Genomic DNA, 228594 nt, shown 5'->3' with positions numbered 1-228594 from the left:
GACGCATCACCGGAACGGAACACGAAAGCAACCTCATCGCGGGGCAGCTCCGCGTCCGTAGTCGAATACGCCGTCACCGCCAACGTCGCATTCTCACCCAAATTCAACTCCGGCACGGCCGCAACATCAATGTTCCGCAAAACCCCTGGCGGCACGGCCGGCACCTCACGCGTGATGTCGTAGTTGTAAAACTCGACATCCCGGATCGACGTCGTCGGATCTCCCAAATCCCCATGACCGACAACCCGCACATATTTCCCCGACGGCGCCGCGGCCAACACCACCGTCTGCCACCCCGAATCCCCCGCGAACGCGCCGTCATACTGCGTCGCCCACGACACCCCATCAACGGAGGTCTGCACCTCGAACTTCGTGTTCTTCCGACTGTTGGCCACCCAATCGATCCGCACAGACTTCACCGGCTTCGCCGCCGACAACGTCCACGTGATCGACTGATCCCCCGAAGTGGCCCACACCGTATCCGGATTCCCATCGAACGTCGCTGCCGGAGACCCCGACGTCGTCCGCGTCGCCACCGCACTCGACACTCCCAACGCCGGCGGTTTCAGAATGAGGTCTATATACGGACGGTTGCCTGACTCTCTCGACTGGATGTTCGTCACCAGCTGAGGCGCACTGTCCTGCGTCACCCCCAACGACAGAGAACGCTGACCCGAATCGACCTGCGAACGCACATGCTGCGTCAAATCCGCCGCCCGATACCCCGCCGTCCGATCCACATTCATCGACGCCACCGTCGACCCGAACCCCGGCTTGTTATTGAACGTCACCGAGTTCTCCGCCCACGAACCCGCCACAGACTTCACATCCAACCGCACCACCGAATCCGACGACTCCGTCACCGACGCACTCATCGACAACACCGCCGACTCAACCTGACCCTTCACCCCCGACAGATCAAACGAGAAATACCCCAACCGCGCATACGCCGGATCCGCAGACCCCTTCACCAACACATTCGTCAACGACCCAAAATTCGACCCCGCAGACCCACCACCCTGCACATACGAATCCCCCGACGCGAACACCCGCAACCGCGTCGGATCCGACACCGACACCGTTCGAGCACGGGCGAAGGTCGACACACGATTGACCGTGACCACGGCACCGACAACCGCCTCTCCGGCGCTCACCGCCGTAAGACCGCCGGTGGCATCGACCGACAGAACTGTTGGGTCACTCGTGACAACGCGCAAACTGTAGCCACTGGCGGGCAGGACGCTTCCGTCATTCCGACGAGCCACCACGGAGGCCTTTGCCGTTTCATCACGCGTCATCGACGCGGGAACGCCTCCGATAGCGGCCGTGTTTGGCGTGCTTCCCGGCGTCGTTGCGTTCGAACCGCTGTTGAAGGCGAGGATGCGGACTTCGTTGATCGCGGTCCACGGATCCGAATCACCCGCGCCCCGCCCCGTTACCCGGACGAACCGCGCTGGCGATCCGGTGCCGAGATCCACCAGTTGGGGCCCGGACGGCCCTCGATAAGCACCCTCGTACCGCGTGGTCCAGGTCACAGCGTCAGTGGAAGTCTGAACCCTAAAGTGCGTAACCAGGCGGGAATTCGCTCTCCAATCCAACTCCAGCCCTCTCACATCACGGTTACCGACCAGCTGCCACGTGATGGAGTTCTCCATCCAGGTCGACCAGTACGTGCTCCGGTCCTCATCGACCGTGCTCATCGGCGTCCCCGCTGTCGTTCGAGACGCCCACGCCCCGACAACGGCAACTGGCCCCGGATCAAACATGATCGAATAGCGCTGAATGGTGCCGTCGCTCCCGGTAGCTGTGACACGGGCACGCCCGGGGATGGACCCGCTCTGATCCACGCTGACAGACACTCCCGAGGCGGCCGTCGCTGCCACCACCGGAATGTCCGCCCCCGGGTCCGCCTGCGTCCGGTACTCCGTCACATCCGCACGAAAATCGGGAAGAGCCGCACCGTCGACGGAGAGACCCGACAAGACGGGCGCTTCCGAGGGCACCTCCCATTGATGCAGCGGAACGGTCGCGGGCGACTCTGTCTCCGCATCCGAGGGAGATTCGAGCGGTGTGAACTGCACCGCAATCGTCGCGTCGGCCCTTGGCCCGAGCGAAATACTGAGAGTTCGCACGTCGCTATTCGCACCCTGACTAGGAGCCGGAGAAGTCGGCAGCGGTTCGGCGGGCAGGTCGCCGAAGGTCGCGTCCGATGGTGCGAGGATGCGTGCGCGAATTCGCTTTCCGTCCTGTGCCAGCACCGCCGATCGCCCGTCGGCTGCGATCCCCACACTGGCATGCGTGTGCATCGACCAGAGCATCTCGCGCGCCGTAGGACTGGAGAGCTCATCTTGGACGAGCACTTGACGGCGACTGTCGAATAGCTGGACACCACGCTTCCAGGTCGTTACTCGATCGGGGTACACCGACGAGAGATCCGCCACAGCGAAGGCGCGATCTGGTGAGGACATCACGATTGGAGCTGACGCTGCGGCGCGTGTGTCTGCAGCGAACGGGCTAAACGGATCGACGACAAGCGTGTTCTGGCCCTCGGCCCGAGTTCGGTAATACGACCATCGACCCGTTTCTGACTGATCGAAGTATCCCGGAAGGGTGTAATCGTCCCGCCCGAGCTGCGCCCCCCAGGTCTGCCCGAGCATGTCCAACATGAATGATCCGGCGTCGGTGCTGTGGTGTCCTGTCGCCACATTGCCCGTCTTGAAAGCCACGTACGTTGCTTCCGGATCGCTCCAGGACGAACGGAACGTCGCAACCGCCGCCGTCTCGAACGTGCCGTCCAACTTTGTCCCGCCAGCGGTTGGCGTCGATCGAGCGGAAGAGGAATCCAGCCAGAGCAGTCGCATGGCCAGTGGGCCGGTCATTGGCGATGACACGCCAGCCTGACGAACGACGGCGTCGTTCGTCAGGTCAGCGAGTGCGAGATAGTTCGAACCAGCGGCGGGAGCCTGGTCTGAATCGCCGAAGTTGAACACGTTGCCGCTGGGCGCAGTCAAGTGCAACGGGAAGAACCCCGACGCTCGCAGACCATCGGTGACGACGCCCTGATCGGAGCCCGTGGCGATCTGGAGACTCTTAACCGCGGGGATGAGATTCTGCGTTGCGTATCCCCAGTAGAGGAGCCCTTCGGGGTAGCCACCGGACTCCCCGAAGCCCGATACGCCTACCTTCAAGCTCTGTACGGCTTTCGACAACACGTCATTCGTGACCGTGGGGTTGGCGCTTGCGGCGGCCAGGGCTCCGAGGATCATTCCGGAGTTGCTCACGATGTTCCAGTTGTTGGTGTCGACCGACCAGTTCCCTCCGTAGCGATAGGGTCCGGAGGAGTCAGCGGGGGCGGCATACACCGGCAACGCTGGCTTCAGGCCCTTGTCGACGATCGCTCGCTCGATGGTGGAACGGCGCGCCGACGTCCAGTACGAATAGCCCCAGTCCAACGCAATGGCGCTACCGTGGGCAATTTCGGCGGTGTCGAGGAAATGATCAGGGTTCCAGTCAGGGAAGGCTGCGACGTCACTCACATCGGTCCAGAGCCGTTCGATATAGCGGGGATCGTCGGTCAGCCGCCACGTCAACGCCAGCGTGTAGCTGCGCTCGACGAGCGCCTGCGGCACCTCGGTCAACCGGACGCCGTCGTCTTTCTTGTACGTCAGACGACTGCTGCCGAGGAGTTCATCCGCTCGGCGCTTTAGAGCCGCGAAAACTGAAGCCGCCTCACCCGACTTGATCTCTTGCCGAAGAGACTGGAACTTCGCCTCCGTCTCGACAAGTCGCGGGTGTGGAGCCGTGACGGCGCCCGCCGCCGATGCTGCGGGCGAACTCACAACGGAAACCGCTGCAGCGATACACATCGCTACCGCAAAGGAAAGAACGCGGACGACAACCCGCCGAACTCTGTCCGGAAAGTCGGCGGAATTGGTACGTGCAACAGCGCTCAACGGTCACCCTCCTCCGTGGGGAAGAAATACGATCGCGCAGCGGCAGATTTCCGGGGTAGAGGAAGTATCCAAGCGAGCATTCATCTCCGGGGGGCGTAGATGGGCACACGGCTGGTCGTACTCATCCCAAGGACGTCGTTCCAGGCTGCACCTAGATTCTTGGCTATATACCCTCGCAGCGCCACCCTCAGTTCCTCTCGGCAGCGTCAGCGCGGGCGGACCGCAGGTGTGGTAATCGGGACGCGCGGTTGGCAGTCCGGACATACCGGGGCTCGCTCAGCACTGGCCCGCTAGTGCCCGATGCCAGGGAAGGCTGTGACGTGCTCCGATGGTCGGGTTTCCTGATTGTGTCGCGTCAGCCACGCGCCGCACCCCGCCCCGGGCGTCTGCAGTCAGGCCCAGTTCCCGGCAATTTGCGAGCGGGCGAGCCTGGTGCGTCAAGTCGATTGGACGACCTGCTTCACGACCAGGTCGCGTCTTGGAGGGCAGAGGCCGCCGCCAGCCCCAGCATCTTGTGCTGTTGTCATCAGGTGGACCCTGCCGCGCGGCAACGCTGAATGCACATTGTCGGGCCGCGACGACCGGAACCATCAGAGACAGCCAACACCGTCAAGGGATACGTGTCATCCTGCCTCCACGTCGCCCGGGCTGATCCCTACGTCACCCGGGCTGGAGCTCGACGGAGAGGGCTCAGGCTGCGGGGCAGGCTCGGCGGAGGGTGATGTCGCCTCCGGCGTCGCGGCCTGTGATGGGCCGACCGATCCCGAGCCGTCGGGCAGGCTGTATCGGGGAACGGCGGGAACTGGAGTCGGTCGCTCGGTGACCTCGCGCTGTTCGGCAAGCGCACGCTCGTTTTCCTCTGCAAGGGCATCGAGAGCGGAAACGAGGTCGCCTATCTCCACTAGCCCGTCGCCGCCCGCACCCCGTACGTCTCGCAAACGGCTCATCGATGTGGAAACGGCGTCACGCAAGGCAACGTCAGCGGCGGTTTCGGCGGCCAGTTGGGCCAGCGCGACCGCACCGAGCGCCGCCTCGACATCGCCCAGCGACTTATCGAATGCAGCGCGTGCAGCGATCACAACCGACCGAGCATCCCGTACGTCGGCAACCCGCTCGCCGAGCGAGTCCCGGAATCGACGCACCGCATCGATCGCGTGGGCGACCTGCTCGAGAGACTCCTCGTCGATCGCAGCGCGGGTGTATGCAGGCACGGACACATCCACCGGCTGGGAGGCCGCTTGTTCAAGGGCTGTATGCGCTGCGCGTGCTGCATTCAGCGGGGCGGCCTCGATCCTCCCGTCGAGACGCGCGAGCACGTCCGCCGCAGCTATTGCAGACGCTGCGGCTTCTTCCCGCGATGCGACGTAAAGTTCAGAAGCGATCTGCGCCTGCTTCGTCTCGTTCGCCAGCTCCGCCTCGCGCTCCCCGAGGCTGACCATCGCTTCATCGGCTGGATTTGCGAACGAGCGCTGAATGAACGCAAATGCTCCCGCGCCCACCAGCATCAAAATGGCGAGAACCGCGACGGCGACACTCAGGTGGTTGACCGCATCGAGCTTCTGGCGGGGGGATGAAGGGCGCTGCCCCGCTCTCGCCAACTCGGGCGTTCCCCAACCGGAATAGTCAGATCGCCCGCCCGCGGACCCGACGAGAGCCAAGAGATCAACCGAAGGCTCGGACACTCCCGCCGAAAGCTCCCCGCTGTCCGAGGTCCGCAAGCCCACACCCGTTGAAGTGGAGGCTGGGACGTCGGGCGCACTGTGGGGTAGGCGAGCATTGTGCATCTGGTCGGGATCCGCCCCATCGGCGCCGACTCGCTCACGTAACGAGCGAGCCGCCCCTGAGCCCGGATCATTCAACTTCGGAGTCTTCCAAGCATCTTCAGAGGGTTCGAAGAGCCGCTCGAGCTCGGACATGGAGTCTCCTCTGCGCCGCTTCCGGAACAGTTCCGCGAATGTCGTAGGCTGATGAAAGGGCGCCATGCGAGGCGCGGATGCATGAGCAGGTGGGTCCTTCGATGTTCATCGCAATCCGCCGGGTGACCGGTTCCTTCGATTGGCGAATGGATGAGGCGTGGAACTGAGCACCTATCTCCGGATCCTGCACCGTAACTGGATCCTCATCGTAGCCCTCTCGATCCTCGGCGGAGCGGGAGCTTACGGGTACTCTCTTCTGCAGACGCCCACCTACCAGGCCAACACCCAACTTTACGTGTCCGTCCGCTCTGACAGCTCCGTCGTGAGCGATTTGGCACAGGGCACCACATTTGCCCGCCAGGCCGTCGTCAGCTTCGTTGACGTCGTGGACAGCGCCATCGTTCTCGATCGAGTGATCGACGATCTGAATCTTGATACGACGCCGCAACAGCTCGCGCGATGGGTGGAAGCGTCATCTCCGACGAACTCCGTCATCATCTCGATAAGCGTGTCGAACACGAATCCGGAGACCGCCGCTTCCATCGCCAACTCGGTGGGGACAAATTTCGCCGATGTGGTAACGAATAGCCTGGAGAAACCGGAGGGTGACGCAGCGAGCCTGGTCCGGATTGAAACAATCGAACCAGCACTTGTCCCCGCTTCGCCGGCGTCCCCACACACCACGCTGAACACCGTTCTGGGATTTCTCATCGGTCTGGGCGTCGGTGTCACCTTCGCTGTCCTGCGATCAGTCTTGGACACCCGCATTCATTCGCTCCACGACATCGAACATGCCACCCAGGCGCCGGTGCTTGGTGGTATCACGCTCGACCCAGATGCGAAGAAGCGCCCACTGATCGTCCATGCGGATCCACGCAGTCCCCGTGCGGAGTCGTTCCGGAGTCTGCGCACAAACCTGCAATTCATCGATGTCGATGGCACCTCTCGTTCCTTCGTCGTTACGAGCGCGGGACCAGGCGAAGGCAAGTCAACGACCACCGCGAATCTCGCTATCACTCTGGCCGAGACGGGTGCACGCGTCGCTCTCGTCGATGGAGACCTCCGATTGCCGCGCGTTGCCGACTACATGGGACTCGAGGGTGGCGTGGGGCTCACGGACGTGCTGATTGGGCGTGCGGAACTCGCCGACGTTCTGCAGCAGTGGGGCACGGGGAAGTTGTTCGTACTCACCTCCGGCAAGACGCCGCCCAACCCATCAGAGCTCCTGGGCAGCCAGGCGATGCAACGCACGTTGGAGGCTCTGGCCGGCGCGTTTGACTATGTCCTCGTTGACACCCCGCCGCTGCTTCTGGTGACGGACGCGGCCGTCGTGTCGAGATTCACCAGCGGCGTACTGATCGTGGCGGCGTCGGGGAGCACGAAGAGGCCCCAGTTGGCGGCCGCCTTGGAGAAGCTCAACGCGATCGGGAGCCGCATATTTGGCGTTATCGTGACGATGTTGCCCACCAAGGGTCCGGACAGCTACAGCTACGGGGCATATTCCTACACTTCGGCGTTGGATGAACCGGCTCAGACGCCGGAGACCGAATCGCGTTCACGCAGACCGAGGAAAGCTGAATGACCTTCACCGTTCTTTCAGTTTGCACCGGCAACATCTGCCGCTCCCCCATCGCAGAGCTGGTTATTTCGCGGGCCTTCTCGCGAGAGGTTGGCATCGTCGTGGAGAGCGCTGGGCTCGGTGCTCTTGTCGGAAGTGGGGCACCCGACCCGACGCAGATGCTCGCCCGGGAGCACGGTCTCGATGTTTCACACCATGTCGCGCGGCAAATCGACATCGAGATGATTCGCCAAGCCGATCTCATCATCGGAATGACCCGCGATCATCGCCGTCGCCTCGTTGAGATGCTGCCCTCGGCGATGAGGAGGGTGTTCACCCTGAGAGAGTTTGCGCGTGTCGCAGACGCCGCAGAACCGGGTCTGTCGAACGCGCTCGCATCTGAAGGCGCGGGGACGCCCGCGGAGAGGATGCGTATCGCCGTCGCCTTGGCCGCATCCCTGCGGGGCACGGTCCCTCCCCCCGAGAATGCGTCGGAGTTCGATGTGATCGATCCGTATCGACAGTCCGACGAGACCTACCGTCGATCTTTCGACGAGCTGGTTCCTGCAGCTGTTCGAGCGTCGGAGTATCTCCTGGCGTCGACCCGCGTCGCACAGAATTAGACGCGACAGCTGCCAAGACTCCCCTAGGAGGGCTCCCGGGCCCGGGGCGCTGTCAAAAGAACCCTGAGCCGCGCTTGCTCCGGCGCAGACCTCGGCAAGAAGAACCGAACATCGCACCGGGACGAACCTGCCTATACCACCGCCTTCAGCAATCACGGGGACACCACCGCCCGGCCGCTGTCGAGCAGGCCCGCGACACGTCCCGCGCAGGGAAGCCTGATCATGGCGGCATGACTACCCCCGACACGGCCCCGCGTTCGTCCCTCTGGCAGCGTGTGCGCCGGTCCCCCTTCACGCACCTCGTGATGGCGGTGCTCGTGCTTGCGCTCACTCAGGCCTTCGTCATCAAGGCGTTCCAGGTCCCGTCGGCATCGATGTCGACGACGCTCGAGGCCGGTGACAGGATCGCCGCGAGCCGCATCGCGTACACCGTCTCCGCGCCCGGCGCGGGCGACATCGCGGTGTTCTCGCGGCCACAGAGCTGGGGGCCAGCGCCCGAGCGCAGTCCTCTTCGCACCGCCGTGGGGTGGGTGGGCGACCTGGTCGGGTTCGGCCCCAGCAACCACGACGCCCTCGTCAAGCGCATCATCGGCGAACCAGGATCGACGGTCCGATGCTGTTCCGACCGGGGCCAGGTCGAAGTCGACGGAACCGCCCTGGTCGAGGATTACGTCGTCACCGACGCGCCCTTCACCCCTGGGGTGATCGACTGCGCCACGGTCCCGGCATCCCTGCGCTGTTTCGGACCGATCCTCGTGCCCGACGACCAGTACCTGGTGATGGGAGACAACCGGGCGAATTCCGCCGACTCGGTGATCGCGTGCCGTGGGGCGGTCCCTGCGCCTGCCGGGTGTGCACGATTCGTTCCCCGCGCCGACATGCGGGGAAAGGTCGTGGCGATCGTGTGGCCGATCGACCGGGCCCGGCTATTCACCGGCGGTGACTGAGACCGTGGTGCCGTCCCGCGGTCAGCCTGCCGGCGCGAACAGCGCGTCGCACGACGGGTCGATCGTCACCGGCGTCTGGGACGCCGTGGGCGTGTGACGGAGTTGCAGCGGACCGAGCGGCCCCTCCGGAATCTGAACGGTCGATGACACGGTGCGCGACTCGCCCTGCGGCACGACCACCAGACGGCTGAGCGCACTGTTGCCGTTCTGCGCTCCCGACCGGTCGAAGCCCGATTCGTCGCTGCGCGCCGGGTCGGTCGCGATGACCTGGCCGCCCGGCGGGGCGAAGAACAGCACGTCGAGCATCATCGAGGTCCGCGGCAGCCCGTACGTCCCGTTGCGGTACCCCAGCGTGTACTTGCTCTGGATGCTGTCGGGGATCGAGTTCGTCAGCGTCGTTGTCGTGGTGATCGTCCGCGCGGAGGCGTCGCACGTCGCCGCGACCGCCTGCGTGAGGTGATACTCGAGCTTTCCCACGGAGTAGTCGTTGAGGTAGGTCCCCACCTGCGTCGCCACGGTGTTGTCGGAGAGGAGAGCTCCGTCGAGCCCGAGTTCCGTCGAGAGTCGCTGCGCCTCCTCATCGGTGAACGCCAGCATCAGGCGCTGTTCCTGCGCCGACAGGGTGAGCGCGTCGAGCATCGAGGCGGGGTCCCACTTCCCGGCGGTCAGGTGCGAGAAGACCGCGCGCGAGACCTCGGAGAAGAAGACATCCGAGTCCCGGCCCGAGGGGAACCGCTCGTACGCGTCGCTGAGGAGCACCCTCACGGCGTTGTCACTGGTGATCTGCTCGCCGGCGACCTCGACCGGCCCCGCCACGCGGAGCATGTGCGACAGAACCACCGGATCGATCGAGATGACCCCGTCGAACCTCTCGCCGTTGGTGCGGGTCCACAGGTCTTGGAACAGCTGTACCGTCGTCGGATAGTTCGGCGTCATCGTGTAATCCTGCGAGTACCGCGCGAAGGTCGGAGGGTAGAGCGCGAGCGTTTCGCCGGGCAGATCGGTGACCTGTTCGCCGGCCGTGCCCGCCTCGTAGAACGTCGCAGAACTCGCCTGGTCGAGCAGCTCGAACTTGCCCTGGTCGACCTTCATGATGATGCTCGCCGCCGGGTTGCCCCCGGTCGCGCGGATCTCGGCGTTGTTCTGGAAGACGATCAGGTAGGTCTTGCTGCCCTCGCCGCCGGCCATGCGGAGGAGAGTCGGAAGGTACCGGTTCACGACGTCGAGCGTCGGTGCGGTGCGGTCGATGACGTCGCGGATCTCGCCCACCGGTCCCGCAACGGCATCCAGCAAATGATCCGACTGGATGCCATCGGTCTCTGCCTTCGCGGCGATGAATGCCTGGGACACGACAGGGATGGACGCCTGCGCCTGCTGGAACGGCTGCAGATTGAAACCGCCCCCCTCGAGGGCGAGCTTCGTGATGTCGAGGTCGGTGATCATCTGGATGCCCGGCGGCAGCGCATCGCGCACGAGAATATTCACCGCCCGGGTCACCCGCGAGACCGCGTCGATGTTCGCCCCGACGATCGGAACATCGGATGCCATCTGCCAGAGCGGCCCTTGCACGGTCTCGGCGGAACGGGCCGTACGCATGCTGACGTCGGCGGCGGCCGCCTGGAGTCCGGCCTCGTCTTTGGCCTCGACGAGCGATGTGAACTCGCCGATCGTCGACCTCGCCACCAGCAGGTCGTCGCGCACCTCGACGGCCTGAGCGGTCAACGTGGCACCGAGAACACCCACAACGGCGGCAGCCCCGCCGAGAAGGCCGAGGACACCACCGACGACCCACGGCCACACACGACGCCGGGCAGTCGTCTCCTGCCCCCCGGTGGGCTCCGTGTCAGCATCTGCGCGCAGGTCGAGGGCGTCGTCCTCTTTCTGTAACGCCCTGTTCCTGGCATCCCGCCGGAGGTTCTCAGCCATGGGGGAATCTTAGGTCAGCGCGCCTGGGCGAGTTCTGTCTGGGCGGACACCCCGCGAGGAACGCGGCGGGAATTTACGCGAAGAGCGGCGCCACAGCGAAGCCGATGGCGACCATGAGCGAACTGAGTCCGCCAATGATCGGCAGGGCGGTGGTTCGGCCACGGCGACCCACGAGATAGCCGACCACGCCGAGCACGATCCCCGCGCCGGCGACGGCGAGTCCGACCAGCGGGGCCCGGGAGATGAGCGTGGCCGAATCGGTCTGCAGGAGAAGCACCGCCCCCAGCGCCGGAACGCCGACCGCCGCGATGGCGAGCACGAGAGAGAGGACGCCGAGGATGCGAGAGAGCGGCTTCACGCGAGCGACTCTACCCGCGGCCCGGCGCGTCGCCGAGACGGCCATCCCGGGCACGACGAAGGGCCGGGCCCGAAGGCCCGGCCCTTGCCGGTCAGTCCGAAAAGGACTTACTTGAGGATCTTGGTGACGGTACCGGCACCAACGGTGCGGCCACCCTCACGGATCGCGTAGCCGAGGCCCTCTTCCATGGCGATCGGCTGGATGAGCTCGACCGACATTTCGGTGGTGTCACCGGGCATGACCATCTCGGTGCCCTCGGGCAGCGTGATGACGCCGGTCACGTCGGTGGTACGGAAGTAGAACTGCGGACGGTAGTTCGTGAAGAACGGGTTGTGACGGCCGCCCTCTTCCTTGGACAGGATGTACGCCGTGCCCTCGAAGTTGGTGTGGGGGGTGACCGAACCGGGCTTCACGACGACCTGGCCGCGCTCGACGTCGTCACGCTTGGTGCCGCGAAGGAGCAGACCACAGTTCTCGCCGGCCCAGGCCTCGTCGAGCTGCTTGTGGAACATCTCGATACCCGTGACCGTGGTCTTCTGCGTCGGGCGGATGCCGACGATCTCGACCTCGGAGTTGATCGCGAGGGTACCGCGCTCGGCGCGACCCGTGACGACCGTTCCACGACCGGTGATGGTGAAGACGTCCTCGATGGGCATGAGGAACGGCTTGTCCTTGTCACGCACCGGGTCGGGGATGGACTCGTCGACGGCCTCCATGAGCTCGACGATCGAGTTGACCCACTGCTCGTCGCCCTCGAGAGCCTTCAGGCCCGAGACGCGCACGACGGGGGCGTTGTCGCCATCGAAGTCCTGCGAGGAGAGGAGCTCGCGAACCTCGAGCTCGACGAGCTCCAGGATCTCCTCGTCGTCGACCATGTCGGCCTTGTTCAGCGCGACGAGCAGGTAGGGGACGCCGACCTGCTTGGCGAGCAGAACGTGCTCACGCGTCTGAGCCATCGGGCCGTCGGTGGCGGCGACCACGAGGATCGCGCCGTCCATCTGAGCGGCACCGGTGATCATGTTCTTGATGTAGTCGGCGTGACCCGGGGCGTCGACGTGAGCGTAGTGACGCTTGGGGGTCTCGTACTCGACGTGCGAGATGTTGATGGTGATACCGCGCTGGCGCTCTTCCGGCGCCGAGTCGATCGACGCGAAGTCACGCTGGACGTTGGTGGCCGACGGGAACTTGTCGGCGAGCACCTTCGAGATGGCAGCGGTGAGCGTGGTCTTGCCGTGGTCGACGTGACCGATCGTTCCGATGTTCACGTGCGGCTTGGTCCGCTCGAACTTGGCCTTAGCCACTGGGTCCTCCTCAGGACGGTAGATGCGAAGTCGCGGGCGCTGGATTGCGACCGGTTCTCCGCGGGGATGGTTCTCAGGTTACTAGAGAGTCGATATTGAGTTTGAGCGGATGCCGGGAACCCGGCCGGGGCGCGGGCCCCCGGCATCCAAGAGAGCGGTGTTACTCGCCCTTGTTCTTCTGGACGATCTCGTCGGCCACGGCCTTCGGGACGTCGGCGTAGCTGTCGAACTCCATCGAGTAGACGGCGCGGCCGGAGGTCTTCGAGCGCAGGTCACCGATGTAGCCGAACATCTCGGACAGCGGCACGTTGGCCCGGACGACCTTGACGCCGGCGGCGTCTTCCATCGACTGGATCTGACCACGACGCGAGTTCAGGTCACCGATGACGTCACCCATGTACTCCTCGGGAGTACGCACCTCGACGGCCATGATCGGCTCGAGGATGGTGGGGTTCGCCTTGCGGACGGCCTCCTTGAAGCCCATCGAACCGGCGATCTTGAACGCCATTTCCGACGAGTCGACATCGTGCGAGGCACCGTCGAGCAGGATCGCCTTGACGCCCACCATGGGGTAGCCGGCGAGCACGCCGACGTTCATGGCGTCCTGGAAGCCCTGGTCGGTCGGCGAGATGTACTCGCGCGGGATACGACCACCGGTGACCTTGTTCTCGAACTCGTAGGTCTTGTCGGCCGTGACCTCGAGGGGCTCGAGCGCGAACTGGATCTTCGCGAACTGACCCGAACCACCGGTCTGCTTCTTGTGCGTGTAGTCGTGGCGGTCGACCGACTTGCGGATCGTCTCGCGGTAGGCCACCTGGGGCTTTCCGACGTTGGCCTCGACCTTGAATTCGCGCTTCATGCGGTCGACGAGGATGTCGAGGTGAAGCTCGCCCATGCCCTTGATGACCGTCTGACCGGTCTCGGAGTTCTGCTCCACGCGGAACGTGGGGTCTTCTTCCGCGAGCTTCTGGATGGCGACACCCAGCTTCTCCTGGTCGGCCTTGGTCTTGGGCTCGATGGCGACCTCGATGACCGGCTCGGGGAACGTCATCGACTCGAGGACGACCTGGTTGGCCGGGTCACACAGGGTGTCACCGGTGGTGGTGTCCTTGAGGCCGATGACGGCGTAGATGTGACCGGCGGTAACCGAGTCGACCGGCATCTCTTTGTTGGCGTGCATCTGGAAGATCTTCCCGATGCGCTCCTTCTTGCCCTTGGTCGCGTTGACGACCTGGGCACCGGAGTCGAGGTGACCCGAGTAGACGCGGATGTAGGTGAGGCGACCGAAGAACGGGTGCGTCACGATCTTGAACGCGAGCGCCGCGAAGGGCTCTTCGCGGTCGGCGTGACGCTCGATGACGATCTCTTCATCCTTGGGGTCGTGCGCCTCGATGGCGGGCACGTCCAGGGGCGAGGGAAGGTAGTCGACGACCGCGTCGAGCATGGGCTGCACGCCGCGGTTCTTGAACGCCGAGCCACACAGAACCGGGTACAGCTCCGAGTTGATCGTCATCTTGCGGATGGCGCCCTTGATCTCGGCGACCGTGAGCTCCTCACCACCGAAGAACTTCTCGAGGAGCGCGTCGTCGGACTCGGCGACGGTCTCGAGCAGCTGCTGGCGGTACTCGGCGGCCTTGTCGGCGAGGTCGGCCGGGATCTCCTGGATCTCGTACTTCGCACCCATGGTCACGTCACCCTTGGCGTCACCGGGCCACACCAGGGCGCGCATCTCGACGAGGTCGATGACGCCGACGAAGTCGTTCTCGGCACCGATGGGGAGCTGGATGACGAGGGGCTTGGCCTTCAGGCGGTTCACGATCGTGTCGACCGTGAAGTAGAAGTCGGCGCCCAGCTTGTCCATCTTGTTGACGAAGCAGATACGCGGGACGTCGTACTTGTCAGCCTGGCGCCACACCGTCTCGGACTGGGGCTCGACGCCCTCCTTGCCGTCGAAGACGGCAACGGCACCGTCGAGCACGCGCAGCGAACGCTCGACCTCGACCGTGAAGTCGACGTGTCCGGGGGTGTCGATGATGTTGATCTGGTTCTTGTCCCAGAAGCAGGTGACGGCGGCGGAGGTGATCGTGATGCCACGCTCCTGCTCCTGCTCCATCCAGTCGGTGGTCGCGGCACCGTCGTGCGTTTCACCGATCTTGTGGTTGACGCCCGTGTAGAACAGGATGCGCTCGGTCGTCGTCGTCTTGCCGGCATCGATGTGCGCCATGATGCCGATGTTGCGGACCTTGTGAAGGTCGGTGAGCACGTCTTGTGCCACGGGTGTCTTCCTTACCTGTTGGGAGGTTGATGCCGGGCCCTCAGCGGGTCCGTGACCGGGGTGCGGTCACGGACCCGCCGCGGGTTTTACCAGCGGTAGTGCGCGAAGGCGCGGTTCGACTCGGCCATCTTGTGGGTGTCTTCGCGGCGCTTGACCGCGGCACCGAGGCCGTTCGAGGCGTCGAGGATCTCGTTCTGCAGACGCTCGGTCATCGTCTTCTCACGACGACCCTTGGCGTAGCTCACGAGCCAGCGCAGCGCGAGGGTGTTCGCGCGGTGCGGCTTGACCTCGACCGGAACCTGGTAGGTCGAGCCACCGACACGGCGGCTCTTGACCTCGAGGGTGGGGCGCACGTTGTCGAGCGCCTTCTTGAGGGTGGCGACAGCGTCCTGGCTGTTCTTCGCCTCGACACCGCGGAGGGCGTCGTAGACGATCGACTCGGCGAGGGACTTCTTGCCGTCGACCAGGATCTTGTTGACCAGCTGGGTGACGACGGGAGCGCCGTACACCGGGTCGTTGACGACGGGACGCTTCGGGGCGGGACCCTTACGAGGCATGGTTCTCAGCCCTTCTTCGCGCCGTAGCGGCTGCGAGCCTGCTTACGGTTCTTGACAGCCTGGGTGTCGAGCGCACCGCGGACGATCTTGTAACGGACACCGGGGAGGTCCTTCACACGACCACCGCGGACGAGCACGAGCGAGTGCTCCTGCAGGTTGTGGCCCTCACCGGGGATGTACGCGGTGACCTCGGTGCCGTTGCGCAGCTTCACGCGGGCGACCTTGCGCATGGCCGAGTTCGGCTTCTTGGGGGTCGTCGTGTACACGCGGGTGCACACGCCGGCCTGCTGGGGGTTCGACTTCAGCGCGGGAGCCTTGGTCTTCGAGACCTTCGGCGAGCGGCCCTTGCGAACCAACTGCTGAATGGTTGGCACGTTCTCTCCTTGTTTGTGCTGCACGGTGACAGCGTCGTGTCTCCCCCGAGACTTCGCGCATCTTGCGATTCGTGACGTGTCGGGCTCACGTGTGATCCGCCGCGCGTCAGAATGATCGGACGCGGTAGTGGTGGATATGCCGTGGGGGTGACCTGTTCGCAGGTCATTCCCTGAGATGGTGCGAGCGTTGTTCCGCTATCTTGCCCGGAGGCACGACACACGGCGCGCGTGAACGCACACCCGCTCAATGATACGCGCCTGCGAGGGTGCGGGCAAACGTACCCGGGTGAACACTTACCCCATCAACAGCACGAGCGCGACCGCGGCACCAGCCACGAGCAGAGCGACGGCGGCGAGCACGAGGAACACGGGTGTCCGGCGGCCGCGGGACGCGCGGGGGCGCGCCTCCGCGGCATCCGGTGCGACGCTCGGCCGGGCCGTCGGCACGCTGCGGGGGACGCGGATCGCGGTGTCGGGGCGCGGACGATAGATTTCGCGATCCGCGATGGAGGGTACGCGCGCCTCGCGGACGGCGCCCTCGGGCTCCTCGGCCGCGGCGGCAGCGCTCGGACGCGCACGCGGACGCCGGCTTCCGGCGGCCGTGTCAGCGGCGAGAGGCTCCGGGTCGTTCCCCCGCGCTTCGCGCACGACCGTGTGCTCGGTGTGGTCGTCGAGTTCGGGGTCCGGGGAGGAAGGGCTGCGTCGGCGGGTGGGAACCGTCTCGTCGGCCGGCTCTTCGACTGGAGCCGTCGCGGACAGCAGGGACGCGCGACGTGCCTCGTCTGCACTCCCCCCGCGCGGCGACACCGCGGTGTCGTCGTCGACGTCGGCGCCGGCATCCGGTTGAGTGTCCTCGGGCGTGCGCGCCGGCCAGGGACGCAGCCGGCCGGCCCACAGGGTGACGTCGTCCGGGTCGTCAGGAACGTCGTCGGGACCGCTCACGGCTGCCTCCGCGCGAGGCGCACCTCCGCGTCACCGAGGAAGAAGCGCTCCCCCGCCTCGATCTCCTCGCCGGGAGGTGCTTCGACCTCGGTGCCCATGAGCGTGGCGAACAGCACACCGTTGGTCGATTCGAGATCGGTGACGAACCAGGTCTCTCCGCGCAGCTGCAGCCGCGCGTGGGTCTTGGACACGGTCCGCGTATCGTCGGCGATCGCCACGAGCTGGGCCTCGGGGTGATCCCCGTCCGGGGCCGGCCGTCGGCCGAGGATCACGACATCGGAGGTGAGGTCGACGGGGGTGCCGTTCGGCGCGATGAGGACCCACGGGATGCGGCGACGGCGCGTGACGACGGTCCGGTCGAGAGCGTCGAGGTCATCGTCGTCGGAGTCGGAGGCGAACTCCGGCTGGCTGTACAGCGCGGAGACGGAGGTGCGGGCCGAGCGCGGCGCGCCGGCCTGCGGCGCCTCGGGAACGGCGGACACGGCTTCGGACAGCTCGGGGAACTCCTCCCCCGGCCCGTGGTCGTTTCGGCTCGGCACCGGGGCCGCGACCGGCGCGGGCGGCGCGGGCCGCGTCAGCGGCACGTCGGCGATGGGCACGGTGGAATTCGCCTCGTCCGATTCGCGGCCGCGCCGCGCGGGTCCGCGCCAGGCGACGGGTGCTTCCTCGTCGCCGTCGGATTCGCTGTCGCGTGCGCCGTCGTCGGTCTCCTGTTCGCGCGCGTCGGGGGCGCGCAACGCGGCGAGCGCCTCGGACACCGACTCCCACGCACCCGGCACCGCGGCGCTGTCATCGCGCCCGGCGGGAACGACCGCGCTCTCGCGGGCCTCGGCGGGGGCCTGCGTGCCCCGGTCAGGCGCGGTGGCGGGGGTGAGTGGCATCCACTCGGCCGGGGACGGCTCGGCGTCGGCACGTGACGACGACGGAGCCGCGAAGAGCAGGTCGATCGGCTCCGGCGCCGCTCCGGAGCTCTCGCGCGGCTCGGCATCCGCGTCGGAGGACGAGCGCTCGGGCTCGGGGATCCAGCCCCCGACGAGCGGGACGTACGGACCGTCGAAATCCTGTCTGCGGCGCACGGGCGCCGACTCCTCGTCGACACCGCCGGAGCGGCGAACGGGGCCGCCCTCCCAGCGCGCATCGCCGAATCCCAGAATGCTGGCCCACACGACCGGAATGAGCGCACCCAGAGCCGTCATGCCGGCTCCGCGGCCGAAGGCGACGGTGACCCGATACACGGCGATCACCCACACGACGACGAAGGCGATCGACCCGAACAGGGGGATGACGTTGAGCAGGACCAACCAGGGCGAGAAACCGCCGAGTGCGAGGACCGTCGCGGCGTTGACCACGGGGATCCACGCCTTCCAGGTCGCCTCGCCCGCCTTGGCGAACACCGCGGCCAGGGCCAGGGCGCACCAGACGTAGAGGACGGCGAAAAGGACGAGGGTCGCCGCCCCCAGAAGGACAGCAGTGGAGTCGTTCATGTCGTGTTGCGTCACCGTCCACGGGACGGACGCGTCCCCCTCTCGTCGCGGTGCGGCGGCCGTCGGCGCGTGGGGCGCGGGGCGAAGAACCGCAGGAACGATCTCAACGATACGGCCGCGCGCACGCGCCGCCACCAGCCGCGCTGGCGACGGAGTTCGCGGCGTTCGCCCTCGACGATGAGCCAGAAGGCGGATGCCTCGTCGGCGGTGACCGTCCGGGAGGAGAACACGGCCCGGTCGGCGTCGTCGGCGAGCCGCCGTCCCGCAGGGGTGTCCAGCGCCTCCGCGAGCTCGCGACGCGTCGAGGAGGGCGGCAGCGAGCGGCCGCCATCGACCCCGGCATCGACGTACTCGTCCCAGCCGCCGGCGATCGCGGCGCGGGGGTCGGGGTCGCGTCGGCGCCCGCGTCGGCGGACGGCCTTGGCCACGATGATCGCGAGGAAGGGACCGAACAGCACGAGAACCACCAGGAGCGAAATCCCCGCGACACGCAGGATCGGCCACAGCCACGAGAGGTCGAGCCCGTCATCGGGCTTCTCTTCGTCGCTGAGCGCGTTGTCTTCCTGCACCGGATCGGGCGGAACGACCTCGTCGACGGTGTCGGGGCGCACTTCGGTGACGTTCTCCGGATCGCGCTGCTGGGTGACCTCGAGACTCGGCGACTGCTCCCACTGGGGGGTGACGTCCAACGCGACCCATCGACCGTCGCTGCCCTGCACCTCGACCCACGCGCTCAGATCCCGTGCCCGGCACTCGCCGTTCTCGCAGGTGGGCAGCGCCGGATCGGAAGAGGTCAGACGCGCTCCCACCACCACCCGCGCCGGGAAACCGAGTTCTCGAGCCACGAGGGCCGCGGCCACCGCGAACTGCTCGTCGTCACCCACGGCCGCGACGAAGTTGTCGGTGGCCTGGGCGCGGGGGTCGCTCTCGCGGTCGAGGAGACGCGCGAACATCGTCTCGATGCGCGCGAGCGAGTGTCCGGAGGCACTGGGCTGCAGCTGGTATCCCGGAAGATCGGTGGTCCAGGCCGGGGTCGGGGCCCCCGCCGCGGGCGCGAGTCCGTGGCTGAGGTAGCCGCGCTCGCGCAGAAGCTGCACGAGCGCCACGAGATCGGCGCCGGAGTCGCCCGTGGCGTGCTCCTCGACCCACCGGCGCAGATTCTCTCCGCCCGCGACTCCCCCGGGAGAACCCGGGGCGGCGAGCGTCGCCGGGTCGTCGCCCGTCTGCTCCACGCCCGAGACCCGGTAGCGATCGCCCGCGGTCAGCCCGCCGTCGGCGATCTGCACCCCGGCCTCCGCGTCCTCGCTGTAGTAGAAGCGATCGGCGAGCACGTTCTGCCGCTCCCCGCCGAACGTCGCCGACTCCAACCGGCCGGCCGTCGGCATCCAGATGCCGTCGAAATCCACGATCTCGATGTCGGCCTCCACCGTGCGCCCCTCGCCCGCGTTGAGCCGGGAGGGAACGCGGACGAAGGTTCCGGGCGTCGAACCCGACGAGCGGAAGATCTCGCCGTCGTAGACGTCGAGCGTCGCCACGCGGATGCGCTCGGGCTCCGTGCCCGCCGCGGCCACGCGGAACAGCACGTCGTCGGAACGGTCGTCGGAGAACATCGCCCGGTACCCCGACAGGGGGCTCGCCGCCTCGGCGATCTGCCGCTCGGGCCCCGCCGCCGAGCGCAGCACCCGGCGATCGGCATCCCGGGCGGCCCAGGGGACGACGGCGACGGCGACCACCACCGCGACGACGAGCATGCCCGCGCCCAGGGCGGCCCGCCGGCGATCCGTGCGAGACGGGCGCCGCGGGGCCACCACGGCACCCCTCTCGCTCGCCCGCCGCAGCGCTCGCGTCCGCTCGTCGCGCGAGCGCCACGCGAGCCACAGCACCGCCGACAGGATCGCCGCGACCCCCACCGCGGTCTCGACGGGGGCGTTCAGCGTCACGGGACCGACGGCCACCGGTGCGCTGGTCGAGGTGCGTCCGAAGAACAGACCGAATCCGCTCATCGCCACACCGCTCACGACGGCCGCGACCGCGCGTCGGTCGGCGCGCCACGAGAGCGCGAGAGTCACCGCCGTCCCGACCAGGAACACCACCAGAGCCGGGACGAGCAGGTTGCGGTAGGCCCCCACCGGCAGATCGACGGTGACGAGGTCCTTCCACGCCACGACCACACCCGCGAGGGCCTCGCCGAGACCGCGGAGGATCTCGAGCGGTCCTCCCAGCCGCGTCGGAACAGCGAGCGGCACGGCGAGGACGACGAAGGCACCGGCGATCAGGGCGGCCGACACCCCCGGCCCCCAGCGGCGCCACGCGCACAGGGCGACGATGCCCGCGGCGACCGGTGCGGCAACCGCGACGAGCACGAGGAACGACGTCGAGGCGTACACCGGCCAGGCCGCGACCGCGGCGAGCGCCACCGACACGAGCGTGTAGAGACCGCCGGCGATCCCGCGGGGGACGCGGGCGGGGTCGCGCTCGCGGGACGCCGCGCTCACGAGGTCGCTCCGCGCACGAGCAGGCCGGCGAGGTCGTCGAGCGTCCCGATCGTCAGGACAGTCAGCCCCGCGATGCTCTGCATCCGCGGGTGCGCGCGCTCGTCGCACACGACCGCGGCGACGGCCGTGTCGCTGGGAAACGCGAGCGCTGCCTGACGGAGACGCGTCAGCGGCACGAGCGACCCAACGACCACGAAGGCGATCGACAGGCGTTCGTTCGCCTCGGATGCCAGGCGGCAGACGTCTTCGACCGGCATGGTGTTCTCGTGCCGCTCGAGACCGCTGAACCCGTCGAGCAGGGCGCGCGGTGTCACCGATGGCACGTGGCGGATCGCCCGCAGCCGTCCCCTGACCACCCGGGGGATCTCGGAGCCGGTGACCACGTCGATGTCGCGCGCATCGCGCACGGCGCGCACGCCGAGGGAGGCCGCCGCCGAAACGGCGAGCTCGTACTCGTCGCCATCGGTGTATTCCTGCGTCGCGGCCGCGAGCACGACGGCCATGCGCGAGCGGCGCGACTCCTCGTACTGGCGGACCATGAGCCGCCCGGTCTTGGCCGTCGACTTCCAGTGCACCTGCCGTCGGGAATCGCCGGGGACGTACTCGCGAATGGCGTGGAACGACATATCGGCGTCGACGAGCCGTCGGGTCGCGTTGCCCTCCAGATCGCGGACGAGACCCGCGCTGGTGGAGGGCAGCGCCACCGTCCGCGGGTGGACGAAGAGATCGTGCACGTCGTCGAAGGCGTGCTCGCGCCGCAGCAGACCCACCGGGTCGCTCCGGACGGTGGTCACCGGTCCGATACGCACGACCCCGCGCGGCAACGGGGGAATCTCCAGGGGCTCCGTCACGTCATGGCCGGGGCGGAGCAGGGGCACCCCGAACTCGACCAGCCCGCGCCCGACCGGGATGTCGAGCCGGCCCGGCAGGGCGGGGCGCGTGCTGTCGTTGCGCACGACGATCTGGCCCGTCACGCCGTGGCCGGCGACGACCCGCTCGTGGGTGAGCGTGAGATCCACGTCGTAGGCGCGCGCGCCGAAGAGGAACGGCACGCTCATCGCCAGCAGCAGCAGGGCCACCGCGCCGGCGACCATCCACTCGACCCACCCGAACGTCAGGCCGAGCACGAGCCCGACCGTGGCCGCGACCGCGACGACCGCCCCCGCGGGGCGCACCGTTCGGCCCGCCCATCGCGCGGCGGTCTCCAGCGCCTCGACGATGACCCGCCACACCTCCGCGGCACGCACCGCCGCCCGCACGAGGCGCCGCGTGCGCCGGGTGGAGGTGGAGGTGATCGAGGTGCGCGACCCGGTGCCGATGGTCGCGGCCGAGGTGCGCGTCAGGCGCGACTCGGTGCGACTCACATCGGGCATGGGGCCGTCCGTTGGGCGGGGAGCATTCGGGGGGACGGCATGCTCAGGCGCTCTCGCGCTGGGTGGGCGGGACGGTGTCCAGCAGCACCTGTCCGACGACGGCTTCCTGCGTCACCCCGTCGAACTCGGCTTCGGGATGCAGGATCAGGCGGTGCGACAGCACGGCGACGGCGAGCGCCTTGACGTCGTCGGGAGTGGCGTAGGTGCGCCCGTGCGCGGCGGCCCGGGCGCGGGTCGCCCGGGTGAGGGCGAGTGCGCCACGGATGCTGACCCCCAGCCGCACCTCGTCGGCCGAGCGGGTGGCATCCACGATGCGGGCGATGTAGTCGAGCACGAGCGCGTCGACGTAGACGCTCGCGGCGAGGTCGGCCATGCCGACGAGGGCCTGCGGGGTGATGATCGGGCGCAGATCGGCCGTGGCCACGGCGGCGCCGTCGAGGATGCGAACGGTGGCGGCATGGTCGGGGTAGCCGAGCGAGGTGCGCAGGAGGAAGCGGTCGAGCTGGGCTTCGGGGAGCCGGTAAGTGCCCGCCTGCTCCACCGGGTTCTGCGTGGCGAGCACGAGGAAGGGCACGCCCACCTCGCGCGAGACACCGTCGATGGTGACGCGGCCTTCTTCCATGACCTCCAGCAGCGCCGACTGGGTCTTCGGGCTCGCGCGGTTGATCTCGTCGGCGAGAACGATGTTGGCGAAGATCGGGCCCGCGTGGAATTCGAACGCGCCGCTCTTCTGGTCGTAGACCGTGATGCCCGTGATGTCGCCCGGCAGCAGATCGGGGGTGAACTGGATGCGGGTATTCGTGCCCTGCACCGATTGCGCGACCGCGCGGGCCAGGGACGTCTTCCCCGTGCCGGGGACGTCTTCGAGAAGCACATGACCGTCGCTGAGCATCGCGGTGAGCACCAGCTCGACGACGTGGCGTTTGCCGAGCACGGCGCGCTCGACGTTGTCGGCGATCTGCGAGAAGGTTTGGGCGAACCAGGTGGCCTGCTCCTGGGTGATCGTCATGTCGGTGAATCTCTCTCGGTGGGGGGATCAGGGTTCGGTGGGCGGGGTGCCGGGCGTGCAGCGGGACTGCGTTTCGAGGACCGCGGAGTCCAGGCCCCAGCCCCGCGCCGACCAGTCGGCGGTGACGCGCACGTTCTCCACGCGCACGGCCCCGATCGGGACGACGGTGGAGCCCTCGGCGGGAGTCAGCACCTCGCCGTCTTCGTCTATGTAGCGCAGCGCCGACGGGTCGAGCGTGAGCTCGGCCTGGTCGTTGCTCGAGCTGAGCGCCATCTGGAGACGCTCCCCGCCCACGCAGGAGGCGACGCGGGCACTCGCCTGCACCTGGTACGGCGCGCTGCCCGCGGCGGGGGCGACGCGTCCCACCTCGGAGGTGGTCTGCCAGACCCCGTGCTGGAAATACACGCCGATGCCGGGGTCGGAGCCGAAGACGCTCGAGCGTTGGCCGTCGAAGTTGGTGTATCGGACCTCGTTGAAGCGCGGGGGGTCGTTCCCCTCCTCGATGCCCGAGATGCGCCAGCGGGCGACCGGACGCCCGTCCTCGTCGCGCACCTCGGCATCCGCCCCGACGCGGAACGTGTAACCGCGGGGGGCGGCGGTGTCCTGCGCGACGCGGATCTGCTCGGTCACGGACGTCGACCCGAACGAGCGCCCGTCGTAGCTCGACTCCACGCACAGGGTGAAGGAGTACTCCTGGCCGTCCTCGAGGCCCGGGAACTCTCGGCGTGGTCCGCCGTCGCCGACGCGGCAGGCGGTTCCCTCGACGATGCCGTAGCGCAGCTGCGAGTCGGTGCCGTTGGGGCGCGCCGTGCCCTCGGCCGTGACCGTGGAGACCCCGTCGCCGGTGGACCGGGAGGTGAGCGTCAGCTGCGCGTCGGTCGGCGCCCCCACACCGTGGGCCGAGAACACCAGGGCCGCCCCCTGCGCCGAACCGCCGAGCCCGGAGGGGATCTCGAAGCGCGAGGTCGGGGTGACCGTCACCTCGGTGCGGGCGTTGCTGCCGATGCGGAACCCGTCGACGCGGACGTCGTCTTGATTGCGCCCCACGCTGACGGTCTGGGTCTCGCCGGTGGCAGCGCGGATCTCGAGCTGCCCCGTTTCGGAGGACTCCACGCCGCGGATGACGAGATCGGCGACGTTGCCCGCACCATCGGCGGTGACGACGGGCGTGAACTCCGCCGACCGGGGTCGCGCGGGCGGGTCGTAGGCCCAGGCGGTCGTGCGGACCGCGCCGCGGGACTCTCCGACCGCATTGACCGCGGTGACCACGTACTCGCGCTGCTCACCGTTGGGCGCCTCGATGGCGGGGCACGATCCGTCGGGCCCGCACTGGGCGACGACCTGGCCGCGCGCACGCACGGTGAACCCCGTGATCGCCGGGTAGGCGCGGCGTGCCTCGCCCGGGTCGACGCGCAGCGTGAGCGACCCGTCGGCGTAGGCCGTCTGCCGCACGCTCGCGGGGGCGCGGGGGAATCCCTGCAGGTCGAGCACGACACGGGCGTCACGGGAGGCGGCGGTCGCGCGCCCTTGCGCATCGCGCAGCGTGACGCTGGCCGCGCAGGTGGCCCCGGGCGCATCGGCGGTCCACGACGCCACGACGCTCGACGCCGAGCCGACGTCGAAGCTCACCCCCGCGCAGGTACTCGTCGGTCGCACGCCCACGACCTCGAGCGGCGTGCGGGGCAGCGGGTTGACCTCACCCGGGATGCCGATGGCCTCGATCGTGCAACTCGACCCCGAGGCCTGCGAGCACTGCAGCGTGGTGGTGCCGCCCTGCGGGAGTGTGGAGGGAGCGGATCCCACGCGCAGCAGCAGACGGGCCGGGGCCACCGCCGCGTGGCTCGTCACCGAGATCACCGCGGCGTTCTCGCCGCCGGGGATCGCGCGGTCGGCACCCGTCACGGTGACGGTCGAGCCGTCGAGGGTCACCGACGAGAACGCCGAGCCGGCGTAGTCGAGCGCGTAGCGGATGCCGGCCCAGTCCTCACGACCCAGCTGCCACGAAGTCATCTTGCGCAGGTCGAAGGTGGCGGTCTCCCCGGGGCCGACGGTGAGCGAAGCGGGCCGCAGCTCGGGCTGGGGTTCGCGGGCGACCACCCCGATGGGGACCGACACCAGCGTCCAGTCCTCGGTGCCCGCGATCCGAACCGACACCTGGCAGGCATCGGTCCACGGCGACCCCGCTCCGGCGTCGTAGCGAACGACGGTGCCGGTCACACTGCAGCGCCCGTCGGCGCGGACGCCGGTCGTGGTCACCTCGGGGCCGACCTCGAGCATGGTTCGGCGGGGGATGGCGACCAGCGCGGTCATGTCGAATTCGACCGAAGCGAGCTCGTCGACGCGCTGGGCGGACCCGGGGCGAAGCGCCAGAGTCAGGTCGTCGTCGCCGGGCACGCGGACGAACGCGTACGTCGTGACCTCGTCGTCTCCGACAGTACCCGTGACGGCGAACGGGATGACCCGTCGGGTGGCGGGAAGCTCACCGGAGATGCGGCGCCCCTCGGCGCGCACTCCCGTGGGCTCGCCCCATAGCGACACGCGGAGGTCGGCCACTTCTCCGCCCGACCAGGTCGCGTGTCCCTCGAGCACGTCGACACCGGAGACGAACTGCTCGCGATCCTCGACCGTGAGGACGGTGTCGGAGACGATCGGAAAATCAGGCACGCGTTCGCGCACGACCTTCACGACGATCAGACCGCGACCGGTGTTGCCGGAGTCGGACTCCACGTCGTAGAGGAACGACATGGTCGCCGGTACCTCGCCCGCGCGGATGACCACGCTGGTTCCGGTCACGCCCTCGATCAGGGAGTCCAAGCGCGCGTACTCGGGGTTGTCGCTGCCGTCCACGAGCGTCCGAGGAAGATCGGGGCGTACCGCCGTCAGAGCCAGCCGGCCCTGCGTCGGGTCGATGTCGTTGGCGAGCGGACTCACGCGGATGCGGCCGTCGGCGCCGGCCTGCACTTGCACGTAGTCGGTGAACGTGATGGGGCTCGGGTTGGCCTCGGCATCCAGGACTCCGATGCGCACGGTGCTCTCACCCGTGGCGCCGGAGGAGTCGGCGACGCGGTAGCGGAACGACACCTGCCCCCGGTCGCCGGGCACCGACGAGTACACGATCGCCGCGCCGTCGGCCGAGATCGAGGCGGTCCCCCGGTCGGGCTGACTGACGATGCGATCGAGCACCACCGCGTCGCCATCGGGGTCGGCGCCGAAGCCGCGGAAGGGGATCGTCGTCGTCCCGCCGCTGAGCACGCGGCCGCGCAGCGTATCGGGCAGGGGCGCGCGGTTCGCCTCCGGCCCGAGCACCGTGATGCGGACCGTGGCTTCGTCCCACAGCGACGGGGTGCCGGTCGTCGAGACGCGGTAGGTCACTTCGTACGTGCCGGGCGCGGTCGGGGCGAGGTAGCGCAGGACACCGCCGGAGGCGAAGGCGAGGGCGTCGCTCTCGGGCCGGGCCTGCACCGACGAGGGGTCGAGCGTCGGGCGTCCGCCCGCCGGGGACACATCGTTGTCGAGCACGGGGATGTCGATCTGGGCGCCGGCGCGGACGGTCACGGTGTCGTCGACGGCGATCGGGGCGATCTCGGGGGCCGGCGGCAGGAGGTAGACCGTCGCCTCTCCCCCGACGCTCGACCCCTCATCGTCGGTGCCGTCGCTGACCGTGTACGCCACGGTGCCGAGGAGGCCGGGGCCGCCCTCGGCGGTGTTCCCCGACACCCGCAGATCGTTCTGGCCGACCGTGTCGACGCTGAGCGAAGCGCCCTCTTCGGCCGAGGCAGCAACGTCGCTGAGGAGCAGCACGCGCCCCGTGGGGTTGGAGACCGCGGCGAAGACGTCGAGGGTGGCGTCTTCCTGCGGGCGCACGAAGGCGACGACCGGCGCGGTGGACAGGTCGGCCGGCGCATCGGCGGGGAGCAGAGTGATGCGCGCCGTGCCGGTCGCGTCGCGGCCGCCGCCGGTCACGGTGAAATCCACCCGATAGACCCCCGGCTCCGCGGCCGTGAAGTCGAACGTGGTGGTCCCGCCGACCACCGTCGCGGTCGCGGCAGCGTCGTCGAGAACGCGGACCGACCCGACGGTGATGTCGCCGGCGGTTCCGGTGACGTGCGGCCCCACGTCGATCGTCAGGGCGGACCCCGCCGTGTCGACGACGGCGAAGGACTGGACCGCCAGAGCCGGGTCGGGGGCGACACGGATGAGCAACGGCTTGGTGGTCGTCGCGCCCGTGGTGTCGGCCACCGTGACATCGAGCTGGATCGTCTGCTCTCCCCCCGATCCGTCGTCGGCGTGCTGGTACACGACCTCACCCGCGGGGGTGGACGCCACGCTGCCGACGCCGCTGGCGTTCTCGACCGCGAGGAGCAGGAGGGGGTCGCCGTCGGGGTCGACCCAGCCGGGGAGGACGGGCACGGTGAGGGTGCCGCCGCGCGCGACCTCGGGGGTGGGCCAGGGCTGCAGGCATTTGTCGACCCCGCACCAGACCGGCGCGGCAGTGGCATCCTCGGGCGAGACCGACAGCGTCACGGTCGTCGGTGCGGAGGTCAGGCCATCGACCGCGGTGCCATCGGTGACGGCATACGAGAAAGTGGCGGTTCCCGCCGCGCCCGGCGCGACGCGCACCGCGAGACGCTGCCCGTCGTCGGTCACCGAGAGACTTCCGAATCCCGGGTCGAGTCCCGTGACGCTCTCGGCCACGATGCTCAGCACGTCTTCGTTGGGATCGTGATCGTTCAACAGCACCGGCAGCGTCACCAGACGACCGGCCCGAACGCCGAACGCGTCGGGTTCGGCGAGGGGCGGCTTCGGATCGAGCACGACGCTCAGCTGCTCGTCGCTCTGCACCGCCGCCTCCTGGGTGCGATCGTCGAGCGTCCAGCTCTGGCTGGATGCCACGAGTGCCCCGTCGGGCACGGTCCACACCCACCCCGTCCGGGTCTCGTTCAGGATCACGGCGTGCTCCGTCGCGACGAAGACGGGTCGACGCTGGTCGGGCAACGACGCACCGGCGTAATCGAGGTCGGTCTCACCGGCATCCGACCGCCAGAGCGTGCCGCGCGCCTCACCCGGAAGGAGCCACGCCGCGTACGCGACGCCGTCACGCGACAGCGGCTTCGCCGGCTGTCCGAGCACGTTCCCCCCGGCCCCGACCTCGCGGCGCGGCTCGGAGCCGTCGACGGGGACGGTCCACAGCGACTGCTCGTCGGCGAGAAAGACCGTGCGCCCGCGCGCGTCGGGCTCGGCGACGACGAGCTGCTCGGCGGTGTCGAGCTGAATCGCGTCGCGGCCGCGCACCCACACCCGTCCGTCGTCGGCGTCGACGAGCACCCAGTCATCGCCCGCGGCCGACACCACGGGAGACGCCGCGTCGACGTCGAGCGCGTCGCGCCCCTTCAGCTCGTCGGCCTCGATGTCGTAGCGGATGACGGAGGCGTCGGCCGACGAGTAGGCGAAGAGGATGCCACGGTCGTCGAGGGCGATGGCATCCGCGGTGTAGGCCGGGGCCTCGTCGTCGCGGGCGGTGCCGAACGGGTCGAGCTCGGTGGCCGTCTGGTCCGCGCGGCTGAGCCTGCTGGCGAAGAGCGTGCCGGTGTCGGTGCGGGAGACGACGTAGTCGCCCGCCGTGACCACCGAGGTCGTGCCCGGGGGCGTTTCGGGGGCGGACTCGAGCTGCTCTTCCTGCAGGTCGACCGGCTGCGCCTCGTCGATCCGCGCGATCTTGCTGTAACTGTCGGTGAAGAGGTACGCGCCGTCGGGGCCCTGCACGACCTGGCTGGGATTTCCCGCCGTCCGGACGGTGTCGAGCTCGCCGACGGCGGTATTCACGCGGGCGTATCGCTGACCCTCGGCCGTCTGCAGCGCCCAGACCGAGGTGTCGACCGCCGGGGTCTCCTGGGCATCGAGCCCCGGCCAGACGATGCTCGCCGTCACCACGACGGCGACGGCGGCGAGACTCGCCGTGAGTCCAGCGAGGGTGCGGCGTCTCACCGCAGCACCCCGGTGGCCAGCAGTGCCGCGACGACGACCGCGGCCGCGGCGACGAGTGTCGCCGAGGCGAGCGCCCACGGCAGCACGCGGCGCCCCCGCGCCGACGGGGCCGAGATGTCGGTGTCTTCGTCGCGGGCGAGGCCGGCGACCCCGGAGGGACCGCGGAGCTTCCGCCCACCCTCGCGCTCGACGCGGGAGCGCGCGGGACCCCGCAACGCGCCGTCGGCGAAGTCGACCGCGCGGGCCGCCGGCGCCCACTCCGCCGCGGGCACCTCCAGCGGCGTGGCGGGCACCCCCAGCTCGGCCTGCACCGTCTGCAGCGCCTCACCGAACTCTCGCGCGCTGACGAACCGGTCGGCGGGGTTACGCGACATCGCTCGCGCCAGGGTCTGCTGCAGCGACGGCGGTACGTCCGCACGGGAGATCTCGGTGTACGACGCGCGCGCGATGCGTCGTCGCAGCTGCTCGCGCGAATTCTGGCCGCGCTCGCGCCGCTCGAACGGGCTCTGCCCGGCCAGGAGCGAATACACCGTCGCCCCCAGGCTCCACACCTCGCTCGAGACGGTGCCGGCGGTCTGCTCGGCGATCACCTCGGGCGCACTCCACGGCACCGACATGGCGAGCATCTCATCGGCGCCCTGCTGCACCAGCGACGACGAGATGCCGAAGTCGGCGAGCACGGGCGCCCCGAAGGTGGTGACGAGGATGTTGCTCGGCTTGACGTCGCGGTGCACGAGACCGGCGTGGTGCGCCGACTCCAGCGCCCCCGCCATGCGCACGCCGATCGAGAGCACTTCGGCGACGGGGATCCGTTCCACACGGTACCGCTGGGAGAGCGAGCCGGGGCAGTACTCCATCACGATGTACGGGCGCCCGTCGGCCGAGATCCCGGCCTGATACACGGTGACGATCGAGGGGTGGGCCGAGAGGTGTGCCAGCACGTCGGCCTCGGCGTTGAACATGCGCAGCAGATCGGGGTCGCGCACGTCGCTGGGAAGGACCTTCACGGCCACGTCTCGCCGCGGCATGTCTTGCCCGTAGAGGAAGACGTCGGCGAACCCGCCCGACCCCAGGGGACGAATGTAGGCGAGTCCCGGAAGGATCGGGGGCGAGGAAGGCAGGCGCTGCGGCATCTCGCCCCTCCCCGGAACCCGTGCCCGCGAGCGAGCGGGCGAACAACCCGGCAACTCTAACAAAGCCCGCGAATGCTCGGCCGGGCCCCGTGGACAGGCTCAGGATGCCAGGGGCCCCGGGTCGCGCGGATCGAACGGGGCGTCGAGCGAGCGGGCGAGATCGTCGAGCATCGCCGCGATCTGCGGCTCGACGTACTCGGCCACGGCGGCTTGGACCCGCAGCCGATGGTGCAGCAGCACGGCGCACACCTCACGCCCGATCATGTTGGCGTAGTCATCGGCGAGACCGACCTCCTGGCGGAGCGCCGCCTTCGCGGCATCCGACAGCGGGGGGAGAGCCGGGATCGCGGCGTCTTCTTCGGCGGCCAGGCCCGAGAGCGTGAACAGGAACGGCGCTCCCGGCTCGGGCTCCGGGTCCAGCGGCATCCCCTCGAACTCGGGTTCGAGGCCTTCGGCCGGGCGGTAGGACCGGCGGCGATTGCGAGCGGCCTGCTGGTCGAGCTCCGACTGAAGCATCGGCAGGTTACGGAAGGTGTACTCGGCGACGGCGTGGTCGATGATGGTCTTCACGCGCGTGGACAGGCCGTGCTGCACCCCGTGGGGAACGTCGGCGCCGAGACCGGCGGCCGAGAGCACGGGCGAACCGAAGCAGCGGCGGCACGGTGCCACCCGGCCACGATGATTCGCCGGCTCCCACCGGGGCAGCCAGGCGAGCCAGGCGTCTACCGCCTGGCCGACCTGCGTCTCGAGCGAACGCTCCACACTCCCACGCTAGTCCGACACGCCCGGGGAGAGGGGATGCCACGGCGCGGCGATCAGCGATCCTCGTCGTCGTCGCGCTCCCAGCGCCAACGGGGAGCACCCCCGCGACTGCGCACGAGAAGGACGCCGAAACCTCCCGCGAGCAGCCCCGACACCGCGATGACCGCACCCGGCCAGCCCAGCGCGACCGTCCCCGCCGCGGCGAGACCCCCCGCGGAGTCGCCGCCGGTGATCGCGGCGCCCACGGCGATGCCCACGACCTCGCCCACGTAGGCCGCGATGGCGCACGGCACGGCGGAGAGATACGCCGGCGGTGCGGCTCGCAGCCCCCACCACAGCACACCGGCGAACATCGCGAGGGCGAGCAGGAATCCGCCCACGCCGGGGAGAGGGCCCAGCCCGCGAACGGGGATGACGTCGTCGTCGAGCGCGAGGCTCACGACGCCCAGGCCGGCGATGGCCAGGGCGGCGAACGTCACCGCCGCGAAAACGACGGCGACCGGCGGGGTCGCCCCCGCCGGTCGCGGCGTATCGGTCATGGCATCCGGTCTCAGCGCTGCGAGAGCTGAGGCCCGGCCTCCAGCGTGCGCTCGTACTCGCGCTGCGCCTCGTCGTTGATCTCGGTCACGCGGCGGCCGCGCTTGGCCACCCACGCGCCGAACCAGATCGTGAGCTCGCGACCCAGCACGAAGGCGACGATCGCGAGCGGGGCGAGCACGCTCTGCTCCACCACGTCGATTCCCTGACGCGCGGTGAGCATCCAGAACGGAGCGGCGAACAGCGCGGCCAGCACGTAGCCGCCCCACGAGATGACGCCGACGAGCAGACCCCACACGACCCAGTGCCCCCACCGGCCGCGATTGATGATCGCGCCGAGGAACCAGAAGCCGAGGAAGAAGGCCACCGTGGGCACCCACAGGCCCCACGTGGTCAGGGCCGCGAGGGCGGCGTCGGCGAGACCCGAGATCTCGATGTCGCCGGTGAGGAGGCCGAGGCCGAGGATGGCGCCGAGGTACAGCACGGCGAAGGCGAGAGCGGCCAGCAGCCCGATCGCTCCCGCGGCGCCGCGGTTGCCGCGGGGACGCGGAGCCTCGGGGGCCTGCACGAAGATCGGCTGCGCACCGACCGGGCGGGTGGCGTCGGCGTCGGCGTCGTAGCCCGCGGCGACGGGGGCGGCAGCGACCGCGGGGGCGGCGACGGCGGGTGTCTCGGCACGGTCCTCGCTCGCGGCCGGAGTTGCGGTGGTCGCCGATTCGGGCTCGGCCGAGGCGGCGTAGGCGGCCCACCGGGAGTCTTCGTCGTCGAGATCGACCGACGACGCGGGCGCCGCGGGAGAGACCGGAGTCTCGCTTCGGGGCGCGACGGGCGATGCATCGTGCACGGTGGTCGCCGGCGGAGCATCGGCGGACGCGGCCTCGCGCTCCTCCCACGCCGCGGTGGCGGCCTCGGGGTCGACCGCGTCGCGGCGGGCGGCCTCGGCGTCGGCGAGCCCCTCGTGGGCACGTCCGACGACGTCGTGCGCCTCGTCCTTGGGATCGTCGACGGGGTCACCGTACGACTTGGGGTCGCTCATCGGGGTCTCCTCACGCGCGCAGATATGGTGCAAGGTCACGCTATCCCGCCGGACACGACCTGCCGCGGAGGCGTGCCGTCGTGTGTCGATCTCGACCGTGTCGGTGGCGCGCTCTAGGGTGGCTGCATGTCCGGTCGTTCGTGGTCCGCGGCCGTCGCCGCCCTCGTCGTGGTGACGGCGGCGCTGGCCCTGACCGCCTGCGCCCCCGATCAGGGCGGCGACCCGGCCCCCACGGGCCCGTCGCCGATCGAGTCGCGCACTCCCGTGGGCACCCCGATCCCCACGATCACGCCCACCGCGGCCGCAGCCCGCATCCCCACCGACTGCCGCGAGATGCTCTCGGCCGATGTGCAAGCCCAACTGGCATCCATTCCGCTCAACGACCCGTCTCTGGGCCCGTCCGGACCCCAGGCCGACGGAACGCTCCTGTGCCTCTGGCGCGACCCCGCCGCCGACACCACGGGACTGAGCACGAGCATCACCCGCATGGACCGCGGCCCCGCCCTCGACATGCTCAACGACCTCGTCGCCACACAGGGCTTCAGTTGCTACACGCCCGACGAGGGCACCCGGTGCGAGAAGACCTGGATCAACGACACCTACCCGGTCAATGACGGTCGCACGCTCTTCTGGCGCGCCGGTGTGCTCATCGACACGCAGTACTCCAACCTGGCCCCCACCGGCTACACGGCCAGCATCATCGCCTCGATCTTCGGCTGAGGCGCCGCGCTCACTCGCCGAAGGCCCGGGATGCCACGATCCCGGCGTACCCGTCCGGCATCCAGCCCGAGAACGTCGACGACACCCACCGGTCGCCGCGCAGGTCGTGCACCTCGCTCACCCCGCCGCTCGCGCGTTCGCAGTGCACCGCGCCCTCGGCGGCCGCGCACGAGAAGCCCTGGCCGCCGAGCGTCGCCTCGACCGCCGCTGCCCCCTCGGGCGACACCGTCGAGACCGTCGTCTCGAGCCAGCGTCCGGCCTCGCCCCGCCAGTGGCACGTGATCACCGGGGTCGGCGCCGCCGCCGCCACCGCCTCGGGCGTCGACAGCGCTCCCGAGCGGCGCTGGCTCAGGAGGGCCTCCGGCGACCACACCAACGACGACCACAGGGGCTGGGTGTAGAGGTCGCGGCACGTCTCAGCCGGCCCCGGAACGCGCGGGGCGTCGGTGTAGGGCGGGGTCGTCGAACCCGCCCGGAGCGTGTCGCCGACGAACGTCACCGCCCCCGGCACACCCGGGGCGGCCAGCGCGAATAGCGCCGCGACGATCCCGGCGCACAGCAACCCTGCGGGCCATGCGATCCAGGTGCTGCGCCCACCGACTCGAGCCATCGGTTCCTCCCCGACCACGGTAGGCGACCGACCCCGCACTCCCCCGTGCTCGACACGCCGCACACACGACGAAGGCCCCCGGCGTGAGCCGAGGGCCTTCGGGATCAGGATGCCGTGCCGGGGCGTGGCATCCCTCACTCAGTTGTACGTACCGGGCGTGAAGTCGTCCGTCGAGAAGCTGTCGAAGTCGACGTAGCTCAGGTCGGCGTCGCTGTACGCGCCGTCCGAGGCGAAGATGCGGTTGGGGTACCGCTCGCTCTTGGCCTCCTCCGTCGCCTCGACCGTGACGTTGCGGTACTTCGCAAGTCCGGTTCCGGCGGGGATGAGCTTTCCGATGATGACGTTCTCCTTGAGGCCGACGAGCGGGTCGCTCTTGCCCTCCATGGCCGCCTGCGTCAGGACGCGGGTGGTCTCCTGGAACGACGCGGCCGACAGCCACGACTCCGTCGCGAGCGACGCCTTCGTGATACCCATCAGCTCGGGACGACCCGACGCGGGACGCTTGCCCTCGCCGACCGTCTCGCGGTTGATGTTCTGGTAGCGCTTGAAGTCCACCAGCTCACCCGGCAGCAGGTCGGTGTCGCCGTGGTCGACGACGGTGACCTTGCGCAGCATCTGGCGCACGATGACCTCGATGTGCTTGTCGTGAATCGGCACACCCTGCGAGCGGTACACGCCCTGGACGCCGTTGACGAGGTACTTCTGCACCTCGCGGGCACCCTGCACGCGCATGACCTCCTTGGGGTCGAGCGTTCCGACCTGGAGGGGCTCACCGACCTTGACGTGCTGGCCGTCCTCGACGAGGAGAGTCGCACGCTTCAGGACCGGGTACACGACCGGCTCGTCGCCGTTGTCGGGCGTGAGGATGACCTTCTTGGCCTTCTCGGTCTCGTCGATCGTGATGCGGCCATCGGCCTCGGCGATCGGCGAGGCACCCTTCGGGGTGCGCGCCTCGAACAGCTCCTGCACACGGGGCAGACCCTGCGTGATGTCGTCAGCCGAAGCCGAACCACCGGTGTGGAAGGTACGCATCGTCAGCTGGGTACCGGGCTCACCGATCGACTGGGCCGCGATGATACCGACGGCCTCGCCGATGTCGACGATCTTTCCGGTCGCGAGCGAACGGCCGTAGCACTTCGCGCACACACCGACGGCCGAGTCACAGGTCAGCACGGAGCGGACCTTGATCGACTCGACGCCACCGTCGACCAGCTTGTTGATGAGCACATCGCCCACGTCGTCGCCGGCCTCGGCCAGAACCGTGCCCTGCGCGTCGACGACCGCCGTGGCGAGGGTACGCGCGAACACCGAGTTCTCGACGTTGGCGTCCTTGACCAGGGCGCCGGACGAGTCGGCCGCGGCGATCGGGAGCTCGAGGCCCTTCGACGTGCCGCAGTCCTCCTCGCGGATGATGACGTCCTGCGAGACGTCGACCAGACGACGCGTGAGGTATCCCGAGTCGGCCGTACGGAGGGCCGTGTCGGCCAGACCCTTACGGGCACCGTGCGTCGCGATGAAGTACTCGGCGACCGACAGACCCTCGCGGTACGAGGAGATGATCGGGCGCGGGATGATCTCACCCTTGGGGTTGTTCACGAGCCCGCGCATACCCGCGATGTTGCGGATCTGCAGCCAGTTACCACGAGCACCCGACGAGACCATGCGGTTGATGGTGTTGTCGGCGGGGAAGTTGTCGCGCATCGCCTTCTGGACGGCATCCGTGGCCTCGGTCCAGATCTTGATGAGCTCCTGGCGACGCTCGGCGTCGGTGGTCAGACCCTTCTCGTACTGCGCCTGGACCTTCGCGGCCTGCTTCTCGTAGCCCGCGACGATCTCGCCCTTGTTCGGAGGCGTGAGGATGTCGCTCAGCGCAACCGTCACACCCGAACGCGTGGCCCAGTAGAAACCGGCGTCCTTGATGCGGTCGAGCGAGGCGGCGACCTCGACCTTCGGGTACTCCTCAGCCAGCTTGTTCACGATCTGCGACAGCTTGCCCTTGTCGGCCTGCTCGCGAACGAACGGGTAGCCCTTGGGGAGCGTGTCGTTGAAGATCGCCTGACCGAGCGAGGCATCCACGAGACCGTGGCGCTCGTAGCCCTCGGGGGCCTGGCCCTCGAGGAACGACAGACCGGGGATGCGAATACGCGCCTTGGCCTGCAGGTCGAGGGTGCCCTCGTCCTTGGCCAGGATCGCCTCGCCGACCGAACCGAACGCGCGACCCTCGCCCACAGCACCCTCCTTGAGGGTGGTCAGGTGGTGGAGGCCGATGATCATGTCCTGCGAGGGCAGGGTCACCGGGCGACCGTCCGACGGCTTCAGGATGTTGTTCGACGCGAGCATGAGCACGCGGGCCTCGGCCTGAGCCTCAACCGACAGCGGCAGGTGGACGGCCATCTGGTCACCGTCGAAGTCGGCGTTGAACGCCGCGCAGACGAGCGGGTGCAGCTGGATCGCCTTGCCCTCGACGAGCTGGGGCTCGAACGCCTGGATGCCGAGACGGTGCAGGGTGGGTGCACGGTTCAGCAGCACGGGGCGCTCGCGGATGATCTCTTCGAGCACGTCCCAGACCTCGGGACGGTAGCGCTCGACGGCGCGCTTGGCGGCCTTGATGTTCTGCGAGTGACCGAGGTCGATCAGGCGCTTGATCACGAACGGCTTGAAGAGCTCGAGCGCCATCTGCTTGGGCAGACCGCACTGGTGCAGCTTCAGCTGGGGTCCGACGATGATGACCGAACGACCCGAGTAGTCCACGCGCTTGCCGAGCAGGTTCTGGCGGAAGCGACCCTGCTTTCCCTTGAGCATGTCGCTCAGGGACTTCAGGGCACGGTTGCCGGTACCGGTGACGGGGCGACCGCGGCGACCGTTGTCGAACAGCGCGTCGACGGCCTCCTGCAGCATGCGCTTCTCGTTGTTGACGATGATCTCGGGGGCACCGAGGTCGATCAGGCGACGGAGGCGGTTGTTGCGGTTGATCACGCGACGGTAGAGGTCGTTGAGGTCGGAGGTCGCGAAGCGGCCACCGTCGAGCTGAACCATCGGGCGAAGCTCCGGCGGGATCACCGGAACGACGTCGAGCACCATCGAGGCCGGCGACATGCCGGTCTGCAGGAACGAGTTGACGACCTTGAGGCGCTTGATCGCACGGATCTTGCGCTGGCCCTTGCCCTCCGAGATCTGCAGGTGGAGGCTGTCGGCCTCGGCCTGCAGGTCGAAGATCTCGAGACGACGCTTGATCGACTCGGCGCCCATGTGGGCCTCGAAGTACTGACCGAAGCGGTCCTGGAGCTCGTGGAAGACATCGTCTTCGGGCTTGAGGGCGCCCACCTCGAGGGTGCGGAAGTCTTCCCACACGCGCTCGAGCTTGGCGATCTGCTCGTCCGCGTTCTTGCGGACGGACGTCATGTCCTTCTCGGCGGCGTCCTTGACCTTCTTCTTCTGGTCGGCCTTGGCACCCTCCGCCTCCAGGGCGGCGAGCTCCTCCTCCAGCTTGGCCAGGCGCGCGGCGATCCGCGAGTCGCGGCGGTCGCCGAGCGTCTTCAGCTCGAGACGGATGTTGTTCTCCTGCGTGGCGAGGTCGCGGTGACGAGCATCTTCGTCGACCGAGATCACCATGTAGGCGGCGAAGTAGATGACCTTCTCGAGGTCCTTCGGCGCCATGTCGAGCAGGTAGCCCAGACGCGAGGGCACGCCCTTGAAGTACCAGATGTGGGTCACGGGAGCGGCGAGCTCGATGTGGCCCATGCGCTCGCGACGCACCGAGGACTTGGTGACCTCGACGCCGCAGCGCTCGCAGACGATGCCCTTGAAGCGCACGCGCTTGTACTTGCCGCACGCGCACTCCCAGTCGCGGGAGGGCCCGAAGATCTGCTCGCCGAACAGACCGTCCTTCTCGGGCTTCAGGGTGCGGTAGTTGATGGTTTCGGGCTTCTTGACCTCACCGAAAGACCAACGACGGATGTCGTCGGCGGTGGCCAGGCCGATACGAAGCTGATCGAAAGTGGTTGATTCGAGCACTGGTTCTCCTGTGTCGGAATTCTGTTCGTTGCCTGGCCGGGTCAGATCTCGTCGATGGACGAGGACTCGAAGCGGCTGGAGATGTTGATACCGAGCTCTTCTGCGGCGCGGAAGGCGTCATCGTCGGTGTCACGGAGGTTGACCGCCGTGCCGTCGGCCGAGAGGACCTCGACGTTCAGGCAGAGCGACTGCATCTCCTTCATGAGCACCTTGAACGACTCGGGGATGCCGGGCTCCTGGATGTTCTCGCCCTTGACGATCGCCTCGTAGACCTTGACGCGGCCGAGGATGTCGTCGGACTTGATCGTGAGGAGCTCCTGGAGCGCGTACGCGGCGCCGTAGGCCTCGAGGGCCCACACCTCCATCTCACCGAAGCGCTGTCCACCGAACTGCGCCTTACCACCCAGCGGCTGCTGGGTGATCATCGAGTACGGACCCGTCGAGCGCGCGTGGATCTTGTCGTCGACGAGGTGGTGCAGCTTCAGGATGTACATGTAGCCGACCGAGATGGGCGCCGGGAACGGCTCGCCGTGACGACCGTCGAACAGCACGGTCTTTCCGGTGGAGTCGATCAGGCGGTTGCCGTCGCGGTTGGGGATCGTCGAGTCGAGCAGACCCGCGATCTCATCCTCGAAGGCGCCGTCGAACACGGGAGTGGCGACCTTGGTGCCGGGAGCGGCCTCGCGAGCCATCTCGGGCAGCTTCGCGGCCCACTCGGGCGTCCCCTCGACCTTCCACCCCTGCTGAGCGATCCAGCCGAGGTGCAGCTCGAGGACCTGGCCGAAGTTCATTCGACCCGGGATACCGAGCGGGTTGAGCACGACGTCGACGGGCGTGCCGTCGGCGAGGAAGGGCATGTCCTCGATCGGGAGGATCTTGGCGATGACACCCTTGTTGCCGTGGCGGCCGGCGAGCTTGTCACCCTCGGTGATCTTGCGCTTCTGGGCGATGTAGACCACGACGCGGCGGTTGACGCCCGAGCCGAGCTCGTCGTCGCCGTCCTCGGCGTTGAACTCCTTGACCGCGATGATCGTGCCCTGCTCACCGTGGGGCACCTTCAGCGAGGTGTCACGGACTTCGCGGCTCTTCTCGTTGAAGATCGCGCGGAGCAGACGCTCCTCGGCCGAGAGCTCGGTCTCACCCTTGGGCGTGACCTTGCCGACGAGGATGTCACCGGGACGCACCTCGGCACCGATACGGACGATGCCGCGCTCGTCGAGGTCCTTCAGCAGGTCGGGGCTGACGTTGGGGAGGTCACGGGTGATCTCCTCCTTGCCGAGCTTGGTGTCGCGCGCGTCGACCTCGTACTCCTCGATGTGGATCGACGAGAGAGTGTCGTCCTTCACGAGGTCCTGGCTGAGGATGATCGCGTCTTCGAAGTTGTGACCCTCCCACGTCATGAACGCCACGAGGAGATTCTTTCCAAGGGCGAGTTCACCGTTCTCGGTCGCGGGACCGTCGGCGATGACCTCGCCGGCCTCGATGCGCTCACCGGCGGAGACGACCACACGCTGGTTGTACGACGTGCCCTGGTTGGAGCGGTCGAACTTGCGGAGGAAGTAGTCCTGCGTGCCGCCCTCGTCGAGCTGGACGGTCACGACATCGGCCGAGACCTCGAGCACGACACCCGACTTCTCGGCGGTGACGACGTCACCGGCGTCGATCGCGGCGAAGCCCTCCATACCGGTACCCACGACGGGCGACTCGCTGCGCACGAGCGGCACGGCCTGGCGCTGCATGTTCGCACCCATGAGGGCGCGGTTGGCGTCGTCGTGCTCGAGGAACGGGATGAGCGAGGTCGCCACCGACACCATCTGGCGGGGCGAAACGTCCATGTAGCCGATCTCGTCGACCGGGAACAGGTCGACCTCGCCACCCTGACCGCGGCGGGCCAGAATGCGGTCCTCGACGAAGTGGCCGTCGGCCTTGAGCGCGACACCGGCCTGGGCGACGATGTGGTCGCTCTCTTCGCTCGCGGTGAGGTAGTCGATCTGGTCGGTGACCCGGCCGTCGACGACGCGGCGGTACGGCGTTTCGATGAAGCCGAACGCGTTGATGCGGGCGAACGACGCGAGCGAACCGATCAGACCGATGTTCGGGCCTTCCGGCGTCTCGATCGGGCACATGCGGCCGTAGTGCGAGGGGTGGACGTCACGAACCTCGACGCCGGCACGCTCACGCGACAGACCACCGGGGCCCAGAGCCGACAGGCGACGCTTGTGGGTCAGACCCGCGAGCGGGTTGTTCTGGTCCATGAACTGCGACAGCTGCGAGGTGCCGAAGAACTCCTTGATCGCGGCCACGACGGGGCGCACGTTGATCAGGGTCTGCGGGGTGATCGCCTCGATGTCCTGCGTGGTCATGCGCTCGCGAACGACGCGCTCCATGCGCGACAGACCCGTGCGGACCTGGTTCTGGATGAGCTCACCCACGGCGCGGATACGACGGTTGCCGAAGTTGTCGATGTCATCGACGTCGAGACGGATCTCGGCGGCCTGGCCGTGACGCACACCATCGAACGTGGTGTCGCCGCGGTGCAGACGCACGAGGTACTTGATCGTCGCGACGATGTCGTCGACGGTGAGGACCGAGTCCGACAGCGGCTTGTCGAGACCGAGCTTCTGGTTGATCTTGTAGCGACCGACCTTCGCCAGGTCGTAGCGCTTGGAGTTGAAGTAGAAGTTGTCCAGCAGCGCGCGGGCGGCCTCGGCGGCGACCTGCTCGCCCGGACGGAGCTTGCGGTAGATGTCGCGGAGCGCGTCTTCCTTCGTGAGGATCGTGTCCTTGGACAGCGTCTCTTCGATGGAGTCGAAGCCGGCGAACTCGGTGAGGATGTCCTCGCTGGTCAGGCCGAGGGCCTTGAGGAAGACGGTGACCGACTGCTTGCGCTTGCGGTCGATGCGCACGCCGACCTGGTCGCGCTTGTCGATCTCGAACTCGAGCCAGGCACCACGCGAGGGGATGACGCGGGCCGACACGATGTCTTTGTCGGAGGTCTTGTCGGGCGTCTTGTCGAAGTAGACACCGGGCGAACGCACGAGCTGCGAGACCACGACACGCTCGGTGCCGTTGATGATGAAGGTGCCCTTGTCGGTCTGGAGCGGGAAGTCGCCCATGAAGACCGTCTGGGTCTTGATCTCACCGGTCTGGTGGTTCATGAACTCGGCCTCGACGTACAGCGGGGCGGCGTAGGTCTTGCCGCGCTCCTTGCACTCTTCGATCGAGTACTTCTCGGGCTCGAGGTAGGGGTTCGTGAACGAGAGCTGCATCGTCTCGCTCAGGTCTTCGATCGGAGAGATCTCCTCGAAGATCTCCTCCAGTCCGCTGATCTCGGGCACATCGGTGCGACCGACGGCCTGAGCCTCGGCGACCCGGGCCTTCCAGGCTTCGTTACCGACGAGCCAGTCGAACGACTCGGTCTGCAGGGCGAGCAGATCGGGAACGGTCAGCTTGTCGGAGATCTTCGCGAACGAGAGGCGGGATGCGCCGCGTCCGCTCTTCGGGGTGGTGGTGGATGCGTTGCTCGCAGCAGCCAAGGGAATAACCTCCAGAAGCCCGGGCGAGGGGCTCGTGATTCCTTGTCGTCAGGTGGAGTGCGTTCCTGCCCCGATAACCTGGTCGTCGCACGCCGCAGTGAAGCGGGGACGGACAGGCTCAGCCGACCACCATATGAGGGCAGGGGGAATCGAGGAGCGCAAAGTCCAAGCATACGCGGGAGGACGCGCCGTGTCCAGTCGGATTCTTGACGACTTTCCGGACCTGCGGTATAACCGCGCACGCCCGTCCAGGATTCCGCACCGAGCCCTCGTCAGACGCGCCGGAATCGCACGCGATCACCCGGTCGCACCTGCGCCAGCGCGTCGAGCGAGGCATCCGTCACCACCGCGACGACCGGATATCCGCCGGTCACAGGGCCGTCGGCCAGCAGCGCGACGGGCCGCCCGTGCGGCGGCACCTGCAATGCGCCGGGACGCATGCCCTCGCTCGGCAGCTCCTCGCGACGCGCGCGTTCGAGCGCCGGCCCGTCGAAACGGATGCCGACGCGGTCGGCGTCGCCGGAGACCGTCCAGGTCGCCTCGCCCAGCGTCCGCAGCGCGGGGGCGCCGAACCAGTCGGCACGCGGTCCCGGCGCGATCGCGATGTCGATGAGCGCCCCGGGAACCGTCCACGGGAACACGTCGACCACCGGCACCGGGTTCGCCGCCGTGCCCGTCCAGAGGAGATCACCGGCGCGCAGCGCGGGCGGACCGAGGCCCGCGAGAACGTCGGTCGCGCGCGAGCCGAGCGCCATCGGCATCCGGATGCCGCCGCGCACCGCGACCACGAGCCGGAGCCCCGCCTGTGCGACGCCGATCGACAACTCGGCGCCGGCGGGGACGTGCACCGGCGCGTACAGATCGCGCGCGCGGCCGTCGACCCGCACCTCGGCGAGGGCCCCGGTGACCGCGACCCACGTGTCGTGCTCCGCTCGGGCGCGGAAGCCCCCGACCGTGATCTCGATGCCGGCCGCGGCCTCGGGGTTTCCGACCAGACGGTTGGCGATACGGAGGGCGGCGCGGTCGAGGACGCCGGAGCGGGCGCCCCCCAGCGCCGCCCGGCCGGGGCGACCGAGGTCTTGCACCGTCGCGAGCGGCCCCGGGGCGAGGATCCGGAGGGTCGCGGGAGGCGCGGAGGCGACGTGCGGAGGGGAGGACACCGGACGAGCGGAGGATGCCGCCGCGGCATCCGGTCCTCCCGCGGCCCCCTGTCCTCCCCCGGTCACCGCCGCCGCGACGCCCCGGGCCGGAACGAACCGCACGCGGGCGCGCGGGGGCAGCAGCACCGGGGCGGCGGCATCCGGATCGAACAGCACGGCGTCGGTCGTGCCGATGAGGCGCCAGCCGCCGGGGGTCTCGCGCGGATACGCACCGGTGAACTCCCCCGCGAGACCCACGGCCCCGGCGGGCACGCGCGTGCGCGGACGAGCGAGGCGCGGGACGTCCCACGGCCACTGCTCACTCACGAGATAGGCGAATCCGGGGGCGAAGCCGGTGAAGGCCGCGGTCCACTCCGCCGCGGAATGGCGCGCGACGAGCTCGGTCGACGGGATGCCGAGCAGCTCCGCGGTTTCGTCGAGGTCGGCGCCGTCGTACCGGACGGGGACCTCGACGAGGGGCCCGGGCGGCGTGGCATCCGGGGTCTCTTTCTCGGCCGCGCACACCCAGCCCCGGACCGCGGCCACAGAGATGCGGGCCGGATCGAAGGCCACGAGCACGGTGCGCGCGGCCGGCACGAGATCCTCGATCCCCGCGGGCGGGTCGGCGGCCAGCGCCGCGTGCAGCGCGACCACGGCGGCGAGGTCGGCGACCTCGGCGAGCAGGGCCCGCTCCCCCATCGGACGGAGGGTCACCACGGCGCGCGCACCTCGATGCCGGCGGAGTCGAGCGCGGCGCGCACGGCCCGGGCCATCGCGACCGCCGCGGGCGTGTCACCGTGCAGGCAGAGCGAGGCGGCGTCGACGGCGATCCGCGTCCGGTCGACGGCTTCGACCTCGCCGTCGCGCACGAACCGCAGCGCCCGGTCGGCGACGAGGCCCGGGTCGTCCATCACCGCGCCGGGCTCGCCCCGGGGCACCAGACCGCCGCGCGGGGTGTAGCCCCGGTCGAGAAACGCCTCGTGCACGAAAGGAAGGCCCGCGGATGCCGCCGCCTCGGCGATCGCGCCCGGGAGCCCGAGCACGGGCAGGGGCCGGCCGAGCCTCTCCGAGTGGTCGGCGATCGCCGCCACCACGGCCTCGGCCTGCACCGCGTCGTCGATGACCGCGTGGTAGAGCGCGCCGTGGGGTTTGACGTAGCGCAGGTCGGCGCCGGCGGCGGCGAGCGCGTCCAGCTGCGCGGCGACGCTCGCGCGCAGGTCGGGCGGCGACGGGTCGCGCCGGACGCGGCCGAAGTTCGCCCGGTCGTCGTAGGAGGGGTGCGCCCCGACGGCGACGCCGAAGCGGGCCGCCCGGTCGACGGAGACCCGCATCGAGGCGGCATCCCCCGCGTGCCCTCCGCACGCGACATTGGCGCTGGAGACGACCGCGAACATCGCCTCGTCGTCGGCGGTCGGGACCCCGTCGACGGTCTCGCCGAGGTCGGCGTTGAGGTCCACGCGCATGCCGCCACGCTACCCTCCCCTCTCCCTCGCGTGAGGGTCAGCGGGAGTCGGAGATCGTGCGCCAGACGGGGAACGCGGGGTCGTGGGCGGGCCAGACCTCGGTGCGGGGCGTGCGGTGCAGGGCGGCGAGGCGCGCGACGGCGCGATCGGCCCGCTCGGGGCCGTCGTCCCCCACCGTCGAGCCGCACCGCACCCCGTGCTCGACGTTGCCGAGGAGGTCGGCGGCATCCCCCGCGAGCACGATCGTGCGCTCCGGCAGCTCCACGACGGTCGACTGGTGCCCCGGGGTGTGCCCCGAGGTGTCGATGACGCGCAGGCCTTCGGCGAGCTCGGTGTCGCCGTCGACCAGCGCCAGGGCCAGGCCGTCGCGATCGAGGTCGTCGCGGAACAGGAACGCCATGCGCGGATCGTCGACGGCCCGCACGTGCTCCCACTCCCGCCGCTGCAGGACGAGCGGCTGGTGCGGCGCGAGGAGCCGAGCCGCCCCGGTGTGGTCGAAGTGCGCGTGGGACACCACCGCCGCCGCGAGGTCGTCGAGGGCGAGGCCGGCCTCGGCGAGCTGGTCGACGAGCGGATCGCCGGGAGGCACGAGGGGCGCGTAGTTCTCGTAATCGAAGGATGCCGTGCGCACGGCGCGATCGCGGATACGCGCCGGATCGAATCCGCCGTCGACGAGCACCCACCCCTCGTCGAACACGATCGCCACGGCCGTCACCGGCTCCATCAGGAACCGGAAGGTGCTGCCGCCGTGCAGGGACACCGCCTCGGGGATCGGCTCATACGCGACGACCATGGGGACGAGTCGGCGCGGGCGCCCACTCAGCCGCAGCGGCTCGAGCGAAGCGAAGTCGACGACCGTCGAGCTCACGCCGTCGCCGCCCGGTAGGCCCGCCAGCCGCCGTGCGCGGTGATGTCGACGGCACCCTCCAGCGCCACCGACTCGCACAGGAACCCCGCGACCGTCGCGCCGTCGGCGAGCACCGCCGAACCGATGCCCATGGGCGCGGGGAGGTCGGCGACGAACCGGCCGAAGCCGGCGGCGGGCAGGCGCCAGACCTCACCCTCGATCTCGGCACCACCCTCGGCGGTACGCGCGAGACCCGGCTTGGGGGGCACGGTGTCGAGGGCGAAGAGCCGGTACTGCGCGGCGGTGCGGACCTCGGCGACGAACGTCCCTCCCGCGGCGATCAGCTGATGGTGCAGGGGCTCGCCGCGCAGATGCGCCCCCACCACCAGGAGGTCGACGGCGGGCGCCTGAATGCGCGCGGCCAGCTGCGCGAGCGTGCGGTCGGCGAAGGGCGCTCCGGTGAGCATGACGCCGAACGCCCGCCCGCCCACGACCCCGGCGGGGACGGCGAGAGCGCTGCGGTCGAGCAGGTTCGCGAAGTTCGTGTACCGGCCCATGCGACTGTTGGCCCCGACCGGGTCGGCCGCGACCTCGTCGAGAGTCGGATGCCACGTCGTGGTGGGCGTGAGGAGGGCCACCGTTCCCTCCAGTCGACGGAGGCCCTCGGCTCCGAGCCGATCCAGGCGCTCGCGGTCGCGGAAGTAGTCCGCGGCTCGAGCCTCGGCCCCGGCGAGCACGATCGCCGAGACGGTGGGATCGAGGTCGTCGCCGATGAGGTCGCGGTGCGCGGCGATGAAGTCGCCGACGGCCGCGGTGCGCTCGGCGACGAAGGCCCCGCCATACAGCAGGGATGCCGCCTCGAGCAGCGGGGCGATGTCGACCTCGACGATCTCGACGCCCGACGCGGCGAGCTCGGCGACGACCGAGGCGAACGCCTCGGCCCACCCGTCGGCGAGCCCCTCGAGGTGCTCGGCGGTGGGGACGGCGACGCGCGGCCGGGCGTCCAACGGCGGGGCCGGGGCATCGGTGCGCGCGAGCGGGTCGACCCCGTCGGGGCCGGCCATGAGCTCCGCCGCTGCGCGGGCCGTGGTCAGATCGCGGGCGAACACCGTGACGCAGTCGAGGGTGCGGCAGGCGGGCACGACGCCGGTGGCCGGGATCAGGCCGACGGTGGGCTTGACGCCGACGATGCCGTTGAGCGCGGCGGGCACCCGGCCCGAACCGGCGGTGTCGGTGCCCAGCGCGAGATCGACGATCCCGAGCGCCACGGCCACCGCCGAGCCCGAACTGGAGCCGCCCGAGATGCGGGTCGGGTCCCACGCGTTGCGTACGGCGCCGAAGGGGCTGCGGGTGCCCACGAGTCCGGTGGCGAACTGATCGAGGTTCGTCTTGCCGATCACCACGGCCCCCGCGGCCCGCAACCGGGCGACCGAGGTCGCGTCGCGCTCGGGCCGGTAGGCGTAGGCGCGGCTGCCGGCCGTGGTGGGCAGCCCCGCGACGTCGATGTTGTCCTTCACGGCGACGACCGCGCCCGCCAGCGGCAGGTGCTTGCCCGCGGCGACGCCCAGGTCGACCTCGGCGGCCTCGGCGAGGGCCTCGTCCTCATCGCGCAGGGTGATCCACACCTCGGGACGATCGACGTCGCGCAGCCGCGCGTAGGCCGCGCGGACCCGGTCCACCGCGGTCACGACGCCACCTCGACCGCCGCGAGCAGCTGGCCGGCGGCCACCGTCTCGCCCGGCCGGACGAACAGCTCGGCCACGGTCCCCGTCTCGGGCGCTCCGATTGCGGTCTCCATCTTCATCGCCTCCAGCACGATCATGCTCTGTCCCTTCTCGAAACGCTGCCCCTGTGCGGCATCCACTCTCCAGACCGAGGCCGCGAAGGGCGCCGTCACCCCGACCGTGCCCGGGGGGAGCTCGCGACCGGCGACGGGCGCCGCCGCGGGCGCCTCGTCTCGGCGGTCGAACTCGCCGCTGGCCTGCCAGCGCTCGCGCTCCTCGGCGAACGCCCGTCGCTGGCGCTCGCGGAAGGCGCCGATTCCCTCGGCCTCGTCGGCGAGGAATCTCTCGTACTCCGCGAGGGCGAACTCGCCCTCGACGGTCTCGAAGCGTCCGCGCCCGGCATCCACGTCTGCGCGCAGGTCGAGCAGTTCCTCGGGCGAGACGGGGTACCAGCGGATGCGGTCGAAGAATCGGAGCGCCCACGGGTTCTCGGCGAAGAGGCCCCCGCGGCGGAAGCGGTTCCAGATCTGCACGGTGCGGCCGACGAACTGGTAGCCGCCCGGTCCCTCCATGCCGTAGATGCACAGGTAGGCGCCGCCGATACCGACGGAGTTCTCGGCCGTCCACGTGCGGGCGGGGTTGTACTTCGTGGTGACGAGCCGGTGCCGCGGGTCGAGCGGTGTCGCCACCGGTGCCCCGAGGTAGACGTCACCGAGACCCATGACGAGGTACTGCGCGTCGAACACCGTGCGGTAGACGTCGTCGACGCTGTCGAGCCCGTTGATGCGGCGGATGAACTCGATGTTCCACGGCGTCCAGGGGGCGTCGTCGCGGACGCCGGCCATGTACCGCTCGATCGCCAGCCGTGTGGCCGGGTCGTCCCACGACAGCGGCAGGCGCACCTCGCGCGACGGCACGACGAGCTCGGAGGTCGGCGGCAGGTCGTCGTCGAGCTCGCGCAGCAGGCCGACGAGTTGCGAGGCCCGCAGCACCGAGGCGTCGGTGTGCACCTGAAGCGACCGGATGCCGGGGGTCACGTCGAGAATCCCGCGCGGCGCCTCTTCGGCGAGGCGCTCCTGCAGCGCGTGCACGCGCATGCGCAGCCCGAGGTCGAGCACCTGGTCGCCGAACTCGACGAGCACGTTGTCGTCGCCGTCGCGCCGGTACGTGGTGCGCGGGCGGAGGACCCGCTCCCCCTCGACCTCGGCGTCGCGGACCGCGATCACGCCGTCGTCGCCGTCGCCCCGGCCGACGAGCGCCGGAACGGCGACCGCCGGGTCCAGGCCTGCCGCGTCGGCCTCGCGGACCGGCGCGAACCGCACGATGTCGTCGGGGCGCAGCTGACCGAGCTTCCACAGATCCCCGGATGCCACGACCACCGGGCACACGAATCCGCCGAGGCTCGGCCCGTCGGGGCCGAGGAGCACGGGGGTGTCGCCGGTGAAGTCGAGCGCGCCGACCGCGTACGGGGTGTCGTGGATGTTCGACGGGTGCAGGCCCGCCTCGCCGCCGTCCGTGCGCGCCCACGTCGGCTTCGGGCCGGTGAGCCGCACACCCGTGCGGGCCGAGTTCACCTGCACGCGGTACTCGGCGGCGTAGAGCTCGTCGATGTCGTCGCGGGTGAAGAACTCGGGGGCACCGTGCGGACCCTCCGTGACGGCGATCACCCACGACGACGTGAGGTGCGGGCGCCGCTCCCGCGGCGTCGGGGCGGGGTCGGTCGCCGCCGCGGCGCCGGGACGCAGCACGTCGCCGGTCACGAGCGCCCGGCCGCCGTGCCCGCCGAACCCGCCGAGCGTGAAGGTCGAGGCACTCCCGAGGTACGCGGGCACGTCGAGGCCGCCGCGGACGGCGAGGAACACCCGCATACCCGGGCCCTCGGCGGCGCCCACGCGCAGCACACCGCCCGCGGGAACGGCGATCGGCTCCCACATCGGCGCCGGGACGCCGTCGAGTTCGACCGGGGCAGCCGCCCCCGTGACGGCCACGACGGAGGGCGCGCTGAAGCGCAGCGTCGGTCCGGTGAGGGTGATCTCCAGGCCCGGCGCACCCTCGGGATTGCCGACGGCGAGGTTCGCCTCGCGGAAGGACACGGCATCCATCGGTCCGGAAGGCGGAACGCCGACCTTCCAATACCCGATCCGCCCCGGGAAGTCCTGCACGGTCGTGAGCATCCCCGCGTCGACGACGTCGATGCGCGGGTCGGGATCGCGCGCGCCGTCGACGGTCCCGGTGTCGTGCCGGACGGCTCGGACGCGCGCGTCGTTCACGATCTCGCGGATCATGCCGGCGCCGGTGACGATGCCGTCAACCCGCGTGTCGGCGAGAGCGGCGGAGAGCCGGTCGAGGGCGGCGTCACGGTCGGCACCGTGAGCGATGACCTTCCCCAGCAGCGGGTCGTAGAACGGCGACACCTCGCTGCCCGCCTCCACCCACGAGTCGACCCGGATGCCATCGCCCTCGGGCCACCGCACGGCGGTGACGAGTCCGGTCGACGGCGTGTTGCCGCGGTCGGGGTCCTCCGCGTAGATGCGGGCCTCCACGGCGTGTCCGCGGGGGTCGCGGGCCGTGGCGAACAGCTCGTCCGGGATGGCGGCCGAGCCGCCCGCGGCGAGGTCGAGCATGAGGGCGACGAGGTCGACCCCGAACACCGCCTCGGTGACCGGGTGCTCCACCTGGAGCCGCGCGTTGACCTCGAGGAAGTAGGCGCGCTCGCCCACCGGGTCATAGACGAACTCGGCGGTGCCGGCCGAGCGATACGACACCCCGGCGGCGAGCGCCGCGGCGGTGCGGTGCAGCTCCGCGCGCACCTCGGGCGGCAACCCCGGGGCGGGGGCCTCTTCGACGACCTTCTGGTTGCGGCGCTGCAGGGAGCAGTCGCGGTCACCGAGCACCGCGACGCGCCCGGCGCCGTCGCCGAAGAGCTGGACCTCGACGTGGCGGGCGGGCCGGACGAACTTCTCCAGGAACACCCCGGGCGTGCCGAAGCTCGCCTCGGCCTGACGCACCACCGCGTCGTACGCGGCGCAGAGCTCGGCGGCATCCGCGCACACACGCATGCCGATGCCCCCACCGCCACCGGTCGCCTTGAGCATCACGGGATACCCGATCTCGGATGCCGCAGCCTCGGCCTCGTCGAGGGAGGCGAGCACCCCGGTGCCCGGGAGGAGCGGGACGCCCGCCGCCTCGGCGAGCGCGCGGGCGCGGTGCTTGAGCCCGAAGGCCTCGAGTTGTTCGGGCGTCGGACCGACCCACACCAGCCCCGCCGCCTCGACGGCGCGCGCGGCGTCGGCGTTCTCGGCGAGGAAGCCGTATCCGGGGTGGATCGCCCCGGCGCCCGTGGCGCGGGCCGCGGCCAGGATGGCATCCACCCGCAGGTAGGACTCCGCGGCGGGCGCGGGGCCCAGGCGCACGGCCTCGTCGGCTTCGCGGACGTGGGGGGCAGCGCGGTCGGCGTCGGAGAAGACCGCGACGGTGCGCAGGCCTCGCTCGCGGGCGGACCGGATGATCCGGCGCGCGATCTCGCCCCGGTTGGCGACGAGGAGGGTGTCGAACGAGGTCACGGGCGGGTCACCACCATGCGCAGCGGCGTGCAGCTGAAGTCGTTGCACGGGTTGTTCATCTGCGGGCAGTTCGACACGATCACGAGCACGTCGCGCTCGGCGCGCAGCGCCACGCGCTTGCCGGGGGCCGACATCCCGTCGACGATGCCGAGCGAGCCGTCCTCCTCGACGGGCACGTTCATGAACCAGTTGAGGTTGGAGACGAGGTCACGGGCGCCGAGACCGTACCGCGCCGCCTCCGCGAGGAAGTTCTCGCGGCATCCGTGCTGGTAGAGGGTGTGGTGCCCGTACCGCAGGGTGTTCGACTCCTTGCCGCACGCGCCACCGATGGTGTCCTGGCGGTCGACCTCGTTGCCGACCACGGTCATGAGCGGGCGGCCGAGGTTGCTCCGCAGCACCGTGCCGGTGCGGACGTAGACGTTGCGCTGCCACGCGATCGTGTCGGCGGCGCTGTAGCGCTCGTCGGTGTCGGCAGCGTCGTAGACGAGGAAGTCGGCGGACTGGTTGCCGCCCACGTCGACGATCGTCAGGACGTCGCCGGCGCGGACGATGCCCGACCAGGGGGCACGGGGCGCGACGCGCTCGTCGAGCACGACCTCGCCGGCGACGAGCGGCTCCGACCAGTCGAGGGGAACGCCGTCGGCGTGCACGGGGCGGTCCGGAACGGTGGTGATCATGGCTCTGCTCCTCACAGTCCGGCCAGGGCGGCGTAGGCGATGGTGTTGCGGTAGGCGCGTTCGCGCTCGGGGGTGCGCGAGAAGACGGCATCGTCCTCCCGGGTGGGGCGCGCGGCCCACGCCGTGACCTGCAGCGGACCCACCACGTAGTCGTCGCGCGGGTCGAGCGGATGCGGGACGTTAGCGATCAGAACGATGAGAGGGAGTTCCGCAACCAGGTCGACCGACGCGCCCGGCCCGGCGGAGCCGATCCAGTCGAGGTCGCCGTCGGCGTTCGCGCGCACGCCCTGGAAGAACGACACCGACGGCGGCAGGTCGCGCGTGGTCAGCCCGTGCTTGCTCGCGGCCAGCCGGAGCAGGCCGTGACCCGACGGCGACGGACCCTCCGGCGCGGCGTCGCCGTAGCGCTCGATCGCCGCGGCGTCGCTCGTCGTGCCGCAGAAGGCGTCGTGGTGGCCGGAGGTGTCGGCGGCGACGGTGGCGAGCACGCGACCGTCGCCGGAGAGCAGCGGGTGGCCCTCGCCGAGGTAGGCCTGCCACGGGATCTTCTGGGTATCGGCCACGTTGAGCCGCTCCCCCGGGTTCGCGGCGTTGAACAGAACCACCGTGGCGCACGCGTCACCCGTGGGATCGGCGAGCCGGATCCGGGTGCCGCGGGCCACCCGGAGGTGCGTGTACCCGCCGGGGGCGACGGTCTCGGCCCAGCGCAGGTCGCCGTCGGCAACCTCTTCGGGCCGGAAGGGTGCACTCTCGGGCGGCAGGAATGGCATCCACTCGGAACGCGCATCTCGCGCGCGAGCATCCTGACGCGCTCGTCCGACGTCACCGAGTGCGTTCACGCGACCATCCATGGCGGTGCCTTTCTGTCGATTGACAGGTATTAGAGCACCCGTGCGTTTCGGCGGCGTTACGAAGGCCCCGGGTACGGTGGGGGCATGGCGCCGACGAGAACCGGACGACCCCGGGCGTCCGGCTCCTCCCCCACCGGGCTCGGCACGCGCGCCGACGTCCTCGCCGCCGCCGCGGCCCTGTTCGGTACGCGCGGGTACGGCTCGGCCAGCACGCACGCGATCGCCGAGGCCGCCGGCATCCGTCAAGCGACGCTCTACCACCACTTCGCGCGCAAGCAGGACATCCTGCTCGCCCTGCTGTTAGACACCGTGCAGCCCTCGCTCGACGTCGCCGCCGAGCTGCTCGCCCGCGACGAGGAGCCCGCCGCGCGCCTGTGGGCGCTGTGCGTGTCCGATGCCACGCTCCTGGCCGAGGCCCCGCACAACACCGGGGCGCTGTACCTGCTGCCCGAGGTCTCCGATGCGGCGTTCCAGCCCTTCCGCGAGCGCCGCAGCGAGCTCGAGACGACCTACCGCACGTTCGTCGCCGCGTGCGGCGTCGATCCCGACGGCGCGGCAGCGGGGGCGGCGCTCGTACTCGCGCTGGTGGAGAGCGTGATCCTGCAGCGCAAGGCCGGCGCGCAGACAACACCCCTGGATGCCACGACGATCGCGGCCGCGGCGCTGCGGGTGCTCGACCTGGATGCCGCCACCCGCGAGCGCGCGGCGCACCTCGGGCCGGCCGTGCTCGACGCGCTGGCCTGACCGGTCCCGCCCGCACTCATAAACGCGATACGCGCGCGGAAACGCGCTGCCAACGCGTTTGCGTGCGCGGATCGCGTTTATGGGGGGTGGGGGGCCGCGGGCGATTTCACGTGCCTTTTACACAGCGGAAACCACGCGAGACCTCGGCGAGCGGATCGTTTCTGTCAAGCAACAGAAACCCGAACCGTCCCTCATCGCCGGGAGCCCGCCATGATCATCTTCGGAGTCGCGCTGAGCGTCGTCCTCATCCTCGTCGTCGGCATCGTCGTCGCGCGAAAGGTCGACGGCGACAGCGCGAATTACCTCGTCGCCGGGCGTCGCCTCGGCGTGCCGCTCGTCGCCGTCAGCCTCACCGCCGCCGCTGTCGACGCCAATGCCACGGTCGGCAACACCGACCTCACGTCGCAGTTCGGCTTCTGGTCGGGCGCCTCGCTCGCCATCGGCCTCGCCCTGTGCCTGCTGCTGACCGGCCTGTTCCTCGCCAAGCGCATGAACGCCATGAAGCTCTTCACGCTGGGTGACTTCTTCCGCCTCCGGTACGGGCGGCCGGTGGAGCTGCTGGCATCCGTGCTCATGATCGTGTCGTTCACGTTCCTGCTCGCCGGCAACCTCGTCGCGTGCGGTTTCCTGCTCGAGCGCTTCGCGAACATCCCCTACGCGTGGGGCGTGGTGCTCGCCGTGGTCCTCGTGCTCGCATACACCGTCGCGGGCGGCCTGTTCTCGGATGCCTACACCGCGGCGATCCAGACGGCGATCACCGTCGTGGCGGCGATCGTCCTGCTCGCGTGGGTCGCGTTCTCGTACGGCATCGTGATCCCCGAGGGCATGGGGCCGTTCGACCTCGAGCAGCTCAGCGACCCCGCCGCCGGAGCCCCCATCAACTGGGCGACGCTCATCTCGCTGGCCATCGGCGACATCGTCGCGATCGACTTCATGCAGCGCATCTTCGGGGCGAAGAGCCCGTCCGTCGCGCAGCGCTCGTGCTTCATCGCCGCGGGGCTCACCGCCGCGATCGGTTCGGTCTTCGCGATCGTCGCCCTGAGCGTCTCGTCGACGCTCGGGCTCTCGGTCGAGAACGGGCCGGTGCTGTACCAGCTGCTCGGCGACTACGCGCCGCCGATCATCGCGATCCTGGTGCTCTCGGGCATCGTCGCGGCGTCGTTCTCGACGGCCTCCGGGGCGATGCTGGCCACCTCGGCGATCGCCGTCCGCAACGTCTTCACGGTCCGCCGCCACACCGGCAGCGGCCCCGACCCGCTGCTGCGCTGGACGCGTCTGGCCATGATCCCGTTCGTGATCGCCGGCGCCTTCCTCGCCATCCGCGTGAGCCAGACCGGCATCCTGCTCACGCTCGCCTTCGACCTCATGCTCGCGTGCCTCGCGGCACCGTTCGTCATCGGGGTGTTCTGGAAGCGTCCGGGCGCCGTCGCCGCCCTCGGCGCGATGACCGTCGGCTTCGTCGTGCGCATGACGCTGCTGGCCCTGACCCCGACGCTCTACGGCGTGCCCAACGACATCTTCTACGTCCCGAACGACCTCGTCGGACCGGAGTTCGACGGCTGGGCGACGCTCGTGTCGGCGGTCATCGGATTCGGTACGTACGTCGCCCTGGCCTTCGTGCTCCCCCGCCGCACGCGGGAGCTCGATCGCGAAGCCGCCGTGCTGGCCGACCTCGCGGCCGAGCGCGAGACCTCGGAGCGCGAGGGCGTGGAGGTTCCGGCGTAAGCCGACCTCGCGGGGCCGAGGGAGACGGACGCCGCCCGGCGTCGGTACCCTCGGCCCCGCGTCGCGCTTCTCCGCGAGGACTCCGTTGCGGATCCATTCCAGCGGCTTTAGGATCCAATTGTGACTTTCGTGATGCGCCCCGCCGAGGTGGATTCCTCTGAGCTCGAGGCCAAGCCCCTCGCCCCGCCGAACGCCGAGCCGCTGGCCGGCGAGATCATCGTCCGGGGCAAGGTCCAGTTCGTGAACGACGACCGCACGATCATCTCCGGAATCTGGGAGAGCGACCCGGGCACGTCGCGGTGGGAATTCCTCACCCGCGGCGAGATCGTCCACATCCTCGCCGGACGCATGACCGTCCAGCGCGACGGCGAGGAGCCGGTCGAGCTCACCGCCGGCAGCGCCGCGTACTTCCCGATCGGATGGACGGGCGTGTGGAACGTCATCGACCCCGTCCGCAAGCTCTACGTCGTCTACAAGCCCGCCGCCTGAGCGATCTCGCGCCCACCCCACCTGTCCCGCTCCTCGCCCCTCCCCTCTGAAAGACCGCGACCCATGCCACGCATCATCGACCTGAGCATCCCCGTCCACCCCGAGATGCTGCACTGGGGTCGCCGCCCGACGTACGAGATGGTGGAGGAGATCTCCGACACCAGCCCCAGCGAGGTCTCGCGGTGGCTCATCGGCGCCCACACCGGCACCCACGTCGATGCGCCCAGCCACTTCGTGAAGGGAGGGACGACCGTCGACTCGCTCCCGATCGACCACACCATCGGGGAAGCGCGCGTGCTCGATCTCCGTCACGTCGAGAAAGAGATCACCGCCGACGACCTCGTCGCCGCCGGGGCAGAGGGCGCGAAGCGCGTGCTGTTCAAGACCCGCAACTCCACCGATGCCCTGACCCGCACCGAGAAGAGCGAGACGTGGGTCGGCCTCGGCCCGTCGGGCGCGCAGTGGCTCGTCGACAACGGCGTGGTGTTCGCGGCGAACGACTACATGACCATGGAGGCGCCCGATCACACGGTCGAGTGGCCGACCCACGTCATCCTGTGCAACGCCGGTGTCGTGATCCTCGAGAACGCGAACCTCGCGGAGGCCGAGCCCGGCGACTACTACCTCGTGTGCCAGCCCATCCCCTTCGAGGGGCGCGAGGCGGCGCCGGCGCCGACGGTGCTCCTGACGCTCCCGGGCGCATGACAGCCTCCTCCTCGATGTCGGCGGAGCAGCGCGCGGCCGCCCTGGGCCTGCGGATCCCCGACTACACGAACCCCCCGTACGGCGGGCGTTACGGAGCGGGGCTCAAGGCGTTCCACCGCACCGGCGACCTCGTCGAGCTCAGCGGGATCACCCCCGAGACCCGCGACGGCGCGCAGGTACATCCGGGCGTCGTCGGCACCGAGGTGTCGCTCGCCGAAGCTCAGGATGCCGCCCGCCAGACCGCGATCAACAGCCTCGGCCTGATCCGGCTTGCCGTGGGATCGCTCGACGCGGTTGCCGGGCTCTCGCGCGCCCTGTGCTTCGTGCTGTGCGGGCCGGACTTCGACCGCCTCAACGAGGTCTCCAACGGCGCCACCCAGCTCTACCTCGACGTCTTCGGCCCCGAGATCGGCGCCGTGGGACGAGCGAGCATCGGCGCCACGAGCCTCACGCGCCGCAACAGCTTCGAGCTCTGGCTGAGCTTCGAAGCCCACCCCCTCCCCTGAGCATTCGGAGTCCTCATGCACGTCGTTCTCGTTCACGGCTCGGGCGGCAGCGCCCAGTCCTGGTCCTCCGTCGTCCCGCTGCTCGAGGCAGCCGGCATCCCGGTCACCGTGTCGGACACCCCCTCGCAGTCCCTCCACGACGACGTCGCGACCATCACGCGGATCATCGACGACATCGACGGGCCGGTGCTGCTCGTCGGCCACTCGTACGGGGGCTCGATCATCACCGGCGCGGGCACGCACCCGCGCGTGCGCGGCCTCGTCTACATCGCGGCGTGGGTTCCCGACGAGGGCGAGAACGTCCAGGAACTGGTCGGGCAGTACCCCGAGGCCGAGGTCGGCAAGTGGTTCACGCGCGGCGCGGACGGCAGCTGGATCCCGGACGATTCGCCCGCCGCACGGCAGGCGCTGGCGTGGGACGTTCCCCTGGACGTGTGGGACCGGCGCGTCCACGATCGGCGCACCTCGGCCGACGCCATCTTCACCGAGCGCAGCGGCCCCGCCGCCTGGCGCACCCGCCCGTCCTGGTACCTGATCGCGGAGGACGACAAGCACATCCACCTCGAGGGCCAGAAGCACATGGCCGCGCGCGCGGGAGCGCACATCCAGACCGTCGCCACGAGCCACGCGGTGCCCTACGCCGCCCCCGAGGCCGTGGTCGCCCTCATCGAGGCGGCGCGATCGTCCCTCGCGGAGTGAGGGGATCTCGACGCCCTCAGTCCGCGAGGGCGTCGAGGTCCTTGACGAAGCGTCCGGCCTGAACGACCGCGCGCACGCGCTGCGGATCCGCCAGCGCCGCGATGTCGCGGAGCGGATCGACGTCGGCGATCACGAGATCGGCGAGCTTCCCCGACTCCACGGAGCCCAGGTCGCGGTCGAGCCGGAGCAGGCGTGCGCCGGCGAGCGTGCCGGCGTGCACGGCGGCGACGGGGGACAGACCGACACGCACCAGGTGGGCGAGCTCGGTGAGATTGCGGCCCTGCTCGTGGATTCCGGCATCCGTTCCCAGGGCGACCGGCACCCCGGCCGCCACCGCCGCCGAGATCGACGCGAGCCCGCGCTCCTGGCGGGCCTGGCGCACCGGATCCACCGGCCCGGGCGGGACGCGCAGGAGCGTGCTGAGCGTCGGCACCAGCACGACGCCGCGATCGCGCATGAGCGCGATCGTCTCGTCGCTCAGGTCGTACCCGTGCTCGATGCTGGCGGCACCGCCCTCGACCGCCGCGCGCACGGCCGCATCGGTCTGGGCGTGCGCGGTCACGGGTTGACCCGCGCGACCGGCCATCTCGGCCACGATCGCGGCGACGTGCGCGCGCGGGAGTCCCGTGTCACTCGGTGAATCGTGCGGCGAGTGCACGCCGCCGGAGGTGCAGACCTTGATCACGTCGGCGCCCGTGCGCACGAGAGCGCGGACCGTGCGCACGACCTCGTCGAGGGTGTCGACGACCGCGCACCCCGACGCCAGCCCGCGCTCGGCCCACGCGGGAAGCGACCCGTTCGCGTGCACCGGATCGGCGTGGCCGCCGGTCGGCGAGAGCATCGAGATCGCGAGGTGCAGGCGCGGACCGACGAGAGCCCCCGAGGCGATCGCCGAGCGGTACCCGGGCGTGAGTCCGCTCAGGTCGCGGGCCGTGGTGACCCCGGCCTCGAGCGTCGACCGCAGGTTGCGGATCGCCGCGACGACGGCTTCCTCGGGGAACCACAGCCGCTGCGTCTCGGCATCCACGCTCGTGCTCATCACGAGGTGCACGTGGGCGTCGACGAAACCGGGCAGGACCCACCGCCCGCGCAGGTCGATCTCGCGACCGGGCACCTCGCCCGCGCGGCGCCGACCGACGTACGAGATCCGGCCCCCGCGGATGCCGATCTCGGCGGCGCCGACCGGGTCGCCGCCGGTGCCGTCGATGAGCGTGGCACCGGTGAGACGGACCTCGCCCTCGGCCTCGGGGACGTGCGGGAGGCGCGCGCTCATACGTCGAGCCGGAACCCCGGTGACCCCGGGTCGGCCTCCAGCAGGCGACGGGTGTACCAGTGCTGGGGGTCGGCGTACACCTGCTCCGCGGGACCGCTCTCGACGATGCGCCCGCGGTGCATGACGGCGACGACGTCGCTGACCCTCTGGACGACGGCGAGGTTGTGCGAGATGAACATCATCGACAGATCCTGCTCGGCCTTGATCTCGGCGAGCAGATCGAGGATCTGCGCCTGGACGGACACGTCCAGCGCGGAGGTGATCTCATCCGCGATCACGAAGGCGGGATCGATGATGAGGCTGCGGGCGATGGCGACGCGCTGACGCTGGCCCCCGGAGAACTCGTGGGGATAGCGGTGCATCATGTCGCCGGAGAGCCCGACGCGCACGAGCTCGTGGGCGATCCGCTCCTCGAAGCGGGCGACGCGACCACGCCGCGGATCGAGCGCCTCGGCCAGGGTCTGCCCGATCGTGCGTCGCGGCGACAGCGACGAGTACGGGTCCTGCGGAATCATCTGCACGCGCCGCCGGTGGGCGTACGTCGCCCGCCGGCCGTGCACGCGCGAGAGATCGGTGCCGTCGACGTCGACGCGTCCGCGGCTGGGGGTCGCGACCCCGACGAGAACCTTCGCCAGGGTGGACTTGCCCGACCCGGACTCGCCCACCACTCCCACCGTGCGTCCGCGGGGCACTTCGAGCGACACCCCGTCCAAGACCGTGACCGCGCCGTACTGGACCCGCAGGTCTTCCACGACGACCATCGATGCGCTCATCGCCCGTCCTCCTGACCGCCGGCTCGGACGCCGAGCTCCACCACGGGAGAGGCGGCCAGCAGTCTCTTCGTGTACGGGTGCGTGACCGAGTCTTCCGTCATGCCGCGCACATCGTCGATCCGCTCCACGATGCGACCGTCCTTCATGACGAGCACGCGGTCGCACAGGGCCCGCACCACGCTCAGGTCGTGCGAGATGAAGAGCATCGACGTGCGGGACTCGGCATTCATCTTCTTGATCAGGGTGAGGACCTCGCGCTGCACGGTGACATCCAGCGCCGTGGTCGGCTCGTCCGCGATGAGCAGCGCCGGCTCGGTGCTCATCGCCGAGGCGATCATCGCGCGCTGCTTCATGCCGCCGGAGAGCTGATGGGGGTACTGCCGGAGTCGCCCCTCCGGGTCGGTGAGCATGACCGACCGGAACCGCTGCACGAGCATGTACATGGCCGCGCGGCGCGTGTGCCGCAGTCGCACGCGCAGCACGTCGGTCAATTGGATGCCGAGGATGAGCGCCGGATTGAGCGCGGTCCCGGGGTCCTGGTAGACGAATCCGATGCGCTCGGCCAGGAACCGGTCGGACACTCGACCCGTCAGATCGGTGCCGTCGAGCGTGAGCGTTCGCGCCTGGGCGTGGAGCCCCTCGCCGAGGAGCCGCCCGACGACCGACGCGGTGACCGACTTCCCCGAGCCGCTCTCGCCGACGATGCCGAGGATCTCGCCGCGGCGAATCGTGAACGACACGTCCGAGACGAGCGCCCGGCCGCTCCCGGCGTGCTGCACCTCGAGCCCGTCCACGACGACCAGGTCGCCCGGGTCGCCGACGGCGGACGACCCGCCGGCGGTGGACTTGATGAGACGCGCGCGATCGGTGTTCGACCGCGGGTTGGCGGCGGCGGCGAGTCCGTCGCCGACGAGGAGCGCGGCGAGAGAGGTGATCGTCAGCGCGACGGCAGGGCCAACGATCACGACCGGGTTGACCACGATCTTGCTGAGGCCCTCGCTGAGGAGGCTTCCCCAGTCGAAGGCCGGCGACTGCGGCCCCAGGCCGATGAACGACAGACCCGAGATCTCCACCAGGGCCCCCGAGAACGCCCCGGCGATGAGGATCAGGGTCGGCTCGGCCATGTTCGGGAGGATGTGGCGGACCGCGAGCCGGTGCGCGGGCACGCCGAGCAGACGCGCGGTCTGGACGTATTCGCTCGAAGCGATCTTCGCGGCGAGGTTTGCCGTCAGGCGCGCGAACCCCGCCATGTTGGCGATCGCGATGGCGATCACCAACTGCACGACGCCCTGCCCGAGGACGGCGGCGATGATGATCGCGACGAGCATCGTCGGGTAGCTGATCGCGAACTCGATCCCCCGCAGGCTCAGCTCCCGCAGGCGGCGCGGGGCGAGCCACGTCGCCACGCCGAGCGCGATGCCGACGATCGCCGACAGCGCCGTCGCGGAGACGGCCATGAACACCGTCGACTGGGTCGCGACGAGGGTGCGCGCGAGCATGTCGCGGCCGAGGGTGTCGGTCCCGAGGGGGTGCTCCGGGGTGGAGGGGAGGTTCGGCGAACCGCCCAGCTGCGTCGCCGCCGTGCCGAACAGCGGCGGAGCGATCACCGCGACCACCGCGACCACGGCGAGGAGGACGACTCCGACCACCAGCGGGAGGTTCCACCGGAACGCGCGCGGCCGCGACGGGATGTCGGCCAGAAGGGCGGGGGGAAGGGTGTCAGCCACGCTGCTCTCCCAGGGTTCGCGGGTCGATCACACCCAGGACGATGTCGATGACCAGGGTCGTCAGGAGTGAGATCACCCCGATGACGAAGACGGCGGCGCGGATCACGGGATAGTCCTTGTCGACCGCGATCGCCTGCACGATGACGCTCCCGAGCCCCGGCCAGGCGAACACCGCCTCGGTGATGAGGGCGGACCCGAGCAGCGCGGTGAGGATGATGCCCGAGAGGGTCAGGGCCGTCGTGAGGAGATTGGGCAGCATGTGCCGCGCGTAGATCGTCAGGGCGGGCAGACGCCAGCCCCGGGCGGAGCGCATGTAGTCCTGCTCCAGGATGACCGCCGTCTCTCGGCGCACGATGCGGGCGACCGAGCACAGTCCGCCGAGCGTCAGCGAGGCGATCGGGAGGATGGCGGCGGTGCCGAGGCTGTAGGCCGGCGAGTAGGCCGGGGGCAGAACCCGCAGGATGACCGCGAACACGACCACGAAAGCCGTCGCCTGGACGTAGGTGGGGATGGAGGAGATGAGGGCGGTCACCCCGTTGAAGCCGAGGTCGAGCGCGCGGCGACGACCGTTCCGGGTGAGGACCCCGACGATCATCCCGAGCGCGAGCCCGAAGACCAGCAGCAGGAACACCGCGGGGATCGTCAGCGCGAGGGTGTGGGGCGCGGCCGCCATGACGACGTCCATCGCCGGGATGCGGTACTTGAACGAGTCCCCGAAGTCACCCTGCGCCACGGCGGCGACGTAGTTCCACAGCTGCACCGGCAGGGGGTCGTTCAGTCCGAGCTGCTGACGCACCAGTTCGACCTGCGCCAGCGAGGCGTTCTCCCCGGCGATCGCGGTGGCCGGGTCACCGGGGATCAGCTGGACGATGAGGAAGGTGACTACGACCAGCAGGGCGAGGTTGATCACCAGCCCGAGGGAGCGTCGTACCAGGAAGGCGCGCCAGGCGCCGCCGAGTCCGGCCGCGCGGGGCGACTCGTCGGTGGCGCCGTCGCCCGGACCGGAGGTCGCAGGAGTATCGGCGATCGGTAGTGTCATCGCGTCCTCTTCTCGATGGATCCGGTCCGGGCGACGGTGGGGGTCAGCCCGTGATGCGCATGGCCGTGGGGTCCCAGTACCCCGACAGCACGTGCGTGGCGAAGCCCTCACGGGCGACATAGCGGTGGGTGTCGGTGATGAGGGGCATCATGTCGACCCGCTCGAGGATGGTGCGCTGCGCCTCTTCGAAGCCGGCGCACTGCGCGGCCTGATCGGTCGCCGCCATGCCCGCCTCGTACGCGGCCACGCCCTCGGGGTTGTCGGTGTACGCGACGTTCGTGCCGCCCTCGGCGTAGGTCGGTCCGAGGTAGCGGGCGATCGAGAGGTGGATGAGCCCCGCCTCGGCGTTCTCGGCCGCGACCGCGAGGTCCCAGGTCTCGGGCTGCGTGCGCATCTGCTTCGACCAGTCGGCGGGGTCCGGAGCGCTGACCTCGACCGTCGCACCGGCCGCACGCAGCGACTCGGCGAGGTAGTCCGCGGCCGGGTCCCAGTTCGACATGATCAGCAGGCGGATGGTCTTGCCCGCGAGAACCGGCGCGGCAGCGGCCGGGTCGTACGACGACAGCAGCGACGGCTCGTTGAGAGCGCAGGTGTAGCTGGCGCTGTTGACCGTGAACTGCGGCTCGCCGAGCCCGTCCAGGCCTGCCTGGTTGAAGGCTTCGGGATCGATGGCCTGCGTCACCGCGGTGCGCAGGGCCTTGTCGCCCGCGAAGATCGAACCGGAGTTCGGGTCCTGGTTGAACACGAGGTTGTAGGCCGAGCTCGAGAACGTGACCGCGCTGTAGCCGGGCTTGTCCTCGAAGCGGGTGAAGTTCGAGTCGTAGAAGCGGGCGACGTCCACACCGCCGGACTCGAGGAGGTTGGCGCTGGTGTTGAGGTCGGCCTGCACCGTGAGGTTGATCGTCTTCGCGGGCTCACCCTCGACGGTCGTCCATGCCGGCCACGCGTCGTAGTCCTCGCGCAGGGTGTACTGCGCGCTCTTGCCGGCCACCGATTCCGCGAGCGTGTACGGGCCCGAGAAGGCTCCCGCGACCGTTCCGGCCGCGAGGCCCTCGGGGTCGGCGATACCCGCGGGGCAGATGATGCCCGTGCCGGGCCGGGTGAGGCCGCTCAGCATCTGCGAGTACGGCGCGCTCAGCGAGATCTGCACCGTGCCCGCGGCGTCATCCGCGACGAAGGTCGGGGTACCCGCACCGAAGGCCTGCGCCTTCCAGGTCTTCGCCCCGCTGTCATCGAGCCCGACGAGGTACTCGAACGACGACGCCACCACGCTCGGGGTGATCTCGGTGCCGTCCGCGCAGGTCGCTCCGTCACGGATCGTGAAGACGTAGTCCGACGCGGAGGTGGCTTCCCACTCCGTGGCGAGCCCGCCGACGAGCGGTTCCGTGTCACCCTGCCGCAGCAGCGTGTCGAAGCCCAGCCGCGCGACGGTCTGGTCCGAGGTCGCCGATGCCTTGGCGGGATCGAACGTCGCCGGGGCGTACCACAGCTCGGTGTTGATGGTGTCGGTCGTCTCCCCACCGCCCGCGTCGGGGGTGGTGGAAGCGGCACAACCGGTGACGGTCAGAGCCGCGGCGGCCGCCAGGGCGATGCCGGCGAGCGTCCGTGTTCTCGTCATGATGGGTTCTCCCAGGTGTTCGGGTAAAGCGTGGGGGCGCGTCGCCACGGTGGCGGGCAGATTCAGTTTGGATCCAAAATGTTTAATTACGCATCCAATATTGTTTCGGCGATGTTACAAGTCCTTACGAGCGGGCCGACACCCAGTCGGTGACCTCGGCCGCGGTGACGAGGGCATCGCGCTGGAGGTAGGCGATCGCCTCCAGGGCCGCGTCGTGAGCACGATGACTGGACCCGGCGACGCAGTCCGTCAGCACCCGCACGCGATAGTCGTGCTGGTGCGCGTCGACGGCGGTGTAGTGGATGCAGACATCGGTGAGCCCACCCACGAGCAACACCGTGTCGGCGCGGTAGGACTTCAGCACCAGCTCGAGCTCCGTGGCGAAGAACGCTGAGTACCGGCGCTTGCGGATGACGAACTCCTCGGGCCGCGGCTGCAGCCACACCGCGAGCTCGGTCCCGGGTTCCCCCTCGATGCAGTGGACGCCCTCCGCGCCGTCGAGCTCGCGGCCGATGTCCACCAGCGTCGGCTTGTGGACCTCCTGAATGAAGACCACCGGCACCCCGCTCTCGCGACACGAGGCGATGAGATCCCGCACGCGCGGAACGCGCTCCGCCCTCCCGTCCATGACGGGGATCCCCGCGGTCGGCTCGGTCCCAGCGCCGCCCTGGATGTCGACGACCACGAGCACCGGACGCTCGACGCCCTCCCACCCCGCGGTCACGCCGCGCCTCCGAACCGGCCCGAACGGACGTGCGCGAACGGGAGCAACTCCCCCACCCCGACCGCGACGTGCCGCCCGTGCGACGACACCCACACCCGCGCGCCCGGGGCGTGCTCGGTCAGCAACTCGGCACACACGCCGCACGGCTCGATGAGGTGCTCCGTCCCCGCGGGGCGGCGCAGCACCGAGACGATGGAGCGCACCGCCTCTCCGGAGACGGCCGCGGCGCTCACCGCGGCGGACTCCGCGCAGATCGACGCCCGCCCGGCACTGGACTCCACGTGCAGGCCCGTCACGACCGACCCGTCCGCGAGGCGGAAGGCAGTGGCGACCTCGTGGCGCCCCGCGACGTACCGGCGGCGCAGCAGATCGAGAGCCCGCGCGAGGAGATCGGCATCCGACTCCTCCATCCCGTCGGGGATGCCGTCGAGGAGCGGCCGGGTGGAGGCGGCGGTCATCCGGCATCCAGTCCGAGGAGGCGGGCGAAGTTGCCCCCCTCGACGAGGGCGCGGTCGGCGTGGTCGGTCACGACCTTGGCGATCTTCAAGCGTTCGAGATCGAAGTCGGAGCCCGGCCACTCCGTGCCCATGAGGATCTTGGAGGCGCCGAGGCGGGCGTAGGCGCGCTTGACGTCGGCCATGAGCGTCGCCGAGGTCTCGAGGTAGACGTTCTCCCGGCGCTCGGCGACGATGATCGCCTCGGGGACGTTCCAGACGGCCCCCATGTGGGCGATGATCGTCGGCACGTCCGGGTGATCCTTGACGATCTCCTCGATCGCGAACGGCGCGCAGAACGCGTCGTCGAGCGCGTTGATGATGACGGTCATCCCGTGCCGCGCGCACTCGCGGAAGACCGGATCGAGAAGCCCGTGGTCGGCCACGTGATAGCCGTGCATGCTCGGGTGCAGCTTCAGACCACGGATGCCGGCCTCGGCGAGGCGCGTGATCTCCTCGATCGCGTCGTCGGCCTGGGGCATGACCTGCCCGAACCCGATGAACCGGTCGGGATGCGCGTTCTGCAACCCGATGATGAAGTCGTTCTCGATGCGCTGAGCCAGCGAGCACACCATCGCCATGTCGACGCCGGCGGCATCCATGCGGTCGATGATGCGCTGCGGGTCGAAGGGAACGTGCGCGGGAGGCTCTTCACCGGGGCGCGCCCCGGAGAGGTAGTCCGAACGCCCGCGGACGTTCTGCGTGGTGTTGTACGCGTCGATGATCTGCATCGATCGCCCTCCTCCGGGTCGGGGACTGTTGATAGGATCCATTTGACACTAGATCGGATCCAAAATGAAACCCCGGGGGCCCTCGTCATGATCCAGACCGTTCTCGGCCCGATCGAGACGTCGCAGCTGGGGCAGGCCTCCACCAACGAGCACGTGCTCGCCGACTCCCGGCATCTGCGTCGGCCCACCCGCGAGGGTCGGTGGTGGGACGGCGAGGTCCGGGCGGAGACGCTCGGTGATCTGCGGTGGAACTGGCTGGCCCTCCCCGACAACCTCCACCTCGATTCCGTCGACGTCGCCGTCGAGGAACTCACCCTCGCCCACGGCGACGGGCTGCGGGCCGTCGTCGAGGCGACGTCGGTGGGCATGGGCCCCGACCCGTCGCGCCTGCCGGAGGTCTCCCGCCGCGCCGGCGTCCACATCGTCGCCGCGTACGGCAGCTACATCGACAAAACGCTCCCCGAGTGGTGGAAAGAACAGAGCGACGACGCCATGCGCGCGGCGTTCGCGCAGGCGCTGTCGGAGGCGATCCCCGGCACCGGCGTGCGCGCGGGACTGCTCGGACTCCTGGGCACCAGCGCCGAGATCACGCTCCCCGAGGAACGCGCCCTCCGCGCGGCCGCCTCGGCCGCGAGCGCGGCGCAGTGCGCCGTCTCGATCCGCCTGGATGCCGCCGCCCGACGCGGGCCGGAGGTCGCCGCGCTGTTGGCCGACGAGGGCCTGGACCCCCGTCGCATCCTGTTCTGCAACATCGACAAGGTGATGGATGCCGCCTACGTCCACGACATCGTCGACACCGGCGCCGTCGTGGAGTTCGCGTTCGGGAGCGAGAACTACTTCGCGGACGGCGCGCGGGATGCCACCGACGGCGAGCGCATCGCCTTCCTGCTCGACCTGTGCAACACCCGCCCCGAGGCCCGCATCACGATGTCGACGTCGGTGTGGACCAAGGGACAGCTGGCCCGCCACGGCGGCATGGGCTACGGCCACGTCGTGCGCCGCATCGTCCCCGTCCTGGAGCGCGCGGAACTGCCGTCGGCACGCATCGACCGGATGCTGGTGACGGAGCCTGCCACCCTGCTCGATCGGGGCTGACCCCCGCCACCCGCACCGCGACCCGACTTCCGTGGATGGAGGGCGGTGGAGCGGTGGCACCCCGTCATCGTCGCGCGCGCGTATTGCCGGGCTGTTTCGATCATCGATCGCGGCGGCGTCGCCCCCCGAGAGAACGCCCAGAAACCGTCAGCGCGGAAGAGCGGCGGGGGCCGCGCCCACGTGACCGAGGACGTCCTCGAGGGCCGAGCCGACCGCGAGCAGCGCCAGGTCTCCTCGGGAGGCACCGACGATCTGCATTCCCACGGGCAGGCCGGCCTCGGTGAAGCCCGCGGGGGTCGCGAGCACCGGGTGACCCGTCACGGTGAGACGGCACGCCGCCCGCTGCCAGAGGAAATACCGCTCGAACGTCGTCCCGTCGATCTCGGCCACCCATTCGACCTCGGCCGGCGGCGCGGCGACCGGGGTCGCCGGGTAGATGATGCCGTCGAGTCCCTGCAGCGCCGCCGCCGTGCGCCGGAACAGCACGGTGCGGTGCGCCAGAGCCGCCGCGTACGCGTCGGCGGTGAGGGCCCGGCCCTCCGCCACGTTGCGCAGGTAATCGTCGCGGAAACCCGTCCGGCCGTCGTCGAAGCGCGCCTTGCCGTCGGCTCCGAAGTTGAACATCTCGATGGCCTGCCAGCACTCGTCGGCGCCGGCGAGGTCGGGCTCGACATCGACGATCTCCACCCCGGCCGCCTCGAGCACCTGCCGCGCCGAACGCAGGACCGCGCGCACCTCGGGGGCGATCGGCAGACCACCCACGTCCTCACTCCACCCGAGCCGGATCGAGCCGGGCTCGCGTACGGGAAGGGTCAGGAAGGCGTCCGCGTCCTCGACCCACGACAGCGGCGCCAGGCCGTCGCGCCCCGTGATTCCGCTCAGCAGGCGCGCGGCATCCTGCGAGTCGCGAGCCATCGGGCCGAGCACGCCGTGCGGGTCCCACCCGTTCCCGGTCCGCGCGCTCGGCACGGTGCCGGGGGTCGGGCGAAGGCCCACGATGTTGCAGAGGGAGGCGGGGTAGCGAATGCTCCCGCCGCTGTCGGACCCGTCGGCGATCGGCAGCATGCCCGCGGCGAGCGCGGCACCCGCGCCGCCGCTCGACCCGCCGGCGTGACGGCTCAGGTCCCACGGGTTCCGGCACACCCCGCGCACGGGGTTGAAGGTCAGGGTCCCGAGGCCCGTCTCCGGGGTGTTGGTCTTCCCGATGATCAGCGCACCCGCGCGGCGCAGATTGGCCGCGAGCAGGCTGTCGTGCGTCGCGGGGCCCGCGTCGAGATAGGCCGCCGAGCCGTGCGAGGTGGGAAGCCCCTCGACGTCGATGAGGTCTTTCACCCCGGTCGGCAGTCCGTGCAGGGGCCCGACACGATCGCCGCGCGCGACGGCCCGGTCGGCCTCGAGCGCCATGTCCATCGCCTCTCGCTCAGAGACGAGCGACACGAAGGCGGCCACGTCGGGTTCCACCTCGGCGATGCGGTCGAGGTGCGCGCGCATGACCTCGACCGCCGAGATCTCACCACCGGCGATTCCCTCCGCGAGGGCGGTGGCACTCCAGCGGTAGAGAGGCGTCTCGGTCATGCGGGGGGTTCCTTTCGGTAGACGGTGCGGCCGGCGACGTCGGTGCGGAGCACCGGGAGGGTGCGCAGGTCATCGAGGGGGACGGCGGTGGGATCGGTAGGCCACAGCACCCAGTCGGCGCACGAGCCCGGCGCGATCACGCCACGGTCGCCCTCGGCGAAGGCCGCCCGGGCCGCACCGGTCGTGTACGCGGCGAAGGCCTCGTCGAGGGTGAGGGCCTCGGCCGGGTCGAGCGGACGATCATCGCCCGCGATGTGCCGGGTGACGGCTTGCCACATGAGGTGCCGGGGGTCGAACGCGAAGAAGGGGCCGTCGGAGCCGAACGCCACGGTGGCCCCGCTGTCCAGCCAGCTGCGGAGGGGGTTGGCCCGCTCCGCCCGCTCCCCCAGGGCCGCCCGCAGGCCCGCCCCGTTGTGCCAGATGATCGACGGCTGCACCGAGGCGATTACCCCGGCGCGCGCGGCCTGCGTCATCGCCTCCGCGGGCGTCTCGAGGTAGCCGTGGATGACCTGGAACCGGAGATCCGGAACCGCGTCGCCCGCCGCACTCGCGGCATCCACCGCCAACGCCACCGCCGCAGACCCGACCGCGTGCGTGCCGACTCCCCAGCCGTGGGTGCCGCACCAGGCGACGAGGCGGCGGTACTGGTCTTCGGGGATGCGACGGAGCCCGGTGTATCCGGACGCATCCCAGGGGCGGTCCAGCCAGGCCTGGCCCTTCAGCGCCTCGCCGTCCAGGTAGACCTTGATGCCCCCGAGCGACAGGACGTCGTCGCCGAACCCCGTCGCCGCGCCGATGCCGGCGAGCCGCGCGATCAGGGCGTCGATCTCGTCGGCGTCGCCGGTCGTGAGCTCGAGGTAGGGCATCGCGACGGTGCGCATCGTGAGGAGTCCGCGCTGCCGCGCCACCTGGTACCCGCGCATCTCGTCGGGGGTGACCGCGGGGTCGACGACGGTGGTGATGCCGAGCGCGTGCAGAAGCGGCTGCACGCGCTCCAGGGCCCGGATCCGGTCGTCGAACGGCGGGTGCTCGGGTCCGTCGTCGTCGAAGCTGTCGCGCATGGCCACGATGTACCGGTCGACGTCGTCATCCGGGTGCAGGTAGTCCAGGGCCTTCAGGCCCGCGCGCTGCATGTGCATATGGGCGTCGATGAGCCCCGGCGTGACGACACCGTGCAGCTCCTCCTCGCGCACCCGCCCCGCCCAGCGCTCTCGCACGTCGCCGACCCGCCCGACGTCGCGGACGCGTCCCCCGGCCACCACGAACGCGTCGGCGTCGGGGGAGTCGGGGGTCATCGTCACCACGCGGTCCGCGCGGTACAGGACGGCATCCACGCTCACGCCTCGGGAATCGCGATCACGACGCTCTTGCTCTCGAGGAAGCCGCGCAGGCCCTCCTCGCCGAGGTCACGGCCGAGGCCGGAGTCGCCCGTTCCACCGAACGAGAGCGCGGGGTCGAACAGGTTGTAGGTGTTGATCCACACGGTCCCGGTGTCCAGGGCCGCCGCCATCCGGTGCGCGCGGCCGAGATCGCGGGTCCAGACGCCCGCGGCCAGGCCGTAGGCGCTGTCGTTGGCGATACGGATGGCGTCGGCCTCGTCGTCGAAGGGGATGATGCCGACCACCGGGCCGAAGATCTCCTCCCGGGCGATGCGCATGTCGTTGGTGACGTCGGTGAACAGCGTCGGCTCGACGTAGAACCCGGGCTCGCGCACACCCCCGCCGGCGAGGAGCGTGGCGCCCTCGTCGACGCCGGTGCGGATGTAGCCGAGTACACGCTCGCGCTGCTCCTCCGACACCAGGGGTCCGACGGTGATGCCGCCGTCGAGACCGTCGCCGACGGGGACGCGGGCCACGGCCGCGGTCATCCGCTCGGTCATCTCCGCCAGGATCGAGCGCTGCACGAGCAGGCGGCTCCCCGCGGTGCACATCTGCCCGGAGTGGCCGAACGAGGCGCGCATCGCGGTGAGGACCGCGGCATCCAGGTCGGCGTCTTCGAACACGATGTTCGGGCTCTTACCGCCGAGTTCCAGCGTGACGCGCGTGAAGTCGTCGGCGGCGGCGTGCGCGACCAGGCGTCCGACCTCGGTCGAACCGGTGAAGGTGATCTTGGCGATGCCCGGGTGCGCGGTCAGGGCCGCTCCGACCGAGCCGTCGCCGGTGAGGATGCTCACCACCCCCGCCGGAACGCCGGCCTCGAGAAGGATGCCGCCGAGCCGCAGCAGCGTGAGCGGGGTGTCCTCGGCGGGCTTGGCGACCACGGGGCACCCGGCCGCGAGCGCGGGGGCGAGCTTGAACGCGGCGGTCATGATCGGGAAGTTCCACGGCAGGATGATCGCGACCGGGCCGACCGGCTCCTGCACGGTGTAGACGTGGTGACCCCCGCCGTCGACGGGGACGACGGTGCCGCCGAGGCGCGAGGGAGCCCCAGCGTAGTGACGGAACGTCCGCGCGGCCATCGCGGTGTCGGCGCGGGAACGCTCGATGGGCTTGCCGTTGTCGCGCGTCTCCAGGATCGCCAGTTCCTCGAGCTGCTCCTCGATGAGGTCAGCGACCCGGTTCAGGATGCGGGCGCGCTCGAGCGGCGCGAGACCCCGCCAGCGGCGGTCGGCGTGCGCGCGCGCGGCGGTGTCGACGGCCACGTCGACGTCGTCGGCCGTGGCCTCGGCCACGGTGGTGAGCACCTCACCGGTGGCCGGATCGATGACCGGTCGTGCCGCGCGGTCTCCCCGCGGCATCCATTCCCCGCCCAGGAGGAACGGCTCGTAGTCGGGCAGGGCGGCAACGGTGGGGCGAATGCTCATGACGGTCCTCAGAAGATCTCGAAGTACTCGCGCTGCTCCCAGTCGGAGACGTGGCGAAGGTAGCGGGCGAACTCCGCCCTCTTGATGGTCGCGTACCAATCGACGACGACGTCGCCGAGGGCGGCACGGAAGAGCGCGTCGGCCTCGAGCGCATCGACGGCCTCACCGAGGGATGCCGGCAGCGCCGGCGCCTCCACGCGGTAGGGGTCGGTGGTCGGCGCGGGCGGGATGAGGCCGCGCTCGATCCCGTCGACGCCGCTGATGAGCTGCGAGGCGATGTAGAGGTAGGGGTTGGCCGCGGGCTCGCCCGACCGGTTCTCCAGGCGCGTGGCCGGGTCGCCCACCCCGCCGACGGCGCGGACCATCGCGCCCTTGTTGTCGATCCCCCACGCGATGCGGTCGGGTGCGAGCGAGTTCGGCTGGTACCGCTTGTAGCCGTTCACCGTGGGCGTGGTGAAGGCCGCGGCCGCCGCAGCGTGCGCGAGCACACCCCCCAGATACGCCGAGCCCAGCAGCGACAGCGTCGTGCCCGGAGCGTCCGGCACGAACGCGCCGCGTCCGGTCGCCCGTTCGGTGAGCGACTGGTGGAGGTGCCAGCCGGTCGAGGCGCCCTCGGCCCCCTGCGGGCGCGCCATGAAGGTCGCGTGATAGCCCAGGCCCGCGGCGATGCGGCGTACCGCGGTGCGGCACAGCACGATGGCATCCGCGATCTCGGCGGCGGAGCCGGCCTCCATCGTGATCTCGAACTGGCTGGGTCCGAACTCCAGCTCGATCGAGCGCAGCGGCAGATCGAGCAGCGTGAGCCCGCGGTAGAGCGCGTCCACCAGCGGCTGCATGCGGTCGAGCCCCTCCTCGAGGAGCAGCTGCGAGCCGCGCGTGGTCGGGGCGGCGGTCGACGCGACGCCCGGCCGGCCCGGGGCACCGAGGTGCTCGGCGGCTAGCCCCGCCTCTTCGGCCCGGAAGACGTGAAACTCCAGCTCGGCGCCCACCGTCATGTCGTAGCCGCGCGCGGCGAGCGTCGTGAGTTCGTTGCGCAGGATCGTGCGGGTGCAGAAGGGCACGGGGGTGCCGTCGGGGAAGTGCAGGTCACACAGGATCCAGGCGGTTCCCGGCGCCCACGGCAGCACCCGGAAGGTGGTCGGGTCGGGCACGAGCACGATATCGCCGGCACCGCTGAAGCCGGCGACACCGACCCCCGTTTCGGCGCTGAACACGGAGAAGACCGACTGGCCCGAGGTGTCCTTCAGCAGCAGCGAACTCGGCGCGGTGACCCCCGACCGCATCGCGGCGGTGAGCCCGCCCCGGGCGATGGTCTTGCCGCGGAGGATGCCGTGCTGGTCGACGAACGAGAAACGCACCATGTCAATGCCGAGCTCGTCGATGACCCGGCGCATCTGTCCCGCCGCGGCGTACTGCGCCTCGCTCCACAGGCCGTGCCGGTGCACGAAGCCCTCGCGGTCGGCCGCGAGCATGGGCCGCGCGGAGATTCCGCCGCCGCTCTCCGAGACGGGGCGCTCGTCGACGTTGCGCTCACGCATCGACGGTCTCCTCGGCGGCGGCCTGCGGGGAGGCCCACGGCGACGCCTCGCGGCGCTCCTGCTCGCGCTGGACCCAGCGCTCCTGCCAGGCGTCGTTCGCCGCGATCGTGTCCATCGCGAGCGGGCCGGTGAGCCGGGCGGCATCCTCTTCGCTCACGGGGTGCGAGGGCGTCTGCCCGCCCGCGGCGAAGGAGTCGATGGCGCGAAGCAGCAGGCGCCGGTTCGCGGTCACCGCGCGGTCGGAGACCCCGAGTCGCTCGACGGTCCGGTCCTGGATCGGGCCCATGCTCTCCACGGCCCACTGGTCGTGGACGTTGATGTCGAGCCCCATCCCCGTGTACGTGAGCTCTTTCTGCTCCTGGGGGTCGAAGCCCCAGTCGTTGTCGCGATTGCGGACCGGCCGGTAGTCCGGCAGCGTGACCCCCTCGAGCCGCTGCTGCAGGAGGGTTTCCTTGTCGGTGACCTCGGCGAAGTCGTACCAGATCATGTACCAGTAGTGGTGCTCGTCGTCGATCGGGACGTGCCACTGCGTGAACACCTTGGTGTTGCCGAACGGCACGACGAAGGCGTTGGGGAACAGCAGGTTCGTCACGCGGACGTGCTTGATGTCTTCGGTGAGCTGACGCAGCGCGAACACGCGCAGGCCGTGCTCGGCGCTCTCGACCTCGATGTCGGGGCGGTAGCTCTCACCCACGAGCATCGAGAGCTTCTTGCCGGTGCCCTCGACCTCCTCGGCGAACTGCTGCCCGTACATCTCGCGCGGGTCCTCCTGCATGAAGCGGTGCAGGAACGAGACGTGGCTCGGGTCGATGCCGCCCTCGAGGCCCTGCAGCCAGTTGCAGTCCCACATGCCCTTGAACGCGAACGTGTACTCGTCGGGTGCGACGAAGCAGTCGTAGTGCGGGAAGGGCGGCGGGTCGCCCGCCCCCATGTAGGTGAAGATGATGCCGTTCTTCTCGACGCACGGGTAGTTGGCGATGCGGATCTTGCCGAGGAACTGGCTGTGCTCGGGCTCGGCCGGCTGCTCTACGCACTTGCCCTCACCGTCGTAGAGCCACCCGTGGTAGAGGCACCGGATGCCGTCTTCCTCGAGGCGCCCGTACGACAGGTCGACGCCGCGGTGCGCGCAGTACCGGCTGATGAGCCCCCAGCCCTCGCGCTTCTTGAACAGCACGAGGTCTTCGCTCATGATGCGCACGGCCTTCACCGGCCGCTCGCCGGGCATCTCGGACACGAGGGCCGCGGGCTGCCAGTACGAACGCAGGAGGTTGCCGAGCGGGGTTCCGGGCCCCGACCGGGTGATCTTGTCGTTGTCTTCCTGCTTCAGCATCGCCGTCGCCCTTCGTGGTCGGTATCGGATGTGTGGGGCAGGCCCTCAGGCCTGGAGGACGAGGAGGGGGCACGCCGACCGCGAAACGCAGACCATCATGCAGTCGTTCGCGGCGCGCTCCTGGGTGGTGAGCACGAAGTCCCGGTGCTCGACCTCGCCCTCGAGGACGCCCGTCTCGCAGCTGCCGCAGATGCCCTCTTCGCAGTCGGAGAGAACGTCGACGCCGGCGCTGCGCATGACGTCGAGCACCGACTGCTCGGGCTCGACGGTGAGTTCGACGCCGGTGAGGGCGAGGCGCACCGAGAACGGGCCGCCGGGGGCGTACTCCACGACCGGGGCGGTGAAGTACTCCAGGTGCAGACGACCGGATGCCGCGGGCACCAGGCCCGTGATCTCTTCGAGCATGCGCGCAGGACCGCAGGCGTACACGGCGGCGTTCGGGTGGGCCGCCAGCTCGGCCGCGAGGTCGGCGCGCAGGCCCTCGTCGCGGGCGACCACGTCGACCGTTCCGCCCGGGGTCGCGACGAGCTCGTCGAGGAACGCCATGCGGGTGCGCGAGGCACCGAGGTAGAGCACGCGCCACGGCACACCGGCTGCGGCGGCCGCGCGCACCATGGGCAGCACCGGGGTGATCCCGATCCCGCCCGCGACGAAGAGGTACTCGTCCGCGGGCTCGAGGCCGAAGTGGGTGCGGGGTCCGCGCAGCGACACGACGTCGCCGGGACGCAGGCGCTCGTGCACGGCGCGCGAGCCGCCCCGACTCTGCTCTTCGCGCAGCACCGCGATCCGGTAGCGCGCCGAGCCAGGATCGCCACACAGCGAGTACTGCCGGACGGGGGCGCCCGGAACCGCGAGGTCGATGTGCGCGCCGGGCGTCCACTCGGGCAACGGCCCGTCGATGCCCTCGAGCTCGACGGAGAGGACGTCACCGGCCTCGAGCGTCATCGAGCGCACGCGGACGCGGAGCTCGGCGGCATCCTCTCGCGTGGTCATGTTTGGATCCTAACAGATGTGGATTGGATCCCGAATGCGTGACCTGGGAGCCAGCTTTGCGTGGATTGCGTGGCATCCGGGTCCCCTTCTGCTAGGTTCGCAAGTCGCGGGAGCGCGACCACGACCGACGAAGAGGGGCAGCATGGCCGCACGGGGGGACACCGATATCTCGGCGACGGGAGGGCACGCCCTCGTCGACGAGATCGCCGCGAAGATCCGGGATCGGATCATGTCGGGCGATATCCCCATCGGCGCTCAGCTCCGCCAGGCCGAGCTCGCGAACGACTTCGGCGTGAGCCGCACCCCGGTGCGCGAGGCGCTGCGCCAGCTGCAGACCGGCGGACTGATCGAGGTGCTCCCCAATCGCGGTGCCGTCGTGCGCGTTCCGGCACCGTGGGAGGTGCGCGAGGCCTACGAGGTGCGCGCCGAACTCGAGGCGCTCGCCGCCGCGCGCGCCGTCGAGCGCATCTCACGGGGCGACGTGACCCGGCTGCGCGAGGCGAACCAGGACATGTACGACCGCTCGGTCGCGCGCGAACGCGGCGAGGCAGACCCCGCGCTCGCCAGCCGGCGCGAGAACGACGTGTTCCACAACACCATCGCGGAGGTGTCGGCCAACGCCCGCCTGGCGCGCGCGATCGAGGAGATCAACGAGACCTTCCCGCGCAACGTGTCGGCTCAGCTACTGGTGGGCGACGACCGCCACCGCGAAGAGAACTTCCAGGAGCACGTGCGCATCATCGAGGCGATCGAACGCGGCGATGCCGACGCGGCCCGGCGCGAGATGCGCGAGCACGTGCTGAAGGCCGGCGAGCAGCTGGCTCGGTGGTACGAGCGGCGCTCGTCCACGGTGTTCACGGGCTGAGCCTTCGGGACTCTTCCCTCAGCCACGCCGGACACCCATGACAGCGAACAACATGAGCGAAAAGGCCCTGGTCTCCCGCATTCGCGGGTACATCCTGGTGATGGTTCTGAGTGTCGCTCTGCAGGGCGCGTTTCTCGGGAACGCCGTGGGCTCGACCCGTCAGCTCGACTGGATTATCTGGGCGGTCGTTCTCGCTGCTGCGGTCGTCTTCGTCGTGCTCGCCTGCGTTCGCGTCATCCCCCTCTCTCGCGAATACCGCCGCCGAAAGTGGGGGGACGCGGGGTAGCGGGATGCGCCCTTGCCACCGAGCACTCGAGCGATGTGCTCGATGCTCTCGTTCTGCTCGCGCATCCGAACGGCGGTGGCCGTGCGCTCAGGAGTCATGATGGCCGGACGGCCTCCCACCACAACCGTGCGGGAAGCCGGGTCACGCTCCGTTTACACACTGATTCGTCGTGTTGACGGACGTTTATCGCGTTGCCGGACAGGTCAGTAGTGAACCGACTTGGAGGAACTCATGACGGACACCGACCGGCTGGACGCGCTTCTCAACAGTTCTGCACCCGCACCTGTGAAGAGCTCCACGATGCTCGAACGCGATATCGCGTTGCTGTCTCGCGAAGCTCGACGCACGAATGCGCCCCGACGACGGCCCGCACGCGTACTGGTTGGCGCGGGCCTGTCGCTCCTCCTCATCGGCGGAGCGGGAACAGCCGTAGCCGCAACGACTTTCAACTGGGCCCCGTGGGCACAGGATCCTGACGTCGCGTACGCCTTCACGCTGCCGAGCGGGCGGGAGTGCGAGGCGCGCGTGCAGATCCTTCGTGTGGTGAACGCCCCCGCATCTGGGCCCATCGAAGACGCTCCCGACCAAGCCTTGTCGGATCATTTCCGAGCATTCGATGCCGTCGCGGCCTCCGATGTTGACCGTTCGATCGCGGAAGTGCTCAGTCGGCGGGGAGGCGGAACGATGATCACGGTCGGCAGCGACGGCCAACTGAGCGATGTGCCCGAGACACCAGAAGGACCGAGCGACGACGACGTGTATGCAGCGGCTGCTCATGATGCGCTGGGTGACGCTCTCCTCTCCGAGGCACGCTCGTACGGCCTCGACCCCGACGAGTGGACCACCAAGCACTCCATCCAGTGCGAAACGGCCGCGGGGTGAGGGAAGTGCGCAGGCCGCGTCGCTCGAGCATCGAGCACGCCATACAGCTGAACTCAGTGGATCTGTTGTCCTACTTACGTCGACGCGTGGGCGAAGACGACGCCCCGGACTTGCTGGGCGAAACGTTCGCGATCGCCTGGCGGAGAGAGCAAGATATGCCATCCGATCCCGAGCAAGCGCGCATGTGGCTGTTCGGTGTCGCTCGCGCGGTCATCCTGAACTATCAGCGGGGCGAGCGTCGCCGATGGGCTCTGGCCCAGCGTGTCAGGACGAGCGCCGCAACATCCGGCGCTGAGCCTGCTGCTGACGAACACATGGAAGTACGCGACGCCATAGCCCGTCTTGAACCGGACCTCCGCGAGCTGGTGCGGCTGGTCCATTGGGACGGTATGACCCTCGTCGAGGCAGCGCAGATTGTGGGTGTCCCGGCCTCCACCGCCCGTGGGCGCTACCAGCGCGCGAAAGAACACCTTCGCGCCGCGCTCGGAACGTCTGTCTCATTGTGACCGAGGGCCTCACACGACCTCCCTACGAACCGCGCCCGGAGCACATCGCGACACCGAGCACCTCCTCCGTGGTCATCAGCATCTGTTGACGATGGCGTCGGCACCGCACTGAGCGTTTCTCAGCCGAGGTCGCCCAGTGGCGCGAGCCGTGTGGTGTCGAGGGGAGTCGACTGGCGTACCGCGTCGAGTGTCGCGGTGGCGGCGGCACGGGGGCCCGCCGTTGCTCGACTGCCGGTGACGCCGGGGAGGGGCGCAACGATCAGGGACGCGTCGGTGAAGCCCAGGTGCGCGACTCCAGGGACCGTGATTCGGGTGGCGCCGGCGGCGACGAACGTGTCAGTGACGTGCTGGTAGGTGGGATTCGGGTCGGCGTCGCCCGCGACGAGGAGCATCGTCGGGATCGTGCGAGGGGAGACGTCGGACCGGGGAAGCCCGTCAATATCGACGACGCCGTCGACACGTTGATCCGTGCGGGAGTGCAGGAGCGCCGCGGCGCCACCGAGCGAGTGGCCGGCGACAGTGATGTGAGAAAGATCGACGCCCGTCAGCAGGGGCATATCGGGCTGGGCGACGGTGAGGGCGTCGATCACCGCGGTCAGGTCGTGTGCGCGAATCTCGGTCCATGCGACGGCGTTGCGGTTGTCCTGGTCGTCATCGCCGGTAGCGACGACTTCGCTGCGCGCGACTGTCCCGTCGGCGAGGACGGTAGCGGCGGCGTCATAGGGATGATCGAGCGCGACGACCATGACGCCGTGACTGGCAAGGTCTGTCGCCCAAGATGCCGCCCGCTCGACGGCACGCAACGCGTCGACGTCGTTGGCCATCGGATCCACCTCCGCTACTGAGACTGACGTGACAGCTATCGTCACGTCAGTCTCAGTAAGTCCGCGGAGCAGCGGCGATAGGCGAAGGTTCAGCCCGCGCCCGACCCTCGCGCGGCGCGATCACCCCAGCGCCAGCGGCACCGCCATCAGCACCGCCGACGCGCCCATCGCCAGCGGCGGCAGCCGCACGATCAGCGGACGCTCGCGATGCGTCGTGGCGAACAACACGACACCGCCCACGGCATACGCCGCCACCCCGACAACGGTGAGCAGCACGAGCGGCACCGCGGCCGATCCGTGATGGGACGAACCGGGGGATGCCGGAACGTGCGCGGCCAGCAAGAGCGCCGCCATGAGCACGGCGCCCAGGGCGTCGAACGCCCGCATCCTCCGCTCGGCACCGCGCCGCGCCGGCCCCGGAGCCACCGAGATCAACGCCGCGACGAGGAGCGCCGCTGCCCAGAACACGGCCGGCACCCGCCCGCCGCCGACGACCATGTCGCCCATCGCGAGGAGCATGAGCGCGGCGATCAGGAGCTCACGCACGCGTGACGCGGGGCGGTCGGCGGCGACGCAGCACGCGCCCGCCGCCGTCGCCACCAACGCCCCGGCGTGCAGCACCTCCCCCATCAGTGGCAGGAGTGCTCGTGACCGCCCGCGTCATGCCCGTGGAGCGCGTGGCCCTCGGCCACCGCACCGCCCGCTCCCGGGGTGGGCGCGTGGCAGTGGTCGCCGCCCGAGGACGGCGGCAGGTCGAGCGAGGGGTTGCGGGTGAAGAAGCCGTCGGGCTCGAACCGCAGACCGATGCGGTGCACCGGCATGATCGGCCACTCTTCGGGCTTGGGGTAGTGGTGCACGCCGACGATCGGCCAGAGCACCAGCTCCGCCCCGTCGAGCGGGCGGTCCGCCTGCTGCCACGCGGTGATGCCCTCGGCCTCCAGCGGCGCCTGGTTGGGGTAGTCGCCCGTGATGAAGCGCTCGGCCGGGTCGTACGCGGTGGCCCACAGGTGCTTCGAGACGAACGGCGCCTTGCGCGCGACGACGCTCCCGGGCCGGGCGAACAGGCGCGTGGTGTGCATCGCCGAGAGGCGGTAGGCGGTGTTCTCGCCGAAGCGGTTGGTGCGCTCGGTGTTCTCGACCCGCCAGTGCACCGCACGAGACGCGTCGGCCATGCGGCCGGCATCCTTCTCGGACGCGATGACCTCCGACACCATCTTGACGGCGTTACCCCAGGGGTTGAGCTCCTCGTCCTCCTCGACCTCGGCGTGCACCTCGACCAGGCGGTTCTTCGGGCCGTCGATCGCGGTGTCCATGCGCACGGCGAAGTAGTGCTGGTGCGTGGGGGCCTGGACGTTGGGACTCACCATGCGGCCGAACGCGGGCATCTTGCCGTCGTCGATTCCGGAGACCGACAGGATGCCGGTGAGCTTGATCTCCAGCTCGATCGAGCCGTCCTGGTACAGCGACCAGTAGAAGCCGTAGTCGTAGTTGGCGACGGTGGCGAAGAACGAGATCACGAGGCGGCGCGAGCGGCGAACATCCGCCTCGCCGGTGCGCGTGTTGACGTGCTTCCACAGGATCGAGGAGTCCTCCTCGTGCAGGCACACGCCGTTCGTGATCGTCTGGGCCTCGCCGAGGCCGTCGAGCACGTGCGCGTCGAAGTAGTGGATCTCGCCGAGGCAGTCGCATCCGAGTTCGAGGGATGCCGTGAGCGGGCCGGCTCCGTACTCGCCCCAGTCGAAGAAGTTCTTGCGGTAGGCCGTGGGGTCGGAGTCGAGGTACGGGACGTACATCTCGTTGACCGCCGCGCGCCGGAGGACCGGACGCTCGACGTCACCGTCGCGGTAGGCGATGTCGTGCAGCACGAGACCCTCGCGGTGCGTGAAGCCGATGCGGAACGACCAGTTCTGCCACGAGACCTTGTGGCCCTCGACGGTGAAGCCCGGGCCCTCGGGCTGGGTGATCTCCAGCGGGGCGACGGTGCGGTCCGGACCCCAGGTGCCCGAGCGGTAGTTGCCGCCCTCGCTCGCCATGGGGATGACGCCGTGGTCCTCGATCCGGATGATGTCGAGCGTTTCGAGGTCGAGGATCGGCACGAGGCCGGCGACCGGGCGCGCGTAGCCGTTGTCGTCCGCGCTCTCGCGGTACCAGACCGTGCCCCACGACAGGCGCCGGTCCAGGAGGTCCTCCGGCTCGAAGCCGGTGATCGACTCGGGGTCCACCCACACGTGCGTCGTGTCGGTGATGCCGCGCTTGGCGAGGGCCTCCTTGAGGAGCGGGTGCTCGCGGGCCGCGCGGGCGATCGCGCGCGCCTCGTCGCTCGAGACGCCGGGGCGCTTGGCATCCACGGGGCTCCACGACCCGAGCGAGGCCGGCCGGTCCGTGCCGGCGGTCCAGCCGGTCACCTCCCACGCGGCGTGGGCGGCGGGGTTCATGACCACCAGGCGCACCGGTCGCCCCTGGCCGGGGGCGAGGCTGCGGGCCAGCCCCTCCTCGACGGCGATGCCCCAGAACCGCGGCTCCGATCCGATGCGCTCGTCCGCGCGCACGAGCGCGGTGATCTCGACGATCTCGCTCGGGGTGAGGGGGTCGCTCCAGTACCGGTCGGTGCTCATCGGGTCTCCTTCGTGTCGTGCGGGGAAGCGGGGGCGGGGATCAGCACGGCGACGCCGTCGGCCCGCGGGTCGCTCGCGGCATCGCGCACCCCCGCGGTCGCGATCCGGCGGACCAGTTGCACGTGTCCGGCCTCGTCGGCGGGGCCGGGGAACGCGGCGAGGCCCAGACCGAGGGCCTCGGCGCGCTCGACGACGGCGTCGGGTGCACCCGGCTCGGTCACGAGCGTCAGGCGGTCGTGTCCCAGGTCGCGGTCGCCGATCACCCAGCGCGGGCGGGCGAGCAGCTCGTCGAGGTCGGCGGCGGGATCGGTCGAGTCGGGGAGCAGCTGGGCGAGGATCCACGGCTGGGCCCGTCCGCCCTGGCATCCGGCCACCACCGTGACCTCGCCCCGATCGATGATCGCCGGGGTGAGGGTGTGGGGCGGGCGCGCCCCGGGCCGGAGCGCGGCCGGCGAGGCCGGGTCGAGCGAGAACGCGCTGCCGCGGTTGTGCAGCAGGATGCCGGTCTCGGGGTCGAGGAGGCCGGAACCGAACGTCTGGTAGACGCTCTGCACGATGGTCACCGACCAGCCCTCGTCGTCGGTGGCGACCACCGCGGCGGTGTCACCCTGGGGGCGCGGTTCCCCGGGCCCACCCGGGAGACGGCCCTCCAGCGCCAGCAAAGCGTCGAGATCGATGGGACCGGCGAGCGGGTCGCCGAGGTGCGCTCCGCGGGCGTGCGCGCCGCGAACGCTCGCCTCCAGCAGGGCCGCGTCGCCCGGGTCGCGGTCGGAGGCGGCGGCGACGCCGAGCAGCACGATGCCGACCGAGGGCGGCGGGGCCACGCTCCACTCCGCGCCGTCGATCGTCTCGCTCAGCGCGGGCACCACCTGGGGGCGGTAGGCCGCGAAGTCGTCGACCGTGTGGGTGCCCGCGTCGGCGCGGAGCGTCCGCACGAGCGAGCGAGCGATGTCGCCGGTGTAGAAGTCGTCGGGGTCGACCGCCAGGCGCCGGAGCGAGCGCGCCAGCGCCGGCTGCACCAGCGCATCGCCCTCGGTCAGCGGCTCGCCCGCGCGGGTGAAGACGGCACGCAGCCCCGCATCGGCGGCGATCGCGTCGGCGCGCGAGACGAGGGCCCGCGCGAGACCCGCGCTGACCGGCGTGCCCGCGTCGGCGACGACGGCCGCGGCCTCGAACGCGTCCGCGAGCGGCAGCGCCGCACCCTGGGCGGCGATCGCGCGCCACCCGGCGAGGATGCCGGGAACGGTCACCGACCCCGCCCCCGCCCGAGGGACCTCGCTCCACCCGGCGGCCGCCTCGGCGACGGCCGCGGGGGCGGTGCCGGCGGCGACGACGGCGGTCGTGGCGCCGTCGGGGTGGCGGACGAGGGCGATGAGGTCACCGCCGACAGCGCACTGGTGCGGGTAGACGACGGTGAGCATCACGGCCGCGGCGAGCGCGGCGTCGAGCGCGTTGCCACCGGCGGCGACGGCCGAGCGTCCCGCCTCGACGGCGGCGGCGTGGGGGGCGGCGAGTGCGACGGTCATGTCAGATCCCCCGTCGGGCGGTCGAGATGAAATCGAGGTCGGGTCGCTCGATGCCCTCGCATAGATCGGCGACGGCGTCGCCCAGCGCGGGACCGAACTTGAAACCGTGGCCCGAGCAGGCCGAGACCGCGATGACCTCGGGAGTCTCGGCGAGCGGACCGATGATGAAGCGCTTGTCCTCGGTCATCGTGTACAGGCACGACGCCGCCTCGACGGGGGCGGTGTCGAGAGCGGGCACGTAGAGGTGCAGGAGGTCCCGCAGGGCCTCCACCTCGGCCGCGGTCGGCGGGGCTACCGGCGTCTCGGGGTCCCAGACCTCTCCGGCATCCACCCCCAGCTTGACGCCGTTGCCGTCGGCATCCGGGATGCCGAAGACCAGGCCCTCGGGACGATCGACCGAGAAGGCCCCGAGCGCGGGCGGCATTCCCGCCGCTTGCCCCGGACGCACCGTGAGGGTCAGGATCCGCCACACCTCGACGAGGTCGGACAGTGCCGGCACGAGGGGCGCGGCCCACGGGCCGCCGGCCACCACGAGCCGGGCCGCGCGGACGACGCCGCGATCGGTGCGCACCTCGACGCCACCGGGTGCGCTGTCCCACCCGAAGACGCGTTCCCCGTCGCGCAGATCGGCGCCGGCCGCCGCGGCGATCCGCCGCAGCGCGCTCACCGCTCGCTCGGCCTCGATGACGCCCGCGGACGGGTCGTACACCGCGCGATAGCCCGCGGGCACCGCGAACGAGGGCATGCGGGATGCCATGTCGGCGGGGTCATCGACGAGGACGCAGTCCGGGCCCTGGAGCTGGGATTCACCGGCGTGGGCGTACAGCCCCCCGGTGCGATGCAGCAGCACCTCGCCGGAGTCGCGTTCGAGCGACTCCCACGCGGCGAACGCCCGCTCGACGAGCGGGTTCCACGCCGGGTTCGGGTACGCACGCCGGATCATGCGGGTGCGGCCGTGCGACGAGCCGCGGCCGTGGCCCGGAGAGAACCGGTCGATGCCGACCACGCGCAGGCCGCGGCGGGCGAGGCTCGCGGCGGTCGCCGTCCCGTGGATGCCGAGACCCAGCACGACCACGTCGGCGGACACCGCGGCGGTCATCGCGCTCCTCCCGTCACGAGGGCGGCCACGCCGTCGACGAGGGCCGCAACATCGCTGTCGTCGTTGTAGACGTGGGGGGAGGCGCGCACGACGCTCGGCACGCCGCGATCCCCCAGGTCCCACTGCCCGTGGGTCGCGGGCACCGAGACCACGCGCACCCCGTGGCGCGCGAGACGGACGACGGCTTCGGCGGAGTCGACCCCGTCGACGACGAACGTCACGATGGCCGACCGCGTGCCGTCGGGGTCGGCGACGGTGACGCCCTCGAGCTCGGACAGGGCGGCGCGGAGGCGTCGTCCGGCATCGACGAGCCAGGCCTCGGTCTCGACGACACCGCGCGCGAGGGCCTCGTCGAGCGCGGCGCCCAGGCCCAGGCGGGCGGCGACGGCCCCCTCCCACGTCTCATACCGCCGCGCCGACGCGTCCACCTCCCACGTCGTGCCCGAGGTCCAGCGCGCCCCGCGCACATCCGGCGCGACGGGCAGGAGCCGGTCGCGCAGCGCGTCGCGCACGTAGGCGAATCCGGTGCCGCGCGGCGCGCGGAGGAACTTGCGCCCCGTCGTCACCATCACGTCGCATCCGATCTCGCTCACGTCGACGGCGAGATGCCCGACCGACTGGGTGGCGTCGAGGATGTACGTCCCGCCGTAGCGCTGCACGACCTCCCCGATCTGCGCGGCCGGCTCGACGAGCCCGGACGAGGTGGGAACGTGGGCGACCGTCACGATCGACGGTACCCCGTCCGAGAGAAGGGCATCGAGCGCGGCGACGTCGACGCGGCGCCGGTCGTCGTAGGGGGCGACCACGAGGTCGACGTCGTGCTCTCGCGCGATGCTCATGAGGTGCAGTGCGTGGCTGACGTACGTGCTGCTGGAGGCGACGATGCGGTGGCCGCGGGCGGGGCGCAGGGCGTCGAAGAGCACGCGTAGTCCCGTCGACGCACTGTCGAACAGCGCGATCTCGGCGGCCGAGGCACCCACGAGGGTCGCGGCCGAGGTGTACACGTCGTCGATGCGGCTCCGGCGCTCGGCCGCGGCCTCGTATCCGCCCCGGGTCTCCTCCAGCCGGAGGTGGTCGACGACGGTCGCGACAACCCCGTGCGAGGGGAGGGCGGCCCCGGCGGCATTGAAGTGGCTGGCGAGGGTCGATCCCGTTGTGGCGCGCCGCTCCGCGGCGACGTCGATGGAGGATCCGCCCGCGAGGATCGCGGGTGCCGCGGGGAGCGCGGCGTCTGCGGTGGGGAGTGGATTCATGAGGGACGGACAACCTCCGGGTAGGATCCAAACATATTACATCTGGATCCAATCTGGAATGCACTCTGGGAGGTGCCATGTCACGGATGCTCGCCTGGGTCGCCCCCACCCCGTCCGACACCACCACGGCGACGGGCGCCGACACGCTCTCGGCCTTCGCGGACCTGTCCCGCGTGCACGCCGACGGCTGGGGGGCGGCGTGGCGTGCAGCAGGCACGGTGTCGGCCTGCGTCGCGACGGGTCGACGGGCCACCGCCGCCGAACTCGCGAGCGCCGTGCCGGTCCGCTCGTCCGCCGCGCTGCTGTACCTGCGGTTCGGCAGCGCGGGGACCGGCACGAGCGAGGCCGAGGCCCAACCGTTCCTTCGCGCCGGGTGCGCGTTCCAGCACAACGGCGCCCTGGTCCCCGCGACGCTGCTCCGGGAACGGCTCACCGACGACGAACGCGCGCGCCTGCGCGGGGGCAACGACAGCGAGCTGTACTTCGCCCGCGTCCGACGGGCGATTCCTCCGGACGGCGACATCGACCCGTCGGCGCTCGCGGACGCCGTGGCCGCGGTGCGGGCGCTGTACCCCGACGCGTGCCTGAACGCCCTCCTCCTCACCCCGTCGGCCGTCGTCGCCGCGCAGTCCTCCGCCGGACGCCCCGCGCCGCTGGCCGCCTTCGCCGCGCGCGGCATCGCCCCCACCGACCTCCCGCCCGGTCACGACGACGGCTACAACCGCCTGTACACACGCCAGACCCCGTCGGGGGCGCGCGTCGTCGCGACGACCGGCATCCCCCTCGACGGCTGGACGCCGCTCCCCGACGACACCGTCACCCTCCTCACCCCGCACGCAACGACGTCCGTCCCGCTCCCCTCCCCCGCGTGAGGCGACGGGGGCCTAGCGTGGATGCCATGGCTCGTATGCGCGTAGAACCCGACGACGCCCCGACGGCACGTCTCTCCGACGGCTCGGTCGCGCGCGTGACCGCGTCGACGTTCGTCTCGGGGTGGGAGCTCGTCGTGGACGGCACCCCCCAGTCGCACGTCGACCTCGACGACCCGACCCACCTGCACTTCGAATACGTCGCGCGCATGGGCGCGGTGATCGATCGACTCCGGATGCCGGGACAGCCCCTGACCGCGGTGCACCTGGGCGCGGGGGCGCTGACCCTCCCCCGGTACGTCGAGGCGACGCGACCCGGATCGCGGCAGCAGGTGATCGAGCTCGAACCGGCGCTGTGGGACCTCGTGCGCGAGAACATCCCCCTCCCCCGCGGCGCCGCCCTGCGGGTGCGCATCGGCGATGCCCGCGCGGGCCTGGGGCGCCTTCCCGGCGGCCTCACCGGTGCGGTCGACCTCCTCGTCAGCGACGTCTACTCGGGCGCGCAGACCCCCGCACACCTCACCACGGTGGAGTTCTACCGCGAAGCTGCGGCGCTCCTCTCCCCCGACGGCGTGCTGCTGGTCAACGTCTCGGACGGCCCGGGCCTCACCTTCGCCCGCCGACAGGTCGCGACGGTGCGCGAGGTCCTCCCCGAGGTGATCGTGCTCGCCGAGGTGCAGGTGCTCAAGGGCCGCCGGTTCGGCAATCTCGTCGTCGCCGCGTCCGCCGCACCGCTGCCGGTCGAGTGGCTCCCGCGGCTCATGGCCGCCGGCCCCCACCCCGCGAAAGTGGCCCAGGGAGCGGAGATCGAGGAGTTCATCCGCGGCGCACGGCCGGCGACGGATGCCGACGCGACGCCCTCGCCCAAGCCCTCGGCATCCATCTTCGAGCGGTGACCGCGTGGCGCGTCCGCTTCGCGAGCGGAGGCACCGCAGACTGGAGGCCACGACCACTCGAGAGGAGCGACGGTGAGCTATATCCGCGGGTACGACCCCGACACGTTGCGTGAGATCACCGACTCTCGCGAGTGTGCGGAGCGCCTCGAGGAGATCGGCTCGCTGCGCAGCCTCCCCGCCCTGCTCGAGCGCGTGTGGTTGCTCAAGGTGCTCGACCGGTTCGACGAGGCCCTCGCCATCTCGGAGCAGTCGGTGCGGGTGGCCCGCATGGCCGGGACCCGCCGCGATCTGCTGCGCGCCCGCATCCTCCACGCCACCATCCAGCAGTGCCGCGGCGCGTTCGCCGCGGCCGAGCAGGAGCTGACGATGTGCGCCGAAGAGGCCGAAGGACAGGGCTGGTCGGGGATCGCCGCGTTCGCCCTGCAGCACCGCGGCAAGGTGCACTACGACGAGGGCGACTACGACGCCGCGCGCCGCGACTTCAAACGCGCGCTGTTCCTGCGTCAGAACGCCGGCGCGTCCGACGCCGAACTGGAGTCGACCCTCCTGGCCATCGACGCCGCCGACCGGCGACGTTCGCGCGCCGTCGTGGCGAGCTGACGTCGGAGCCCCCCGCTACCGTTCCCGTCATGTCCGATCTGCAGCGTGTGCGCGTGTGGGCAGAGGCACTGATCGCCCTGCACCTCGACGACTCGTGGTCGTTCGCGTTCGACAACGCCAAGCGCCGAGCGGGGCTCTGCGACTACGGCCGGCGACGCATCAGCGTCTCGCGGTATCTCGCTGCCCGCTACGACGACGACACCAATCACCAGACGCTCCTGCACGAGGTCGCGCACGCGGTGGCGGGCGCCGAGGCGGGACACGGCCCGGTGTGGAAGCGCACGGCGCGGCAGCTCGGCTACGTCGGCGGCACGACGCACGCCGGCGAGACGGCGAACGAGCTCGCCCCGTGGGTGGGCACGTGCCCGGCCGGCCACGTCGCCTTCCGTCACCGCCGGGCTACCCGACCCACCTCGTGCGCGAAGTGCGCCCCCCGTTTCGATCCGCGCCACGCGCTGACCTGGGTCAAGCGCGAAATCACCCCGGCCACGCGGCTCGCGGCCGCCACTCCGCGCTGACGCTGACGTCACGCGGTGGCGTACGCGCCCTCGCGCAAGACGGGAACAACGGATGCCGCGTCCCGCTCGGCCGCGGCCAGCACGGTGTCGCGCTCGCCCGCGTCGGCGAGCAGGCGGCCGGTTCCGCTCGCCGTGAGCAGGTGCCGCACCGCCCCGCGGAGCGCGCGGAAGCCCTCGGCCGCCACCGCCGCGTCGGGGGACGCGTGATCGATCCCGAGGTCGCCGAGCGCGGCGATGACCGCCCCGGCCCCGAGCAGGTCTTCGACGGCGAACCGCAGGTCGGAGGCGTTTTCACCCGCGGTCGTCGACCCGCCGGTGACCACCGCGGGCTGCCCCACGGCCACGACGGCGATGCTCGTGCGATCGGCACGGTCGTGCTGCACCGCGAGCACGTGGGCGGCCACCGCCGCGGCGTTGCGGATTCCGCCCACCACGACGTGCGCGCCGCGCTCGGCGGCGGCGAGCGCGACACGGTCCGCCGCGTCGGTGTCCGCGGCCACGGCCTCGTTCGCCCCGCCCTGCTCCGCGGCGCCGATCGCGCGGGCCGACAGCCCGAGTGTCTGCACCACCACCACGACGTGCGCCGGAGCGAGTCGCTCGAGGCCCGGCATCCCCCAGTCCAACCGCACCTGATAGTTCGCCTGGGCCAGTGCATCGGGGGTGTTCGGCATCCCTCGAGCCTACGACGACCCGCAGCGCGCCTCGCCGGCCGAGTCAACCCGTGCCCTCCGACACCCGGACTTGGCACAATGCGGGGATGCGCATTCTGTTGAAGTTCGAGATCGACTGCGATCCGGATGCCGCCTGGCGAGCCCTGCACTCGCCGCGCGCCGTCGCCGAACTGTACGGCCCGTTCGTCGATGTCGAGCCGTTGGAGCAGATGCCGACCTCGTTCACGTCCGGCGACGACGTCCCGGTGCAGATGCGCGCCGCGGGGATCGTGCCGATGGGGCGCCAGCTCATCTCGGTCGCCGACCGCGAGACTCGCGACGCTCACGGCCCGGTGCGGGTGTTCCGCGACTGGGGCGTTCCGCTGACCGGGCCCCTGGCCGCCCTCGACGTGTGGGACCACCAGATGGCGGTCTCGGCGGTGCCGGGCGACCCCTCGCGCACCCTGTGGCGGGAGCGGCTCACCATCGGTGGTGCCGTCGCCCCGGCGCTCTGGCCCGGACTGTGGGCGGTGTGGCAGTGGCGGGCCGCGCGCATCCGCGCGCTCGCCCCCACCTGGGCCCACGACCCCGAGCGCGATCGAGACGACACGGCCACCGAGCAGGACCGATGACCGACGTCCTCGTGCGGCCAGCGCTGCCCGCCGACGGACCGTCCATCGCGCGGGTACACGTTCGCGGGTGGCGCGAAGCCCACACCGGACACGTGCCGTCCGCGCTCCTCGACGGCCTCGACGTCGCGGCATCCACGCGGCGCTGGAGCGCGCGCCTGCGCGGGGACTTCTCCGAGGAGACGGAGCCGCTCGGTCAGTCGTGGGTCGCGAGCGTCGGCGACGAAGTCGTGGGATTCGCGTCGGCGGGGATGGCCCGCGACCTCGACCTGCCGGCCACCGACGAAGAGCTCTACGCGCTGTATGTGATCGCCGACCACTACGGCGAAGGCATCGGATCGGCTCTTCTCGACGCCGTCCTGGGCCCCGGCGCCGTGACGCTCTGGGTGCTCGCCGACAACCCGCGCGCGCACGCCTTCTACGCCAAACACGGCTTCCGTCCCGACGGAGTCACCCGCACGGACTGCCGCTGGGGCGAGCCGCTGCGCGAGGAGCGCTGGGCCCGCGCCGCGCGGCGGCCACGCGGCTAGCAGGCCGGCCGGTCAGACGAGCCCGTGCCGGTAGGCGAACACGACCAGCTGCACCCGATCACGCAGCGCCAGTTTCGTGAGGATCCGGCTGACGTGGGTCTTCACGGTGGCCTCCGACAGGTACTCCCGCTCGGCGATCTCGGCGTTGCTCAAGCCCCCGGCGGCGAGGGCGAAGATCTCGCGCTCGCGGTCGGTGAGCGCGGCGAAGCTCGCGGGGACCGGCTCCTTCGCACCGCCCTCGGCGATGTGTGCAAACAGCTCGCGCGTTGCCTGCGCGGCGATGACCGCCGACCCGGCGTGCACCGTGCGCACCGCCGAGAGCAGGAACTCCGGATCGGAGTCCTTGAGGAGGAATCCGCTGGCACCGCGCTGGATCGCCCGCGCCGCCGCCTCGTCGAGATCGAACGTGGTCAGCACCACCACGCGCGGAGCACCCGGCTCCCTCAGGATCTCAGCCGTGGCCGTGAGACCGTCCATGACCGGCATGCGCACGTCCATCAGAACGATGTCGGGCCGGGTGGCCCGCACCACCTCGATCGCCTCGCGACCGTCGGAGGCCTCGCCCACGACCTCGAGGTCGTCTTGCGAATCGATCACCATCCGGATGCCAGCGCGGAACAGGGCCTGATCGTCGACGAGGACGACGCGAATCGGCGAAGTCATGGGAGCGGTTCCTCTCGTGGGGCGGATTCCACCGGGGTGGCCCCGGCCGTCACGTCGGGTCCCCGATCGGCAGGCTCGCGCGAACCACGAACAGTCCGCGCTCCTGCTGCGCGGTGAGCGTTCCGCCCACGAGTTGCGCCCGCTCGCGCATGCCGATCAGGCCGTGGCCGCCAGAGGGCGGGGGCGTGGCGGGGGGAGTACTGATGTTGCTGACCGTGAGATCGACACGGTCGGGCATCCACGACAGGCGCACGCCGACGTGCCGGTCGGCTCCGTGGCGCAGGGCGTTCGTGAGTGCCTCCTGCAGGATCCGATAGACGGCGAGCCGGATCGCCGCCGGGGGTTCACCGGGCGGGGCCGGATCGACGTCGATCGCGAGGTCGACCCCCGCGGCGCGCACCTGGGCGTAGAGGGTCTCGACGTCGGCGAGGGTGGGCTGAGGGCCCTGGGCCTGGCTGTGCCGCAGCTGTGTCAGGAGGAGACGCACGTCGCCGAGGGCCGCGCGCGCGGTCGACGAGATGGTCGACAGCGCCGCGGTCGCTGCCGCGGCGTCCTGCGCGGCGGCGTACCGAGCCCCGTCGGCCTGGGCGATGACGACAGCGAGGGAGTGAGCCACGACGTCGTGCATGTCGCGGGCGATCCGCACCCGTTCCTGCTCGGCGATCGTCGCCTCCTCGGCGGCGCGCCGCGCCTCGGCGTCGGCTGCGGCGCGGTGGGCCGTACGCACGAGCGCGCCCGACACCCACGACAGCAGGAAGGCGAACCCCGAGGTCAGCAGCACCGCGATGATGGCGAAGGCGGTGTCGACCTGGAAAAGGGATTGACCTCCCAGGGCCATCAGATAGGCCGTCACGACGAGGGCTCCGCCGATCGCCGACGCGAATCCCGCCCAGAACACCCGCCGCGTGCCGTACGCGGCGGTGGTGTACAACACCGCGAAGACGACGACGTCGGTGGGCGTCGGCGACCGCAGGAACGCCATCTGGACGCAGGCGGCGGCCCACGCCAGAGACAGCGCGAGGCCGGGCTGGAGGCGGCGCAGCCCGAGTGCGGCGGCGAAGAGGAGGACGAAGATTACGGCTCCGACGTTGGCGCCGACCGCGCCGGGCTCCAGCTCCAGCACCACCGCGACCAGCGCGAACACACCGGCGACGACCAGGTCGACGATCACCTGATACCGGAGCAGGGGACGCAGGGAGATGCGCATTTGCCTCACGCTACGCGGGCGGTGGGAGGGCGGCATCCGTCGCGAGATGTATCCGTCGTCACCCGGCGGCGGACGGCGGCGCCGGGAAGTCAGCCGGTTCGATGGGGCGGGCCTCGAAGAAGGTCTGCAGCACGATCGTGGTGCGGGTGTTCACCTGCGCCGCCGACCGGATGTCGCGAATGAGCGTCTCAAGGTCGCGCGGCGTCGGTACGCGGACGAAGAGCATGTACGCGGCGTCGCCCGCGATGGAGTGACATGCCTCGATCGCCGTCAGGTGCGCGAGCAGGTCGGGCGCATTGTCGGGCTGCGCGGGATCGAGCGGCGTGATCTCGACGAAGGCGGCGAGAGGGCGGCCGAGCGCCTCGGCGTCGAGGACCGGCCGGTAGCCGCGCACGATGCCGCGAGCCTCGAGCCGACGGAGCCGGGACTGCACCGCCGACACCGAGAGCCCGACCCGCTCCGAGAGGTGGGCGAGCGTCGCGCGCGCGTCGAGCGAGATCTCGCGGACGATCGCCGCGTCGACGGTGTCGTCGAGCCGCGCGGGGCGTGCAGAACCGTCGGACATGCGCCCGACAGTACCAGGCAGTCGAACCGGGACTCTGGCGGCATCCGTAGTATTTCCGTTAGTATCGCGCTTTGACCGGAATCTTTCCCGCTCCTGCCCGATCGGAGGCCCGCATGACGCTCATGACCCCCGCGCGTCCCCCCTACGACCAGCTCGCCGGACACACGGTCGACACGGTCGAGCACACCCCCGCCTGGACTCGACTGAAGGTCGCCGCCACCGAACTGCAGGCGCTGCAGGGTTCCGACGGCGCCATTCTCGATGCCGCCGACCACCGCCGCGCGGGCGAGCTCGTCGACGTCATCGTCGAGTCCATCGATGCCCTCGCGCCCCTGTTCCCCCACGACGCGGAGTATCTGCGCACCGCGGTCGGCGACTTCCTCCGGTGGAAGGACGCCGGCCTCGGCGTGCCCGACTTCCTCGACTCGCTTATGGCGTTCCAGCCGCAGCAGCACCGGGTCGACGGCATCCGTCACCTCGTCGTGTTCCCGATGTACACGCAGAACGGCTCGCGCGACCGGCACGTCGAGGCCGTGCTCGTCGAGGTCATCTGGCCCGAGTTCATCGCGCGGCTGGAGACCGAGTACACCAACGGCCTGTTCGTGTCGCTCCGCCTGGTCGACTTCACGCCGGGGTACGACACCAACTCCGCGGTGCTCTTCCCCGAGACGGTCGCGATGCGCGAGATCCCCACCTTCACGTGGGGCGCGATCTTCCAGGACCGCGAGGCCGCCCGCTACCGCCGCGTCACCCGCGCCGCCGCCGAGATCACCAAGCTCGAGCTGCCCGAGAACGCCGCGCGACTGCTCGACGACCAAGACCTCGCCGAGCGCACGTTCGTGATGTGGGATCTCATCCACGACCGCACCCACATGCGCGGTGACCTGCCGTTCGATCCGTTCATGATCAAGCAGCGGATGCCGTACTTCCTCTACTCGCTCGAGGAGCTGCGGTGCGACCTCACCGCGTTCCGCGAGTGCGTGTCGCTGCAGGAGCGCCTCGCCGCGCGCGACGACCTCGACGACACCGAGCGGGCGATGCTCGAGCACGCCGAGCTCGTGCAGTACGCGGTGATCTTCGACCGCATCTTCCGGTTCGCGATCACCGGCTCGCGCGTGCGCAACTACGACGGTCTCGGCGGGCAGCTGCTGTTCGCGTGGCTGCACCAGCGCCGCGTGCTGCACTGGACCGACACGTCGCTCACGTTCGACTGGGACGAGGTGCCCGGCGCGGTGGTCGCCCTCGCCGACGCGATCGACGAGCTCTACTGGCGCTCGATCGACCGACCGAAGACCGCGCACTGGCTGGCCGCCTACGACCTCGTACGCTCGGTCGTGACGCCGCACCCCGCGTCGGTGTGGGCCCGTGGGCTGTCCGACGACGTGCTCGCGGGACTCCCGAAGGGGTACACCGACGCCGTGCTCGACGACGAGTTCCCGCTGTCGATGTTCTTCGAGGCGCTCGAGAAGAAGATGCGGCCGGTGATCGCCTCGACCGAGGGCATCAGGGGCCGGGACTAGGGGCCGCGGTCCGACATCCCGGTCCGGCCCCGATCAGGCGGGAAGACACGGGGCGACCCCGGAGGAGAGACCATGACCCGAGACACCGGAGCACGGGACCGGCTGGTGCTGCTGGCGGGGGGAACGAGCACCGCGGGGCGCACCGCGGCGCGCGCCCTTGCCGACGCCGGAGCCCGCGTCATCGTGGTGGGCTCGAATGACGGACGCCTCGACGATGTCCGGGACGAGATCCCCGCGGTCGCGACCGAGCGCTGCGATCTGACAGACCCGGATGCCGTGGACGCGCTGCGCGAGCATGTGCACGCCGCGTGGGGCCGGGTCGATGGCATCCTGCACCTCGTCGGGGGCTGGCGCGGGGGCGGCGGCCTCGCGGGTCAGACGGACGCCGACTTCGCGTTCCTGTCGCGCTCGTTCACGGCGCTGCGGAACGTCTCGCGCACCTTCGACGCCGACTTGCGGGCCTCGGGGGCCGGGCGCCTCGCGATCGTGTCATCGACCGCCGTGGATCGGCCGCGAGCGGGCGGGGCGAACTACGCCGCCGTGAAGGCGGCGAGTGAGGCATGGGTGCGGGCCGTCGCCCAGGGCTTCGCCACGGACGCCCGCGACGCCGGGCGTCCGCTGACGTCGGCGGCCACCGTCTTCCGGGTCAGGGCGCTGGCAGGGCTCGAGGCGGAGCTCGCGGCCGCGTTCGTCGGCCTCTGGGAGGACGACGCAGGCGCGGTCAACGACCGTACCCTCACGCTCACTCCCCCGGCCGGCTAGCGCGGGTCGGCGTTCGAGTCGCTCGCACTACCCGGATCCGTCGCGACCGCCGCGACGCCGGCATCGTCCGTCGCGTCTGCGCGGACATCGGCGACGTGCGGATGAGTGTCGGCGTTCAGGGATGCCACACCCCAACGCGCGGCGAGCGGGTCGAGCGGGTCGGCGTTCGAATGGTGGTCGGCTTCTTCCCCGGCGTCGACCTCGGCATTCACGGTCGACACGGAGTACTGCGTCGAGAGCGTGCGATACGAGCGGGTCAGGAACGCCGCCCCGCCAGCCACGACCATCGCGAGCCCCGCGACGAGGAACACCAACGCGATCCCGCGGCCGATCCCGTCGCCCAGCAGCCATCCCCACTGCTCGCGCCCGGCCGCGCCGTCCATGTAGGGGATGATGACGAACTCGGCGATCGGGGCGATCAAGAACGCGGTGATCGGTGCCGAGGCGGACTCGAACGCGGCGGCGAAGCCGAAGACGCGCCCCTGCGTCTCGAGCGGCACGACCTTCTGAATGACGGTCTGCTCGGCAGCCTCGACCACCGGGATCAGCGCCATGTAGACCCAGATCCCCGCGACGTAGAGCCACCACCAGTCGCGCAGGGTGAACGCGGCCCCGAGAACCCCCATCGCGATCACGACGAGGAGCATCGTGCGGATGGGATTGCGCCCGAGGCCGAACTTCGCCACGAGACCGCCGCCGATGATGAACCCGGTGGCGGTGACGCCCAGAACGACGCCCCAGATCTCGACGGGGAACAATTGGAGCCCGTAGGGATCCATGAGGGCGAGGTAGACCCCGCCGATGAGGTTGTTGAACGTCGAGAAGATCAGCAGCGCGAACAGGCCCGGTGCCGCGCGCACGGCGCGAAGCGCTCCCCGCACATCGACGGCGGGGAGATGCTCGGTCGCCGCCGCCGGACGGTCCTCGGGGATGCGGATCGTGAGCAGGTGTACGAGGGCGAGAGCGGTCAGGGCGACCGCGATCGCGAGGGTCCACCCCATGCCGAGGATGCCGACCGACAGCCCGCTGAAGACACTCGTGACCACGAACGACAAGCCCTGCACGGTACCGACGAGCCCGTTGGCGTTGGGCCGGCGGTCTTCGGGAATGAGCAGAGTTACGGTGGTGGACAGCGCGATGTTGCGCATGTTCTCGACCACGGCACCGGCCAGCACCACTCCCCCGAACACCCAGAACCAGGGGCCGCCCAGATCGAGCAGGGCGCTTTCGGGGAAGAGGAGCCAGAGCGCCCCGGCCAGCAGGAAGGCCGCCAGGGTGACGGTCCCCGAGAACACCATGACCCGGTGCTTGCGGTGCCGGTCGACGATCGTGCCGAAGAGCATGGCGAACACCGCGAGGAGCAGCATGTAGGCGCCGCCGATGATGCCGGTGGCCAGCACCGATTGAGTCTCGAGGTAGACCCAGAACGTGAGGGCGAACCAGAGGTAGCTCGTGGTGACGTTGGCCACGGCGGTGTTGACGAGGATGCCGAGGAACGCCCGCCGCCCGCCGGCCGGCACGACGTCCACAGCGGCACGGGGAGGCATCTCGGTCATGCGGCACACGCTAGCCCTCCCCTCCGACATCGGCCAGAGCGGGTGCCGGTGGCTACGCTGGAGCGGTGACCCCCCTGCATGACGCCGCCGTCCGCGGCTTCGCCTCCGACAACTACTCCGGCATCCACCCCGAGGTCCTCGCGGCCATCACCGCCGCCAACGAAGGACACCAGGTCGCCTACGGCGAAGACGTCTACACCGCCCGCCTCCAGGAGCTGTTCACGGGCCTCCTCGGCGAGGGGGTCGAGGCCTATCCGGTGTTCAACGGCACGGGAGCGAACGTCGTCGGCCTGCAGTCGATGCTCCCTCGCTGGGGCGCGGTGATCTCGGCATCCACCGCTCACATCAACGTCGACGAGGGCGGTGCTCCCGAGCGGGTCGGCGGCATCAAGCTGCTCACCGTCCCCACCGACGACGGCAAGCTCACCCCCGAGCTGGTGGACCGCGAGGCCTGGGGCTGGGGCGACGAGCACCGGGCGCAGCCGCTGGTGGTCTCGATCACGCAGTCGACCGAGCTCGGCACCCTGTACTCGGTCGACGAGATCCGGGCGCTCGCCGACCACGCCCACGGACACGGCATGCGCCTGCACATGGACGGCGCGCGCATCTCCAATGCGGCCGCGGCGCTGGACGTGCCGCTGCGCGCCTTCACCCGCGACGCCGGCGTCGACGTGCTCAGCTTCGGCGGCACGAAGAACGGCGCGATGATCGGCGAGGCGATCGTGGTGCTCGACCCCGCGGCATCCACCGGTCTGACCTACCTGCGCAAGCTCGACATGCAGCTCTCGAGCAAGATGCGCTTCGTCTCGGCGCAGCTGGTCGCCCTGCTCGAGAACGACCTGTGGCTGCGCAACGCCCGTCACTCCAACGCCATGGCGCAGCGGCTGCGTGCGGGAGTCGAGGCGGGCCTGGCCGACGGCTCGATCCAGGGCGTCGAATTCACCCAGCCGACCCAGGCCAACGGCGTGTTCGCGACCCTCCCCGCGGGCGTGGCCGATCGCCTCCGCGAGAGCTTCCGCTTCTACGACTGGGATGAGATGCGCCGTGAAGTGCGTTGGATGTGCTCGTTCGACACGACCGAGTCCGACATCGACGCCTTCGTCGCCGCCATCGCGCGCGAGACCACGCGCTGAGACGCCGCCCCACGCCCGACCCTGCGGCATCCGGGTTTCCGAAGGCCGCGCGAACGGTCAGCGCGCCGAGGGGCGGCCCAGCACCACGGTCGACAGCGTCGGTCGCCAGTGCCGACCGACGTAGTCGACGGCCTCGTCGACGCCCAGCGCGCGACTGGAGTTGCCCACCCGCACCCACAGATCGGTGACGGTTCCGCCATCTTTGGGCTGGGTGAGGTAGACCGGCCGACCCGCGGGGCGGCACACGATGACGCACACGCCCTCGGCGAAGACGATGCGCGGTTGCGCGGCCGCGGTCCGCCCGAGGGCCTTGGACAGCATGTCGCGCATCCACAGCTCGAACCGGTCGTGATCGGGGGTGCGCAGCGTCGCCAGATCGCGATCGATGCCCACCGCCGTACCGGCGTCGTCGGCGCCGATCACGAGGGTCCCGCCGCGCGAGTTCAAGAACGCCGCGACCGACTTGGCGATCGCGATCTCCATGCGCGGGTCCTTGCGGTTCTCGCGCACGTTCCAGCGGGCGGTTTCTTTGAACTCCACGCGGTCCGACTCCCCGGCGCGCAGGAGACCGGGCACGTCGATGTCACCACCGTCGCGCCGCGCGGCCGCGACGACGGCGGCCACGATCGCCGAGAGCCCGATGCTCGCCCCCAGGGAGAACAGGATGGTCGTGGGCACCCACAGACGCGCCGCACCGCCCACCCACGCCGACAGCAGCAGGCCGACACTCACCCCCAGCACGCCGATCACCGTCATCGTCGGCATGCTGAGCGAACGCGCCGGCCCGAAGGCGCGTCGCAGGAGTATCGCGATGAAAGCGGCGAGCGCGAGGACGACGGGCAGCGCGATCGCGAGGTCGATGAGAGAGGTGGCCATCGGCATCCGGGGTCGTGCGGTGCTCAGCGCAGCGCGCCCAGCGAGGCGAGCCCGAGCCGCACGAGCGTTCCGCGGCCGCCCTCCATCTCGGCGGAGAGGGCATCGGATGCCGCTTCCTCCGGCGAGAGCCAGGTGACTTCGAGCGCGTCCTGGCGGGGTTCGCAGGTTCCGGTGACGGGCACGACGAACGCGAGCGACACGGCGTGCTGCCGGTCGTCGTGGAAGGCGCTGACGCCGGGCAGCGGGAAGTACTCGGCCACGGTGAACGGGGCCGGCTGCGGCGGCAGCAGGGGGAAGGCCATCGGCCCGAGGTCGTTCTCGACGTGGCGGAAGAGCGCGTCGCGCACCGTCTCGCCGTAGCGCACGCGCCCGGAAACGAGCGTTCGCGTCATCTCACCGAGCGGCGTCGCCCGGAGCAGGATGCCGACCTGGGTCACCGCACCCATGCCGTCGGTGCGCACGGGAAGCGCCTCGACGTAGATCATCGGCAGGCGTCGCCGCGCCTCGGCGAGCTCGACCTCGCTCAACCACCCCGGATTGGAGTTCGGGTTCGCGGGAGCGCCCGAGAAAGGCGTCGAGAGCGGCTCGCGCTCTTCGCCGTTGTCGCCGGGATCGGGGTCGGGTGTGCGGACGGGCATGCTCCCTGTATATCAACCGACCGCGCGGATGCCCATGCCCGGGCCGGATGCCGGGACCCCGGGTATCGCGCGACGGCGGGCGGATCCCGGGGTGGGGGCGCCGACGCGTGACCGCGGGAGGGGCGAGCGGCGGAGGTCCGCGCCGTGTCGGAGGCCTTTGCCACAATGGGCGGCATGACCGCACGCCTGCGCCTCGACTCCGCCGTCGTCCGCTGGTCGGTACCGCTCGCCGAAATCGGCGACCGGCCCGTCCTGTTGCTGCTGCACGGCTACGGGGCCGACGAACACGATCTGTTCGGCCTCGTCCCCTACCTTCCCGACGTCTTCGCGGTGGCGAGCCTGCGGGCGCCGCTCACCCCGCCCTGGCCGGCGCCCGGCGCCTCGTGGTACCCGATCGAGGGGCTGAACGGACGCGACCCCGCCGCCGTCACGCTCGCCGCCGAGGCTCTGCTCGCCTGGATTGCCGACACACTGGGCGACCGCCCGGTCGGGCTGCTGGGCTTCTCCCAGGGCGGGGCGGTCGCGGTCCAGACGTTGCGCGTGGCTCCCGAGGCAGTGTCCTTCGCCGTCGTGCTGGCCGGGTACGCGGCCGGTGGAGAGCTCGCCGGCGACGCCGTGCTCGCCGAACGGCGACCGCCGGTGTTCTGGGGGCGAGGCTCGCACGATGACGTCATCCCGCCGCACCTGGTCGACATGACCGCGCAGTGGCTGCCCGCGCACAGCGAGTTGACCGGCCGGGTCTACCCGGGCCTCACCCACTCCCTCTCCGAAGACGAGCTGCACGACGTGCGGGCGTTCCTCGACGCCCGCCTCGCTTCCGGCGGATCCCCCGCCTGACCACGCCGTCCCGGCCGTTCCGCGCCCAGCGAACGTCAAGCCCGCCGCAATGTCGGAGGTCCGGGAGAAGATGTCGGCATGGCCGACGTGCTCGACAGATTCGGTCCTGCGACGCAGGACTGGTTCCGGGGTGCGTTCTCGGCACCCACCACCGCGCAGAAGGGCGCGTGGGAGTCCGTGGCATCCGGTCGCAACGCGCTCGTGGTGGCGCCCACGGGCTCCGGAAAGACGCTCTCGGCCTTCCTCTTCGCCATCGATCGAGTCTTCCGCGAGAAGGCGCCCGAGGTGCCGGATGCCACGCCCCCGCGCCGCGGCCGGAGCGCCGCGAAGAAGCCCGCGAACACCGCGCGCACCCGCATCCTCTACATCTCGCCGTTGAAGGCGCTGGGCGTCGACGTCGAGCGGAACCTCCGCTCCCCCCTCGTCGGCATCGGGCAGTCCGCTCGGCGCCTCGGTATCGAGGTTCCGGCTGTCACCGTCGGGGTGCGCTCGGGCGATACGTCGTCGAGCGATCGTCGCAAGCTCGTGACCGACCCGCCCGACATTCTCATCACCACGCCCGAGTCGCTGTACCTCATGCTCACGAGCCAGGCGGCCGAGACGCTGCGCGGCGTGCACACCGTGATCATCGACGAGGTGCACGCGGTCGCCGCCACCAAGCGCGGCGCACACCTCGCGGTCAGCCTCGAACGCCTCGACGCGCTGCTCGACGCCCCCGCCCAACGCATCGGCCTCTCGGCGACGGTGCGCCCGATCGACGAGGTCGCCCGCTTCCTCGGCGGTGCGCAGCCCGTCGACATCGTCGCCCCGAAGGCGACCAAGGCGTTCGATCTCTCGGTGGTCGTCCCCGTCGACGACATGCTCAACCCGCCGCCCCCGCCCGGCTCCCCCGACCCCGACGAGGCCGGCGACGGCGAGTGGTTCTCGGAGCGCCCCCCGAGTACCGAGATGGCGGGATCGGTCTGGCCGCACGTCGAAGAGGCGATCGTCGACCGCATCCTCGAGCGACGGTCGACGATCGTGTTCGCCAACTCTCGGCGCCTCGCCGAGCGGCTCACCGGGCGTCTCAACGAGATCTACGCCGAGCGGCAGGGCATCGACGTGCCCGAGCCCACGGTTCCGGCCGCCATGATGGCCCAGGCGGGCTCCTCCGCGGGAGTGGCCGCGATCCTCGCCAAGGCCCACCACGGCTCGGTCTCGAAAGAGCAACGGGCACAGGTCGAAGACGAGCTGAAGTCGGGCACTCTTCGCTGCGTCGTGGCCACGAGCAGCCTCGAGCTCGGCATCGACATGGGCTCGGTCGATCTCGTCATCCAGGTCGAGGCCCCGCCGAGCGCGGCATCCGGTCTCCAGCGCGTCGGACGCGCCGGCCACCAGGTGGGCGAGGTGAGCCGCGCGGCGCTGTTCCCGAAGCACCGCAGCGACGTGCTCCACACCGCCGTCGTCACCGAGCGCATGCTCTCCGGACGCATCGAGGCGATCGCCGTGCCGCAGAATCCGCTCGACATCCTCGCGCAGCAGACCGTGGCGGCCTCGGCGCTCGGCTCCATCGACGTCGAGGAGTGGTTCGAGACGGTCAAGCGCAGCGCCCCCTTCCGGTCGCTCCCGCGCTCGGCGTACGAGGCGACCCTCGATCTGCTCGCCGGGCGTTACCCCTCCGACGAGTTCGCCGAGTTGCGCCCCCGCCTGGTGTGGGACCGCGACGCGGGCACGCTCACGGGTCGCCCCGGCGCGCAGCGCGTCGCCGTGACCAGCGGCGGCACCATCCCCGACCGCGGGCTCTTCGGCGTCTTCGTCGCGGGTGAGTCGCAGAACGCCCGCGTGGGCGAGCTCGACGAAGAGATGGTCTACGAGTCGCGGGTCAACGACGTCTTCACCCTCGGCACCACGAGCTGGCGCATCGTCGAGATCACGCACGACCGCGTGAACGTGCTGCCGGCGTTCGGACAGCCCGGAAAGCTCCCGTTCTGGCACGGCGACGGCATCGGTCGCCCCGCCGAACTCGGTGAGGCCCTGGGCAAGTTCTCGCGCGACCTCGCCGGCGCCGACCGCGGCACGGCCGAGGAGCGCCTGCGCGAATCGGGGCTCGACGACAACGCCATCACCAATCTGCTGGCCTACCTCGCCGAGCAGCGCGAGGCCACCGGAACCCTCCCCACCGACCGCACCCTCACCGTCGAGCGCAGCCGCGATGAGGTCGGCGACTGGCGCATCATCCTGCACTCCCCCTACGGCATGCAGGTGCATGCGCCGTGGGCCCTGGCCGTCAACGCCCGCATCCGCGAGCGTCTCGGCGTCGAGGGCGCCGCCGTCGCGAGCGATGACGGGATCATCGCGCGTGTTCCCGATGCCGCGGCCGAACCGCCCGGAGCCGATCTCTTCGTCTTCGAACCCGACGAGCTCGAGCAGATCGTCACCGATGAGGTCGGGGGGTCGGCGCTGTTCGCCTCCCGCTTCCGCGAGTGCGCGGCGCGCGCCCTGCTCCTGCCGCGCCTGAACCCCAACCGCCGCTCACCGCTCTGGCAACAGCGCCAGCGGTCGGCCCAGCTGCTCGAGGTCGCGCGGCGGCATCCGTCGTTCCCGATCATCCTCGAGACGCTCCGCGAGGTGCTACAAGACGTCTACGACCTCCCGGCGCTGCTGCGCGTGGCCCGGCAGATCGGCGAGCGTCGCATCCGGCTCGTCGAGACCACGACCAGCCAGCCCTCCCCCTACGCGCGTGATCTGCTCTTCGGCTATGTCGGCGCGTTCATGTACGAGGGCGACTCCCCGCTGGCCGAGCGCCGGGCCGCGGCTCTCTCCGTCGACCCGGCGCTGCTGAGCGAACTGCTCGGCAAGGTCGAGATGCGCGAGCTCCTCGACCCCGACGTCATCGCGCAGTTCGAGCGCGAGGCTCAGCGCCTCGATCCCGAACGCCGAGCACGCGGCGTCGAGGGAGTGGCCGATCTGCTGCGCATCCTCGGCCCGCTCGATGCAGACGAGGTCGCCCTTCGCCTCGATACCGAGACGGATGCCGTCGGCGAAGCGACACGGCACCTGCACGCCCTCATCGACGGTCGGCGTGCCATCCCGGTCACGATCGCGGGGGTCTCGCGCGTGGCCGGGATCGAAGACGCGGGGCGGCTCCGCGACGCGCTCGGGTCGGCCTTGCCCGTCGGCATCCCGAACGCGTTCCTCGAACCGGTCGCCGATCCGCTGGGCGATCTGGTCGCGCGCTACGCCCGCACGCACGGCCCCTTCCCCACCGATGCGGTGGCCGCGCGCCTGGGCGTGGGCGTCGCCGTCGCGCGCCTCACGCTGCAGCGCCTGGAGTCGCAGGGGCGGCTCTCCAGCGGCTTCTTCCTGCCCGAGACCGCCGGCGGGCGCGGTGACGACACCGAATGGTGCGACACCGAGGTGCTGCGACGGCTGCGCATGCGCTCGCTCGCGGCGATCCGGGGCAGCGTCGAACCCGTGCCGCCGGCCGCCTACGCGCGCTTCCTCCCCGTGTGGCAGCACCTGGGCCGCCCGCTCGAGGGCATCGACGGGGTGCTCGCCGTCATCGAGCAGCTCGCCGGGGTCCCCATTCCGGCGAGCGCGTGGGAGTCGCTCATCCTGCCCTCGCGCGTGGCCGACTACTCCCCCGCGTTCCTCGACGAGCTCACCGCGACGGGCGAGGTCGTCTGGTCGGGCCACGGCACGCTCCCTGGGCGCGACGGCTGGATCGCCCTGCACCCCGCCGAGGCCGCGCCCTTCACCCTGCAAGATCCCGATGACCCCGACGATCCGGCTCCCGACTCGCTCGAGGCGCGGATCCTCGCCGCTCTCGCCGGCGGAGGGGCCTACTTCTCGGCCCAGCTGGCCCAGCTGGCGGGGGCCGCGAACGAGCAGTCCGTCAACGACGCGCTGTGGGCGCTGACGTGGGCCGGGCGGGTGACCAACGACACCTTCGCGCCCGTGCGCACTCTCGTCGGCGGCGGCGGGCAGGCGCACCGCGTCGCCCGTCGCGCGCCTCGGGCTCGCATGTATCGCGGCGCGGCGATCCCCCGGCCGACCGCGGCTCCCCGGCCGCCGTCGCTCGGCGGGCGCTGGTCTGTGCTCCCCGAACGAGAGCCCGATGCCGCCGCCCGCGCGACCGCCACGGCGAGCCTGCTGCTCGACCGCTACGGCGTCGTCACGCGCGGGGCCGTGCAGTCCGAGGGCGTTCCGGGCGGCTTCGCGCAGGTCTATCGCATCCTCGCGGGATTCGAAGAGGCCGGGCACTGCCGGCGCGGGTACGTGATCGAGAAGCTCGGCGCGGCCCAGTTCGCGGCGTCGGCCACGGTCGACCGTCTGCGCGAGTTCGCCGCACTGTCCGACCCGCCGCCGCTCCGCGCCGTGACGCTCGCGGCGACCGACCCTGCCAACCCCTACGGCGCCGCGCTCGGCTGGCCGGCACTCGAGGGCGTCTCGCACCGCCCCGGGCGCAAGGCGGGCGGGCTCGTGGTGCTCGTCGACGGGGAGCTGACGCTCTACCTCGAGCGCGGAGGACGCAGCGCCCTGGCGTTCACCGACGATGAGGCACGGCTCCAGGCTGCCGCCCGCGACCTCGCCGACACGGCCCGCCGCCGCCGGCTCGACACCCTCACCATCGAGCAGGTCAACGGCGAGTTCGTCTACGGCACCGCGGTGGGCCGGGCGCTGCGCGAGGCCGGTTTCGTCGAGTCGCCGCGCGGTCTCACCCTGCGCCGGGTCACCGCCGGAGACACCCTGCGCGAGGCCGCCCGTGCCTGATCCCACCCCGCGCACGCCGCGCGCCGTCCGACGCACACGGCAGGAGGCCGCCCGTGCCTGAGGGCGATACCGTCCACCGCGCCGCCGCCAAACTCTCCGCGGCGCTCACCGGTCGAGAGGTGACGCGCTTCGACATCCGCGTTCCCGGGAGCGCCACCGCGGATCTGCGCGGCGAGACCGTCCGAGAGGTGGTCGCGCGCGGCAAGCACCTGCTCGAGCGCATCGGGGAGTACACGCTCCACTCGCACCTGAAGATGGAGGGCCGGTGGGACGTGTACCGCCCCGGCGAGCGTTGGCGGCGCCCGGCGTTCAAGGCTCGCGCCATCGTCGGTGTCGCGGGGGCCGACACGGTCGGTTTCGACCTCGCCATGGTGGAAGTCCTGCCCACGTCCGACGAGAACCGTGTGGTCGGCCATCTGGGCCCCGATCTCCTCGGACCCGACTGGGACGAAGCCGAGGCGGTCCGCCGGGTCGGTGCCGACCCGCGTCCGGCGCACGTGGCTCTGCTGGATCAGCGCAACGTCGCCGGGTTCGGCAATGTCTACGCGAACGAGCTGTTGTTCGTCCGCGGAATCGCCCCGACGCGCCCGGCGACCGAGATCGACGCGCGGGCCACGATCGACCTCGGGGCCCGCATGATCCGGGCGAACCTCCCCCGCCCCGAGCGCACGTTCACGGGCGACAGCAGACCCGGACGCCGCATGTGGGTCTACGGCCGCGAGGGCGCCCCGTGCCGCCGGTGCGGCACGCCCATCCGCGGCACGTCGCTGGGGGCTTCGGCCACGAGCGAGCGCAACGTGTTCTGGTGCCCGACCTGCCAGCCGGAATGAGACCCTCCGGAGGGCCCGTGTCAACCCGGCGTCCCCGTTCGGGTAGGCGTGCGAAAACGGTGGGAGACAAAATGGGCGCCTCAGAGAAATTCCGAGGTCCGGTGGGAATCCACTGGAGCACCCGCACCGAATAACCATGCACGGGAATGAGATCGCACCCGCATCGGTTGTCACACAAGTCGGCCTGCCCGAGGGCTGATCGGAGGGGATCGTGGGAAAGAACTACATCGACATCGAAAACGACCACGGCGAGACGCTGCGTTACCGCAAGCACGTCAATGGTCGGGGGCTCGTCGCGCACGGCGCGAAGGTCCACCCGTCGGCTCTGGTCGAGAACGGCGCGTACGTCGAACCCGGCGTACAGATCGCCGCGGGTGTTCGTGTCGGCCGTGGCGTCTGGATCGAATCGGATGCCGTGATCGGCCCGGAAGCCCGCATCGAGCCGCACGCGCACATCTGCGCCGGAGCGGTCATTGGCGCCGGAGCGCACATCGGCGTTCGCACCCAGGTGGGGTCGAACGCGCGAGTCGCGATCGGCTCCCTCATCGGCGACGACGAGATCATCAACGACGGCGAAGCCGTCGCGACCGACCGCCGAGGTCTTCGCCTGGCCGCCTGACGCCCGGACGCCGCCCCGCCGGCATCCTCGACCCGCACGCCTCTCCGGAGCGTGCGGGTTTCGTCGTTCAGGTCAGGAGCGTGAGAACGAAGCCGATCAGCGGCAGCGTCCCCTGGGTGGCCGCCGGGCGCAGGTACTTCCGGCCGGAGGTCGTCAAAACCAGTGCGGCGGCCACCATGGATCCGAGCGAGAACAGCAGCAGCGTGCGCCCCGCGACGTCTCCGACTCCGAACACGATCCACAGCAGGATGCCGATCCCCGCCCCGATCGCGAGGAACAGGTTGTAGAAGCCCTGGTTGTAAGCCATCGACTTGGTGGTGTCGGCCACGTCCTGCGACGCGATGCCGAAGATGCGCCACACGCTCGGGTGCGACCAGCGCACGCTCTCGAGGACGAAGATGTACACGTGCAGCAGGGCGGCGAGCCCCGCGAAGACAAGCGCCAGAATGCCGACCATCCCGCCACGTTAGCGCCGCGACTACCCTGGAGCCATGGCAGACGGCAGTGGGTCCCGGGGGCGGGGCGGCGCCGCCCGACGCGGCGGGCCCGCCCGGCCGGCGAACGGCGCGCGCAAACGCCCGGCGGCCGCGGCCCCACGCCGCTCGACCCCGGCCCCGGCTCCGGTACCGGTCGAAGAGCCGCGCACCTTCGTGCTCGGCGCGATTCCCGGTGCGACCCCGGGCAAGTGGATCGGCCTGTGGCGCGAACGCCTCCCCCACGTCACTCTCGAGCTGCGCGAGATCGCGGTGGATCAGCAGCGCGAGGCCCTCGACGACGTCGACGCCGCGCTCGTGCGCCTGCCGCTGACCGAATCCGATGATCTCCACGTGATCGAGCTCTACGAGGAGATCCCCGTCGTGGTGATGTCGGTCGACTCCGACCTGACCGCCGCCGACGATATCGGCATCGCCGACCTGGCCGGTGAGGTCGTGATCGTCCCCGCCGACGACGTGTTGCAGGCGCAGATTCCGGATGCCGTGTCCCCGGCGTTCGCACCGCCGGTCGACACCGCGGAGGCCATCGCGACGGTGGCGGCGGGCGTGGGTGTCGTGATCGTGCCGATGTCGCTCGCGCGGGCCCACCAACGCCGGGACGTGGAGCACCGCGTGCTCCGCGACGGTCCCCGCTCGACGGTGGCGCTCGCTTGGCTCCGCGACAAGACGACCCCCGACGTCGAGAACTTCATCGGCATCGTGCGCGGTCGCACGGCGCGCTCCTCGCGCTGACGGCGCCACCCTGACCGGCCGCCGCCAACGTTTCGCCGCGTTTCCCCGTCCCGGCGCGCGCACCCGGGGGCCGCATAGAATCCCTGGGTGACCGCCCCTCTGCTCTACGTCTGCGCGCGCCCTCAGCGCATCGCGGCCGTTGCCGAATGGGCGTCGTTCCGCGACGGGCTGGGCGTCGGCGACGACGACCTGGTGCACCACGACCTGGTGCGCGAGCCGCTCCCCGCCGACCTCGATCGCTACGCCGCGGTCGTGGTGGGCGGCAGCCCCTTCAACGTCACCGATCCCGACAAGAGCGACGAGCAGCGCCGCCTCGAGAACGATCTCGAGCGTCTGGCCGCCGCGGCGATCGAGGGCCGCACGAGCGCGCTGTTCACGTGCTTCGGGATCGGCGTCGTCACGCGTCTCCTCGGTGGCGTCGTCACGCTCGCTCACCCCGAGGGCACCGGACCCGCTGACATCGCGCTGACCGACGCGGGTCGCGACGACGAGCTGTTCGGCATCCTGGAGCCGCGCTTCGAAGCGCTCACCGCTCACAAGGAGGGCACCGCCAGCGTGCCGCCGGGGGCGACGCTCCTCGCCGAGAACGCCGCGTGCCCGGTGCAGGCCTACCGAGCCGGGCGCGGGCTGTGGGCGACGCAGTTCCACCCCGAGCCCACGACCGACGCGTTCGTCGCGCGCATGGTCGTGTACCGCGACGCGGGGTACTTCGATGCCGACGCGTTCGACGAGGTCTCCGCCCACGTGCGCACGGCATCGGTCGAACAGCCCACCCGCCTGCTGCGCTCCTTCGCCGCCCGCGCCGTCGCCGCCTGAGGCGCCTGAGGCCCGCCCGCGCCGTCGCCGCCTGACGCGCCGAGGCACAACGGCGCAAGGCGCGCCGGGCTCAGCGCCCGCGCGTGCGCCGCACCTCGTCGACGGTCGCGCCCCGCACGAGCCCCCGGGCGCGCGCGCCCGCGAGCACGGCCTCGGCGTCGGGCACGACGCCCTCGGTCGCCGCAGCGAGGTCGACGCGCACCGGTGTGGGAAGTCGCTTGCGCTCGCGATCCCGACGGGCGGCCTCCGCCGTCGCGGACTCGTCGACCTCGTCGCCGGCGAGCGTGCGCACCGTGAGCGTGCAGCCGAGGTCGGCCGCGGCGGCGCGCAGCAGGGCGGCGACGTCGGCGAGTTTCTCGACGTCGGTGACGAGCAGGGTCGAGGTGGTCATGTCCCCCATTCTCGCGGGAGCCGGCCCGCGGCGGGCCGTCACGGTTCACCCCCGTGTCAAGCCCGGCGCCGCGGCGCACGGGGCTTTTCTAGTGTTCTCTCATGGACGCTAGAGCGCACACCCTCCGAGACACCACCGAGCGCGCGCGCGGCACCGACCTGGCACGCCAGATCGTCGTCCTGTCCGCGGTGACGTTCATGCTCATCGCCGCCGTGATCGGCGCCGGCGCCTTCGGCAACACCGCCGTCGAGGATCAGCAGGGCGGCGCACTCGACGTCGACGGCTCGTACCTCGCCCCGGCGGGTCCGGCGTTCTCGATCTGGTCGGTCATCTATCTCGGCCTCATCGCCTACGCCGTCTGGCAGGCGTTGCCGAGTCAGCGTGCGTCGCAGCGCCAGCGCGCGATGGGGTGGCCCCTCGCCGTGACCATGGTCCTCAACGGCCTGTGGCTGGTCGCGGCGCGCTTCGGCACCCTGTTCCTCACGGTCGTCGTGATCGTCCTGCTGCTGATCGCTCTGGGCTGGGCCTTCCGGGTGGCCGTCGTCACGCGCGACCCGCGCGACGGCGCGATCGACTCGGTTCTCATCGACGGCGTCACGGGGCTCCACCTCGGCTGGGTCACCCTGGCCACCGTCGCCAACACGGCGGCCTGGCTGACCACCGTCGTCCCGTCCGACTGGGAGAACGCGGCGGGCGTGATCGGCGTCGCCGTGCTCGTGGTCGTCGCGCTCATCGGTCTCGCGCTCGCCTGGCGCAGCGACTGGCGTATCGCCCCCGCCCTCGCTCTCGCGTGGGGTCTGTCGTGGCTCGCCGTCTCGCGTCTGACGGGCGAGCCGCAGAGCACCCCCATCGGGATCGCCGCGGTCATCGTCGCGCTCGTGGTGCTGCTGCCTCCCGCCGCGGTGGCGGGCCTGCGCCTGATCCGTCCCACGGTGGACTGAGCCCGCGAACGCGAACGCCCCGCCGCCGACCTCGGGTCGGGGCGGGGCGTTCGTCGTCGATCAGACCGGCGGCGCCGCGATCGCGCTCGCCCCGGCGGGGAGGGTGAGGTCGCCTGCCTCGAGCGTGACCCCGTCGGTGGTGGCGAGCAGCACGGTCGATCCGGATGCCACGGGCACCGAGGTCTCGGCATCCGAGAGGTTCACCAGCACGACGAGGTCTCCGCGGCGCAGTTCGTACACGCGCCCGCCCTCGGCCTCGTGCGTCCGCGCCGACAGGCCGATGCGGGAGGGATCGGTCAGCTCGGGCCGGTCTCGACGCAGCTTCGCGAGCTCCCGGTAGAGCGCGAGCAGTTCGGCGTGGCCGTCGGCGGCGGGCTCGGACCAGTCGAGCTTGGAGCGCTGGAAGGTCTGCGGGTCCTGCGGGTCGGGCACGACGGACTCGTCCCAGCCCATCTTCTCGAACTCTGCCACGCGGCCCTTGGCCGTCGCCTCGCCGAGCTCGGGCTCGGGGTGCGAGGTGAAGAACTGCCACGGGGTCGTCGCGCCCCACTCCTCGCCCATGAACAGCATCGGCGTTCCGGGGGCGGTGAGCGTCAGCACGGCCGCCGCGGCGAGCCGGTCGAACGACAGCGTCTGCGAGAGCCGGTCGCCCGCGGCGCGGTTGCCGATCTGGTCGTGGTCCTGCGCGAAGGTCACCAGACGCCAGTTCGGCACCGCGGCGGGGATCGGGTGCCCGTGCTTCTCGCCACGGAACGACGAGTAGGTGCCGTCGTGGAAGAACCCGCCCTCCGACACCTTGCGGAACGCGTCGAGGTCGGCGAAGTCCTCGTAGTACCCGATCGTCTCTCCCGTGAGGGCCACGTGAGCGGTGTGGTGCCAGTCGTCCGACCACTGCGCCGTGAGCCCGTATCCGCCCGCCTCCCGCGGCAGGATCAGCTTCGGGTCGTTCATGTCCGACTCCGCGATGGTGGTGAGGGGAAGGCCGCGGTGCGCCGAGAGGGCGTCGGTGCGCTCGGCGATCTCCTGCAGCACGTGCACGGGGCGGTCATCGAGCAGGGCGTGCACGGCATCCAGACGCAAACCGTCGACGTGGTAGTCGCGCATCCACATCAGCGCGTTCTCGACGATGTAGGAGCGCACGGCGTCTTCGTCGAGGTTGACCGAGTCGCCCCACGTGTTGCGGCTGCCCTCGCGCAGGTACGGGCCGTACTCGGGCAGGTAGTTGCCCGACGGTCCGAGGTGGTTGTAGACGACGTCCTGGATGACGGCGAGACCGGCCGCGTGGGCGGCATCGACGAAGCGCTGGTACGCGGCGGGGCCGCCGTAGGCCTCGTGCACGGTGTACCAGAGCACGCCGTCGTAGCCCCAGTTCCACGTGCCGTTGAAGCCGTTGACCGGCAGCAGCTCGACGTGGGTCACGCCGAGGTCGACGAGGTGGTCGAGGCGTTCGATGGCGGCATCCAGGGTTCCTTCGGGGGTGAAGGTGCCCAGGTGCAGTTCGTAGATGAGGCCGCCGGCGAGCTGCCGGCCGGTCCACGCGGCATCCGCCCACGTGTGGGCCGAGGCGTCGAACCACGCCGAGGCCTCGTGCACACCGCCCGGCTGCCGGCGGGACCGCGGGTCGGGCCGCAGATCGTCTCCGTCACCGAGCACGAAGCCGTAGCGTTCGCCGTCGGCGAGCCGGACGTCGGCGCTCCACCATCCGCCAGCCGTCGCCGACATCTCGACGTCCGCGACGACGCTCTCGCCGCTCTCCTTGAGCCGGCGCACCCGCACCCGCTCGGCCTTGGGTGCCCACACTTCCACGCTCATCCGCCTTCTCCTTCTCTCGTCACGCGCGAGTCGCCAACATTTGTCGCCTCAGACCAGCCGGAAGCGACAAATCCTGGCGACTCGCGCGGCTGGGCACGGCCTCAGGAACAGGCCGGTTCGTCGACCAGCAGCGCCACGGGCAGATCCTGCAGCAGCTCCGACAGCAGCACGGGGCCGCCGGGGTACCGGCGCCCGGTCAGCACGTCGACCGCGGGCACATCGGGGCGCAGCAGCACCGTGTCGCGCCAGCCGCCCGCGGCGCGCAGTCCGTGCGGCAGCCGTGTCGCCACCGCCGAGACACCGCCGCGGTCGAAGGCGACGACATGACCGGATGCCGCGCCCGCGGCCTCCAGCGGACGGTAGAGCGAGAAGTACTCGGTGCAGTCACGGCGCACGCGCAGCGCGCGCGAGGTGACGAGCAGCTTCGCCGCGCCCGTGGCATCCACCGCCGGGACCGGCGCCCCCTCGGCGTCGATCTCGGCGAGCAGGCGGGCCCGCTCGGCGAAGTCGACCGGACGACGGTTGTCGGGGTCGACGAGCGACTGCTCCCACAGCTCCGACCCCTGGTACACGTCGGGAACGCCGGGACCGGCGATCTGCAGCAGCTTCGCCGCGAGGCCGTTCGACCACCCGTCGGCGGCGATTTCGTCGACGAACGCGCGCACGCGCTCCGCAGCGGGGCCGGTGGCCGCGTCGACGAGGGCGTGCATGCGCTGCTCGAACGCCTCGTCCTGCTCCCACCAGCCGGTGACCTCCGACGCCTCGCGCGCGGCCTTCTCGGCGTAGGCGTGCAGCCGCTCGCGGTAGTCCGCGAGACCCGCGGGAGTGGATGCCGAGGCCGGCCAGGCACCGACGATCGCCTGCCATAGCAGCGCGTCGAACGGGCCGTGTCCGGTCGAGGCGATGCCGCGGAACTCCGTCAGCACCTCGGCCCAGCGCTCGGGGATCTCGGCCAGCACGGCGATCCGGGCGCGGGTGTCTTCGCCGCGCTTGGTGTCGTGGGTCGACAACGTCGTCATCGCCGTCGGCCACGACGCCTGACGCCCCGCCTGCGCGGCGTGGAAGCCGGGCACGTCGAGCGCGAACTGCGCCGGGTCGCCGCCGACCTCGGTGAGCGAGCCCAGACGCGTGAAGCGGTAGAACGCGGTGTCTTCGACGCCCTTGGCCATGACCGGGCCCGTGGTCTGCTGGAAGCGCCACGCGATCTCGAGCGAGGTGTCGGTCAGCGCCGGAACGAGCGCCTCGATCACGTCGCCGAGCTCGGGACGACGCACCTCGGCCTCGCCGACCGCGGCGTCGAACTGGTCGCGTCCGGCGGGCAGGTACGAGCGGTAGACGGGGAAGCACGCGAGGATCTCGGCGAGCGCGTCCTGCAGCACGTCCGCGCCGAATTCGGTGCGGAGGCGTTCGGGGAGCCCGCGGACGATCCGGCGGATCTCCGACACCTGGATCGTGTCGGCGATGCGCCGCTTGGTGTCGTGGATGAGGTCGTGCCAGCCGGTGAGTGGCTCGAGCCCGGTGTCGACGCGCAGCCGCGCATCGAGCGCATCGAGCGCCGCCTCTCCCGCGGGGTCGGTGAGGACGCGATCGATCTCGGCGAGGGCGTCGTATCCGGTCGTCCCGGCGGTCTTCCACCACGACGGCAGAGCTTCACCGTGCTCGAGGATCTTCTCCACGAGCACGTATCCGGCCTCGGGGCCGCCGGCCTCGGTCAGGGCCGCGCCGAGCCGGTCGAGGTAGCCACCGGGGTCGACGAGACCGTCCGGGTGGTCCACGCGCAGTCCGTCGGCGAGCCCCTCGCGCACCCAGCGGAGGATCTCGGCGTGGGCGGCGTCGAAGACCTCCGGCCGCTCGACGCGCACGCCCGCGAGGGTCGTGACGGCGAAGAACCGGCGGTAATTCAGGTCGGCGGCTTCGTCCTGCCAGAAGCGCAGTTCGAAGTTCTGCGTCTCGAGCAGAGCGGCCACCGCTTCGCGCGAGCCCGTGGCCGCGGCATCCGTCCCCGTCCCCGGCGCGACCGGGAACACGTGGTCGTAGTACCGGATCAGGCCGTCGGGCGCATCGTCGGCGGGTGCGGGGTCGTACGAGATCTCGCCGATCACCTCGGCGAGGTCGGCACCGAGCACCGGCACACGCACGCGCCCGTTCCCGAACTCCCAATCGATGTCGAACGCGTCGGCGTGCGCCGAGGCGCGCCCCTGCCGCAGCACGTCCCACCACCACGCGTTGGCGCGCGGCTCGGACACGCCCATGTGGTTGGGCACGATGTCGATCAGGATGCCGAGACCGTCCGCGCGCGCCGCGTCGGCGAAACGCTCGAGTCCCTCGGCGCCGCCGCGGGCCGGATCCACGCGCGTGACGTCGACGACGTCGTAGCCGTGGTCGGACCCGGGCGTCGCCTCCAGGAGCGGCGAGAGGTACGCCCACGACACCCCGAGGTCACGGAGATAGCCCGTGACCTCGGCGGCGGTGTCGAGGGGGAAGGATTTGCGGATCTGCAGGCGGTAGGTCGAAAGCGGATGCCGCATTCTGAATCAGAGCTCCGGTTTGGGGGCCTGCCCGGGCAGGTCGTCGGTGGCGGTGATGGCGATCTGCGCGGTGAGCGAGGCGGCGACAGAGTGGTCCACCTCCGGCTCGGGAACGTGGTGCTCTCGCAGCACCATGAGCGACTTCGGCTCCAGCGTGAGAGCTTCACCGGGCGCGATCGGCTCGGTGTTGGCGCGCTCCCCCGCGGTGTCGACGTAGGCGTCCCACTTGGGGGCGTACGCGATCTCGGGCATGCGGAAGTCGACGGTTTCGTCGCCTGCGTTGAACAGCACGAGGAAGTGGTCGTCGCTGATCGACTCGCCGCGGCGGTCGCGCTCGCGAATGCCCTGGCCGTTGAGGAACACCCCCACCGCGCGGCCGAAGCCGGAGTCCCAGTCCTCGGGATGCATGAGGGTGCCGTCCGGGCGCAGCCACACCACGTCGGGGAGCGGTGCGCCCTCCTCCATCTTCACCGGGCGGCCGTCGAAGAAGCGGCTCCGGCGGAAGGTGGGGTGCTCCTTGCGCAGTCGCGCGAGGGCCGCGGTGAACTCCACGAGCGGGTGGTCGATGCTCGACCAGTCCACCCACGTGATCTCGTTGTCCTGGGCGTAGCCGTTGTTGTTTCCGCCCTGCGTGCGGCCGAGTTCGTCGCCGTGCAGCAGCATCGGAACGCCCTGGCTCAGCAGCAGCGTCGCGATGAAGTTGCGCTGCTGCTGCGCACGGAGGGTGCGGATCTCGGGATCGTCCGTCGGCCCCTCCACCCCCAGGTTGTTCGAGCGGTTGTGGGATTCGCCGTCGTTGTTGTCTTCACCGTTGGCCTCGTTGTGCTTCTCGTTGTACGACACGAGATCGCGCAGCGTGAAGCCGTCGTGGGCGGTGACGAAGTTGATGGATGCCACGGGTCGGCGTCCCGAGTGCTCGTACAGGTCGGCCGAGCCGGTGAGCCGCGAGGCGAACTCGCCGAGGGCCTGCGGCTCGCCGCGCCAGAAGTCGCGGACGGTGTCGCGGTACTTGCCGTTCCACTCCGTCCACTGCGGCGGGAAGTTGCCCACCTGGTACCCACCGGGACCGACGTCCCAGGGCTCGGCGATGAGCTTGACCTGCGAGACCACCGGATCCTGCTGCACGAGCTCGAAGAAGGTGGCGAGGCGGTCGACGTCGTAGAACTCGCGCGCGAGGGTCGAGGCGAGGTCGAAGCGGAACCCGTCGACGTGCATCTCGAGGACCCAGTAGCGCAGGGAGTCCATGATCAGCTGGAGCGCGTGCGGGTTGCCGACGTTGAGGCTGTTGCCGGTGCCGGTGTAGTCGGTGTAGTACCGCTTGTCGTCTTTTTCGAGGCGGTAGTACGCCTCGTTATCGATACCGCGCATCGACAGGGTGGGGCCCATGTGGTTGCCCTCGGCGGTGTGGTTGTACACCACGTCGAGGATGACCTCGATGCCCGCCGCGTGCAGTGCCTTCACCATGGCCTTGAACTCCTGCACCTGCTGACCGTGGTCGCCGGTGGAGGAGTAGGTGTTCTGCGGGGCCAGGAACGCGATGGTGTTGTAGCCCCAGTAGTTCGACAGACCCTTGTCTTCGAGGGTGGAGTCGTTGACGAACTGGTGCACGGGCATGAGCTCGATGGCGGTGATGCCGAGCTTGCGCAGGTGGTCGATGACGACCGGGTGGGCGATGCCGGCGTACGTGCCGCGCAGCTCCTCGGGAACATCGGGGTGCAGCTGGGTGAGGCCCTTGACGTGGGCTTCGTAGATGAAGCTCTCGGCGTAGGGGGTCTTGGGGTGGCGGTCGCCGGTCCAGTCGAAGAACGGGTTGATGACCACGCCCTTCATCATGTGCGCGGCGGAGTCCTCGTCGTTGAACGAATCCGGGTCGCCGAACTCGTAGCTGAAGACCGGCTGGCCCCAGTCGATCTGCCCCTCGACCGCTTTGGCGTAGGGGTCGAGCAGCAGCTTGCTCGGGTTGAAGCGCTGCCCGCTCGCGGGATCGTAGGGACCGTGCACGCGGTAGCCGTACCGCTGGCCCGGCTGAATGTTGGGGAGGTAGGCGTGCCACACGAACGCGTCGACGTCCACGAGCTCGACGCACGTCTCGGTGCCGTCCTCTTCGAAGAGGCAGAGCTCGACACGCTCGGCCCCCTCGCTGAACAGGGCGAAATTCGTCCCGTTGCCGTCGTAGGTTGCCCCGAGGGGATAACTGGATCCTGGCCATACCTGCTGCACGTCGCTCACGATAGACCAGCAGACGCGCGGACACCCCCACGGATCTTCAGCGTTGACACCCACGGGGCCGGGCACTATGCGTCGAACCGGGGCGATCAGGCCCGCTCGGGCGGGTGCCGCAGCAGCTCGACGCGTTCGTCGAGGTAGCCCGCGAGCGGCACGAATCCGCCGCGAGGGCTCCATCGCACCACCGGCTCGCCGTCGCGCAGCGCCAGGGGCGAGGTTCCCGCGTGGAGCGATGAGAGATCGAGTGGATGCCATCCGATGTGCACCGTCTCCCCCTCGGGGACGCCGCCCCGGTCGGCGGCCGCGGCCAGCTCGGCCCGACGACGCTGCGACTCCGCGGCGAAGCCCCGGCGCACCTCGGCGCGGGAGCGCACGATGTCTCCCGTGGCGAGCACGCCGTCGTCGGTGAGGAGCAGGACTCCGAGATGCCACGCGTCGCCGCGCGGGGCGATGCGGGGCGCCCGAGGGATACCGAGGAACCGGCGCCCTTCCTGCAGTTCACCGAGCCGCTCCCGCGGCGCGCCGGCGAGCCGGGCCCGCGCGACGTCGAGGAGATCTCTCAGCCGCTCGACCTCGGCGTTCGTGCTCACGACGTTTCCTCCCGGCCGGCGGCGGATTCGGCGAGCGCGAGGGCACGTGCGGCGTCCCGTGCGCTCTTCTCGGCGCGCGCCGTGTCGTCTTCGCTCGCGCGCAGCGCGGCGTCGGCGGCGACGGCGTCCGCCTCAACGCGGGTCATCTCGGCGCGCAGGCGATCCCGACGCTCGTGCACGCGATCGGCCTGCTCCCGCGCGGCGGCCTCCCGTCCGCGGGCCGCCGTCAGCGTGCGATCGGCGTCGGCGCGCGCCCGCTCCGCGTCACGGACGGCGCGCTCGGCTGCCTTGCGCGCGCGTCGCTCGGCAAGATCGTCCGGCTCCGACGCCGGCGCGGCCGGCCCGGGCACGGATCCGGCAACCGCGCGTCCGGGCCCCCCGTCGGCGGCGAGATCGATCGGCGTGACCAGGCGCCCCGTCAGCACGGCCGCGGCGGCCACCGGGTCGATGACCGCCGCATTGACGGTCTTCTCGACCGCATCGCGCATCGCCGGGCTCAGCGTCGCGCCCGCATCGGCGGCGAGATCCGCCGCGCGCCGGGCGAGCGCCGCGACCAACTGACGACGCTGACGTCCGAGGCGCGCCAGCTCCGCGGCATCCACGTCGTCCTGTGCCTCGCGCAGAGCCTGCGAGAGCGCGACCGCATCGCCGAGCTGACCGTCGCGGGCGAGCAGGTTGACCGCCCAGGCCGCGAGCGTCGGTTTCCGCAGCGCGGCGACGCGGCGTCCGACCTCGCCCCCGATCTCCGCGGCGCGCGCGTCTCGGGCAGCGGTGAAACGGGCCGGGGGAAGCGCGAGCAGCTCGGCGGCGACCTCGTCGAGCAGTGCGGCGGCGTCGCTCATCCCTCCATTGTGGCCGCTGCCGTCAGAGCGGGACCACTCCGGGCCGCGGTCCGCGGATCTCCCGGTGGAGCCGCTCCATCCGGGCGTCGAGCTCGGCGGCGGTGAGCGCGGCGTCCTTGAGTTCGGCCAGCAGGTCGTCGGGGACGAGACGGTCGTACTTGTAGTAGATCTTGTGCTCCAGGCTCGCCCAGAAATCCATCGCAATCGTGCGGAACTGCACCTCGACGGGCACCTGCACCCGACCCGTCGACAGGAAGACCGGCACCTCGACGATCACGTGCAGGCTCTTGTACCCGTTGGCCTTGGGGTGGGCGATGTAGTCCTTCACGTCGCGCACCGTGATGTCATCCTGCTGCGTGAGCAGATTCGACAGACGGTAGGCGTCGTCGATGAAGCTGCACGTGACGCGGATGCCGGCGATGTCGGTGATCGCGCTCCGAATGGAGCCGAAATCGGGCTCGACACCCTTGCGGCGAACCTTGTCGACGAGGCTGTCGGGCGACTTCACGCGACTCGAGACGTGCTCGATCGGGTTGTAGTCGTGCATCTCCTGGAATTCCTCGCGGAGGATGGAGATCTTCGTCTCCACCTCGGCAAGGCCGAAGCGGTACTCCATCAGGAAGCGCTGGAACTCGTCGCGCATCGCCCGGAGGGACGCCCCGGAAACGGTGATCTGCTGATCGTCCAGCGGGTCCGACATGACTCCCACGCTAGGGGGAGCGTCTACGAAGCCGCTGAGAGATCAGGCCCGCGGGGGTTCGCTCGCGCGCGGGATGAGTTCTCCGTCGACGACGTCGATACCGGTCAGGCCCGCGAACACGTCGGGCAGATCGTCGTCATCGTCGAACTCGGGAAGCGGGGGGAATCGAGGATCGTTCACGGCACCGTCCTTTCCTCGTGTCTCCACGATGGCAGAGCGCCTCCGCGGGACGGGGCGCCTTGACACCCTGACCCGGCGCGCCTAGCCGGCGACGGGGGCGCCGCTATCGTGGAAGGCATGGGGACGATCTTCTACGGCGGCAGCGGCACGGCCGTCCACATCGACGACCGCGCGCTCGCCCACCTCAAGGTCGTCATCTCGACCAAGCTCCGACGGGGCGAGAGCTTCACGCTCTCGTGGCAGCATCCCGACGACCAGCCCCGCGGGCGGAGCACACTGTGGCTGCACCCCGCGATCCCTCTGCGCTTCGTCTTCGACGACGCCGAACCGGCGACACTCAGCCGAGAGTGGGTCGAACGGCTCGCCGAGTCGGCGAACTCGTCCGGGGGCATTCTGCTCGTCCCCGAAGATGTGGCGCCCGCCGAGGACTCTGCTCGGCGCTGAGGTCAGGCCTCGTCGACGACGGCATCCTCGGACGGCTCGGGAGTGATGGCCAGGCCGTTCGGCCCGGAGGCCGCGAGCATGAGGTCTTCGACCCAGACGCGGTTGATACGCGGCTGGCGGCTGCCGTAGAAGTGGAACTGAATGGGCACGGAGGGGTGCATCCAGAAGCTGCGTCGTCCGCTGCCGTCGCCGACCTCGACGTCGAACATGAACGATTCGGAGCGGCGCAGTTTGTTCATCACGACGATGCGCAGGTGTGCCAGCGTACGGTCATCGATGTCGACGGCGTTCGCCACGGTGTCGTAGATGAATCGGCCCATGGAGCGAGCCTATCCGAGCATGCGGTGTCACACCCCTCGCGGGTGCCACGTCCCGCCCCGGCGATCAACCCCCCGCACCATCCCGACCGGGGCCCGTTAACGTGCAGGTGTGGGAACGCTTTATTACGGTGACGTCGCAACCCCGATCGAGATGGACGATCGGGCGCTCGCGCATGTCAAGGTCGTGATCGCCACCAAGCTGCGCCGTGGTGAGAGCTTCACGCTGTCGTGGGTGCACGGACCGGGGCAAGAGCCCGGCCGCAGCACGGTATGGCTGCACCCCTCCATCCCGATGCGATTCGTCTTCGACGACCCCGAACCGGCGCTCCTGAGCCGCGCGTGGATCGAAGAACTGGCCAACTCGGCGAACTCCTCGGGCGGGCTTCTCCTCGTTCCCGAGCCGGGCACCGAAACGCCGCCGGCCTGACAGATCGCGCGCCCGCGCACGCGCGAGGACGCGTCCCGCGCGACCTGACGGGCAGGCCGAGCGGGACGCTGTCGCGTCAGTCGACGGAGCGGCCGGTCTCGCTCTGGAGCCGATCGATCTGCTCCGACGCTTCGGCCTTGGTGAGGTGGCCGCTGACCTCCTCACCCGCCTCGCGGGCGAGCGTGTCGAGGTAGCTGCGCTGCGGCGCGGTCATCGGCTCGTCGCCAGTGACCCAATCGGACGGATCCTTCTCGGCGGGGTTCTCGCCCTCGCGCGTCGCGCCGAGGGTCTCTTCTTCACGGGGAGCATCGGTCATGGCGCCAGGCTAGAGGGCCACCCTGGACTCGCGACCGGGATTGACAGGCCACCCGGGCCGGTGCGGCATCCTGGATTCCATGCCCGACGACACCCGACCCGTACACGTCGAGGTCGAAGTGTTCCGGCGCGGGACGGCGCAGACCCGGGTGACGATCATGACGACCGGGGCCAGCGGCGAGCGGGCGTTCGTGCTCGTCGCCGGGATCGGTGTGGCCGCGAGCTATTTCGAGTTCCTCGCCCCGCTCCTGGCGACCGAGGGCGATGTCTACGCGCTCGACCTGCCGGGATTCGCGGGGATGCCGGCCTCCGGCGCGGAGCCGACCGCGGCATTCTTCGCCGACCAGGTCGAGGGCATCCTGGAGCGCTACGACCTGCAGAACCCCATCCTCCTCGGCCACTCGATGGGCACGCAGGTGGTGACCGAGGTCCTCGCCCGTCGCGACGACCTGTCGCATGCCGTTCTGGTCAGCCCCGTGGTCGACGAGGACGAGTCGGGCCTGGTCGTGCAGGCCGTGCGCTTCGCGCAGTCGACCGCGCGCGAATCGCCGCACGTGGCCCTCATGGCGGTCTCCGCCTATCTGCTGTGCGGAATGCTGTACTTCCTCGAGGTGCTCCCGCACATGTTGAGTTACCGCATCTCGGACCGCATCGGACTCGCGCGCGCACGTCTGCTGCTGATCCGCGGCGAGTTCGACCGCCCGTCGCCCCGACGCCTTCACTCGCGCCTCGTCGACCGCGCGCGCGATGCCCGCCGGTGGGAGATCGAGGGGGCCGCCCATTCGATCGTCAACGGCCATGCCGTCGGTGTGGCCGACCTGATCCGACGACACCTCGTCGACGAGCTCCCCACCCGCGGACGCCTCCCCGCCGAGGAGGCGAAGGTGCCGCCCGCGCGGCACACCGACGTGAAGATGGTCCTGGAGGCGGCGGGCACTCGGCTGGCCGAATGGGTCAGCGCACTCCGTCACGACGAGAGCGGGGTCGAGCGCGCGAAGGCCCGGCATGCCCGCGTGCTCTGGCGCGCGTACCTCCCGCGCCGCTGAACCCGCCGGAATACCGGTGATCCGCCCGGGAGGCAAGCCGTTCTCGCGCGCGGGACCCCTGCGCGACGATGGGCAGATGCGATTCCTCGATCCCCGGCGATGGTGGTCGGACGCGGTGACCGCGGATCGCCTGCTCCTGGTGGGGAAGACCGCAGCGGCGGCCACCCTCGCGTGGTACCTCGCCCCGCTCGTCCCCTTCGCTCAGAGCGAGTATTCCTACTACGCCCCGCTCGGGGTGCTGGTGAGCATGTACCCCACGATCGCCCGCTCCGCGACCACCGGGCTGCAGACGCTCACCGGCCTGGCCCTCGGGATCGGGCTCGGCCTCGCCGCCCAACTGCTCGTGGGGGCCGGGATGCCACGGATCGTCGCCGTGGCAGCGACCGTCGGCCTCGGCGTCCTTCTCGCGGGGGTACGCGCCCTGGGCCCGGGACGCGACTGGGTCGCCATCGCGGGGTTGTTCGTGCTGTTGCTGGGCGGGGCCGACCCCGACGGGTTCTCGTCGTCGTACCTGCTGACCACCGCTTTCGGTGTGCTGGTCGGCGTGGTGGTCAACCTCGTCGTCGTCCCCCCGCTGCACCTCCGTCGGGCAGACGAGCGTCTCGACCACTTGCGCGACGGACTCGCCGAGGCGTTGCGCGAAATGTCGAAGGCTCTCGCCGGTCGCACCTTCGACCCCGCGACCGCCCGTCGCGCCGCCGCGGGGCTCGCGGACACCCTGGCCGAGGTGCGCGAAGAGGTCGACCTCGCCGACGAGAGCCTCCGCTACAACCCACGCGGACGCCGGCTCACCGTCCCGCGCGGCGAGCGACGCCACCGCCTGGAGGCCCTGGCCGTGACGGCGGAGGCCACGCGCGACCTCGTCACGGGTCTGACCGCTCTCACCGATGTCGACGACGTCGACCAGCGCCTCCCCGGGGACGCGCGCCGGACACTGGCGAACGCGATCGCTTCGGCGTCACGCCTGGTGGCGACAGAACCCGAATCTGATCGTCTGCCCGGACTCCTGCGCGACGCCCGGGCGACTCTCGACGCCTATGCCGCGAGCCTCCAACAGCTCGCCGGGTCGCGCCGCGAGCCGTATGCCGTCGCGATCGACCGCTGGGAGGCCGCGGCGAGCCTGCGCCGCCTGATCGAGGCGGTCAGCCTGTTCATCGAGGAGGAAGCCCCTCCGGCCTGAGCGGGCTCGACACGGCGGGCACCGCGGCGAGGAATCCCCCCACGAACGTGTCACCGAGCCCGATCGTCGTGGGAGCGTCGACGGACACCACGTGGGCGGCGACACCGGCCGACGGCATCCGCTGTTCGACGGCGGCGACGACGGCGCCACCGCCGACGTGCCGGGGCAACCGGGCGGTGTCGTCGAGATCGGCGGCCGTGCAGCGGTCGCCGAGGCGGTACCGGGTCGCCGCGGTGCGCACGGCGCTCTCGAGCGCCGCACGGTGCCGCGCGGCGGCGGGCCCGACAGCGATCGCCCAGTACTTCGTGTGCACGACGAGTGCCGGCGCGGGGATGAGCCGGTGCACATCAGCGAGCGCGGCCACGACCTCGTCGGGCGAGAGGAGGTCGACGGGGCGCCCGAGATACTCCTGCAACTCGTCCTCGTTCATGCCGTACACGTCGATGCGGTCCTGCAGGCGCTCACGCACCAGGTGCGCGAAGGAGCGCTCGTAGAAGCCGGCGTCCTCGTAGTAGACCAGCGCCCCCGCCGGCAGACGCCGGAGGGCCGCGACGAGGTCGTCGAGCCGACGGGCCAGGAGCGCGGCATCCTGCATGGTGTTGAAGCCCGAGATCAGGAACGCCGCCGCCCCCTCGAGCGCGTCGCCCAGCCCCTCGGCGATGGCCATCTCGCGGTTGGGTGCGTCGTTGGCGAAGATCAGACGATTGGATGCCGGGGCCACCAGCGCCCCGTCCACGAGCGCTACCTCCGCCCCCTCGGGGTACTGCACGATGAGGTGCGGGTCGAGGGTGTCGCGGGTCGCGGACGAGACGACGCTCATCGACCTCGGCAGCAGACGCCGCACGGTGTCGTCGATGCTGACGAGGTGCTGCACCGTCGGCACGCCGATGCGATCGAGCGCGATCCCCGCGCGCACCCCGGTACCGCCGAGGGTCACCTCCACGGCGAAGTGGGCCGCGAACCGCTCGATGATCTCCGAGGAGAGGACGAAGCGCTCGCCTCCCCCGCCGGTGGCGAGGAAGGCGAGCACCGTCGTCACGAGCGTCCGCTCGTCGGTGATCGGCGTCGTGGTGGTCAGCTCGTCGACACGGATGCCGTACTCCGCCGCGAGGGCGGTGAGCACCGTGGCATCCCACCGGATCTCGTAGTCGACGGTGCCGCCGAGCCCGAGGACGAGGTGTCCGTCCATGTCGCCGATCCCCCTCGATCAGTAGAGGTCGGCCTTGCCGGCGGCGCCGAACAGGTCGATCTTCTCGGCCGCCGTGATCTTCATGGCGGCGATGGCCTCGGGCTGGATCGCGTTGGGCTCGCGGAGGCGACGGTCGGTACCGAGCACCTCGCGCATGCGGTCGTGGTACGAGACCTTGATGTCGCTGGAGATGTTGATCTTGTTCACGCCCAGCTCGACCGCGCGCCGCAGCTCCGCGTCGGGGTTGCTGGATCCGCCGTGCAGCACGAGCGGAATGCCGACGGCGGCCTTGATCTGCTCGAGCAGATCGTGGCGCAGCTCGGGGTTCTTGTCGGCCGGGTAGAGACCGTGCGAGGTTCCGATCGCGATCGCCAGGCTGTCGACGCCGGTCTGCTCGACGAAGCGCACGGCGTCGTCGACGTTGGTGTAGATGATCTCCGCCGCCCCCGACTCCCCGTAGCTGTCGTTGGCGCCGATCGTGCCGAGCTCGCCCTCGACCTGGATGCCGGCGGCGTGCGCGGCCTCGACCACCTTGCGGGTGATCGCGACGTTCTGCTCGAACGGCTCCAGCGACGCGTCGATCATGACCGACGTGAAGCCGGAGTGGATCGCCGTGATCATCTGCTCGTACGTGCCGCCGTGGTCCCAGTGGATGGCGACGGGAACGCTCGACCGGTGGGCGCGGGCGTGCATCGCGGCGATGAGATCGGTGGTGATGTGCGAAACCTCGTCGGGGTGGATGGCGATGATGACCGGAGCGGACTTCTCTTCGCTGATGTCCATGATCCCCGTGAACATCGCCCAATCGCTGATGTTGAAGGCCGGGATGGCGAAGCGGTGGGCGTTCGCCACATCGAGGATGGACTTGCCGGTGTAGAGCACGGAGATTCTCCTTGTTCGGGGTGGTTTGGCGGGGTCAGCTCTTCACCGAGCCGGCGGTGAGGCCGCTGATGAAGAAGCGTTGGAAGAAGAGGAAGAGCACGAGCACCGGAATCGAGCCGAGGATGCTCATCGCCATGATTTGGTTCCACTCGTACGAGTGCTGACCCATGAGCAGCTGGATGCCGATCGGCACGGTGCGCATGTCGAGGGTGCGCGTCAGGGTCAGGGCGAAGAGGAACTCGTTCCACGCGATCATGAACGTGTAGATGCCCACCGACACGATGCCGGGGATGGAGATCGGCACGAGCACGCGCCAGAGGGCGGTGAACGATCCGGCGCCGTCGACGCGGACGGCCTCGTCCAGCTCCTTCGGGAGGGTGTTGAAGTAGCCGGTCATCATGATGATCGCGTAGGGCAGCGTGAACACCATGTAGGTGAGGATGAGCCCCGCGTAGGTGTTGTAGAGGCCGAGGGTCACCATGAGCCCGAAGTACGGGATGAGCAGCGTGATCGGCGGAACGGCCTGGACGCTCACGATGATGACGTTGACGATGCGCTTACCCCGGAACTCGAACCGGCTGAAGGCGTACGCCGCCTGGATCGCGACGAGGAGCGTCAGGATCGTCACCGCGCCGGCCACGACGTAGCTGTTGAGGAAGAAGCGCACGGTCTCGGGAGTGGTGAAGATCGTCACGTACGCGTCGAACGAGAAGGTCTCGGTGATCAGGCGCGGGGGCAGCTCGAAGATCTGCGTGTTCGACTTGAACGAGCTCGAGAGCATCCACAAGACGGGTCCGGCCGCGAAGACCGCACCGAGCACGAGCCCGACGAGCACCCCGGTCTTGGCGACGCGCGTGCGCGTGGCAGTGGTCATGGCCATGTCAGTCCCTCGCCTTCTGGTGGCGCACGTAGAGCACCGCGATGATCATCGACATCGCCAGCACCAGGACCGCCGAGGCGGAGGCCGTCGAGAAGTCGTAGGTGGCGAAGGCGAGCTTGTAGGTGAACGTGCTGAGCATCTCGGTGACGTCGATGGGACCGCCTCCGGTGGTCAGCCAGATGAGCGCGAACTGCTGCGAGGTCCAGATCAGATCCAGCAGCACCAGGCTCACGATGATGGGGCGCAGCTGCGGGATCGTGACGTTCCAGAAGCGCTGCACGGGGCTCGCACCGTCGACGGTCGCCGCCTCGTAGAGGTCGCTCGGGATGCCCTGGAGCCCGGCGAGCAGGCTGACCATGAAGAACGGGTACCCGGCCCAGATGTTGATGAAGGTGACCGTACCGAGGGCCAGCTGCGGTGAGGCGAGCCACTCGATGTCGGTGTCGAGGAGGAAGTTGACGATGCCATTCGGCGCCAGCAGCATGCGCCACAGCACGGCGATGACGGCCACGGTGAACAGCCACGGCAGCACGTAGAGGCCGCGGAAGATCGCCCGCGGGATCGCGCCGAGGAGTCGGCTGTTCAGCAGCATCGCGAACGACAGCCCCAGCACGAGGTGCGCGGCCACGCTCGTCAGGGTGAAGAAGAGCGTGTTGCCGGTGGCCTTCCAGAAGCCGAGGTCGGTCAGCACGGCGAGGTAGTTGTCGGCACCGACGAACTCGGGGTTCTTGTTGGTGATGACGTTGTCCTGGAACGAGTAGCCGATGACCATCACGATCGGCACGATCATCAGGACGAACAGCAGGATCAGGGTCGGCGAGAGGAAGACATAGGCCTCGGAGGCCTTGCGCAGCTGCCGGGTGCGGCGCGAGGCGGGTCGTCCCGTGACGATCACCTCGGTGTCGGGGGGTGTGAGGGTGCGCATGGTCATGGTGTGCGGCTTTCGATGAGCGGGATGCCGCACCGCGAACGGTGGCGATGCGGCATCCCGTGGCGGCGTCGGATCAGAACTCCGACTTCCATTCGTCCTGCGTCTTCTTCAGCGCGTCGCTCATCGACTGCTGTCCGTCCAGCGCCGCTTGGAACTGCTCGCCGAACTGGCGCATGAGCTCCTCCGCGACGGGCAGGCCCGTGAACTCGTTGGCCGGGTATCCGGCCTGGTAGATCTCGAACGCGGTGGCGAACAGCTCGTCGTCCTCCACGAACGTCGGGACCGATTCGGTGTTGCCGGGGAAGGCCTTGGCCATCGTCGACAGCTCGGAGTTGACGTCCGTGCTCATGAGGAACTCCACCAGCTTGAAGGCGGCGTCTTTGTGCTCGGAGTTTTCGGCGACGCCGATACCCCACGCGGCGTACGGGATGCCGCGTTCGCCGGTGAAGCCGTCTTCGGCGGGGATCGCCGAGATCGAGAACTTCAGGTCGGGGTTGGACTCGCGGATGAGGTTGATGTGCGCGAGCGAGTCGATCATCATGCCGACGCGGCCGTTGGTGAACTCCTCGACCTTGTCCTGCTCCTTCATCGTGAAGGAGCCCGGAGCGATCACACCGTCGTCCCAGAGCTGCTGGATGTAGGCCGTGGCCGAGGAGACGTCGGAGTTGGTCACATCGGGCTGCCCGTCCTTGAGCATCGATCCACCCGAGGCCCACACCCACGACATGACGTCGTTCTGCACGCCGTTGGGCGCTTCGAGCGAGAGCGGGAGCACCCACCCCGCGGCATCCCCGTCGAGGGCGGCGATCTTCGTGGCCGCGTCGGCGAACTCGGTGCGCGTGGACGGGGGCGCCGAGACGCCGGCCTGGGCGAGCAGGGCGTCGTTCGTGAACATCGGGTAGACGAAGTTGACGACCGGGATCATGTAGGTGCTGCCGTCGACCTGGATCTGGCTGGCCAGTTCGCTGTCGTCGAAGCCGGCGTCGGTCATCAGCGCCGACAGGTCGGCGATCACCCCCTGCTGGGCGAAGTCGCTCACCCACGCGCCGTCGAGTCCGACGACGTCGGGCATCGTTCCCGACGCCGCACCGGCAAAGAGCTGCTCCTTGGTCGAGGCGTACGGGCCGCTGACCAGGTCGACCGTGATGCCGGGGTTCTGCTCCTCGAACCGGTCGATGAGTGCACGGAACTCGCCGTCGGGCAGCTCGGGCTCCCACCACTGGGCGAACTCGATCGTGACGTCTCCGCCGGAGGGGGCGGCCGAGTTCGACGAGCACCCCGCCATCGCCAGGAGGGTCGTGGCCGCCGTGGCGGCACCGACGAGCTTGATGGCGTTCCGACGCCCGCGCCCGCTGTTGTCCATCGTTTCTCCTCATTGAGATTTGCTGTATTTCGCGCTCTTCTGCGCGTTCTTGCAACTTTCAGCACGAGTATGCGCGCATGTGCTGCGTGCGTCAAGGCCACGATGCAGATTCGTGACCTATTCGGCATCCCACGGCAGGGAAAGGGACAGATACGGCAGATCAACGCCGTTTCGTGCCGTATTGGGCACAATACTGTCGAATGGATTGCCGCACTGTGCTAGAGATGACGGCATGGAGGGCACCACGAACACGACGAAGCGACGACTGCCGGCGGGACGGAAGGCCGAACTGGCCGCCTATGTCGCCCAATCCGGGCAGGTGACCGTCGTCGACCTGGCCTCGCACTTCGGGGTCTCGATCGACACGGTGCGGCGAGATCTCGATCAGCTCGACCGCGAGGGCATCGTCGTCCGCACCCACGGCGGCGCCGTCAGCGCGATGGCGGTTCCCGGGCGCGATCGCGGGCTCGATGTGCGCCTGCAGATGCAGACCGCCGAGAAGGAGAAGATCGCCGCGCTCGCCGCCGACCTCATCGAGGACGGCTCCGTGGTGATGCTGAACGCCGGTACGACGACGCTCGCCGTCGCCCGCGCCCTCCGCAACCACCGCAACCTCACGATCGCGACGAACAACCTGCGGATCCCCGCCGAGATCTCGCCACAGGTCTTCCGCGACCTCTTCATCTTCGGCGGCGCCGTGCGGACGATCACCCAGGCCACGACGGGCCCGGTGACCCTGGCGGCACACTCGCACAGCCCCGACGTCGACATCCGGTGCGACTACGCCCTCATCGCCGTCGGAGCGGTGGATGCCTCGGGCTTCTCGACCAGCAACCTCGGCGACGCCACGATGATGAGCGAGATGATCCAGCGCGCGGACCGCACCGTGATCCTCGCCGACTCCACCAAGCTCGACCGTCGCCTCTTCGCGCAAGTCGCAGCGCTCGAGAAGGCGGACTATCTCATCACCGATGCTCCACCGTCCCCCGATCTCGCGGCGGCACTCGCGGATGCGGGCGTGACGGTGCTGACGCCGTAAGGGGCGCACGGAGGCGTCCTAGCGCGCTGGCGCGAAGGCGCGGGCCTGGCAGTTCCCTGATCCCTCCAAACCATCCCCCCGTCTCGCTCCGTATGACTCACAGTGCGGATAACCATCGAGACGGAAGGCGATGACGACGGGACGAATAGTCCTGTGGTCGCTCCTCCCTGCTCGGGGCTCCGTGCATCCCCCCGCCCATCCCTCGAAACGCCCCTCCGGGCGCTGGAGGTCCTTCGTGATGCCACGATCGCACGCCCCCCTGACCACGTCCGCGTCCGCGGAGGTCGATCCGACCCCCGAGCCGCTGTTGACCCCCGTTGCCCCCGCCCCCGTTCCGCAGCCGGGCGAGATCCCGCTCCCCGCGGATCCCGGTGCCGCGCTGACCGGAGGGATTCTGCCCGACTGGTCGATCGGCGAGTGGTTCGGCTACGGGGGCATCATTGTCCTGGCCCTGCTCCTCACGATCGTCGCGGCGACCACCCTGTGGTGGATGCTGCACGCCTGGCGCTCCGCCGATGACCTGCGCGCCACCCAGTTCAGCTCGTCGCCGCGTCCCGCCCGGCACCGTTTCACGCTGCTTGTTCCGGGACGTCATGAGGAGGAAGTCCTGGGGCAGACGCTGGATCGTCTCGCGCAGCAGGACCACCCCGAGTTCGAGATCATCGCGATCGTCGGTCACGACGACCCCGGCACCGAGCTCGTCGCCCGCCAGGCGGCAGAGCGTCACCCCGACCTCATTCGGGTCATCGTCGACGACAGTGTGCCGAAGAACAAGCCAAAAGCGCTGAACCTGGCACTGCAGACCGCCACGGGCGACGTCGTCGGTGTGTTCGACGCCGAAGACGAGGTGCATCCGGGCCTGCTCACTGTCGTTGATTCGAAGTTCCAGGAGACCGGCGCCGATGTCGTGCAGGGCGGGGTTCAGCTGATGAACTTCGAGACGAGCTGGTGGTCGCTGCGCAACGTCCTGGAGTACTACTTCTGGTTCCGGTCCCGACTGCACTTCCACGCCCGCTCGAAGTTCATCCCGCTCGGCGGCAACACCGTCTTCGTCACCCGGGAGCGCCTGGAATGGTCGCACGGGTGGGATGACCAGTGCCTGGCAGAAGACTGCGAGCTCGGCGTGCGTCTGTCCAGCGACGGGGCGAAGGTCGTTGTCGCATACAACCCCGAGTACGTCACCCGCGAAGAGACGCCCCCGACGCTCGTATCGCTGTACAAGCAGCGCACCCGCTGGAACCAGGGCTTCCTGCAGGTCTTGGGCAAGGGCGAGTGGAAAGCGCTGCCGACTCTTCGCCAGCGGATGTATGCCCGCTACCTGCTGAACATGCCGTTCCTGCAGGCGGCCACCGGCATCCTGATTCCCATCTCGCTCGCCTTCATCCTTCTCGTGAAGGTACCCACCCCGGTCGCTCTGATCACCTTCCTTCCGCTCGTGCCGACCGTCATCACCCTCGTCGTCGAGGCCGCTGGCCTCGCCGAGTTCGGTCGGGTCTATGAGCGGAAGGTCCGCGTCCGCGACTACGTCCGGCTCGTGCTCGGTCTCGTCCCCTACCAGGTGTTCCTCGCCGCGGCCGCCGTCCGTGCGGTCGTCCGTCAGCTGCGCGGAGACGGCAGCTGGGAGAAGACCGAGCACACGGGCGCGCACCGCGACGCCGATGCGGACGCCCCTCCCCGGGAGCACGTGGCGATGTCCGTGCCCGTCGTCGCATCGGAGGTGGCCCGATGACCTCGACGCTCGATCGTCCGTCCCGCACGGGCGCCATGTCCACCGTCGACACGGGGGACGCAAGTCAGGTGCGCAGCAGCCGGACGTGGCGCGATCGACTGGTGGATGCCGCCTGGCTTCTGCCCGTGCTCGTCGTCGGTCTCGTTGTCAATGCCATCAACCTGGGCGGATCGCCGCAGCGCATCGACGACGAGGGCACGTATACCGCGCAGGCCTGGAGCATCGGCAATCTCGGCGAGCTCACCCACTACACCTACTGGTACGACCACCCGCCCCTCGGGTGGATGCAGATCGCCGGGTATGCGGGGCTCACCGGTGCGTGGGATCGCTACGACATCGCCGTCGTCGCCGCGCGCGAGGCCGTGCTCGCGGCCACCGCGATCGCTGCCGTGCTGCTGTGGTTGCTCGTTCGCCGCATTGGTTTCGCCCGCCCCACTGCCTCCGTCGCGGTGGCCCTCTTCCTTCTCTCTCCCCTGGCGGTGCAGTTCCACCGTCAGGTGTACCTGGACAACATCGCCACCGCGTGGCTGCTTGCGGCCCTGCTGCTCGCGCTGAGCCGACGACGGCAGCTGCTCGGGTACGCCGCAGCGTCGGCGGCGTTCGGGGTGGCCGTGCTCACGAAGGAGACCTACCTCCTCGCCCTCCCGCTGTTCGCCTGGTTCCTGTGGCGAGGCGCCGATCGCACGACCCGCCGTTACACGCTGTCGGTCGCTGCGTCCGTCCTCGCGCTGATCGGCCTGACGTATATCGCCTTCGCCGTCGTCAAGGGCGAGCTGGCCCCGGGAGAGGGACGTGTCAGCCTGTGGGATGGTCTCGCCTTCCAGCTGGCAGCGCGCGAGGGCAGCGGGTCGCTGTTCGACCCGGAGAGCGTCCTGTCACGCACGGTCGGTCTGTGGTGGCAGCTCGATCCCGTCCTGATCGTGACGGCGCTCGCGGGGTCGGTCGCCGCACTGTTCGTGCGTCGTCTGCGCCCGTGGGCGATTGCGCTGCTCGCCCTGACGGCGTTCATGTTCCGCGGCGGGTACCTGCCCGTCCCGTACGTGATCATCCTCATCCCGCTCGCGGCGATCATCGTCGCCGGGCTCGGTCAGGTCGCCCTGGAGGCCGTGCGTGCACGATCGACCGACCGTCACGTCGGGCTGCGCCGACTGGGCGGCCTGGTGGCCTCGACGGGCCTGATCGTCGCGCTGATCGCGGCCGCTCCCCTGTGGGCCGCACAGCTGAGGGGATTCCTGCTCGCCGACCTCGACCGCCCTCTCCGCGACGCCGAAGCCTGGATGGTCCAGAACGCCCCCGGCGACTCCCGCACGCTGGTCGACGACGCCATGTGGGTCGACCTCGTCGACGCGGGCTTCACCCGCGAGGACGTGGTCTGGTACTACAAGGCCGACACCGACACCGACGTGCAGGAGCTCGCCCCCGACGGCTGGCGCGACTACGACTACGTCATCACCACCGACTCCATGCGGACCTTCCCGACGGAGTTCCCCACGGTGCGCCAGGCCATCGAGAACAGCGTCGTCGTGGCGACCTTCGGCGAAGGCACGCAGCAGGTCGACGTGCGGGCTATCGACGCGGAGCAGTCCGCTCTCGCACAGGCCGCCGACGGCGACCTGTACGCCGCACGCTCGGTCGCGGGGCAGCAGCTGCTCCAGAACCCCCAGATCGGCTTCCCCACCCCCGAGCAGGACCTGCTCACCTCCGGCGTCGTCGACGGCCGCATCCTGCTCTCGCTCGGGCAGCTCTCGTCGAGCGGCCGCGTCGATGTGGCCTCCCTCGTCCCGCTAGACGGAGACCCGTCCGGCGTGCATCGCCGGCTCGTCATCAGCTCGTTCGCGGGCGAGGATGCGCGGGGAGACGCGGCCGGAGCCGTCGCGGTCGAGCGATTCTTCACGTCGCTCTCCGGCTCGCTGCGGCCACTGTCCGTGGAGCGCGGCGACGCGGGCGTGACGATCACCTTCTCGACCGACGAACCGACCGAGCTCCTTCCCCGTCCCACCCCCTGATCGAGGCGCGCGTGAGGACCGCGCCCGCAGATGATCCCCCTCCCCCCGAAGAAAGGATCCCCCATGATCAACACGACCTCCCCCCGCCGCCCCTCCACCGGCTCGGCCCGACGCGGCCTCGCCCTGGCCGCGATCGCGCTCCTTCCCGCGGCCGTCGGCGTGGCCACGGCCCCCGCTGCCCTGGCCGCTCCAGCCGAAGCCGAGGGGTGGGCCCGTGTTGCCCATCTCTCGCCGGACACGAAGTCTGTCGACGTCCAGATGACGGCACTCGCCGGCGGCGCCGTCGTCTACGAACTCGACGATGTGGCCTACGGCGCGGTGAGCGACTACATTCCGCTCGCGCAGGGCACCTACATCATCTCGATGGTGCCCTCCGACGCGGCCGACGATGCCGAGCCCGTGGTCGAGCAGTCCGTCGACGTGACCGACGGAGACCCGGTCACCGTCGCCGCCTATGGACGTAACGCCGACCTGCGGACGACGGTCTTCGAGGACGACCTCTCCGCTCCCGCCGAGGGCGAGGCGCGGGTCCGTGTCGTCCAGGCCTCGACCGTCGAGTCGAGCGTCGACGTCGACACCACCGAAGGCCGCCCGATCGCCCGCGGCGTTCCCACCGGCACGGCGACCGACTACGCGTCCGTCCCCGCCGGCTCGTGGGATCTCGAACTCACGGGCGCCGACGCCACGACGGCGTCGGCCGTCGACCTGCCCGCGGGATCGGTGTCGACGCTGTTCGTCCTGGACACCGCCGCCGGGGCGCTGACCGCCCAAGCGATCACCGACTCCGCGACCCTCTCCGACATGCCGATCGGCGGCATCCACACCGGCGGGGGCGGCACCGCGACGAACACGACCGCCCCGGTCGGCGCCGCGGTGGGCGTGGCGGCCCTCCTCGGGGGCGTGATCGCGACGACGGCCATCCTGCGCCGTCGCGCGGCCACGACTCGCGCATGAGACGCCTCCTGCGGACCGTCTCGGCGGGCGCGGTCGTCACCGCGCTCGCCCTCGGGGCGTCGGCCTGCGCCGCGCCGGCCGAACCCGACAGCGAATCCAGCGACGACACGGCGGCGATCGCCTCGGCGTTCCTCGACACCTACGTGGACGACGGTCGCGTCGTCCGCCGGGATCAGGGCGACGATACCGTCAGCGAAGGACAGGCCTACGGCCTTCTTCTTGCGGTCGCTGCCGACGACGAGGCGCGCTTCGACGAGATCTGGACGTGGACGACGCAGAACATCCAGCGCGAGGACGGGCTGCTGGCCTGGCAGTGGGCGGACGGGGCGGTCAGCGATGAGCAGCCGGCCTCCGACGCCGACCTGGATGCCGCGCGCGCCCTGGTCCTCGCCGGCGACGCCTTCGGACGCGACGATCTCCGCGAGGCGGGCGTCGCGGTCGGCGAGGCTCTGCTCGACGAGATGACCGCCGAGACGGAGCTGGGGCGGATTCTCCTCCCGGGGCCCTGGGCCACCGCCGCGCCGCACGCGTACAACCCCTCGTACGCGTCGCCGGCCGCCTACGCGGTGCTCGATCGCGCGTCCGGCGACGCGCGGTGGGAGGAACTGGCATCCGGCAGCCGTGCCGTCACGGCGGCACTTCTGGAGAAGAACGCGGTGCCGACGAACTGGGCGACGGTCGCGGCCGATGGCGCGGTCGCGCTCGCGGGCGGCGCGGACGGGAGCGGCGAACCCCGCTTCGGTTACGACTCCGCCCGCCTGTCGATCCGGTACGCCGAATCCTGCGACCCCGACGATCGCGCGCTCGCGGCTCGCGTCGCGGCGGCGCTTCCGGACGACGATCGCCTCGCGGCCGAACTGGATGCCGGCGCGGGGGCGGTGACCGGCGATCAGCACGCGGTCGCGTACGCCGCGCGCGCGGCAGCCCTCGCCGCGGACGGGCAGACGGATGCCGCCGCCGCCGACCTGCGACGGATGAGCGAGACATCGGCCTCGACCCCGACCTACTACGGCGACGCGTGGAACGCCCTGGCCACGGTCATGATGAGCGACGACGTCCTCGCCGGGTGCCCCCCGTTCGATGCCCCCACCACCGATGCCCCGGCCACCGCCGGGGCATCGGGCGGGGCCGGCGGGCTGCAGGATCCCGTGACGCCGGCGAAGACCTCGACCGCCACCCCCGTCCACATCTCCATCCCCACCATCGGCGTCGAGTCCGACCTCATCACCCTGGATCGCGGCCCCGACGGGTGGATCGAATCCCCCCGGGAGTACGACGACGTCGGCTGGTACGAGAAGGGCGTCGTCCCCGGCGCCGTGGGCCCGGCCGTCATCGCGGGGCACGTGGACTCCCCCACGGGACCCGCGGTCTTCTTCGACCTGCCGCGTCTCACCCCCGGCGACGTGGTGTCGGTGACGCAGAGCGACGGGGCGACGATCGACTTCACGGTGACCGGTCTTCAGACGGTCGAGAAGGAGACCTTCCCGACCTCGTCGATCTACGCCCCGGTGCCGACGCGCGAGCTGCGGCTCGTCACCTGCGGGGGCGCGTGGGATGCGCAGTCGGGCCACTACGTCGACAACATCGTCGTCAGCGCGGTCGCGGCCTGAGTCGGTCGAGGCTGGCTCGTCCGGGGCCGCCGAGCCACTCAGGGAATCGTCAGCAGGACCTTGGTGGCGCGGCGCTCGTCCATCGCCCGGTAGCCCTCGGCCGCCTCTTCGAGCGGCAGGCTCAGGTCGAACACCGCGCCCGGGTCGATTTTGCGGTCCCAGATCAGCTGGATGAGCTCCGGCAGGAAGCGCCGCACCGGGGCCGGACCTCCGTGCAGGTGCACCGCCGAGCGGAAGAGCTCCTGCCCCTGGAGAGTGACGTCGTGCGAGACGCCGACGAAGCCGATGTGGCCGCCGGCCCGGGTGGAGCGCATGGCCTGCTCCATGGACTGCTGGGTCCCGACTGCCTCGATGACCGAGTGCGCCCCCAGACCGTCGGTGAGCTCCTTGACCTTCGCGATGCCCTCGTCGCCGCGTTCCTCGACGATGTCGGTGGCGCCGAACCGCCGTGCGAGCTCCTGCCGGTCGGCGTGACGCGACATCGCGATGATGCGCTCGGCGCCCAACTGCTTCGCGGCCAGGATGCCGAGCAGGCCCACCGCTCCGTCGCCGACCACCGCCACGGTCTTCCCGGGGCCGACCTCGGCAGCCTCGGCCGCGAACCACCCGGTGCCGAGCACGTCGGAGGCGGCCAGGAGCGACGGGATGAGGTCGGCGTCGGGCTCGCCGGGGGTCGCGACGAGCGTGCCGTCGGCGTGGGGGATGCGCGCGAACTCGGCCTGCGTGCCCATGCGTCCCATCGGCACCACGTGCACGCAGCGGGACTGGTACCCGGCCTGACAGATCTCGCACGTGTTGTCGGATGCCATGAACGAGCCGACGACGAAGTCGCCGACCTTCACGTTCTGCACCGCTTCGCCGATCTCGGTGACCACCCCGACGTACTCGTGGCCCATGGGGGTGGCATCCACGTCGTCGGCCCCGCGATAGGGCCACAGATCCGAGCCGCAGATGCACGAGGCGGACAGGCGGATGATGGCATCCGTCGGCTCTTCGATTCTCGGGTCGTCACGGTCCTCGACGCGCACGTCTCCGGCGGCGTGCATGATGACTCCACGCATGGGCTGCTCCTCTCGGGCGGAAGGGTGTCCCTCCGGTCTACTCCCCTCGGCGCACCGGGCGAGCGGGCTTGCGTCGCGAGCGGAACCCGCTAGAACCCCGTCGTCAGCACGCGGTCGAGCATGTCGGCGAAGTAGTCGGCCGACTCCCGCGTGAGGCACAGGGGCGGCTTGATCTTCAGAACGTTCTGGTGATCGCCCGTGGGCTGCATGATCACACCGAGCTCGAGCAGCCGGTCGCAGATCGCGGCCGTCTCCTCGGTGGCCGGCTCGAGGGTCTGGCGGTCGCGCACGAACTCCAGGCCGAGGTACAGCCCCGCCCCGTGCACGGTGCCGACGAGGGGATGCCGCTCCCCCAGCGCCTCGAGGCGAGCCTTGAGGTGTGCACCGACGACGCGCGCGTTCTCTTGCAGGCCCTCGTCCTCGATGATGTCGAGGATCGTCGAACCCACGACGGAGGAGAGCGGCGATCCCCCTGTCGACGAGAAGAAGTACCCCTGCGTGCGGTAGCGATCCGCGATCGCGCGGCGGGTGACGACGGCCCCGAGCGGGAAGCCGGCGCCGATCGACTTCGCGACCGCGACGATGTCGGGCACGACCCCCTGCTGCTCGAAGCCCCAGAACCACGAGCCCAGGCGTCCGTACCCGACCTGCACCTCGTCGGCGATCGCGAGACCGCCCAGCTCGCGGACGGCCTCGTACACCTCCCGCAGATACCCCTCGGGCAGAGCCACCCCGCCCGCGTTGCCGTAGAACGTCTCGCTGAGGAAGGCCGCTGGCGCGTGCCCGTCGGCGGCGAGCGCGCGCAGCCGCGCGACCGCCTCGGGCGCGTAGGCCGCGGCATCCGTGCCCCGGTGACGACCGCGGTAGGAGTTCGCGGCATCCACGGTGTGCACCCAGTCGGGGCGGGTCTCGAGGGCGTTCGGGTTGTCGGCGATCGAGGTCGACACCGCATCGCTGGCGTACGTCCAGCCGTGGTACGCCTCGGCCATCGCGACGACGTCCGCACGCCCGGTCGCGGCCAGGCCGAGCCGGATCGCGAGGTCGACGGCCTCGGAGCCGGAGTTGACGAAGAACACGGTGTCGAGTTCGTCGGGGAGCAGCGCCGCCAGGCGCTCGCCATACTCGGTGATCGCGGCGTAGTGGAACCGCGAGTTGGTGTTGAGCAGCCGCGTCTGCCGCGACACGGCGGCGTGGATCCGCGGGTGCGCGTGCCCGACCGAGGCGACGTTGTTGACCATGTCGAGGTACACGCGACCGTCGACGCCCACGAGGTACTCCCGCCAGCCCCGCTCGATCCGCGGAGGCTGCGCGTAGTAGTGCTCCTGCACTTCGGCGACGACCGCCTCGCGGCGCGCGAGCAGGTCGTCCGTGAGCGCGGCGGGCGGGGTGACCCCGAGGGCGGGCGTGGCGTCGCCGACGACGGCCCGCCACCCGGGCAGGTCGCTCGGGCGTACGGCGTCGGGCACGTCGATGCCCGGCGCGGTCAGCATCACCCGCGTACGCGTGCGCGCGGGAACCTCGGCCGAGGGCGCGAAGATCCGCAGGATGCCATCGCCCCCGCGCACCACGATCTCGCCGTCGCGGTGTTCGGCGTCGGCCGGGAGCACGAGCGCGGTCGCCTCGGCGAACCACACCGAGGCCGCCGTCGGGGCCGTCGCGGGTTCCTCGGGCGTGCGCGCGGGAGCGCCGAGCAGCGTCGGCGTCAGGGCGGGGAGCACCACGGCATCCGCCCCGCCGTCGAGCAGGCGCTGCGCCGCCCTCTCGAGCGCGTCGCCGTCGATCCACGCCCCCTCGTCGGCCAGCGGCGACAGGGTCGTGGCATCCAGAACGACCGGGCGCAGGGCCCCCGGCAGGATCGGCGCGGTGCTCCACGCGGGAGCCGCAACGACCTCACGGCCGAGCGCGCGGCGGATCCGCGCCGTCGCCACCTCGACCGGCACAGCACCGGCTCGGCGCAGGATCTCGAACTCGCGGTCGAGGGCGCCGCTGGCGTAGTCGTTCGCGTCGTCGAGGCGCACCTGCTGGCGACCGCTCAGCACGAGCACGACACCGCGGAGCACGACGAGGGGCCACAGGGCCGTGATCTCGTCGTCGGAGAGCGGACGCCGCCGGTCGAAGGCGGCGATCGCCGGGAGGGTGGAGGCGTACGTCGCGCCGTCGTGGTGGAGCACCGACGACACCGTGACCGCGATCTCGCCCACCGCCCACGAGTCGATGACGTCGCCGAAGTCGATCACCGCGTCGGGGAGCGTGCCCACGCCGTGCGGGCGCAGCACGTTGTCGTCGGTGACGTCGAAGTGCCCGAGCTGGCGCGGCAGCCGCGCGGCCACCGGGCGGAGGGCGGCGAGCGCCGCGGCGGTCGCCTCGGCGCAGACCGCGCGCACGTCGGCATCCGGTTCGGTCCGCGCGATCTCTTCGATCACGCGCTCCGCATGCCGGAGATCCCACTGCAAGACCCGGCCCGACGCGGGGTGCGTCTGGTCGGCGAGCGCGACGCTCACCGCGGCGGCGAGCTCACCGAGGCGCTCGACCACGCGCGGCGCGAGATAGCCCGAGCCGGTGAGCGTCGACCCCGACACGAACGAGATCACCCGGGCGTGCAGCCGGCCCTGGCTCGTCTCCCACCAGCCGGTCATCGGGCCACGCGGGCCGACGACGATCTCGGGGATGCGCAGCGTCGGCTCCGCCCGCGCGACGGCGTCCGCGGCGGCATCCTGCATCTCGATCTCGGTCTCGCGGAAGACCGGGTTGCTGATCTTCAGAACACCGAGCGGCTCGCCACCGCCGGGCGGGCGGACGAGGAAGTTCTGATCCTGCTGACTCCCGAGGCTCTGCAGCTCCACGTCGACGCCGTAGACGTCGCGCAGGAGAGTGGCGGCCTCCTCCGCCGGCAGCGTCGGGGTCGGCAGCTCGCCGCACGAGAAGTAGTCGAACAGGGTGTCGGTCATGGGGGCTCCATCGGCCGCGGAACGGGTGACGAAGAAACCCTATGACCGACACCGTCGCGCCGAGAACGTGCGGCGCACGGGTCTCACATGCGCGCGTAGCGTGCCCGGGCGAAGCAGAACAGTCCGTACACGATGAGCCCGGCGCCGACGAGCCACAGCACGACCTGGCCGAACGGCAGGGCGGCGAGCGAACGCAGTGCCCCGTCGAGGCCGCTCGCGGCACCCGGGTCGTGCGTGAGGGCGGCGACCACGAACAGGATGCCGGCCACCCCCACCGCGATGCCCTTGGCGACGTAGCCGACCGTGCCGAACACGCGGATGCCACGCCCCGCCGTTCCGCCCGGGATGATCAGGTGCTTCTCGAACGCCCGCGTGATGCCGCGCACGACGAAAGCGACGCCGACGGCCGCGACCACGAGTCCCACGACCACGAGAAGCGCGACCCCCGCCGGAACGGCGAGCAGCTGTGCGCTCAGGGTCTGCGATGACTCCGCCGAATCCGACTGCCCGCCCAGGGCGACGGTCGCAGCGGTACCCGCGATGGCACCGTAGGCGATCGCGGTGCCGACGAACTTCGCGCGGTGCGCCCAGCGCTTCTTGGCATCCGGATCCTGCTCGACCACAGCTTCGGTGATCTGCCACACGGCGAGCGCGGCGAGGCCCACGACGATGGTCCACAGCAGCAGGACGCCGCCGGGCGCGGAACTGACCTGCGAGAGGGCCCCGCTTTGATCGGCGTTCTCTCCCCCACCGCCGGTCGCGATCGAGATGGCGATCACGCCGATGAGCAGGTGAAGCAGGCCGAGGACCACGTAGCCGATGCGCGCGGCGATCTCGAAAGCGCGGGAATCCTGCGCGCGATCCGCGGCGGACGAGGGAGATGTCATCCGGGAACGTTAGCGTTCATGCACCATCGACAGCAGACGGTTGCGCTCGGCGCTCGCGGGCCACCTCAATCGCCGCCCACACCAGCGTCGCCACGACGATCCCCTCGAGCGCGCCGGCCACGACGTCGGAGAGCCAGTGGGCGTGCAGGTAGGTGCGGCTCCACATCATCAGCACGGCCCACGCTCCGCCCACGATCCAGACCCACCGCCGCCGGAGGATCAGCCCCAGGGTCACCACGATCGTCGTCGCGACCGCGGTGTGCCCCGAGGGGAAGGAGGTCGCCACGGTCTCGGCGAGCGAGTGCTCCGGCCTCTGCCGCGCGATCACCGCGGCCATCGGGGCGCCGATGGCAACAACGAGAGCAAGGGATGCCGCGACGTTCAGCGCGTCCCACGGGCGGTGCCGCGCGAGGAACAGCGCCGAGGTCGCCACACCGATCACGATCATGCCGATCGTGCCGCCGCCGACCGCCGGCACCCACGCGACGATCACCCCGACTGGCGACGCGAGGTCCGACATCGCGGCATCCCACCACACGTCGATCGGCAACGGCGCCGGCCTCGAGATGGCCACGACCAGACGCAGCGCGACGAAGGCGACCGTGGCCGTGACGGCGACGACGAGCGCGTGGGCGCGGCGGGCGTCGGGATCGACGGCCGGGGCCGGCGGGGTGTCGTCGATCGTGACATCCATTCCTCGATCGTGGCAGGGCGCGTCGTCGTTGACGTACCGCTTGCGTCCCGGTGGGTCAGTTCCCCCGGAAATCGACGCCCGCCTGGGCGATCCGCAGTCCCGACGCGCGGATCGCGGCCTCGATCTCGTGCGCGTGTGCGGCGCCACCGCCGATTCGAACGGACGGAGCCCCGTCGCCGCCCGCGCCATCCCAGAAGGTCGTCACGCCGTACTCATCGACGAGCCTGCGCAGCAGGTCGGCATAGCGGGGGCCCTCGCCTGGGCCGACCACGACGGACAGGGCGACGGAGTTGACGTTGACCTCGGCGTCGAGTCCGGCGGCCTGCCGCAACTCGTCCACGCGCGCCACGAACGGCAGCACGTCGGCGATCGTTCTCCCCACGTCCGGCGTGTCTCGCGCGAAGAGGCGACCGGTATCCCCCACCGCAAGCTCCACGGCTCGGCCGGGAGCGATGCGGTCCAGCGCGTCGACCGCACCCACCGCGTCCAACCGGAAATCCGGACATGCCGGGCCCGTCCCGGATGCCACGCGCTCGGCGAACATCGACACCTCCGCCCCGCCGGGGGTGCCGACGACGAGCCCCCACGTGACGGGGTCGGGGTAGTCGGTGGCGCAAGCGGCATCGAGCACCGCCGGCAGAGCCGACCGTTCCAGGGTGACGGTCACCGTCGACATCGGGTTCGAGAAGGTCGGCGCCTCGACCCAGCGTTCCTTCGCGACCGCCGTGACGCCGGGGAGCGCGACGACCTCGGCTTCCAGCGCGTCGAACTCGGCGCTGGGGCGGTCGAAGTGCGTCTCGTCGCTCATCAGGCCAAAGAGGACGACGGCCACCCCACCGAGGACGACCACCGCCGCGACGAGAACCGTGAGGCGAACGACGCGCCACGGCGAGGGCGTGCGCGGCTGCGCGGGTGCGATCGTCATACTGACCTCCCCGGATGCGAGTTCTCGAGGCCAGACTAAGGCGACAACGCAGACGACACAGCGACCGCGCGAGGAACCCGTGGGGAACGGGCGCCTCGCGCGGTCAGCTGGTCGCGACGTCTACGAGGCGTCGTCGGTGGCCTCAGGCACAACGGGCACGAGATCAGCCGTGTGGTAGGCGAAGACCAACCGGGCGGGCACGCTTCCGGCCAGCACCTCGTCGACCGAGCGGTTGACGTCCGCCAGGTCGCGGCTCTCAGTGATGACCCGGGTACGTCCGAGAGCGTGCAGGGCGAACACCTCGGCGAGATCCTGACGGGTGCCCACGATCGAGCCGATGATACTGATGCCCTTGAGCACGGTGTCGAAGATCGGCACGGTCAGTTCGCCGTCGGCCGGCAGCGACACCAGCACGAGTCGGCCTCCGCGGTTGAGCGAGTCGAACGCCTGACGGAACACCGCGGGAGCGACGGCCAGAACGATCACGGCATCCGCTCCTCCGTACTGCCGGATCGCCTCCACCGGATCCGTGGTGCGTGCGTTCACCACGTGATCCGCCCCCAATTCGGAGGCGAGCCGCAGCTTGTCTTCGGTCACGTCGACGGCGATCACCTTCGCCCCCACGAGGCGCGCGTACTGCACGGCCAGGTGACCGAGCCCGCCGATGCCGAACACGGCCACGGTCTCTCCGGGTGTGATCCGGGCGTTCTTGACGGCCGCGTAGGTCGTGACGCCCGCGCACGTCAGAGGCGCCGCGTCCATCGGGGTGACGCCGTCGGGCACCGGCACGGCGAATCGCGCGTCGGCGAGCATGTACTCGGCGTAGGCGCCATCGACGCCGTAGCCGTTGTTGAATTGCTGCTCGCAGAGGTTCTCCCGCCCGTCGACGCAGTAGCGGCACTCACCGCACGCGTGGCCGAGCCAGGGCATCGCGACACGCTGTCCGACGGTGCGCGTGGTCACCCCGGCACCGAGCTCCTCGATGATGCCGACGCCCTCGTGTCCGGGCACGAGCGGGAGGCTCGGCTTCACCGGCCAGTCACCGTTCATCGCGTGGATGTCGGTGTGGCACAGTCCGCAGGTCTCCAGTCGAACCAGCACCTGTCCCGGCCCGGGCTGCGGGAGCTCTCGCTCCTCCACCTTCGCGGGCGAACCGAATTGTTCGACGACTGCTACTCGCATGACCTCTCCTTCGATCGTGGCCTACGACGAGTCTTCGCGGCCTGCGGGGGCACCGGCGGGTCGAAGGTCCCGTCGGAATCGGTCGGTCGGCGGCACCGTGAGGTGTAGCCGACGAACGGCGCGAGCAAAGGAGCGATCATGAGCGAGACCATTGCGGTCGGTGTGACGGATGCCTCGGGAGCCCAGCGGGCCCTCGAGTGGGCGATCGAGCGCGCGGTGGCGCGACGGGAACGACTGTTGCTGGTGTCCGTCGTGGGTTCCGGCAGGGGCGTCGGCGGGGAGGAACCGCTCCTCGATCACGCGACACAGGTGACCGAGAAGATGCTGGAGTCCGCAGCGGCGCAGGCTGACGCCGCCGGAGCGAAGGCCGAGACGCTGATCGAACGGGGAGATCCCGTCGCACAACTCCTCGACGTGTCGCAGCGCGTCGACCTGCTCGTGCTGGGCAGTGACTTCGCGAGGGGCGGGTCGCGGCTCCGCGGAGTGCGCGGGGTGCGGATCACCGCCGCGGCGCAGTGTCCCGTCGTCGTTGTTCCCGACGACGACCTCGACGAACGCACGGGCGTCGTGGTGGGGGTCGACGGCTCGGAGGCTTCGGAGAAGGCCGTCGCGTTCGCCGCGGCCGAAGCGGATCGCCTCGGTGAACCTCTGACCGCGGTGATGACGTGGTCGCCGGTTCCGGTGCCCTTCGAGATGGACGATTACCCGGAGGACTACCTGGACCGCATGCAAGATCTCTCCACGGAGGCGCTGGCGATCGCGCTCGCCGGACTGCGGCAGGATTATCCGGACCTCTCGGTGACGACCGTGGTCGAATCCGGGTACCCCGCGGCGGTGATCGCGCGCACGGCCCATCACGCTCGGCTGCTCGTCGTCGGCAGCCACGGGCGCGGGGCGATGGCGCGCTTCCTGCTGGGCTCGACCAGCCAGGCACTTCTCGGGCAGTTGCCCACGGTGACGGCCGTCATCCGGTGAGCGTCGGCGCATTCCGGCGGCGAGGGCCTTCCGCCCGCGTCGCCGGAGTCGCGCGCGTCCCCGGCGGCGGCTACTCGTCTGCCAGCGGCGTGAAGCTCGGGATCGGGTGCGGCCGTTGGGCCGTGGGGGAATGCGCCTCGGGCGTCGACGTGAGGATCCGCGATCGCCCGGGGGTATCCGGCTCCTCGTCGGCACGCTCCCGGAATCGGCGCCCCGTCACGCTCTGTGGGTGGATGCCAATGACGTAAGGCTTGGGCGTCGGGCTCATCGATCGCAGATGAGTCTCTCTGCTGCTGCGGATCTCGGCATCCACGACGACCCGCGCCGCGTGACCGCGCACGACGACGCTCCACCAGAGGTCTCCGTCCTGCCCGTCGACTTCGAAGGCGACCGTCGGACGCGTGCGCAGCAAGCGCAGCTTGGAATCATTGGCACTGCGGATGTAGAGAACTCCGTCCCGGCTGGCGAAGTTCACCGGGTAGATCAGGGGTTCGCCGTCAGCGCCGACGAGCGCCAGTCGCCCGAGGCGCTGCGTCTCGAGCAGGTGCCAGCACTCGGCAGTAGTCAACGCGGTCACGGGCGCGGTCGTCGGCTTCTGGCTCATGAGGGGCCTCCTCTCCCCAGTCCATCGTCCGAGACGGCATCCGGGCAGGCCGAAGGTCCTGTCGTCCTGGTCTGAGCGCGGACGGGGTCGTAGATTTGAGATCTGGGGAGAGGGGCTTTTGATGACGGGCGAGAACCACCTGTCGTTCCCCGATGCCCCGCGGGTGGAACTGGACGGGGCCATCGCGGAGCTGATCGCTCAGGCGGAACGAGTGCAATCCTCACAGGGGCGTCTGCGCGGGCTCTTGCGCGCGGTAGAGACCGTGGTCGGAGAGATCGAGCTGCCCGTCGTTCTGCGTCGAGTCGTGGAGGCGGCGGTCGAGCTCGTCGATGCCGAATTCGGCGCGCTCGGCATCATCGGTGCGGACCGGTCGTCGCTCGACCAGTTCATCCACGTCGGGCTCACCCCGGCGGATGCGGCGGTGATCGGGCATCTTCCGCGCGGCCGCGGCCTTCTCGGGGCGGTGATCGAGAACCCCGAGCCCATCCGGCTGAACCATCTCACCGCCGATCCTCGCGCGGCGGGCTTCCCGGCGCATCATCCGCACATGGACTCCTTCCTCGGCTCCCCGATCACGGTCCGCGGGGAGGTGTTCGGCAACCTGTATCTGACGAATGCGCGTCGTGGCTCCTTCTCCGAGGAAGACCAAGAGCTGGTGCGGGCTCTGGCATCCACGGCGGGATTCGTCATCCAGAACGCTCGCCTCTTCGACGAGGCGCGCACTCGCGCCACATGGACGACGGCGACGGCAGAGCTTTCCGCGGCGATCCTCTCGACCCCGCCAGACCAGGTCTTCGACCTGATCGCGGGACGCGTCGTCGAGCTTTCGGCGGGCGCACGGGTGACGATCATGGTTCCGACCGACGACGCCGCCGTGCTGCGCGTCGTCGCCGCCCGCGGTTCCCACGAACTGGAGGTCCTCGGCACGACGTCGTCCGAGAGCGGCAGCATCGCGGGGACGGCGATGGACGACGGTGGCCTGCGGGTCGCGACCGCTCCCCTCGTGTCAGCCTCGCCGGATCCGACACTGTTCGCGATGGACCAGGAAACCGGGCCGGCCATGGCCGCGCCCCTGCGCACGCGCCAGCGCACGTGGGGCGCGCTCGTCGTCGCGCGAGCCCCCGGCGAGCGCGAATTCACCGCGGTAGACGTGGACGTGCTCGGCGATCTCGCCTCACAGGCGAGCATCGCCCTGGAGCTCTCCCGCGCCCGCAGCGAGCAACAGAAAGCAATTCTCAGCGACGAGCGGGCGCGCATCGCCCGGGATCTGCACGACCACGTCATCCAGCAGATCTTCGGAGCCGGACTCACGCTGCAGTCGCTGTCCCTCACCCTGTCCGAGCCGCAGGATCGGAACCGCATCGACGAGGTCATCGGCCACCTCGACGATGCGATCAAGCAGATCCGGACGGTGATCTTCGCCATCTCGGCTCGCGATGGGAGCTCGCTTCGCCACCGGCTCATCGATGTGGTCGCGGAGGCTTCGGGCTCGCTTCGGCGACCGCCCGCGTTGCGATTCTCGGGCCCCGTCGACAACACCCTCACCGGCCCGCTGGCGGAAGATGTCGTCGCGGTCGCCCGCGAGTTACTGACCAACAGCGTGCGACACGCGCACGCGCACAGCATCTCGCTCGACGTCGACGTCACCGAGCACACCGTGTCGGTGACCGTCAGCGACGATGGCACCGGGATCCGCAGCGATCGCCGGAGCGGTCTCAGCAACCTCGCCGAGCGGGCGACCGGACGCGGCGGCTCGCTCACGCTCGATACGGGAGCGACCGGCACGCGCGCCCAGTGGCGGGTTCCGCTCGCTGGTTCCGAGAAGGAGGGAACGGCGAAATGACGAGAGTCTTCCTCGTCGATGACCACGAGATCGTGCGTCGGGGTCTCGCCGACCTCATCGGCACCGCAGCCGGGATGGAGGTCGTCGGCGAGGCGGGGACCGTTCACCAGGCGCTGGCCCGCATCGAGGCTGCCCGACCCGACGTGGCCGTCCTCGACGTCCGGTTGCCCGATGGCAGTGGAATCGACCTGTGTCGGCAGATCCGCTCGTCGATGCCCGACATCGCGTGCCTGATCCTCACCGCCTACGACGATGACGCCGCCACCTCTGCCGCGGTCATGGCGGGGGCGGCGGGATACCTGCTGAAAGACATCGCGGCGATGCGGCTCCTCGACGCCATTCGCGCCGTCAGCACGGGGCGCTCGCTCCTGAACACCGAGGCTGCTGCTCGCGCCGCGTCGCACCTGCGCGAGCGCTCCACCGCCGACGACCCCCGGCTGGGATCCCTCGGTCTCCGGGAGCGCCAGGTGCTTGCCCTCATCGCCGACGGGCTGACCAACCGCCAGATCGGCGAACGACTCGGGCTGGCCGAGAAGACGATCAAGAACTACGTGTCGTCGCTCCTGACGAAGCTCGGGATGGAGTCGCGAACCCAGGCGGCCGTCTTCCGGCTGGGGCACCCCGAGATCTGAGTCGCGGGACCTTGGGCCCGTCGGCCCCGGCAGCGACCCTCCTACGCTCGGGTCGTCAGGAGGGAGTCAGACGCCATGGACAAGGTCATTCTCGGGTACGACGGCAGTGACGCGTCGGAGGCCGCGTTGGAGTGGGCCGCCCACCGAGCGCGATTCGAGCGCACCGAACTCGAGATCGTTCTGGTGACGAACATGTTCTCGTCGGACCGACAAGAAGCAGACAAGACTCTGGATGCCGCAGCCCGCCGGTGGCGCAGCCTCGTTCCGGATGTACCGGCAGACGTGAGGCGGCTGAATGGGCTCATCCCGGGCACGCTGACGAACGCCGCGCGGGACGCCGACCTCCTGGTTCTCGGGGTTCATCCCGGATCCCGGGTACGGACGATGCTCAACGGATGGGTGCCTCTGCGCATCGCCGCGCGTTCTCGCATCCCGACAGCACTCGTTCCCGCCGGGTGGTCGGCAACCGACGAACCGGTGACCGTGGGCGTGGATGACGACGACTCCTCGATGGCGGCGCTGCTGTTCGCGGCGAAGACAGCCTCCGTCCAGGGCCTGCCGCTTCGCGTCATCCATTCCTGGCTCATGGGTACTCCCGAACTGCGCGGAGCCACCGCCGTGCGACTGAGCCCGGGCGAGATCGCGGAGGCACACGAACGCCTCCTCGACACCGCTGTCGCGCGCGTCCGCGAGCGGCATCCCGACGTCGTCGTCTTGCACGAGCTGGTGAGGGACAACCCCACGTCCGCGTTGACGCGGGCCGCCGAGCGCAGCAGCACGGTCGTCATCGGCACGCACGGGCGGGGCGTCGTCGCGGGCGGCTACCTCGGGTCGATCGGGCTGGACCTCATCGGATCTCTGCGGCGCCCGATCTGCGTCGTCCCGACGACCGGACATCTGCGGTGACGAGCGGGATGCCGACGACGACCAGCGTCACCTGGAGGAGAGCGATCGCGAAGTAGAGCGCCTGCAGGAAAGAGAAGGGGATGTAGATCATCTGCACGAAGATCCAGACGAACATCACCAATCCGGCGCCGGCCGAGACGAGGGGCGCGGCGACGGATCGGCGCACCTGCATCACGCACGCGAGGCCCTGAAGTGCCCCGACGAACACGAGCAGGGCGAGGCCCGGGATGAGGTACGAGGAGAAGGGCGACCCCGCGAGGTAGTCGGCCGGGGGGTTCCAGCTCGACTCGAAGCCGGGATCGAGGGAACCGACGATGAGAATCGCCCCGCCCGCGACCGCCGTGAGAGAGACCATCGCGTGCAGACCGACCAGGATGCCGCGCAGAACACCGTTCACCGTCGTGCCCCCTTCGCCGGATAGCTCGCCGACGGGGCGACCACGATGGGGCACCCCGCGCGCCAAAGGATGTCCTGAGCGACGGACCCGAAGTAGCCCCCGGCGAGGACCCCTTCTCGGTTGTGGGGTTGACCGTTACGCGGCGGTATTCTGTGACCGCTTGGTGGCGGGTTCAACCTATTCCGAGTGCCAACGGTAACGAAATGGCCCGAGTTTGTTCAGTTGTATGGGGTGCCCGTGTAGGCGAGTTTCTGCCATTGCTCATCATCGTGCATCACCCAGATGTCTGCGTTCGCTTGTGCCGCGATTTCCTTGATGCGCTCAACGGATTGGTATGCGGCGTCGGTGTCCAGGTCGACGGGGCTTGGAACGCCTTCCATATTTGTGTGGGTGTGCGCCGCGTCTCCGACGATGACGAAGTTCCGATTCTGGAGTTTCACGAGGGTGGTGAGTTGGCCGGGCGTGTGCCCGGGGGTGAGGAAGATCTGGATGCTGCCGTCTCCGAAGAGGTCGAGATCGCCGGTGATTTTTCGCCAGGCTGTGTCGGGTACTTTGTCGAGGTCGTCGGTACCGAAGAAGAAGGCGTAGAACGGGATCGGGTTGTACGCGTACTCCAGTTCTGCTTCAGCGATGATGACTTTCGCGTTGGGGAACAGATAGAGACCTCCGGTGTGGTCGAAGTGGGCGTGAGAGATGATGACGTGAGTGACGTCGTCGACGCTGAATCCGGCTTTTGCGATTTGCTCGTCTACGCGGTTTCCGGGCGGGCATTCGAACGGGAAGACCGCGTGCGCTTCGTAGATCGCCCCCGGGCCGGGCGCATCCCACGCCCGGGGGTTCAAGCCGGTGTCGATGAGCACGAGGCCTTGTTCATGCTCGATGAGGAACGTGGGCAGCGGCATCTTGATCGGGCCGCTGTCACCGAAGTGGACGGCGCTCTTGTCAGCGTTCATGATGGCGCCGTCGAGGGGCCACATGCGTAGTGCGTGGGACATTGTTATCTCCTTTGGGTTGTGGTCATCGGGTGAGCCAGGACTGACGGCAGTTCGTCGAACGTGGTGAGCACTGCCGTGGCCCCGGCTTGGCGCAGGATGCCGGTATCGGTGTACCCGCGGTCGACGGCGATGGGGGTGTATCCGGCGGCGCGAGCGGATTGCATGTCGTAGACGGTGTCACCGAAGTAATAGGCGTGCGTTTCGTTTCCGCGGCGCGCTCGGAGGACGGCGATCTTGTCGGGGGCAGGCGCGTCGACCGAGTCCCAGATGTCGTCGAGACCGAGCGCGTTCATGTCGGTGTGGACCGAGCCGGCAGCCGCTGCGGACACGACGCCCAGTCGGGTTCCCGCCAGCGCGAGGGCGCGGAGAGTGTCGGTGCCCTCGCGAGCCGCCGTGGTTTTGGCGGTCATCTCGTGGTTCCATTCGCGTTCGGCGGCGGCGGTGTCGGAGGCGCCGAGGCGTTCGAACATGTGACGCATCGGGAGGTGGAACTCGCGTGCGAATCCATCGGCGTCCAGGCGTGGCAGGCCTCGGCGGTGCAGCACGCTGTTGAGTGAGCCTTGGGCGCGGTCGGCGTCGAGAACGACGGTCCCGTTCCAGTCAAAGAGAACGACCGCGGATTCTCGGGTTGATTCGGTCATGCAGACACCTCGGCGCGGGCGCCGGGATTGTTTGTCGTACGGGCGAGGAGTGCCGGTGTGGAGAGCGCGATCACAATGCCGTCGGTTCCGACGGTGAGGAGAAGGTCTCCCGCGACTGTGAGCTCCGCGGCCAGCGGCGAACCGATCTGCGATTTGCTGAGGAGGTTGCCGTCGAGGTCGAAGACGCGGATGAGGCCGTCGAGGCCTGGCAGCACGAGTCGATCGGCGATGAGGGTGGGCGGTGCGATGACGGGGTGTGGTGCCTTGCTGTAGGAACGCATGGGGAAGGGTGCCTCGCCGGTGATTTCGCGATCCCATCGGATGTCGCCGGTGGTGTGGTCGAGCATGAGCAGCCCGTGTCCGGTGGCGGTGACGACGTATCCATTGGGTGTGACGATCGGGCTTGCGGGGCTGAAGGCGCCCGGATGCGCGGTAACCCATTCGATCGCCCCGGTTTCGCGGTCGACGCGGACGGTGTGAGCGAATGCGGGCATCAGGACGGCGTCCTCGGCGGCGTCGTAGGTGGCGGTGCCCATGATCAACAGCGCTTTCAGTGCCGTGAAGAGTTCGCCGGAGTCGTCCCCGGTCGCCCATATGTTCTCGCCGGTGTGGCGATTGAGGCCGACGGGGTGCTGGGGGGTGGGCCAGAAGCCCATGACGAGGAGATCGTCGATGATCAGCGGGCGGGAATGGTTGACGAGGTTGTGGTGCGGGGCGATGTCGGTGCGGCGCCAAAGCACGTCGCCGGTGGCTGCGTCGATGGCGCGGAGGTCGGCCTGGTCGCCGATGTAGATTACTCCATCGTGCACGGTGGGGGCGTTCCAGGCGAAGCGGCGCAGCGGGTCGCTGGAGGGGAGCATCCATCGCCGTTCGCCGGTGGCGCGGTCGAGGCCGTGGACATCCCCTGAGACGGTGGCGGCAATGACCGCGTCGCCCCAGACGACGGGGGCGGTCTTCACGGCGGACTCGATCTCGGTGGTCCAGACCGGGGTGCCGGTAGTAAGGTCGAGAGCTTCGACGAACCCCAGGGGCTCGTCTTCGATCTGTGCGCCGGCGAAGACGATCTCACCGTCGACCGTGACGTTCTGGCGATGGCCGGCGCCGTGAAGCTGCGCACGCCACACGATGGCGTCGTCAGCGGGTGTGTCGTGGCCGGCGGGCGCGAAGGTCGCGCGACTGGTGTCTCCGAGCGGCGCCGGGTCGGGAACCATCGTGACCGTCTCGGTGTGCAGGGTGATCTGTTCGCCGTCCCAGATGACCCGTCGGTACGCGGGCGGGGTGTAGTCGAGGCCGGCGAAGAAGGTGGTGGGGCTGTTGACGTGCAGGGTCCCGTCGACGCGGACGACGCGGGAGGTGTGCCAGTGGCCGGAGAATGCGGCGATCGGCTGCCAGGGCGCGTGTTCGAGCAGTGAGCTGCCGGGCTGGTCGTGGAACAGCAGCATCCAGGGGCTTCCGGGCTCGCGGACGGCGAGGTCGGCGTTCAGCCAGGCGTTCTGCAGGTCGTGGTCGTGGCCCGTCTCGTGGCTGTGCCAGTCCATGGCCACCACGTGGAGGCCCGGGATGTCGAAGCTGTACCAGCGCGGGCCGATCATGCGTTCGTAGAGTGCCGGGTCGCCGGTGTTGGTGAGGTAGTTGTTGCGGCTGATGATGCTGCCGTGAGTGCCATTCATGTGGTCGTGGTTGCCCGGGACGACCCGCATCGGCAGCGGGCTCTTCGCGACGGCATCGGAAAAGGCTTCGAACTCTTCCGCGATGCCGTGGTCGGCGAGGTCGCCGGTCACGAAGATGGCCTGGGCGGCGGGCGCTCGGTCGGGCAGGGAAGCGAGGAAGGCCGTGAGTTCTGAGGGGATGCTCCCCTCCGAGTACAGGCCTGAGTTCACGGCCTCGACCGCGGGGATGGTCAGATGCGTGTCGGTGAGGTGGATGAACTCATACGGGAGCGTCTGCTCTCGGGGCTCGAGAACGAAAGCGAGCTGCGTGTCATCCGCGGCCGGCAGCCACCAGGTGCCGGTCGAGTACCCCGCGGGGACCGTGACGGTGACGAACGGGGTGGCCGCCGGCAGCTCGAATCGACCATCGGCGTCGGTGAGCACGACGTCTCGGCCGTTGCTGACGGCGACATCGGCGATGGGCGTGCCATCCGGGGTGGAAACGATGCCAAGCATGTGAACTCCAAAAGAAGAGGATGGGGCCACCGCACACCGAGAGGGTGTGCGGTGGCCGGTGAGCTGACTGCTCAGTGCTGTTGTGTGGTGATCGGGATGAGGGTTAGAGGCGGTGCTCTATGAGCACGTCCTCGGTGAGGGCGAGCGCGTCGACGCTTTCGCGTCGACGCAGGGCGAGGATGACGTAGAGCGCATCCAGGACGGCGAAGTGGACGATGCGGCTGGTCATCGCTTCCACCCGGTAGGCAGTTTCAGCCGAGCCGGCGATCAGCGACATGTCGACGGTTTCGGTGAGGGGAGATGAACGGAAGCTGGTCAGCGCGGCAGTGCGAGCTCCGGACTCCCGGGCAGCTCGAGTTGCGGCCAGAGTCTCGATCGTCGACCCGGTGTGGCTGATGGCGAAGAACAGATCCTTCGGGCCGAGCATGCGAGCGGAGACGTGCTGGGTGTGGACGTCGGAGATGAAGGTCGCGGGGATGCCGATCGTCGTCAGGCGATAAGCGGCATCCTGAGCCAGCGGCGCAGACGTGCCGACGGCCCCGAACTGAATCCGTGAAGCCCCCAGGATCGCCTCGGCGATGCGTTCGAGCTCTCCCGTGTCCAGAACGGCGGCTGTCGCCTCGACCGCTGCCGCCGTGCCGGCGAGCACCTTCTGCGAGACGGTGCGTACGTCGTCTCCGGCATCGACAGCGTCCAGCACCCGCTTCTCGCTCGGAATGGACTGAGTGGCCAGCGTGATCTTCAGCTCCTGATATCCGCGCAGGCCGATCGATGTGCACAGCCGCACCACCGTCGCAGCCGAAGTCTCGGCCAGAGTCGCGAGTTCCGAAACTGACATGTGGATGATGCCGAGAGGGTCGCGCAGGATCGTATCGGCCACGCGACGCTCAGCCGGTGACAGGGAGCGAAGCTGCGAACGCAGTCGTTCCAGGAGCGGCAGTTCGAGAGTGGAAAGCACATCCGTCATAGCCTTCACCATAAGAGCCACTCTGAAATTTTGTTACCGATGAGAGTAAACGCCGAATGAACATTTCGTCCATGGTCCGCTTGCGAAAGGAAGTTTCATCGACTTCCTTCGGAACCCACGTCTCAAGAATGTGCAGCTTTTCGAGACGCCCAGTCGGCACCGCTCTCGCGGTGTCGGGTCCCCGTAATCCTGAAGTCGCCGATGTCTCGAAAATGCGTCTCAACAGAAACCGTCTCAGGGTCGTGACTGCGAGGGGTTTGTGAGTCACACTGGTGGAGTGAGACTTCTTGGATACACCCGCGTGAGCACATCGAGTCAGGATGCGCAGCTGCAGCTCGACGCGCTGGTGGCTGCCGGCGTTCAAAAGCGCGACGTGTTCGCTGATGTCACCTCCGGGAGCAAGACCGCGATCGAGCGTCGAGGGATGAAGAAGCTCCTCGAGCACGCGGAGTCCGGTGACACCGTGGTCGTGTGGCGAGTCGATCGGCTCGGCCGCTCTTTGATCGACGTGCTGAACACGGTGAACCTGCTGCGTGACCGTGGCATCCACGTTCGCTCTATCTCAGATGGCATCGACCCGGCGACGTCGACAGGGAGGCTGATGCTGAACATGCTGGCCACCCTCGCCGAGTACGAACGCGAACTGATCGTCGAGCGAGTGAACGCGGGGATCGCAGCGGCGCGGCAGAACGGCACACGCTTCGGCCGCCCACTGTCCAATCCCGCAGTAATCGCCGACAAGCTCGCCATCGCCGCCGATGCTCGAGCGAAGGGCCGCACTGCCGAAGACGCAGCACGACTCGTCGGCTGGAGTCGCGCCACCCTGTACCGTCACCAGCAAGCCCTCGCCGGCCGCGAGAGCACCGTCATGTAGCAAATGCCATGGACGGTGACGAGCGGTGGCGGATTCTCCGACTTCACGTCGAAGACCAGATTCCCCTCGCCGCCCTCGCACGTGACACCGGCATCGGCCTCCGCACACTGCAGCGCTGGCATCAGCTCTACCGGATAGGCGGCATCACCACTCTCGACCCGCACCAACGATCGGATGCTGGGCTACGTCGTACGCCACCTCAGCTCGTGGCGTTCATCGAACGACTGGCACTGAACAGGCCGCGACCCGCGTTGACGACGCTGCACCGCCTCGCAAGCGCTGAAGCCGATCATCACGGCATGTCGGCGCCGAGCTACGCCACAGTCAGAGAGATCGTGCAGGCTCTCGACCCGGCGCTCGTGACACTCGCGTTGGAAGGACCGACCGCCTATCGAGACAAGCACGAGCTGGTGTTTCGCCGACGCGCCGAACGCCCCAACCACACCTGGCAGGCAGATCACACCGAGCTCGACATCCTCATCATGGGCGCCGGGGGCGCACCCGATCGACCGTGGCTGACCATTGTGATGGATGACTATTCGCGCGCTATCTGCGGTTACATAGTCTTCGCCGGGGCGCCGTCCGCGATAAACACAGCACTTGCCCTCCGACAGGCGATCTGGAGGAAAACCGACCTGACGTGGGCGATGTGCGGAATACCTGACGTTCTCCACGTCGACCACGGCTCCGACTTCACCAGCCACCACCTCGAGCGCACCGCCATCGAGCTGCGCATCCGCATCATCCATTCCATCGTCGGCAGGCCCCAGGGCCGCGGCAAGATCGAACGCTTCTTCCGCACCATCAACACCGAACTCCTCGCTACCCTCCCGGGGCACCTCGGGCCCGGCAGCAGAAGCCCCCACCCAGTACTTGATCTGGCGGCCCTCGACCAGGCAATTGGCACCTTCGTCAGGACCTACAACGAGCGCCCGCATCGCGAGCTCGGAGCCTCTCCGCGGGACGCATGGGTTGCCGAAGGCTGGCTCCCGCGTATGCCTGACAGCCTCGAACAGCTCGATGGACTTCTTCTAACTGTTCCGAAGAATCGCGTCGTTCAGCGCGATGGCATTCACTTCCAGGGCCAGCGCTACCTCGCCCCGACGCTCGCACCCTTCGTTGGGCACACCGTCACGATTCGATATGACCCCCGCGACGTCTCTGAGATCCGGGTCTACGATCGCGACACCTTCGTCTGTGTTGCAGTCGACGAAGCTCACCCCAATCTCCGACTCAGCCTCCGCGACATCGAAACCGCCCGCCGCGCCCGGCGGCGACAACTCCGACACGTCATCAACGACCGCATTCCCACCACCTCCGTCCGTGAGGAGCCGCGCGACGTCGCGCCCGCTCCCCATCGGCGCCGACTACGCACCTACGAAGAGGACGAGTGATGAACCAGGCCTTCATCGTGACCAAAGAGCACCGACGCTTCACCGAGTTTGCAAACGCCGTGCGCAAGGAACGAACGATCGGCATCTGTCACGGCGACGCCGGCGTGGGCAAGACCAACTCCGCTCGCCGCTATGCGAATTGGGACGTTCTCGAGCCCTATATCAATGAATGGGGCCCGCGAGGAGATCACGACGCCAAGCACTACGCCCTCGCCAACCGATCCCGCACCGTCTTCTACACACCCGAAGTCCTCTGCCGACCCAAAGACCTCATGCACGACATTGACCACTGGCAAGCACGAGTCGGGATCTGCGCTGATGAACACCTCCGGTCACTCGAGGCCGAGTTTCGGTTCAGGGGCGGCGGCGAGTCCCGTCTCGTCGAGCTCCTCATCATCGACGAAGCCGAACGACTCACACCCACCGCACTCGAGCTGCTCCGCGATAGACATGATCGCGAACACCTTTCGATGATCCTGATTGGTATGCCCGGCATCGACCAACGATTCCGCCACTACCCGCAGCTCTATAGCCGCCTCGGCTTTTCCCACCACTACCGAACGCTTGGACGCGACGAACTCCTCTTTGTCCTCGACCGGCACTGGAAGAGACTCGGTAGAACGCTCGACCCCGACGATTTCACCGACGCCCAAGCCGTCGCCTCCATCGAACGCATCACCCGCGGCAACTTCCGCCTGCTCGAACGGCTCTTCCCTCAGATAGCCAGAGTGCTCAAGATCAACGAGCTCGAGATAATCACCGACGACGTCATCGAAGCCGCCGCCAGCATCCTTGTGATTGGGAATTAGCGCCAGAGAGCGTTGCAAGAACGCCGCCAGAGAGCGATCAACTTCACACCTTCTCGGTGGGTGCCGATGACGATCATCGAGGCGGTCGGTGCGTGATCCAGAAGAGCATCGGCCGGGTGCGAGCGGACCAGATCCGCCTCGATGTGGACTCGCGGGTATCGGCGCTGGAGCACCTGTGTGGCCGCGTCGAGCAGCTCACGGTGCTCCTGCAGGAGCTGGTCGGGCCGCACCCAGAGCGCCGCGGACCCGTCGATCGACGGTTCCGGCAGATGCCAGGCATGCACGACGTGAAGCCGGCGGGAGGTCTCCTCGGCTTCTTTCGCCGCGAACGTCAGCGCGTCCGCCGACGACGCGTCATCGTCGAGGCCGACCGTAACGCTTCCCTCCCGTGGCCTCCATCCCACGGGGACGATGCACACCGGCGGCACCGATCGAGCGATCACGCGGAGGGGAAGCCACCCGCCGAGCGCCGCGCGAAGCGGATGATCGGGGTCGACACCGATGACCAGGAGGTCTGTTCCGGCGGACAGTTCACCCAGCGTGCGGGCGACTCCCCCTTCGGCGCGCTGGACGTGCACGTTCTGCCCGGGTATGGCCGAGCGAAGGATGCGCTCCGCATCCGTCAGAATCTCGGGGGTGTGCCCCCCGCGGACCCGGGCATCCGGGACCACGTGCACCACGTCGACCTCCGCCTCGTGCGCGGCGCAACGATCCGCCACCCACGCGAGCGCGGAGCGTGCCGCCGCACTGCCATCCACCCCCACGACGATGTTCTCCACGGGAGCCTCCTTTTTCCCGAACGCTACGCGCGGGCGGCGGAGGTGCGCGGGCCGAAGGTCCCGCAGGCCGAGGGTGTGGGACCTTCGGCCCCCACGCGGCGACCCGCGCTTCGGCATCCGAGGCCGCAGAGCCGGTCGCGTAGACCCGCCGGAGATCACCTCTCTTTGCCCGGCGCGTGGCGAGTCCATCGCGTCGCAGACCCTTCGGCGCGTAGTGACCCCCTCCCCGCCAACGTCGTGCTCAACGCACGGGACTCCGGAGAAGCGCAGGATGATAGCTATACCTTCCAATATGACCTATGCTTGGCAGGTATAGCTTTCAATCCGAGGAGGTCCTCGTGGTCAGCAGGCGATCACCCGCCCGGTCGCGGCTGCTCGGCGACCTCGGCGAGAACATCAAGCGGTGGCGGAAGCTCCAGGGCATGAGTGCATCCCAGCTCGCTGAGCGCGCGTACATCACCCGCGAAACGCTCCGCCACATCGAGAACGGTACGGGCTCGCCGCGACTCGACTCGGTCATGGCGGCGCTGAGCGTGCTCGGCCTGGCCGAGACCCTCGTCCGAAGCACGGACCCGTTCCACTCCGACGCAGGGCGGGCTCTCATGGATGAGCAGCTCGAGCTGGCCGGCGGGGCCGACCGATGATGCAGCTCCTGAACGCCGTCTCGGTGCATCTCGGCGAGGGCGCGGGCGAGCCCGTGCACGTGGGAACTCTGCGCGGATCGTTCCAGGGTGGCCGGCGGCTGGCCTCCACGTCGTTCGAGTACGACCCCTCCTACCTGGAGCGCTCGGACGCCTACGCGCTTTCGCCCGACCTGCCGCTTCGATCGGGTCGCGTCTATACCGGTGCGGACACGGAAATGTTCGGCGCGTTCGCGGACGCCACCCCTGACGACTGGGGCACCAGCCTCATCGACGCACAGTGGGCGAACGAGCGTGAAGAAGGTCAGCCGTCGGTCCTCGGCAAGTTCGACCACCTCGTTCAGCTGAACGACGAGACTCGTCTCGGCGCGCTCCGCTTCACGCCGGCGGGAGAGTCTGACTGGCTGACGCTCGACGGGCATACCGCCGCCCGCCTGGTCGACGCGGGACGGCTGGCGGCCGCGGCTGCCCGATTCGAGCAGTATGAAGCCACCGACGAAGACATCGAGCTTCTCGGGTGGGCGGGCTCGAGCCTGGGCGGCACGCGCCCGAAGGCGACGATCGCGGACGGCAACGCGCTGTGGCTGCTGAAGCTGCCATCGAACCGTGACCGGCGCAGCGACATCGAGGCATGGGAGGCGGTGGCGCTTGAGCTTGCCGACCGAGCGGGACTCCGTGTGCCTCGCCGCCGGCTGATCCGGAGCGATGAGTTCAGCTCGTCGTTGCTCATCGAGCGGTTCGACAGGACCACGCCGGCCGGGCAGACACCTGCTGAGCGGATCGGCTACCAGTCTGCCTACAGCGCCATGGAGATCCGCTCTGTGCAGGACCGTCGCACCTATGACGACTTCGCGGACACGATCGATCACCTCACCGGTTCCCGCGCGGACCTCGAGGAGATGTTTGCCCGCGTCGCCCTGAGCGTGCTGGTCGGCAACGTTGACGACCACTGGCGCAACCACGGCTTCGTCCGCCAGGGCGGGCAGTGGCGACTGAGCCCGCTGTTTGACGTGAACCCCACGCGCACCGGAAGCCGGGTCCAGGCACGACAGATCAGCGCCAGCGACGACCCGCTCGACCGAGACATCCGGATGCTGATCCGGAGCCGCGACGTCTACGCGCTGAGCGAGACTCGTGCGGCCGAGATCCTCGGTCGGGTCGCAGACGCAGTCGCGCAATGGCCGGAGGTTGCGGCGGAGACCGGCATCGCTGCAGCCGAGATCGCGAGCATGGCGTCGGCGTTCAGCGAGACGCAGCTCATGCACGCCCGGGAGCACGTGGCCGCACACACGGACTGACTCGCAAACGCCGTCACTGACGCCGCGCCGCCCGTATCCCCCTCACGCCGCCGAGGTCGCCGGCGCCGAGGAGGCCGCCGAGCTGCTGCCGCCGTAGCCGCCGAAGAGCCGCCACCGCCGGGCGCGGCCGCCGAAGTCGCCGCTGAGGAGACCGCCGCCGAAGAGCCGGTCGCCGAGCCGACCGAGGTCGCCGTAGGTGGCGACCAACCCGCTCATCTGCTCAGAATCACAGCCATCTGACGCGACACCCGCGAACCACCGCCGGCAAAGCGTTACGACGCCTAGTGATGGACCTCAGCGCCGTCCGCGACGAAACCGCCGCGATCGAGTGGCAGCTTCGCTGCTGCGCCGACACCGCGGAATGAGCGCCCATACACACTTTTTGGCCGATAACCCTAACCCCCACGCGAGCCCCGAAAAGGCGAAAACCCCCGCATCAGCGGGGGTTTTCAGTGGCGGTGACGGTGGGATTTGAACCCACGGTAGGGGGTTACCCTACACAACTTTTCGAGAGTTGCACCTTCGGCCGCTCGGACACGTCACCGCCGACCAGCTTACGACACTCTGCGGGATGCCGCGAATCGGGGCCCACACGGAGCGAATCGCGAGGCTTGTGGCATCCAGTTCTCCATCGTCGAACCACCGCTCTGGTCTGCGCTCGGCACCGGTGCCAGGATCGTGTCATGAGCGTGATCGAGAACTCCAAACTGACCGTCGTCGGCGCGGGGAGCGTGGGGGCCAGCGTCGCGTACGCCGCCCTCATCCGCGGCTCGGCGCGCCACGTTGCCCTGTACGACATCGCCGAGGCGAAGGTCGAGGCCGAGGTGCTCGACCTCGCGCACGGCACGCAGTTCACCGGGTCGAGCGACATCGTCGGCGGCAGCGACGTGTCGGTCGCCGAGGGCTCTCACGTCGTCGTCATCACCGCCGGCGCCAAGCAGAACCCGGGGCAGACCCGCACCGAGCTGGCCGCGACGAACGCGCGCATCATTCGCGACATGATGCCGAACCTGCTCGAGGTCGCCCCCCACGCGATCTACGTCATCGTCACCAACCCGTGCGACGTGCTGACGGTCCTCGCGCAAGAGGCCACCGGCCTTCCGACGGCGCGCATCTTCGCCTCGGGCACCGTGCTCGACACGTCGCGTCTGCGATGGAAGATCGCGCAGCGCGCGGGGGTCGCCACCTCGAGCGTTCACGCGTGGATCGTCGGCGAGCACGGCGACACCGAGTTCCCGCTGTGGTCGACGGCCACGATCGGCTCCATCCCAATCACCGAGTTCGACCTCCCGGGCGGCGGACGCTTCGACGAAACCGAGCTGGATGCCATCGCCGTCGACGTCCGCGACGCGGCGTACAAGGTGATCCAGGGCAAGGGCGCCACGAACTACGCCATCGGGCTCTCCAGCGCCCGCATCGTCGAGGCGATCCTGCGCGACGAGAACGCGATCCTCCCCGTGAGCACGGTGCTCCACGACTTCCACGGCATCGACGGCATGGCCCTCTCCGTACCCTCGGTGGTCAACGCCAAGGGCGCGACTCCCCTCACCGGCACCCCGTTCTCCGCCTCCGAACTGACGCTGCTGCGCCGCTCCGCCGACGCGCTGACGACGGTGGCCGACTCGCTCCGCGCCTGAGCCCCGCCGCGCGGGGTGCGGCGGGGCGGGCGCGGGGCGTGCGGTGCCGCGGGGCGGGCGCGCGGGGCGGCGCCCCGGACCGATAAACGCCTTCCGCGGCGAGACACGCCTCCTCAGCGCGTTTCTCACCGTGCAGAGCGTTTATCGGGGAGAGACGGTGGGATGCCACGGCCCCCGCGCGAGTGATGTCGGAGGCCCCGCGTAGCCTGGGCGCATGGCATCCCGTCGACCTACTCCCACCGCCGCGCCGTACCGGTGCACCGAGTGCGGATGGACCACGCTCAAGTGGGTCGGCCGCTGCGGTGAGTGCCAGCAGTGGGGCACCGTGGTCGAGGCCGCCGAGCAGACGGGCATCGTCCGCTCGATCGTGCCGGTGGCCCCGGGGGCCGCTCGCGCCGCCCGGCGCATCACCGAGATCGACACGCAGGACGCCCCGCGCCGCACGAGCGGAGTGGGCGAGTTCGACCGCGTGCTGGGCGGCGGCATCGTGCCAGGAGCGGCGATCCTGCTGAGCGGCGAGCCGGGGGTCGGCAAGTCCACGCTGCTGCTCGAGGTCGCCGCGCAGAGCGCCCGCGCCGGGCGTCGCGTGCTCTACGCCAGCGGCGAGGAGTCCGCGGCGCAGGTGCGGCTGCGCGCCGAGCGCACGGGCGCGCTCCACGACGAGCTCTTCCTCGCCGCCGAGACCGACCTCGCCACGATCCTCGGTCACATCGACCAGGTCGAGCCGGGGCTCCTCATCGTCGATTCGGTGCAGACGATCTCGTCGGCACACAGCGACGGGGCCGCCGGGCAGCCGGCGCAGGTCCGCGAGGTGGCATCCGCGCTCATACGCGTCGCCAAGGAGCGAGGACTGCCGATCATCCTGGTCGGTCACGTGACCAAAGACGGTTCCATCGCCGGACCCCGCATCCTCGAACACCTCGTCGACGTGGTGTGCCACTTCGAGGGCGACCGGCAGACGTCGCTCCGCTTCGTGCGGGCGCTCAAGAACCGCTTCGGCCCGACCGACGAGGTGGGCTGCTTCGACATGACCGGCAGCGGCATCGCCGAAGTGACCGACCCGAGCGCACTGTTCCTCGGCCACGGCGATCCCGAACCGGGCACGTGCGTCACGATCGCGATGGAGGGGCGACGGGCGCTGCCGGTCGAGATCCAGGCACTCGCCGTCCGCCAGACGGCCCCCAACCCCCGACGTATCGTGAACGGGGTCGACGCGTCGCGCGTGGCGATGGTGCTCGCGGTTCTCGAGAGCCGGATGGGCGTGACGCTGTCCGACCGCGACGTGTACGTCTCGACCGTGGGCGGGGTGCGCCTCGTCGAGCCCGCCGCCGACCTCGCGATCGCGATCGCGGTGGCGAACGCCGTGCACAACCGTACGGTCTCGAAGCGCCTCGCGGCGATCGGCGAGCTGACGCTCACCGGTGAGATCCGCAACGTCACGCAAGCCGCGCAGCGGGCCTCCGAGGCCGCGCGACTCGGCTATCACACGGTCCTCGACTCCTCGTCGCGCAAGCTCGCGCAAGCGCTCAACGAGTTGAAAGTGCGCGGGATGCCACGCGAAGAGGTCGCGCCCGAGTTCTGATCGTCCGGCCGCGACCCCTGGCCCGGAGCGGGATCGACGCAGCAGAGGCGGCCGCGGGGCGGCTCAGCGGCCGGGAGGTGCGGACCGGCGACGGCGGTGCGGCGATGTGAAGCCGAGCACAGCGGGGATCACAAGTCCGGCGGCGCACACGGCACCGGCGATCACGTACTCCATGCCCCGAGTCTTGCACGGGCGCCTCACCCGCGCGAGCCGGGCAGTTCACCCGCGAAGTGTCGCCCGCGTGAGGTACCGCGGTCGCGGCATCCACCCGCCCGTCGAGCCACCGCCCGGCGGCGCACAACTCCTGCAGATCCGGCGTGCCCCTCACCCCACCGGAGCCGAGAGGTCAGCGAGCAGGAGTTGTGCCCGCCAGCAGCAGCCGGCAGCGCCGGGAGCCGTCAGGCGTCGAGTGCGTCGAGCAGCCGCCCACCCGCCCGTCGAGCCACCGCCCGGCGGCGCACAACTCCTGCAGATCCGGCGTGCCCCTCACCCCACCGGAGCCGAGAGGCGAGAGAGCAGGAGTTGTGTCGGCGAACAGCGGGCGGTGCCGCCTGCTCCCGCAGGCAGGACTCAGGCGTCGAGCGCCGCCAGCAGGTCGGCCGGCGAGGCCTGGATCGGGTGCGGGCCGGCGATGTCGATGAACACCGTGGTGATCTCGTCGCGGTGTTCATCGAGGAACGCGCGCAGCCACTGCGGCGACTGCAACGCCACGTGCGGCGGGAGCGTCTCGGGCTTGTGGACGGCGTCGCTGAACAGGAGCAACGCGACCTGCCCGGTGTTCGGGTCGCGGTAGGTCCACACTTCGCCGACATCGCGCGGATCGTCGGCGTTGCCCGGCCGCATCAGGGGAACGACCGTGGGTCCGTGCCGCAGCGCGAAAGCGATCGCCGCTATGTCCTGCGTCTGCAGCGCGTCCGTCAGCGCGGTGTTCTTGAACTCCACGTCGGCCTTCTTCCCCTTGCGCTTCTTCCCCGCGACCATCCTTCGACCCTATCCGCGCCACCCCCGCGCTGCGCGGCCCACCCTCGCGTTCGGGGCACGATCTGTGCAGCGGGGCGCACGACGCGAGCCCCGCTGCACGAAACGTGCCCCACATGCCGCGCCTGAGCGCAGAACGACGGGGTTCACTGCAGAATGAACGCGGCCGTTCCGGCAGAAGGGATGCCACCGATCGAAACGCTCAGGTGGTAGGTCGCCCCGCCACCGGGGGCGAACGGCCGCTCGCCGCCGCACGACTCCACCGACGAGCGCGTGCGATCCCACGTCAACGGCGCGGAGCTGGTGACCTCCTGGCCGGCAGCGAGGGTGACTTCCATGTCGCTCGGCTCGGACTGGCAGTCGGTGGAGCGCCACCACACGTCGGAGCCGCTCGTCACCGTGAACGACTGCGCGCTCGTGCCGACGTTCATCGTGCAGGGCGAGGCCGAGGTGTTGGTGAGGCGGATCGAGAGCTGGGGGTTCTCGCCCTGGGGGTACTCGCCCTTGTCGGTGAGCGCATCGACCGTGATGTCAGCGGGCGTGCACTCGGCGGGGCCGGCCGGCGTCTGAGGGGTGGGCGTCGAGGTCGGCGTGGGCGAGGGCACGGGTGCGGACGCGGACTCGACGGGAGCGGCGCTGGTGGCGGCGGGCGCCGGGTCGGCGGTCGGTGCGGAACGCCACGGCGGTGCCACGACCAGCCACACGACGAGGCCGATCACGAGCAGCGCGAAGAGCACGGCGACGAGGCGGCGGCGACGGTAGACCGCCGGGGAGGGCCGCCGCCGGCGGGGGGCATCGGTCATCGTTCCAGGGTAAGCGGCGTGGCTGGGCAGTCACGACACGCGACGCTCACAGGTGTTTGAGCATCCGGGTGTTGCCGAGGGTGTTGGGCTTGACGTGCGCCAGGTCGAGGAACTCCGCCACCCCCTCATCGGGGCTGCGCACCAGCTGCGAGTACACGTCGGGGTCGACGACCTGCTCACCGATCGGCGCGAACCCGCGACGCGTGAAGAAGTCGACCTCGAAGGTGAGGCAGAACAGGCGGCGCACGCCGAGGTCGCGCGCGTAGCCCTCGAGCTTCTCGACGATGGCGCGACCGATGCCGTGGTGCAGCCAGTCCTCGTGCACGATGAGCGTGCGGATCTCGCCCAGGTCCTCCCACATCACGTGGAGGGCACCGCAGCCGATGACCACGCCGTCGACCTCCGCGACGACGAACTGCTGCACCGAGCCGTACAGCACGACGAGGTCTTTGCCGAGCAGAATCCGCTTCTGCACGTACGGCTCGAGCAACGCGTGGATGCGCGCGACGTCGGCGGTTCCGGCGGGGCGGACGACGAACGGCGCGGGGGAAGTCATCGTCCCAGGGTACGACGAGGGCCCGGATGCCATGGCATCCGGGCCCCTTCGTTGTTCCGTCGTCAGCTGCCGGCGACGATGTCAGGCGTGGCGGCGATTTCCCCCGCCGTGCCGACGCCGATGGCGACCTTGTCGCCGCGCGGTCCGCTCTCGAACGTGAACTGCCCGTTCTCGACACCGATCTTCACGTGGTCGCCCGACACGAGCTCACCGTGGAGGATCTTCTCGCTCAGCCGGTCTTCGACCTCGCGCTGCATGGCGCGGCGCAGCGGGCGAGCGCCGAGAGTCGGGTCGAATCCGATCTCGATGAGCTTGTCCTTCGCGGTATCCGACACCTCGATCGTCATGTCGCGGTCGAGCAGACGGTCGGCCAGGCGCTTGGTGAACAGCCCCACGATCTGGCGCAGCTCGTCCTTGTTCAGCTGCGGGAAGACGATGACGTCGTCGACGCGGTTGAGGAACTCGGGCTTGAAGTGGCGCTTGAGCTCTTCGTCGACCTTGCCCTTCATGCGCTCGTACGACGTCTGGGCGCTGCCCTCGACCTGGAAGCCGACCGGACCACCGGCGATCGCCGACGAACCGAGGTTCGTGGTCATGATGATCACGGTGTTCTTGAAGTCGATCATGCGGCCCTGACCGTCGGTCAGACGACCCTCTTCGAGGATCTGCAGCAGCGAGTTGAAGATGTCGGGGTGGGCCTTCTCGATCTCGTCGAAGAGCACGACCGAGAACGGCTTGCGGCGCACCTTCTCGGTGAGCTGGCCGCCCTCTTCGAAGCCGACGAACCCGGGAGGGGCACCGAACAGACGCGAGACGGTGTGCTTCTCACCGAACTCCGACATGTCGAGCGAGATCAGCGCGCCCTCGTCGTCGAAGAGGAACTCGGCGAGCGCCTTGGCGAGCTCGGTCTTTCCGACGCCCGTGGGGCCGGCGAAGATGAACGAGCCCGAGGGACGCTTCGGGTCCTTCAGACCGGCGCGCTGACGACGGATCGTGCGCGACAGGGCCGCGATCGCCTGCTCCTGGCCGATGACGCGCTGGTGCAGCGCCTTCTCCATGAACATGAGGCGGCTGGTCTCTTCCTCGGTGAGCTTGAACACCGGGATGCCGGTCGCCTGGGCGAGCACCTCGGCGATCAGGCCCTCGTCGACCACCGCGTGGGAGGCGACGTCACCCGAGCGCCACTGCTTCTCGAGGCGCAGACGCTCGGCCAGGAGCGACTTCTCCTCGTCGCGCAGCGACGCGGCCTTCTCGAAGTCCTGCTCCTCGGAGGCCTGCTCCTTCTGCTCGCGCACCTTGGCGATCTTCTCGTCGAACTCGCGCAGCTCGGGCGGCGACGACAGGATCGACAGGCGCAGACGCGCGCCGGCCTCGTCGATCAGGTCGATGGCCTTGTCGGGCAGGAACCGGTCGCTGATGTACCGGTCGGCCAGGTTGGCCGCCGCCACGATCGCGCCGTCGGTGATCTGCACCTTGTGGTGCGCCTCGTAGCGGTCGCGCAGCCCCTTCAGGATGTTGATCGCGTGGGGCAGGCTCGGCTCGGCGACCTGGATCGGCTGGAAGCGGCGCTCGAGAGCGGCATCCTTCTCGAAGTGCTTGCGGTACTCGTCGAGCGTCGTGGCGCCGATGGTCTGGAGCTCGCCGCGAGCGAGGAGCGGCTTGAGGATGGAGGCCGCGTCGATCGCACCCTCGGCGGCACCGGCACCCACGAGGGTGTGGATCTCGTCGATGAAGACGATGATGTCGCCGCGCGTGCGGATCTCTTTCGTGACCTTCTTCAGACGCTCTTCGAAGTCACCGCGGTAGCGGGACCCGGCGATGAGCGAGCCGAGGTCGAGCGAGTAGACCTGCTTGTCTTTCAGCGTCTCGGGCACGTCGCCCTTGACGATGGCCTGCGCGAGACCCTCGACGACCGCCGTCTTTCCGACACCGGGCTCACCGATGAGGACGGGGTTGTTCTTGGAGCGACGCGAGAGGATCTGCATGACCCGCTCGATCTCTTTCTCGCGCCCGATGACGGGGTCGAGCTTGTTGTCGCGCGCGGCCTGCGTGAGGTTGCGCCCGAACTGGTCGAGCACGGCCGACCCGCCCTGGGCGGCACCCTGGCTCTGCTCGCCGGCGCCGGAAGCGACACCCGCGGGCTCCTTGCCCTGGTAGCCCGAGAGGAGCTGGATGACCTGCTGGCGCACCTTGTTCAGGTCGGCGCCGAGCTTGACGAGCACCTGCGCGGCGACACCCTCGCCCTCGCGGATGAGGCCGAGCAGGATGTGCTCGGTGCCGATGTAGTTGTGGCCGAGCTGCAGCGCTTCACGCAGCGACAGCTCGAGAACCTTCTTCGCACGCGGCGTGAAGGGGATGTGGCCGGTCGGCTGCTGCTGACCCTGGCCGATGATGTCTTGCACCTGCTCGCGCACGGCGTCGAGCGAAATGCCGAGCGACTCGAGCGCCTTGGCAGCGACACCCTCGCCCTCGTGGATGAGGCCGAGGAGAATGTGCTCGGTCCCGATGTAGTTGTGGTTGAGCATCTTCGCCTCTTCTTGGGCGAGCACAACCACGCGACGGGCACGGTCGGTGAATCTCTCGAACATCCTCAGTCCCTCCAGGAATGGGCTGACAGGCACGCCTCCGCGCGCCGTACATCGAGAGTAACCAGCGGCCGGATGCCAGGGCCCCGTGTTCGCCGTGGGCATACCGCCCGAGCCCGGGGGCTTGTCGCACGTAACGAAAGTCGATAAGTTATCGACAACCGATAACAACGAACATCGATAAGGAGTAGGTCATGGCATCCCCCCGTCCCACCGCGCGCGTGCTGTCGCCCGGAGACACGTCCGCCTACATGGGGTTCACGATTCTCGGCGCGGGTCTGGCCGTCTGGGCCGTCATCCGCAGCGTGACGAACATCGTGACCGCCCTTCCCAACCGGGACGTTCGGGTTACTGCGCCCTTCGTCGACACTGCCGCTCAGGCACCTCTCGGCCCTGACGGGGGGAGTGTTCCCGTCGAAATGACCGAAGGCGTTCTGGTCGCGCCGGAGCTGCCCGTCGCTTCGCTCTGGGCGCTCGTGATCGCTGAGGCACTGTTCGCGATCGTCGTCGTAACCGTCGTCACTCTGCTGCTCATCCTCGTGGCCGGCATCATCAGAGGCCGGATTTTCTCGGGACGACACACTGTCTTGGTCGTCTGCGCGGGCGTGGTGTCCCTCGCGGGCCTGGCCGGGGTGCCGTTCTTCCACAACATGGTGGCGAACGGCGCCCTTGCACGAATTTCCGACTACACGTATGAGCGAGGCTCGGTACAGATGGTCGATCTGCCGCTGCTGTTCGGCGCTGCGTTTCTGGTCGCCCTGGCGAGCACCGTCTTCACCGTCGGCGACCGCCTGCAGCGCGATACCGAGGGGCTGGTGTGATGACGCGCCCATCCGGGGTCTCCGCGCGCATGGAGCGCGGCACCGTGATTCTGTTCGTCGTGGCCGGGCTGGTCATGGGCTTCGCGCTCGCCCTCCCCGCGATCCGATCCGCGGTCGGCATCGCCACCGGCGACGGGGGCTTCAGCCTGCTCACCGACGCCGGCGTGCCGACGTCGCCCACGGAGGGGTCTGCCGCGATCACGTCGGCCCAGTACGAATCGGCGTGGGTCATCGCGAGTGGTCTCAGCGAGCAAGCCCGCACCCTGCTCGTGCTCGGTGTCGTGTTCGGGGCCCTGACCACGTTGCTTACCGTGGGGGCGCTGATGCTCTTCTTCCTGCTGCTGCTGTGGCGTCGTCCGTTCCACCTGGCACTGATCGTCGCGACACAGGTCGCCGGCGCGGCACTGCTCATCGGTGGCCTCCTGTCTACGGGCGTGGGCGGGCTCGGACGCATGATGGCCGCCGATGAACTGAACCCCTCCGCCGGGGGCGTCTTCGTGATCGGCACGGCCTTCGACCCGGTCTGGGCGCTGATTGGCCTCGGCATCCTGGCTCTGTCCGTGGTGTTCGCCTATGGACACCGCCTGCAGCGCGATACCGAAGGTCTCGTATGACCCCGGCGACCGAAGACGACGGGCCCAGCGGCATCCACTGCCGACTCGACGAACTGCTCGCCGAACGGGGCATGACGTTGACACGGTTGAGCGAGCTGGTCGGGGTCAGCATCGTCAACCTGTCGGTGCTGAAGAACGACCGGGCTCGCGCGATCCGCTACTCGACGCTCGCCGCGATCTGCCGCGCCCTCGACTGCGAGGTGGGCGACCTGCTCGTGCTGCAGCGGTGAAGGGGACGGGTCAGCGGACGCCGAGGACGGGGATCGGCCCGTCGGCCACGACATTGCCGCCCGAGAGCACCAGCTGGACGGGCCCGGCGGGGGCCACGCCCCCGACCTCGGCCAGCGCGACGCGCGGCGCCATGTCGGCCGTGCACACCTGGTCAGCGGGCGGGGTGGCGAAGCCGATCGCGACGTCGCCACCGGCCGCTGTCACCGTCTCGACCACGGGCGGGCAGCCGGAACTCCCCCAGGTCAGCAGGGCGACCATCGAGGAATCGACCCATCCGGCGCTCGGGCTGAACTCCGGCACCGGCGCCGGCGCCTCGGGGAGTCCGGCGAGGATCGTTTCGCCCGCGACGGCTCCGGTGATCGCGATCTGGAGGCCCTGGGCGGGATCCACGCCTTCGGGCAACGGGACCAGCGTCGCGCGCGGCACGAAGTCGCGCGTGCACGCGGTTCGCGTGCTCTCGGCGAGCGGCACCGTCAGCACCCGCCCCTCGAGCGTCGGCATCTCGACCGAGGTCGGCGCGCACGTCGAACTGCCCGAGGTGACCACCGCGATGCTGCGGCCCCCGTCGAGCCACGCCGCCTGAACGTCGGCGGCGGGCACCGACTCCGAGGCATCCGGCGACGAGGTTTCGGGGGCGCTCCCCGCGCCACTGGCGCACCCCGCGAGGGCTCCCACCCCGACGAGTCCGGCGGCCACGAGTCCGAGGATCGAGAAGCGACGGTGCGACATGGGACCTCCGTTGGTGAAGTGCTTCGCTCCATCCTGGCGAAGTTCGAGGGATGCCGCAGCCGAAGGCCCGACAGCCCCCTGCTACTGCAGTGCCGAGGTGAGGCGCGCGAGGTTGTCGAGGATCGTCGAGCGCAGCGGCTGGCGACGCCACTCCTCGGCGGTCAGCTCACGGCTGAGCGTGCGGTAGGCGTCTTCGACGTACCGCATCTCGCGGATGAACTCCTCGCCGCGCACGAGCATCGAGACCTCGAGGTTGAGACCGAACGAACGCATGTCCATGTTGCTCGACCCGATGACGGCGACCTCATCGTCGATGGTCAGGCTCTTGCTGTGGAGAATGAACGGGCGGCGGTACATCCAGATCTTCACGCCGGCCCGCAGCAGCGTTTCGTAGTAGCTGCGCTGGGCGTGGTAGACCATCGCCTGATCGCCCTCCTCCGAGACGAAGAGTTCGACGTGCACTCCGCGCTGGCAGGCGGTCGTGATGGCGAGGAGCAGAGCCTCGTCGGGCACGAAGTACGGGCTGACGATGATGATGCGCTCCCGCGCCGCGAAGAGCAGTCCGAGGAAGAGCTTGAGGTTGTTCTCGAAGTCGAACCCGGGGCCGGAGGGGACGATCTGGCAATCCAGGTCACCCGGACCGGACTCGACGCTGAACAGGTCGATCTCGTCGGTCAGGGTCTCGTCGGTCTCGCTATACCAGTCGCTCAGGAACACGGCGTTGATGCTGGCGACGACCGGTCCTTGCACGCGGACCATGAGGTCGACCCAGTGCAGACCACGGCGGATGTTCTTGCGGAGGTTGTACGTGGAGTCGGTGACGTTCTGCGAGCCCATGTAGGCCACGGTGCCGTCGATGACGAGGAGCTTCCGGTGGTTGCGCAGGTCGGGGCGTTGATAGCGTCCGCGGAGGGGCTGCACGGGGAGCATGAGGTGCCAGTGCGCTCCCATCGCGTCGAGCCGCCGCAACGTCTGACGGTAGTAGGGCTTGCCCCGGTTGGCCCAGTGGTCCAGCAGCACCCGGACGACCACTCCCCGCGCCGCGACCTCTTCGAGCGCCCGGAAGAAATTGTCGGTGGCGTCATCGGACTGCAGGATGTAGAACTCCACGTGCACGTAACGCTTCGCCTCTCGGATGGCGTCGGCCATCGCGTCGAGACTCTCCTGATAGTCGGCGATCAGCGTCGCGGCGTTGTCTCCGGCGATCGGCATGGCGCCGAGGTTGCGGTTCAGGTTCACGAGCGCGCGGAACCAGTCGGGCGCGTTCGGACGCAGCGTGCCGAAGACGAGCGACTCGCTGGTGTCGTGGATGTAGCGATTGATGTCGGCCTGCTTGCGACGGCGCTTGCGCGGGAGACGCGGATTACCGATGAGCAGGAAGAGGAACACCCCGACGAACGGGATGAAGTAGATCGCGAGCAGCCAGGCCATGGCCGCGGTGGGGCGCCGGTTGCGCGGGACGATGATGACCGCGGCGATACGCACGACCAGGTCGATCACGAACAACGCGATGACGAGCCAGCTCGCCTCGAACGTGGTGTCCATCACGGGGCCTCCTGGGCGAGTCGTCCACCCAGCGTAGTGACTGGCTCCGACACGCGCGGGAGCACGCGGATCAACGGGGAGAGCTGTCGGCTGCGGGGAGCCCGCGCTTCGCGCGCTCCTCGGCCTCGATGCGCGCGTAGACCTTGCGCTCGGTGCGGTCGATGCGGATCACCCCGCGGAGGATGAAGAAGAAGGTCGCCGACACCACGATGGTGGGCAGGATCGCCCACAGCACGGCTGCCCACATGTTGTCCACGTCACCAGGATACGTGTGTCACGGCGACGCCGGGCGCGGGGCCGCTTCCTCACAGGCATCGATGTTCCGGATCCATCCCCATTTGGCCCGGATTCGCCCCGGTGCCCGTGGCCTCTGCGCCACGCTCGTGGCCATGTCAACGATCGTCCGCGTCGGATCCCCCGCCGACTTCCTCGCCCACGTCCCCCACCTGCTCGGATGCACACCCCGACACAGCCTCGTGCTAATCACGTTCGCGGGCACACGCTCACTCGGTGCGCTCCGCGTCGATCTCCCCGAGCCCGACACGGTCGCCGAGGTCGCGAGCATCGCCTCCACCGTGATCGGCATGGCGTGCAAGGTGCCGCAGACGGATGCCGTGGCGGTCGTGGTGTACACCGACCTCTCCGTCGCCGACGCCGCGGGCGCACCCCACGGTGCTCTGGTCGCTGCCCTGCGCGCGCGTGCCGACATCTGCGGCCTCGGCGTCGTCGATGCCCTCGCCGTCGGCCGCGACGGCTGGAACAGCTACCTCTCGCCGCTGCCCGACGGCGCCCAGCCCCTGGCCGAGGTCGCCGCCCGCGACATGGCGGACTCGGAACCGGGAGTGCACGACGATCAGTTCGCCGCCGCCGAGCTCCCCGCCGTCGAGCCTCAGGAGGCGGCGGCGGTATACCGGCTGCTCGGCGACCTCGAGCGCGTGATGGATCAGCGCGGCGGTGCTCGCCTCTCGATGCGCCGCCGCGCCGCCGCGACCGAGGTGGCCGACGACCTCGCCGACCCGCCGACGGTGTTCGAGGCCGCGGTGACCCCGGGCGGCGACCTCGGTGTGCGGGACACCGTGGCACTGGCGTTCTGTCTCCAGCGCCCGGGCCTGCGCGACGTCGCTCTCATGCAGTGGGTCGGAGACATCACGACCGGCGATGCGACCTATCGCGCGCAGTGCGCGTACGCCGACGGCGCGCCTTTTCCCGAAGACCTGGCGAGACCCCTATGGGGCCAGGGCGCCCGGCCCGATCCCGACCGACTGCGCCGCGCTCTCGAACGTTGCCGACGGGTCGCTGCGGCGACTCCGCGCGATCGGCGCGCGGGACCCCTCGCCGCCTGCGCCTGGCTGGCCTGGGCGACAGGGCGGTCGACGCACGCGGCCACCTACGCCGCATGGACGCTCGACATCGATTCCGGGCACGTCCTCGCCGACATCGTGCGGGCCATGACCGACCACGCACACCTGCCGGAGTGGACGTTCGAACGCCCCGCCCGCGCGGGCTCTACTTCACCAGGGGGAAGAGGATCGTCTCGCGGATCCCGAGACCGGTGATCGCCATGAGGAGGCGATCGATCCCCATTCCCATTCCGCCCGTCGGGGGCATTCCATGCTCGAGCGCACGAAGGAACTCCTCGTCGATCGGCATCGCCTCGTCGTCACCGCGCGCAGCGAGCTTCGCCTGCTCGGTGAAACGCTCGCGCTGGATGACCGGGTCGACGAGCTCGGAGTACCCGGTAGCCAGCTCGAAACCACGCACGTACAGGTCCCACTTCTCCACCACGCCGGCGATCGAGCGGTGCTCGCGCACGAGGGGGCTCGTGTCGACCGGGAAGTCCATGACGAAGGTCGGTCGCGTCAGGCCACCCTTGACGAAGTGCTCCCAGAGCTCTTCGACCCACTTTCCGTGCGTCTCGTGCGCGGGGGCGTCCACGCCGGACTCGGCGCCGAACGCGCGCAGCTCCTCGAGCGAGGTCTGGGGCGTGATCGAGCGTCCGGCCGCCTCCGACAATGACTCGTACATCGAGAGGCGGTCCCACTCGCCGCCGAGGTCGTATTCGGTGCCGTCGGCCCACGTCACCGTGGTCGAACCGGCAACGGCGATCGCGGCATCCTGAATGAGCTTCTGGGTCAGGTCGGCGATGCCGTTGTAGTCGGTGTACGCCTGGTAGGCCTCGAGCATCGCGAACTCCGGGCTGTGCGTGGAGTCGGCGCCCTCATTGCGGAAGTTGCGGTTGATTTCGAACACGCGGTCGATGCCGCCGACGACCGCGCGCTTGAGGAAGAGCTCCGGTGCGATCCTCAGGTAGAGCTCGGCGTCGAAGGCGTTGGAGCGGGTGATGAACGGCCGGGCGCTCGCCCCTCCGTGCTGCACCTGCAGCATGGGCGTTTCGACCTCGACGAAGTCGCGCTCGGCGAACGTGCGACGCAGGCTCGCGTTGACCTTGGCGCGTGCGAGCACGGTCTCGCGGGCGCGGTCCCGCACGATGAGGTCGAGGAAGCGGCTGCGCACGCGGCTCTCTTCGCTCAGCTCCGAGTACATGTTCGGCAGCGGCAGCACGGCCTTGGCCGCGATGCTCCACTCGGTGACCATGATCGACAGCTCGCCGCGGCGGCTGGAGATCACCTCGCCCGAGACGAACACGTGGTCACCGAGGTCGACGAGCTCCTTCCAGGCCTGCAGCGACTCGTCGCCGACGTTGGCCAGCGACACCATGGCCTGGATCCGGCTGCCGTCTCCGGCCTGCAGCGACGCGAAGCACAGCTTGCCGGTGTTGCGGCTGAACACCACGCGGCCGGCGACACCCGCGGTCACGCCGGTCTCGGCACCGGCCTCGAGGTCGTCGTAGCGCGCACGCAGGGCCGGGATCGTGTCGGTCACCGGCACGGCGACGGGGTACGGCCCCCCGGCGGCGTCAGCGCGCTCGTCGAGCAGACGCTCGCGCTTGGCGAGACGAACCGCCTTCTGCTCGAAGACGTCGTCTTCGGTGGGTTCGGCGGCGTCGTTCGCGGGCGCGTCGGTCATCGTGAAGGCTCCTCGGGGTCGCATCGAGTTTATCGGCGCACAGCGTCCGGCTTCCCCGCCCCTCGGTGTCAGCCCAGGGAGATCTCGGCGCTGTCGATGAACCGGTGCCCGCCGACGGTCGCGGCGATGAGCGCGAACGCGCGGCCGCGATGGCCGTCATCGACGGGGAGGAACGTGTCGGGATCGACAACCGAGAGGTACTCCAATCCGATCCGCGGCTCGCCCATGAGCGAGGACTGCGCCGCGGCGATGCACGAGTCCACCCCGAGGTCGGCATTGGATGCCGCGGCCTCCAGCGCACGCGGGAGCTTGGCCGCGGCGCGGCGGTCGGCGGCATCCAGCAGGCCCACCCGGCTCGAGATCGGCAATCCGTCGTCGGCGCGCACCGTGGGGACGAGGACCGTGTCGATACCGAAGTCGAGGTCGCGGATCATGCGGCGGACCAGGAACTCGCGCTGCAGGTCGCGCTCGCCGTAGACCGCGACGTCGGGGCGGATGAGGTGGAAGAGCTTCGCCTCGACCGTGAGCACGCCGTCGAAGTAGAAGGGCCGCACCCGTCCCTCGTACCGGAGCCCGAGGTCGCCGGCAGACACCCGGGTGGTCGCCGTTCCCGCGGGAAGGAACTCCGCCGCCGACGGCGCGAACACCAGGTCGATCCCGAGACCGGCAAGCAGGTCGGCGTCGGCTTCGGGCGTGCGGGGGTACGCGGCGGTCTCCTCGGCCGTGCGGAAGCGCAGCGGGTTGACGAAGGTCGACACCACCACGATGTCGGCGTGCGCACGCGCGGCGCGGATGAGGTCGACGTGGCCGTCGTGGAGGGCTCCGAGCGTCGACACGAGTGCGACGCGCGCAGCACCGCCCGGGCGATCTGCGCTTCTGGCCTCGGCCAGTCGGGTGCGCAGATCCTCGATGGTGCGGATCATCCGTCGATCGTAGCGTCCGGGCCCGCGCGGTCCGCCCCCGTGCCCTCCACCAGCGCCTGATCCACGCTCGAGCGCACGAGGGCCGAGAGGTAGGCGCCGGTGTTCTCCACGCCGACGCCGGCGAGGAGCGCGGCCGACTGGCGCACGATCGATCGCGAGAACTCCGTCGCCGTGGCCACCGCCTCCGCGTACGCCACCCGGTCGGTCTCGGCGATGACGACGGGTTCGCACCCGAGTTCGACCGCGAGCGCCTGAGCGATCGGCAGCACCGGGGCGGGAGCCGTGACCGCCGCGTACGCCTGCGCGAGCTGGCGAAGATCGATGGACGACGCCCCGGTGAACACGATGGCGGGATGGATCGCCAGCGGGATCGCGCCGCGACGCAGAGCGGGGGCGAGCACGTCGACGCCGTACGCGGGATCGGTGTGCAGCACGAGCTGCCCCGGCTGCCAGGCCCCGAGATCGGCCAGGCCCGCCACCAGGCCCGCCAGCTGGTCGTGCGGCACCGCGACGACGACGAGCTCGCTGCGGCGCACGACCTCCTCGGGCGTCAGAACCGGCACTCCGGGGAGGATCGCCTCGACCCGATCGTCGTCGGAGCCCGAGGTGACGCCGGTCAGCGCGTGCCCCGCGCCCGCGAGCGCGGCGCCGATGATCGGCCCCACGCGTCCCGCCCCGATGATGCCGACTCCGAGCCGACCGTCGCGGCCGGTCATCCGGCCCACCGGTGGCTGCGATCGCCCGCGGCGGCGGCCACGGTCGCGCGCGCGGTGTCGTGGAACAGGGTGAGCGCGGCATCCCGGTCCAGGGCTCCGACGGAGGTGCGCACCGTTCCGGTGATCACGTGCGCGACCGCGGTGGCGGTGCGCGTTGAACGACCCAGCGGCCCCTGCTGGAGACCGATCGACTGCAGGCGGGCCAGCGGCACGATCGCGAGGGAGCGCCAGAGCCGACCGCGACGGAGAAAGAGCGCGTCCGCGGTCAGCAGGGCGCCGTTGCGCCGCCACGAGAGGGGGCGCAACGGCCGGGCGCGAGAGGGCGTGGTCACGTAGGGGTCGTCGTCCACCGGACCCAGGATGCCGTGGCGGAACACGAACGTCCACTCGTCGGACGGCAGGGCGGGCGCGAGGATCCGCAACACCCGCTCGACGTCGTCACGGGTTCCGATGGGCAGCACCGCGGCGAACTGATCGGTGCTCGAATCGGTGGCCCCGCGCCCCGAGAGGCGGTTCACCGAGACGCTCCACCACCCGAACGGGCGCCACAGCAGCGGCTGGCGCACCTCGATCGCGTGCACGCGACCGGGCGGGATCACCTCGCTGACGGTGGTGAACAAGCCGAAGGTCAGCCGCACGCCATCGGACGTGGGCGCGATGGAGTAGCGCAGGCCCCGCGCGATCGAGCGCACGTAATAGGCGCCGAACGCCAGGAACGCCGGCACGATCGAGAACAGCACCCACGGCGTCGAGATGGTCGCCGCGACGGCGATTCCCGCGACGAGAGCGATCAGGAAGAGCGTCGACCCGCTCAGCACTCGCGACGCGATCAGGCGCCCGACGGGGATGCGCACGATGCTCTCGGGTTCGCTGTCGGAGAGGTCTTCCCCGTCGACGATTCCCTGGATGCCGGCTCCCACCGCGTCGGCGGCCTGCTGCGCGAAGGAGCCGCCGGGCACGCTCGCCGCACCTCGCTCGGCCAGGCGGCGCCCCGAGGCGAGGCGCAGGATGTCGCCGCGGACGGTCTCGGCCTCGCGGGCGGAGAGGTACTCGAGCTTCACGTTGGAATCGAGACCGGCGCCGACGACCTCGAGCTTGGCCATGCCGAGCAGGCGAGCGATCATCGGGCGCGTCAGGTTCACGCCCTGAACCCGGTCGAGGGGCGCGCGCCGATGCGTGCGGAAGAGAACCCCCGAGCGCACCTCGACGTCGTCGTCACTGATGCGGAACGTGTGGAACCGCCACGACAGGCGGAACACCCCGAGCAGCACCAGCAGCACGACCAGGGCGATCCCCCCGGCGATGAGGAGGAGGTTGTTCGTGAAGAGGAAGTCGACCGGGTCGGGCGGGAGGACCCCCGGCGGCAGATCGGTGACGGCGGGGAGGAACAGCTCGAGAAGGCGCTCGCGCATGTTCGCCACGACCACGCCGATGATCACGAGCAGGAACAGCCCCCCGCGCAGGAGCGGCGTGAGGGGGTGCAGGCGGTGCCACTCCCCATCGCTGAGCGGGGAACGCACGACGACGCGCGCCGCCGGTGGCTGCTCCCCCGACGGATCGGTCGTTCCGGGGTCGGTCACAGGCCGGTCCGGCGGGTCTCGGCGACGTCGATGAGAGTGTCGCGCAACTGCTCCGCCGCCTCCTGCGTCAGCCCCGGGATCGTCACACCCGTGGAGGCGGCCGCGGTGACGAGCTTGAGCTGGGCGATACCGAAGCCGCGGTCGAGCGGGCCATGGGTGATGTCGACGAGCTGCATGCGCCCATACGGCACGGCGACCACGCGCTGCCACAGGATGCCACGACGGAAGACGAGATCGTCGCGGCGCAGCTGGTAGCCGAACGAGCGGGCCTGGCGGGGCGTGATGATCACGCTGATCGCCGTGACCAGCAGAACGATGCCGACGGGGATCCACTGCCAGAACACACCGGTGATCGCCTGCGCCACGATGGCGGCGGCGAGAACGAGCAGGAAGAAGACCCCCTGCGAGATCAGCTGCACGCGCACGTAGGCGCGAGCGAGCTGATGCCAGGTGCCGTCGCCGAGCGGAAGACGCCCCGCCCCGCGCGGCTCGAGGATGCGCGGAAACGTCGCGTCGTCGAGGACGGCATCGGGGCCGTGATCGTCGGGGAAAGCGTCGGGAACAGCCGGCTCAGTGGGCGGAGGGGCCGGTGTCGGGCTGTGCTCCCGCGGATCCGGGCTGTTCGTCATCGTCGTCCTTCCGGATGGTGCAGAGCTGCTCGGCCACGAGTCCCGCGGCGACAAGGGCGGCACCGCACACGGCCGTCGCGATGATCGATCCCCACGAGCCTATCGACGGAGGGAAGGGACGGGTGAAGACGAACGCGAGAAGGCCGAGGGCGAAACCGAGCGCGGCGGCTCCCAGGAGCGACGAGGCTTTCGCGAGCATCGCGATGCGCAGAGCCCGGAACGGATCGATACGGCGGTCGGAGCGGCCCCGGGAAGCGCGGAAGACCGGGACGGCGACCGCGACGACGATCGCACCCAAGAGCACCAGGACCGTGGGCAGGCTCGCCGCCGGAGTGAAGGTCGGTCGCCCCGCGGCGGTCAGTCCGGTGTCCACGAGGAACCCGACCACCGCTCCCACGATCGCCGCCACCACGAGGATCGTCACGCCCGTGCGCTTCATCGGGTGTCCCGACGGAGGGCGACCAGCAGGGCATCGACCCGACCGCGGCCGGGGATCTCGGCATCCGGATCGATCTCGAGCCACGGCGCGAGCACGAAGTCGCGCTCGTGCGCGCGGGGGTGCGGCACGGTCAGGTGCTCACCGTCGATACGCGCGCCGTCGTAGGCGATGAGGTCGAGGTCGAGCGTGCGGTCGCCCCAGCGCTCGCGACGCACCCGACCGTGCTCGGCTTCGATGCGGTGCAGCTCGCGCAGGAGCGTCGTGGGCGCCAGGCGGGTCTGGAGGAGCGCGACGGCGTTGAGGTACCGCGGGGCATCGACGTCTTCGCCGTCGAGGGTCACCGCGACCGTCTCGATCGGGGTCGACACGCGGACATCGCTCGTGAGCGGCAGCGCCCCGAGCGCGGTCACGGCCGCGGCAAGGGTCTCGGCGCGCTGACCGAGGTTCGCCCCGAGCGCCACGACCGCCGGGACAGGGTCAGCGGATGGGGCATCGCCGATGCCGTGGGCCAGTCGAACGCTCATGCGTGCCCCCGCCGGATCGTGACCGAGACATCGCCGAAGGGCACCGTGATCGGCGCCTGCGGCTTGTGCACGGTCACCGTGACCAGGATCACGCGCCCGTCGGTCAGCACGTCGTCGGCGATGCGCTGGGCGAGCGTCTCGAGCAGGTCCGCCGGCTCGCCCTCAACGATCGCGACGATGCGCTCGGCCAGCTCGCCGTAGTGCACCGTGTCGACGACGTCGTCCGTCTCGGCGGCCGGCCGGAGCGACAGCTGGAGGACGACGTCGACGACGAACTCCTGACCCTCGCGCTTCTCGTCGGGGTAGACGCCGTGGAACCCGAAGGCACGCACCCCCGTCAGCGTGATCTCGTCGGCGAAGTCCATCAGGCCTCCCAGGCGCGGGCGACGGCCACAGCGTCGCGAGTGGTCGGGATGTCGTGCACCCGCACGGCCCACGCGCCCGCGCCCGCGGCGAGGGCACTGGTCACGGCCGTGGCGAGATCGCGGCGGGCGAGGTCGGCGTCGTCGCCGATCGCGTCGGCGAGAAAGCGTTTGCGGCTCGTTCCCACGAGCACGCGGTAGCCCAGATCGACGAGCCGCGGGAGGCCCCGCAGCGTCGCCCAGTTCTGCCCGCCACGCTTGCCGAAACCGATGCCCGGGTCGAGCACGATGCGCGAGCGCGCGATGCCGGCCGCCTCCGCCGCCGCGGCGCGCTCGGAGAGCTCCGCCGCGACCTCGCGCACGACGTCGTCGTACTCGGCACGCGCATACATCTCGGACGACGGCCCGCGCCAGTGCCCGAGCGCGACATCGGCGGAGGTGTCGGCGATCGCCGCGAGCATCTCGGGGTCAGCGAATCCCCCGGACACGTCGTTGACGAGTCGGGCGCCGGCGTCCACCGCAGCCCGGGCCGTCGCGGCGTTCATCGTGTCGATGCTCACGAAGAGCCCCTCGGATGCCAGGGCCTCGACGACCGGGAGCACCCGCTGCTGCTCGACGCGCGGCGCCACCCGCTCGGCTCCGGGTCGGGTGGACTCGCCGCCCACGTCGAGAAGGTCGGCGCCCTGCTCGCGCAAGAGGCGAGCGTGGGCGATCGCGACATCGGGGTCGAGGAACCGGCCGCCGTCGCTGAACGAGTCGGGGGTGACGTTGACGATGCCCATCACGAGGGTCACGCGCGCGCTCCGATCAGAGCGACGAGCTCGGCGCGGGCCACCGGATCGGTGTACTCCCCGCGCGCGGCGATCGTGACGGTCGACGCCGCGGTCTGACGGCCGCCACGCATCGTGACGCACTCGTGCGTGGCATCCAGGATCACCAGGACGCCGCGGGCGTCGAGCGCCCCGGCGAGGGTGTCGGCGACCTGCTCGCCCAGGCGTTCCTGCACCTGCGGCCGCGCAGCGAGCACGTCGATGACGCGCGGCAGAGCACCGAGTCCCACGACCTCTTCGCCGGGGAGGTAGGCCACGTGCGCGCGTCCGCGGAAGGGCAGCAGGTGGTGTTCGCACATCGAGCGGAACGCGATGTCGCGGACCAGCACGGCCCCGGAGGGCAGCGTGTCGGGCGCGGGGCCCCGGCTCACCGAGATCGTGTGCTGCAGCGGGGCGCCGGCGTCTTCGCCCACTCCCCCGAAGAACTCGCTCCACGAGTCGGCGACCCGGGCCGGGGTCTGCCGCAGACCCGGGCGATCGGGGTCTTCCCCGATCGCCTCGAGCAACTCGCGTACGAGCGCGGCCACGCGCTCCCGGTCGACGGCCACGGCGCCTTAGGCGGTGGCCGGTCGCGTCTGTCCGCTCGGCCGGAGCTGCGGCTGCGTGGCGGACGGCGCTTCGGCCTCGACCGACGCGGCGACACCCGTGGGAGCCGCGCGGCGCGGCACCTCGACCGGCGGCAGGCTCGACACCGGACGGTCGCCCGACGACAGCCACTGCGGGCGCGGAGGCAGGCGCTTGACGTCGGTGAAGATCTCGGCGAGCTCGATGTGGTCGAGGGTCTCTTTCTCGAGCAGGGCGAGCGCCAGGCGGTCGAGGATCTCGCGGTTGGCGTTGATCACCTGGTAGGCCTCGTTGTGCGCCTGCTCGATAAGACCGCGCACCTGCGCATCGACGCGCTCGGCGATCCGCTCCGAGAAGTCGCGGCCGTGACCCATGTCGCGGCCCATGAAGACCTCGCCCGACGAGGAGCCGAGCTTGACCGGACCGACGTCGGTCGTCATGCCGTACTCGGTCACCATCTTGCGGGCGATGCTCGTGGCCTTCTCGATGTCGTTCGACGCCCCGGTGGTGGGGTCGTGGAACACGATCTCTTCGGCCACGCGCCCGCCCATGGCGTACGCCAGCTGGTCTTGCAGCTCGTTGCGCGTCACCGAGTACTTGTCGTCGAGCGGCAGCACCATCGTGTAGCCCAGCGCCTTGCCGCGCGGGAGGATCGTGACCTTCGTGACGGGGTCGGTGTGGTTCATCGCCGCCGCCGCGAGTGCGTGTCCGCCCTCGTGGTACGCGGTGATGAGCTTCTCTTTCTCGCGCATCACGCGCGTGCGACGCTGCGGACCCGCGATGACGCGGTCGATCGCCTCGTCGAGCGCGCGGTTGTCGATGAGCTGAGCGTTGGAGCGGGCGGTCAGGAGCGCCGCCTCGTTCAGCACGTTCGCGAGGTCGGCACCGGTGAACCCGGGCGTCTTCCGCGCCACGACCTCGAGGTCGACGGAATCGGAGAGCGGCTTGCCACGGCCGTGCACCTCGAGGATGCGCTGGCGCCCCTTGAGGTCGGGGGCGTCCACGCCGATCTGACGGTCGAAACGGCCCGGACGCAGAAGTGCGGGGTCGAGGATGTCGGGGCGGTTGGTCGCGGCGATGACGATGACGTTGACCTTGGGGTCGAAGCCGTCCATCTCGACGAGCATCTGGTTCAGGGTCTGCTCGCGCTCGTCGTGACCGCCGCCCATGCCGGCACCACGGTGGCGGCCGACGGCGTCGATCTCGTCGATGAAGATGATGGCGGGCGAGTTCTCTTTCGCCTGGTTGAACAGGTCGCGCACGCGGCTGGCGCCGACGCCGACGAACATCTCGACGAAGTCCGAACCCGAGATCGAGTAGAACGGCACACCGGCTTCACCCGCGACAGCGCGCGCGAGCAGGGTCTTTCCCGTTCCGGGAGGGCCGTACAGCAGTACGCCCTTGGGGATGCGGGCGCCGACCTCCTCGAACTTCTTCGGGTCCTTGAGGAACTCTTTGATCTCTTCGAGCTCCTCGATCGCCTCGTCGGAGCCCGCGACGTCTTGGAAGGTGACGGTCGGCGTCTCTTTCGTCACGAGCTTCGCCCGCGACTTACCGAACTGCATCACCTTGCTGCCGCCACCCTGGGCGCTGGAAAGCAACCACCAGAACAACAGACCCAGCAGCACGAGCGGGAGCATCAGCGAGAGGAAGCCGTCGAACCAGCCCGGGCGCGGCACCACGTCGTTGAATCCGTCGGCGGGCGCGGCGGAGTCGATCGCCGTCGCCACCTCGGACGCGCGCGCCGTGCCGTAGTAGAACTGCACGCTGTCGGCACCCTCGAAGGGCTTCGAGAGGGTCAGATCGACGCGCTGGTCGACGTCGTTCGTCGTCGCCGAGGTGACCGTGCTGCCCTTGAGCAGCTCCAGGCCCTCCTGGGTCGAGATCTGACGGGCCCCGCTCAGGTTGGTGATGAGCGAGAAGCCGATGACCAGAAGCAGACCGACCAGCAGAACGTAGATGATCGGGTTGCGCGTGATCTTCTTGAAATTCATGGTGGGCGAGCCCAGCCCTTTCGTGATCCGCCGGGGAAAAAGCGGTGCAATCAGGCTAACGCCCGCGGGCTATGCCAAGTCTGTGCGTTCGTCGTGGGCGTACGCGGGCGAGGGATGCCACGCCGGGGCGCCCCGCATCCGTCGGCCGGTCAGGAGTAGACGTGCGGCGCGAGAACGGCGACGTCGCGCAGGTTGCGGTACTTCTCGGCGTAGTCGAGGCCGTAACCGATGACGAAGTCGTTGGGGATGTCGAAGCCCACGTAGCGGCAGTCGACCTGCACCTTCATGGCATCCGGCTTACGCAGGAGCGCGAGCACCTCGACCGACTCGGCCCCGCGCGAGGCGAAGTTCTCCAGCAGCCAACTGAGGGTCAGACCGGAGTCGATGATGTCTTCGACGATCAGCACGTGCTTGCCGGTGATGTCGGTGTCGAGGTCTTTGCGGATCTGCACCACGCCGCTGGAGCGGGTGCTCGCCCCGTACGACGACACCGCCATCCAGTCCATGGTGGCGTGCATGGGCAGGTGCCGGGCGAAGTCGGCCATGACCATGACCGCGCCCTTGAGCACGCCCACCAGAACGACGTCGCGCCCGGCGTAATCGTCGGCCACCTGGGTGGCCAGTTCGGCGAGCTTGCCGTGGATCTGCTCCTCGGTGAGGAGGACTTCGCTGATGTCGTCGGAGATGTCGGCCGCGCGCATTGGGCAAGTCTACGCAGGACGATTCAGGATGCCGCGCGCGCGACGATCTCGATTCGACCGCCGACGCGGCGCGCGAGGCATCCGGGCAGATCGATCGGCCCCTGTCCGCGCCATTCCGTGGCCAGCCGCGCGACCTCGAGGGTCTGCGCCCGGGAGAGGGCGACACCGAACTCGCTGTCGACGACGTACCGCACGATGCGGTTGCGCAGGGCCGCGGGGTTGGCGGCGAGAGCGGCGACCGAGACCGAAATGCCCGCCTCGGCGTGCTCGACGATGTCTTCGATCGTCTCGTCGATCATGTCGTGGAACGCCGCGGCATCTTCGCGCAACTGGTCGGCAGTGCGGGCCAGAGCCTCGGCGATCCCGGGCCCGAGCTCGCGCTCCAGGGTCGGCAGGACGCTCTCCCGCACCCGCACCCGAGCGAACGCGGGGTCGAGATTCTGCGGGTCCTGCCAGGGGGTGAGCCCCTCGGCGGCGCACGCGGTGGCCGTGGTCTCGCGCCGCACGGACAGCAACGGCCGCAGCCACACCGGGCCGCTGGCATCCCGTCGCTCGGGCGCCATGCCGGCCAGGCTCGTCGCGCCCGCCCCGCGGGAGAGCCCCAGCAGCACGGTCTCGGCCTGATCGTCGAGCGTGTGCCCCAGCAGCACCGCTCCGGCCCCGGTCTCGGCGGCCGCGCGCGCGAGACCGGCGTAGCGCGCCTCGCGCGCCGCGGCCTCGGGGCCGTCGCCCGACCGCACCTCGACCGCGACGACGCGGGCGGCGAGTCCCAGCCCACGGGCGGCCTCGGCGGCGCGCGCGGCGATCTCGGACGATCCGTCCTGCAGCCCGTGATCGATGACGACAGCCTCGGCCCGGATGCCGTGCCGCGGCGCTTCGAACGCGGTCGCTGCCGTGAGCGCGAGCGAATCCGCCCCGCCCGACAGCGCCACGACGACCGCGCCGTCCCGGCCCTCGAGCGCGCGGCGCACCGCCCGCCGCACCTCGGCGACGGCGGGGCTCAGTCCCGGGCGCCGCTCCATCCCTCCACGCTAGCGGCCCCGAGGTTCGCCGCGTGGGCCGCGGGGGTACCCCGGCTAGGCTGGGCGCGGAAATCCACAGATCTAAGGAGCACGAGTATGGGCGCGTACGACGCCGTCATCGAGATCCCGCGCGGCAGCCGCGTGAAGTACGAGGTCGACCACGGCACGGGCCGGGTCTTCCTCGACCGCATCCTGTACACGGTGTTCGGCTACCCGGCCAACTACGGCTTCTTCGAGAACACCCTCGGCGAGGACGGCGACCCGCTCGACGTGCTCGTGCTGCTCGACCGTGACCTCTACCCCGGTGTGCTCGCCAAGGTGCGCCCGGTCGGCGTGCTGAAGATGAGCGACGAGGCCGGCGGCGACGACAAGGTCGTGGCCGTGCTGTCGAAGGACCCGCGCTGGGACCACATCCAGGACGTCGATGACATCGACGAGTGGACGAAGAAGGAGATCTCGCACTTCTTCGAGCACTACAAGGACCTCGAGCCCAACAAGTGGGTCAAGGTCGACGAGTGGGCCGGCGCCGCCGAGGCCGAGCGCCTGGTCGGCGAGGCGTTCGCCCGCTTCGAGGAGCACGACGCCCAGACCAAGACGCAGGGTGAGGGCGAAGCGCCCAACACCCTCTGATCTGTCCGGTCACGACGAAGCCCCCGGTCTCGGACCGGGGGCTTTCGCGTTGTTCAGACCCAGACGCCGCGGTCGCGCAACCACGTCGCGGGGTTGGTCGTTCCACCCCACGGCGGGTAGACCTCGAAGTGGAGGTGGCATCCGAACGAGTTGCCGGTCTGCCCGGTGGCTGCGATCTGCTGCCCGGCTGAGACGCGTTGCCCGCTCGAGACGTAGATGCCGCCGCCGACGATGTGCGCGTAACCCGTGCCGGATCCGTCGTCGTGCTGGATGCGGATGTAGTTGCCGTAGCCGCCGTTGTACCCGGCGTACGTCACGCGGCCCGACGCCGCGGCGTAGATGGGCGACCAGCAGCCCGCGCCGAAGTCGAGTCCGAGGTGGTTCGTGCTCGCGCAGTAGCTGGGGCTGCACTGCCCCGAGCGCGGGCCGTAACCCGAGGTCGTTCCCGCCGACGACGGGCGGGCCCAGCCGGAGCCGCCGACGCTTCCGCCACCGCCACCGGAGTTGCCGCCACCGCCACCACCGCCGGCGTTGCCGCCACCACCACCGCCGCCGCCACCGCCGTTGTTGTTGCTGTTCTGGCGGTCGCGCTCCTCCTGCTCGCGCTGCGCGCGGGCACGGGCCTCGGCTTCTTCGCGGGCGCGGCGCTCGCGTTCCTCGCGGGCCTTGCGCTCGGCCTCGACGCCGGCCTGGTAATCGGCGACGGTCTTGGCCGTGGTGTCTTGCAGAGCCGAGAGCTGCGCCTCGAGCACGGCCTGGTTCGCCTGCTGGGCGGCCAGCGCTGCCTGAGCGGCATCGGCGGCCTGCTGCGCGGCGACCATCTTCTCTTCGGCAATCGTCTTCAGGCGGTCGCGCTCGGCGCGGGCATCGTTCGCCTGGTTGCTCAACTGGCGCGCGGAGTCGCGCGCGGTGACCGCCGCCGCGTACACCGAGCGGTTGCGCTCGATGAGCTTGTCCATGGTGCCGAGCCGCGCGAGCAGGTCGTCGGCGTTGGCCGCGGAGCCCGAGAAGAACAGCTCGAGCGAGGTGTCGTCGCCGCCGGAGCGGTAGAGCTGCGCCGCGACCTTTCCGGCCTTGGTCGCGGCATCCGTCGCCTTCGCGGCCTCGGCGTCGGCCTGCGACTGAATCTGCTGCGCCCGGTAATCGGCGTCGAGATAGGCCTGCTGCGCGGCGTAGTACTCGTCGGAGCGGGCGACGACTTCGGCCTGCGTGCGGGCCACCTCGGACTGCAGGCCCGCGATGAGACCCTGGATCCGCGAGATCTCGGCGGCCTTCGCCGACTCGTTCGCACGCGCGGCCTCGACGTCGGCCCACGACGGGTAGTCGGCTGCGAACGCCGCCGACGACGACATCAGCGAGGGAACTGTCGCGCCGAACGCACCGAGCGCCACGGCTCCGAAGGCACCGAGCTTGAGCGCTTTCCGCCGGTCGAGGGCCGGCCACAGCCGTGCACGCTCCGCAGCGGAGGGTGCGCAACCGCAGTCGTCGGCGCCATCGGGGGGTTCAGGCGTCACGGGAATACCTCATCTCACCGGTTCGCAACTCGCACCACAGTAGCAACACGAATCACACGAACAACAGGGCGAGTTCCCGCTGCCGCGGCTCAGTTTGGCGCGCCGACACGCCGAAACGACGGACGCCACGCCCTCGATTGGCAATCTCGCAAATCTTGAAGTAGGCTCGGTGGTCGGCAAGCGAGCACGGAATCACACGGTTCCAGGCTTCATCCGGCCCCATCGTTTAGCGGCCTAGGACGCCGCCCTTTCACGGCGGTAGCACGGGTTCGAATCCCGTTGGGGTCACTCACCGGTCACAATTAAATACGCATGGCCCTGTAGCGCAGTTGGTTAGCGTGCCGCCCTGTCACGGCGGAGGTCGCGGGTTCAAGTCCCGTCAGGGTCGCTCCACAGCGACGGGCCTTCTTTCGAGAAGGCCTTTCGTCTCGGAAGCGGCAGACATGCCGTTCGGCTCTGTAGCTCAGTTGGTAGAGCGTTCGACTGAAAATCGAAAGGTCACCGGATCGATGCCGGTCGGAGCCACTGGAACCCTCGCGTAGCTTCTACATCGCGAGGGTTCTTTTTTTTCCGCGGCACGGCAGCACCGAACGCCGCGAACGCTCGTCAGAGCAGCGTGAGCACGACGCCTCCGGCCGCCCCGACGATCACGACGCCCCACGCCGGCATCCGGAACGCGGTCAGCAGCACGAAACCGACCAGGGCCAGAACGAAGGGCCCCGGCCCGGTCACCGCGGTCGTGAACACCGGCGTGTAGAGCGCCGCCCCCAGGATGCCGACGACCGCCGCATTCGCCCCGCGCATGCCCGCGCGTACCCGGGGTCGGCCGCGCAGCGCGTCCCAGAACGGCAGCACCCCGACGAGCACGAGAAACCCGGGCAGGAAGATCGCCGCGAGCGCGACCGCCGCGCCCGCGATGCCGCCGGGCCCCACCGACGACACCGCACCCAGGTAGGCCGCGAACGTGAACAGCGGTCCGGGAACGGCCTGGGCGGCGCCGTAGCCGGCCAGGAACGCCTCGGGCGAGACCCACCCGGTCTGCACGACCTCGGCCTGCAGCAGCGGCAGCACGACGTGTCCGCCGCCGAAGACGAGCGCGCCCGAACGGAAGAACGCATCGGCGAGCGCGACCAGGCCCGATCCCGTGACAGCCGCGAGGAGAGGTAGCCCGATGAGGGCCGCAGCGGCGACGACGAGGCATCCGATCGCCACGGCCCGAGACACACCGAACGACGCCAGCGGCTCTCCCGCCGGTTCCGGTGTGCCCCGCAGCAGCACGAGCCCGGCCACGATCCCGACCGCGAGCGCGCCGACCTGGCCGATCGCTCCCGGGGCGAACAGCGCCAGCGCGGCGGCGACCACCGCGATCCCCGCGCGGGGCGCGTCGGGCGTGAGCGAGCGGGCCATCCCCCAGACGGCCTGGGCGACGATGGCGACCGCGATGACCTTCAGCCCGTCCAGGATGCCGCCACCCACCGGCCCCCCGACCAGCGACGCCCCGGCGGCGAACGCCACCAGGAGCACCGCCGAGGGGAGCGTGAACGCCAGGAAGGCCGCGATCGCCCCGAGGAGCCCGGCACGCTGCAGCCCCATCGCGAAACCGACCTGACTCGAGGCGGGCCCCGGAAGGAACTGGCACAGGGCCACGAGGTCGGCGTAGGCGCGGTCGTCCATCCAGCGCCGCCGCGTGACGAGGTCGTCGCGGAAGTACCCGAGGTGCGCAATCGGTCCCCCGAAGGACGTGACGCCGAGGCGGAGGAACGCGAGGAAGACCTCGGAGACGGTGCCCGCTCTTCTCATCTGGCCTTCCTACCCCGCACGGGGAAACGACGAATGAATCAGCGACCGTCGAGCGGGGCGTCCAGGAGGAGGTCGACCAGGCGGAGCGTCTGCGCGGTGCGCTCCTGGTCGACCGACACGTCCGCGCCCCGGATGGCGTCGCGGAACCGCTCCACCTCGCCGATCATCGGGTTCTCGGCGGCGTCCACCCGCATGACCTCGGGCGTGCCACCGTGCGGAGTCAGCACGAGCCTGCGCGGAGCGTCGATCGCGTCGATAGACAGAGATGCGGTCTCGCCCTGGATCTCGCTCGGCAGCGACGTGTCGGTGATTTTCGACCACGCGACGTCGGCGACGAAACCGTCGTAGTCGGCGATCGCGCTCCCGAGCCCGTCGGTGCCCGTGGCGATTCCCACGCGCGCACCCCGGATCGCGCGGGGCCGGCCAAACAGCAGCACGAGCGCGTGCAGCGGGTAGACACCGAGGTCGCGCAGGGCGCTGCCCCCGAGGGCCGGATCGAAGATGTTCGTCTGCTCTCCCGCCTGCACGAGGTCATACCGCGCCGAGCGCTTCTCGTACCGGAACGAGACGCGACGCACGACGCCCAGACGGGGCAACGCTTCCGCGATCGCGGTGATACCCGGGTCGTACGCGGTGCGCATCGCCTCCAACAGCACCACGTCCTTCTCCCGTGAGCGGTCCACCAGGGATTTCCACTGCGCGGAGGTGAGCGTGGCGGGCTTCTCGACGAGCGTGGGGATGCCGGCATCCAGAGCGTCGCGGACCTGGTCGGCGTGCACGGAGTTGGGGCTCGCGAGATACACGGCGTCGACGTCGGCGGCGGCGAGCAGGGCGTCGAGGCCGACCGCCGCACCCGGAACTCCGATCCGGTCGGCGAACGCGCGCGCTCGGGCGTCGTCGCGGGACGCGACGCGGGTCACCTCGACGCCGTCGACGGCGCGTACGGCGTCCGCGAGTCGTTCGGAAATGGAGCTGGTGCCGACGATGCCGAGGCGGATCATCCCTCCATCATGGCGTGGGGGCATTCCGGGAGTGCGTGAATCGTCCCATTAGGATCGCGATGATTCACGGATCGATCGGGGGGGGATCATGACGCTCACGCGCACCCAGCAGCGTCGGCGGTCAGCGCGGCGCGCGCGAACGCGCCGGTCGATCATCGCCGTCGCGGCCATCGCCCTCATCGCCGGAGGAGTGGCGACGTTCGCGCTCCTGCGGCTCCCGGTCAGCGCGCCGGTCGCCGAGGTGACTCCGACGCCCACGAGCGAACCGACCCCCACCCCCACTCCCACCCCGCTGACGCCGACGCAGAAGCTCCTGTCGGGCACCACCGACCCGACGGCGTGCGCCGTGTCGTTCGCCGGCGACGCCATTGCGATCGACCCGCAGCTGCAGTCGGAGGGCGCCCGCTATGCCGCGCTGCCGATCCCCCGTCAGGACGGACGCGTGTTCGCCGGCTGGTACGCCACGGCCGCAGACGCCGCGGCCCTCACGCTGCCGGCCCGCATCAACGGCGCCGACCTGGTCACGTGCACCGACCGGCAGACGACGCTGCACGCCGCGTGGACGACGCCGGAGGCGAACGCCGCCGAAGATGCCGGCATCCCGATCCTCATGTACCACCAGTTCACCCGGAACCCGGAGGGTGAAGACCACTGGCTCCGCTTGAACTACGTGTACGTCGGCGACTTCGACGCGCAGATGGCGTACATCCAGGAGGCCGGGTTCTATCTGCCGACGTGGGACGAGGTGAGCGCGTTCATCGACGGCGCCCTGTTCCTCCCCCGCCGCTCGGTCGTCATCACCGACGACGACGCGGACAGCTCGTGGCTCGAGATGGCCGCACCGATCGTCGACGGGCGGAACCTGCTGACGACGTCGTTCGTCATCACCTCCGCCCGCACCGAGCCGACGCCCAACCGCTTCGTTCTGCAGCGCTCGCACACGCACGACCTGCACCGCGCCGGGGCCGACGGCAAGGGCCGCATGGTCAACGACGACGTCGACACCATCGCGGCCGACCTGGAGCAGTCCGCGCAGATCCTCGGTGCGAAAGAGGTGGTGGCGTACCCGTTCGGCCACTACGACGACACGACCAAAGAGGCGCTGCGCAGAGCGGGCTTCGACCTGGGGCGCACCGTCGAGCACGGGTACGTGCGCATCGGCACCGACAAGCTCGCTCTGCCGGTCATCCGGATCAACTACGGCATGACGGTCGACGATCTTCGGGATGCCATCGGCTGAGTTCTCGACCCGCTCGGTGGCGCCGTAGCACCGCTTCCGCGGGTGAACGTCACGCTAGCTCCCAGGTAATTGATCCACAATCCTCATTTGGGCACGCGTCGGCCGTTCTACGCTGTGTACTTCCGGCTTCACCGAAACGCGAGCATCCATGGACCTTTCCGTCATCGTTCCCACCTTCAACGAGGGTCCGAACGTCGCCGAACTCGTCCGCCGGACGGTGGCCGCGCTTCCGGGTCGTTCCGTAGAGATCCTGTTCGTCGACGATTCCACCGATGACACCCCCGACATCATCCGGACCGTGGCCGCTCACGCGCCAGTGCCGGTGCGCCTGATCCACCGCGACGAGCCCGTGGGCGGTCTCGGCGGTGCCGTGGTCGAGGGCCTGCGGGCGGCGGCATCCGATCTGTGTGTCGTGATGGACGGCGACCTGCAGCACCCACCCGAGGTGATCGCCGATCTGCTCGCGCGCGCCGATGAGGGCGATGCCGATGTCGTGGTCGCCTCGCGGTACATCGCCGGCGGTACCTCCGACGGCCTCGCCAACGCCGTCCGCACGCTCGTCTCGCGCGGGTCGACCCTGTTGACCAAGGCGATGTTCCCGCGGAAGCTGCACAACTGCTCCGACCCGATGACCGGGTTCTTCCTCGTCGACCGTCGCAGCCTCGACATCGACAGCCTGCGGCCGAGCGGCTTCAAGATCCTGCTCGAGATCCTCGCGCGCAAGCAGATGCGAGTGGCCGAGGTCCCCTTCTCCTTCGCCGCGCGCTTCGCGGGCGAATCCAAGGCGTCGTTCAGCCAGGGCATGCGGTTCCTCACCCAGCTCACGATGCTGCGCTTCGGCCGCATGTCGGCGTTCGCTCTCGTGGGTGGGCTCGGTGCCGTGGCGAACCTGCTGATCATGTGGGGCCTGACCACGGTCGGGGTGCAGTACCTCGTCGCGGCCGTGATCGCGAGCGTGGTCACGATCGTCGCGAACTTCCTCGCGCTGGAGTACCTTGTCTTCGCCGACATGCGCGAAGAGTCGGGCCTGATGCGACACCGCTTCCTCAAGTCGTTCACGTTCAACGGCATCGAGGCGATCGTGCGCATCCCGGTGATCTGGCTGCTGGTGAACCAGGCCCACATCCAAAGCGTCGTCGCCGCCGCGATCACCCTCGCGGCCGCGTTCATCGTGCGGTTCGTGTTCCACGCCCTCGTGGTCTACGCCCCCAAGAAGTCCCGCACGGCCCCGCAGGCCGCCGTCGCCGAGCCCCTCGAAGACGAACTCGCCAGCTGACGGCACACGACCACCGGGCGCGGCGGGCCACGCCCCGTCGGCGCGGCGTACGCTGGAAGCATGTCCGACGCATCTATCCGCATGTTCGGCGCCGACTGGTGCCGTGACTGCATCCGCACGAAGAAGCAGCTCGACGACCTGGGCGTGGCCTACGAGTACGTCGACCTGGTCGCCGACCCGGCCGCGGCCGATGTGGCCAAGGAGATCTCGGGCCGCACCAACATCCCCGTCGTGCTGTACCCCGACTCCACGCACCACGTCGAGCCGTCCAACGCCGACGTCGAGGCCAAGCTGCGCGAGCTGTCGCTGATCTGACACCGTGGCGATCGATCCCTCCGACGATCTCACCGCGGACGCCCGCGCGCTCGACTCTGCCGACCCCCTGGCGGCGTACCGCGAGGCGTTCATCGGCGCGGAGACGCCGCTGGTCTACTTCGACGGCAACTCGCTGGGCCGCCCGCCGCGGGCGACGGCGGATCGACTCGCGCGCTTCGTCACCGACGAATGGGGCGGGCGCTTGATCCGCGGCTGGGACGAGTCGTGGATGGAGCTCCCCTTCCAGATCGGGGATCGACTCGCACGTGTCGCACTGGGTGCCGCCCCCGGGCAGACGGTCATCGGCGACTCGACCACGGTGCTGCTGTACAAGCTGCTGCGCGCCGCCCTCGCGGAGCGGTCGTCGACCGATCCGGAGCGCGTGGAGATCGTGGTGGGCCGCGATGACTTCCCGACCGACCGCTACCTCGTCGAGGGCATCGCCGCCGAGCGCGGTGCGCGCGTGGTCTGGATCGACGTCGACACGACGCGCGGGGTGGATGCCGATCTCCTCGCCGCCGCGGTCGGACCGCGCACCGCGATGGTCCTGCTCAGCCACGTCTCGTACCGCTCCGGCTATCTCGCCGACGCCGCGACGCTCACCCGCATCGCGCACGACGCGGGTGCCCTCGTGCTCTGGGACCTGTGCCACTCCGCGGGCTCCGTGCCGGTCGCCCTCGACGAGTGGGAGGTCGACCTCGCCGTGGGCTGCACCTACAAGTACCTCAACGGCGGGCCGGGGTCGCCCGCGTTCGCCTACGTCGCCGCTCGCCACCAGATGACCCTCACCCAACCGATCCAGGGATGGATGGGCACGGCCGACGTGTTCGCGATGGGACCGGAGTACCACCCCGCCGAGGGAATGCGGCGCTTCCTGTCGGGGACGCCGCCGGTGCTGGCGATGCGGGCGATGGAAGACACCCTCGACCTGCTCGAGGACGCCGGCATCGCCGCGGTGCGCGAGAAGTCGACGGCACTGACCTCTTTCGCGCTGCGCGTGAGCGATGGCATCCTGGCCCCGCTCGGGGTCACGACGGCCTCACCGAGAGACGCGAGCGAACGCGGCGGTCATGTGACGCTCTCGCACCCCGCCATGCGCGCCGTCACAGCACGGCTCTGGGCACAGGACGTGATCCCCGATTACCGCGATCCGCACGGCCTGCGAATCGGGCTCGCACCGCTGTCGACGAGCTTCGCAGAGACGCTCCACGGCCTCCGGGCGGTGGCCGAGGCGGTCCGCGCAGAGAGCTGACGCGCCGCCGTCATCACGGCAGCGGCGACGGGTCTAGCCTCGGAGGGTGATCGATCCGCTCCTCATCGTCGTCGGCGGGATCGTGGTGATCTCCCTCGTCACGGCGCTCGCGCCGAGGTTCAACATCGCGGGACCGCTCGTGCTCATGGCCCTCGGCCTGGGCGTGAGTCTGCTGCCGTTCGTCCCGGCGATCGCGATCGATCCCGAGGTGATCCTCGTCGGTGTGCTGCCGCCCCTGCTGTACTCGGCGGCGGTACAGCTGCCGGCGATCGAGTTCCGCCGTGACTTCGCGCCCATCGCGGGCCTCTCGGTGCTCTTGGTGGTGCTGAGTTCGGTCGGTCTCGGACTGTTCTTCTGGGCCGTGATTCCGGGGCTCGGGCTCGCGCTCGGCGTGGCTCTCGGCGCGATTCTGAGCCCCACGGATGCCGTGGCCACCTCCATCGCCAAGCGTCTGGGGATCGCCCCCCGCGTCGTGACGATGCTCGAGGGTGAGAGCCTGCTCAACGACGCCACCGCCCTGGTGCTCCTGCGGACCGCGGTGGCCGCGGTGGCCTCGGGGTTTGCGTTCGGCGACGTGGTCGGCACCTTCGCCTGGGGGGTGCTGCTGGCCATCGCGCTCGGCGCGGTCGTGGGGTGGGGGAACCTGCGGCTGCGCGAGCGCGTGAGCAACCCCGCCGCCAACACCGCGCTCAGCTTCACCGTGCCCTTCATCGCCTACCTCCCCACCGAGCACCTCGGCGGATCGGGCCTGGTGGCAGCCGTGGTCGCGGGGATCGTCACCGGGCAGGGCGCTGCCCGGCGGTTCACTCCCGAGCAGCGCATGAGCGACCGACTGAACTGGCGCACGATCGAGCTCATCCTGGAGGGCGCGGTGTTCCTCGTCTTCGGCCTCGAGCTGAAGGACATCGTCTCGGCCAACCTCCGCGAGCACGAGGGACTGTGGCACGGCACCTGGCTCGCCCTGTCGGCGCTCGGTATCGCTCTGGTCGTCCGCGCCGTTTACGTTTCGGCCCTGATCTGGGTGCAGGGTCGCCGCAGCCACCACGCCCCCCACCATCGAGCCCGGGCCGAGCGTGTGCGCGAGCACGTCGATCGGATCGAAGAGACGTATCGGGCCGACCCGCACCGCCTCGATCGCGACGGGGATCCGGCCCGCACGACCCGGCGGCTCTCCTGGGCGCGCCGGCGGATTTCCCGGACTCTGGCCGATCTCGACTACTACCGCGATGCTCCGCTCGGGTGGCGGCACGGAACCATCATCGTGTGGGCCGGCATGCGAGGGGTCGTCACGTTGGCGGCGGCGCAGACCCTTCCCCGCGACACGCTCGAAAGGCCGCTGCTGATCTTCGTGGCCTTCCTCGTCGCGCTGTTCAGCCTGCTGCTGCAGGGGCTCACCCTGCCAGCGGTCGTCCGCGCCCTCGGGCTGAGCGACGGCGGCGGCGAAGGACCCACGCGCGAGGAGCAGAAGGCACTGGATGCCGAGCTACGCGCGGCCGCGGTCGCGGCGATGACCGCGGGCAGCCTCGCCCGCCGCGACGGCGAGCCGTTCCCGGACGACCTCGTCGAGCGGGCCGGGGCTCGGCTGAGCCAGCCGCCCGACGACGACGTGACGACCCGCGCCCGCGATCTCCTCGAACTGCGTCTGGCGGCCATCGAAGCGATGCGCCTGCGCCTGGATCGACTCGGTCGCGACGGCCGCTTCAGCACGGCGGCCCTCCGACACGCCCTCGCCGAGCTCGACGCGGATCAGCTGAGCCTCGAACTCCGTCTCGATGGAGAAGACGACTGAGGTCTTGGTCGCGCATTCGCGCGCTCCCCGCCGTGAGATCCCCGGAACCTCGGACTCCCTCTCCGATCGGTGGGGGATGGCGTCGTCGTGCGGCAGAATGGACACGGAGGTGCGCATGAGCGATCCAATCCCGACGACGCCGTCATCCGTGGATTCCGTGACCCCGGCCGTGCCGGTCGTGCACACCGCGGCGGACTGCCCGCAGTGCTTCACCGAGATGCAGGGCGACGGCACCTGGTGGCGCGCCCGTCCCGCGGGATCGCGACTCGTCGGTCTCGTCGTCTCCCGCCCGGGCCTTCCCTCGGTCGTCCAGCAGCGCGACGACCTCACGCGCTTCGGCGTTCCCATCGAGGGCTTCCGCCACCCCGCGCCCGAGACCCTCGAAGATTGGGCCGCGCGTCTCGATCGGTTCTTCGGCACGCTCACCCGCGGCGACGTCCTCGTGGTGACGACGGTCGAAGCGCTCGGCGTCTCGCGCACCGACGCGGCGCACGCCGTGTCGGACCTGCGCCAGCGGGGCGTGATGGTGAAGGTGCTCGCCCACGGCGACCGCCATCTGCACACCGCGACCGTCACCCCTCCGGCCTGACACCCCGCGCTCTTCGTGCGCGACGCGGTCGGGCTCTGGGGCGCAATGTCACGCCGCGAGGCTCCGGTGCCGGTCAGACCCCCACGTAGCGCGCGAGATGCTCCCCGGTGAGCGTTGTGGGCGAAGCGACGAGGTCGTGGGGCGTACCCTCGAACACCACCGTGCCGCCGTCTCGACCTGCTCCCGGCCCCAGATCGATGAGCCAGTCGGCATGCGCCATGACCGCCTGGTGGTGCTCGATCACGACGACCGTGTTACCGGAATCTACGAGGGCGTCGAGCAGCCCCAGAAGGGTGTCGACATCGGCCAGGTGCAGGCCGGTCGTCGGCTCGTCGAGCACATACACCGCGCCCTTCTTCGCCATCGAGATCGCGAGCTTGAGCCGCTGACGCTCGCCTCCCGACAGGGTGTTCAGCGACTGACCGAGCGTGATGTAGCCGAGACCAACGTCGACCAGTCGCGATAGCACCGCCACCGCGGGGCCCGTGGTGAGGAACGCGGCGGTCTCGGTTACCGACATTTCGAGCACTTCGGCGATGTTCTTGCCCCGCAGGGTGTAGTCGAGGACGGCGGCGGCGAACCCCCTGCCCGCGCACATCTCGCACACGGTCTCGACCGTGGACTGGAAGCCGAGCTCGGTGACGATGATCCCGAGCCCCTTGCACGCGGGGCAGGCCCCCTCGGAATTGGCGCTGAACAACGACGGCTTGACGCCATTGGCCTTCGCGAAGGCCGCCCGCACCGCGTCGAGAATGCCGGTGTAGGTGGCGGGGCTGCTGCGGCGCGACCCCTTGATGGGCGATTGGTCGACCACGACCACGTCGTCGAAGGCGGGGAGGTGACCGTGGATGAGCGAGGACTTGCCCGAGCCCGCGACGCCGGTGACCACGGTGAGCACCCCGAGGGGCACGTCGACGTCGACATTCTTGAGGTTGTGCTGCGCGGCACCGCGGATCGGCAGTGCCCCGGTGCGCTCGCGCACCGCCGGCTTGAGGCGCGCCCGATGGTCGAGGAAACGCCCGGTCAGGGTGCCGGAGGCCCGGAGCCCTGCCACATCGCCCTCGTACTGCACCGTCCCGCCGGAGCGCCCCGCCCCGGGGCCCAGGTCGACGACGTGGTCAGCGATCTCGATGACCTCGGGCTTGTGCTCGACGACGAGCACCGTGTTGCCCTTGTCGCGCAGTCGGCGGAGAGTGTCGTTCATCCGCTGGATGTCGTGCGGGTGCAGGCCCGCGGTCGGCTCGTCGAAGACGTAGGTGATGTCGGTGAGACTCGATCCGAGGTGGCGGATCATCTTCGTGCGCTGGGCCTCGCCGCCCGAGAGGGTGCCGCTCGCACGATCGAGCGACAGGTAGCCGAGCCCGATGTGCACGAAGGCGTCGAGCGTGTCGCGCAGCCCCGCCACGAGCGGGGCAACGGCGGGGCTGTCGACGGTGCGCACCCAGGCCGCGAGATCGGTGATCTGCATGGCCGCGGCATCCGCGATCGACACACCGTCGATCCGCGACGACCGCGCCCCCTCGTTCAGGCGGGTGCCTCCGCATGCGGGACAGGCCACGAAGGTGACCGCACGATCGACGAACGCGCGGATATGGGGCTGCAGACCGTCGCGGTCTTTCTGGAGCATGCTCTTGGTGATCTTGGGGACGAGCCCCTCGTACGTCATGTTGGTGTTCGCGATCCGGACCTTCGTCTGCTCTTTGTAGAGGAAGTCCGCGCGCTCCTGGTCGGAGTAGTCCTGGATCGGCTTGTCGGGGTCGAGGAACCCCGACTCAGAGAAAATGCGCACCATCCACCCGTCGGCGGTGTAGCCGGGAACCCGGATGGCCCCGTCGGCAAGCGACAGCGTCTTGTCGTACAGCTGGTCGAGGGCGATGTCGCTGACCTGACCGAGCCCCTCGCAGTCGGGGCACATGCCCCCGGTGATCTCGAGCGCTCGCCCCTCTTCTGCCCCCGGGCGTGCGCCCGCACCCGAGAGGGAGGGGACGTTGAACGAGAAGGCCTGCGATGACCCGACCCTCGGCTGTCCGAGCCGGCTGAAGAGCACCCGCAGCATGGCGTGCACGTCGGTGGCGGTGCCCACGGTCGACCGCGCGTTCGCCCCCATGCGTTCCTGATCGACGCGGATCGTCGCGCTGAGGTTCTCGAGCGCGTCGACGTCGGGGCGCGCGGGCTGCCCCATGAACTGCTGGACGAACGTGGGATACGTCTCGTTGATGAGGCGCTGCGACTCGGCGGCGATGGTGCCGAACACGAGGGACGATTTGCCCGAGCCGCTGACCCCCGTGAACACCGTCAGGCGGCGCTTGGGAACGTCGAGGTCGACGTTTCGGAGGTTGTTCTCACGAGCACCGCGCACGCGGATGACGTCGTGCGCATCGGCGGGGTCAGGGGTCATCGCGGCTCCTCGCTGGGTCGATCCTCAGTGTGCCGTAAGCCCCCGACATCCGCGATCACTCCCCCGGGCCTCGGCACGGGATGCCGGGGGAACGACGATGCCCCCGCGGACGAATCCGCGGGGGCATCGGGAGGCGTGTCTCAGCCCTGGGCGCGACGGTTGGTGCGCGGCGAGCGGGAGCCGACGACCATGCCGGTCGTGGGCGATCCGGATGCCGAACGACCAGCGCCCTGCGGACGGGCGGCGTGCTGACCGCCACCGTTGCCCTGGCCACGGCCGGCGCCGGAGCGCTGACCCTGCGAGCGACCGCCCTGCGCGGTTTCGCCCGTGGAGGCACCTGCCCCGCGGCCGCGACGACGACGTGCTTCACCGGGCGCGGAGGTGCGGGACGCCGCGTCGGACGACCCCTGGCCGCGGGTCGCGCGCTTGCGCTGCGCGTTCGCGCCCTGCGAGCGTCCGCCGCCCTGCGTCTGCGCGACGACAGGCTCGGGCTTGACGTACGGAGCGACCTCGCCGACGAGGGCGACGACCTCGGGAGAGGTCGGGGTGACCTGCTGCGGCGTGACCGAGATCTGGGCCTTGCGCAGAATGTCGAGGGTGTCGCGGCGCTGCTCGGGCAGCATGATCGTCACCACGTCACCGGCGGTGCCGGCACGGGCGGTACGGCCCGAACGGTGCAGATAGGCCTTGTGCTCGACGGGCGGGTCGACGTGCACGACGAGCTCGACACCGTCGACGTGCACACCGCGGGCGGCGACGTCGGTGGCGACGAGCACCTTGGCACGGCCGTCACCGAAAGCGGCGAGGTTGCGGTCGCGCTGCGGCTGCGACAGGTTGCCGTGCAGGTCGACCGAGGGGATGCCGGCGGCGGTGAGGGCCTTCGCGAGCTTCTTGGCCTGGTGCTTGGTGCGCATGAACAGGATGCGGCGCGCGGTGCCCGAGGCGAGCGTCTGCACGAGCTCCTTCTTGGCGTCCGCGTCGGCGGGGGTGAAGACGTGGTGGGTCATCGCCGCGACGTGCGAGTTCGCCTCGTCGACGGAGTGCAGCACCTCGTTGCGGAGGAAGCGCTTGACCAGCTTGTCTACGCCGTTGTCGAGCGTCGCCGAGAACAGCAGACGCTGACCGTCGGCGGGCGTGCGGGAGAGCAGGCGGGTGACGCCGGGCAGGAAGCCGAGGTCGGCCATGTGGTCGGCCTCGTCGAGCACGGTGATCTCGACATCGCCGAGGTTGGCGAAGCCCTGACCGATGAGGTCTTCGAGGCGACCGGGGCACGCGACGAGGATGTCGACGCCCGCGGCGAGCGCGTCGACCTGACGCTTCTGGTTCACGCCGCCGTAGACGGTGGTCGTGGTGAGGTCGTAGGCCGCGGCGAGGGGCTTGATGACCTCGTCGATCTGGTTGGCCAGCTCGCGGGTCGGGGCCAGCACGAGCGCGCGGGGCCGGCGACCGCGACGGCGGTCGGTCTTCGCGGCGAGGCGGGCGACCAGCGGCAGCGAGAAGGCGAGGGTCTTGCCGGAGCCCGTCTTGCCGCGGCCCAGCACGTCGCGTCCGGCGAGGGTGTCGGGCAGCGTGTCGGCCTGAATCGGGAAGGGCTCGTTCTTGCCCTGTGCGGCGAGGACGGCGGTCAGCGGCGCGGGCACGCCGAGGTCGGTGAAAGTCTGGGACGTCATGAAGTGTCTCCTGCCGGCGCATACGCGCGCACGGCGATTCGGGATGCCGCAATGCTGCGACTGAAAGAGGGCGAAGGCGCCGGTCGGCACATCCGTTCGCCGTGAAAGTCAAAGGCCCACGCAGTGGGGCCGGTGCGTTCGACGACGCTGGGAGCGAGAGCTCCGGTCTCCAGTCTAGCGGTGCGTCACGCCACCGCGCGCCAGCACCCGGCCACGTGGTCGTCGACCATGCCCGACGACTGCATGAGGGCGTACATCGTGGTGGGGCCGACGAAGCGGAAGCCCCGGCGGCGGAGTTCTTTGCTCATCGCCGCGGACTCCGGCGTGACGGCGGGCACGTCCGCGAACGTCGCCGGCGCGATGTGGGCGTCCGGCGCGAACGACCAGAGCAGCGCATCGAGCTCCCCGTCGGCCATGCCGGCAACGATCGCGGCGTTGCCGATCACGGCCTCGATCTTGCCGCGATGGCGGATGATCCCGGCATCCTGCAGCAGGCGATCGACGTCGTCGGCGCCGAAGCGCGCCACGACGGCGGGCTCGAAGTCGTGGAACACCTCGCGGAAACGGGGGCGCTTGCGCAGGATCGTGATCCACGCCAGGCCCGCCTGGAACCCCTCCAGGCTCAGCTTCTCGAAGAGACGACGATCGCCGCGGAGCGTCGTGCCCCACTCCTCGTCGTGGTAGCGCTGGTACTCGGCATCGGCACCCGCCCACGCGCAGCGGACCACGCCGTCGGCGCCGGTGAGGAGATCGCTCATGCGCCCAGGCTAGGGGGGACCTCCGACACGGCGGCGGCGCCCCGGCATCCTGGACGGGGCCGCGGGCACGCGTTAGCCTCCGGGCATGCCTATCGCGCCGAGGAGTCCGCAACGCCTCCGTTTCTCGCTGATCCTGGGGCTCGTGGTCGCCGTCGTGATGATCGCCGTCGGCATTGTCACGATCGGCGTGGATGGCCCCGAGTGGTTTGCGATGATGACGCTGTTCGCGGGTGCGGTGATCGCCGGGGTCGCGATCATTCGGCTCGTCCTGCTGCGACACACCTGAGCAGGGCGGCGCCTCGCGACCGCCGCCCTGCTCAGGTCGACTTCTACCGCCCCGGCTTCTTCTCGGGGACCGGCGCATCGCCCGAGGCCCGCAGCGCCGCGTAGTACGACGCGGCTTCGTTCTGCCGGTCGTCTTCGACGCCGGTCGCGATCGCGGCGCGGATGTGCTCCGGGCCATAACCGAACGCGTCGACGAGGTCCTGCGCGTGAGGCCGCAGCCGCACGCACAGACGGTCGATGTAGCTCGACACGGCCGCGGCCCGCTGCGTCGACAGGCGGCCGTTGATCAGGTACCAGGCCAGGTGCTTCTCGATGAGCTGCAGGCCGAACAGATCGCGCAGCCACGTCAGCACCTGCCGCGTGCCCTCGTCACTCACGCGGTTGATCGCGTCGGTGAACGCCTCCCACTGCAGCAGCTCGCCGTGGGCGCGGGCCGCCTCGATGAGCTCGGCCTGGTTCTCGTTGAACAGCGCCGCGGCCTCGTCACGGGGGAGCTTGGATGCCGGGCGGAGGCGCCCCGCGATGTCGGCGATCATCTGCTGGACGCGGTCGGCAAGCAACTCGTGCTGCTGCTGGGCGCGGAGGCCCTTCTCGACCGAGCGCGCCGTGGAGCCGAGGTCGGTGACGGCCTGTCCGAGCTGACGCATGCCCGCACCGTGGAACAGCTTTCCGGCGGTCTGCCCGACGGCGAAGGCGGCAAGAGCCCTGGCATCCTTGCCCTTGAACTGCTTCGCGTAGTCGGCGAGCAGTCGCTTGCCGACGAGCTGGAGCAGCACGTTGTTGTCGCCCTCGAAGGTGACGTAGATGTCGAGGTCGGCGCGCAGGCCCACCAGACGGTTCTCGAAGAGGAAGCCCTGCCCGCCGCACGCCTCGCGCGATTCCTGCAGGGTGTCGAGCGCGTGCCAGGTCGAGAGGGGCTTGAGCGCGGCGGCGAGAGTCTCGAGGTCTTCGCGGTCGGCGTCGGTGTCGAGCCGTCCGCTGAAGACGCCGTCGAACTTCTGCAGGAACTCGTCGTGCGCGAAGATCTGTGCGTAGGTGGTCGCCAGGCGCGGGAGCAGACGGCGCTGGTGCTTGCCGTAGTCGAGCAGGGTCACCTCGGGGGTGCCGCTGCCGGAGTCGAACTGCCGGCGCTGATTGCCGTACGTGATCGCGATCGTGAGGCCGATGGCCGAGGCCCACGCGGCAGCACCGTCGAGAGACACCCGACCCTGGACGAGGGTGCCGAGCATCGTGAAGAAGCGACGGCCGGGGCTGGCGATGTCGCTCGAGTACGTGCCGTCCGCGGCGACGTCGCCGTAGCGGTTGAGGAGGTTCGTGCGGGGCACGCGCACCTGGTCGAAGTGCAGGCGGCCGTTGTCGATGCCGTTCAGTCCACCCTTCAGGCCGTCGTCCTCGCCGCCGATTCCGGGGAGGAAAGCCCCCTCGTCGTCGCGCAGCGGCACGTAGAAGCAGTGCACGCCGTGGTTGACGCCGTTCGTGATGAGCTGCGCGAAGACGGTGGCCGCCTTGCCGTGCAGGGCCGCGTTGCCGAGGTAGTCCTTCCAGGCGCCGCGGAACGGCGTGTGGATGACGAACTCCTCGGTCTCGGCGTCGTAGGTCGCCGTCGTACCGATCGCGGCGACGTCCGAGCCGTGGCCGGTCTCGGTCATCGCGAAGGCACCCGGAATGTCGAGGCTCATGATGCCCGGCAGCCACTTCGCGTGGTGCGTCTCGGTGCCGAGCTGGAGCACGGCCGAGCCGAACAGCCCCCACTGCACGCCCGACTTGATCTGCAGGCTCGGGTCGGCGGCGACGAGCTCTTCGAACCCGGCGATGTTCGCGCCATTGTTCTCTTCACCGCCGAAGCGTTTCGGGAACGCGCGGTGCACCGCCTTGCGGGCGACGAGCTCGCGAAGCTGCCCCAGGGTGCGCTCACGGTGGGCGTCCATGCCGAGGCTGTCGTCGCGCCAGAACAGCGGGTCCTTCAGCATTTCTCGCGCCTCGCGGCGAGTGTCGGCCCACGTTCCGAGCAGCAGATCGGTGACCCGCTCGATGTCGATGCGGCTCTCGGCGGCCTCGGCGGCGGAGTGCGCGGCGGTGGGCGCTCCCCCGACGGGCGTGCGCGTGCTCGCGGAGGGCGTGGTGGGACGGACGGCGGCGTCGGTCATTTTCGGCACCTTTCGACGTTGCAAAGGGATGCCACCACGGTAGGACTCCCACAACGCTCGCTCAAACATTGTGTGCGGTGCACACAACATGGTCCGGCGTCGTCGCCGGATGTGGTTGTGGGGCGTCAACATCCGCGGGCGTTCCGCAGAGCGGCGGCCGTCGAGGCGGGCGGCATCACGAGAACAGGCTCCGCACCGAGAACAGGGGGATATCGCGGCGCGGATCGGCCTGTTCTCGCCGCCTCGCCTGTCTGGGTGACACGGTGCACGGGCACCCCCGGCGGCGCACGGTCGCCCGCCGTGGCCCGCGGTCAGTGCTGGGCGACGACCGTCAGGATGCCGTCACCGTAGGCCTCGCGCTTCTTGGCGCCGATGCCGGTGATGCCGTCGAGATCGCCCATCGACGCGGGGCGGCCGGCGGCGATCGCACGGAGGGTCGCATCACCGAAGACGATGTACGCCGGAACGCCCTGCTCTCGCGCCTGCTCGGCGCGCCACGCCCGTAGCGCCTCGAAGAGATCGCGGTCAGCGGGGGCGACATCGTCGGCGCTGGACTTGCGGGGTCTGCTCGACCCACCGCCGCCGGTTCGCCCGAGGGCATCGCGGCGGAGGGGGACCGGCGTCTCTCCGCGCAACACCCCGCCGGAGGCCTCACTCAGCGCGAGGGTGCCATAGTCGCCCTGGGCGGCGATGATCCCCCGCGCGAGGAGCTGTCGGATGACGCTCCGCCAGTCCTGGTCGGACAGGTCGGCGCCGAGTCCGTACGTGGTGAGGCGGTCGTGCCCCTGCTGCGCGATGCGGTCGGTCTTGGCCCCGCGCAGGATGTCGATGAGGTGCCCGGCTCCGAAGGCCTGCCCGCGCTCGCGCTGGAGACGCACGATCGTCGACAGGAGCTTCTGCGCAGCGACCAGCCCGTCCCACGTGTCGGGCGGAGTGAGGCACGTGTCGCAATTACCGCACGGCTCAGAGGGCTCGCCGAAGTACGACAGCAGGTTCTGTCGACGGCATCCGACCGTCTCGCACAGCGCGAGCATGGCGTCGAGGTGCTGCCCCAGACGCATCTTGTACGACCGGTCGCCAGGCGACTGGTCGATCATGCGGCGCTGCTGCACGACATCGCCGAGGCCGTAGGCCATCCACACCACCGACGGGTCGCCGTCGCGCCCGGCGCGCCCCGTCTCTTGGTAATAGCCCTCGACCGACTTGGGGAGGTCGATGTGCGCGACGAAGCGCACATCAGGCTTGTCGATGCCCATGCCGAAGGCGATCGTGGCCACCATGATGACGCCGTCGTCGCGGAGGAAACGCGATTGGTTCGCCGCGCGCACCGACGCGTCGAGCCCCGCGTGGTACGGGAGGGCGTCGAGTCCCTGCGCGGCCAGGTAGGACGCGGTCTGCTCGACGCTCTTGCGGCTGAGGGCGTACACGATGCCCGCAGACCCCTCGGGCTGCGTGCGGATGAACGACACCAGTTGACGCCGCGGATCGACCTTCGCATCGATGCGGTACTGGATGTTGGGGCGGTCGAAACTCGCGACGAACGTGCGCGCGTCGCGGAGGCGCAGGCGCTCGACGATCTCGCGCGCGGTCTCGGGAGTGGCGGTCGCCGTGAGGGCCATGCGCGGAACCCCGGGGAAACGCTCGGCGAGATCGCCGAGCGCGAGGTAGTCGGGCCGGAAGTCGTGACCCCACTGCGACACGCAGTGCGCTTCGTCGATCGCGATGACGCTGAGACTCCCGCGCGAAAGGAGGCTCAGCGTCTGCGCCCCGTTGAGCCGCTCGGGCGCGACGTAGAGCAGGTCGAGGTCGCCGGCGAGATACGCCTGTTCGACGGCCTGGCGCTCGACGGGGGCCTGCGTAGAGTTGAGGTAGGCCGCGCGCACGCCGTTGGCCACGAGAGCGTCGACCTGGTCGTGCATGAGGGCGATGAGCGGACTCACCACGAGGCCGGTGCCGGGGCGCACGAGCGCGGGCACCTGGTACGTGACGCTCTTTCCGCCGCCGGTGGGCATGAGCACCACGGCGTCGCCCCCGTCGATCACCTGCTGCACGATCGCGGCCTGATCACCCCGGAAGACGTCGTAGCCGTAGACCTCGTGCAGCACCTCGCGCGGGTCTCGCCCCGTGAAGTCGCGCACGTCGGGCAGTTCGCGTGCTGTTCCGGTCGCCAGAGCGGCCCGCGCGAACGGCGAGGCCGCGGCATCCATCGGCGGGGGCGGGGAGTCGGGGTCGTCGGGCGGGGCGAAGAGGTCGGGATCCCAGTCGGCCCCCGCGTACGGATCGTCGTACCCGTCGAACGCCTCGGGAGGCGCGTCGGCGTACGGCTCGGGGGCGGCGCCGGGGAAAGTCACCACACCACGGTAACCCCGGGTGCCGACACCGACCGCGGGCGGACGAGCTCGCGGTGGACAAAACCGGCGTCGATCACGACGGGGACGACGGGTTCGAGCCCCCGTCCCACGAGCAGATCGGCCGCGGGGCCCGACGACGCCGGCATCACGACGACGTCGGTTCGGCTCCCGGCTCGCCCGATCGCGCTCGATCGCGCCCGATCTCGCGACCGACCAGGGTCGCCCCCGACGTCAGCAGCGCGCGCCGCCAGGGCAGCGTGCCCTCGATCTCGATCTGAATCGACATCGACAGCACGGTGCGGATGAGCACGATGATGCCGAGGATCAGGGCGTCCTCCATCGAGGGCTTCGACGTGATGGTGCGGATGAGGTCGGCCGCGACGAGGACCTCCAGTCCGAGCAGGATCGCGCCGCCGAGGGTTCTGCGGAGCGTCGCGAACGCGGCCTGGCCGCCCTCGCCCCGCGAGAGTGTCCGACCCGCGAGAACGACGGCGACGGCGAAGCCGGCCACCATCGCGGCCGCCCCGATCAGCTCGAAGGCGATCGCGACGCCCACGAAGACCTCTTCCAGACTCACGCCGCCAGCATAGGTGCCGGGTCGGCGGTCGGTGAGGAGCGGGGGCCGACGCGCCCCGTCACGCGCGACTGCCGTTCGGGAGCCGTCAACGGGGATGGCGGAACAGCACGCGCCCTGCGAACGTTGGGAACAAGACCAACGACCGGAGGCGACATGACCAACGACATGACCGTGACCCGCAACGACGACGCCCACCGCTACGAGGTGCACGTGGACGGCCAGTTGGGCGGGTTCCTGGAGTTCCGTCCCGCGGGCGAAGGCCGCATGACGCTCCCCCACACCGAGATCGACCCGACGTTCAAAGGCAGAGGACTCGGCACGGCCCTGGCGAGCGATGCTCTCGCCGACCTCGCGCAGCGCGGCGACAGCGTCATCCCGACCTGCCCGTTCGTCGTGCATTACCTGCAGGAGAACGATGTGCCGGGCCTGATCATCGAGTGGCAGAACGAGAGCGACGCGATCGATTCGGCGGACCCGAGCGAACCGGCATGACCCGCCTCGACGTCGCCCCACCGGAATCCGAGGGCCCCGTCGAGTGCGACGGACCACGCGCGCTCGTCGTCGAGGCCCGCGAGGTCCCGCTGGGCGGCGTGCGCGGCATGGAAGTGCACCGCACTCTCCCGCATCGCGCGCTGCCGATGGTGGGGGCGTGGTGCTTCCTCGACCGGTTCGGACCGCAGGAGACGCTCATGCGCGTCGAACCGCACCCCCACATCGGGCTGCAGACGGTGACGTGGCCGATCGTCGGCGAGGTGCGGCACAGGGATGCCGTGGGCAGTGACGTCGTGGTTCGGCCCGGAGCCCTGAACCTCATGACGAGCGGCGCGGGCATTGCGCACTCGGAGTACTCCGTCGGCGACGGTCCGATCCCATTGGACGCGCTGCAGCTCTGGGTCGCCCTCCCCGAAGGCCGCCGGCACGGCGCCCCCGCGTTCGAACGGCACGAGAACCTCCCCGTCCTCGACCTCGGCGGCGGCGCCGACGCGGTCGTCGTCATGGGATCGCTGGGCGCGGTGAACTCGCCGGCCACCGTGCACACCCCGATCGTCGGAGCGGAGCTGCGACTTCCGGCCGGCGTCGCCGTTCGCGTGCCACTGCGCCCCGACTGGGAATATGCCCTCTACGGCATGCTCGGTTCCGCGGATGTGGAGACGGGCGTGGATGCCGTGGACGCCGACGCCACGCGGCGCTCGGCGCCCGTTCCGAGCACCGGGGGCACGGCATCCGTCGATGGCTCGCGCTTGCTGTACCTGGGCACCGGGCGCGATCACATCGACATCGTCAGCGCCGAGGGAGCGCGGGTGTTCCTGCTCGGCGGGGAACCGTTCGAGGCAGACATCGTGATGTGGTGGAACTTCGTCGGCCGCTCACACGACGAGATCGTCGAGGCGCGTGAGGCGTGGGAGGCCGACGCCCCGCGTTTCGGCGCCGTCATCGACCACGGCCCCGAGCGCATCCCCGCGCCGCCGCTCCCCGCGGTGCGTCTAACGCCGCGTCGCCGCCGCGTGTAGGTCGGGTCTCTGCCCCAGCGAACCCCGACACACGACGTCGGCTTGAGCGGCACCCCTCTTTTGGTGCGCATCCCACGAACGGATGCCGCGACGCCGATACGCTGATCCCGTGTCGACCTCGCGTCTTTCCACCCGAGTCCTGCTGGTCTGTGCCGCGATCGGCGTCGGGACGGGAATCCTCGGCGGCGCGGCCGGCTGGCTGACTCTGGTCGTGCTGGCAACGGCCCCCTGGGCCTACGGCCTCGTGCTGGGCTCGCACGTGCTGCCCGGCATCATTGCGCAGCAGGTCGTGCGCCGAGCGTGGGTGGCGCTGCTCACCCACGTGCTCGCGGCCCTGGTCGCCAGCGCCATGGCCCCGCAGTGGACCTTCCGCTTCCTCGGCACGGCGATCCTGTTCGGCGGCATCCAAGAGGGCGTCGCCGCCCTCACCCGCTACCGCGTCTGGGCGGCCGCCCGGTTCTTCGTGTCGGCCGTGATCATCGGCCTGATCGTCGCGGTCGCGGTGTGGTTCGCCGCCGACATCAGCGCTCTCGCCCCGTGGGCGCAGGTGACGTATCTCGTGGTGGGAGTGCTCGGTCCCGTGGTGTGGACCGCCGCCGGAATCGCGATCGGGTCGGGGCTGCGCGGAACGGGCGTCGCGCGCGGCCTGTCGCGGCACTAGCCGACGCGCACGCGCCACTGACGTCGCCTAGGGCGTATCGCTCACGCTGGTGTCGAGTGCTCGCGCGGTAAGCGTCAGGATGTCGCGGGCGAGCGCCTCGTCGTCGCGTCCGGCGCGCAAGCCCGCGGGCACCTGATCATCGAGGAGGAGCCCGGCGAGGCCGTGCACGAACGACCACGAACTGATGAGCGCGTCCCCCGGTGTGTCATCACCGAAGGCACCGCGCATCACCGTGGCGGCTGACGCGGCGCTCGCGACGGACTCGTCGCTCTCACCGCCGGCCGCGCCCGAGAACATGAGGCGGAAAAGGGCCCGGTGCTCGAGCGCGAAGCGCACGTAGGCGAGCCCGCTCTCGACGAGGGCGTCCCGCGGGTCCGAGATGTCGGCGCGGGATGCGGCGAGCTTGTCGAACCCGGAGGCGGCAAGAGCCGCGAGCAGCTCGTCCTTGCTCGCGAAGTGGCGATAGGGCGCGTTGTGTGACACGTCTGCGCGCCGGGCCACCTCGCGAAGGCTCAAGGCACCGACGCCGCCCTCCTCGAGGAGCTCCTCGGCGACGTCGAGGAGCCGGGTTCTGAGGTCGCCATGGTGATACGGGCGCGCCGAAGTTGACATTGCCAACATTCCTTCCCTACGATGTGGTCACTGCCAACATCCTAGGGGACAATCATCATGAACAAGAGCATCACTCCCGATCGCGACGTCTGGATCATCGGAGCCTCTCGTGGCCTCGGCCATGAGATCGCACGCCAGTACGCGAGTGCCGGTCGGTCGGTCGTCGGCTTCGCGCGATCCGTGATCGCCGACGTCGCACCCTTCCGTCAGGTGGCGGCACTCGATGTGAGCGACGATGTCGCAGTCGACGCGACCATCGAGCGCACCATTCGCGAGCGCGGCACGCCTGCACTCGTGGTCTACCTGGCGTCGCAGCTCTACCAGGGCAGCATCCTCACCCGGGGGGACGACAACCTCGTCCGCGAGGTCGATGTCACCTACCTCGGGTTCGTCCGGGTGGCGCGCGCACTCGCCCGCCACAAGGATGCGGCCCACGTCACCCGTCTCGTCGCTACGGCCTCGACGCTCGGGTACATCGGCACCCCGTCGCTCGACAACTTCAGTGCCGCGAAAGCCGCTCTCATCTCGTTCGCGCGCTCGGCGCGCTACGAGCTCGGCGCTCGGGGCATCGAGATCGCCATCGTCTCGCCGCCGCATATGGAGAACGGTGCAGATCTCATCGGTCCCCAGCGCTACCCGATGTCGTGGGCCGCACCGCGGTTCGCGCGGGAAGCGGCAGGCCGACGCTCCGAGTACCTTCTCGGAGCGTCGAACCGCAGTATGCAGGCCATGACGCGATACGTGCCCGGTCTGGCACGGTCGATCATGCAGGGCATCGGCGCCGACGCTCTCGAACGAGGCGCGTCGAGCATCCGCGCCTAGGCCGCTTTGCTCAACGGCCTAGCCGACCCGCACGCGCGGGGGGCGCACCGCGAGCCGCGCCCAGGCCCGGGCGAGCACAGCGGCCACCGCACCGACGACCACCCACGTCGCGAACGAGCCGAGCCCCCCGGTGACGAAGAAGCCGAGCAGCAGTGCGGCCACGACGAGCACCACGATCGCCAGCGCGGTCAGCAGGGCGAGCAGCACGGCCCGGACCGGATGCCACGCGAACGCCCGCAGGCCGCTCCACGCCGTGGCATCCGCGTTTCCGGCCGGCGAGACGACCACGAAGGCGATGAGGAGAGCGGGGATCAGGGTCGCGGTCGAGACGATTGCCAGGACGCCGACCACGACGAGCGCGATCACCACGGCGGCGAGCGCGCGGAGGACTCGCGAGCGGAGGGGGCCGGGAGCACCGACGAGCACGACGACGACGGTCGCCGTGGCGACGAGCGCCAGCACCGACCCGGCCAGAAGGGACACGAACCCGAGGGATGCCGCGGGCGTCCGTGCCGGGATCACGCACAGCGCCTGCACGACGGCGTTCCCCAGCACGACGGCCGCGATGAGCAGGACGCGCCTCACGGGGCGACCCCCGCGGCCTGGTCGATCACGGCGCTGACGCTGCCGGTGAACAGGGTGTCGGACTCGATCGTGACGGTGAAGCTGTCGGGGTCGGTCGACGGCGAGGTGGCGGTGATGGCCTCGCCCGCCGCTGTCGTGCCCGTGCACGAGACCGCCCCGTCGTCGGCGGTGCACGTCGGCACGGCCTCGAGCGCGATGCCCTTCTGCTGCAATACGTCGATGGTGGCGAAACGCACCTCCGTGAGGTGGTTGCCGCCCACAGGGGCGATCGCGGCGACCTGCGAGCAGCCGGCCAGGGCGATGACCGCCACCAGAGGCAGTGCGAAGAGAGCGCGCCTCACAGTCCCCGCTCCGTCTCGTACGCGAGGATCCGTGCCCGCTCGGTCACGTGCTGCGCCTCGAGCTGCGCGTCGGTGATCACCGAGAGGTCGAACGGCGCCGGCAGTAGCAGCTCGGTGTTGCGGTCGAGCGGTGAACCGCGGCGCATGAGCGGCGTCTCGGCCCAGTCGTTGGCGGCGAGCTCGCGGCTTCGGGATGCCAGGTCGGCGACGGAACCCGAGGAGCCCGGCACGGCCGGCGAGGCGTGGTCGAGCACGGTGGTGAACAGCGACAGGGTGCCGTCGCGGTTGTCGACGATCTCGACCACCTGCTGCTGCTGCGGGAAGTCGATGCACGACGCCGTCGTGATCTCCCAGAAGCCGCCGGTCGCGTTCGTGTGGGCGAGGATCTGGTTCAGGTGCGTGTGCCCGTTGAGCCACCCGACGACGACGGGGAACTCCAGCAACATCGCCACGAACTCCTCGGCGCCGTAGAGCTTCTCGTCCATGCCCGGCCGGGTGGCGCGGTTCTCGAGCGTCAGGCTGTTGTGGTGGCTGAAGATCAGCGCGAGCACCTGGTCGCGCTGCGCGATCTCGAGCTGCGCGCGCAGCCACCGCATCTGCGACTCGGGCACCGCTCCATCGGGACCGGCGACGGCGTTGCACGTGTCGAGTCCGAACGCGCGCACCCGCGGGCTGAGGTCGGCCTGCCACCACGTCTCGCCCGAGGTGAGGTTGTGGGCGGTGAACCCGTGTCCGATCGGGCCGGGCGTGGGCTCGGTGCGGAAGTGCTCGGCCATGAAGTCGCGCTGCTCGAACAGGTACCGCTCGGGGTTGGCCGTGACGTCCATGAACCCCGGACCCCCGGATGCCAACCCCAGGGCCGCGAGCGTCTGCGCGAGGACGCTCGTGCCCGCGGCCCAGCCTTCGAGGGCCGTGGAGGCCGTGGCATCCAGGGTGTACGACTTCCGGGCGCCGACAGCGAGCGATCGCAGCTGCGGGCTGACGTCGAACGTGCCGAGCAGGAGCGTGTCGTGGTTGCCGTACACCGCGTACCAGGGGGCGGGAAGACCCACGGACTCCACCGGCTGCGCGATGGCCTGGGCGAGCAGGTCGGGCAGGCGGGGGAACCCGTAGTCGCCGAAGGCGCCGCCGCGCGGGTCGCCGGGGCGATACGCCCACGTCGCCTCGCTCCAGGCCTGCACGCCCTGCCACTCGGGGCCGCCGGTCGCGGGGTCGACAGAGAGGCCGTCCATGAGGTCGATGTACCAGCGCAGCTCGAGGTGCGAGTGCATGTCGGCGCTGTCGCCCGTGACGATCGCGGCGCTCATCGGGGCGCCGGAGAGCGGGCTGTACCGGGCGTCGGAGAAGGCCTGCACCATGGCCGCGGTCGCGTGCGGGCTGAGCGGATCCTGCGGGTGAAACGCCGACCCCCACGCCGAATGGTCTTGCACGATCATCGGCTCGATGCGGCCGGGCGACTGCGCCTCGATCACGTGCAGGTCGGAGAGATGCCCGAGGTACAGCAGTGAGCGGCGGGCGGTGGTGCGGGCGGCCGACGGCGAGCGCCGCAAGACGTCGATGCGCGGGAGGTACGGCTCGCCCGGCCCCGTCGTGAGCGTGCGGTACTTCCCCGACAGGATCGACCCCTGCCGGATGGTCTGCAGGAGGGTCGACGGAATGTCAACCGACGGTGTCGCCGCGCGGGCGAGGTGCGGCGCGAGCACGTCGAACCCGAGCCCGGTCGCGGCGGCAGCGGCGGCGGTGGCGTGCAGGAATTGGCGGCGGGACAAACCGGTCACGAGATCATCCGTTCGGGCGGAGGAGATCTCGAATGTATCGCCCCCTGCCGAGGAGCGTCGACACCCGCGGCGTGCTTCGACGTCAAGAGGACAGAACCGGGAGGTAAGGGGCGCCTAAGTAGACTGGAGTCCTCGCCGACAGGACTCCCGTGACCACCCAGCCGCACACGACGCCCACGGCGCCCCACACGGGCGTCGGCGCTCTCCTGCGCGTGCGGAATGTCGCGGTCACGCACTTCGAGGCAACCCGTGCGACGCCCGCCGACGTGAGCTTCGACGTCTTCCCCGGCGAGGTGGTTCTCGTGCTCGGCCCGAGCGGCTCGGGCAAGTCGACCCTCGCCCTGGCGATGAACGGGCTGATCCCCCACGCCGTTCCCGCCGAGGTCGCCGGCACCGTCGTCGTGAACGGGCGGGATGCCGCGACCACCCCGGTCGCCGAGCTCGCGCAGACCGTGGCCATGGTCTTCCAAGACCCCGACGCCCAGCTGATCACCGGCACGGTGCTCGACGAGGTGTGCTTCGGACCCGAGAACCTCCGGCTGCCGGTCGCCGACGTGCTCGCCCGGGCCGAGGCCGCCCTGCGCCGCGTCGGCCTGTGGGACCGTCGCGACGATGCGCCCGACGTGCTCTCGGGCGGCGGGCGGCAGCGTCTCGCGATCGCCTGCGCCCTCGCGATGGGGTCACCGCTCCTCGTGCTCGACGAGCCGACGGCCACCCTCGATCCCGCCGGAGTCGCCGACGTGTACGCGGCCCTGCGCGACGTCGTGGCCGCGGGCGACCGCTCGATCGTGCTGATCGAGCACGACCTGGATGCCGCGATGGGGCTCGTCGACCGGGTCATCGCCCTCGACGGCGCGGGACGCACGGTCGCCGACGGCGGAGTCGACGCGGTGCTGCGCGACCGCGCCGAGGAGCTGCACGCGCTCGGGGTGTGGCTGCCGACCGCGACGCTCGCGGCCCTGCGCCTGCGCCGCGCGGGGTACGCCCTCCCGCGCCTGCCGGTGATGCCGGGCGAACTGCGGGCGGCGCTCGAGGACGCGCCCGCTCCCGCCGTGGCATCCCCCCCTCGCCCGACGCGCCCGCGGCCGACCGGTGACGCCGTCGTGCGCGTGCGCGGCCTGCGCGTAGACCGCGGCCGCACGCGGGTGCTGCACGGAATCGACCTCGAGATCGGCGCGGGCGAATTCGTCGCCGTCGTGGGCGCGAACGGGGCGGGCAAGACCACCCTGGCCCAGGCGATCGCCGGGGTGCGCCGCCCGCCGCGGGGCGCCGTCCACGTCGACGGGATCGACGTGCGCCGCGCCGACGCGCGCACGCTCGCGCGCCACGTGGGCTTCGTCTTCCAGAACCCCGAGCACCAGTTCATCGCGACCACCGTCTTCGACGAGATCGCCCACGGTCTGCGGCGCCCACGCCTGCCCGAGGGCGAGGTGCGCGAGCGCACCGCGGCGCTGCTCGAACGCTTCGGGCTGGCCGACAAGGCCGACGTGCACCCGTTCCTCCTCTCGGGCGGGCAGAAGCGCCGGCTGTCGGTGGGCACGGCGCTCGTGGGCGGTGCCCGTCTGCTCGTGCTCGACGAGCCCACGTTCGGTCAAGATCGTGCCCGCGCCGACGAGCTGCTCGCGCTCCTCGACGACCTCCGCACCGAGGGGACGACCATCGTCGCGGTCACGCACGACATGCAGCTCGTCGCCGAGCACGCCGACCGCGCGGTCGTGGTGGATGCCGGGACCCTCGCCGCCGACGGCCCGGTCGACGCCGTGTTCGCCGACGACGCCCTGCTCGCCCGCACGGGCCTGGTGGCTCCGCCCCTGCGCCGCGCGCTGGCGGGGGTGCAGCGGCATCCGGAGCTCGCGGGCATCACCCGGATGCGCGACCTTCCCGGGAGTGACCGGTGACCGCGGTGGTGGCCGCCCCGATCGCACGAGGCGCGTTCCTCGGGGCGCTGAACCCGCTCGCCAAGATCGCCGCACCCCTCCCCGCGATGATCGCGCTGGTGTTCGTCCGCGACCTGGCCACGCCCGCGGCGTTCCTCGCGCTTGCCTCCGCTCTGCTGCTCGTCGGCGCCCGCCTCACGCCGCGCACGCTCATGCTCCTCGGGCTCGTCGTGCCGGCGTCGGTCGTCGTCGTCGGGCTCGGGTTCGCGCTGTGGGTCGACCCCGAGCGAACGGATGCCACGGCCTCGGTGCTGCGCATCGGCGACTGGGCTCTCACCGACGGAGCGCTGGCCATCGGCCTCGCGACCGGTCTGCGGCTGGCCGCGATCATGACGCTCGCGTTCATCGGCGGCCTCACCACCGCGGGAACGGATCTCGTGCGCGCGCTCGTGCAGCAGCTGCACGTGCCGTACCGCGTGGGGTACGCGGCGCTCGCGGCAATCCGGTTCGTGCCCCGATTCGGGCACGAGCTCGAGGTCATCCGGCAGGCGCACCGGGTGCGAGGGGCGAGCGGCGGACCGCTCACGGCCCCGGCGCGCTGGGTGCGGACGGTGGTGCCGCTGCTGGCGGGAGCCATTCGGCACGCCGAGCGGGTGGCCCTGGCGATGGATGCCCGCGCCTTCGGCGCGCACCCCGACCGCACCGAGCGGCACACCATGCCCTGGCGACGCCGCGACACCGTCTTCGTGGTGGCGTTCTGGGTGGTCTCGGCGGCGGTGTTCGTCGCGGTCTGACCCCGGGTCAGTACGTCGGCGCGGGCGGCAGCCCGAAGAACTCCTCGAGCGTCGTGTAGCCGCCGTCGTGGTAGGCCTTCGCCAGTTCGGGGCCGATGTAGCGCAGGTGCCAGGCCTCGGGCTCGTAACCGGTGACGTCGATGCGCCCGACGTCGTAGCGGGTGATGAAGCCGTACTCCCACGCGTGATCGCGCACCCACGCGCCCTGCGACGATCCGGCGACGTCGTCGAGCGTGCCGCACGACCTGTTGCACGGCACGATGTCGACGGCGAGCCCCGACTGGTGCTCGCTGAAGCCGGCGCGCGCGCTCTCGCGATCGGCTTCCTCGACCCCGCCGACCGCGACGCGACCGGCGTAGGTGTCCTGCTGCGTGGAGTACGAGCGGAACGCACTCAGGTACCCGATCTCGCCCGCTCCCGCGTCGGCCGCCGCCCGCACCATCGCCGTCAGCGCGTTCGCGGCGGGCGCACGCACGGCCGACTCCTCGAGCGCCCGCACCCCGTCGGGCATGACGAGATCGCCCGGGCGATAGTCGGAGGGATCGTAGGGGCGCTGCTTGTTGACCACGACCCACTGCCGGTCGGCATCCGAGAGCGAGACGCAGGGGGCGATCCCGGATGCCACCGCGGCGCGGAAGGCTTCTCCGCCACCGACAGCGGCGATCGCCGCCCCGTCGTCGCCCGCCGCGAGAGCCCCGGTGAAGGCGGGATCGTCGCACGGCGTCGTGGGCGCGGGGGCCGCGGCGAGCACGGGAACCGGGAGCCCTTCCGCGGGGACGGCCGGGGGGCCGGCGAGCGCGGCAGCGACTTCGGGAGCAGCGCCCGCGTCCGCGGCATCCCGGTTCTCGCCGGCGGTCGCCGTTCCGATCGCTACCGCGGATGCCGCCACGACCACCGCGCCGAGCGCCAGGGCGGCGAGACGGCGGCGCACCAGCGCGGAACGGGTACTCCACCACGTGCGCGCGGACCTCGGCGCCGCGACCTCTTCCCGCACGCGACGTCGCGAGGGCGGCGGGCCGGCGGGGGTGGGCGGGAGGGTGAGGGCCGCCGTCGCGCGTCGCTCGGCCTCCGCGCGCGCGGCGCGACGGGGCGAAAGCTCGGGATCAGGGGACGACACTCGACCCATTCTCGCCCGGGTACCTGTGCGAGACGAATGCAGCGAGGCGACCCGCCCGCGCGGATTCGAGAGTTCCCGGCATCCGCTTGCCCTTTATTCGAATCTCTGTTCCCATAGAGCGATGAGATGGCAGGGTCAGCAACTGAGCGTCGACGACACCGCGGCGCTCCCGGGCATGGAGCGAATGGACGGGCTCGTCCGCTCCGTGACGACGCCCGAATTCGCGGGCATGACCTTTCACGAGGTGATGTGCAAGACCGCCCTCAACCGCGTACCCGGGGCCTCGGCCATGCCGTTCGACTGGACGGTGAACCCCTACCGGGGGTGCAGCCACGCCTGCGCCTACTGCTTTGCCCGCAAGACGCACGAGTACCTCGACCTCGACTCGGGCGCCGACTTCGACTCGCAGGTCGTCGTCAAGGTGAACGTGGCCGACGTGCTCCGCATGGAACTGCGCCGCGGGTCCTGGGCGCGCGAACCCGTGATGCTGGGCACCAACACCGACCCCTACCAGCGGGCCGAGGGGCGCTACCGGCTCATGCCCGGCATCATCGACGCGTTCGCCGAGAGTCGCACACCGTTCTCGATCCTCACCAAGGGCACTCTGCTGCGCCGCGACCTTCCGCTGCTGACCGACGCGGCGAAAGAAGTGCGCGTCTCCCTCGCTCTGTCGATCGCGGTGTTCGACGACGCCCTGCAGCGCTCGCTCGAACCCGGCACTCCCACCGCCGAGGCGCGGCTCGAGACGGTGCGCGCGGCGACGGCCGCCGGGTTCCGCGTGACGGTGTTCCTCATGCCGATCCTCCCCCACCTCACCGACTCGATCCCCGCGCTCGATCACGCGCTCTCGCGCATCCGGGCGGCCGGCGCGGTGCGCGTCGTGTACGGGGCGCTGCACCTGCGACCGGGGGCGAAGCAGTGGTTCCTGCGGTGGCTGGAACGCGAGCACCCGCACCTGATGTCGTCGTACCGCGGGCTGTACCCCGGGGTGTCGGTCCAGGCGCCGCAGGCCTACCGGAAGTGGCTCGGTAAGCGCATGCACCCGCTCCTGCGGATGCACCGGCTCGACGGCTGGGACGAAGACGACCACCCGCGCGGTCGCCCGCAGCCGGGGCTCGCCGCCCGCGCCCCCGAGACACCGCGGCTCGGGCCGGTGCGCACCACCGGGCCGACGGCATCCGGTCGCCCCCGCGTGGCTCCGGCGAGCGAGCCGACGCTGTTCTGAAACGACGAGAGCCCCGGCCGCGCGATGGCGGACGGGGCTCTCGGAACAGTGATTACGACGTGACGTCGGCGAGCTGGCGACCGGCCAGCTCCTCGAGGACGTCGTCACCGAGACGCGTCTCTTCGAACGGCGCCTCGATCTCGGCCCGGTCGAGCATCTCCGTCATGCGGCGACGGCGCTGACGCGTGATGAGCGTCACGACCGTGCCCCGACGGCCCGCGCGACCCGTGCGGCCCGAGCGGTGCAGGTACGTCTTGTACTCGTCGGGAGCGTCGGCCTGGATCACCAGGTCGATGTCGTCGACGTGGATGCCGCGAGCGGCGACGTCGGTGGCCACGAGCACGTTGACGCGACCCGACGTGAGCTTCTCGAGGTTGCGGGTGCGCTTCTGCTGGTTGAGATCACCGTGGAGGGCGACCGCGGCGATGCCGGACTCGCCGAACTGCTCCGCCAGCATCTCGGCGTACGCGCGGGTGCGGGCGAACACGAGGGTCTTGCCCGCGCGGTCGACGAGCGAGTCGAGGATCTCGGCCTTGTCGCGGTGCTCGATCACGAGCACGCGGTGCTCGATCGTGCCGGAATCCTGGTCTTCACCGGCGACCTCGTAAACGGCGGGCTCCACGAGGAACTCGTCGACGAGCGCGGCGACCTCACGATCGAGGGTGGCCGAGAAGAGCAGCTTCTGGCTGCCGTCCGCGGTCGCGCGAAGAATCCGCTGCACGGGCTCGAGGAACCCGAGCTCGCACATGTGGTCGGCCTCGTCGAGAACGGCGATGCTGACGTCGGAGAGGTCGAGCTTGCCCTGGTTGAGCAGGTCTTCGATACGGCCGGGGGTGCCGACAATGATGTCGACGCCCTTCTTCAGTGCACCGACCTGACGCGCCTGCGGCACACCGCCGTAGATCTGCGTCGTGAACAGGCCCACGCTGCGCGCGAGCACCTGCACGGTGCGGTCGATCTGGAGCGCGAGCTCCCGCGTGGGGGCCAGAATGAGGGCCTTCGGGGAACGGCCGAACTCGCGGCGCTGACCGGCCTGCGAACGCAGAATGCTCTCGACCAGCGGAGCACCGAACGCGATGGTCTTGCCCGAGCCGGTGCGGCCGCGGGCGAGCACGTCGCGCCCCTCGAGGATCGGGGTCACGGTCGCCGCCTGGATCGGGAAGGGGCTCGCCGCGCCGAGACCCGCGAGGGCGCGGACGAGGTTGTCGCCCAGCCCGAGGTCGGAGAAGCTCGCCTCTGCGACGGTCGCGGCGTCGACGGCCTCCGCCTGCAGACGCTCGTGCACGACATCGACGCGGTCCTCGTGCTCGGCCGAGCGCTTCGGCGTCGCGTTCCAGTCGGAGCGGCTCGGTCCGTCGGTGCGGCGCGGGCGGTCGTCACGGCGCGGACGCTCGTCGCGCGGCTCGAAGGAGCGGGCGGGGCGATCGGTACGCGGCTCGAAGGAGCGCGCGGGACGGTCGTTGCGCGGCTCGAACGAACGGGCCGGACGGTCGTTGCGGTCGAACGACCGCGCCGGACGGTCGTCGCGGGCGGGCCGGTCATCACGGTTGAACGAGCGGGCCGGACGGTCGTCGCGGGCGGGCCGGTCATCACGGTTGAACGAGCGTGCCGGACGGTCGTCACGGGCCGGACGGTCATCACGGGCCGGACGGTCATCACGGCGATCGAACGAGCGCGCGGGGCGATCGTTGCGATCGTTGCGATCGAACGAACGGGCCGGACGGTCGTCACGGTTGAACGAGCGGGCCGGACGGTCGTCGCGGTTGAACGAGCGCGCAGGACGGTCGTCACGGGCGGGACGGTCGTCACGGGCGGGACGATCACTCCGGTCAAAGGACCGCGCCGGACGATCGTTACGGTCGAACGAGCGAGCCGGACGGTCATTCCGGTCGAAAGAGCGCGCGGGGCGATCGTTGCGGTCGAACGACCGAGCCGGACGGTCGTCACGGGCCGGACGGTCGTTGCGGTCGAACGACCGCGCGGGGCGCTCGTCGAACGAGCGGCGCGGGCGATCGTCACGACGCTCGAACGAGCGGGCGTCACGGTCGTCGCGGCCGCGGGGCGCAGCATCCCGCTCGGGACGCGCGTAGCGGTCGTCTCCGCGAGCCTGGCTGCGGATCCCGCGGGCCTCGTCGCGACCGACGCGGTCTTGCGCGGTCCAGCGACCCTTGACGGGGGCGGCGTCGGCTTCGGGAGCGCGGTAGCCGCGGTGGTTCGGGCTCTTGCTGCCGGCCTTCTCGGGAGCCTCGGAGCCGGGGCGGCGCTTGCGGTCCTGGAACGACGTCTTCGCTCCGTAGCGCGGCTCGAAGTTCTTCGCGGCGCGACCGCCGGCGGGCTTCTTGTTCTTGGGCATGGGTGTCCTTCTGGGTTCTGTTCGCGCGAAACAGCGGCACCGCAGGGCGCGGTGCGAACCCGGACATGCGTCGGCCGGGGGCCATTCACTAGTGATGGTCGAGACGCGATCGCGTTCTCTCCATCGGCCCCTTGGACTCACAAACCCATCCGCACACGGTGCGGTGTCCAGAGCCGACCTCTCTACGTTACAGGCGGCGCCTGGGAATGGCATCCATGTCCCCATCGTCGAGGCTCGTCCCACTCGTTGTCGCCTCGGCGGCGCTCAGACGGCAAGAAGTGGGACATGCTCCGCCGTAAGTGGGACATGCTCCGCCATAAGTGGGACGAGGCTCGACGGGAGCGACGGAACCGAGGCGACCGCTCGTCGCAGCCCGCGCGCGACACCCCTCCCTCCAGGAAGATGGACGCATGGCAGACACCGACGCCCACCCCATCACGGTGGCGATCGAGCGGCGCATCGACCCGACGCGCACCGCCGAAGCGACCTCCTGGATGCAGGCCGGCACCGACCTCGCGACCGCTTTCCCGGGCTTCCTCGGCTCGGGGTGGGTGCGCGCGGGCGAAGACAGCGACCTCTGGTACATGCTGTACCGCTTCCGCGACATCACGACCCTCGAGGGGTGGGAGACCTCATCGCAGCGGCGGTGGTGGCTCGACTCCGGCCGCCCCTTCGCCCGCGAAGAGCGCATCGAACGCCGCACCGGCATCGAGGGCTGGTTCGATGCGGCGTTCGGTGAGGTTCTCGTACCCGCGGATGCCACGACCTCACCGATCCAGGCCCCGGTGCCGACCGCGCCTCCCCGGTGGAAGCAGGCGGTGACGATCTGGGTGGGCTTCTTCCCCACCAACCTCCTGGCCAGCTGGCTGCTGGGCTTCGTGCCCGGGTTCGCCGAGGTCCCTCTCCCCCTGCGCGTCCTGGCGACGACGCTGCTGCTGACCCCGGTGATGACCTACGCCGTGCTTCCCTGGGTGACCCGCCTGCTGCGACCCTGGTGGCAGCGCCCACCCCGCCCCCGAAAGGCCTCGTCATGACCGCAGACCCCACCGGCCGCCGATTCCACCTGAGCGGGCCCCGCTCGTCCGCCGAGATCGCCCAGGTGGGCGCCGCGCTGCGCGCGCTCACCGTCGACGGCGTCGACCTGGTCCCGCGGTACCCCGACGATGTACCGACCCCTGCCGCGTCGGGCGTCGTCCTGGTTCCGTGGCCCAATCGCATCCGCGACGGGAAGTACACCTTCGAAGGCGTCGAGCGGCAGCTCGCGATCAGCGAGCCCGCTCTCGGCAACGCCAGTCACGGCCTGCTCCGCTTCGGCACCTACCAGCCCGCGGAGGAGTCGAAGGAACGACTCGTCCTCACCGCCGACGTCGTCCCGCAGACCGGATACCCGTTCCACCTCCGCACGCGCGTCACCTTCACCCTGCTCCCCGACGGCCTGCACGTCGCGCACGACATCGAGAACATCGGCGCCGCGACGGCTCCGGTGGCGCTCGGCGTCCATCCCTACCTGCAGATCGGCGGGGTGGACACCGCCGATCTCGTGGTGCGCTCCACGGGAACGACGACGCTCGTTCTCGACGACCGCAAGCTGCCGGTCGACGAGGTCCCGGTCGATGAGACGACCGATCTGCGCGAGGGTCGCCGCCTGGGCGACGTCGCCCTCGACAACGGCTACCGGGGACTGGAGAGGGATGCCGAGGGCCGTGCGCGTCACACCCTCACGGCCCCGGACGGCCGGTGGATCGAGCTGTGGCAGGACGCGGGATTCGAGTGGGCGCAGGTGTTCACCACGGACCGTTACCCGGGACACCCCCTCGCCGTCGCGGTCGAACCCATGACCGCTCCGGCGAACGCTTTCGCCTCGGGCGTGGGACTCGTCGCGCTCCCAGCGGGCGGAAAATTGCACCGCGAATGGGGCATCGCGTTCGGCGACTAAACCACTTTGTCCCCCAAATGGGGGACAAGGAATTGCTTTACCATCTGGGAAATTGCCAGATAAGGCCTTTCCTATGCGGGCGTTCGGAAAGTTACCATTCCCTTGACGGTTTCCGTCGCTGCCGGGGAGACCGAGGACCATCGTTCCCTCGGCTCCAACCCGAATGAGCCGACGGTGGCTGGGGTCTCGCGGTGTGGGGGGACATCCCGATCCGTCCACAAGGAAAGTGCCCGAAATGAGCATCGCGGTCCGCTCCACTGTCCCTGCCCCCAGCTTTCCCTTTTCGGTGCGGCGCCTCACACGGCGTCTGGATGCCGTCCCCACGATGCACCTCGCCGGGCTCGTGCTCGTGGTGCTCGTCGGCGGCATCCTCGCCTCGATCCTCACCACCACCGACCCCCTGTGGTGGCAGCTCCACTTCAGCCAGCTGGGCACGTTCGGTGACGTGTCGGCCGCATTCTTCAACACGACCCTCAAACTCGGTGGAGTGCTCGTCGTCGTCTTTGCCGTGCGCGTGCGGCGAGACCTCAGGCGCCTGGGGCGCCGCGCCGGCCGTCGGGGGGCTCCCTCGGCGGCTGCGTTTTTCTTGGCGGTCATCGGCGTGAATCTCGCCCTCGTCGGCTGCATTCCTCTGAACACCAACAAAGACCTGCACGACAAGGTCGCCGGAATGATGGTGCTCGGCTTCGCCGCCCTGCTCCTGAGCTCGCCGATCCTGTTGCACCGCCTTTCGCGGCGGCTGATCGCGGCAACGGCGATCGTTTTCGTGTTCCTTTTCGCCGGCGCCTGGCTCTTCGTTTCGGCGACGATCAACCTGGCCCTGTTCGAGGTCATCGCCTTCGGCGCGATGTTCGCCTGGTCGGGCGTGTTCACCCAGTGCCTCGCGGGCGCCACCGCACGCGCGGGTCAGTCCGACGCCGCCGTCCCCACCGTCGCCGAGGCCCCGGACGCCGCGGCCGTGGCGTCCGGCACCCGTCCGGTGCGACGCCCGCGTGCCGGCGCGCTTCGCCGTCGCCCGGTGCTGGTCAGTGCCGGTCGCGCAGTTCTCGGCGGCTCAGCGGGTGCTCGTCCGTCGACGGCCCCTCCGCGTCCGTCGTCAGCTCCCCCGCGTCTGCGTCGCCCGTCGACCGCGCCGCGCGGCGCGCGCTCCGGCGTTCCGTCGCGCCCTCGACGAGGTTGTACAGCGTCGGCAGTACGAGCAGTGTCAGGAACGTCGACGACACGAGGCCGCCGATCACCACGACAGCCAGCGGCTGCGAGATGAACCCCCCGTGCCCGGTGATGCCCAGCGCCATCGGCACGAGAGCGAAGATCGCCGCCAGCGCGGTCATCAGGATCGGACGCAAACGCCGTGACCCTCCGACGATCGTCGCCTCGTACACGCTGAGCCCTCGCTCGCGGTACTGATTGACCAGGTCGATGAGGACGATCGCGTTCGTCACCACGATGCCCACCAGCATGAGGGCACCGATCATGCCCGCCACGCCCAGCGGCACGCCCGTGATCAGCAGCATGAGAATGGCGCCCGTCGCCGCGAACGGCACCGACACCAGCAGTTCCAGCGGCTGACGCAGCGACTTGAAGGTCGCGACCATCACGACGTACACGATCAGGATCGCCGCCAGCAGCGCCAGCCCGAGCTGCCCGAACGCATCCTGCTGATCGGTTACGACGCCACCGAGCTCGGCGGTCGATCCCTCGGGCAGTGAGACGTCGTCGAGCGCCTCGCGCACGCTCGCCGAGGAGGTGCCGAGGTCGTCGGTGGTCGGGGTGACCGTCACCGATGCGGTCCGCAGTCCGCGGGCCGTCGTGATGCTCGGGGGCGTCTGGCTGGTCTCGACCGTCGCGATCTCCTCGAGGCGCACGGGTCCTGTTGCCGTGGGCACTTCGAGCGCCCGCAGCGTGTCGATCGTGGTCGGCGGGTCGTCCGAGGCGATGTACACGCTCACCCCGCGACCGTCGAGCTCCACCGTTCCGGCCTGGCGGGGCTGCATCGCCCCCGACACCAGGGCTCCCACGGCGCGCTCGGACAGGCCGCGCTCAGCGGCGGCATCCCGATCGACCCGCACCGAGACGAAGGGCAGCGACGCCGACAGGCTGCTCGTGACCTGGCCGATCCCGTCGCGACCCTGCAGACCCGCGACGACGGCATCGGTCGCCTGCTGCAGCGTCTGACCGTCGGCCGCGGTGACGTCGACGCTGATGTCGGTCGAACCGAAGCCGCCGCCCTGCGAGCTCACCTCGATGTCGCCGGCGTCGGCGATCGCCTCGACCTCGGTGCGCACACGCTCGCGCAGGTCGACCTGGTCGACGCCAGCCTCCGACGTGATGGAGTACGTGATGCCCGACCCACCGCCCGAGAACGCGTCACGCAGGGCCGACCCGCTCGAACCGATCGAGGTCTGCACGGTCTCGACGCCGGGGATGTCCATGAGCACGGCCTCGACGCGCTGCGCCGCGGCATCCTCGGCGGCAAGGCTCGGGGCCGACCCGATCCTCTGGCTCACCGTGAAGGTGTTCTGTCCGGAGTCGCCGAGGAAGTCGGTCTTGAGGAAGGGGACGGATGCCACGGTGCCCGCCAGCACGAGGAGAGCGAGGCCCAGGGTCACCCACGAGTGCCGCAGCGTCCAGCTGAGCACGGGGACGTACGCCTTCTGCAGACGCGTGGGCGGCGCGGTCGGCGACTCGGGATCGACGGGGTTGCCCTCGGCATCCCGGATCACGGTGCCGGGCTTGAGGAACCACGACGCCAGCACGGGCACGATCGTCAGCGACACCAGGAGCGACGCGGTCATCGCGATGGTCACCGTGAGCGAGAACGGCCGGAAGAGCTCGCCGGTGACGTCGCCGACGAAGGCGATCGGCAGGAACACCGCGACCGAAGTGATCGTGGATGCCGTGATCGCGGCGGCCACCTCGCGCACCGCCCGAATGATCGTGGGGATCTTCTCGGCGTCGCCGACGTAGTGGCGCTTGATGTTCTCGATCACCACGATCGAGTCGTCGACGACGCGACCGATGGCGATCGTCAGGGCGCCGAGGGTGAGGACGTTCAGCGAGTACCCGAAGGCCTGCAGCCCCACGAAGGTCACCAGCACGCTCGTCGGGATGGAGATCGCCGTGACCAGGGTCGAGCGCACCGACATCAGGAAGATCAAGATGATCACGACGGCGAAGACGAGGCCGAGCAGCCCCTCCTGCGCGAGCGCTTCGATGGACTGCTCCACGAACGGCGCCTGGTCGAAGACCACGGTGACGGTCGCGCCCCCGAGAGACGACTCGAGGTCGGGGATCGCCGCCAGCACGCCCCGCGACACATCGACGGTGTTGGCGGCGGGGAGCTTCGTCACCGCGATCGTGAGCGCGGGCTGCCCGTCGACACGCGAGAGAGTGGTGACCGGATCGGGCTCCTGCACGACCGTGGCCACGTCGCCGATCGTGGTGGCACCCGCAGCCAGCTGCGCGGCGTCCGTCGGCACGAGGGGCAGGGCGGCGATCTCGTCGATGCTGGTGAGTTTCGCGCCGGTCTGCACCGTGAGGGTCTCATCGCCCTCGGTGACCGAGCCGCCCGGGAAGAGCACGCCGTTGGCGTCGAGAGCGTCGGTGATCGCCTGCTGGGTGAAGCCCCGATCGCCGAGGAGTGCCGGGTCGGGCGTGATCGTCACGCGCTGCGCGGTGCCACCGACGATCTGCGCGGCGTTGACGCCATCGACGTCTTCGAGCGCGGGAACCACGGTCGATTCGAGGGTCGACTGGGTCGCCTGGGCGTCGGAGTAGCCGGTGACGGCGAGCTGGATGACCGGGAAGTCGTCGATGCTCGCCGACGCGACCACGCTGTCGGCCGATTCGGGCAGCTGACCGTCGATGCGCGCGATCGCGGCGAGGATCTTCTGCTGGGCCGCGGCGAGGTCGGTGCCGTAGGTGAACGAGGCCGAGACGATCGAGGAGTTCGTCGTGCTCGTAGCCGTGGTGGATTCGAGACCGTCGACACCCCGGATCGCGCTCTCGATCGGCGTCGACACATCGGCCTCGACCACCTCGGGCGACGCGCCCGGATACGTCGTGACGATGGCGAGCTGGGGGAACTCGATCGAGGGGATGAGCTCCTGCTTGAGGCTCGTCAGTGCCAGTCCGCCGAACACAGCCGCGACGATCGTGACGAGGGCGATGAGCGCGCGGTTTCTCAAGCTGAGAACGGCCAGGTACGACACGGAAGGCCCCTTCGGGTCGGCCGACGACGGATGCCATCCGGCAGCCGTTCGATACAGGACTGTATCCGGGCCAAGTATCCCACGGCGCGCGGCCGCGAGAGGCCGCTCAGAGGGCGTGACCGAGAGTCAGACCGAGGGCCGCGGCGAGCACGGATCCCCCGAACGACGCGAGCGCGTACGACGTGGCCGCGCGCGTCCGTCCCTCCTCGGCGAGGAGCGCCGTCGTCACCGCCACGGCGCTGAAGGTGGTGTAGCCGCCGAGGAGACCGGCGCCGACGATCCATCGCCACGCGTCGTCGGCGACCATGGGCGTCAGCAGCCCGAGCACGAACGCGCCGGTGAGGTTCACCAGGAGGATCCCCCACGGGAAGCGCTCGCCCGTTCGTGCCCGCACGGCGGAATCGATCGTGAACCGCAGGGCCGCACCGACCCCTCCGGCGAGGGCCACACCGATGAACACGAGCGGGGTCATCGCAGGGGACCCCCTCGACCGATCAGCACGCCGGCCCACGCCGCGACCGTGCCCACGAGGACCGTGCCCACTCCCCACCACACGAGCGAAAGATCGGCGGACTCGACGGCGAGCGCGCTGTACGTGGTGAACCCGCCGAGAACACCGGTGCCGAAGAACAACTGCGCCCGCTGCGCGCGCACCGACCGCGGCATCCGCGCGCGCACCCCGAACAGGATGCCGATCGCGAACGCCCCCAGCACGTTGATGATCGGCACGAGAGCCGCTCCCCCCGCGTCACCGAGCCACAGCATCAGTCCCGCGCGGGCGGCGGTTCCGAGGGCACCCCCCACGGCGACTGAGACGAGATCGCGCCACGACACCACGAACGCCACCCTACGCGCCCGACGGCCCGCCATGTCGACCGATGCGCTATACCCCCCGGGGTATTGCTACACTGATGGTCGACGAACGAAGGAGACCGACATGTGTCGAGCCGTGACCTGCCGCACCTGCGGAAAGACCACCTGGGCCGGATGCGGCCAGCACGTTGACAGCGTCCTGGCCGGCGTGCCGCGCGCCGACCGCTGCCCCGGGCATGAGCGCAGCCAGAGCAGCCCGAGCGGCGGCCTCTGGTCGCGGCTGTTCGGACGCTGACGATGACGCGCACCGTCATCATCGGAGGCGTCGCGGGCGGCATGTCGGCCGCGACGCGGCTGCGGCGGCTCGACGATACCCACGAGATCGTCGTCGTCGAGCGCGGCCCGCACGTCAGCTTCGCTTCGTGTGGCCTGCCGTACTACGTGGGCGGCGAGATCGAGAACCGCGCCGACCTGCTCGTGCAGACCCCCGAGAGCCTCCGCGCGCGTTTCGCGCTCGACGTCCGCACCCGGCACGAGGTCGTCGAGATCGATCGCGCGGCACGCACCGTACGCGTTCGCGACCTCACCGCCGGCACGGACGACGTCATCGCGTACGACTACCTCGTGCTGTCGCCGGGCTCACTGCCCCTCGATCCGCCACTCCACGACGACGACGCCGTCCCCGTCGTGACGATGCGCACGATCGATGACGTCGACCGCATCGTCGCCCGACTCGAGGCCGGGGCCACGCGCGCGGTCGTCGCCGGCGGGGGTTTCATCGGCCTGGAGGCCGCCGAGAACCTGGTGCGTCGCGGCATCGCCGTGACCCTCGTGCACCGGGGTACGCACCCCTTCCGCCCGCTCGATCCCGAGATGGCCGGTCCGCTCGTCGACGAACTGCGTCGTCAGGGCGTGGAGCTGCGCCTCGGTGACGAGATCGCGAGGGTCACGGCATCCGGTGTCGATCTGGCATCCGGGCACTCCCTGGATGCCGACCTGATCATCGACGCGCGCGGCACCCGCCCTGACGTGACTCTCGCCGCCGCCGCGGGTGTGACGCTCGGCCCGACCGGCGGTATCGCCGTCGATCCGTGGCACCGCACCTCGGACCCGCGCATCTTCGCCGTCGGCGACGCCGTCGAGAAGGCCGACGCCGTCTCGGGCGCGGCGAGCCTGGTCACCATGGCGGGCCTCGCCAATCGCCACGGACGCTCGGTCGCCGACGCGATCGCCCTCGGAACCGAAGCCGTGTCACCGGCCGAACCGGCGACCGGCGTGGCGATCCTGCGGGTGTTCGACCTCACCGTCGCGACCGTCGGGGCGAGCGAGACGCGTCTGCGCGCCGACGGCCGCGACCCTCGCGTGATTCACACCCACCCGACCGACCACGCCGGGTACTTCCCCGGCGCCGAGCGCATGGCGATGAAGCTCCTGATCGAGCCCGGTGACGACCGCATCCTCGGGGCGCAGATCGTCGGCGGCAATGGCGTGGATCGCCGCATCGACATCCTCGCGCTCGCGATGCAGACGGGGGTGACGGCCTCCGGCCTCGCGCGTCTCGAGCTGGCGTACGCGCCTCCGTTCGGCTCCGCGAAAGACGCGGTCAACCAGCTCGGATACGTCGCCGACAACCTTCGGAGCGACCTCACCCGCACCGTGCAATGGCACGCTCTCGAGACCGCCCTCGCGGGCGGGGCGACACTGATCGACGTCCGCTCCCCCACAGAGGTTGCCGCGGGCGCCATCCCGGGGAGCATCAACGTGCCGCTCGACGACCTGCGCGCGGGCACCGCGGAGCTCCCCGACGGGCCGCTCGTCGTCCACTGCCAGGTCGGACAGCGCGGCCACACCGCCGCACGGCTCCTGAGCGCGGCCGGACGCGACGTCCGCAACCTCGACGGCGGCTACCTCACCTGGGCCGCCGCCCGCACCGCTACCGAGAGGATCCACCCGTGACCGACACCGACGCCGAGACCATCCGCAAGACCGCCAATCGCCTCAAGCGCGCGCGGGGGCAGCTCACCGCCGTCATCGACGCGATCGAGAGTGGGGGCGACTGCCGGTCGGTCGTCACCCAGCTCTCGGCGGTCAGCAAGGCGATCGATCGCGCCGGGTTCGCCATCATCAGCACCGCGATGCGGACGTGTCTGACCGATGAGGACGACACCGACACCGACGCCCTCGACACCGAGCGGCTGTCGCTCGACGACCTCGAGAAGCTCTTCCTCACGCTCGCGTGAGCCGTCCCGGGGCGCTCCGCGAGGGAGGCGACCTCAGTGGTCGCGGAGCATCTCGATCAACTCGGCCTTCTTCTTGCCGGAGTACCCGGTGAGCCCGAGCTCCTTCGCGCGCTTCTTCAGCTCGTCGACGGTGCGATCGTCGTAGTTCTCGGCGTGCCCGCCCCGTTCGCCGACCGTTCCGCGCCCCTGCGCGGCGGCGGCGTTCGAGATGCGCGCGGCCTTCTCTTTCGAGTCGCCCTCGTCGCGCAACTTCTCGTACATCTCGGGGTCCTTCAGGCTGTTCGATCCTCGCCCCTGGGGCATGGTCGTCTCCCTTCCGTCGAATGCCCCGACCCTACGAGCGATCGGCCGGGTGCGCGCGCGGGTTGACACGCCTCGCGTGGGGTGCGCGAATACGCCCAGCTATCAGGCAATTCCCAGGATCGTCAACCCCCTGCCCTGATGCCCCGTGCGTGACACCGTGGAATCGACCAACTCGCCGGTTACCGCGAGACCCGCGGACGCAAGAAGGAGTCTCCCGTGAACATTTTCCTGATCATCATCATCGTCGCCGCGATCGTCATCGCGATCGTCAGCGGCCTGAGCCAGGCCGCGAGCTTCCTGCTCTGGATCGCGATCATCGTCGGCCTCATCGCCCTGATCGTGCTCCTGTTCCGCTTGATCAGCGGCCGGAAGCCGGTTTAACCCCCGAGAGGGTCGCCGCGTTTCGGGTGCGCGGCGACCCTCATCCCCCGCGGGTTCGCCCGCCCGGATGCCACGCGCTCATCGAGTGCGTGGCATCCGTCTTTTCTTTGCTCGACACCCCTTGACACATTCGCGATATATCTCGACAATGAAATCACGCGATATATCGCGAGTGAGGAGTGCAGTGATGGAGAAATGGATCGTCCACCCCGGCGAGACCCGCGTGATCGACGTGGAGTCGTTGCGGGAACTGAAGATCGGCCTCGTCGGCGGGCAGGTCGACGTGATCGCCCACGACGAGCCCGGCGCCCGCGTCGAAGTGCACGGGGTCACGGTGAAAGACCTGCGCATCGAGATGGTCGACGGCCGCCTCGAGATCGACCACCCGCAGCTGCGGTGGGACAACTTTCTCGAGGTGTTCCGCAACTTCGGCGCCGGCGGCCCCAAGGCTGAGGTCAGCGTCGCGGTGCCCCGTTCGGTTGCCCTCATCCTGGGCGTCGTCAGCGCGAGTGCCCTGGTGTCGGGCCTGCGGACGGATGCCAAGCTCAACACCGTCTCGGGCGACATCATCGTCGACGGCCTCACCGGCGACGTGAGCGTGAACGCCGTGTCCGGCGACGTGCAGGTGCGCGAGCTCGACGGCGCCCTGACCGCGAACAGCGTCTCGGGCGACATCGCGGTGACCGGCGCGGTCACCAAGGCCTCGATCGATACCGTGTCGGGGGCGATGCTCGTCGACTCCACCGGCACCATCCAGTCGATCAGCCTCAATTCCGTCAACGGCGCGGCCACGGTGCGCCTGGACCGCGAGCTCCCGGCGAACTACGTCACGCGGTCGGTGAGCGGCCGCGTGCAGATCGACGGGCACGTCCGCTCCGGGTCGGGCCCGACCACGTACACCGGATCCACCGGCACCCTCGCCGGCTCCTTCGTCGACGTGCGGGCCAACACCGTCACCGGCGAGATCACCGTGCTGCGCCGCGGCGTCTCGGGTCTGCGTCCCGACGAACTCGCCGGAGAGGAGGAGTGGTGATGCCCCCCGTCTTCTCGCACGGCGATCTGCGCCTCTACCTCCTCAGCCTGCTCGCCGA

Annotated in this window: 201 protein-coding genes, 4 tRNA genes and 1 pseudogene (2 of these 206 only partly in view); 81 read left to right on the top strand and 125 right to left on the bottom strand. The window is 70.3% G+C overall.

Translation table 11 applies throughout. The features are described from left to right. On the bottom strand, positions 1-3953 hold the 5' portion of the coding sequence (locus tag ACU6WY_RS02105; RefSeq protein ID WP_483820832.1) for a CBM96 family carbohydrate-binding protein. Its footprint begins 3019 nt before the window's first position; only the first 3953 of its 6972 coding nucleotides appear in the window; its start codon is at positions 3951-3953; the stop codon falls past the left edge of the window. Positions 3954-4576: 623 nt separating this feature from the next. Next, a complete protein-coding gene (locus tag ACU6WY_RS02100) occupies positions 4577-5869 on the bottom strand; it encodes a hypothetical protein (RefSeq protein WP_483820831.1) in 1293 nt (430 codons plus the stop codon). A gap of 157 nt (positions 5870-6026) precedes the next feature. Here ACU6WY_RS02100 and ACU6WY_RS02095 point away from each other — a divergent pair, with 157 nt between their 5' ends. The 3 genes from ACU6WY_RS02095 to lepB all read left to right on the top strand — a co-directional run bounded on the left by ACU6WY_RS02095 (position 6027) and on the right by lepB (position 8997). Further along, entirely contained in the window at positions 6027-7451 is a 1425-nt protein-coding gene (locus tag ACU6WY_RS02095) for a tyrosine-protein kinase domain-containing protein (RefSeq protein ID WP_483820830.1), read from the top strand. Beyond that, on the top strand, positions 7448-8050 hold the full coding sequence (locus tag ACU6WY_RS02090) for an arsenate reductase/protein-tyrosine-phosphatase family protein (RefSeq protein WP_483820829.1): 603 nt from the start codon (positions 7448-7450) through the stop codon (positions 8048-8050). Before ACU6WY_RS02095 ends, ACU6WY_RS02090 begins: the two co-directional genes overlap by 4 nt. 230 nt (positions 8051-8280) lie before the next feature. Further along, positions 8281-8997, top strand: a complete 717-nt coding sequence (lepB, locus tag ACU6WY_RS02085; protein ID WP_483820828.1) for a signal peptidase I — start codon at positions 8281-8283, stop codon at positions 8995-8997. Between the two features lie 21 nt (positions 8998-9018). On the opposite strand, the gene ACU6WY_RS02080 is transcribed toward lepB, so the two are convergent. The 16 genes from ACU6WY_RS02080 to ACU6WY_RS02005 all read right to left on the bottom strand — a co-directional run bounded on the left by ACU6WY_RS02080 (position 9019) and on the right by ACU6WY_RS02005 (position 32544). Further along, positions 9019-10923, bottom strand: a complete 1905-nt coding sequence (locus ACU6WY_RS02080; protein WP_483820827.1) for a DUF4012 domain-containing protein — start codon at positions 10921-10923, stop codon at positions 9019-9021. Positions 10924-10996: 73 nt separating this feature from the next. After that, a complete protein-coding gene (locus ACU6WY_RS02075; RefSeq protein ID WP_483820826.1) occupies positions 10997-11281 on the bottom strand; it encodes a hypothetical protein in 285 nt (94 codons plus the stop codon). 107 nt (positions 11282-11388) lie between these two features. Next, positions 11389-12582 carry an elongation factor Tu gene (tuf, locus tag ACU6WY_RS02070; RefSeq protein WP_077050668.1) on the bottom strand — a complete coding sequence of 398 codons (1194 nt, stop codon included), beginning with the start codon at positions 12580-12582 and terminating at the stop codon, positions 11389-11391. 160 nt (positions 12583-12742) lie between these two features. Beyond that, a complete protein-coding gene (gene fusA, locus ACU6WY_RS02065) occupies positions 12743-14857 on the bottom strand; it encodes an elongation factor G (protein WP_483820825.1) in 2115 nt (704 codons plus the stop codon). 86 nt (positions 14858-14943) lie between these two features. Continuing rightward, entirely contained in the window at positions 14944-15414 is a 471-nt protein-coding gene (gene rpsG, locus ACU6WY_RS02060) for a 30S ribosomal protein S7 (RefSeq protein WP_022878284.1), read from the bottom strand. Positions 15415-15419: 5 nt separating this feature from the next. Next, complete coding sequence (gene rpsL, locus ACU6WY_RS02055) at positions 15420-15788, bottom strand: 30S ribosomal protein S12 (RefSeq protein ID WP_013584051.1); 369 nt, start codon at positions 15786-15788, stop codon at positions 15420-15422. Positions 15789-16082: 294 nt separating this feature from the next. Then, a complete protein-coding gene (locus ACU6WY_RS02050; protein WP_483820824.1) occupies positions 16083-16730 on the bottom strand; it encodes a hypothetical protein in 648 nt (215 codons plus the stop codon). Beyond that, entirely contained in the window at positions 16727-18214 is a 1488-nt protein-coding gene (locus tag ACU6WY_RS02045; RefSeq protein ID WP_483820823.1) for a DUF5684 domain-containing protein, read from the bottom strand. The genes ACU6WY_RS02050 and ACU6WY_RS02045 overlap by 4 nt, the downstream gene beginning before the upstream one ends. Before the next feature lie 11 nt (positions 18215-18225). Next, on the bottom strand, positions 18226-20709 hold the full coding sequence (locus ACU6WY_RS02040; RefSeq protein WP_483820822.1) for a transglutaminase TgpA family protein: 2484 nt from the start codon (positions 20707-20709) through the stop codon (positions 18226-18228). Further along, on the bottom strand, positions 20706-22082 hold the full coding sequence (locus ACU6WY_RS02035; RefSeq protein WP_483820821.1) for a DUF58 domain-containing protein: 1377 nt from the start codon (positions 22080-22082) through the stop codon (positions 20706-20708). The genes ACU6WY_RS02040 and ACU6WY_RS02035 overlap by 4 nt, the downstream gene beginning before the upstream one ends. Before the next feature lie 43 nt (positions 22083-22125). Then, positions 22126-23091 carry an AAA family ATPase gene (locus ACU6WY_RS02030; RefSeq protein ID WP_483820820.1) on the bottom strand — a complete coding sequence of 322 codons (966 nt, stop codon included), beginning with the start codon at positions 23089-23091 and terminating at the stop codon, positions 22126-22128. A 27-nt stretch (positions 23092-23118) separates the two neighbouring features. Further along, positions 23119-29076 (bottom strand): Ig-like domain-containing protein, encoded by a 5958-nt coding sequence (locus tag ACU6WY_RS02025; RefSeq protein WP_483820819.1) that lies wholly within the window; start codon positions 29074-29076, stop codon positions 23119-23121. Further along, positions 29073-30209 (bottom strand): serine/threonine-protein kinase, encoded by a 1137-nt coding sequence (locus ACU6WY_RS02020; protein WP_483820818.1) that lies wholly within the window; start codon positions 30207-30209, stop codon positions 29073-29075. Before ACU6WY_RS02020 ends, ACU6WY_RS02025 begins: the two co-directional genes overlap by 4 nt. Before the next feature lie 99 nt (positions 30210-30308). Beyond that, a complete protein-coding gene (locus ACU6WY_RS02015) occupies positions 30309-30971 on the bottom strand; it encodes a spermidine/putrescine ABC transporter substrate-binding protein (protein WP_483820817.1) in 663 nt (220 codons plus the stop codon). A gap of 53 nt (positions 30972-31024) precedes the next feature. Beyond that, on the bottom strand, positions 31025-31510 hold the full coding sequence (locus ACU6WY_RS02010; RefSeq protein WP_483820816.1) for a hypothetical protein: 486 nt from the start codon (positions 31508-31510) through the stop codon (positions 31025-31027). Between the two features lie 11 nt (positions 31511-31521). Next, positions 31522-32544, bottom strand: a complete 1023-nt coding sequence (locus ACU6WY_RS02005; RefSeq protein ID WP_483820815.1) for an ABC transporter — start codon at positions 32542-32544, stop codon at positions 31522-31524. 126 nt (positions 32545-32670) lie between these two features. On the opposite strand from ACU6WY_RS02005, the gene ACU6WY_RS02000 reads away from it, so the two are divergent. After that, entirely contained in the window at positions 32671-33264 is a 594-nt protein-coding gene (locus tag ACU6WY_RS02000) for a hypothetical protein (RefSeq protein ID WP_483820814.1), read from the top strand. Positions 33265-33274: 10 nt separating this feature from the next. Here the strand turns inward: ACU6WY_RS02000 and ACU6WY_RS01995 are convergent, their stop codons facing one another. The 10 genes from ACU6WY_RS01995 to ACU6WY_RS01950 form a co-directional block, all read right to left on the bottom strand. Beyond that, entirely contained in the window at positions 33275-33874 is a 600-nt protein-coding gene (locus ACU6WY_RS01995) for a hypothetical protein (protein WP_483820813.1), read from the bottom strand. 138 nt (positions 33875-34012) lie between these two features. Next, complete coding sequence (rpoC, locus tag ACU6WY_RS01990) at positions 34013-37888, bottom strand: DNA-directed RNA polymerase subunit beta' (protein WP_483820812.1); 3876 nt, start codon at positions 37886-37888, stop codon at positions 34013-34015. A gap of 41 nt (positions 37889-37929) precedes the next feature. Beyond that, positions 37930-41424 carry a DNA-directed RNA polymerase subunit beta gene (rpoB, locus tag ACU6WY_RS01985; RefSeq protein WP_483820811.1) on the bottom strand — a complete coding sequence of 1165 codons (3495 nt, stop codon included), beginning with the start codon at positions 41422-41424 and terminating at the stop codon, positions 37930-37932. A 272-nt stretch (positions 41425-41696) separates the two neighbouring features. After that, a complete protein-coding gene (locus ACU6WY_RS01980) occupies positions 41697-43280 on the bottom strand; it encodes a 5-oxoprolinase subunit B/C family protein (protein ID WP_483820810.1) in 1584 nt (527 codons plus the stop codon). Next, positions 43274-44026, bottom strand: coding sequence for a 5-oxoprolinase subunit PxpA (pxpA, locus tag ACU6WY_RS01975; protein WP_483820809.1), 753 nt, complete (start codon positions 44024-44026; stop codon positions 43274-43276). Before pxpA ends, ACU6WY_RS01980 begins: the two co-directional genes overlap by 7 nt. A 37-nt stretch (positions 44027-44063) precedes the next feature. Continuing rightward, complete coding sequence (locus tag ACU6WY_RS01970) at positions 44064-44894, bottom strand: N-acyl homoserine lactonase family protein (protein ID WP_483820808.1); 831 nt, start codon at positions 44892-44894, stop codon at positions 44064-44066. Continuing rightward, on the bottom strand, positions 44891-46561 hold the full coding sequence (locus ACU6WY_RS01965; protein ID WP_483820807.1) for an allophanate hydrolase: 1671 nt from the start codon (positions 46559-46561) through the stop codon (positions 44891-44893). The genes ACU6WY_RS01970 and ACU6WY_RS01965 overlap by 4 nt, the downstream gene beginning before the upstream one ends. Next, positions 46558-50160, bottom strand: coding sequence for an urea carboxylase (gene uca, locus ACU6WY_RS01960; RefSeq protein WP_483820806.1), 3603 nt, complete (start codon positions 50158-50160; stop codon positions 46558-46560). Before uca ends, ACU6WY_RS01965 begins: the two co-directional genes overlap by 4 nt. Beyond that, positions 50157-50837, bottom strand: a complete 681-nt coding sequence (locus tag ACU6WY_RS01955; protein WP_483820805.1) for an urea amidolyase associated protein UAAP2 — start codon at positions 50835-50837, stop codon at positions 50157-50159. Before ACU6WY_RS01955 ends, uca begins: the two co-directional genes overlap by 4 nt. 11 nt (positions 50838-50848) lie before the next feature. Continuing rightward, positions 50849-51676 carry an urea amidolyase associated protein UAAP1 gene (locus tag ACU6WY_RS01950; RefSeq protein WP_483820804.1) on the bottom strand — a complete coding sequence of 276 codons (828 nt, stop codon included), beginning with the start codon at positions 51674-51676 and terminating at the stop codon, positions 50849-50851. 96 nt (positions 51677-51772) lie between these two features. Between ACU6WY_RS01950 and ACU6WY_RS01945 the strand changes: the two genes are divergently transcribed. From ACU6WY_RS01945 to ACU6WY_RS01920, 6 genes are all read left to right on the top strand, one after another. Next, on the top strand, positions 51773-52432 hold the full coding sequence (locus ACU6WY_RS01945) for a TetR/AcrR family transcriptional regulator (protein WP_483820803.1): 660 nt from the start codon (positions 51773-51775) through the stop codon (positions 52430-52432). Positions 52433-52642: 210 nt separating this feature from the next. Beyond that, a complete protein-coding gene (locus tag ACU6WY_RS01940; protein WP_483820802.1) occupies positions 52643-54157 on the top strand; it encodes a sodium:solute symporter family transporter in 1515 nt (504 codons plus the stop codon). Positions 54158-54277: 120 nt separating this feature from the next. Next, complete coding sequence (locus tag ACU6WY_RS01935) at positions 54278-54646, top strand: cupin domain-containing protein (RefSeq protein WP_483820801.1); 369 nt, start codon at positions 54278-54280, stop codon at positions 54644-54646. Between the two features lie 63 nt (positions 54647-54709). Further along, entirely contained in the window at positions 54710-55351 is a 642-nt protein-coding gene (locus tag ACU6WY_RS01930) for a cyclase family protein (RefSeq protein ID WP_483820800.1), read from the top strand. Next, entirely contained in the window at positions 55348-55857 is a 510-nt protein-coding gene (locus ACU6WY_RS01925; RefSeq protein WP_483820799.1) for a RidA family protein, read from the top strand. Before ACU6WY_RS01930 ends, ACU6WY_RS01925 begins: the two co-directional genes overlap by 4 nt. A gap of 15 nt (positions 55858-55872) precedes the next feature. Next, positions 55873-56556 (top strand): alpha/beta fold hydrolase, encoded by a 684-nt coding sequence (locus ACU6WY_RS01920; protein ID WP_483820798.1) that lies wholly within the window; start codon positions 55873-55875, stop codon positions 56554-56556. A 16-nt stretch (positions 56557-56572) separates the two neighbouring features. Here the strand turns inward: ACU6WY_RS01920 and ACU6WY_RS01915 are convergent, their stop codons facing one another. From ACU6WY_RS01915 to ACU6WY_RS01880, 8 genes are all read right to left on the bottom strand, one after another. Next, positions 56573-57829, bottom strand: coding sequence for a metal-dependent hydrolase family protein (locus ACU6WY_RS01915; RefSeq protein WP_483820797.1), 1257 nt, complete (start codon positions 57827-57829; stop codon positions 56573-56575). Beyond that, positions 57826-58602, bottom strand: a complete 777-nt coding sequence (locus tag ACU6WY_RS01910; RefSeq protein ID WP_483820796.1) for an ABC transporter ATP-binding protein — start codon at positions 58600-58602, stop codon at positions 57826-57828. Before ACU6WY_RS01910 ends, ACU6WY_RS01915 begins: the two co-directional genes overlap by 4 nt. Further along, on the bottom strand, positions 58599-60329 hold the full coding sequence (locus tag ACU6WY_RS01905) for a dipeptide/oligopeptide/nickel ABC transporter permease/ATP-binding protein (protein ID WP_483820795.1): 1731 nt from the start codon (positions 60327-60329) through the stop codon (positions 58599-58601). Before ACU6WY_RS01905 ends, ACU6WY_RS01910 begins: the two co-directional genes overlap by 4 nt. Further along, complete coding sequence (locus ACU6WY_RS01900; protein WP_483820794.1) at positions 60322-61368, bottom strand: ABC transporter permease; 1047 nt, start codon at positions 61366-61368, stop codon at positions 60322-60324. The genes ACU6WY_RS01905 and ACU6WY_RS01900 overlap by 8 nt, the downstream gene beginning before the upstream one ends. 43 nt (positions 61369-61411) lie before the next feature. Continuing rightward, positions 61412-62986 (bottom strand): ABC transporter substrate-binding protein, encoded by a 1575-nt coding sequence (locus tag ACU6WY_RS01895; RefSeq protein ID WP_483820793.1) that lies wholly within the window; start codon positions 62984-62986, stop codon positions 61412-61414. A gap of 124 nt (positions 62987-63110) precedes the next feature. Beyond that, a complete protein-coding gene (locus ACU6WY_RS01890) occupies positions 63111-63710 on the bottom strand; it encodes a cysteine hydrolase family protein (RefSeq protein WP_483820792.1) in 600 nt (199 codons plus the stop codon). Next, positions 63707-64168 carry a cytidine/deoxycytidylate deaminase family protein gene (locus ACU6WY_RS01885; protein WP_483820791.1) on the bottom strand — a complete coding sequence of 154 codons (462 nt, stop codon included), beginning with the start codon at positions 64166-64168 and terminating at the stop codon, positions 63707-63709. The genes ACU6WY_RS01890 and ACU6WY_RS01885 overlap by 4 nt, the downstream gene beginning before the upstream one ends. After that, on the bottom strand, positions 64165-64935 hold the full coding sequence (locus tag ACU6WY_RS01880) for an amidohydrolase family protein (RefSeq protein ID WP_483820790.1): 771 nt from the start codon (positions 64933-64935) through the stop codon (positions 64165-64167). Before ACU6WY_RS01880 ends, ACU6WY_RS01885 begins: the two co-directional genes overlap by 4 nt. A gap of 87 nt (positions 64936-65022) precedes the next feature. Between ACU6WY_RS01880 and ACU6WY_RS01875 the strand changes: the two genes are divergently transcribed. Next, positions 65023-66030, top strand: coding sequence for a phosphotriesterase family protein (locus ACU6WY_RS01875; protein WP_483820789.1), 1008 nt, complete (start codon positions 65023-65025; stop codon positions 66028-66030). Positions 66031-66177: 147 nt separating this feature from the next. On the opposite strand, the gene ACU6WY_RS01870 is transcribed toward ACU6WY_RS01875, so the two are convergent. The 6 genes from ACU6WY_RS01870 to ACU6WY_RS01845 are packed head-to-tail and all read right to left on the bottom strand — an operon-like array spanning position 66178 to position 74269. Further along, positions 66178-67605 carry an amidase gene (locus ACU6WY_RS01870; protein ID WP_483820788.1) on the bottom strand — a complete coding sequence of 476 codons (1428 nt, stop codon included), beginning with the start codon at positions 67603-67605 and terminating at the stop codon, positions 66178-66180. Further along, the gene (locus ACU6WY_RS01865; RefSeq protein WP_483820787.1) at positions 67602-68939 is read right to left on the bottom strand and encodes an amidohydrolase; all 1338 of its coding nucleotides are present in this window, start codon (positions 68937-68939) and stop codon (positions 67602-67604) included. The genes ACU6WY_RS01870 and ACU6WY_RS01865 overlap by 4 nt, the downstream gene beginning before the upstream one ends. 2 nt (positions 68940-68941) lie before the next feature. Beyond that, positions 68942-70408 carry an aldehyde dehydrogenase family protein gene (locus tag ACU6WY_RS01860; RefSeq protein WP_483820786.1) on the bottom strand — a complete coding sequence of 489 codons (1467 nt, stop codon included), beginning with the start codon at positions 70406-70408 and terminating at the stop codon, positions 68942-68944. 8 nt (positions 70409-70416) lie between these two features. Continuing rightward, the gene (locus ACU6WY_RS01855; RefSeq protein ID WP_483820785.1) at positions 70417-71946 is read right to left on the bottom strand and encodes a glutamine synthetase family protein; all 1530 of its coding nucleotides are present in this window, start codon (positions 71944-71946) and stop codon (positions 70417-70419) included. After that, the gene (locus tag ACU6WY_RS01850; protein ID WP_483820784.1) at positions 71939-73276 is read right to left on the bottom strand and encodes a Rieske 2Fe-2S domain-containing protein; all 1338 of its coding nucleotides are present in this window, start codon (positions 73274-73276) and stop codon (positions 71939-71941) included. Before ACU6WY_RS01850 ends, ACU6WY_RS01855 begins: the two co-directional genes overlap by 8 nt. A gap of 45 nt (positions 73277-73321) precedes the next feature. Continuing rightward, a complete protein-coding gene (locus ACU6WY_RS01845) occupies positions 73322-74269 on the bottom strand; it encodes a PDR/VanB family oxidoreductase (RefSeq protein ID WP_483820783.1) in 948 nt (315 codons plus the stop codon). A gap of 142 nt (positions 74270-74411) precedes the next feature. On the opposite strand from ACU6WY_RS01845, the gene ACU6WY_RS01840 reads away from it, so the two are divergent. The 4 genes from ACU6WY_RS01840 to ACU6WY_RS01825 all read left to right on the top strand — a co-directional run bounded on the left by ACU6WY_RS01840 (position 74412) and on the right by ACU6WY_RS01825 (position 76808). After that, on the top strand, positions 74412-75134 hold the full coding sequence (locus ACU6WY_RS01840) for a GntR family transcriptional regulator (protein WP_483820782.1): 723 nt from the start codon (positions 74412-74414) through the stop codon (positions 75132-75134). Positions 75135-75186: 52 nt separating this feature from the next. Next, positions 75187-75420 (top strand): hypothetical protein, encoded by a 234-nt coding sequence (locus ACU6WY_RS01835; protein ID WP_483820781.1) that lies wholly within the window; start codon positions 75187-75189, stop codon positions 75418-75420. 231 nt (positions 75421-75651) lie between these two features. Then, positions 75652-76302, top strand: coding sequence for a hypothetical protein (locus tag ACU6WY_RS01830; RefSeq protein ID WP_483820780.1), 651 nt, complete (start codon positions 75652-75654; stop codon positions 76300-76302). An 86-nt stretch (positions 76303-76388) separates the two neighbouring features. Continuing rightward, positions 76389-76808, top strand: coding sequence for an RNA polymerase sigma factor (locus ACU6WY_RS01825; RefSeq protein WP_483820779.1), 420 nt, complete (start codon positions 76389-76391; stop codon positions 76806-76808). Between the two features lie 119 nt (positions 76809-76927). Here ACU6WY_RS01825 and ACU6WY_RS01820 read toward each other — a convergent pair whose 3' ends face one another. The 6 genes from ACU6WY_RS01820 to ACU6WY_RS01795 all read right to left on the bottom strand — a co-directional run bounded on the left by ACU6WY_RS01820 (position 76928) and on the right by ACU6WY_RS01795 (position 84125). Further along, positions 76928-77632 (bottom strand): alpha/beta hydrolase, encoded by a 705-nt coding sequence (locus tag ACU6WY_RS01820; RefSeq protein ID WP_483820778.1) that lies wholly within the window; start codon positions 77630-77632, stop codon positions 76928-76930. Positions 77633-77752: 120 nt separating this feature from the next. Further along, a complete protein-coding gene (locus ACU6WY_RS01815) occupies positions 77753-78262 on the bottom strand; it encodes a hypothetical protein (protein ID WP_483820777.1) in 510 nt (169 codons plus the stop codon). After that, a complete protein-coding gene (locus ACU6WY_RS01810) occupies positions 78262-80247 on the bottom strand; it encodes a primary-amine oxidase (protein WP_483820776.1) in 1986 nt (661 codons plus the stop codon). The genes ACU6WY_RS01815 and ACU6WY_RS01810 overlap by 1 nt, the downstream gene beginning before the upstream one ends. Continuing rightward, complete coding sequence (locus tag ACU6WY_RS01805; RefSeq protein ID WP_483820775.1) at positions 80244-81773, bottom strand: gamma-glutamyltransferase; 1530 nt, start codon at positions 81771-81773, stop codon at positions 80244-80246. The genes ACU6WY_RS01810 and ACU6WY_RS01805 overlap by 4 nt, the downstream gene beginning before the upstream one ends. A gap of 1 nt (position 81774) precedes the next feature. Further along, positions 81775-82872 (bottom strand): N-methyl-L-tryptophan oxidase, encoded by a 1098-nt coding sequence (solA, locus tag ACU6WY_RS01800; RefSeq protein ID WP_483820774.1) that lies wholly within the window; start codon positions 82870-82872, stop codon positions 81775-81777. Beyond that, complete coding sequence (locus tag ACU6WY_RS01795) at positions 82869-84125, bottom strand: aminotransferase class V-fold PLP-dependent enzyme (RefSeq protein ID WP_483820773.1); 1257 nt, start codon at positions 84123-84125, stop codon at positions 82869-82871. The genes solA and ACU6WY_RS01795 overlap by 4 nt, the downstream gene beginning before the upstream one ends. Before the next feature lie 77 nt (positions 84126-84202). Between ACU6WY_RS01795 and ACU6WY_RS01790 the strand changes: the two genes are divergently transcribed. The 4 genes from ACU6WY_RS01790 to ACU6WY_RS01775 all read left to right on the top strand — a co-directional run bounded on the left by ACU6WY_RS01790 (position 84203) and on the right by ACU6WY_RS01775 (position 87008). Further along, positions 84203-84997 carry a class II glutamine amidotransferase gene (locus ACU6WY_RS01790; protein WP_483820772.1) on the top strand — a complete coding sequence of 265 codons (795 nt, stop codon included), beginning with the start codon at positions 84203-84205 and terminating at the stop codon, positions 84995-84997. Positions 84998-85023: 26 nt separating this feature from the next. Then, positions 85024-85890, top strand: a complete 867-nt coding sequence (locus tag ACU6WY_RS01785) for a spermidine synthase (RefSeq protein WP_483820771.1) — start codon at positions 85024-85026, stop codon at positions 85888-85890. A gap of 72 nt (positions 85891-85962) precedes the next feature. After that, entirely contained in the window at positions 85963-86490 is a 528-nt protein-coding gene (locus ACU6WY_RS01780) for a tetratricopeptide repeat protein (RefSeq protein WP_483820770.1), read from the top strand. A 29-nt stretch (positions 86491-86519) separates the two neighbouring features. After that, positions 86520-87008 carry a SprT-like domain-containing protein gene (locus ACU6WY_RS01775; RefSeq protein ID WP_483820769.1) on the top strand — a complete coding sequence of 163 codons (489 nt, stop codon included), beginning with the start codon at positions 86520-86522 and terminating at the stop codon, positions 87006-87008. Between the two features lie 8 nt (positions 87009-87016). Here ACU6WY_RS01775 and ACU6WY_RS01770 read toward each other — a convergent pair whose 3' ends face one another. Next, positions 87017-87679, bottom strand: a complete 663-nt coding sequence (locus tag ACU6WY_RS01770; protein WP_483820768.1) for a 2-phosphosulfolactate phosphatase — start codon at positions 87677-87679, stop codon at positions 87017-87019. 86 nt (positions 87680-87765) lie between these two features. Here ACU6WY_RS01770 and ACU6WY_RS01765 point away from each other — a divergent pair, with 86 nt between their 5' ends. Both ACU6WY_RS01765 and ACU6WY_RS01760 read left to right on the top strand, forming a co-directional pair. Beyond that, complete coding sequence (locus ACU6WY_RS01765) at positions 87766-88290, top strand: hypothetical protein (protein WP_483820767.1); 525 nt, start codon at positions 87766-87768, stop codon at positions 88288-88290. After that, complete coding sequence (locus tag ACU6WY_RS01760) at positions 88287-88817, top strand: N-acetyltransferase family protein (RefSeq protein ID WP_483820766.1); 531 nt, start codon at positions 88287-88289, stop codon at positions 88815-88817. The genes ACU6WY_RS01765 and ACU6WY_RS01760 overlap by 4 nt, the downstream gene beginning before the upstream one ends. Before the next feature lie 12 nt (positions 88818-88829). Here ACU6WY_RS01760 and ACU6WY_RS01755 read toward each other — a convergent pair whose 3' ends face one another. Genes ACU6WY_RS01755 through ACU6WY_RS01745 form a run of 3 tightly spaced genes read right to left on the bottom strand, consistent with a single transcriptional unit; the run spans position 88830 to position 91252 of the window. Beyond that, positions 88830-89480 (bottom strand): response regulator, encoded by a 651-nt coding sequence (locus tag ACU6WY_RS01755; protein ID WP_483820765.1) that lies wholly within the window; start codon positions 89478-89480, stop codon positions 88830-88832. A 49-nt stretch (positions 89481-89529) separates the two neighbouring features. Continuing rightward, positions 89530-90687, bottom strand: a complete 1158-nt coding sequence (locus ACU6WY_RS01750) for a sensor histidine kinase (protein ID WP_483820764.1) — start codon at positions 90685-90687, stop codon at positions 89530-89532. Positions 90688-90745: 58 nt separating this feature from the next. Beyond that, positions 90746-91252: an Lrp/AsnC family transcriptional regulator gene (locus ACU6WY_RS01745; protein ID WP_483820763.1), complete on the bottom strand. Its 507-nt coding sequence runs from the start codon at positions 91250-91252 to the stop codon at positions 90746-90748. Between the two features lie 122 nt (positions 91253-91374). On the opposite strand from ACU6WY_RS01745, the gene ACU6WY_RS01740 reads away from it, so the two are divergent. After that, on the top strand, positions 91375-92772 hold the full coding sequence (locus ACU6WY_RS01740) for a DUF6421 family protein (protein ID WP_483821942.1): 1398 nt from the start codon (positions 91375-91377) through the stop codon (positions 92770-92772). A 72-nt stretch (positions 92773-92844) separates the two neighbouring features. Further along, positions 92845-93534 (top strand): SDR family NAD(P)-dependent oxidoreductase, encoded by a 690-nt coding sequence (locus tag ACU6WY_RS01735; protein WP_483820762.1) that lies wholly within the window; start codon positions 92845-92847, stop codon positions 93532-93534. On the opposite strand, the gene ACU6WY_RS01730 is transcribed toward ACU6WY_RS01735, so the two are convergent. Continuing rightward, the gene (locus ACU6WY_RS01730; RefSeq protein WP_483820761.1) at positions 93531-95090 is read right to left on the bottom strand and encodes an MFS transporter; all 1560 of its coding nucleotides are present in this window, start codon (positions 95088-95090) and stop codon (positions 93531-93533) included. The genes ACU6WY_RS01735 and ACU6WY_RS01730 overlap by 4 nt on opposite strands. A gap of 65 nt (positions 95091-95155) precedes the next feature. Here ACU6WY_RS01730 and ACU6WY_RS01725 point away from each other — a divergent pair, with 65 nt between their 5' ends. Then, the gene (locus ACU6WY_RS01725; RefSeq protein WP_483820760.1) at positions 95156-96223 is read left to right on the top strand and encodes a threonine aldolase family protein; all 1068 of its coding nucleotides are present in this window, start codon (positions 95156-95158) and stop codon (positions 96221-96223) included. A gap of 57 nt (positions 96224-96280) precedes the next feature. Here the strand turns inward: ACU6WY_RS01725 and ACU6WY_RS01720 are convergent, their stop codons facing one another. Continuing rightward, positions 96281-97099, bottom strand: coding sequence for an AlbA family DNA-binding domain-containing protein (locus ACU6WY_RS01720; protein ID WP_483820759.1), 819 nt, complete (start codon positions 97097-97099; stop codon positions 96281-96283). A 23-nt stretch (positions 97100-97122) separates the two neighbouring features. Continuing rightward, the gene (locus ACU6WY_RS01715; protein ID WP_483820758.1) at positions 97123-97737 is read right to left on the bottom strand and encodes an NUDIX hydrolase family protein; all 615 of its coding nucleotides are present in this window, start codon (positions 97735-97737) and stop codon (positions 97123-97125) included. Positions 97738-97911: 174 nt separating this feature from the next. On the opposite strand from ACU6WY_RS01715, the gene ACU6WY_RS01710 reads away from it, so the two are divergent. From ACU6WY_RS01710 to ACU6WY_RS01695, 4 genes are all read left to right on the top strand, one after another. Continuing rightward, on the top strand, positions 97912-98574 hold the full coding sequence (locus tag ACU6WY_RS01710) for an alpha/beta hydrolase (protein ID WP_483820757.1): 663 nt from the start codon (positions 97912-97914) through the stop codon (positions 98572-98574). Positions 98575-98652: 78 nt separating this feature from the next. Beyond that, positions 98653-103326, top strand: a complete 4674-nt coding sequence (locus tag ACU6WY_RS01705) for an ATP-dependent helicase (protein ID WP_483820756.1) — start codon at positions 98653-98655, stop codon at positions 103324-103326. A 53-nt stretch (positions 103327-103379) separates the two neighbouring features. Next, positions 103380-104156 carry a DNA-formamidopyrimidine glycosylase family protein gene (locus ACU6WY_RS01700; RefSeq protein ID WP_483820755.1) on the top strand — a complete coding sequence of 259 codons (777 nt, stop codon included), beginning with the start codon at positions 103380-103382 and terminating at the stop codon, positions 104154-104156. A 211-nt stretch (positions 104157-104367) separates the two neighbouring features. Beyond that, positions 104368-104775, top strand: coding sequence for a transferase (locus ACU6WY_RS01695; RefSeq protein ID WP_483820754.1), 408 nt, complete (start codon positions 104368-104370; stop codon positions 104773-104775). A 67-nt stretch (positions 104776-104842) separates the two neighbouring features. Here ACU6WY_RS01695 and ACU6WY_RS01690 read toward each other — a convergent pair whose 3' ends face one another. Further along, entirely contained in the window at positions 104843-105232 is a 390-nt protein-coding gene (locus ACU6WY_RS01690) for a DUF1304 domain-containing protein (protein ID WP_483820753.1), read from the bottom strand. 34 nt (positions 105233-105266) lie between these two features. Between ACU6WY_RS01690 and ACU6WY_RS01685 the strand changes: the two genes are divergently transcribed. Both ACU6WY_RS01685 and ACU6WY_RS01680 read left to right on the top strand, forming a co-directional pair. Further along, positions 105267-106001, top strand: a complete 735-nt coding sequence (locus tag ACU6WY_RS01685) for a LysR substrate-binding domain-containing protein (protein WP_483820752.1) — start codon at positions 105267-105269, stop codon at positions 105999-106001. Positions 106002-106088: 87 nt separating this feature from the next. Next, positions 106089-106817 carry a glutamine amidotransferase-related protein gene (locus tag ACU6WY_RS01680; protein ID WP_483820751.1) on the top strand — a complete coding sequence of 243 codons (729 nt, stop codon included), beginning with the start codon at positions 106089-106091 and terminating at the stop codon, positions 106815-106817. A gap of 70 nt (positions 106818-106887) precedes the next feature. On the opposite strand, the gene ACU6WY_RS01675 is transcribed toward ACU6WY_RS01680, so the two are convergent. Further along, positions 106888-107208, bottom strand: a complete 321-nt coding sequence (locus ACU6WY_RS01675; RefSeq protein WP_483820750.1) for a hypothetical protein — start codon at positions 107206-107208, stop codon at positions 106888-106890. A gap of 101 nt (positions 107209-107309) precedes the next feature. Between ACU6WY_RS01675 and ACU6WY_RS01670 the strand changes: the two genes are divergently transcribed. After that, positions 107310-108149, top strand: coding sequence for a tryptophan-rich sensory protein (locus tag ACU6WY_RS01670; RefSeq protein WP_483820749.1), 840 nt, complete (start codon positions 107310-107312; stop codon positions 108147-108149). Positions 108150-108209: 60 nt separating this feature from the next. Here the strand turns inward: ACU6WY_RS01670 and treZ are convergent, their stop codons facing one another. The 7 genes from treZ to ACU6WY_RS01635 all read right to left on the bottom strand — a co-directional run bounded on the left by treZ (position 108210) and on the right by ACU6WY_RS01635 (position 117027). Beyond that, entirely contained in the window at positions 108210-109961 is a 1752-nt protein-coding gene (gene treZ, locus ACU6WY_RS01665) for a malto-oligosyltrehalose trehalohydrolase (RefSeq protein WP_483820748.1), read from the bottom strand. A gap of 101 nt (positions 109962-110062) precedes the next feature. Next, positions 110063-112489 carry a malto-oligosyltrehalose synthase gene (treY, locus tag ACU6WY_RS01660; protein ID WP_483820747.1) on the bottom strand — a complete coding sequence of 809 codons (2427 nt, stop codon included), beginning with the start codon at positions 112487-112489 and terminating at the stop codon, positions 110063-110065. A gap of 6 nt (positions 112490-112495) precedes the next feature. Beyond that, positions 112496-114718 (bottom strand): glycogen debranching protein GlgX, encoded by a 2223-nt coding sequence (glgX, locus tag ACU6WY_RS01655; RefSeq protein WP_483820746.1) that lies wholly within the window; start codon positions 114716-114718, stop codon positions 112496-112498. 86 nt (positions 114719-114804) lie between these two features. Continuing rightward, complete coding sequence (locus ACU6WY_RS01650) at positions 114805-115305, bottom strand: glutaminase (protein WP_483820745.1); 501 nt, start codon at positions 115303-115305, stop codon at positions 114805-114807. Beyond that, positions 115302-116147, bottom strand: coding sequence for a transposase (locus ACU6WY_RS01645; RefSeq protein WP_483820744.1), 846 nt, complete (start codon positions 116145-116147; stop codon positions 115302-115304). Before ACU6WY_RS01645 ends, ACU6WY_RS01650 begins: the two co-directional genes overlap by 4 nt. A gap of 22 nt (positions 116148-116169) precedes the next feature. Beyond that, entirely contained in the window at positions 116170-116847 is a 678-nt protein-coding gene (locus ACU6WY_RS01640; protein ID WP_483820743.1) for a GTP pyrophosphokinase, read from the bottom strand. 42 nt (positions 116848-116889) lie between these two features. Then, complete coding sequence (locus ACU6WY_RS01635) at positions 116890-117027, bottom strand: hypothetical protein (RefSeq protein WP_483820742.1); 138 nt, start codon at positions 117025-117027, stop codon at positions 116890-116892. A gap of 117 nt (positions 117028-117144) precedes the next feature. Between ACU6WY_RS01635 and ACU6WY_RS01630 the strand changes: the two genes are divergently transcribed. Continuing rightward, on the top strand, positions 117145-117471 hold the full coding sequence (locus ACU6WY_RS01630; protein ID WP_483820741.1) for a DUF7882 family protein: 327 nt from the start codon (positions 117145-117147) through the stop codon (positions 117469-117471). Between the two features lie 2 nt (positions 117472-117473). Here ACU6WY_RS01630 and ACU6WY_RS01625 read toward each other — a convergent pair whose 3' ends face one another. Beyond that, positions 117474-117791 (bottom strand): DUF7882 family protein, encoded by a 318-nt coding sequence (locus ACU6WY_RS01625; RefSeq protein ID WP_483820740.1) that lies wholly within the window; start codon positions 117789-117791, stop codon positions 117474-117476. Positions 117792-117900: 109 nt separating this feature from the next. On the opposite strand from ACU6WY_RS01625, the gene ACU6WY_RS01620 reads away from it, so the two are divergent. Then, positions 117901-118218, top strand: a complete 318-nt coding sequence (locus ACU6WY_RS01620; protein WP_483820739.1) for a DUF7882 family protein — start codon at positions 117901-117903, stop codon at positions 118216-118218. A 76-nt stretch (positions 118219-118294) separates the two neighbouring features. On the opposite strand, the gene ACU6WY_RS01615 is transcribed toward ACU6WY_RS01620, so the two are convergent. Next, positions 118295-118534, bottom strand: coding sequence for a DUF3072 domain-containing protein (locus ACU6WY_RS01615; protein ID WP_483820738.1), 240 nt, complete (start codon positions 118532-118534; stop codon positions 118295-118297). 79 nt (positions 118535-118613) lie between these two features. Between ACU6WY_RS01615 and ACU6WY_RS01610 the strand changes: the two genes are divergently transcribed. Together ACU6WY_RS01610 and ACU6WY_RS01605 are read left to right on the top strand one after the other, a co-directional pair. Beyond that, a complete protein-coding gene (locus tag ACU6WY_RS01610) occupies positions 118614-119579 on the top strand; it encodes an alpha/beta fold hydrolase (protein WP_483820737.1) in 966 nt (321 codons plus the stop codon). Positions 119580-119595: 16 nt separating this feature from the next. Further along, positions 119596-120759, top strand: a complete 1164-nt coding sequence (locus tag ACU6WY_RS01605; protein WP_483820736.1) for an FUSC family protein — start codon at positions 119596-119598, stop codon at positions 120757-120759. Here the strand turns inward: ACU6WY_RS01605 and ACU6WY_RS01600 are convergent. From ACU6WY_RS01600 to ACU6WY_RS01580, 5 genes are all read right to left on the bottom strand, one after another. Then, positions 120731-121948 (bottom strand): ADP-dependent glucokinase/phosphofructokinase, encoded by a 1218-nt coding sequence (locus ACU6WY_RS01600; protein ID WP_483820735.1) that lies wholly within the window; start codon positions 121946-121948, stop codon positions 120731-120733. The genes ACU6WY_RS01605 and ACU6WY_RS01600 overlap by 29 nt on opposite strands. Before the next feature lie 18 nt (positions 121949-121966). Beyond that, on the bottom strand, positions 121967-122830 hold the full coding sequence (locus tag ACU6WY_RS01595; RefSeq protein WP_483820734.1) for a ketose-bisphosphate aldolase: 864 nt from the start codon (positions 122828-122830) through the stop codon (positions 121967-121969). Between the two features lie 34 nt (positions 122831-122864). Beyond that, entirely contained in the window at positions 122865-123710 is an 846-nt protein-coding gene (locus ACU6WY_RS01590) for a carbohydrate ABC transporter permease (RefSeq protein WP_483820733.1), read from the bottom strand. 1 nt (position 123711) lies between these two features. Next, a complete protein-coding gene (locus ACU6WY_RS01585; RefSeq protein ID WP_483820732.1) occupies positions 123712-124641 on the bottom strand; it encodes a carbohydrate ABC transporter permease in 930 nt (309 codons plus the stop codon). A gap of 73 nt (positions 124642-124714) precedes the next feature. Then, positions 124715-126004, bottom strand: coding sequence for an ABC transporter substrate-binding protein (locus ACU6WY_RS01580; protein ID WP_483820731.1), 1290 nt, complete (start codon positions 126002-126004; stop codon positions 124715-124717). A 232-nt stretch (positions 126005-126236) separates the two neighbouring features. Here ACU6WY_RS01580 and ACU6WY_RS01575 point away from each other — a divergent pair, with 232 nt between their 5' ends. From ACU6WY_RS01575 to ACU6WY_RS01555, 5 genes are all read left to right on the top strand, one after another. After that, complete coding sequence (locus tag ACU6WY_RS01575) at positions 126237-127043, top strand: DeoR/GlpR family DNA-binding transcription regulator (protein WP_483820730.1); 807 nt, start codon at positions 126237-126239, stop codon at positions 127041-127043. 238 nt (positions 127044-127281) lie between these two features. Continuing rightward, positions 127282-128772, top strand: coding sequence for a glycosyltransferase family 2 protein (locus ACU6WY_RS01570; RefSeq protein ID WP_483820729.1), 1491 nt, complete (start codon positions 127282-127284; stop codon positions 128770-128772). Further along, the gene (locus tag ACU6WY_RS01565) at positions 128769-130778 is read left to right on the top strand and encodes an ArnT family glycosyltransferase (RefSeq protein ID WP_483820728.1); all 2010 of its coding nucleotides are present in this window, start codon (positions 128769-128771) and stop codon (positions 130776-130778) included. The genes ACU6WY_RS01570 and ACU6WY_RS01565 overlap by 4 nt, the downstream gene beginning before the upstream one ends. 63 nt (positions 130779-130841) lie before the next feature. Then, positions 130842-131732, top strand: a complete 891-nt coding sequence (locus ACU6WY_RS01560; protein ID WP_483820727.1) for a DUF4397 domain-containing protein — start codon at positions 130842-130844, stop codon at positions 131730-131732. Continuing rightward, positions 131729-133342, top strand: a complete 1614-nt coding sequence (locus tag ACU6WY_RS01555; RefSeq protein WP_483820726.1) for a class F sortase — start codon at positions 131729-131731, stop codon at positions 133340-133342. The genes ACU6WY_RS01560 and ACU6WY_RS01555 overlap by 4 nt, the downstream gene beginning before the upstream one ends. 38 nt (positions 133343-133380) lie before the next feature. Here the strand turns inward: ACU6WY_RS01555 and ACU6WY_RS01550 are convergent, their stop codons facing one another. From ACU6WY_RS01550 to adhP, 6 genes are all read right to left on the bottom strand, one after another. Next, complete coding sequence (locus tag ACU6WY_RS01550; protein WP_483820725.1) at positions 133381-134403, bottom strand: zinc-dependent alcohol dehydrogenase family protein; 1023 nt, start codon at positions 134401-134403, stop codon at positions 133381-133383. 89 nt (positions 134404-134492) lie between these two features. Beyond that, a complete protein-coding gene (locus ACU6WY_RS01545) occupies positions 134493-137351 on the bottom strand; it encodes an aminotransferase (RefSeq protein WP_483820724.1) in 2859 nt (952 codons plus the stop codon). 83 nt (positions 137352-137434) lie between these two features. Further along, on the bottom strand, positions 137435-138238 hold the full coding sequence (locus ACU6WY_RS01540) for a DUF1206 domain-containing protein (RefSeq protein WP_483820723.1): 804 nt from the start codon (positions 138236-138238) through the stop codon (positions 137435-137437). A 16-nt stretch (positions 138239-138254) separates the two neighbouring features. Continuing rightward, positions 138255-138932, bottom strand: a complete 678-nt coding sequence (locus ACU6WY_RS01535) for a phosphatase PAP2 family protein (protein WP_483820722.1) — start codon at positions 138930-138932, stop codon at positions 138255-138257. A gap of 55 nt (positions 138933-138987) precedes the next feature. After that, complete coding sequence (locus ACU6WY_RS01530) at positions 138988-139857, bottom strand: hypothetical protein (RefSeq protein WP_483820721.1); 870 nt, start codon at positions 139855-139857, stop codon at positions 138988-138990. Positions 139858-139977: 120 nt separating this feature from the next. Then, positions 139978-141039, bottom strand: coding sequence for an alcohol dehydrogenase AdhP (adhP, locus tag ACU6WY_RS01525; protein ID WP_483820720.1), 1062 nt, complete (start codon positions 141037-141039; stop codon positions 139978-139980). 138 nt (positions 141040-141177) lie between these two features. Between adhP and ACU6WY_RS01520 the strand changes: the two genes are divergently transcribed. After that, positions 141178-142014: a universal stress protein gene (locus ACU6WY_RS01520; RefSeq protein ID WP_483820719.1), complete on the top strand. Its 837-nt coding sequence runs from the start codon at positions 141178-141180 to the stop codon at positions 142012-142014. A gap of 70 nt (positions 142015-142084) precedes the next feature. Here ACU6WY_RS01520 and ACU6WY_RS01515 read toward each other — a convergent pair whose 3' ends face one another. Further along, positions 142085-142618 carry a pyridoxamine 5'-phosphate oxidase family protein gene (locus ACU6WY_RS01515; RefSeq protein ID WP_483820718.1) on the bottom strand — a complete coding sequence of 178 codons (534 nt, stop codon included), beginning with the start codon at positions 142616-142618 and terminating at the stop codon, positions 142085-142087. 121 nt (positions 142619-142739) lie between these two features. On the opposite strand from ACU6WY_RS01515, the gene ACU6WY_RS01510 reads away from it, so the two are divergent. The 3 genes from ACU6WY_RS01510 (at position 142740) to ACU6WY_RS01500 (ending at position 145999) form a co-directional block, all read left to right on the top strand. Next, a complete protein-coding gene (locus ACU6WY_RS01510; protein ID WP_483820717.1) occupies positions 142740-144461 on the top strand; it encodes a sensor histidine kinase in 1722 nt (573 codons plus the stop codon). Continuing rightward, the gene (locus tag ACU6WY_RS01505) at positions 144458-145093 is read left to right on the top strand and encodes a response regulator (protein WP_483820716.1); all 636 of its coding nucleotides are present in this window, start codon (positions 144458-144460) and stop codon (positions 145091-145093) included. Before ACU6WY_RS01510 ends, ACU6WY_RS01505 begins: the two co-directional genes overlap by 4 nt. Before the next feature lie 75 nt (positions 145094-145168). Further along, positions 145169-145999, top strand: coding sequence for a universal stress protein (locus ACU6WY_RS01500; RefSeq protein WP_483820715.1), 831 nt, complete (start codon positions 145169-145171; stop codon positions 145997-145999). Here ACU6WY_RS01500 and ACU6WY_RS01495 read toward each other — a convergent pair. The 5 genes from ACU6WY_RS01495 to ACU6WY_RS01475 all read right to left on the bottom strand — a co-directional run bounded on the left by ACU6WY_RS01495 (position 145941) and on the right by ACU6WY_RS01475 (position 151164). Continuing rightward, positions 145941-146396: a hypothetical protein gene (locus tag ACU6WY_RS01495; protein ID WP_483820714.1), complete on the bottom strand. Its 456-nt coding sequence runs from the start codon at positions 146394-146396 to the stop codon at positions 145941-145943. The two genes, ACU6WY_RS01500 and ACU6WY_RS01495, sit on opposite strands and share 59 nt — an antisense overlap. Before the next feature lie 218 nt (positions 146397-146614). Further along, the gene (locus ACU6WY_RS01490) at positions 146615-147373 is read right to left on the bottom strand and encodes an N-acyl homoserine lactonase family protein (protein ID WP_264632334.1); all 759 of its coding nucleotides are present in this window, start codon (positions 147371-147373) and stop codon (positions 146615-146617) included. 20 nt (positions 147374-147393) lie between these two features. After that, positions 147394-148032, bottom strand: coding sequence for an HAD family hydrolase (locus ACU6WY_RS01485; protein WP_264632335.1), 639 nt, complete (start codon positions 148030-148032; stop codon positions 147394-147396). Next, positions 148029-150197 carry an outer membrane protein assembly factor BamB family protein gene (locus ACU6WY_RS01480; RefSeq protein WP_264632336.1) on the bottom strand — a complete coding sequence of 723 codons (2169 nt, stop codon included), beginning with the start codon at positions 150195-150197 and terminating at the stop codon, positions 148029-148031. The genes ACU6WY_RS01485 and ACU6WY_RS01480 overlap by 4 nt, the downstream gene beginning before the upstream one ends. A 103-nt stretch (positions 150198-150300) precedes the next feature. Continuing rightward, positions 150301-151164 (bottom strand): MurR/RpiR family transcriptional regulator, encoded by an 864-nt coding sequence (locus tag ACU6WY_RS01475; RefSeq protein WP_483820713.1) that lies wholly within the window; start codon positions 151162-151164, stop codon positions 150301-150303. 277 nt (positions 151165-151441) lie between these two features. On the opposite strand from ACU6WY_RS01475, the gene ACU6WY_RS01470 reads away from it, so the two are divergent. The 3 genes from ACU6WY_RS01470 to ACU6WY_RS01460 are packed head-to-tail and all read left to right on the top strand — an operon-like array spanning position 151442 to position 154241. Continuing rightward, positions 151442-152038, top strand: coding sequence for a recombinase family protein (locus ACU6WY_RS01470; RefSeq protein ID WP_264632340.1), 597 nt, complete (start codon positions 151442-151444; stop codon positions 152036-152038). Between the two features lie 8 nt (positions 152039-152046). Beyond that, a complete protein-coding gene (locus tag ACU6WY_RS01465; protein WP_264632338.1) occupies positions 152047-153432 on the top strand; it encodes a Mu transposase C-terminal domain-containing protein in 1386 nt (461 codons plus the stop codon). Further along, the gene (locus ACU6WY_RS01460; RefSeq protein ID WP_438352946.1) at positions 153432-154241 is read left to right on the top strand and encodes an AAA family ATPase; all 810 of its coding nucleotides are present in this window, start codon (positions 153432-153434) and stop codon (positions 154239-154241) included. Before ACU6WY_RS01465 ends, ACU6WY_RS01460 begins: the two co-directional genes overlap by 1 nt. Here ACU6WY_RS01460 and ACU6WY_RS01455 read toward each other — a convergent pair. After that, positions 154238-155020 (bottom strand): universal stress protein, encoded by a 783-nt coding sequence (locus ACU6WY_RS01455; protein WP_483820712.1) that lies wholly within the window; start codon positions 155018-155020, stop codon positions 154238-154240. The two genes, ACU6WY_RS01460 and ACU6WY_RS01455, sit on opposite strands and share 4 nt — an antisense overlap. A 338-nt stretch (positions 155021-155358) precedes the next feature. On the opposite strand from ACU6WY_RS01455, the gene ACU6WY_RS01450 reads away from it, so the two are divergent. Next, the gene (locus ACU6WY_RS01450) at positions 155359-155664 is read left to right on the top strand and encodes a helix-turn-helix transcriptional regulator (protein ID WP_483820711.1); all 306 of its coding nucleotides are present in this window, start codon (positions 155359-155361) and stop codon (positions 155662-155664) included. A 23-nt stretch (positions 155665-155687) separates the two neighbouring features. Next, positions 155688-156959 carry a type II toxin-antitoxin system HipA family toxin gene (locus ACU6WY_RS01445; RefSeq protein WP_483820710.1) on the top strand — a complete coding sequence of 424 codons (1272 nt, stop codon included), beginning with the start codon at positions 155688-155690 and terminating at the stop codon, positions 156957-156959. Positions 156960-157001: 42 nt separating this feature from the next. Here the strand turns inward: ACU6WY_RS01445 and ACU6WY_RS01440 are convergent, their stop codons facing one another. Further along, positions 157002-157175, bottom strand: a complete 174-nt coding sequence (locus ACU6WY_RS01440; RefSeq protein WP_483820709.1) for a hypothetical protein — start codon at positions 157173-157175, stop codon at positions 157002-157004. Between the two features lie 237 nt (positions 157176-157412). After that, a tRNA-Ser gene (locus ACU6WY_RS01435) sits at positions 157413-157503 on the bottom strand. A 139-nt stretch (positions 157504-157642) separates the two neighbouring features. On the opposite strand from ACU6WY_RS01435, the gene ACU6WY_RS01430 reads away from it, so the two are divergent. Together ACU6WY_RS01430 and radA are read left to right on the top strand one after the other, a co-directional pair. After that, positions 157643-158596, top strand: coding sequence for an L-lactate dehydrogenase (locus ACU6WY_RS01430; protein ID WP_483820708.1), 954 nt, complete (start codon positions 157643-157645; stop codon positions 158594-158596). Positions 158597-158810: 214 nt separating this feature from the next. Further along, complete coding sequence (gene radA / locus ACU6WY_RS01425; RefSeq protein ID WP_483820707.1) at positions 158811-160178, top strand: DNA repair protein RadA; 1368 nt, start codon at positions 158811-158813, stop codon at positions 160176-160178. A 570-nt stretch (positions 160179-160748) separates the two neighbouring features. Here the strand turns inward: radA and ACU6WY_RS01420 are convergent. The 4 genes from ACU6WY_RS01420 to ACU6WY_RS01405 form a co-directional block, all read right to left on the bottom strand. Next, positions 160749-161159 carry a dehydrogenase gene (locus ACU6WY_RS01420; RefSeq protein ID WP_483820706.1) on the bottom strand — a complete coding sequence of 137 codons (411 nt, stop codon included), beginning with the start codon at positions 161157-161159 and terminating at the stop codon, positions 160749-160751. A gap of 143 nt (positions 161160-161302) precedes the next feature. Then, positions 161303-161959, bottom strand: a complete 657-nt coding sequence (locus ACU6WY_RS01415) for a hypothetical protein (protein ID WP_483820705.1) — start codon at positions 161957-161959, stop codon at positions 161303-161305. Between the two features lie 46 nt (positions 161960-162005). Then, positions 162006-162515 (bottom strand): amino-acid N-acetyltransferase, encoded by a 510-nt coding sequence (locus ACU6WY_RS01410; protein WP_483820704.1) that lies wholly within the window; start codon positions 162513-162515, stop codon positions 162006-162008. 62 nt (positions 162516-162577) lie between these two features. Continuing rightward, positions 162578-165103 carry an ATP-dependent Clp protease ATP-binding subunit gene (locus ACU6WY_RS01405; protein WP_483820703.1) on the bottom strand — a complete coding sequence of 842 codons (2526 nt, stop codon included), beginning with the start codon at positions 165101-165103 and terminating at the stop codon, positions 162578-162580. Positions 165104-165294: 191 nt separating this feature from the next. On the opposite strand from ACU6WY_RS01405, the gene ACU6WY_RS01400 reads away from it, so the two are divergent. From ACU6WY_RS01400 to ACU6WY_RS01390, 3 genes are read left to right on the top strand one after another with little or no spacing between them, the layout of a single operon-like run. Continuing rightward, the gene (locus ACU6WY_RS01400) at positions 165295-165921 is read left to right on the top strand and encodes a hypothetical protein (RefSeq protein WP_483820702.1); all 627 of its coding nucleotides are present in this window, start codon (positions 165295-165297) and stop codon (positions 165919-165921) included. Continuing rightward, positions 165921-166535 (top strand): hypothetical protein, encoded by a 615-nt coding sequence (locus ACU6WY_RS01395; RefSeq protein WP_483820701.1) that lies wholly within the window; start codon positions 165921-165923, stop codon positions 166533-166535. The genes ACU6WY_RS01400 and ACU6WY_RS01395 overlap by 1 nt, the downstream gene beginning before the upstream one ends. Then, positions 166532-166765 (top strand): helix-turn-helix domain-containing protein, encoded by a 234-nt coding sequence (locus ACU6WY_RS01390; RefSeq protein WP_483820700.1) that lies wholly within the window; start codon positions 166532-166534, stop codon positions 166763-166765. Before ACU6WY_RS01395 ends, ACU6WY_RS01390 begins: the two co-directional genes overlap by 4 nt. A 10-nt stretch (positions 166766-166775) precedes the next feature. On the opposite strand, the gene ACU6WY_RS01385 is transcribed toward ACU6WY_RS01390, so the two are convergent. From ACU6WY_RS01385 to ACU6WY_RS01375, 3 genes are all read right to left on the bottom strand, one after another. Further along, positions 166776-167495 carry a hypothetical protein gene (locus ACU6WY_RS01385; protein ID WP_483820699.1) on the bottom strand — a complete coding sequence of 240 codons (720 nt, stop codon included), beginning with the start codon at positions 167493-167495 and terminating at the stop codon, positions 166776-166778. An 81-nt stretch (positions 167496-167576) separates the two neighbouring features. Then, complete coding sequence (gene cls / locus ACU6WY_RS01380) at positions 167577-169040, bottom strand: cardiolipin synthase (protein ID WP_483820698.1); 1464 nt, start codon at positions 169038-169040, stop codon at positions 167577-167579. A 70-nt stretch (positions 169041-169110) separates the two neighbouring features. Beyond that, the gene (locus ACU6WY_RS01375; protein WP_483821947.1) at positions 169111-169296 is read right to left on the bottom strand and encodes a hypothetical protein; all 186 of its coding nucleotides are present in this window, start codon (positions 169294-169296) and stop codon (positions 169111-169113) included. Between the two features lie 133 nt (positions 169297-169429). Here ACU6WY_RS01375 and ACU6WY_RS01370 point away from each other — a divergent pair, with 133 nt between their 5' ends. Then, the gene (locus ACU6WY_RS01370; RefSeq protein WP_483820697.1) at positions 169430-170596 is read left to right on the top strand and encodes a DUF4192 family protein; all 1167 of its coding nucleotides are present in this window, start codon (positions 169430-169432) and stop codon (positions 170594-170596) included. On the opposite strand, the gene lysS is transcribed toward ACU6WY_RS01370, so the two are convergent. The 13 genes from lysS to tilS form a co-directional block, all read right to left on the bottom strand. Continuing rightward, positions 170547-172067, bottom strand: a complete 1521-nt coding sequence (lysS, locus tag ACU6WY_RS01365; protein ID WP_483820696.1) for a lysine--tRNA ligase — start codon at positions 172065-172067, stop codon at positions 170547-170549. The genes ACU6WY_RS01370 and lysS overlap by 50 nt on opposite strands. Before the next feature lie 68 nt (positions 172068-172135). Further along, positions 172136-172990 carry a pantoate--beta-alanine ligase gene (panC, locus tag ACU6WY_RS01360; protein WP_483820695.1) on the bottom strand — a complete coding sequence of 285 codons (855 nt, stop codon included), beginning with the start codon at positions 172988-172990 and terminating at the stop codon, positions 172136-172138. After that, entirely contained in the window at positions 172987-173706 is a 720-nt protein-coding gene (locus tag ACU6WY_RS01355) for a DUF2520 domain-containing protein (protein WP_483820694.1), read from the bottom strand. Before ACU6WY_RS01355 ends, panC begins: the two co-directional genes overlap by 4 nt. After that, positions 173703-175286: a PH domain-containing protein gene (locus ACU6WY_RS01350; protein ID WP_483820693.1), complete on the bottom strand. Its 1584-nt coding sequence runs from the start codon at positions 175284-175286 to the stop codon at positions 173703-173705. The genes ACU6WY_RS01355 and ACU6WY_RS01350 overlap by 4 nt, the downstream gene beginning before the upstream one ends. Beyond that, the gene (locus tag ACU6WY_RS01345; protein ID WP_483820692.1) at positions 175283-175915 is read right to left on the bottom strand and encodes a PH domain-containing protein; all 633 of its coding nucleotides are present in this window, start codon (positions 175913-175915) and stop codon (positions 175283-175285) included. Before ACU6WY_RS01345 ends, ACU6WY_RS01350 begins: the two co-directional genes overlap by 4 nt. Next, positions 175857-176354, bottom strand: coding sequence for a DUF3180 family protein (locus ACU6WY_RS01340; RefSeq protein ID WP_483820691.1), 498 nt, complete (start codon positions 176352-176354; stop codon positions 175857-175859). The genes ACU6WY_RS01345 and ACU6WY_RS01340 overlap by 59 nt, the downstream gene beginning before the upstream one ends. Next, complete coding sequence (folK, locus tag ACU6WY_RS01335) at positions 176351-176878, bottom strand: 2-amino-4-hydroxy-6-hydroxymethyldihydropteridine diphosphokinase (RefSeq protein ID WP_483820690.1); 528 nt, start codon at positions 176876-176878, stop codon at positions 176351-176353. Before folK ends, ACU6WY_RS01340 begins: the two co-directional genes overlap by 4 nt. Continuing rightward, positions 176875-177243 (bottom strand): dihydroneopterin aldolase, encoded by a 369-nt coding sequence (gene folB, locus ACU6WY_RS01330; protein ID WP_483820689.1) that lies wholly within the window; start codon positions 177241-177243, stop codon positions 176875-176877. The genes folK and folB overlap by 4 nt, the downstream gene beginning before the upstream one ends. After that, positions 177243-178034 carry a dihydropteroate synthase gene (folP, locus tag ACU6WY_RS01325; RefSeq protein ID WP_483820688.1) on the bottom strand — a complete coding sequence of 264 codons (792 nt, stop codon included), beginning with the start codon at positions 178032-178034 and terminating at the stop codon, positions 177243-177245. The genes folB and folP overlap by 1 nt, the downstream gene beginning before the upstream one ends. Next, entirely contained in the window at positions 178031-178618 is a 588-nt protein-coding gene (gene folE, locus ACU6WY_RS01320; protein ID WP_483820687.1) for a GTP cyclohydrolase I, read from the bottom strand. Before folE ends, folP begins: the two co-directional genes overlap by 4 nt. Before the next feature lie 6 nt (positions 178619-178624). Beyond that, on the bottom strand, positions 178625-180628 hold the full coding sequence (gene ftsH / locus ACU6WY_RS01315; protein ID WP_483820686.1) for an ATP-dependent zinc metalloprotease FtsH: 2004 nt from the start codon (positions 180626-180628) through the stop codon (positions 178625-178627). A 149-nt stretch (positions 180629-180777) separates the two neighbouring features. Next, positions 180778-181329 carry a hypoxanthine phosphoribosyltransferase gene (gene hpt / locus ACU6WY_RS01310; protein WP_483820685.1) on the bottom strand — a complete coding sequence of 184 codons (552 nt, stop codon included), beginning with the start codon at positions 181327-181329 and terminating at the stop codon, positions 180778-180780. A gap of 23 nt (positions 181330-181352) precedes the next feature. Then, on the bottom strand, positions 181353-182351 hold the full coding sequence (tilS, locus tag ACU6WY_RS01305) for a tRNA lysidine(34) synthetase TilS (RefSeq protein WP_483820684.1): 999 nt from the start codon (positions 182349-182351) through the stop codon (positions 181353-181355). Positions 182352-182447: 96 nt separating this feature from the next. On the opposite strand from tilS, the gene ACU6WY_RS01300 reads away from it, so the two are divergent. After that, entirely contained in the window at positions 182448-182981 is a 534-nt protein-coding gene (locus tag ACU6WY_RS01300) for an inorganic diphosphatase (RefSeq protein WP_483820683.1), read from the top strand. Between the two features lie 53 nt (positions 182982-183034). Here the strand turns inward: ACU6WY_RS01300 and ACU6WY_RS01295 are convergent, their stop codons facing one another. Next, complete coding sequence (locus ACU6WY_RS01295; protein ID WP_483820682.1) at positions 183035-184495, bottom strand: peptidoglycan DD-metalloendopeptidase family protein; 1461 nt, start codon at positions 184493-184495, stop codon at positions 183035-183037. Positions 184496-184710: 215 nt separating this feature from the next. Between ACU6WY_RS01295 and ACU6WY_RS01290 the strand changes: the two genes are divergently transcribed. From ACU6WY_RS01290 to ACU6WY_RS01280, 3 genes are all read left to right on the top strand, one after another. Beyond that, positions 184711-184783 (top strand) — tRNA-Glu (locus tag ACU6WY_RS01290). Positions 184784-184809: 26 nt separating this feature from the next. Further along, positions 184810-184883: transfer RNA gene (locus ACU6WY_RS01285), tRNA-Asp, on the top strand. A 64-nt stretch (positions 184884-184947) separates the two neighbouring features. Then, a tRNA-Phe gene (locus tag ACU6WY_RS01280) sits at positions 184948-185020 on the top strand. Positions 185021-185101: 81 nt separating this feature from the next. On the opposite strand, the gene chrA is transcribed toward ACU6WY_RS01280, so the two are convergent. Together chrA and ACU6WY_RS01270 are read right to left on the bottom strand one after the other, a co-directional pair. Next, the gene (gene chrA, locus ACU6WY_RS01275) at positions 185102-186295 is read right to left on the bottom strand and encodes a chromate efflux transporter (RefSeq protein ID WP_483820681.1); all 1194 of its coding nucleotides are present in this window, start codon (positions 186293-186295) and stop codon (positions 185102-185104) included. Between the two features lie 38 nt (positions 186296-186333). After that, entirely contained in the window at positions 186334-187296 is a 963-nt protein-coding gene (locus ACU6WY_RS01270) for a Gfo/Idh/MocA family protein (RefSeq protein WP_483820680.1), read from the bottom strand. Positions 187297-187384: 88 nt separating this feature from the next. On the opposite strand from ACU6WY_RS01270, the gene ACU6WY_RS01265 reads away from it, so the two are divergent. The 6 genes from ACU6WY_RS01265 (at position 187385) to ACU6WY_RS01240 (ending at position 193757) form a co-directional block, all read left to right on the top strand. Further along, positions 187385-188536, top strand: a complete 1152-nt coding sequence (locus tag ACU6WY_RS01265; protein WP_483820679.1) for a polysaccharide deacetylase family protein — start codon at positions 187385-187387, stop codon at positions 188534-188536. Between the two features lie 148 nt (positions 188537-188684). Then, the gene (locus tag ACU6WY_RS01260; protein WP_483820678.1) at positions 188685-189812 is read left to right on the top strand and encodes a glycosyltransferase; all 1128 of its coding nucleotides are present in this window, start codon (positions 188685-188687) and stop codon (positions 189810-189812) included. Positions 189813-189872: 60 nt separating this feature from the next. Then, positions 189873-190127, top strand: a complete 255-nt coding sequence (locus ACU6WY_RS01255; protein WP_483820677.1) for a glutaredoxin family protein — start codon at positions 189873-189875, stop codon at positions 190125-190127. Between the two features lie 4 nt (positions 190128-190131). Continuing rightward, positions 190132-191379 carry a kynureninase gene (locus ACU6WY_RS01250; RefSeq protein ID WP_483820676.1) on the top strand — a complete coding sequence of 416 codons (1248 nt, stop codon included), beginning with the start codon at positions 190132-190134 and terminating at the stop codon, positions 191377-191379. 46 nt (positions 191380-191425) lie between these two features. Then, the gene (locus tag ACU6WY_RS01245) at positions 191426-193168 is read left to right on the top strand and encodes a cation:proton antiporter (protein WP_483820675.1); all 1743 of its coding nucleotides are present in this window, start codon (positions 191426-191428) and stop codon (positions 193166-193168) included. Positions 193169-193283: 115 nt separating this feature from the next. Beyond that, complete coding sequence (locus ACU6WY_RS01240) at positions 193284-193757, top strand: dehydrogenase (RefSeq protein WP_483820674.1); 474 nt, start codon at positions 193284-193286, stop codon at positions 193755-193757. A gap of 73 nt (positions 193758-193830) precedes the next feature. Here ACU6WY_RS01240 and ACU6WY_RS01235 read toward each other — a convergent pair whose 3' ends face one another. The 3 genes from ACU6WY_RS01235 to ACU6WY_RS01225 all read right to left on the bottom strand — a co-directional run bounded on the left by ACU6WY_RS01235 (position 193831) and on the right by ACU6WY_RS01225 (position 198583). Continuing rightward, positions 193831-196155, bottom strand: a complete 2325-nt coding sequence (locus ACU6WY_RS01235) for an ATP-binding cassette domain-containing protein (RefSeq protein ID WP_483820673.1) — start codon at positions 196153-196155, stop codon at positions 193831-193833. 140 nt (positions 196156-196295) lie between these two features. Continuing rightward, positions 196296-197825 (bottom strand): DEAD/DEAH box helicase, encoded by a 1530-nt coding sequence (locus ACU6WY_RS01230; protein ID WP_483820672.1) that lies wholly within the window; start codon positions 197823-197825, stop codon positions 196296-196298. Positions 197826-198010: 185 nt separating this feature from the next. Next, positions 198011-198583: a DNA-3-methyladenine glycosylase I gene (locus tag ACU6WY_RS01225; protein ID WP_483820671.1), complete on the bottom strand. Its 573-nt coding sequence runs from the start codon at positions 198581-198583 to the stop codon at positions 198011-198013. An 85-nt stretch (positions 198584-198668) separates the two neighbouring features. Between ACU6WY_RS01225 and ACU6WY_RS01220 the strand changes: the two genes are divergently transcribed. Continuing rightward, positions 198669-198869 (top strand): hypothetical protein, encoded by a 201-nt coding sequence (locus tag ACU6WY_RS01220; protein WP_483820670.1) that lies wholly within the window; start codon positions 198669-198671, stop codon positions 198867-198869. 43 nt (positions 198870-198912) lie between these two features. Here ACU6WY_RS01220 and ACU6WY_RS01215 read toward each other — a convergent pair whose 3' ends face one another. The 3 genes from ACU6WY_RS01215 to ACU6WY_RS01205 form a co-directional block, all read right to left on the bottom strand. After that, on the bottom strand, positions 198913-201015 hold the full coding sequence (locus ACU6WY_RS01215; protein ID WP_483820669.1) for an acyl-CoA dehydrogenase family protein: 2103 nt from the start codon (positions 201013-201015) through the stop codon (positions 198913-198915). 311 nt (positions 201016-201326) lie between these two features. Further along, positions 201327-203366: a DNA helicase RecQ gene (gene recQ / locus ACU6WY_RS01210; RefSeq protein WP_483820668.1), complete on the bottom strand. Its 2040-nt coding sequence runs from the start codon at positions 203364-203366 to the stop codon at positions 201327-201329. Positions 203367-203511: 145 nt separating this feature from the next. Beyond that, entirely contained in the window at positions 203512-203943 is a 432-nt protein-coding gene (locus tag ACU6WY_RS01205; protein WP_483820667.1) for a DUF1622 domain-containing protein, read from the bottom strand. A 153-nt stretch (positions 203944-204096) separates the two neighbouring features. Here ACU6WY_RS01205 and ACU6WY_RS01200 point away from each other — a divergent pair, with 153 nt between their 5' ends. The 3 genes from ACU6WY_RS01200 to ACU6WY_RS01190 all read left to right on the top strand — a co-directional run bounded on the left by ACU6WY_RS01200 (position 204097) and on the right by ACU6WY_RS01190 (position 206115). Continuing rightward, positions 204097-204435, top strand: coding sequence for a GNAT family N-acetyltransferase (locus tag ACU6WY_RS01200; protein ID WP_483820666.1), 339 nt, complete (start codon positions 204097-204099; stop codon positions 204433-204435). After that, positions 204432-205454 carry a pirin family protein gene (locus ACU6WY_RS01195; protein ID WP_483820665.1) on the top strand — a complete coding sequence of 341 codons (1023 nt, stop codon included), beginning with the start codon at positions 204432-204434 and terminating at the stop codon, positions 205452-205454. Before ACU6WY_RS01200 ends, ACU6WY_RS01195 begins: the two co-directional genes overlap by 4 nt. A gap of 109 nt (positions 205455-205563) precedes the next feature. Beyond that, on the top strand, positions 205564-206115 hold the full coding sequence (locus ACU6WY_RS01190) for an ECF transporter S component (RefSeq protein ID WP_483820664.1): 552 nt from the start codon (positions 205564-205566) through the stop codon (positions 206113-206115). A gap of 27 nt (positions 206116-206142) precedes the next feature. Here the strand turns inward: ACU6WY_RS01190 and ACU6WY_RS01185 are convergent, their stop codons facing one another. After that, a complete protein-coding gene (locus tag ACU6WY_RS01185) occupies positions 206143-206727 on the bottom strand; it encodes a TetR/AcrR family transcriptional regulator (RefSeq protein WP_483820663.1) in 585 nt (194 codons plus the stop codon). A 57-nt stretch (positions 206728-206784) separates the two neighbouring features. Here ACU6WY_RS01185 and ACU6WY_RS01180 point away from each other — a divergent pair, with 57 nt between their 5' ends. Next, entirely contained in the window at positions 206785-207549 is a 765-nt protein-coding gene (locus ACU6WY_RS01180; protein WP_483820662.1) for an SDR family NAD(P)-dependent oxidoreductase, read from the top strand. 18 nt (positions 207550-207567) lie between these two features. On the opposite strand, the gene ACU6WY_RS01175 is transcribed toward ACU6WY_RS01180, so the two are convergent. From ACU6WY_RS01175 to ACU6WY_RS01165, 3 genes are read right to left on the bottom strand one after another with little or no spacing between them, the layout of a single operon-like run. Further along, on the bottom strand, positions 207568-208134 hold the full coding sequence (locus tag ACU6WY_RS01175; RefSeq protein ID WP_483820661.1) for a hypothetical protein: 567 nt from the start codon (positions 208132-208134) through the stop codon (positions 207568-207570). After that, the gene (locus ACU6WY_RS01170) at positions 208131-208475 is read right to left on the bottom strand and encodes a hypothetical protein (RefSeq protein ID WP_483820660.1); all 345 of its coding nucleotides are present in this window, start codon (positions 208473-208475) and stop codon (positions 208131-208133) included. Before ACU6WY_RS01170 ends, ACU6WY_RS01175 begins: the two co-directional genes overlap by 4 nt. Then, complete coding sequence (locus ACU6WY_RS01165; protein ID WP_483820659.1) at positions 208472-210253, bottom strand: TIGR03767 family metallophosphoesterase; 1782 nt, start codon at positions 210251-210253, stop codon at positions 208472-208474. The genes ACU6WY_RS01170 and ACU6WY_RS01165 overlap by 4 nt, the downstream gene beginning before the upstream one ends. Positions 210254-210402: 149 nt before the next feature. Here ACU6WY_RS01165 and ACU6WY_RS01160 point away from each other — a divergent pair, with 149 nt between their 5' ends. Then, positions 210403-212151, top strand: a complete 1749-nt coding sequence (locus tag ACU6WY_RS01160) for an ABC transporter ATP-binding protein (RefSeq protein WP_483820658.1) — start codon at positions 210403-210405, stop codon at positions 212149-212151. Next, complete coding sequence (locus ACU6WY_RS01155; RefSeq protein WP_483820657.1) at positions 212148-212924, top strand: energy-coupling factor transporter transmembrane component T family protein; 777 nt, start codon at positions 212148-212150, stop codon at positions 212922-212924. Before ACU6WY_RS01160 ends, ACU6WY_RS01155 begins: the two co-directional genes overlap by 4 nt. A 7-nt stretch (positions 212925-212931) precedes the next feature. Here ACU6WY_RS01155 and ACU6WY_RS01150 read toward each other — a convergent pair whose 3' ends face one another. Continuing rightward, the gene (locus tag ACU6WY_RS01150; protein WP_483820656.1) at positions 212932-214041 is read right to left on the bottom strand and encodes a M15 family metallopeptidase; all 1110 of its coding nucleotides are present in this window, start codon (positions 214039-214041) and stop codon (positions 212932-212934) included. A gap of 121 nt (positions 214042-214162) precedes the next feature. Here ACU6WY_RS01150 and ACU6WY_RS01145 point away from each other — a divergent pair, with 121 nt between their 5' ends. Further along, positions 214163-215266: an Rv2578c family radical SAM protein gene (locus tag ACU6WY_RS01145; RefSeq protein ID WP_483820655.1), complete on the top strand. Its 1104-nt coding sequence runs from the start codon at positions 214163-214165 to the stop codon at positions 215264-215266. A gap of 52 nt (positions 215267-215318) precedes the next feature. Here ACU6WY_RS01145 and ACU6WY_RS01140 read toward each other — a convergent pair whose 3' ends face one another. Further along, the gene (locus ACU6WY_RS01140) at positions 215319-217619 is read right to left on the bottom strand and encodes a DEAD/DEAH box helicase (protein WP_483820654.1); all 2301 of its coding nucleotides are present in this window, start codon (positions 217617-217619) and stop codon (positions 215319-215321) included. A 410-nt stretch (positions 217620-218029) separates the two neighbouring features. On the opposite strand from ACU6WY_RS01140, the gene ACU6WY_RS01135 reads away from it, so the two are divergent. The 3 genes and pseudogenes from ACU6WY_RS01135 to ACU6WY_RS01125 form a co-directional block, all read left to right on the top strand. Continuing rightward, entirely contained in the window at positions 218030-218653 is a 624-nt protein-coding gene (locus ACU6WY_RS01135; RefSeq protein ID WP_483820653.1) for an antibiotic biosynthesis monooxygenase, read from the top strand. Further along, positions 218650-219555: an aldose 1-epimerase family protein gene (locus tag ACU6WY_RS01130; protein WP_483820652.1), complete on the top strand. Its 906-nt coding sequence runs from the start codon at positions 218650-218652 to the stop codon at positions 219553-219555. The genes ACU6WY_RS01135 and ACU6WY_RS01130 overlap by 4 nt, the downstream gene beginning before the upstream one ends. A gap of 163 nt (positions 219556-219718) precedes the next feature. After that, positions 219719-220366 (top strand): annotated as a pseudogene (locus tag ACU6WY_RS01125) (DUF998 domain-containing protein); the annotation flags it as partial. A 214-nt stretch (positions 220367-220580) separates the two neighbouring features. Here the strand turns inward: ACU6WY_RS01125 and ACU6WY_RS01120 are convergent. From ACU6WY_RS01120 to ACU6WY_RS01110, 3 genes are all read right to left on the bottom strand, one after another. Next, positions 220581-223766 carry an efflux RND transporter permease subunit gene (locus ACU6WY_RS01120; protein WP_483820651.1) on the bottom strand — a complete coding sequence of 1062 codons (3186 nt, stop codon included), beginning with the start codon at positions 223764-223766 and terminating at the stop codon, positions 220581-220583. 106 nt (positions 223767-223872) lie between these two features. Beyond that, positions 223873-224238 carry a fluoride efflux transporter FluC gene (locus ACU6WY_RS01115; RefSeq protein ID WP_483820650.1) on the bottom strand — a complete coding sequence of 122 codons (366 nt, stop codon included), beginning with the start codon at positions 224236-224238 and terminating at the stop codon, positions 223873-223875. Beyond that, on the bottom strand, positions 224235-224603 hold the full coding sequence (locus ACU6WY_RS01110; protein ID WP_483820649.1) for a fluoride efflux transporter FluC: 369 nt from the start codon (positions 224601-224603) through the stop codon (positions 224235-224237). Before ACU6WY_RS01110 ends, ACU6WY_RS01115 begins: the two co-directional genes overlap by 4 nt. Positions 224604-224876: 273 nt before the next feature. Here ACU6WY_RS01110 and ACU6WY_RS01105 point away from each other — a divergent pair, with 273 nt between their 5' ends. Both ACU6WY_RS01105 and ACU6WY_RS01100 read left to right on the top strand, forming a co-directional pair. After that, positions 224877-226535 (top strand): FAD-dependent oxidoreductase, encoded by a 1659-nt coding sequence (locus tag ACU6WY_RS01105; protein ID WP_483820648.1) that lies wholly within the window; start codon positions 224877-224879, stop codon positions 226533-226535. After that, positions 226532-226819: a metal-sensitive transcriptional regulator gene (locus tag ACU6WY_RS01100; RefSeq protein WP_483820647.1), complete on the top strand. Its 288-nt coding sequence runs from the start codon at positions 226532-226534 to the stop codon at positions 226817-226819. The genes ACU6WY_RS01105 and ACU6WY_RS01100 overlap by 4 nt, the downstream gene beginning before the upstream one ends. Before the next feature lie 33 nt (positions 226820-226852). On the opposite strand, the gene ACU6WY_RS01095 is transcribed toward ACU6WY_RS01100, so the two are convergent. Continuing rightward, positions 226853-227122, bottom strand: a complete 270-nt coding sequence (locus ACU6WY_RS01095; protein WP_483820646.1) for a DUF7218 family protein — start codon at positions 227120-227122, stop codon at positions 226853-226855. Between the two features lie 216 nt (positions 227123-227338). Here ACU6WY_RS01095 and ACU6WY_RS01090 point away from each other — a divergent pair, with 216 nt between their 5' ends. The 3 genes from ACU6WY_RS01090 to ACU6WY_RS01080 all read left to right on the top strand — a co-directional run. Next, positions 227339-227503 (top strand): hypothetical protein, encoded by a 165-nt coding sequence (locus tag ACU6WY_RS01090; protein ID WP_022878111.1) that lies wholly within the window; start codon positions 227339-227341, stop codon positions 227501-227503. Between the two features lie 187 nt (positions 227504-227690). After that, the gene (locus ACU6WY_RS01085; RefSeq protein WP_483820645.1) at positions 227691-228536 is read left to right on the top strand and encodes a DUF4097 family beta strand repeat-containing protein; all 846 of its coding nucleotides are present in this window, start codon (positions 227691-227693) and stop codon (positions 228534-228536) included. Then, positions 228536-228594, top strand: partial view of a PadR family transcriptional regulator gene (locus ACU6WY_RS01080; protein ID WP_483820644.1) — the start only. It continues 547 nt past the right edge of the window; only the first 59 of its 606 coding nucleotides appear in the window; it begins with the start codon at positions 228536-228538; the stop codon falls past the right edge of the window. The genes ACU6WY_RS01085 and ACU6WY_RS01080 overlap by 1 nt, the downstream gene beginning before the upstream one ends.

The organism is Microbacterium sp. ZW3a (assembly GCF_057167165.1).
The sequence above is the reverse complement of the archived record's forward strand: the minus strand, read 5'-3'. Positions and strand labels throughout refer to the sequence as shown.

What these genes read in the sequence shown, in the direction of transcription:
- cls (WP_483820698.1), bottom strand. Translation starts at nt 169,040, where the DNA reads ATGGACACCACGTTCGAGGCGAGCTGGCTCGTCATCGCGTTGTTCGTG.
- ACU6WY_RS01630 (WP_483820741.1), top strand. Translation starts at nt 117,145, where the DNA reads ATGGGGACGATCTTCTACGGCGGCAGCGGCACGGCCGTCCACATCGAC.
- ACU6WY_RS01235 (WP_483820673.1), bottom strand. Translation starts at nt 196,155, where the DNA reads ATGACCCCTGACCCCGCCGATGCGCACGACGTCATCCGCGTGCGCGGT.
- ACU6WY_RS02080 (WP_483820827.1), bottom strand. Translation starts at nt 10,923, where the DNA reads ATGGCTGAGAACCTCCGGCGGGATGCCAGGAACAGGGCGTTACAGAAA.
- ACU6WY_RS01815 (WP_483820777.1), bottom strand. Translation starts at nt 78,262, where the DNA reads ATGGGGGAGGTGCTGCACGCCGGGGCGTTGGTGGCGACGGCGGCGGGC.
- ACU6WY_RS02010 (WP_483820816.1), bottom strand. Translation starts at nt 31,510, where the DNA reads ATGACCGATACGCCGCGACCGGCGGGGGCGACCCCGCCGGTCGCCGTC.
- ACU6WY_RS01180 (WP_483820662.1), top strand. Translation starts at nt 206,785, where the DNA reads ATGAACAAGAGCATCACTCCCGATCGCGACGTCTGGATCATCGGAGCC.
- ACU6WY_RS01755 (WP_483820765.1), bottom strand. Translation starts at nt 89,480, where the DNA reads ATGACTTCGCCGATTCGCGTCGTCCTCGTCGACGATCAGGCCCTGTTC.
- ACU6WY_RS02020 (WP_483820818.1), bottom strand. Translation starts at nt 30,209, where the DNA reads ATGCCGCAGCGCCTGCCTTCCTCGCCCCCGATCCTTCCGGGACTCGCC.
- ACU6WY_RS01765 (WP_483820767.1), top strand. Translation starts at nt 87,766, where the DNA reads ATGCGCATTCTGTTGAAGTTCGAGATCGACTGCGATCCGGATGCCGCC.
- ACU6WY_RS01715 (WP_483820758.1), bottom strand. Translation starts at nt 97,737, where the DNA reads ATGCCCGTCCGCACACCCGACCCCGATCCCGGCGACAACGGCGAAGAG.
- ACU6WY_RS01860 (WP_483820786.1), bottom strand. Translation starts at nt 70,408, where the DNA reads ATGAGCATTCGCCCCACCGTTGCCGCCCTGCCCGACTACGAGCCGTTC.
- ACU6WY_RS01580 (WP_483820731.1), bottom strand. Translation starts at nt 126,004, where the DNA reads ATGGACAACAGCGGGCGCGGGCGTCGGAACGCCATCAAGCTCGTCGGT.
- chrA (WP_483820681.1), bottom strand. Translation starts at nt 186,295, where the DNA reads ATGAGAAGAGCGGGCACCGTCTCCGAGGTCTTCCTCGCGTTCCTCCGC.
- ACU6WY_RS01265 (WP_483820679.1), top strand. Translation starts at nt 187,385, where the DNA reads ATGACGCTCACGCGCACCCAGCAGCGTCGGCGGTCAGCGCGGCGCGCG.
- ACU6WY_RS01790 (WP_483820772.1), top strand. Translation starts at nt 84,203, where the DNA reads ATGTCACGGATGCTCGCCTGGGTCGCCCCCACCCCGTCCGACACCACC.
- ACU6WY_RS01940 (WP_483820802.1), top strand. Translation starts at nt 52,643, where the DNA reads ATGATCATCTTCGGAGTCGCGCTGAGCGTCGTCCTCATCCTCGTCGTC.
- ACU6WY_RS01900 (WP_483820794.1), bottom strand. Translation starts at nt 61,368, where the DNA reads ATGACACTACCGATCGCCGATACTCCTGCGACCTCCGGTCCGGGCGAC.
- ACU6WY_RS01085 (WP_483820645.1), top strand. Translation starts at nt 227,691, where the DNA reads ATGGAGAAATGGATCGTCCACCCCGGCGAGACCCGCGTGATCGACGTG.
- ACU6WY_RS01475 (WP_483820713.1), bottom strand. Translation starts at nt 151,164, where the DNA reads ATGACGGATGTGCTTTCCACTCTCGAACTGCCGCTCCTGGAACGACTG.
- ACU6WY_RS02045 (WP_483820823.1), bottom strand. Translation starts at nt 18,214, where the DNA reads ATGAACGACTCCACTGCTGTCCTTCTGGGGGCGGCGACCCTCGTCCTT.
- ACU6WY_RS01920 (WP_483820798.1), top strand. Translation starts at nt 55,873, where the DNA reads ATGCACGTCGTTCTCGTTCACGGCTCGGGCGGCAGCGCCCAGTCCTGG.
- treZ (WP_483820748.1), bottom strand. Translation starts at nt 109,961, where the DNA reads ATGAGCGTGGAAGTGTGGGCACCCAAGGCCGAGCGGGTGCGGGTGCGC.
- ACU6WY_RS01885 (WP_483820791.1), bottom strand. Translation starts at nt 64,168, where the DNA reads ATGACCGCCGCCTCCACCCGGCCGCTCCTCGACGGCATCCCCGACGGG.
- ACU6WY_RS02090 (WP_483820829.1), top strand. Translation starts at nt 7,448, where the DNA reads ATGACCTTCACCGTTCTTTCAGTTTGCACCGGCAACATCTGCCGCTCC.
- ACU6WY_RS01875 (WP_483820789.1), top strand. Translation starts at nt 65,023, where the DNA reads ATGATCCAGACCGTTCTCGGCCCGATCGAGACGTCGCAGCTGGGGCAG.
- ACU6WY_RS01185 (WP_483820663.1), bottom strand. Translation starts at nt 206,727, where the DNA reads ATGTCAACTTCGGCGCGCCCGTATCACCATGGCGACCTCAGAACCCGG.
- ACU6WY_RS01910 (WP_483820796.1), bottom strand. Translation starts at nt 58,602, where the DNA reads ATGAGCGCATCGATGGTCGTCGTGGAAGACCTGCGGGTCCAGTACGGC.
- ACU6WY_RS01460 (WP_438352946.1), top strand. Translation starts at nt 153,432, where the DNA reads ATGAACCAGGCCTTCATCGTGACCAAAGAGCACCGACGCTTCACCGAG.
- ACU6WY_RS01505 (WP_483820716.1), top strand. Translation starts at nt 144,458, where the DNA reads ATGACGAGAGTCTTCCTCGTCGATGACCACGAGATCGTGCGTCGGGGT.
- ACU6WY_RS01830 (WP_483820780.1), top strand. Translation starts at nt 75,652, where the DNA reads ATGACGGACACCGACCGGCTGGACGCGCTTCTCAACAGTTCTGCACCC.
- ACU6WY_RS01490 (WP_264632334.1), bottom strand. Translation starts at nt 147,373, where the DNA reads ATGTGGCCCCTCGACGGCGCCATCATGAACGCTGACAAGAGCGCCGTC.
- ACU6WY_RS01420 (WP_483820706.1), bottom strand. Translation starts at nt 161,159, where the DNA reads ATGGTCGCGGGGAAGAAGCGCAAGGGGAAGAAGGCCGACGTGGAGTTC.
- ACU6WY_RS01115 (WP_483820650.1), bottom strand. Translation starts at nt 224,238, where the DNA reads ATGACCCCGCTCGTGTTCATCGGTGTGGCCCTCGCCGGAGGGGTCGGT.
- ACU6WY_RS01300 (WP_483820683.1), top strand. Translation starts at nt 182,448, where the DNA reads ATGGGCGCGTACGACGCCGTCATCGAGATCCCGCGCGGCAGCCGCGTG.
- lysS (WP_483820696.1), bottom strand. Translation starts at nt 172,067, where the DNA reads ATGACCGACGCGCCCGCGAACGACGCCGCCGAACCCACCGAAGACGAC.
- ACU6WY_RS01610 (WP_483820737.1), top strand. Translation starts at nt 118,614, where the DNA reads ATGCCCGACGACACCCGACCCGTACACGTCGAGGTCGAAGTGTTCCGG.
- ACU6WY_RS01855 (WP_483820785.1), bottom strand. Translation starts at nt 71,946, where the DNA reads ATGCGTGAGCGCAACGTCGACGAGCGCCCCGTCTCGGAGAGCGGCGGC.
- ACU6WY_RS01775 (WP_483820769.1), top strand. Translation starts at nt 86,520, where the DNA reads ATGTCCGATCTGCAGCGTGTGCGCGTGTGGGCAGAGGCACTGATCGCC.
- ACU6WY_RS01640 (WP_483820743.1), bottom strand. Translation starts at nt 116,847, where the DNA reads ATGTCGGACCCGCTGGACGATCAGCAGATCACCGTTTCCGGGGCGTCC.
- ACU6WY_RS01200 (WP_483820666.1), top strand. Translation starts at nt 204,097, where the DNA reads ATGACCAACGACATGACCGTGACCCGCAACGACGACGCCCACCGCTAC.
- rpsG (WP_022878284.1), bottom strand. Translation starts at nt 15,414, where the DNA reads ATGCCTCGTAAGGGTCCCGCCCCGAAGCGTCCCGTCGTCAACGACCCG.
- ACU6WY_RS01240 (WP_483820674.1), top strand. Translation starts at nt 193,284, where the DNA reads ATGAGCGATCCAATCCCGACGACGCCGTCATCCGTGGATTCCGTGACC.
- ACU6WY_RS01730 (WP_483820761.1), bottom strand. Translation starts at nt 95,090, where the DNA reads ATGACCGAGATGCCTCCCCGTGCCGCTGTGGACGTCGTGCCGGCCGGC.
- adhP (WP_483820720.1), bottom strand. Translation starts at nt 141,039, where the DNA reads ATGCGAGTAGCAGTCGTCGAACAATTCGGTTCGCCCGCGAAGGTGGAG.
- ACU6WY_RS01530 (WP_483820721.1), bottom strand. Translation starts at nt 139,857, where the DNA reads ATGACGATCGCACCCGCGCAGCCGCGCACGCCCTCGCCGTGGCGCGTC.
- ACU6WY_RS01600 (WP_483820735.1), bottom strand. Translation starts at nt 121,948, where the DNA reads ATGGACGGACACCTCGTCCTCGGGCTCGGCGGCACCGTCGACTACGAG.
- ACU6WY_RS02100 (WP_483820831.1), bottom strand. Translation starts at nt 5,869, where the DNA reads ATGTCCGAGCTCGAGCGGCTCTTCGAACCCTCTGAAGATGCTTGGAAG.
- ACU6WY_RS01345 (WP_483820692.1), bottom strand. Translation starts at nt 175,915, where the DNA reads ATGACGAACAGCCCGGATCCGCGGGAGCACAGCCCGACACCGGCCCCT.
- ACU6WY_RS01670 (WP_483820749.1), top strand. Translation starts at nt 107,310, where the DNA reads ATGGACGCTAGAGCGCACACCCTCCGAGACACCACCGAGCGCGCGCGC.
- ACU6WY_RS01645 (WP_483820744.1), bottom strand. Translation starts at nt 116,147, where the DNA reads ATGAGCGACGCCGCCGCACTGCTCGACGAGGTCGCCGCCGAGCTGCTC.
- ACU6WY_RS01870 (WP_483820788.1), bottom strand. Translation starts at nt 67,605, where the DNA reads ATGACCGAGACGCCTCTCTACCGCTGGAGTGCCACCGCCCTCGCGGAG.
- ACU6WY_RS01690 (WP_483820753.1), bottom strand. Translation starts at nt 105,232, where the DNA reads ATGGTCGGCATTCTGGCGCTTGTCTTCGCGGGGCTCGCCGCCCTGCTG.
- ACU6WY_RS01400 (WP_483820702.1), top strand. Translation starts at nt 165,295, where the DNA reads ATGGCATCCCCCCGTCCCACCGCGCGCGTGCTGTCGCCCGGAGACACG.
- ACU6WY_RS01785 (WP_483820771.1), top strand. Translation starts at nt 85,024, where the DNA reads ATGGCTCGTATGCGCGTAGAACCCGACGACGCCCCGACGGCACGTCTC.
- ACU6WY_RS01770 (WP_483820768.1), bottom strand. Translation starts at nt 87,679, where the DNA reads ATGCCGAACACCCCCGATGCACTGGCCCAGGCGAACTATCAGGTGCGG.
- ACU6WY_RS01430 (WP_483820708.1), top strand. Translation starts at nt 157,643, where the DNA reads ATGAGCGTGATCGAGAACTCCAAACTGACCGTCGTCGGCGCGGGGAGC.
- ACU6WY_RS01810 (WP_483820776.1), bottom strand. Translation starts at nt 80,247, where the DNA reads ATGAGCACCGACCGGTACTGGAGCGACCCCCTCACCCCGAGCGAGATC.
- ACU6WY_RS01895 (WP_483820793.1), bottom strand. Translation starts at nt 62,986, where the DNA reads ATGACGAGAACACGGACGCTCGCCGGCATCGCCCTGGCGGCCGCCGCG.
- ACU6WY_RS01560 (WP_483820727.1), top strand. Translation starts at nt 130,842, where the DNA reads ATGATCAACACGACCTCCCCCCGCCGCCCCTCCACCGGCTCGGCCCGA.
- ACU6WY_RS01410 (WP_483820704.1), bottom strand. Translation starts at nt 162,515, where the DNA reads ATGACTTCCCCCGCGCCGTTCGTCGTCCGCCCCGCCGGAACCGCCGAC.
- ACU6WY_RS01555 (WP_483820726.1), top strand. Translation starts at nt 131,729, where the DNA reads ATGAGACGCCTCCTGCGGACCGTCTCGGCGGGCGCGGTCGTCACCGCG.
- lepB (WP_483820828.1), top strand. Translation starts at nt 8,281, where the DNA reads ATGACTACCCCCGACACGGCCCCGCGTTCGTCCCTCTGGCAGCGTGTG.
- ACU6WY_RS01130 (WP_483820652.1), top strand. Translation starts at nt 218,650, where the DNA reads ATGACCGCAGACCCCACCGGCCGCCGATTCCACCTGAGCGGGCCCCGC.
- ACU6WY_RS02035 (WP_483820821.1), bottom strand. Translation starts at nt 22,082, where the DNA reads ATGCCCGATGTGAGTCGCACCGAGTCGCGCCTGACGCGCACCTCGGCC.
- ACU6WY_RS01385 (WP_483820699.1), bottom strand. Translation starts at nt 167,495, where the DNA reads ATGTCGCACCGTCGCTTCTCGATCCTCGGACTCGTGGCCGCCGGACTC.
- ACU6WY_RS01485 (WP_264632335.1), bottom strand. Translation starts at nt 148,032, where the DNA reads ATGACCGAATCAACCCGAGAATCCGCGGTCGTTCTCTTTGACTGGAAC.
- ACU6WY_RS01355 (WP_483820694.1), bottom strand. Translation starts at nt 173,706, where the DNA reads ATGACCGGCCGCGACGGTCGGCTCGGAGTCGGCATCATCGGGGCGGGA.
- ACU6WY_RS01835 (WP_483820781.1), top strand. Translation starts at nt 75,187, where the DNA reads ATGAGCGAAAAGGCCCTGGTCTCCCGCATTCGCGGGTACATCCTGGTG.
- solA (WP_483820774.1), bottom strand. Translation starts at nt 82,872, where the DNA reads ATGACCGCCGCGGTGTCCGCCGACGTGGTCGTGCTGGGTCTCGGCATC.
- ACU6WY_RS01915 (WP_483820797.1), bottom strand. Translation starts at nt 57,829, where the DNA reads ATGAGCGCGCGCCTCCCGCACGTCCCCGAGGCCGAGGGCGAGGTCCGT.
- ACU6WY_RS01480 (WP_264632336.1), bottom strand. Translation starts at nt 150,197, where the DNA reads ATGCTTGGCATCGTTTCCACCCCGGATGGCACGCCCATCGCCGATGTC.
- folK (WP_483820690.1), bottom strand. Translation starts at nt 176,878, where the DNA reads ATGAGCGTTCGACTGGCCCACGGCATCGGCGATGCCCCATCCGCTGAC.
- ACU6WY_RS01260 (WP_483820678.1), top strand. Translation starts at nt 188,685, where the DNA reads ATGGACCTTTCCGTCATCGTTCCCACCTTCAACGAGGGTCCGAACGTC.
- ACU6WY_RS01230 (WP_483820672.1), bottom strand. Translation starts at nt 197,825, where the DNA reads ATGACGTCCCAGACTTTCACCGACCTCGGCGTGCCCGCGCCGCTGACC.
- ACU6WY_RS01510 (WP_483820717.1), top strand. Translation starts at nt 142,740, where the DNA reads ATGACGGGCGAGAACCACCTGTCGTTCCCCGATGCCCCGCGGGTGGAA.
- ACU6WY_RS01945 (WP_483820803.1), top strand. Translation starts at nt 51,773, where the DNA reads ATGGCGCCGACGAGAACCGGACGACCCCGGGCGTCCGGCTCCTCCCCC.
- hpt (WP_483820685.1), bottom strand. Translation starts at nt 181,329, where the DNA reads ATGCGCGCGGCCGACATCTCCGACGACATCAGCGAAGTCCTCCTCACC.
- ACU6WY_RS01735 (WP_483820762.1), top strand. Translation starts at nt 92,845, where the DNA reads ATGACCCGAGACACCGGAGCACGGGACCGGCTGGTGCTGCTGGCGGGG.
- panC (WP_483820695.1), bottom strand. Translation starts at nt 172,990, where the DNA reads ATGATCCGCACCATCGAGGATCTGCGCACCCGACTGGCCGAGGCCAGA.
- ACU6WY_RS01135 (WP_483820653.1), top strand. Translation starts at nt 218,030, where the DNA reads ATGGCAGACACCGACGCCCACCCCATCACGGTGGCGATCGAGCGGCGC.
- ACU6WY_RS01625 (WP_483820740.1), bottom strand. Translation starts at nt 117,791, where the DNA reads ATGGGCCGATTCATCTACGACACCGTGGCGAACGCCGTCGACATCGAT.
- ACU6WY_RS01845 (WP_483820783.1), bottom strand. Translation starts at nt 74,269, where the DNA reads ATGACCACGCGAGAGGATGCCGCCGAGCTCCGCGTCCGCGTGCGCTCG.
- ACU6WY_RS01615 (WP_483820738.1), bottom strand. Translation starts at nt 118,534, where the DNA reads ATGACCGATGCTCCCCGTGAAGAAGAGACCCTCGGCGCGACGCGCGAG.
- ACU6WY_RS01145 (WP_483820655.1), top strand. Translation starts at nt 214,163, where the DNA reads ATGAGATGGCAGGGTCAGCAACTGAGCGTCGACGACACCGCGGCGCTC.
- ACU6WY_RS01925 (WP_483820799.1), top strand. Translation starts at nt 55,348, where the DNA reads ATGACAGCCTCCTCCTCGATGTCGGCGGAGCAGCGCGCGGCCGCCCTG.
- ACU6WY_RS02000 (WP_483820814.1), top strand. Translation starts at nt 32,671, where the DNA reads ATGTCCGGTCGTTCGTGGTCCGCGGCCGTCGCCGCCCTCGTCGTGGTG.
- ACU6WY_RS01820 (WP_483820778.1), bottom strand. Translation starts at nt 77,632, where the DNA reads ATGGCCAACGACGTCGACGCGTTGCGTGCCGTCGAGCGGGCGGCATCT.
- ftsH (WP_483820686.1), bottom strand. Translation starts at nt 180,628, where the DNA reads ATGAATTTCAAGAAGATCACGCGCAACCCGATCATCTACGTTCTGCTG.
- ACU6WY_RS01795 (WP_483820773.1), bottom strand. Translation starts at nt 84,125, where the DNA reads ATGAATCCACTCCCCACCGCAGACGCCGCGCTCCCCGCGGCACCCGCG.
- ACU6WY_RS01140 (WP_483820654.1), bottom strand. Translation starts at nt 217,619, where the DNA reads ATGCCCAAGAACAAGAAGCCCGCCGGCGGTCGCGCCGCGAAGAACTTC.
- ACU6WY_RS01995 (WP_483820813.1), bottom strand. Translation starts at nt 33,874, where the DNA reads ATGGCTCGAGTCGGTGGGCGCAGCACCTGGATCGCATGGCCCGCAGGG.
- ACU6WY_RS01720 (WP_483820759.1), bottom strand. Translation starts at nt 97,099, where the DNA reads ATGGCCACCTCTCTCATCGACCTCGCGATCGCGCTGCCCGTCGTCCTC.
- ACU6WY_RS01500 (WP_483820715.1), top strand. Translation starts at nt 145,169, where the DNA reads ATGGACAAGGTCATTCTCGGGTACGACGGCAGTGACGCGTCGGAGGCC.
- folB (WP_483820689.1), bottom strand. Translation starts at nt 177,243, where the DNA reads ATGGACTTCGCCGACGAGATCACGCTGACGGGGGTGCGTGCCTTCGGG.
- ACU6WY_RS01340 (WP_483820691.1), bottom strand. Translation starts at nt 176,354, where the DNA reads ATGAAGCGCACGGGCGTGACGATCCTCGTGGTGGCGGCGATCGTGGGA.
- ACU6WY_RS01515 (WP_483820718.1), bottom strand. Translation starts at nt 142,618, where the DNA reads ATGAGCCAGAAGCCGACGACCGCGCCCGTGACCGCGTTGACTACTGCC.
- radA (WP_483820707.1), top strand. Translation starts at nt 158,811, where the DNA reads ATGGCATCCCGTCGACCTACTCCCACCGCCGCGCCGTACCGGTGCACC.
- ACU6WY_RS01255 (WP_483820677.1), top strand. Translation starts at nt 189,873, where the DNA reads ATGTCCGACGCATCTATCCGCATGTTCGGCGCCGACTGGTGCCGTGAC.
- ACU6WY_RS01550 (WP_483820725.1), bottom strand. Translation starts at nt 134,403, where the DNA reads ATGCGTGGAGTCATCATGCACGCCGCCGGAGACGTGCGCGTCGAGGAC.
- pxpA (WP_483820809.1), bottom strand. Translation starts at nt 44,026, where the DNA reads ATGCGCGTGGACCTCAACGCCGACCTCGGCGAGACCGTCGACGGGGTC.
- ACU6WY_RS01585 (WP_483820732.1), bottom strand. Translation starts at nt 124,641, where the DNA reads ATGACCATGCGCACCCTCACACCCCCCGACACCGAGGTGATCGTCACG.
- ACU6WY_RS01745 (WP_483820763.1), bottom strand. Translation starts at nt 91,252, where the DNA reads ATGTCCGACGGTTCTGCACGCCCCGCGCGGCTCGACGACACCGTCGAC.
- ACU6WY_RS01675 (WP_483820750.1), bottom strand. Translation starts at nt 107,208, where the DNA reads ATGACCACCTCGACCCTGCTCGTCACCGACGTCGAGAAACTCGCCGAC.
- ACU6WY_RS01955 (WP_483820805.1), bottom strand. Translation starts at nt 50,837, where the DNA reads ATGATCACCACCGTTCCGGACCGCCCCGTGCACGCCGACGGCGTTCCC.
- ACU6WY_RS01405 (WP_483820703.1), bottom strand. Translation starts at nt 165,103, where the DNA reads ATGTTCGAGAGATTCACCGACCGTGCCCGTCGCGTGGTTGTGCTCGCC.
- ACU6WY_RS01195 (WP_483820665.1), top strand. Translation starts at nt 204,432, where the DNA reads ATGACCCGCCTCGACGTCGCCCCACCGGAATCCGAGGGCCCCGTCGAG.
- ACU6WY_RS01535 (WP_483820722.1), bottom strand. Translation starts at nt 138,932, where the DNA reads ATGGATGTCACGATCGACGACACCCCGCCGGCCCCGGCCGTCGATCCC.
- ACU6WY_RS01575 (WP_483820730.1), top strand. Translation starts at nt 126,237, where the DNA reads ATGGAGGGCACCACGAACACGACGAAGCGACGACTGCCGGCGGGACGG.
- ACU6WY_RS01215 (WP_483820669.1), bottom strand. Translation starts at nt 201,015, where the DNA reads ATGACCGACGCCGCCGTCCGTCCCACCACGCCCTCCGCGAGCACGCGC.
- ACU6WY_RS01390 (WP_483820700.1), top strand. Translation starts at nt 166,532, where the DNA reads ATGACCCCGGCGACCGAAGACGACGGGCCCAGCGGCATCCACTGCCGA.
- ACU6WY_RS01685 (WP_483820752.1), top strand. Translation starts at nt 105,267, where the DNA reads ATGGCAGACGGCAGTGGGTCCCGGGGGCGGGGCGGCGCCGCCCGACGC.
- ACU6WY_RS01590 (WP_483820733.1), bottom strand. Translation starts at nt 123,710, where the DNA reads ATGGCCATGACCACTGCCACGCGCACGCGCGTCGCCAAGACCGGGGTG.
- treY (WP_483820747.1), bottom strand. Translation starts at nt 112,489, where the DNA reads ATGCGGCATCCGCTTTCGACCTACCGCCTGCAGATCCGCAAATCCTTC.
- ACU6WY_RS01225 (WP_483820671.1), bottom strand. Translation starts at nt 198,583, where the DNA reads ATGAGCGATCTCCTCACCGGCGCCGACGGCGTGGTCCGCTGCGCGTGG.
- tilS (WP_483820684.1), bottom strand. Translation starts at nt 182,351, where the DNA reads ATGGAGCGGCGCCCGGGACTGAGCCCCGCCGTCGCCGAGGTGCGGCGG.
- ACU6WY_RS01395 (WP_483820701.1), top strand. Translation starts at nt 165,921, where the DNA reads ATGACGCGCCCATCCGGGGTCTCCGCGCGCATGGAGCGCGGCACCGTG.
- ACU6WY_RS01440 (WP_483820709.1), bottom strand. Translation starts at nt 157,175, where the DNA reads ATGAGCGGGTTGGTCGCCACCTACGGCGACCTCGGTCGGCTCGGCGAC.
- ACU6WY_RS01370 (WP_483820697.1), top strand. Translation starts at nt 169,430, where the DNA reads ATGTCAACGATCGTCCGCGTCGGATCCCCCGCCGACTTCCTCGCCCAC.
- ACU6WY_RS01740 (WP_483821942.1), top strand. Translation starts at nt 91,375, where the DNA reads ATGACCCCCGCGCGTCCCCCCTACGACCAGCTCGCCGGACACACGGTC.
- ACU6WY_RS01220 (WP_483820670.1), top strand. Translation starts at nt 198,669, where the DNA reads ATGCCTATCGCGCCGAGGAGTCCGCAACGCCTCCGTTTCTCGCTGATC.
- ACU6WY_RS01750 (WP_483820764.1), bottom strand. Translation starts at nt 90,687, where the DNA reads ATGCGCATCTCCCTGCGTCCCCTGCTCCGGTATCAGGTGATCGTCGAC.
- ACU6WY_RS01520 (WP_483820719.1), top strand. Translation starts at nt 141,178, where the DNA reads ATGAGCGAGACCATTGCGGTCGGTGTGACGGATGCCTCGGGAGCCCAG.
- ACU6WY_RS01880 (WP_483820790.1), bottom strand. Translation starts at nt 64,935, where the DNA reads ATGCAGATCATCGACGCGTACAACACCACGCAGAACGTCCGCGGGCGT.
- ACU6WY_RS01840 (WP_483820782.1), top strand. Translation starts at nt 74,412, where the DNA reads ATGGCCGCACGGGGGGACACCGATATCTCGGCGACGGGAGGGCACGCC.
- ACU6WY_RS01850 (WP_483820784.1), bottom strand. Translation starts at nt 73,276, where the DNA reads ATGCTGAAGCAGGAAGACAACGACAAGATCACCCGGTCGGGGCCCGGA.
- ACU6WY_RS02030 (WP_483820820.1), bottom strand. Translation starts at nt 23,091, where the DNA reads ATGACGATCACCCAGGAGCAGGCCACCTGGTTCGCCCAAACCTTCTCG.
- ACU6WY_RS01805 (WP_483820775.1), bottom strand. Translation starts at nt 81,773, where the DNA reads ATGACCGTCGCACTCGCCGCCCCCCACGCCGCCGCCGTCGAGGCGGGA.
- ACU6WY_RS01540 (WP_483820723.1), bottom strand. Translation starts at nt 138,238, where the DNA reads ATGACATCTCCCTCGTCCGCCGCGGATCGCGCGCAGGATTCCCGCGCT.
- ACU6WY_RS01270 (WP_483820680.1), bottom strand. Translation starts at nt 187,296, where the DNA reads ATGATCCGCCTCGGCATCGTCGGCACCAGCTCCATTTCCGAACGACTC.
- ACU6WY_RS01545 (WP_483820724.1), bottom strand. Translation starts at nt 137,351, where the DNA reads ATGACCGACACCCTGTTCGACTACTTCTCGTGCGGCGAGCTGCCGACC.
- ACU6WY_RS01760 (WP_483820766.1), top strand. Translation starts at nt 88,287, where the DNA reads ATGACCGACGTCCTCGTGCGGCCAGCGCTGCCCGCCGACGGACCGTCC.
- ACU6WY_RS01095 (WP_483820646.1), bottom strand. Translation starts at nt 227,122, where the DNA reads ATGCCCCAGGGGCGAGGATCGAACAGCCTGAAGGACCCCGAGATGTAC.
- ACU6WY_RS01710 (WP_483820757.1), top strand. Translation starts at nt 97,912, where the DNA reads ATGACCGCACGCCTGCGCCTCGACTCCGCCGTCGTCCGCTGGTCGGTA.
- ACU6WY_RS02005 (WP_483820815.1), bottom strand. Translation starts at nt 32,544, where the DNA reads ATGAGCGACCCCAAGTCGTACGGTGACCCCGTCGACGATCCCAAGGAC.
- ACU6WY_RS01465 (WP_264632338.1), top strand. Translation starts at nt 152,047, where the DNA reads ATGGACGGTGACGAGCGGTGGCGGATTCTCCGACTTCACGTCGAAGAC.
- ACU6WY_RS01570 (WP_483820729.1), top strand. Translation starts at nt 127,282, where the DNA reads ATGCCACGATCGCACGCCCCCCTGACCACGTCCGCGTCCGCGGAGGTC.
- ACU6WY_RS01415 (WP_483820705.1), bottom strand. Translation starts at nt 161,959, where the DNA reads ATGACCGATGCCCCCCGCCGGCGGCGGCCCTCCCCGGCGGTCTACCGT.
- ACU6WY_RS01930 (WP_483820800.1), top strand. Translation starts at nt 54,710, where the DNA reads ATGCCACGCATCATCGACCTGAGCATCCCCGTCCACCCCGAGATGCTG.
- ACU6WY_RS01105 (WP_483820648.1), top strand. Translation starts at nt 224,877, where the DNA reads ATGACGCGCACCGTCATCATCGGAGGCGTCGCGGGCGGCATGTCGGCC.
- ACU6WY_RS01565 (WP_483820728.1), top strand. Translation starts at nt 128,769, where the DNA reads ATGACCTCGACGCTCGATCGTCCGTCCCGCACGGGCGCCATGTCCACC.
- ACU6WY_RS01705 (WP_483820756.1), top strand. Translation starts at nt 98,653, where the DNA reads ATGGCCGACGTGCTCGACAGATTCGGTCCTGCGACGCAGGACTGGTTC.